The organism is Rhodococcus sp. NBC_00294, from assembly GCF_036163995.1.
Classification (GTDB): domain Bacteria; phylum Actinomycetota; class Actinomycetes; order Mycobacteriales; family Mycobacteriaceae; genus Rhodococcoides.
Genome location: NZ_CP108043.1, coordinates 1,720,865 through 1,951,550 on the forward strand (window position 1 = coordinate 1,720,865; position 230,686 = coordinate 1,951,550).

Here is a 230,686-nt window from a genome sequence, read left to right on the forward strand (position 1 = left end):
GTTCGACACCGGCGTAGACCTCGGGAGGGGCGACGACGAGTGCGGCGTCCAGCGCGAGTGCGATGACCAATTCGCCGACGGACGCGTCGAACGTCGTCGACGACACAGCGAGCACCCGGGCATCGGATGCCGGTGCGTGCCGGGCCCGTTGGTCCTGGACGGCGTTGTGGAGTCCGCGGTGCGTGACGGCGACGCCCTTGGGCCGTCCGGTGGATCCCGAGGTGTAGAGGACGTAGGCGAGGTGGTCGGGTCGCAGAGCCGAGCGACGGTCGCGATCGGTGATCGGTGCGTCCGACAGCGCCGCGACCGCGGCGAGCGTGGCGGGATCGTCGACCGTGATCCGGACGACGTCGGTCGGGAACGGCGCCGCCGTGTCGGTGAGCACCAGCGTGGGCGCCGCCTCGGTCAGGATGTCCGCGAGCCGAGCCCGCGGCTGCTCGGGATCGAGCGGGACGAACGCGGCTCCCGCGCGGCTGATCGCCGCGACGAGAACGAGGTACCGCGCCGACCTGGCGACGGCGACCGCGACGACGGTCTCGGGACCGGCACCGAGCGCGATCAGACGGCGCGCCCACCGGTTCGACGCTCGTGCCCACTCGTCCCGCGTGAGAACGGTGTCGCCCTCGATCACCGCGACCGCGGAGCCGTCCGCGTGGGCGTCGAGCAGGGCGGGGAGCGTCGTCGGGGTCGTGCGGGCGTCGGGATGCGTCCACGTGTCGGGCTCGTCCGCTCCGCGGATCGCGATGTCGCCCACTGCGATCTCGGAACCCCGGGCCGCCGCGCGCAGCACGTGCTCGAGGACGGACGAGAGGCATTCTGCGGTCGTGTGATCGAACAGGTCGCACGCGTAGGTGAGGACGACCGCGAGGCCGGCGCCGGCGGGGCGGACGTCGACGGTGAGGTCGAAGGTCGCGGGTGCAGGCCCGACGTCGAGCACCTCGATGTCGGGACTGCCCGGGAGCGGATCCACGTCCTGGAAGGCCAGCACGACCTGGAAGACCGGGTGATGCGCCGACGTGCGAGCCGCACCGAGGGTGTCGACCACGTGATCGAACGGGACGTGCGCGTGCGCGAAGGCGTCCACCGTCTCGTCTCGGGTGCGGGAGAGCAACTCGGCGAACGACTCCGACGGATCCACGCGGGTGCGCAGCACGACGGTGTCGACGAACAGGCCGACGAGGTCGTCGAGCGCAGGATCCGGTCGACCCGAGACTGGTGACCCCACGGCGATGTCCGTCGACCCGGTCCAGCGCGCGAGGGCGACGGCGAGGGCGGTGTGCACGACCATGAACACCGTGGCCCGGTGAGCGACGGCGAGCTCGCTCAGTGCGGCCACGGTCGCGTCGTCGAGATCGAGGCGCACCGCGGCGCTCGCCCGGCCGGGCCGCTCCGGGCGCGGTCGGTCGAGCGGCATGTCGAGGACGTCGGGCAGTCCGGAGAGACGGCGCTCCCACCATGCCGCCGCGTCGGAGTCGACGCCCTGTTCCGTCTGCCGCACAGCGACGTCGGCGTACTGCACCGACAGCGGCGACTGTGCCGGTACCCGTCCCGAGCGATGGGACTGGTACGCCGACAGCAGGTCTCGCGTGAGAGGGGCGAGAGACAGACCGTCCGCCGCGATGTGGTGCACGGTCAGCAGCAGGACTTGCTCGTCGTCGGCGAGGCGCAGCACCTCGGCCCGCAGGGGTGGTTCGGTGGCCAGGTCGAACCGCGTGGTCCGGGCATCCGACAGTCGTTCCGCCAGTGCGTCGGGTGTGACGGCGGTGACCGTGAGGGTGGTCGGCGCCGGGGGCGGCAGCACGACCTGGTGCACGACACCGTCCGCATCGGCGTAGACGGTACGGAGGATCTCGTGGCGAGTCATGACGTGACCGATCGCGGACGACAGCGCGCCGAGATCCAGGTCGCCGCGGACGCGCAACGCCAGCGGCATGACGTAGGACCCCGGTTCGTACCGGTCGAGGAACCACATCCGGTGTTGGGCGTGCGTGAGCGGGATGCGGTCGGGACGCGCAGCGTGGAACCCGGGGTCGGTGTACGCGTCTCCCGCATCGACGGCGGCAGCCAGCCCCGCGATGGTCGGGACGTCGAAGAGCGTGCGGAGCGTCAGGTCGCGTCCGGTCGCCGACCGGATGCGCGCGACGACCCGCGCCGCGCTGAGGGAGGTGGCGCCGAGCGCGAAGACGTCGTCGTCGGCACCCACCGGAGCGGACGTCTGCAGGACTGCCTCCACGATGTCCGCGACGACACGCTGGGTCGGTGTGAAGGGAGTGCGGTGGACCTGGCCGCGGCGCGCGGGTGCGGGCAGCGCGCGCTTGTCGACCTTGCCCGACGCGGTGAGGGGAATGGTCTCGATCTCCACGATGTCGTCGGGAACCAGATGGCGCGGAAGCGACGAGCGCAGCGACTGCAGCAGCGCCTCCGTGACGGCTGAACGGCCCCGTGTCGGAACGACGTACGCGACCAGTCGGTCTCCGACGACCGTTGCCACCGCGCGGTCGATCAGGCCCGACCGCGTCAGCACGGCCTCGATCTCCGCCGGCTCGACGCGCACGCCGCGCACGGACAGCTGGTCGTCACTCCGGCCGAGGAAGTGCAGGTCGCCGGCGGCGGACCAGCGGACACGATCGCCGGTCCGGTAGAGACGAGATCCGTCCGGTCCGGCGACGAACCGCTCCGCGGTCAGCGCGGTGCGATGCGCGTAGCCGCGGGCGAGTTGCGCACCACCGAGATACAGCTCGCCGGGGACGTCGACGGGAACGGGGCGCAGGGCGTCGTCCAGCACGAGGGCCGTCGTGTTCCACACCGGCCGCCCGAGGGGGACGTCCGTCGTGTCGGCGTCGGTCACGACGTGGGCGGTGACGTCCACCGCCGCTTCGGTCGGCCCGTACAGGTTCACCACTCGTACGGGGAGCACGGCGCGGACGGCGGCGGCGACCCCCGCGGGCAGTGCCTCGCCCGACGACAGGATCGTGCGCAGCGACGTGCAGGCGGCGAGGCCCGGTGCGTCCGCCATGAGCGCCAGCGTCGACGGGACGGCGTGCACCACGCTGACGCGGTGCCGTGCGATCAGTTCCACCATCAGGTCGGCGTCGCGGTGGTCGTCCGGATCCGCGACGACGACGCGGGCACCGATCTGCCACGGCAGGAACAGCTCCCACACCGAGACGTCGAAGGTGGCGGGTGTCTTGTGGAGCACGACGTCGTCCGCGGTGACACCGACGAACTCGGCGCGCCAGCGCAGTTGGTTCACGATCGCGGCGTGCGACACCCCGACACCCTTGGGCTGCCCGGTGGAGCCGGACGTGAAGAGCACGTAGGCGAGGTGGTCCGGGCGCAGGGGTGTGAGGCGATCGTCGTCGGTGAGGGGTGTGTCGGAGAAGGACCCGAGGGGCGCATCGCTGATCGTGATCCACTCGACGTCCTCGGGAAGCGTTGCCGCACTCCGGATACCGAGCCGCGCACCCGACATGGTCACTGCGTGTCGGAGCCTCTCCGCGGGATGGCCGGGATCGAGCGGGACGTAGTGTGCGCCGGTGGCCACGACGGCGTGCACGGCGACGAGCAGATCGATCGACCGCTCGAGCGCCACCGCGACGGCCGTCTCCGGTCCGGCGCCGCGGCTGATGAGGTACCGGGCGAGGCGGTGCACGCGAGCGGAGAACTCGGCTCGGGTGACGTGTCGATCGCCGTGAGTGAAGGCCACACGGGACGGATCCAGAGCCGGCACGGCGTCCAGGAGTGTGGTGGGGACGAGGGGGTGCCGGGTGGAGTTCCACGTCTCGGTGACGAGGGTGCGCTCCGTGACCCCGAGCAGGTCGATCTCGGCGAGCACACGCGAGGGGTCGAGTGCCTCGAGCACCCGCAGGAGTCGGTCCAGCAGTCGGTCCACGGCGTCGGTGTCGAGGACGTCGCGGCGGTGCGTCGCGCGCACGACGAGGCTCTCTCCCGGTTCGACCGCCAGGGACAGCGGGTAGTGCGTCGCGTCCCGTGCCTCGACGCCGAGAACGGAGAGGTCACCCGCCGCCGCGGTCAGAGCGGTGCGATCCAGTGGATACGACTCGAAGGCGAGCGACGTGTCGAATCCGGCGCCCGGCCCGACCTCCGCCTCGATGGCGGACGGAGCGAGGTGATGATGATCGAGCAGCGCGGCCTGCTCACGCTGCAGTCGCTGAGCCGACTCCCGCACCGTCGCTGTGCGATCGAGCCGCACGCGAACCGGAACGGTGGAGATGAGGAGCCCCACCATGGATGCGGAACCGTCCAGCTCGGCCGGTCGGCCCGAGACGGTGGCTCCGAAGACGACGTCGGTACGGCCCACCGCGGAGCCCAGTACGAGTGCCCACGCGAGTTGCACGAGGGTGTTGACCGTGACCCCCGCGGCGCCGGCGCGCGCCACGAGTTCGGCGGTGCGCTCGGTGCTCAGCGTCGCGATGCGCTGTCCCGGTGCCTCGTCGGTTCCGGAACCGTGCGCGGGAGCGAGCAGCGTCGCCCCGGTCGATCCGGCCAGGGCCTCCGACCATGCCGCGAGCGAGGCCGTGGTGTCGCGTTCCCTCACCCACTGCAGGAAGCCGCGGAGTGGAGGCGGCGCGGGCCGGGGTTCCTCGCCGGCGTAGTCGGCCAGGAGGTCGGCGAGGACGATCGGCAGGGACCAGCCGTCGAGGAGCAGATGGTGATGGGTGAGCACCAGGGTGTGCCGCTCGTCCCCGGTGTGCAGCAGAGCGACGCGCAGCAGCGGTGCGGTGGCCACGTCGACGGCGACGCCGCGATCGTGCGCGAGGAAGGCGTCGAGCACGGCGGCCGGGTCCGGATCGGCCCGGACGTCCACTTCCGTCCACGGCACCGTGACGGATGCCGCGATCACCTGGACGTCCGTCCCGTCGGCGGTGGTGTCGAAGGCGACCCGCAGCGCGTCGTGACGGTCCAGCAGCGAGTGCGCGGCCCGCTGCAGACGGCCGCCATCAAGCGCTCCACCGAGGTGCACGATCGTCTGCACCACATAGGGATCGACGCTCCCGGCGGCGAGGCGGGCATGCATCAGCAGGCCCGCCTGCAGTGGCGCGGTGGGCAGGACGTCGATCAGCGTGGGATGACGCCCGGTCCACCCGTCGACATCGGATGGTGTCGGATCGACCAGCGGGAAGTCCGACGGTGACCGCCCGCCGGCGCCGGGGGTGTCGACGTGCCGCGCGACGGCCGTCGCCGCCTCGACCCACAGCGAGACGAAGGCCTCGACGTCCGCGTCCGCCAGGACGGCGTCGAGCGTGCTCAGTCGTGCGATCAGGGTGTCCCCGAGGACGACGGTGTCGATCTCGAGCACGGCGGCCGCACCCAGGTCGTGGGGCCGTGGTCCCGACAGCGGGGAGATGCCGGGAACCGGGAGCCAGTCACCGGTGTCCGTCGTCGTCATCCTGCCGAGGTGCGCGAACGAGATCTGCGGTGTCCAGCGCAGGGCGTCGCGCGCGTCGTCGTCGGCCCCGTGCCGCAGCAGCCCGTAGCTCGCGCCGTGGTCGGGAATTCGTGCGAGGTGGTCCTTGACCCGCCGGATCGTCTCGCCCGCAGCAGGTCCGCCGCGCAGCGCCTCGGCGAGGTCGAGACCCGTGAGGTCCAGTCGTACGGGGAACACCGTGGTGAACCAGCCGACGGTGCGCGCGGTGTCGGCGCCGGGAACCAGGTCGTCCTCCCGTCCGTGTCCCTCGAGTTGGACGAGCCTGGTCGGTGCGTCGTCCTGTCGCCAGGCGGCCAGCGCGAGGGCGAGCGCGGCGAGGAGCGCGTCGGTCGGCCCGGCGTGGAACAGGGTGGGCGCGCGGACCAGTAGTGCGTCGGCGATCTCTGCTGGAAAGGCGACGTCCCGGGCCGTCGTGTCCCGTACCCGATCCACGACGGAGTCGAGAAGTCGTTGTCCAAGAACGGGATCCGGGCCGTCCAGAACGCCGGTCCAGTACGGGATGTGCGCGCTCGCGTCGCGCGCTGCGAGACCGGACGACCAGCGCCGCATCGACGTGCGGACGGGGGCGAGAGTCGGTGCGGCCCCGTCGCGCACCGCTGCCCACGCCGCGACGAGATCGGCGACGAGGACGCCCCACGACACCACGTCCACCACCAGGTGGTGCGCCGCGATCACGAGGCGTCCCGCCGTGTGCTCGCCGAGGTCGTTCCAGCCGAGCCCGAGCATCACGCCGTTCTCGGGGGCGAGTGTCGCGACGATGTTCTCCACCGCGAGATCGGCACCGCGGCGCAGCAGTCCGTCGACCCGGACGGCATCCCGCGGGCGCACCTCGAGGTGTACGCCGTCCGCGTCGCGGACCAGCACGGAGCGCAGCATGTCGTGGTGCGCGACCACGGCCTCGATCGTGGACACCAGGGATGCGCGGTCGATGCCGACCGGGAGCGAGAGCGTGAGGGTCTGAGCGAACCGATCCGGTGTTCCGCCGCGCTCCAGCAGGTGGCGCACGATGGGTGTCGGGTCGACGCGGCCGATGCCGCTGCCGGGTGGCTCGTCGACGGTGCCGACCGTGTCCGCCACGCGCGCGAGCCCGGCGGCACTGCGTTGTTCCACGACGTCACGAGCGCTGATCCGCACGCCCGACGCCGCCGCGACGGTGACCAGTCGGATCGAGAGGATGCTGTCACCGCCGAGCGCGAAGAAGTCGTCGTCGACCCCGACATCGTTGCGGGACAATACGTGTGACACCGCGTCGAGCAGCCGACGCTCGATGTCGGAGGCGGGTTCACGGCGGGTCGTGGTCCGGCGCTCCGGCTCGGGGAGTGCGCGGACGTCCACCTTGCCGGAGGCGGTCAGCGGGAGCGCGTCCAGCGGCACCACGTGCACCGGGACGAGGTGGCTCGGCAGCGTCCGGACGACGGCGGCGAGAACGTCCGCGGGGTCGGCGTCACCGGTCACGTACGAGACCAGCTGCTCGCTGTCGCCGTCACGGCGGACCACTGTGACGGCCTGCGTCACACCGGGAACCGCGACGAGGGCCGTGTCGATCTCGCCGGGTTCGACACGGCGCCCTCGTACCTTGACCTGACTGTCGGTGCGCCCCAGATACTCCAGGTCACCGGACGACGTCCACCGTGCGCGGTCACCCGTGCGGTACAGCCGCGTTCCGTCGACCCCGGCCACGAAGCGCGCCGCGGTCTCCGCCGACCGTCCGACGTACCCGCGGGCCAGGCCGGCTCCGGCGAGGTGCAGCTCACCCGGAACTCCGACCGGGACGGGGCGCAGGCGGGAGTCGAGCACCACGGCGCGCACTCCGGGCAGGGGACGCCCGATGGTGACGGTTCCGGACTCCGCCAGCGGCGCAGTCCCGGTGGCCCACACCGTGGTCTCGGTGGGTCCGTAGTCGTTGTGCAGCAGGAGGCCCGGTGACGTCGACCACCGGGACGCCAGCGCGGGCGAGCACACGTCGCCGACACTGAGGACCTGTCGCAGCGACGGAGCTCCGGTCGGGGACAGTGTCTCGAGCACCCGCGGAGTCAGGATCGCGTGGGTGATCGATTCTCGTCGCAGCAGATCCTGCAGAGGTGCACCGGAGTACGCGTCGGAATCGGCGACGACGAGGCAGCCGGACAGTGCGAGGGCGAGAAGGTGTTCCGAGATCGACGCGTCGAAGGTCGGAGCCGCGACGGCGAGGACGCGACTGCCCCCCATCTCCGGAACCCGTGTCTCCGCACCGCGTGCGCGGTGGCCGGCCACGACACCGTGCAGTCCGGCGTGGGTGATGGCGACGCCCTTCGGACGGCCGGTGGAGCCGGAGGTGTACATGACGTAGGCGAGCTCGGTGATCGCGGGGTGCTCCCTCGTCAGCGGCTCCGGTGCGACGTCCGTGACGGCCACCCGGGTCGTTCCGCTCGGCAGATCGACGGGATGTCGATCCGTCGTGACGACGAGGGTCACCCCGGATTCGGCCAGCACGGCGGCGAGCCGCTCGACGGGGTCCGCGGGGTCGACCGGGAGGAACGCGGCACCGGTACGCACGACGGCCCAGAGCGCGATCACCTGGTCGACGGACCGCGGAAGTGCCAGCGCCACCACGGTTCCCGGAGTCGCCCCCGCATCGCGGAGAGTGCGGGCGAGGCGCCCGGAGGCGTCGTCGAGTTCGCCGTACGTGAGCGTGGCCGTTCCGCCGCGCACGGCCGGCGCGGCCGGATTGCTGCGCGCGACCGCCGCCATGAGGTCGCCCAGCGTCGTCGCCGTCGGTGCCGGCCCGCCCGACCGGTCGAGCAGATCGGCCGCCTCGCCGTCGTCCAGGAACGCGAGATCGCCCACGGTGGTGTGGTCGTCCGCCGCGACGATGCCGCCGAGGAGTCGCGTCAGCCGCACGCCGTGCCGGTCGATGTCGAAGGCGTCGTAGCGCTCCGGGTTCCACTGGATGTCCAGCGTCAGTGTGTCGCCGGTGTAGATGTTGATCGCGGTGTCGTGGACGGGCCCCGACGACAGGATCCCGACGGGAGCCGAGATGTCGTCGAACTGCAACGGGGCGACGAACGGCATGATGTTCACGACGGGGCCGAAGGAGACGCCGAACGGCCGCACCTCCGGTGCCAGAAGCTGATCCCAGTCCCGGAAGCGTTGGTGCCGAAGCGCCCCGGTGATCTCCCGCCGTACCTGTACGAGCAGTTCTCGCACCGTCGTGGTCGCGTCGACCGTCAGCCGCAGCGGCACCAGATTGGCCATCATCCCGGCCGTCGCCCGCAGAGCGGCGGTGGTGCGTCCGGTGACGGGGAATCCGAGGAGCACGTCGTCGGTGTCGAGCACCCGCGACTGATGCACGGCGAGAGCGGCGACGACGGCGAGCGGGTCGGCTGCGGTTCCCCTCGGCTGGGTCCACGACAGGCGCGTCGCGACGGGTTGCCGGGGTGCGCTCGGGGGTGCCGCCGACAGGGCCGTGGGGCCGCCGACGTCGGCGACGTGCTCGCGCCAGTGGGCGAGGTCGGCGTCGTGGCGACGTGACGCGGCGTAGGCGACCTCCGCATCGTGGATGCGGGCGGCGGTGTCGGGCGTCGGCGCCGGTCCCGGAGCCGACGTCCCCGAGTAGTGGCCGGCGATCCGTCCGAGGAGGGTGAAGGCGCCCTGGCCGTCGAGCACCACGTGGTGGGCTCGCAGATACAGGAACGTGCGGTGATCGTCGAGTCGGAGGAACACGCATCGAACCAGCACGGTTCCGTGGAGATCGACGGGCTCGCGGAACTCGGCGCGCATCCACGCGTGAGCGGACGCCTCGGGGTCGGCGTCGCCGCGCAGGTCGAGCACGTCGAGGTTCATGACGGCGTCCTCGACGTGGATCAGACACGGCTCGTCGTCCTCTCCCTGCGCGAGGCGGGTCTGCCGCAGGCCGGACTCGGTGCCCGCGGCGTACATCGCCCGTTCCAACCGAGCGAGGTCGACACCCGAGCCGACCGGAGCGGAGATGTCGACGTACAGGGCGACGGTGAGAGCCGCGTCGGGATCGAGGCGCTGGGCCAGCCAGAACGGCCGTTGCGCACCCGTCAGGGGAACCCGGGCGGGGCCGCCGTCCGGTTCGGGGGACACGACCGCCCCCTCGTTCCGGTCGTCTCCCACAGGACGAAACCTATCCGCGGGAATTGCCCGTTCGGTCGGGCTCGCCGTCTTCTGGAGGACTCACAGGAGGCGGCGACGACTGCTGGTCCGGGCCACGCCCCACGGCTCGGGAAGAGAGACACATTAATAGTTGTTTACCTCAGGTATCTATCTATATAGTTGCAGACAGCAAGTAAACGAGTTCGAGGAGAGATCGCCGTGGCCGTCCACACCGAGACAGCAGAGCTGCTGATGGAAGAAGTCTTCCGCTTCGGCCGCGCACTGCGCGTGGCCGTGTCGACGGGGGACGACCGCACCGAGTTGCCGGCCGCCCTGGTCGGCGTACTGGGAACGCTCGCCACCCACGGCGAGTGCCGACAGTCCGAACTGGCGAACGCCATGTGCACCAGCCAGTCCGTGCTCAGCCGTCAGCTCGCCGAGCTGGTGGACGCCGGCCACGTCGTGCGCACTCCCGATCCCGACGACGGACGTGCCACCCGGGTTCGGGTGTCCGACGCCGGACTCGCCTGCTTGGACCGCATCAAGGAGCACCGAGTCGCACGGTTGTCCCGCATGTTGGGGGACTGGGACGAGGACCAGGCGAATGCCGCCCTCGACTCCATCCGTCGACTCACGTCCACCTTCACCGACGAGGCGCAGGCCCGGCACTCCGGCCAGCGCATCCTCTCGCATAACTGAGAATAGGAAGAACCACAGACATGACCGTCACACACGACACTCCGCCCTCTCGGGTGAGTGACACCGATCAGCTCTCGGCTCCCGCCGAGGCCGCCGCGGACTCGACCCCGATGACGCACCGGCAGATCCTCGAGGCCCTGATCGGTCTGCTCGCCGGGCTCTTCACCGCCCTGCTCAGCACGACCATCGTCTCGACCGCCCTGCCCACCATCATCGGTGACCTGAAGGGCTCGCAGACCGCGTACGCCTGGGTCATCACGACGGCACTGCTCGCCAACGCGGCCTCGACGCCGATCTGGGGCAAGCTCGCCGACCTCTTCAACAAGAAGCTGCTGGTCCAGAGCTCGCTCGTCATCTTCGTCATCGGCTCCGTCATGGCCGGCCTCGCGCACAACGTGCCGATCCTGCTCGCCGCTCGCGTGGTGCAGGGCATCGGCATGGGTGGTCTGACCGCACTCGTCGTCGCCATCATCGGCAGCATCGTGTCTCCTCGTGAGCGCGGTCGCTACTCCGGCTACATGGGCGCCGTCATGGCCGTCTCGATGTCCGGCGGCCCGATCCTCGGCGGCGTCATCGTCGACAGCCCCCTCGGGTGGCGTTGGTGCTTCTTCGTCTGCATCCCGCTCGCCGTCATCGCTCTGCTGCTGCTGCAGCGCACGCTGCACATCACCACCGAGCGCAAGGACGACGTCTCCATCGACTGGCTCGGCGCGCTTCTCCTCACCGCCGGTGTGTCCGTGCTGCTCATCTGGGTCTCGTTCGCCGGCAAGGCCGGGTACTACGACTGGATCTCCCGTGAGACCGCGATGTACGTCGGCGGCGGTGTCGCTCTGCTGATCCTCACCGTCCTCGTCGAGGCGAAGGTCAAGAGCCCGATCATCCCGCTCAAGATCGTCACCGAGCGCACCACCGGACTCGCCATCATCGCCTCCGTCGCCGTGGGTGTCGGCCTGTTCGGCGCCACCACCTTCCTGGGTCAGTACTTCCAGACCGCTCGTGGCTACTCGCCCACCGCGGCAGGCCTGCTCTCCATCCCGCTCGTCGCCGGCATGCTCGTCTCGTCGGTCGGCTCGGGTCAGCTGATCTCCCGCTTCGGCAAGTGGAAGCCCTTCATCGTCACCGGTTCCTTCCTGCTCGTGGTCGGCTTCGGTCTGCTGGGCACGCTCGATCACGCCACCAACCTGTGGCTCGTGGGCGTCTTCATCGCCATCGTCGGCCTCGGTACCGGCATGCTGATGCAGAACCTGGTGCTGGCCGTGCAGAACACCGTGAGCGTGCAGAACATCGGTGCGGCATCGTCCACCGTCGCGTTCTTCCGGACGTTCGGTGGCGCCATCGGCGTCTCGGTTCTGGGATCGGTCCTCGCCACCCGCGTCGCCGACAACTCGGCCTCCGGACTCGCCGCCCTCGGTGTCCCCGCCGGCTCCAACGGCGGCGGCACCTTGGACATCGGATCGCTGCCCGACCCGATCGCCGCGGTCATCCGTACCGCCTACGGTGACGCCACCGGACGCATCTTCCTGATCGCCGGGTTCGTTGCACTGGTCACCGTGCTCGCGGTGCTGTTCATCCCGAACCGCCCGCTGCGCACCACGATCGACCTGAAGCCGCAGGGTGAGCAGGCCGTGCCCGTCGAGGACTCGGACGTGCAGGGCGAGACCGCCGTGGACATGCAGAAGGACGAGGCTCGCACCGACACCGCGGACACCACCGAGATCGCACCGGTGACCGCTCCCGTCGGCAAGCACGAGGCCGCGGAGGGCTCCGCACCGTTCGACGGACTGAGCACCGATGCCCGCGACCGGCTGCTGTCGCTGCTGCTGCCCAAGCCCGCGGAGACTCTCGACGCACTCGAGGAGGCCGAGGTGCTGCGCGCCGAGGTCGCCGAGCTCCAGCAGGAACTCGACTCCAAGATGCTGAGCTTCGACGCCGTGTGCGAACGACTGCGCCGGTTGGGTCTCAGCGAGGACCAGATCGCTCGCGTTCTCGGTGACGTCCACGTGCCGGACGTGCACTCGCGATTCGACGCCTCGCACAACTAGTTCGACGACGACAGAGCGGACGCACCCGATTCGGGTGCGTCCGCTCTCTCGTGCGTGGGATGCACAGGTTCCGTGATGTGCACACCCCTTCTATCCGGCGGACGAGGGTGTGCGGCGCGGGAACCTGTGCGCGCCGGCGCTCATCGGCTCACTAGGTACTCCCGCAGCTGCTCCACGACGAACGCGTGATCGTCGCGGTGCGGTAGACCCGAGACGCCCGCGTACCCGACGACTCCGACGCCGTCCACCCGCAGCGGCAGCACTCCGCCCGCGGCGGCGTGCGTCTCGGCGGGCAGGCGCGACTGCGCATCGAAGTCGCGGCCGGTGGCGGTGAAGAACTCGAGCACGCCCAGCGAGCTCCGCCCGTACCTCGTGGCGGTGTTGGTCTTGCGGGTCAACCAGTCGTCGCTCTCCGGATACGACCCCGGCAGAGCTGTGTGGAACGCCCGCTGGTGGCCGTGCACGACGCCGATGACGAGGGGGAGCCGACGCGTCGCCGCGGCCTCGCGCATCCGGCAACCGAGAGCCCAGGCGTCGTCCAGGTCGAACGAGGCGAAGCTGACCGCGGTCTCGTCGGCGATCACCGCGGCGAGTTCCGGAGTGCTCATGCGGTGGACGAGGCGAGCCAGATGTTCAGACCGCCGTCGACGGCGTACTCGTCGATGTCGGCGAGATCCTGATCGCTGAAGGGCGGGCTGTCGAGGGCTGCGACGCTGTCCGCGATCTGCGACGGCCGGGACGCACCGACGAGCACCGAGGAGACCTGTCGGCGACGCAGCACCCAGGCCAGTGCCATGTGCGCCAGCGACTGTCCGCGCCGCTCGGCGATGCCGTTCAGTGCCGCGACGTTGCCGAGGTTCTCCTCCGACAGCATGCCGTCACGCAGGGTCTTGCCCTGAGTCGCGCGGGATCCCTCGGGAATGCCGTCCAGATACTTGGTCGTCAGCAGACCCTGCGCCAGCGCAGAGAACGCGATGCAGCCGATGCCCTCCGCGTCCAGCACCTCCAGAAGTGACGGAACTCCCTGCTCCACCCAGCGATTGAGCAACGAGTACGACGGCTGATGGATGGCCAGCGGCGTGCCGAGATCCCGGAGAAGAGCTGCCATCTCGACGGTCCGCTCCGCGGAGTAGGACGAGATGCCCGCGTACCGTGCCTTGCCCGAGCGCACCGCGGTGTCGAGTGCACGGGCCGTCTCCTCGAGCGGGGTGTTCGGATCGAACCGGTGGCTGTAGAAGATGTCGACGTAGTCGAGCCGCAGACTGGTCAGCGAGTGGTCGAGGCTGCCCAGCAGGTACTTCGCACCACCGCCGCGGCCGTACGGTCCGGGGAAGAAGTCGTATCCCGCTTTCGTGGAGACGACGATCTCGTCGCGGAGTGTCGCGAAGTCCTCGGCCAGGATGCGGCCGACGTTCTTCTCCGCGGAGCCCATCGGCGGGCCGTAGCCGTTCGCGAGGTCGAAGTGGGTGATGCCCAGATCGAATGCGCTGCGGATGATCTCGCGCTGTTTCTGCAGTGGCGTGTCGTCGCCGAAGTTGTGCCACATACCGAGTGACACGGCGGGCAGCAGGAGGCCCGAGGTCCCGACGGGCCGGTAGGCCATCGAGTCGTAGCGGGTCGACGCCGGGGTGTAGGCGTCACGGAGCAGGGAGGGCATGAAGGAGAGCTCCTATCGGGTGAGGGAGAGGTCTTTCAGAAGGTCGATCTGGGTGTCGTCCTCGAGAGCGGACCCGACGGCGACCACGTCGGCGCCGGCGGCGAGATAGTCGGGGGCGTTGCGGGCATTCATGCCGCCCGTCGCGACGAAGCGCATCGCGGGGAAGGGGCCCTTCATCGCTGCGAACCAGTCGGCGCCCAGGACGGATGCGGGAAACGCTTTGACCCATCCGAGCCCGAACGCGGCCGCTGCCTGGACGTCGGTCCCGGTGGCGACACCGGGAAGGTGCGGCATACCGGCGTCGATGCTCGCCCGCGCGACGGCGGGGTCGAAGCCGGGAGCCACCGTGAAGGCGGCACCCGCCTGCTGTGCCGTCCGCACGAGGTCGGGAGTGACCACCGTCCCCGCCCCGACGGTCATGCCGCGCTCGGCTCCCGCACTCACCACCGCGGCCAGGGCGTCCACCGCGGCGGCGGACTGCACCGGCACCTCGATGCAGGTGAGGCCGGCGTCCCAGCCGCGCTGGGCGAGCGCGACCGACCGCGCGGGGGAGAACCCCCGCAGAATGGCCATCACGGGTCGCGACGAGAACGCGTCGTCGAACCAGTCGTTCACGGTCTCCATCCGAGCTCCTTCGACACGTTGTCGGTGACTGCCCGGAGGTCGGGCAGCAGTTTCTGCAGGGCGGCGAGGTCCGCGCGCCCCTTCAGCGAGGTGATGGACACCGCCGCGACGACGCGATCACTCGCGTCTCGCACGGGCATCGCCACACAGTTGACGTAGTCCTCGTACTCGGCGTCGTCCACCGACCAGCCGCGCTCGGCGACGACTCGCAGTTCCTCGTCGAACTGCTGCCGAGAGGTGATGGTGGTGGCCGTGTGTCGCGAGAAGTCCGCGCCGTCGAGCACGGCATCGACCACCTCGGGGTCCTGGAATGCCAGTACCGCCTTGCTGACGCCGGCCGTGTGCAGGCACACGGGAGCGCCGATCTGGGAGAACAGCTTGATCATGCCGGGTTGTTCGATCTTGTCGACGTAGATGATGCGGCCGCCGTCCAACTGAGCGAGATGCACTGTGTGCGAGCATTGTTCACCCAGTCCGACCAGATACGGGCGAGCGGTGTTCGCGAGGTCGAACTGGTCACGCGCAGCGTGAGCCAGCCCGGCGATGCGGTACCCGACGCCGTACTTCCCGTCGGCCCGCTTGCGGGTCAGGCCGTGGTCGGTGAGGGTCTGCAGCACCCGCAGTGCCGTCGACCGGTGGATGTCGAGATGCGCCGCGACCTCGCTCTGGGTCCGCGGCTGGACGGCGACGAACTCCAGGATCTCGACCGCTCGTTCCACGCTCTGCGACATCGTTCACGCTCCTTCGACTGTGGGGCTCGTGCCGTCAGGCATCGAGCGCTGCTGCGGGGACGAAGTCGGTGGTGCTCGACAACGCTCTCGAGGCGAGATCGTGCCCCATGGACAGCCTGCCGTGTGCGTCCTTGCCTGCACGCAGTCCGGACAGGTATCCCGCCGCGAACGCGTCACCGGCCCCGACCACCTCGACCACCTCGACGGTGTGCGCCGGTACGAAGACGTCGCCCGACAGGGTGAACTCCGTGGCACCGACGTCGCTGTCCTTGATCACCACCGTTCCCGACGTTCCGACGAGGGAGGCTATCGACCGGGCGTCCTCGGTGCCCCACAGGTCGGCAGCCTCGTCGCGGCCGACGAAGACGATGTCGGCGCGTCGGGCCAGATCGAGCAGGATCGGCGCGGCCCGCTCACGCGACCAGACGCCGGGCCGGTAGTTCACGTCGAACGACAGGGTCGTCGACGTGCCGGCGCAGAGGTCGAACAGTCGATCCGTCATCGCCGCACAGGTCGGCGACAGCCCCGCGGTGATACCGGACGTGTGGACGACGTCGGTCCGGTGCAACGGCAGTCCGTCCAGAGTCGCCGGCGACATGCGCGACGCAGCAGAGCCCCGCCGGTAGTAGTGGACGGTGGTGACACCGTCGTCCGGGTCCTTGAAGTAGACGCCGGTGGGCGCGTCCTCGCGGACGCTGACGTGGGAGATGTCGACGCCGTGGGACGCGATGGCGTCGACGATGCGACGGCCGAGCGGGTCGGCGCCCACCGCGCTGGCCCACGACACCTCGTGTCCCAGTTCGGCCAGGTAGAGAGCGACGGTCGATTCGGCCCCGCCCATGTGCAGGGTGAACAGATCCGCCGTGTGGAGTGGTGTGGCGTCGACCGGTGCGACGAGCGTCATCGTCTCTCCGATGCAGAGGAACTCAGGCATCGACGCTCTCCTTCTGGGCGCGGGTGCGACTCTTCTTCAGGCCGGCACGCAGGTACGGGCCGACGACGGCCAGCGCGCTCAGCACGAGCAGGCCGACGGCGATACCGCTGGTGTAGATGCTCGCGGCACCGTCGATGAGGAACGCCCGACGGATGTTGCTCTCGGCCAGCGGACCCAGAATCAAGCCCAGCACCAGCGGACCCGCCGGAAAACCGTTGCGTCGCAACACCAGTCCGAGCAACCCGAAGACGAGCATGAGTCCGACGTCGAATGCGCTGTTCTGCACCGCGTAGGTCCCGACCATGCAGAAGGTGATGATGACGGCCCACAGGTACTGCTGCGGGAGGTCGAGCAGCTTCACCACGCCGCGCATCCGGACGAGTGCGAGAGCGAGTGCACCGAACGTCGCGAGCAGCATGATCGCCGCGAGGCTGTAGACCAGGTCGGGGGAGTCGACGAACAGGGCCGGGCCCGGCTGCAGGCCCCAGATTACCATCGACCCGATCATGACCGCCATCACCGCGTCGCCCGGAACACCCAGTGTCAGTGTGGTGGTGACCGATCCGCCCATGGTTGCCGTGCTGGCGGTGTCCGCGGCCGCCAGGCCCTCGAGTGAGCCCTTCCCGAACTTCTCGGGATGCTTGGACGCCCGCCGAGCCTGGTCCCACGAGACGATTCCGGCGATGTCGCCGCCCGCCGCGGGGACCACACCGACCACCGACCCGACGCCGGATCCGATGAGTGCCGGCTTGAGCAGCTCACGGCGCTCCGCCTTGGTCGGCCACCACTTTCCGAGCTGTGTGATCGGTGCGGGGAGTAGACCGGGGCGGCGGCAGATCATCTGGTTGAACACCTCGGCGATGCCGAACAAGCCGACGATCGCCGCGATGAAAGGTATGCCGGAGCTCAGTTCGTTCAGTCCGAAGGTGAAGCGGCCGTCGCCGGTGATGGGATCGCGGCCGATGGCCCCGAGTCCGAGGCCGAGGATGCCGGCGAACAGACCCTTCACGACGCGCCCACCCGAGACGCCGATCATCATCGTCATGCCGAACACCACGAGGGCGAACATCTCGGCCGGCCCGAACCGGAGTGCCACACTCGCGATGGGTTGTGCGGCGAAGACGAGGATGCAGATGCCCACCACGGATCCGATGGCGGACACGAGCGCCGAGCTCGTCAGTGCGATCCCGGCCCGCCCCTGCTTGGCCATCGGGAACCCGTCGAAGGTGGTGGCGATCGACGCCGGGGTGCCGGGCGTGTTGATGAGGATGGACGGCACCCGATCGCCGAACTGGGCGGCGACGTAGATCGACAGGAGGACCGAGAGGCCCTGCAGCGGTTCGAGAGTGAGCGTGAAGCCGGCCGCGAGTGCGACTGCCATCGCCGCGGTGATGCCCGGCACGGCACCGACGAGTGTGCCGAGCAGGATGCCGATGAGAAGGCACAGCCCGATGCTGGGGTCGAGGAGGGCGCTCAGTCCCTCGCTGACGGCGCTCACAGCGGCACCTGCAGGAGCATGCCGAAGATCACCCAGAGAACCGCCGTGGTGACCACCGGGAACACGAGGAGCGCCTTGATTCCTCGGCCGCCGAAGATCGCGACGAGCGCGGCGAGCAGCACCACGGTGACGACCCGGAAGTCGAGGTACTGCCAGGCGGTGCCGTAGACGACGATGACCAGCAGCGTCGCGGTGAGGGCGACACCGCCCGATCGGGTCATCGCGGCCTCGTCGGAGACGATGCGTCCCGTGAAGGCCTGCACGACGAGGACGAGTCCTGCGATCACCATCGAGATCGCGAGCGCGGTGGGCCACCAGCGCGGACCGAAGGCCTGCCCCTCGCGGGCGAGATCGATGTCCCGTGCGGCGACGAACAGGGCGCCGCCGACGAGGGCCACGACGACGCCGATGACCGCTTCGTAGGTGCGGCTCGTGTGCCGCACGTCCTCCTCGGAGGAGTCGCCCGGGATCGTCACGGACGAATCCGTCAGGTCGTGCGTCGTCATTCCTGTGCCGCCAGATCCGCGAATCGATCCGACTCGGATCCGACGAAGGTGGTGGTCTCGTCCGCGGAGCGGTACAGCGGCAGGTTGCCGCCGGACTCGATCAGATCGATGTACTCGTCTGTCGCGGAGGCGCTTTCGATGGCGTCCTCGATGCGGGTGGCCACGCCGTCGGGCAGGCCGGTCGGCGCCGCGATGACGGCCCAACTGCCGATCACCACGTCCTGACCGAGCTCGGTGGCGGTGGGGACTCCCGGCAGCGCGGGGGCGGGCTCCTCGGTGAAGACGGCGAGAACGCGGAGTCGCCCGTCGGCATGAGCGGGTGCCGTCTCTCCGATCCCGGCGACGACGGCATCGACCTGGGAGCCCACGGCCGCGGTGACCGCGGGTGCGCCGCCGTCGAAGGGGACTCCCGTGAACTCGACACCGGCGACCCTGCCGAGTTCGACGGCGCCTGCTTCCCAGATGCTTCCGGGTCCGGCGTTCGACACGGTGATGCCGCCCGGATCGGCCTGTGCGGCGGCGAGGAGGTCGTCGAGAGTCTGATACGGGCTGTTCGCCGGCACTGCGATGGTGCCGGGCTGGGAGTTGACCTGTCCGAGGAAGTCGTAGGACGCCGGATCGATCGAGTAGCCCTGATGACCGAGCAGGCTCACCTCGACCGGGAGAACACCGATGGTGTATCCGTCGGGATCCTGATCGGCGAGGTACTGCATGCCGATGGATCCTGCTCCGCCCGGTCGGTTCTCGACGATCACACTGACACCGAGGGATTCCTCCATCTGCCGGCCCAGTGTGCGCGCGGTGAGGTCGGTCGCGCCGCCCGCTGCGGTCGGCGTCAGCAGGGTGATGTTGCCGGTGGGGAAGTCCTCGCCGGACTCGGCGCCGCCGGACGATCGATCCGCGCAGCCCGCCGCGACGCCGGCGACCAGGGTCGCTGCTGCCACGACGCCGAGCGCCCGGTGCGAGGAACGAGAGGGTGAGATGCGCACGCATGCCTCCAGGATGGGATTGTGTTGCACTGTCTGCAACACGGTTGCTGAGAGTGCACTCACCATAACCCATATGTGAGCCAGCGCATACCAATTGTCCGTTTGTGATCGAGGCGTCGTCGACGCGGCGGTACCCGCGCGGCGGGCACGACGAGTGCACCCCTTCCGTCGAGCCGGAAGGGGTGTGGGGCGCCGAAGCCTGTGCGCGCCGTGGCAATGGGGCACTGCGCACCGGTTCCGCGACGTGCACACCCCCTGCAGTCGGCGGAGGGGCGTGCGTACCGCGGGAACCCGCGCAGGAGCGACCTACTGCACCGTCACGGGCATGCTCGCGTACCCGCTCGCACCGTCGGGAACGGTGTCGACGCGCACGTCCGTCTGCACCTCACCGGTGCCGTCGGTGGCCCGAGCCTCGATGCGGTGCTGGCCGGAAGTGGCGGTCCAGGCGTACGACCATTGGCGCCAGGTGTCGCGCGAGTACTCGTCGGAGAGGGTGGTCTCGGTCCAGGGGCCGTCGTCGACGCGGACCTCGACACGGGAGATGCCTCGATGCTGGGCCCACGCGACGCCGGCGATCATCACCGTGCCCGCCTGGACGTCCTTGCTGCCGACGGGGGTGTCGATACGGCAGGCCGTCTTGATCGGTCCGCGCTCGGACCATCCGCGGTCGGTCCAGTACGCGCGAGCCTGGCTGAACTTGGTCACCTCGAGGTCGGTGACCCACTTGGTCGCCGAGACGTAGCCGTACAGGCCGGGGACGACGAGGCGCGCCGGGTAGCCGTGCTCGATCGGCAGCGGCTCCCCGTTCATGGCGACGGCGAGCATGGCGTCGCGCCCGTCCATGAGGACGTCCAGCGGGGTGCCGGCCGTGAAGTCGTCGTGCGACGAGGACAGCACCATGTCGGCCGATGCCTGCGGACGTGCCTCCGCCAGAATGTCTTTCAGGGCGTAGCCGGTCCAGGTGGCGTTGCCGACGAGGTCGCCGCCGATGGGGTTGGACACGCAGGTGAGCGTCACCATCCGTTCGATGGACACGCGCTGTTCGAGATCGGCCAGCGTCAGCGTCATCTCGTTGTCCACCATGCCGTGGATGCGCAGACTCCAGTCCTGCGAGTTCACCCGCGGCACCACGAGAGCGGTGTCGATCCGGTAGAACTCGGCGTTCGAGGTGACGTACGGGGACAGGCCGGGCAGCCGGAGATCCGCGGCGGCGGGCACGGGCGGCGCCGGGCTGTCGGGCACCGGGACGGTGAAGGCGTTGCGGTCCTGCGTGACCGCCCGCGTGGAGGCGCCGAGCACCCGTCCCGCGGCGCCGGTCGCGACGGCCGCGGCAGTGCTGATCCCGGCGAGCATCACGAAGCGTCGACGGGAGAACCCCTCCGACGCGTCCGGGTCCGCGCGCTCGACGAGCGACCGTAGGACGAGGATGCCGACCGCGACGCCGACGACGGTGGGGAGCGCTGCGATCGATCCACTGCCGGAGCGCGAGATCGCCGCCAGGACCCCGAGTACGCCGAGAACCACGAACAGTGCCGATCCGATGGGTCGCCGAGCACGTTCGAGGATGCCTGCTCCGGCGGCGAGGAGGGCGATGACGACACCCATACCGATGAAGAGGGCGAGCTTGTCGGAGGCGCCGAACGTGTCGATGGCCCACTCGCGGACGCCTGCGGGGGTGTTGTCCACCGCGGCCGACCCCACAGCGACGATCGGTGACGAGTCCGGGCCGACCACGGCGGCGAGGAGTTCACCGACACCGAGCACGAGGGCGGCCGAGAGGATTCCGGACAGGGCCCTGCGCATCACGTTCACTGTGTCACTCTAGTCGTGCGAGCACCGTGTCCGAATAGTCGTTTCCGAAGGTGCCGTGGGGATCCACTCGCTCGCGTTCGACCACGACGTCGTCGAAGCGCGGGTACAGCGAACGAAGTGTGCCCGCGGTGAGGGAGTGCATCTTGCCCCAGTGCGGGCGTCCACCGACATCACGTGCGATCGCCTCCACCGCGTCGAAGTACCCACCCACCGGCCGCCGGTGGTACTGGTGGACGGCGACGTAGGCGGTGTCACGGCCGTGCGCGGTGGACAGCCAGACGTCGTCGGCGGCGGCGCAGCGGACCTCGACCGGGAAGGTCACGCGGTAACCGGTCCGCGCGATCCAGGCCTCGATCGCGCGGATCACGCTCGGCACGGACTCGGGCGGCACCGCGTACTCCATCTCGCGGAAGCGGACCCGACGGGAGGACGCGAACACGGAGGAGCTGCGATCGGTGAACGTGCGACCCGACCAGGCCGCCGCCGACACCGTGTTCACCCTCGGGATGATGGACGGGATTCGCGTCGTCACGCGATTGATCACCTCGAAGGCGTTGTTGGACAACAGTTCGTCGTCGATCCACGACGACACGCGGCCCACGGGAGACAGTGGCGTGTCGGCGGGCAGCCGCGTGTTGCGCTTGGTCAGCACCCGATCCGTGTGCGGGAACCAGTAGAACTCCGGATGGTCGACGTCGCGCATGTCGTCGGGGAAACGCTCGAGCGCCTCGCCGAGGCGACCCGGGGTCTCCTCGGCGTGCAGCGCGAAGGCCGGAACGCACCGCATCGTCACGGCGGTCAGGATCCCGAACGCCCCGAGGCCGAGTCGCGCGCACTCGAACAGCGGCCCGTCCGACACCGTGACCTCCGTGCCGTCGGCGAGCACCAGTCGCGCCCCGACCACGTGGGCGGACAGCCCGGCGAACCGCGCCCCGGTGCCGTGCGTGCCGGTCGAGATCGCACCCGCGAGTGTCTGCACGTCGATGTCGCCCATGTTGGTCAGCGCCAGCCCGCGGGCGTGCAGGAGATCGTTCAGGGTGTGCAGCCGCGTTCCGGCGCGCACGGTGACGTCGGTGGTGCCGTCCGGTCCCGCGGCCACACCCTCGATGCCCGTCAGATGGTCGAGCGCTACCAGGACGCCGTCCGTCAGCGCGGCGCCGGTGAACGAATGGCCTGCTCCGACCGCGTGGACCCGGCCCTGCGCGCGCACGACGACGTCCCGGATCTCGTCGGCGCTGTGCGGTCTCACGATCGACGCGGGCCGTGCGCGCTGGTTTCCCGCCCAGTTCGTCCATTCGGTCATGGATGGATACAAGTACTGGACAACCGTCCAGGTCAACCCCCTAGACTTCGACCATGACCGTGCGCCTCCCCGCCGATCTCCGGCGTTCGCAGCTGATCGAGGCCGGGCTCACCGTGGCAGCGGAGGCCGGGATCGCCGCCGTCACCGTGCGCGCCGTCGCCGAACACGCGGAGGTCTCGCTCGGCGTCGTCCACTACTGCTTCGAGAACAAGGAAGCGCTCGTCACGGCCATGGGCGAGGCGTTGGTACAGGAGCTCGGCGCCGCCGTCGGCACGGCCCTGCACGCTGCCGCCGCCGACGGTCGGCGGGACTGCGCCGGCCCCCGTGCGCTGCGCGAGATACTGCACCGCGGCGTGGCCGCACTCTGGTCGGTCATCGAGAGCACGGCCGACCGGCAGCTGCTCACCTACGAGATCACCGCCTACTCGGTGCGCTCCGCGGGAGCCGGACCCGGCATCGGCACGTTGCAGTACCGCGTCATGGACACCGAGACGGAGAGCTTCCTCGAGGCGGCGGCCGAGGCATCACGGATGCGGTGGACCGAACCGATGGCGTCGTTGACGCGTTCCGCACTGGCGACCATCGACGGGGTGGTTCTCCGGTGGCTCGTCGACCAGGACACTCTCGCCGTCATCGCGGAACTCGACGACCTGGCCGCGCGCATCGCGGCGAAGGCGGTGCCGTCGTGACCGTGCTCGATCGGCTCGGTGCCGCGACGGCAGAGCTCGACCCGCCGCTGCTCGCGATCGACGAGGAGTCGCTCGAGGCCAACCTCGCGGATCTGGTGCGACGGGCCGGCGGTACGCCCATCCGTCTCGCGTCGAAATCCGTCCGTATCCGCGGTGTCCTCGAGCGTGCGCTGGCCGTTCGGGGGTTCGCGGGCGTCATGGCCTACTCGCTGCGAGAGGCGTTGTGGCTGAACGAGGTACCGGACATCCTCGTCGGCTATCCGACCGTGGATCGACAGGCGCTCGCCACCCTGGCCGCGGACGCCGACGCGTGCCGCCGCATCACTCTCATGATCGACTCGCGAGCACACCTCGACGTGATCGACGCCGCCGGTCCGTGGGCAGCTCCGGTGCGGGTGTGTCTCGACGTCGACGCGTCGCTCCGCATCGGACCCGCACACATCGGCGTTCGTCGGTCGCCGCTACGTCGTGCGGCCGAGGTAGCCGCGCTGGCGCGGGAGGCGGTCCGGCGCGGCGCGTCCGTCGTCGGCGTCATGTTCTACGAGGCGCAGATCGCGGGGCTGCCCGATTCCGGACGAGCAGTGCGGTGGATGAAGCGGAAGTCGGCGTCCGAGTTGGCCTTCCGGCGACGCGCCGTGGTCGATGCCGTGCAGGACGAGGTGGGCGTGCTCGAGATCGTGAACAGTGGCGGCACCGGGTCGATCGAGGTGTCGGCTGCGGATCCGGCGGTGACCGAGGTGACGGCGGGATCCGGCTTGTTCGCGCCGACGCTGTTCGATCGCTACGACGCGTTCACTGCACGACCGGCGCTGTTCTTCGCGCTCCCCGTCGTCCGCACGCCGACGCGGACCATCGCGACAGCGTTCTCGGGTGGGTACATCGCCTCGGGACCGACGGGGGCCTCTCGTGTGCCGTCACTGATCGGACGCGGGGCGTTGATCCGCACCGAGGGGGCTGGGGAGGTCCAGACGCCGGTGGCGGGATCCGGTGCGGCGGTGGGGGATCGGCTGTGGTTCCGGCACGCCAAGGCCGGTGAGGTGTGCGAGCGCTTCACAGAGGCACACCTCGTGTCCGCGGACGGTTCCCGCACGACACTGCCCACCTACCGCGGTGAGGGTCGGGCCTTCGGCTGACCGGCATCATTCGTCGGGGCTCACCCGCATGAAGGCGCCGACCAACGACAGCTCCGCCGGTGTCGAGGGCAGATAGTGCGTCAGCGCGGGTGAGCGGACGACGTATGCGGCCCACTGCCCCCGCGACAAGGCGACGTTGATGCGGTTGCGCGACAACAGGAACTGCATGCCGCGCGGCACGTCCTCGGGGGCCGACGCGGCCATGGACACGATCACCACGGCGGCCTCCCGGCCCTGGAACTTGTCGACGGTGCCGCACGAGGCCTCGTGCAGTCCGGCATCGTCGAGCGCCGCGCGCACGGTGGCGACCTGGGCGTTGTAGGCCGCCACCACGAGCAGGTCCGAGGCGCCGAGCGGCCGTGTCTCCCCGTCACACGTCCAGGCCGATCCCACCAGTGACCGTGCGAGTCGGACGATCTCGACCGCTTCCTCTCGCGAGGACGTCGCGTTGCCCTCGTGGTCGACGAGAACTGTGTGCACTCCCGGGTCGACGCCGTCCAGGTGCCGTCCCAGCACTGTGTCGTGCGAGCGGAGCCGTCCGTCGTAGGACAGGTCGGACACCACGGAACACAGCTCGGGGTGCATGCGGCGAGTGGTGGCCAGGAAGTACCCGAGGTCGGCCGGGAGCGTGTCGGAGCCGTCCGCGAGCCAGCCCAGAGCAGAGGTGTCCACCGGTTCGGGGTGGCTGCCCTGGCTCACCTGCGGCAGCTGCTGCGGATCGCCGAGCAGCAGGAGGTTGCGTGCCACCCGCGCCACCGCGATGGTGTTGGCCAGCGAGAACTGGCCCGCCTCGTCGACGACCAGCAGGTCCAGCTCCTGCTCCGTGAACTCCTTGCGGTTGGTGAACGGCCAGGCCGTCGCACCGACGACGCATCCGCCGGCGTGTGTGGCCAGGTACCCGGAGTACGAGTCCACGCCGAGCCACGAGTGCGTGCTGTCGGACGACCCCTTCTTGGCGACGCTCTCGGGATCGAGCCCGGCGGCGACGACACCGTCGAGAAGGTTCTCGATCACCGAGTGCGACTGGCCGACCACCCCGATGCGCCACCCGTGATCGCGTGCGAGTGCGGCGATCACTCGCGATCCGGTGTAGGTCTTCCCCGTTCCCGGCGGCCCTTGGACCGCGATGTAGGAATTGTCGAGATCGAGGAGCGACGCGGTGATGGCCGCAGCGATCTGCTCGTCGACGACCTCGGCGAGCGGTGCGCCGGACCGGGTCCGGGGAGGATCACGACGCAGGAGGTCGACCACGGCCGAGGCGCGGACCTCGGGAAGGCGATCCGCTGCCTCCGCCGCGGTGGCGGCGATGGCCTCCCGCAGCGTGGTCGTGTTGACGAAGGCATCGGGCGTCGTGGCGACCGGTGCGACATCGTGGGGTTCGGCGCCCTTGGACAGCGACTCCTCGAGCGTGAGGTGGGCGCCGTCCTCGGACACCTCGACGATCGTTCCGGGCATCGTCCAGCGATACTGCGGGTTCGCGCGTCTGTCGGGCGCGATCCAGTCCGGAGCAGGCGGCGCGTAGAGCACGGTCACCTTCGACCCCACGCGCCCACTGCCGGGCCCGAACTCACCGCGCACCACGCTCGTGCGCCGCTGGACCCGCTTGCCGGGCGGTGTCGCCCACTCGGTCATGGACTCCACCTCCTCGACCATGAACACGTCGCGGGTGTCGGCCCACTCGTCCATCGGCGAGGCCAGTCGGTCGAAGTGCGCCCACCAGTAGGGCTTCTCCTCGCGCTGGTGGTAGCCGACAGCGGCCGCGAGCAGGGCGATCGCCTGCTGGTCGGTCGTGCGTGAGACCGATTCACCGGCGAACTCCCACAGGGCGTCTCGCACCGCGTCCCGGTCCTCGTCGACCGGTTCGGCCGCGTCGAGCGGACCGCGGGGCACCACACCCGCGCGTTCGGCGTGACCGAGCAACCAGTCGCGCAGTTCCAGTGTGGAGCGGCAGTCGTACTCGTTGTAGTCGGCGATCTCGGCGAGGACGCCGGCCGCCTCGTCGAGGTCGCCACGGTCGCGCAGATCGCACCACCGCGCGTACTCAGTGATGGAAGCGACGGCGTCTGCCACGTCGCCGCGGTGATCGGTCATGTACAGCGGTTCGAGCTTCTTGATGCTGTAGCTCGGTGCGCCGATGCGCAGGGCGGACCGCACGACGGGATACAGGTCGACGAGGATCTGCTGCCGGAGAAGGTCGTCGACCTCGTTCTCGTACACCCCGTACCGCGAGGCCAGACGCAGCAGAGCCGACTTCTCGTAAGCCGCATAGTGATACACGTGCATGCCGGGGAACGCCTCGCGGCGTGCACGCACGTACTCGACGAAGGCGACGAATGCGGCCCTCTCCTCGTGCCGGTCGTGGGCCCAGAACGGCCGGAACGCGCCGTCGGACTCCATGACGCCGAAGAGGTACTCGAGCCCCCAGTCGGAGGAGCCGCGTTCGGCGTACAGCGGGTCGCCCTCGAAGTCGAAGAAGATGTCGCCCTCGTCCGGAGCGGGCAGTGCACCGAGAGCACTCGGGGTGTGCACGTCGACCACCGGTGACCCCGACTGCTCCTGCTGAACCTGGGCCAGGGCCTGCGCGCGCAGGGTGCCGAGGGACCGCTCCGAGAGGTCCGCGACGGAACCGGTGTGTGCGGCCAACTCGTCGACGGTCGTGATCCCCGCGGCGTGCAACGTGGACCGCTGGGAGACGCGCATCCCGGCGACCAGCAACAGGTCGCGCTGTGCCTCGACCTCGGGGATGCAGTGCTCGCACCGGAAGCAGGCGCGAATGTCGAGGTCGGCCCAGGATGCCGGGAGCAATTGCGTCAGGTGGCCGGACAGCAGGGCCACCATCTCGCGCCGTGCGCGGCGGTAGACGGGGAGGACGTCCGGCAGGTGCACGAGATGGTCGGTGCCGTCACCGAGGACGAGGTGGCCCGTGGCGGACGTGGGAACTTCGACAGCCTCGAGCGCGTCGGCGTACGCCGCGATCTGCAGGACCGACGGGACGCGCTCGGTGCGCGACAGCTTGGTGTCGTGCACCGCATAGGTGTCGGTCGACGGGTCGTGGATCAGGAAGTCGCTGAAGCCGAGGAACTCGCCGTCGAAGAACGTGCCCTGGTAGATGACGGGGACGCGCTGCTGCGCCGCGGCGAGGGTGGCCTGTGCGGCGGCGGCCAGCTCGGACGGGATGCTCTCGGCCGGCCGTTCGATGGTCACGACGCCGCCCGGATGCTCGCGCTCGAGTCTCAGCAGCTCGCGGGCCTCGTGCTGACTGCCGAGGCGCGCGAGCCGGGCGAACATCGCGTCGTCGACCTGCTCGGTCTCGATGCGGCCGAGGTTCGCGTCGAGCGTGCGCAGGAGTGCGTACTCGCACCGGGACGCCAGCGCGAGGTCCCCTGCGCTGTGGACGAGGGTGTCTCCGGTGACGAACATGCCGCCACCCTAACGAGACCGGCCGACAGGTCAGCGGGTCGCGAGGGCCGGTGCGATCGTCGTGCCCCACGCTTCCTTCAGCTGATCCTCGAACAGTGCCCAGCTGTGCGAGCCCTCGCCGCGCATCGAGATGGTCGCAGGCACGCCCGCCCTCCGCACCGCGTCGGCGAAGATGCCGGTGCACGTGTTCACCATGGCTTCGACGGCTGCTCCACCGAACGGGGGAATGCTGCCGGGCGGGATGCGGTCGACGGGGCCGGGAACACCGCTCGCGGATCCTGCGTAGACAGCCGTTCCGCGGAGGCGGTCGGCGTGGAGGGACGGGTCGTGCTGCGCCCATGCGGGAGCACCGGGAGGGCCCCACATGTTGAAGGGATTGTTCAGGGCGCCGCCGATCATGATCGAGATCGCGGCCTGGGCGAGCGGGTTCGACGAGGCGGGGCACCCGCTGATGGACGCCGCGGCACGGTAGAGGCCGGGCGCCTGCACGGCGAGATCGAGTGCCGGACCGCCGCTCATCGACACCCCTGCCACCGCGTTGCGGCGCGTACTGCCGAAGTGCTGGTCCATGACGCCGGGCAGTTCCTGCGTCAGATAGGTCTGCCATTTGTTGGATCCGAGGATCGGATCGTCGGCGAGCCAATCCGTGTAGAAACTCAGACGCCCACCGATGGGGAGCACGACGGTGACGTTCTTGTCGGCGAAGAATCCCGGGGCGCCGGAGTTGTTGATCCAGCCGACTCCGTCCTCGTTGCCCAGGGCGCCGTTGAGAAGGTAGAGCGTGGGGAGCGACCCGCCGCGAGCCGGGCGGAGCACGTCGTTCGGCACGACGCGGTTCATGGCGGGGGAGTAGACGTCGACGACCGAGTGTGTCGGCGAGAGCTGCCGCACCCCGACCACTCGGGCAGGCTCCGCAGCGGTGGCGGCGGGCGCCCCGAGAAGAGCCGCGACGACGGCGACGACGATGACGAAAACCAACCTCATGGTCCGATGCTCGCACGGCGGAGGGAACCGTGGGGTTCGGTTCTGTGTCGAACCGGTGACTATTGAGTCACATCAGCCACAATGGCCACATGCCGTTCTTCGAAGGACCCCGAGGTCGAGCCCACTACCGCCAGTGGGGACCCACCGAGGATCCTGCCGCGACCCTCGTGTTCCTGCACGGGCGGGGACAGCACACCGGCCAGTACCATCGGTTCGGCGCTGCCCTGTCAGCACACGGCATCGCCACCTGGGGCCTCGACCACATCGGCCACGGCTTGTCCGAAGGAGAGGCGGCCGACGACGCCGCCTACCTCGACGCGCTGGCGGAGAACGCACGTCATCTCCTCGACGTCGTGGTCGAGGCCGGCCACCGACCTGCGGTGATGGGCCACTCGCTGGGGTCCGCGACCGCGGTGCGGATGCTCGCGACCGGCGGGGGCGCGCCCGCCGTGGTGCTGGTGGCGATGCCGCCGCGCGCGATCTCCCGCGAGGATCTGACGGCAGCGACCCGGTCGCCCACCCTGGCACTGCACGGTGTGGACGACCGCATGGTGCCGATCGACGGCGTCCGAGACCTCGTGCGCGGCATCCCGACGATCACCCTGCGCGAGTACGCCGACGCCGGACACGACCTGCTGCACGAGAAGATCCACCGCACCGTGACCGACGCGGCCGCGGACCACGTCCTCGCGAACGCCTGACGTCAGCTGACGATGATGGTGCGGGTGTGCCACCCGGTCGAACCACCGGGGATCGGCGGGGTGCGCTCCTCGACCTGCGTGTTCCCGTCCTGATCCGTCGCGCGGACCTGGATGTTGTGGTTGCCCGCAGTGGCGTCCCAGTCCCAGAACCACTGGCGCCAGGTGTCGATCGTGTACTGCTCGGCGAGCGTCGCCTCCTGCCACGGTCCGTTGTCGACACGGACCTCGACGCGCTCGATGCCACGCTGCTGCGCCCAGGCGGTACCTGCGACACGGACGGGACCGGGTGCGACGGGGGCGAAGGCGGCCGGCACGTCGATGCGTGACGCCGTCTTGATCGGTGCCTTGTCGCCCCAGCCGCGGTCGGTCCAGTAGGCCGTCGCCTCGTCGAAGCGCGTGAGTTCCCAGTCGACGACCCACTTGGTGGCGGAGACGAATCCGTACAGACCGGGCACGACCTGACGCACCGGGTAGCCGTGCTCGACGGGCAGCGGCTCGCCGTTCATCGACACCGCGAGCATCGCGTCGCGGCCGTCGGTGAGGGCCTCGACCGGCGAACCGATGGTCATGCCGTCGATGCTCGTGGACAGCAGCATGTCCGCGTCGGCCTGCACACCCACCTCGTCGAGGATGTCCTTGATGGGGAACCCGATCCAGGTCGCGTTGCCGGCGAGCGGTCCGCCGACCTCGTTGGACACGCACGTCAGCGTCACGACGCGCTCGATCGGAGTGCGAGCCATGAGGTCGTCCCAGCTCAGCGTCATCTCGCGGTCGACCTTGCCGTGGATCTTGAGCTGCCACTCGGCGGTGGTCAGCTGCGGGACCTGCAGAGCGGTGTCGATGCGGTAGAAGGTGTTGTTCGGCGTGACGAAGGTGGTCGCGCCCTCGACACCGATGTCGGTACCGGCCGGAATGGCAGCGGCTTTCTCGCCGGCCGCGACCGTGGGGAGGCGGAAGTTCTTGATGTCGTCGGCGACGCCGGCGACACGATCGCCGAGGTACCGGCCGACCGTGCCGGCTGCGACGGCCACCGCGGCGGCAGCGCCGAACAGGACGAGGAACTTGCGACGCGGCATGAACCCGTCGACCGTGCCCGCCGGCACCTCGAGCGCTCGCGTGAGGGCTTGCAGGACCGCGATGCCCAGGACGACGCCCACCACGGTGGGGATGACATCACTGAGCGAGGACGTCGGCCGCTGCAGCACCGCGTAGACGCCGACGGCACCGAGCACCAGCAGGATCACTGATCCGATGGGACGGGACGGGCGCTCGAGCAGGCCGGCGATGGCGGCGATGATCGCGATGCCGATGGACATGCCGACGAACAGGGCGGCCTTGTCGTTGGTGCCGAAGGTGTCGATCGCGAACTCGCGGGCGAACGCGGGCGTGCGGTCCACGGTGGTGGAGCCGACGGCGAAGAACGGTGACGACGCCGAGCTGAAGAGGAGCGAGAGGATCTCGCCCACGCCGAGCACGACGCCGGCGGCGACCACTCCGCTGAGCATGCGTGCGAAGGGGTGGACGCGCGTACGCGCGGAGTCACCCGAGGTCTGGCGTTCGGTGGTCGTCGTGGTCATGACTGCTATTCGTCACGATGGCAGTGTCGGCTTGCTCCGGTGGGCGTGTTGACGAGCCACAACGAGCGAGGCGCGCCCGTGAGGAGTTCTCACGGGCGCGCCTCGGGTGGGTCGGACGAGTGTCAGCCGCCGTAGATGTCGGCCACCTCGGTGGCGTGCGACTCCAGGATGACGTTGCGCTTGAGCTTCATGGTCGGCGTCAGTTCTCCCGACTCGATCGTGAAGTCACCGGGCAGGATCGTGTACTTCTTGATCTGCTCGGCCTTGGAGACCTTCGAGTTGGCCGTGTCGACGGCCTTGTCGATCTCGGCGATCAGGTCGGCGTTGGTCGTCAGATCACTCGCGGACGTGCTCTTGTCGAGACCGTGACGCTCGAGCCAGCCGGGCAGAGCCTCGGGATCCAGCGTGATGAGCGCCCCGATGAACGGCTTGGCGTCGCCCACGACGAGGCATTGGCTGACCAGCGGGTGCGACCGGATGGAGTCCTCGAGGCCGGCGGGCGCGACGTTCTTGCCACCTGCCGTCACGATGATCTCTTTCTTGCGACCGGTGATCGAGAGGAAGCCCTCGTCGTCGAGCGAGCCGAGGTCACCGGTGTGGAACCAGCCGTCGCGGATCGATTCCTCGGTGGCCTTCTCGTTGTGCCAGTACCCCGAGAACACGACGGGACCCTTCACCAGGATCTCGCCGTCCTCCGCGATCTTCACGGCGTGTCCCGCGAGCGGGCGGCCGACGGAACCGATGCGCTGCTTGTCGGTGGTGTTGACCGTGACGGCGGCGCTGGTCTCGGTGAGTCCGTAGCCTTCACGCACCGGAACGCCGATGCCGCGGAAGAAGTGGCCCAGTCGAGCGCCGAGGGGGCCGCCGCCGGACAGCGCACTGGTGCACCGTCCACCGAGCGCGGCGCGGAGCTTCGAGTAGACCAGCTTGTCGAACAGGGTGTGCTTCGCCTTGAGCACCAGGCCGGCGCCGCCCTTGTCCTGCGCGATGCTCCACTCGATCGCGACGTCCGCGGCCTGATCGAAGATCTTGCCCTTGCCGCCGTCGTGCGCCTTCTGCTTGGCCGAGTTGTAGACCTTCTCGAACACGCGGGGGACCGAGAGGATGAAGTCGGGCTGGAACTCGGCGAACTGCTCGACGAGCGTCGTGGTGTCGGACGTGTGCGCCACCGTGACCTTGGCCTCGAAGGCGCCGAACGACACCGCGCGAGCGAACACGTGCGCCATCGGGAGGAACAGCAGGGTGCGCTTGCCCTCGGTCATCTGGTCGTGCAGCGCCACCTGGGTGGCCGTCGTCTCGGCGTAGAAGTTCGAGTGCGTGAGCTGGACACCCTTCGGGCGGCCGGTGGTCCCCGAGGTGTAGATGAGCGTGGCGGCCGACGACGCGGACACCTGCTGACGACGGGCGTGCAGATCGTCGTCGGACACGGAGGCGCCGCGGGTGGTGAGCTCGTCGATCGCACCGCCGTCGAAGCTCAGCGTCTCGCGGAGATCCGCGGCGCTGTCGGTGACGTCCTTCATGCGGGTGAGGTGTTCGGAGGTCTCGACCACGAAGAGCTTGGTCGCGGAGTCCTCGAGGATCCACTGCGCCTGATCGGCTGCGGACGTCTCGTAGATGGACACGGTGCAGCCACCGGCGGTCCAGATCGCGTAGTCGAGCACGACCCACTCGTAGCGGGTGCCGGCCATGATGGCGACGCGGTCACCGAACTCGATGCCGGAGGCCATGAGGCCCTTGGCCACGCCCGCGACCTCGTCGGCGAACGTGCGCGCCGTGACGTCCTTCCACCAGCCGCCGACTCGCCGTTGGAACGCCACCCACTCCGGGGTCTCGCTCGCGTAGCGGAACACGGTGTCGGCCATCGAGACGTCGTCCGGGATCGTGTAGGACGCGGGTACCGAGTATTCGTGCACGGTGTCTGTACCTTCCAGTAGCAGCAGGTTTGTTGTGTATTGGATCACATGAAGCGATGCTGCGGTGATCGTAGTGCCGTATCCGCTTTGTCCTGTTCGAACAGTTGTCGTTCTGCAGGTGGTCGCTGGACTAGACTCTGGTGCACATGAGCACTTCCGAGTCGGAAACGGTGTCCACCGACACCCCCTCGTTCGTCGATCTCGGTATCGACGAGCGTGTGCTGAAAGCCCTCGCGGACGTCGGGTACGAGACGCCGTCGCCCATTCAGGCAGCCACCATCCCGCCGTTGATGGCCGGGAACGACGTCGTCGGCCTCGCGCAGACAGGCACCGGCAAGACCGCCGCGTTCGCCGTGCCGATCCTCTCGCGCCTCGACGTCGCCAACCGGGTGCCGCAGGCGCTGGTTCTCGCGCCCACCCGCGAGCTGGCCATCCAGGTGGCCGAGGCGTTCGGCAAGTACGCCACCCACATCGAGGGCCTGCACATCCTGCCCATCTACGGCGGGCAGGCGTACGGCATCCAGCTCTCCGGTCTGCGGCGCGGCGCCCACATCGTCGTCGGCACGCCCGGTCGCGTCATCGACCACCTCGAGAAGGGCACGCTGGACCTGTCGCACCTCGAGTACCTCGTGCTCGACGAGGCCGACGAGATGCTGAAGATGGGATTCCAGGAGGACGTCGAGCGCATCCTCGCGGACACCCCCGAGTACAAGCAGGTGGCGCTGTTCTCGGCCACCATGCCGTCGGCGATCCGCAAGATCTCGCAGCAGTACCTGCACGATCCGGTCGAGATCACGGTGAAGACGAAGACGTCCACCGCCCCCAACATCACGCAGCGGTACGTGCAGGTGGCGCATCAGCGCAAGCTCGATGCGTTGACGCGGATCTTCGAGGTCGAGGACTTCGAGGCGATGATCATCTTCGTCCGCACCAAGCAGGCCACGGAGGAGCTCGCCGAGAAGTTGCGGGCGCGGGGCTACTCGGCCGCCGCCATCAACGGTGACATCGTGCAGGCGCAGCGAGAGCGGACCATCGGTCAGCTCAAGAACGGTGCGCTCGACGTGCTCGTCGCCACCGACGTCGCGGCCCGCGGTCTCGACGTCGAGCGGATCTCGCACGTCGTCAACTACGACATCCCGCACGACACCGAGTCGTACGTGCACCGCATCGGGCGGACCGGTCGCGCCGGGCGCGCGGGCGAGGCGCTGCTGTTCGTCGCGCCGCGGGAGCGTCATCTGCTCAAGGCCATCGAGAAGGCGACGCGGCAGCCGATCACCGAGATGCAGCTGCCGAGCGTCGACGACGTCAACGCGCAGCGCGTGGCCAAGTTCGCCGACTCCATCACCCAGTCGCTGTCCTCGACGTCGCTCGGGCTGTTCCGCCGACTCATCGAGGACTACGAGCGCGAGCACGACGTGCCGCTCGCGGACATCGCCGCGGCGCTGGCGACGCAGTCGCGGGACGGCGACGCGTTCCTCATGTCGCCCGAGCCGCCGCCCCCGCCGCGGGAGAAGCGCGAGCGCCCCGAGCGCAAGTTCGACGATCGGGACGCACCGCCGTTGCGCAAGTCTCGCAAGGGCGATCAGGATCTGGCGGTGTACCGGATCAGCGTCGGCAAGCGGCACAAGGTGGCGCCCGGTGCCATCGTCGGTGCTATCGCCAACGAGGGCGGGCTGCGGCGCAGCGACTTCGGGCACATCAGCATCCGGCCGGATCACAGCCTGGTCGAGCTCCCGGCGGATCTCGCGGACGAGACGTTGGAAGCGTTGCGCCGCACCAGGATCAGCGGCGTGCTCATCCAGCTGCAGCGCGACGGCGGACCGCCCCGCGGCAAGCACTGACACCAGCGCACCCCCGCGAGAGTCTCGCGGGGGTGCGGTGCGTCAGCTCTTCTGCAACGCCGAGGGATGCGCGTCGGTGTCGACACCGGGGACTCCGCGGCCGCGGATCGACGCGCCCGCCGTCTCGGCGACGAAGAGCAGTGCGATCAGTCCGACGACGCAGGCGCCCATCATGTAGAACGCCGGGACGAGATCGTTGCCGGTCCGTTCGACGAGCCACTCGTTGGCCGCCGGCGCCGTGCCACCGAACAACGAGGTCGACACGTTGTAGGCGATGGCGAAGCCGGCGAACCGGACGTGCGTCGGGAACATGGCCGGGAACGTCGCCGAGATGGTCGAGAGCTGCAGGACGTAGAGCAGGCCCAGCACGGTGAACGCGACGATGGCCCAGCCGAAGTTGACTGTCATCAGCATGTACATCGGGATCGCGAAGATCAGCAGTCCGACCATCGAGACGAGCCACAGTGGCTTGCGCCCCACCTTGTCCGACAGTGCTCCGGCGAACGGAATGACGAGCATCATGGCGAACTGCCCGATGACGACGAGGAACAGCGACGACGTGCTCGACAGGCCGATCCGGCTCTCCAGATAGGTCGGCATGTAGCTCAGCAGGGTGTAGTTGCAGACGTTGAGCGCGACGACGAGGCCCATCAGCGTGAGGATCGGTCGCCAGTAGGTGGCGATCAGTTCGCGGAACTGGGTGGACGTCTTGTGCTCCACCGCGTCCTCGTTCTCGAGTTCACGGAACACCGGGGTGTCCTCGAGCTTGGACCGCATGTAGAGCCCGATGAGCGCCAGCGGCCCGGCGACGAAGAACGGCAGGCGCCAGCCCCACGTGTCCATGAACGCGTCGGTGGAGAGCAGGTCGACGGCCAGCACCACGAGGGCGCCGAGGGAGAAGCCGCCGAGTGTGCCGAACTCGAGGAAGCTGCCGTAGAAGCCGCGCTTGCGGTCGGGGGAGTACTCGGCCATGAAGGTGGCTGCGCCGCCGTACTCACCGCCGGTGGAGAAGCCCTGGATCATGCGCAGGATCACCAGCAGAACCGGTGCCCAGAAGCCGATCGAGGCGTAACTCGGGATGACACCGATGAGGAAGGTCGCGGTGCCCATCAGGATGATGGTCAGTGCGAGGACGTGCTTGCGGCCGAGACGGTCCCCCAGTGGTCCCCAGACGAGGCCGCCGAGCGGCCGCACGAGGAAGGACACCGCGAAGATGCCCAGCGTCAGCAGGGTGGCGGACTCGAGGTCGTCCGGGAAGAACGCGCGGGAGATGTACGTGGCCGTGTAGGCGTACACGCCGTAGTCGAACCACTCGGTCGCGTTGCCCATCGCCGAGGCGCCGATCGCGCGCCGGAGAACCCCGGGCGGAGCGTCCTTCAGCGCCGGTGTCGGGTTGTCGACAGAACCTGATTCGGAAGTACTCACTCACCCAGACCTACCGAAGTAGTGGCCGAACCTCAGCATCGAGAGGGGCGATCGGTCTCTTCGTTATCGAGTCGTTACGGCGCCCGGGCCGCCGCGACAGTGGCCGTTCGGCACCGAAAACCACCTCTCACCTGGCCCTCGCACGGACCGTCGTCGTCGGTGTCGCGGCGCGGGAGCGGCGGCATCCGATCTCGGGCACTGCCGGCAGCGTCGGCGCCGTCCGCGCAGGCATGACTGCTGCCTCGGCGCTGCTCGTCTTTCCACTGCTCAGCTAGGTTGTGGACGGATAGATTGTGGTCGGACAGGTCGTGGTTCGGGGGACACGCTCACGCGCGGTGGTCGAGGAGGACGAGTCGATGGTGTCGACGCCCGTTCCCCCACGAGTGACCGCTGCGGCGCTGGACCGATCGCGCCTCGGTGGGCCCGTCCGGTCGCCGGGGCGCTACCTGGCGGCGTCGTTCACGGTGGCCGCCGTGGTACTGGCCGTCTACCTGATCGTGCCCGCATCGATCCGGACCGGCGTCTTCGCGGTGGGCGCCATCGGCTGCATGGTCGTGGTCCTGGTCGGCCTGCGGCGCAACAGCCCGACCGACACGTACGCCTGGCGGTGCATGCTCGGCGCGGCGACGTCCTTCCTGGTGGGCCTGTCCGCGCGGAGCGTGCGCGCGGACCTGCCCTCGGCGATCCGGCTGCTGCCGGAGGTACTGGTGTTGCTCGGCTACCTGCTGCTCGTCCTCGGCATCGTCGGCTGGTCACGGCGAGGGGGGAACTCGCGGCCCACCCCGACCATCATCGACGCGGTCCTGGTCACGCTGGGCATGACGTTCGTGTCCTGGGTGCTGCTGGTGGCTCCGGTCCTCTCGACCACGCGGGACGTGCCGTCCGTGGTGCTCAACGGGCTGTTCCCCGCGATCGACGCCGGTCTGTTCACGATGGCGTTCTTCCTGCTGTTGTCGAAGAGCCGCCTCAACGTGTCCCTGGTTCTCCTCGTCGCCGCACTGCTCGTCACCATCGTCGGCGATCTCGGCTACGCGATCGCGACGGCCCGCTCGGTCGCCCCGCCCGCGGTCGTCCTCGACGCGATGTATCTGCTCGCGTTCGTCCTGCTGGCCGCCGCGTCGCTGCATCCGTCGATGGCGTGGGTGGGCCGCGCGGGAGGTGTGACGGCCGCGCTCACCCGGCAGCGGATGACGGTGTCCGTCGCGCTCGTCGCCACCTGCGCCGCGCTGCCGCTCGTCGGCGACGCGGTGGGGACCGCGGACGTGGTGGTCCGCTCGACCTTTCTGGCCGTGATCCTGGTGGGAATGTTCGTCCGTGGTGAGCGGGCGCTGAGCCGGGTGCAGCGCAGCGAGGACAAGGCCCGCCACGACGCCACCCACGATTCGCTCACCGGTCTCCCCGATCGGTCCATGCTCGAGTCGATCCTGGAACGCGCTGCGCGGAGGCCGTCCTCGTCGGCGTCGGCCACCACCGTGCTGTTCGCGGACCTCGACAACTTCAAGGTCGTCAACGACTCGTACGGCCACCGCGCGGGCGACGAGCTAATCCAGGCGGCGGCGCAGCGCATCCGGCGCGTGGTCTCCGCCGACGAGGACGTGGTGCGGTACGCCGGCGACGAGTTCGTGGTGGTGGCGCACTGTGACCGGGCCCGTGCCGAGGAACTCGCGGAACTGCTCTTGGCCGCGTTCGCGGAACCGTTCGAGTTGAGTGTGGCGTCGCTGTACGTGAGCGTCAGCATCGGCATCGCGACGTCCTGCGGTCCCGCCGGGCTCGCGGACGATCTGGTCCGCGAGGCCGACACGGCGATGTACGACGCCAAGTTCCGCGGGCCGGCGGCCTACGCGTTCTTCGACGAGTCCCTGCGCACCGCGGCGACCCGGTCGGTCGAGCTGGGCAGCGCGCTGCGCGGCGCGGTCGCGCGCGGGGAGATGGCGGTGCACTACCAACCCATCGTGTCGCTGCGGACCCACGACGTGCTGGTCTACGAGGCCCTGGTGCGGTGGAAGCATCGCGGCCGCTGGGTCGGGCCGGACGAGTTCATCCCGGTCGCCGAGGCCACCAACATGATCTCCGAGATCGGGACCTGGGTACTCGACACGGCTCTGGGCGATCTGGTGCGACTGCGGGCGGCGGGAGCGCCGCGCATGTCGATGTCGGTGAACCTCTCCGTGCTGCAGCTGCGTGACGAGCGGCTCCCGGACGTCGTCGCGGACCTGCTGGCGTCGCACGGTCTGGACGGGTCGGTGCTCGGGCTCGAGGTGACCGAGAGTGCCCTCATCGCCGATCCGGTGGTGGCCAATCGGGTCCTCGCGCGTCTCGCCGAGCAGGACATCGTGCTGGTGCTCGACGACTTCGGGATGGGGTACTCCTCGCTCGGTCGCCTACGAGATCTGCCCATCACCGTCATCAAGATCGACAAGTCGTTCATCGACCGCGTCCCGGTCGACGACGCGTCGGTGTCCATCGTGACGGCCATCGAGGCCATGGCCACCGCGCTGACCATGCGCACCGTCGCCGAGGGCGTGGAGACGACGGAGCAGGAGCGCATCGTCACCGAACTCGGCTGCACGTACGCGCAGGGGTACCTCTACGGGCGCCCCGCGCCCGTGGAGACGTTCCTCTCCTGACGCGTCAGCGGAGCCGTCGGCCGTGGCGGACGGGAACCGAGTTGACGGTGCGGACCGACCAGCCGTCGTCGTCGCGGACGACGATGCTCACGCCGGCGTTCGCGATGCGCGGCGCAGGGTGGCCGGTGATGGACCTCAGCACGGCCCGGATTATGCCGCCGTGGGCCACGGCGACGAGGGACCTGCCGGGGTTCTCGTCGGCCAGCAGGTCGAGTCGACGACGCCCTCGCTCGGCGAGCGCCTCGTGCGACTCGGCGCCCGGGTAGTCACCGTCGGGCCAGTACGCCCACGCCTCGTAGCCGGTCATGCCCTCGGCACGTCCGAAGCGACGTTCCATCAGGTCCTCGTGGTCGGCCGAGCGGGTGAGCCCGATGACGTGGCCGATGATGTCGGCGGTCTCCGACGCCCGCGAGAGCGGCGAGCTGACGAGGGTGTCCCACGAGTCGTCGGCCAGCGCGGCGGCCGCGGTCCGGGCCTGGCTGCGCCCGATGTCGTTGAGCGGGATGTCGGAGGAGCCCTGCAGACGCCCCTCGACGTTCCAGTCGGTCTCGCCGTGGCGCACGAGGGCCACTCGGACAGAGGTGCTCCGCGCCCGGGAGTCGAGGTGATCGGTCATGGTCGGGCCCAGAATATCGGTCGACGGCACCCCTGTCCGAGCCTGGTTACCGGAGAGTACGGTGCTAGAGATCAGCGAAGGACTTCGAAAGGTCACAGATGAACCTGGCACTCACCGATGAGGAAGCTGCGTTCCGCGACGAGATGCGAACTTTCTTCCGTACCGAGATCCCTGCCGATATCCGCGAGCGCAACGCGGCAGGCGAGGAACTCGAGCGCGAGGACATGATCACGACGCTGCAGATTCTGAACAAGCACGGCATGGCGAGCCCGCACTGGCCCGTCGAATGGGGTGGCAAGGACTGGACCCCGATGCAGCACCACATCTGGTTGGACGAGCTGCAGCTCGCCTCGGTGCCCGAGCCCCTGGCCTTCAACATCTCGATGGTGGGGCCCGTCATCGCGACCTTCGGCAGCGAGGAGCAGAAGCAGAAGTTCCTCCCGCCCACGCAGAACCTCGACATCTGGTGGTGCCAGGGCTTCTCCGAGCCCGAGGCGGGATCGGACCTCGCGTCGCTGCGCACGGTCGCTCTGCGCGACGGCGACGAGTACGTCATCAACGGTCAGAAGACGTGGACCACGCTCGGCCAGTACGCCGATTGGATCTTCGTGCTGGCGCGCACCAACCCGGACGCGCCGAAGAAGCAGGCCGGTATCTCGTTCATCCTGGTGGACCTGAAGACCCCCGGCATCACGGTGCGCCCGATCAAGCTGATCGACGGAGGCCACGAGGTCAACGAGGTCTGGTTCGAGGACGTCCGCGTCCCCGTCGAGAACCTCGTCGGCGAGGAGAACGCCGGCTGGACCTACGCCAAGTTCCTGCTGAGCAACGAGCGCACCGGCATCACGCGACTCGGCTTCACCAAGACCAAGCTGGCGCAGGCCAAGGCGCTCGCGGCCGAGACCACGGTCGGGACCGGCACGCTGCTCGACGATCCGGTCTTCGCCGCTCGGTTCGCCGAGCTCGAGAACCAGGTGCTTGCACTCGAGCTCACCCAGCTGCGCATCGTCTCCAGCTACGTCTCCGGCAAGGAGAACCCGGCGTCGTCGGTGCTCAAGCTCCGGGGCAGCGAGCTGCAGCAGCTGGCCACCGAGATCCTCACCGACGTGGCGGGACCGGACTCGCTCCCGTTCGCGGCCGGAGAGGACTCGCCGACACCGGTCTGGGCGCAGCGTGCGACCCCGACCTACCTGAACTTCCGCAAGACATCCATCTACGGCGGCTCGAACGAGGTGCAGCGCACCATCATCGCGTCCGGCATTCTCGGTCTCTAGGAGCGCACGACATGCAGTTCGAACTGGACGAAGAACAGAAGCTGCTGCGCGACACGGTGCGTGACGTGCTCGCCCGCAGTTACGACAACGAGAAGCGCAAGGCAGCGGTGGAGAGCGAGCGCGGCTGGACCGAATCGGTCTGGAAGCAGTTCGCCGAGCTGGGCCTGCTCGGCCTCAGTTTCGCCGAGGACGACGGCGGCATGGACGCCGGACCGGTCGAGACCTTCGCGGTCATGACCGAGATCGGTCGCCGCCTCGCACCCGAGCCGCTGCTGGACTGCGTGCTGATTCCGGGTGGTCTCATCACCGAGGTCGGATCGACCGATCAGCGTCAGCGCATCCTGCCGGGCGTCGCGGAGGGGCAGACCCTTCTCGCATTCGCGCATTCCGAGCCGGGCACCCGCTGGCCGGCGGCCGAGGTGTCGACGTCGGCCACCGAGGACGGTGGCTCGTGGGCACTCTCGGGTGTGAAGAACCCTGTGCTGCACGGTGACTGCGCCGATCACTTCGTGATCAGCGCGGCGCTGCCCGGCGGCGGCGTGGGCCTGTTCCTGGTCGCGGCCGATGCCGAGGGACTCACGCGCAAGACCTACCGCACCCACGACGGACTGCGCGGCGCGTCGCTCGAGCTGTCGGACGTCGCGGGCGAACCGCTCGGTGACGGCGGCGACGCCAGTGCCGCCATCGTGGCGTCCAACGTCCGTGCGCAGGCGGCTCTCGCTGCCGAGGCGCTCGGTGCGATGGAGGAGTCGCTGCGACTCACCACGGAGTACCTGAAGCAGCGCAAGCAGTTCGGTGTGCCGCTCGCCAAGTTCCAGGCACTGACGTTCCGCGCTGCGGACATGTACGTGCAGCTCGAACTGGCACGCAGCATGGCGCTCTACGCGACGATGTCGCTGGCCGACGGATCTCCGGATCCCACGGTCGCGTCGCGGGCGAAGCTGCAGATCGGACGCTCCGCCCGGCAGATCGGCCAGGAGTCGATCCAGCTGCACGGCGGAATCGGGGTGACGGACGAATACCCTGTCGGACATTACTTCTCGCGTCTCACGGCCATCGAGCACACCCTCGGCGGGGTCGACGATCACCTCCGGGTGATCACGTCGTCGCTGAAGGATCACGAGATGCTCGGCGTCTCCTAGCACCGCCTCGACGAAGGCCGGTCGCCCGCGTGGTGACCGGCCTTCGTCCTGTTCGGGGTCAGCCGACCAGGTTGATCAGCGGGGTCCCGTCGGCGAGATGCCGGATGTTGGCGACGATGTCGCGGCAGCGGCCCTCGAACGTTCGGCGCGTGATGCCGGACGAGTGCGGCGTCATCAGCACGTTCGGCAGGCTTCCGAACGGGAGTGCACTCGGCTCGCCTCGCCCGTCCGGGCCGGGGTAGCTGTACCAGACGTCGATGGCCGCGGCGCCGAGCTCGCCGGTCGCCAGCGCGTCGTGTAGCGGCCGCTCCTGCACCAGCGGCCCGCGGCCGACGTTGATCAGGACTCCCGCCGGCCCCAGCGCGCGGAGCTCGTCCGCGCCGATCATGCCGGTCGTCGCCGCGGAGAGAGGTGCCGAGACGACGACGATGTCCGACTCCGCCATCAGCCGCGGAAGTTCCGTGGCATCGCCGGCCCAGTCCAGGCCGTGAGCGGCCACGTCGACGGCTCCGCGTCCGGTCACGGCGGCGCCGAAGCAGCCGAGGGTGCGCAGCAGCGACCACGAGCGCTGCCCGATGTGGCCGAAGCCGACGAGGCCCACGCGGGCGCCCGCCGTCGCGGACGGCTGGGGCAGCGTGTCGTCGTACACCGAGGTCGACCAGACACCCTGTCGCAGTGCGTGATCCTGCGTCAGGAAGCCACGCCGCAACAGCACCGCAGACGCGAGCACGTACTCCGCGATGGAGTCCTCGTGGTGGAACGTGTTGGCCAGCAGTGTGGTCGATGGAAGGGCCGCACGGGCGACGTTGTCGACGCCGGCTCCCGCGACCTGGACGAGTCGCAGGCCCCGGCCCGCCTGCGCCATGGCCTCGGTGACCCGGCCCCCGACATGGACGTCCGCATCGGCGAGGTCGGCGACGAGCGCGTCCTCGTCGAAGCGTTCGTGCCACGACACGACGGTGCCGTCCGGCATCCCCGCCTCGACGGCGTCCCGATGCGGGAGGAGGTTGCGGTCCGCGACGACGACCTTCATGCGCGCTGCAGGCAGGGGCGCTTGCTGTCGAAGGTCCAGTTCGGCACCAGGTACTGCATGCCGACCGCATCGTCGCGGGCCCCGAGGCCCTCGCGCTGGTACAGCTCGTGTGCGGCCTCGACGCGCTCCATGTCGAGGGTCACTCCTAGACCCGGCACGTCGGGGACGGTGAGGTACCCGTCCACGATGGGGAACGGATTCGTCGTGATGCGCTGGCCGTCCTGCCAGATCCAGTGCGTGTCGATGGCGGTGATCTCACCGGGAGCGGCAGCTGCGACGTGCGTGAACATGGCGAGCGAGACGTCGAAGTGGTTGTTGGAGTGCGATCCCCACGTCAGACCCCAGGCATCGCAGAGTTGCGCGACGCGGACCGATCCGTTCATCGTCCAGAAATGGGGATCCGCGAGCGGGATGTCGACGGCGCCGGATCGAATGGTGTGTCCCATCTCGCGCCAGTCGGTGGCGATCATGTTGGTGGCGGTGGGCAGGCCGGTCGCGCGCTTGAACTCCGCCATCACCTCGCGCCCGGAGAATCCGCCCTCGGGTCCGACCGGGTCCTCCGCGTAGGCGAGCACGTCGCGCAGACCACGGCAGGTCTCGATCGCGTCCTTCAGGAGCCACCCGCCGTTGGGATCCAGCGTGATGCGTGCCGTGGGGAAGCGTTCCGCGAGTGCGCGCACGGCGTCGGCCTCCTGCGCTGCGGGGAGGACACCGCCCTTGAGCTTGAAGTCCTGGAAGCCGTACCTGGCGTGTGCCGCTTCCGCGAGTGCGACCACGGCGTCGGGAGTCAGTGCCTCCTCGTGGCGCAGACGGGACCAGGCGTCGGCGGAACTGCCCTCGTCCGAGGGTGCGCGGTACGCGAGATCCGTCTTGTTCCGGTCGCCGAGGAAGAAGAGATACCCGAGCGCCTGCACTCGGTCGCGCTGGCGGCCGTCGCCGAGCAGGGCCGCGACGCTCACACCCAGGTGCTGGCCGAGCAGATCGAGCAGTGCGCTCTCGACGGCCGTCACGGCGTGCACGGCGATCCGCAGATCGAAGGTCTGGGCGCCGCGTCCGCCGGAGTCGCGGTCCGCGAACGCGCGGCGCATCGCGTTGAGCACGGCGTGGTAGTTGCCGACCGAGGCGTTCTCGACGAGGACGCGGGCGTCCTCCAGGCAGCGGCGGATGGGCTCGCCACCCGGCACCTCGCCCACACCGGTGCGCCCGTCGGAGTCGGTCAGCACGACCAGGTTCCGGGTGAAGAACGGTGCATGGGCGCCGCTGAGATTCAGCAGCATGCTGTCGTGGCCGGCGACGGGAACGACGCGCATCGCGGTGACGACGGGCGTGGCATGGGAGGTTCGGACCTCGGTGACGGTGCTCACGTCGACGAGCCTAGGGCGGGTGATTCATTCCCGTCCAACACCATTTGTGGATGCAGCGATGCAGGGTGAGTATCGGTCGAGTGTGCTGGTGCCGAGTGCGCACATCTGCCATGAAGCGCATACCCCGTCCAGTCGGCTGTAGCGGGTGTGCGCTCATCAGAGGGTGTGTGCGCTCCCGGAAGCGCCAGCGCTGCACCCACCGCAACCGCACACCTCACACCACCGCATCGACCAGCAGCACGAGCGCACCACCCGCCGAGACGACGATGGACACCCATCGCAGCCGACGACGGTCGAGTACGCGGTTCACCCAGCGCGAGGCCACGTACCCGAGCGCGACGACGGGCAGGAGCAGGGCGCCGGTCGCCAGGGAGTGCGCGTCGAGGGAGCCGGTGACCCCCAGCGCGGCGAGCGACATCAGGGAGCCGATCAGGAAGAAGCCGCTCATGGTGCTGCGCAACGCGGCGCCGCTGCTGCCGCTCCAGATCAGCGCCATGGGTGGCCCGCCGATGGAGGTGGCGGTGCCGAGCAGTCCGGACGCGGCGCCCGCGGTCATGAGCGATCCGCGTCGCGGTGTCGGCGACCAGCCCCGATCGCCGTGGCCACGACGCCGAACAGCACCACTGCGCCGAGCATGATGGAGACTCCCCGCTCGGGCAGCACGACGAGCAGCGCGGCGCCGGCGATCACGCCGGGCACCCGTCCCACCAGTGCCCAGCCGGCCCCGCGCACGTCGATGCTCGTGCGCTCCCGCACCACCACCAGCGCGGTGAGCGCGGTGGCGAGCAGGATGATCGTGCCGGGCACCATCCGCGGATCGATGATGGCCAGGACGGGCGCCGCGACCATCCCCATCCCGAAGCCGATCGACGACTGGAGACACGACGCCGTGAAGATCGCGACGCCCACGACCAGCCATTCGAGGCCGGTCACGCGAGCACGGTCATACGGCCACGGCGTCCGATCTCGGGTGGTGGCACTCGGCGATGTGCAGGTTCCCGAGACGCCCGACCGACGGGGGGATGCCCGTGGCGCAGACGTCCGTCGCGTGCGCGCAGCGCGTGCGGAAACGGCAGCCCGACGGCGGGTTCAGAGGCGACGGTACCTCCCCCTCCAGGAGGATGCGCGAACGCCGGGTCGAGGGATCCAGCGTCGGGGCTGCCGACATCAGTGCCTCGGTGTACGGGTGCGTGGGATGGTCGAAGACGTCGTCGGTCGGACCGGTCTCGATGATCCGGCCGAGGTACATCACGGCGACCCGGTCGGCGACGTGGCGCACCACCGACAGGTCGTGCGAGATGAAGACGTAGCTGATGCCGAGCTCCTTCTGCAGATCCGAGAGCAGGTTCAGCACCTGCGCCTGGACCGACAGGTCGAGAGCCGAGACGGGCTCGTCGCACACCACGACACTCGGATCGAGTGCCAGGGCCCGGGCGATGCCGAGACGCTGGCGCTGACCACCTGAGAACTCCTGCGGGTAGCGGTGCTCGTCGCTGGGACGCAGACCGACGAGGTGCAGCAGCTCCCGGACGCGGGCGGCGCGGTCGCGCTTGGTCTTGTACATCGTGCGATGCGTGTGCCACGGCTCCGAGATTATCTCCGCCGCCGACATCCTCGAGTTGAGCGATCCGTACGGGTCCTGGAAGACCATCTGGATCCGACGACGCCACGCGAGCAGTTCCTTGCCCTTCAGGCCGAACGGGTCGACGCCGTCCCACGACACGGTGCCCGTGTCGGGTCGTTCGAGCATCATCAGCGTGCGCGCGAGTGTGGACTTGCCGCAACCGGACTCACCGACGAGGCCGAGGGTCTCGCCGCGTCGCAGCTCGAGGTCGATGCCGTCGAGTGCCCGCAGTTTCTTGTGGCCGCCGCTGCCGGCGGCGACGTCGAACGTCTTGGAGACTCCACGGACCTCGAGCAACGGTGCGGCCTGCGTGGCCGCGGCCTCACTCGCCACTGTCGTCGTAACGGACACCGGACACCTCCTCGGGGAAATGGCATGCGGTCGCACGGCTGGTGCCGGCGACACTGCGGAGCTCGGGGCGCTGCGCGACGCAGACGGCGCGCGCGATGGGGCATCGGGCCTGGTACACGCATCCCGGCGGGATGGAGTGCAGATCCGGCGGGGTGCCGCCGATGGACTTGAGGTGCTCGCCGCGCACGGTGGCGACGGGGACCGAGTCGAGCAGTCCCTTCGTGTAGGGATGCTTCGGGTCGCCGAACACCTCGGCGACGGGTCCCGTTTCGACGACGGTCCCCGCGTACATCACGGCGACGTCGTCGGCTTCCTCGGCGACGAGGGCCAGATCGTGCGTGATGAGGATGACGGCCATGTCGTGCTCGGTGCGCAGGTCGCGCAGCAGGGACATGATCTGCGCCTGCACGGTGACGTCGAGGGCGGTGGTGGGCTCGTCGGCCAGCAGCACCGTCGGACCCAGGGCCACGGCCATGGCGATGAGCAGTCGCTGCCGCATACCGCCGGAGAACTGGTGGGGGTAGGAGTCCGCACGTGACTCGGGCTCGGGGATACCGACGCGTTCCATCAACGAGATCGCCTCGACGCGAGCCGCTTTCGCCGACATGCCGCGGTGGATGCGGAACGGTTCCGCCAACTGCGTGCCGACGGTGTAGACCGGGTTCAGTGCCGTCAGAGCGTCCTGGAAGACGATGGCGAGCTCGGTGGCGGCGATGCGGCGTCGAGTCCTGGAGTTCGCCGTCACCAGATCGGTGTCGCCGAGCATGACGGTGCCGTCGACGATGTCGGCGATCGGCTCGAGCAACCCGACGAGGGCCTGGGCCGTCATGGACTTGCCGCAGCCGGATTCGCCCAGCAGTGCGAGTGTGCGGCCGCGCTTCGCGCTGAACGACACTCCGTCGACGGCACGCACGGTGCCCGACGGGGTGCGGATCTCGACGGTCAGACCGTCGACCTCGAGCGCGGTGCGGGCGAGAGCGGGAGCACTCATCGACGTGCCTTTCTCTTCGAACGCGGGAGGGTGAGGCGCCAGCGCTGCGCCGGGTCGGTGGCGATGCGGGCCCACGCGGCCAGCACGGTCGCGGACACGGTGGTGATGACGATCGCGAGTCCGGGGAAGAACGACAGCCACCAGGCGCTCTGCAGGTAGGTGCGGCCCTGGGACACCATGAGGCCCCAGCTGATGTCGGGTGGCTGGATCCCGATGCCGAGGAAGCTGAGCGACGACTCGGCCAGCATGACGAAGCAGAAGTCGAGCGTGGCGACGGTCAGCAACGTGGGCAGCAGAATCGGCACCACGTGGCGACGGATCACCGCGCCGCTGCCGGCGCCGAACGTGCGGGCCGCGTCGACGAAGACTCGCGATCGGAGTTCCGCGCTCTCGGCGCGGGCCGTGCGGAGGTAGATCGGGATGCGGGTGATGGTCAGGATCAGCACGATGTTCGCGGCGCTGGGGGAGAAGACGTACAGCACGACGACGGCCATCAGCAACGACGGGAAGCTCATGATGACGTCGGCGACGCGCATGGCGGCGGTCTCGCGCCAGCCGCGGTGGTAACCGGCCCACATGCCGATGATCGAGCCGATGATGCCGGACAGGATGACTGCGGGGATCGCGACCGACAGCGTGGTCCGGCTGGCGAGGATCAGGCGGGCGAGCATGCTGCGGCCGAGCGGATCGGTGCCGAGGATGTTCATGACGCCGGTGTCGAGGGAGAACGGTGCCAGGTTGGATCGATCGAGGTCCTGACGGGTGGCGGCGTCGCCGACCAGCATGGGACCGAAGATCGCGGTGAGGAAGACGAGCACCAGGATGCTCGCCGCGATGGTGGCGACGCGGTCCCGCAGCAGCAGACGCCACAGCGGCATGGAGGTCGTGCGCGAGGGCGCCGCGGACGCGGCGTCCGGGGTGGGCGGCAGCACCGGGGGAACCGGAACGCCCGAGCTGTCCTTGCTTGCTTCGAGTGTCATGGGTGTACCTCTCAGACCTTGGCCTTGTCGCGAACCCGTGCGTCGAGCAGCGCGTAGCACGCGTCGATCACGATGTTCAGAACGAAGATGCTCACGGCCGTCAGGAGGACGGCTGCTTGGAGGACGGCGAAGTCGCGCTGCAGGATCGCGTCGATCATCAACTTGCCGATGCCGGGCCACCCGAAGATGGCCTCGACCACGACGGCGCCGTTCACCAGGCCGACGGTGAGGTCGCCGGCGACGGTCAGCGCGGGTGCCGCGGCGTTGCGCAGCGCATGGTGGGTGACGACGCGCAGGTCGCCGGCACCCTTGCTGCGAGCGAGGCGGACGTACGGGGCGGAGAGGGCGGAGACCATCGCGCCGCGGACCACCTGGGTGAGCACGCCGAGCGGACGGATGAGCAGTGTCGCGATGGGGAGCACCCATGCGACGGCGCCCCCGGTGCCGGAGGTCGGCAGGACACCGAGCACCACGGCAAAGATCCAGACGCCGGTGATGGCGAACCAGAAGTCGGGGATGCTCGCGGCCGTCATGGACAGCAGGCTCGAGAACCGGTCGGCGAGAGAGTTGGGACGGTACGCGGCCCAGCAGCCGATGACGATCGAACCGATCACGGCGAGGAGCATCGTGACGAACGCGAGCTGCAGGGTGGCGGGAAAGGCGCGCAACGCCATGGTGGACGCGGCTTCGCCCGTCCGGAGCGACTCACCGAAGTCGAGGTGCAGCACGCCGCCGAAGTAGTCGGCCATCTGTGTCCACACGGACTGGTCGAAGCCGTTCTGGGCGGCGAACGCCTCGCGCTGGGCGGGTGTCGCCGACTCGGGAAGGTAGAGGCTGGTCGGATCACCGGTCAGACGAGCGAGGAAGAAGACGCCGATGAGGACGACCAGGAGTGGGACGAGGCTGGTGTAGACGCGGCGTCGCAGAAAGGCGAACATCTCGGTCACTCCCTTCCGGAGGAGGGGCTGGTCGGCCTCTCGGTCGAGGTGGGCTGCTGGTCGGGGTCGTGATCAGTCGGTCGCATCGGAACTCCGGGTCATCTCGGCCAGTCGCATCTCGTCGACGGTGGCGGAATCGGGGGTGTAGTCGATGCGCGGGTCCTTGGCCAACACACCGTTCATGTGCGCGATGTACGCCATCTGCGTGATCTCCTCGGGTTCACGGGCGAAGAGATCGGCGAACGCGGTCTGTCGCTCCTCGTCGGTCAGCGATTCGGCCTCGTCGATTCCCTCGTCGAAGTCGGTTGTGCCGTAGGAGCTCTGGAAGCCGTCGCTGCGCATGTACTGATCCATCGTGAATGCGGCGTCGCCGGCCTGATTGCCGTGCTGGATCACCAGCAGGTAGGGCCCGACGTTCGGGAACGGCCGTTCCTGGAACTCGGCGGTGGCCGCCGTGTCCTTCATCTCGATCTTCACGTTCAGGCCGATGCCGGCCAGCGCGTTCTGGATGACCTCGACGGTCTCGTTGATCTTCGGGAACTGCCCGGTGCGGCCGATGAGGCGGATCTCGGTGTCGACGGGAACACCGTCGGCGCGAGCCTCGTCGATGAGGGCCGTGCCCTTCTCCATGTCGTACGGCCACGGGGTGAGCTCGTCGTTGTAGCCGACGACGCCGTCCGCGATGAGTTGCGCAGCGGGTGCTCCCATTCCGCGGAACAGAGCCTTGACGATGCCCGCGCGGTTGATGGCGTAGTTGATCGCCTCGCGCACGCGCTGATCGTCGAGTGGCGGTGTGGTGGCCTGCATCCGCAAGGCGGTGGTCTCGTTGTTCGGGAAGGCGACACCGAGGTCGCCGGCTCCGTCCTCGGGGCCGAGGCCGGTCGCGATGTCCGCCTCGCCGTTGGTGACCATGGCGGCGCGGACGCTGCCCTCGGTACGCCACTGGTAGACGGCCCGCGTGAATTCCGGTGCGTCGCCCCAGTAGGTGTCGTTGCGCACCAGGGAAAGTCGCTGGCCGTAGTCCCACGAGTCGACGCGGTACGGGCCGGTACCGATCGGCTCGCGGGTCCGCTCGGTGCTACCGACCTCGCTCTTGACCATCTCGATGAACGAGAGCCGAAGCGGCAGAATCGGATCGGGAGTCGGCGAGGCGACGGTCAACGTCGTCGGATCCACGGCGCGGACGGTGAGGTCGTCGTCGCCGAAGACGTATCCCTCGACGTTGCAGGCCAGATCGGAGTTCACGGCGCGATCGACCGACACGGCGGCGTCCTCGGCGTCGAACGGTGTGCCGTCGCTGAAGGTGACGTCGTCGCGCAGGCGGATCGTCCACTCGGTGTCCGACGTGCGCTCCCACGACGTGGCGAGCTTCGGTTCGAGGTCACCCGTGGTGGGGTCACGCTCGATCATGGGTTCGGTGATGTTGGACCGCGTGACCACGCCGATGGCCGTCAGCGAGACATCGCACGGCTCCAGGGTCGGTGGTTCCTGCGGCAGCACGATCCGGACGGTGTCGGGACTCGCGGCGTCTCCGCTGTCCGAGTTCGCGACGGTGCATCCGGTGAGGAGTGCGGACGCGGCGATCACCGACACCAGGGATGTGGCGCGGGTGGATCTCATGGATTCCTCCAAGCTGAGGGGGCTTCACCGGGTGCGAGGTGTCGGGGCTGACGACGCACGCCGAGTGGAGCCGATGGACCGCCTGTGACGGTAGACACACGGTAGGAGTGGGGGGAGTGACCGTCAACAGGCGATCGGCCGGGAAATCGCAGTTCGGGGCCGATTTCGGGCTCGCCGTGACGGCGTCGAGCGGTCCGCATCACACTGCCGAGGCTCTGACCTGCTGCGTCACGAGAAGACACGATATCAATACCGGAAGAGTATGGATCCATGCTAATTGCGTGTTGGACCGGTATTCGTCGGCCGACATACGATCACCGCAGACGATGGCCGTCGCTCCCGGTGGCCGTCGCACGGTGAAGGAGGCGGCATGACCGACGGTGGAACGCCGAGCTCGAACGGATCGGCATCGAGTCCCGATGAGGCGCAGCGATTTTCGCGCGTTCTCCGGGTCGGCGGACTCAAGCCTTCGCTCATGGAGACACTCGAGGCCGGCGGCGCTCTGGTGCTGCCGGACGACGATCGCGACGATGTGCTCGGCCGGCACGCCGACGAGATCGTCGCCGTCGTGACGTCCGGCCGTGTCGGCGTCAAGGCGGACCTCATGGACCGCCTGCCCGCGCTGCGCGCGATCGTCCACTTCGGAGTCGGGTACGACGGCACCGATGTCGAGGAGGCTCGCCGCCGCGGGATCGGTGTCAGCAACACTCCGGACGTCCTCACCGACGCCGTCGCCGACACCGCCCTCGGGCTGCTCATCGACACCCTCCGCGGCTTCTCCGCCGCCGACCGCTACGTGCGCGCGGGCGAGTGGACCACCAAGCCCATGCCGCCGTTGGCGCGGCAGGTCAGCGGATCTCGGGTCGGCATTCTCGGTCTCGGGCGCATCGGCGGCGCCATCGCGCACCGCCTCGAGGCCTTCGGCTGCACCATCGACTACCACAACCGCAACGTCGTCGAGTCGAGTCCGTACCGGTACCACTCGTCTCCGCGCGAACTCGCTGCGGCAGTAGATGTTCTGGTCGTGGCCGCAGCCGGCGGACCGGAGACGCAGCAGCTCGTCGACAGGGAGACGCTGGACGCACTGGGGCCGGACGGCTTCCTGATCAACGTGGCTCGCGGCAGCGTCGTGGACGAGGACGCCCTCGTCGAGGCGCTGCAGAGCGGACGGTTGGCCGGCGCCGGGCTCGACGTCTTCGCCCACGAACCCGAGGTGCCGGACGCGCTTCGCGCCCTCGACACCGTGGTGCTGCTTCCCCACGTCGGAAGTGCCACGGTGCAGACTCGCGCCGCGATGGAAGCACTCACCCTCGAGAACCTGAACTCGTTCCTCGCCGACGGCACGCTCGTGACGCCGGTCTTCCAGCCCGATCAGAAGGAGACCCGATGAGCGTCGTCGTGGGATACGCGGACACCGTCGAGGATCGCAACGCACTGCCGTTCGCGTTCCGCGAGGCCAAGATGCGCGGTACCGACGTCACCGTCGTGGTCGACGGTGATCGCAGTGCGGTCGACGAGCTGATCATGGCTGCCCGCACCGACTCCGGCGCCGACGGCGTGGCGGCGCGGGTGGCGGAGCCGGTACCCGGCCGCTCGCACGCCGACAACCTCGTCGACATGTCCTACGAGCCGGACGTCGAGCTCCTCGTCATCGGCGTGCGTCGCCGCTCACCCGTCGGAAAGCTGTTGCTCGGCAGCCTGTCTCAGCGTGTCCTGCTCGACGCACACTGCCCGGTCGTGGCCGTCAAGCCGCCGGTCGAGGTCGCGCACTAGTTCGCGGACGCAGCAACCGCCGGCCGTGATCTCACTGCAGTGAGGTCACGGCCTTCACGTCCGTCAGCACACGGTGCAGGGCGGGGTTGGCGGCGTCGTGACGCCACGCGGCGTTCAGTCGCACGGGTTCCTCGGTGCTGGAACGGATCTCGCGGAACACGACACCCTCGGTGTGCATCGTGCGTGCCGAGGCCGGCACCAGTGCGCAGCCCAGGCCGGAGCTCACGAGCATCAACATGGTGTGTACCTGCGTCACGTACTGCACGTATCGAGGCGTGACCCCGGCGACGGTGAAGGTGCTGATGAGCAGCTCGTGGAAGTAGCGGGCATCCACCGGCGAGTACATGATCACGGGTTGATCGTCGAAGTGCGTCACGCTCAGGCGCTCCACGTCGAGGAGTTCGTGCCCCTCGGGAAGCGCAGCGACGAGTGCCTCGCGGTGGATGGGCCGCGTCAGAATTCCCGGTCGCGTGACGGTGGGACGGACCAGACCGAGATCAAGTTCCCCGCTCGCCAGGGCGTCGATCTGAATCGACGACACCATCTCCCGCAGCACCAGTTCGACGTCCGGCAGAGCCGCGCGCACGTCCGAGAGCAGCCGAGGCAGGACGGCGTGCGCGGACGCCGCGGTGAAGCCGATGACGACGGTGCCCAGATCACCGGCGGGGACACGCTTGACGGTCAGTGCGGCGCTCTCGGCCAAGCGGACTATCCGGCGGGCGTCGGGCAGGAACGCCACGCCGGCGGCCGTGAGGGTCACCGAGCGTGACGTCCGGTCGATCAGCTGCACGCCCAGTTCACTCTCGAGCTGCTGGATCTGCCTGCTGAGCGGGGGCTGGGTCATGTGGAGCCGCTCTGCGGCTCGGCCGAAGTGCAGCTCCTCCGCGACGGCGATGAAGCACGTCAGGCGCGAGAGCGAGAACATCGGCTCAAGATAGCCGACCGTGTGAACGGCCGGTCACCATCGCGGCGAGGAGTTGACGAAGTCGGGTTCGAGACTCTGCCGGTAGCCGGTGTCGTCACGGTCCCTGATCCCGCAGTCGAGGTACTGCTGGTGCAGCCTCGCCAGCGCGTCCTCGTCGAGTTCGACGCCCAGCCCCGGTCCCGTGGGTACCGCGACGGCGCCGTTCTCGATGCGCAGAACGCTCGGGACCACGACGTCCTCGGTCTTCCACGGCCAGTGTGTGTCGCAGGCGTACGTGAGATTCGGCGTGGCGCCGGCGAGGTGCACCATCGCGGCGAGCGAGATGCCGAGATGGGAGTTCGAGTGCATCGACAGGCCGAGTCCGAAGGTGTCGCAGATGCCGGCGAGCAGCCGTGAGCGTTGCAGTCCACCCCAGTAGTGGTGATCGGACAGCACGACCCCGACCGAGTCGCGTCGGACCGACGGCTCGAGCTGATCGAACGCCACGACACACATGTTGGTCGCCAGCGGCATGGCGGCCTTGCGGGCCACCTCCGACATTCCGTCCAGGCCCGGTGTGGGGTCCTCGAGATACTCGACGACACCGGTCAGGGCCGACGCGACCTCGAGGGACGTGTCGACGGTCCACGCCGCGTTGGGATCCAGCCGCAGTGGGAGATCGGGAAACGCCTCGCGCAGCGCGTGCATCGCGGCGATCTCCTGCTCGGGTGGGAACACCCCGCCCTTGAGCTTGATCGCGCCGAAGCCGTACCGGTCGATCATCCGTCGGGCCTGCGCGACGATGCCCTCGGGATCGAGCGCGGCACCCCACTCGTCGTCCGCGGAGCCGGGGTGCCCGGCCCACTTGTAGAAGAGATAGGCACTGAACGGTACGGCCGTGCGCACCAGGCCACCGAGAAGATCGGAGACGGGCCGCCCGAGGATCTTGCCCTGGATGTCGAGGCACGCCACCTCGAAGGGCGAGTACACCCGATCGGTGGTGCTGGCCGTCGTGATCATGCCGGCCACCCCGTCACCACCCGTCACCGTCAGGCCGCCCAGGCACTCGTCCACGACGGCGCGCAGCGCGTGGAGTGCGAAGACGTCCACCCCGACCATGGCCTCGGCAGCAGCGTTCAGGCGAACGAGATGCGCGGTGTCGGCGTAGGTCTCGCCCAGACCCACGGCGCCGTCGTCGGTCCGGATCTGCACGATCGCGCGCAGAGCGAACGGCTGATGGACTCCGACGGTGTTGAGCAGCGGCGGGTCGGCGAAGGCGACGGGGGTGACGGTGACGGAGGTGATGCGGCTGCTCACGAGTGCACGGCCTCCTTGGTGACCGAGTCGGCTGCGAGGGAGTCGGCGAGCACGGCGCGGCCGGCTGCGATGATCGCGGTGAGGGCCTCCACGTCCGCGGGGGCCGCGTCGATCAGCGGTGCCCGAACGGGGCCGGCGGCAACACCTTCGAGGGTGACGCCCGCCTTGATCAGGGAGACGGCGTAGCCGGGTACCGAGTCGCGCAGACGCACGAGTGGGTGGAAGAACTCGCGCAGCAGGGCGTCGGTGAGCGTGACGTCGTCGTTCTCGAGCGAGGTGTAGAACGCCAGGGCCAGCTCCGGGGCGAAGGCGAACGTGGCCGACGAGTAGAGCGTGACGCCGATGGCGCGGTAGGCCTGCTGCGAGACCTCGGCCGTGGGCAGTCCGTTGAAGAACTGGAACGCCTTGCCGGTGGGCGCCAGGGAGTCCTCGACCGCGCGCACGATACGCGAGACGCGATCCAGATCGCCTGTGCCGTCCTTGAATCCGACGACGGTGGGGAAGTGGGCGACCTCGACGGCCGACGCCTCGTCGTAGCGCGCGTTGCCGCGGTTGTAGACGATCACCGGCAGGTCGGTGACGGAGGTGACCTCGCGGGTGTACTCGACCAGGCCGGCCTGCGGCATGGTCACCAGGTAGGGCGGGAGCAGCAGGATGCCGTCGGCACCGTTGTCACGAGCGGATCGGGCGAAGATCTTCGCCTGGGCCACCGAACCACCCGCGCCCGCGTAGACCGGGACGCGGCCGGCGACGGTACGCACCGCGGTGGCGACGATCTCGCCGAACTCGACGGCCTCGAGAGCGTGGAACTCACCGGTGCCGCAGGCGATGAAGACACCGCCGGGGCCCGCGTCGACACCCTTCGCGATGTGCTCGGCGAGAAGTGCGTGGTCCACCTCGCCGGAGTCGGTGAAGGGGGTGACAGGGAAGAAGAGGACGCCGTCGAGCATGAGATCTCCTGGTGTACGAGGGTGTGGTGCGGGAAGGCCGGAGGCCGGCCGGTGTGGTGCAGGAAGGTGAGTGGCGGGGTCAGTCGCGGGAGAGTTGGCCGTCGACACGCCGCCAGATGCCGTCGGGGTTGCCGTCGGCGATGGCGCTGGGGAGCAACGCGGCGGGAACGTCCTGGTACGCGACAGGGCGCAGGAACCGCTCGATGGCGAGCGAGCCGACCGAAGTCGAGCGTGAGTCGGACGTCGCCGGGTAAGGGCCGCCGTGGACCATCGCGTGGCCCACCTCGACGCCCGTGGGCCACCCGTCGAAGAGGATGCGTCCGGCCTTCAGCTCGAGGACGCGGAGCAGGCGTCCGGCGTCGGCGTGATCGGCGGCGTCGGCGTGGATCGTCGCGGTGAGCTGACCTTCGAGAGCGCGGGCCACGGCGGCGACCTGCTCGGCCGAGGTGCAGCGGACGACGAGCGCGGATGCGCCGAACACTTCGGCCTGCAACACGTCTCGGTCGAGGAACGTCGCGGCGTCGGTGCTGAAGAGTGCCGCGCGGCCGGCGTTGGGTGCGTCGGTGACGGTGCCGCGGGCGACCTCGTCTGCGGCGGCGCTCAGCGCGTCGACACCCTTGCCGTAGCTGTCGGCGATGTTCGGCGTCAGCATGGTGGTCGGGGTGCTGGCCGCGACGGCGTCCGCAGCGGCCGCGACGAAGGCGTCGAGTTCCGGTCCGTCCTGCGCGATGACGAGGCCGGGATTGGTGCAGAACTGTCCGGAGCCGAGCGTCAGGGAGGCGACGAAGGCGCGGCCCAGATCTGCGGCCCGCGTCTCGAGGGCGTGCGGGAACAGGAACACCGGGTTGATGGAGCTCATCTCGGCGTACACCGGGATCGGTTCCGGTCGACCGGCTGCGGCGCGTACCAGAGCGGTGCCGCCGGAACGGGATCCGGTGAAGCCGACGGCCTTGACGCGCGGGTCGGTGACCAGAGCGGTGCCGATGGTGCGGCCGTCGCCGTAGACGAGCGAGAACACTCCTGCCGGCATGCCGGTCGACGCGGCGGCCTCGGTGATCGCGCGGCCGACGTACTCGGACGTACCCGGGTGGGCGTCGTGGGCCTTGACGATGACGGGGCATCCGGCGGCGAGTGCCGATGCGGTGTCGCCGCCGCCGACGGAGAAGGCGAGCGGGAAGTTGCTGGCGCCGAACACGACCACCGGTCCGAGTGAGACCGTGCGCTGGCGGATGTCGGCGCGGGGAAGGGGTGCGCGATCCGGCTGTGCGGGGTCGATGCGGGCACCGTTCCAGCTGCCCTCGCGGAGCACCGAGGCGAACAGGCGGAGCTGTCCGCTGGTGCGGCCGACCTCACCGGTGATCCGACCGACGGGCAGGCCGGACTCGGCCACCGCGCGCTCGATGAGCGTCTCGCCCAGCGCCTCGATGTTGTCGGCGATGGCGTCGAGGAAGTCGGCGCGCGCCTCGGACGTGGTGGAGCGGTAGGCGTCGAAGGCCTCGTCCGCCGCCGCGCAGGCCGCGTCGACGTCGGCCATCGTGCCGTGCCGGTAGGCGGGCTCGAGATCCGCGCCGGTGGACGGATCGATGCCGTGGACGGTCGTGCCGGTGCCGGGGACGGTGGACCCGGCGATGATCAGCTCCCCGGTCAGAGGAGCGGTCGTCGTCACCGTTGCAGTCATCAGTGCATCAGCCCTTCTCGCAGTGCGTGGTTGTACACACGACGCTAAGGCGCCGTGTCATACAAGTCCAAGTCAAAATTGCACTGCAGCGATGCACTGTCGGTATCGACAGGGGTGACGCCTCGGTTCCCGCGGGCGTTGTGTGTTCCCGTGGTGGTTGCAGCGGCCGCGGGAACACGGAACGTCAGCGGGAGCGCACTCGCACGGCGACCGTGCCCACGAGAACGACGACTGCCGCCGTCGCGGCGGTCCACCCGACGGTGGTGTTCAGGACCTCGCCGGACAGGCGCCCCTGCGCGACCCACCCGAGTCCCCACGCGAGAGACAGTGCGGGCGCGATCCGTCCGGCGGAGACGGTGGCCAGGAACAGTCCGACGAGCGCCGCGACGACGAGAACGAGAACGGCCCACAGGGTGGCCGCCGACTCGACGCCCGTCGACGCGAGCCATGCGCTGACGTTCGCGACCGTCGCGATCGCCACCCACCCGAGGTAGAGGCCCATCGTCCCGTCGGTGATCACCGTGTCGACGGCGGTGGTCCGCGGAGCCGCGATCAGCCGCGCGAACACGAACGCCAGGCTCGCGAGCAGCGCGACGATCACGACGACGCTCAGCAGTACCTGCCCGAACTGCACCACGGTGATCCACGCGGCATTGAGCAGCATCGTCACGGCGATGGGTACGCGGAGTGCTCGTTGCCGCTCGGACCGGCGCTGGGCGGGCAGTGCCTGCCACGCCGCGTAGGCGATCAGTCCGAGGTAGATGACCGACCAGATGGAGAATGCGGGCCCCGCCGGGGCGACCAGGGTGGCGGTCGCGCTGAGGGCGCCGTCGGCTGCTTCGGCGATCGGTGTGCCGACCACGGCGCCGGAGCCCAGAAATCCACCGACGACGGCGATGATCGCGCTGACGACGACCAGGAGAACCTGGCCCGACGATGCGGGCTCGGTGCGCTGCCGAGGTGTGGCCGTGTCATGGGTCATGGGAGTCCTTCGAGCGAGTGGATGGTGGCCGTGGAGTGCCCGAAACCGCGATCCGAGAAACAGGGTGAAAGATTTGTGTGACCCACCATTCCAGTATCGGCATCCAGGATTGGCCGATATTGCCTACTGGAACCGCTCTTACGCAATGGCGCAGTAATGGCTAATAATGGCTGGCTGGGGCCATTTCGCCGGGCCGCGCATGGTGTAACTCCCCGGGCGCGAACGGTTTTGAGGTACGTCTCAAAGAGCTTGCCGGATCCCCCATCCGCTTTGGGACATGTAACGAATGGGTAATCAGCTAGCGAAGCAATGGTTAAACCGCGCCGACCTCCGGCGTGGAGGACACGACGGAAGTGAACCCCATGAACAAGACCACGAAGGGTGCCCTCGCTGCGGGTGCCGCCGGTATCCTCCTGCTCGGTGGCGCGGGAAGCTACGCGCTGTGGAGTGACGCCGAGACCGTCCAGGGCGGCACCATCACGGCGGGCAACCTGGATATCTCGCCGGTCGCCGCAGGTGTGTGGACCGACGTCTCGCCGGGACCGGTCAAGACGCCGGGCCCCCTCGACATCGCCACGTTCCGGATGGTTCCGGGCGACGTCCTCCAGTACAAGGCGCAGTACCGAGTACTCGCGGACGGCGAGAATCTTCGTGCGACCATCGCCGCGGATGCTCAGAGCATCCAGCGCACTGGCGAACTGACCCCGACGAACACCCCGGTGTCGTTGGTCAGCACGTACAACGGCACGCCCCTCGCCAACAACCAGATCACGGAGGCGGACAACAACCGCCTCGTCGATGTCACGGTGACCGTCACGTTCGTCGAGACGACGCCGAACCAGGTGGGAACCGAGGACTCGGTGAACCTGTCCGCCTTTCGGATCAACCTGCAGCAGGCCGCCCGCACGACTGCTCCCTGACGCGCCGATCTGCCTGATTCCGAACACCCAGCCAGCGAGGTGAACTGACGTGCCGCGGAAAATGTGGCTCGGGGCGGCGGTCGTGGGGGCCGCTGCCCTGGTGTTCGGCTCGGTGCAGAGCACCGGGGCGCTCTGGCGTGACGACGTGACGGTGGCCGGTGCGACCGTGCGCACCGGAACGCTGTCATTGGCTGCCGGCTCGCCGTCCGGGTCGGACTACGTCTTCACCGCACTGACCAAGAATCCGGTCGCGTTGAACGAGGCGGTGCAGGCGCCGCTGGTGATCACGAACACCGGTGACACCCCGCTGCGCTTCCGGTTGTCCGCTGCGGGCCCGGCCGTCTCCACGGCGAACGCCGCCGCGACGGTGTCCCTCGCCGGTGCGGTGCTGTCGTCTGGCGCCACGTGCTCCGCGACCACTCCGATGGGGACGGCCTTCGGAACCTTGTCGACGTCTGCTCCGACCACCGCGGTTGCCCCGTTGTGGCAGAGCCTTGCCAAGGGTGCGAGTCAGACCTGGTGTATCAGAACGACTCTCACTCAGGTCACGTCGACCAGCGCGGTGGCCTACACCCACCGCTTCGCCTTCGCAGTGGAGCAGACACGATGACGACACACGAGGACGCGACCGAGCGCCACACAGGTCCGTTGTGGTGGATCGGCACCGTTCTGTCCTGGGTGCTGCTGATCGGCGTGGTGGGTGTACTTCTCGCCGCCGTGGTCGTGCCGAAGGTTGCCGGGGCTCAGCCGTACACGATCCTCACCCAGTCGATGGAACCCACCTACCCTCCGGGCACCCTCGTCGTCGTCAAGCCCAGCGAGCAACTGAGCGTCGGATCATCGATCACGTACCAGATTCGCTCGGGCGAGCCCGACGTCGTGACACACCGCATCATCGCGACCGGTCTGGACAAGGACGGCGCTCGGGTCTACACCACTCAGGGCGACAACAATCCGCAGCCCGACCCGGATGTCGTGCAGCCGGGCCAGATTCGCGGCGCCGTCTGGTATGCCATCCCGTACCTCGGTTACGTCAACAACTGGCTCACCGGTCAGACGCGCACCCTCGTCGTGGGTGCCGGCGCTGCACTGCTGTTCCTCTACGCCGCAGCACAGTTCGTCTCGGCAGCGCGGGACCGACGACGTACGGGTAGGCACGCGTCGTGACGTTCTCGGTGAGCACTCCCACCAGCGTTCGTCTGCGAGCGATCCTGGCGTCCGGCCTGGTGTTCGGCCTCGGCACCGTCGGGACCCTCGCCGCGTGGTCGACGTCCTCGACGACGACGTCCGGCCAGTTCCTCACCGGGTCGGTCGACATCACCGTCAACGGAACAGAGGGCGCACCTACGCCCGCCACGATCACCCTGCCCGCGGGAAACATCCTGCCCGGCAGGTCGACTGCGGCGCTGGTCAACGTCCGGAACGCGGGTAATATCGCCTTCACCTACACCCCCACCGCGGTGACGTCGACCGGTGGCCTCGGGACCAGCCTGACCACCACGGTGAGAGCCGGCACGGGTGTCGCCGTCAGTTCTGTCACGACCGGTCTCACGTGCACTGGGGGTACGACGCCCGTCCTGACCACGTCACGCCCGCTGGCTGTCGGCGCGACCGAGTCGCTGTGTGTGCAGTTCGATCTGTCGATCAACGCAGCCAACACCCTGCAGGGTGTCAACAACACCGTGACGTTCACCTTCGCTGCGACGGGGGTGGGAAGTGCCTGACCACTCCGAGACATCCGATCGGCGGCGCCGGGTCGCCGACCGCGCGCTCACCGCCGCCGCCGTGCTCGGCGCCCTCTGCATCGTGTTCGCGGTCTGCGCCTCCGTGTTCTCGTTGACACCCTTGGTCTTCCGATCTGGCTCGATGGAGCCGTCGATCCCCACCGGATCGCTGGCGCTCGCCCGTGAGACGTCCGCGGTGGAGGTTCAGGTCGGAGACGTGGTCAGCGTGCTCCGCTCCGACGGGTCGCGCATCACTCACCGCGTCGACCGTGTCGACTTCGCCGAGGGGGAGACCGCCGTCTTGATCCTGAAGGGTGACGCCAACTCCACACCGGACGCCGATCCGTACATCCTGTCTTCCGTCGACCGGGTCGTCGCGCACGTGCCGTACGCGGGCTATGCAGCGTCCTGGTTGTCCACACCGTTCGCGTGGGTCGTCGGCGGTCTCGCCGCGGCGGCTCTGCTGTACGTCGTTGTACGGCCGACAAGTCTCCGCAGGGAATCGCCCGTCCGGCCCGGTCGTCATCGAGTGCATTCCGGGGTCGCGGCAGCACTGGTGGCGGTCGTGGTGGTCCCCGGATTTGCGGCGACGCAAGGGACCGAGGCAGCCCTGAACGACACGGCGCAGGCGCGGGCCGTTCCGACGGCCGCGACGATGGTCCGGCCGACGAGCTTCACCTGCACCGATTCTCTCCAAGGAAGCAACCGAGCAGCGCTGCTGTCCTGGCCGTCCGTCGATCCGCTCTACGGCTACCGGCTCGTGTTCCAGTCGGAGGCACTGCTCGGTCAGTCGCGCACCGTCAATCTGCCGGCCGGCACCCTGTCGAGTTACCCGCCGGCCGAGATCCTCTCCCTGTTACAGAACTTCACCGTCTCGCTCTACTCGCGCGTCGGAGAGTTCGTGTCGACTCCCGCTCTGACGCGCCGTATCTCGGTCACCTCGCTGGGATCGAACGGGATCTCGACGTGCGTCACCCCGGGAACGGTCACACCGACGACGACCGCGCCGCTCGCCGCCGCCCGCGTCGCACCGACGACGACAGCAACGGCACCATCGACGACGCCTGCACCCGGCACCACGACTCCGGTTCCCGCATCCACGACAACCGCGCCCCCGGTCACCTCGACCACCACCACGACCGTCGCCCCGGCTCCGACCACCACACCTCCTGTGACGACGACGGCAGCCCCGCCGCTGCCGCCGACGAGCACCACCCCACCGCCCCCACCGGCGAGCGCGTTCGTGGCCGACGGAGGCTCGGCGACGAGCGGCGCGACCACCGCGTCGGTCGCGGGGAACACCCTGACGCTGACCGGACCGGACGGCACGTCGCTGTACTCCCGCACCCTCACGCCGAGTGCGCGGTACGGCTCGGGCGTCGTCTTCTCGACCGCGGGTGACCTGTACGTCCTGGCAGATTCCGGGGTGTCGCGCATCGTCGTGGCGAACGGTGTCGCCACCGAGAGTGCCGCGTCGACGGCCGAACTCCCGGCCGACATCGGCGCCCTGCTCTGACCTCTCGCGCGAGAGGTCCGGCGTTTCCGTGTCCGGGGGCGCGGGCACACTGAGGCCACCGACACGAAGGAGATCACCGGTGGACCACAGAGGCGTGCTCATCGACGCGTACGACCGCATCAAGGAGACCGTGCACACGATGCTCGACGGCCTGGATCGGGAGGCGCTGACCTACCGCATCGATCCGGAGGCCAACACCATCGCCTGGCTGGTGTGGCATCTCGCGCGGGTGCAGGACGATCACGTCGCGGGTGTGGCGGGCAGCGAGCAGGTCTACACCGCGGACGGATGGAACGCCCGCTTCGCACTTCCGTTCGACGACGACGCCATCGGGTACGGGCAGTCGACGGAGGACGTGGGCAAGGTCGACGTCGACGCTGAGCTCCTCGCCGGGTACGTCGATGCCGTTCATGCGCGCACCGTCGAGTACCTCGACACCCTCACGGCAGAAGACCTCGACCGGGTGATCGACGAGAACTGGGATCCGCCGGTCACGCTGGCCGTCCGCCTCGTCAGTGTCGTGTCCGACGATCTACAGCACATCGGCCAGGCGGCATTCATCCGTGGAGTCGTCGAGCGGCGGTGAGAGAGCCCCGTGTCGGACGGCCGTGACATCGTGACGGCACTCAGCACGAGAGGACCCGAACGATGACCACCACCACCTGGCCGCTGCGTTGGCCGGCGTCCGCACGCGATGTCGCCGACGGCATCGTCCGACTCTCCGCGGCGCTGCGAGACTCCGATGCCGACGCGGTCGACGATGCTGTGTCGGAACTGGCTTCGCAGAACGGTGTTCGCGTCGAGGACGTCTACGCCGCGATCCTGCGGATGCTCCTCGAGGCTGCTCATCCCGACGGCCTCGACGGTGACGACGTGGGCGCCGTCGTCCGCGAGGCCGCCGCGAAGGACACCGGGTCGGATCCGTCCGACGTCGTGGCCGTGGTGCTCGGCACCCTGGGGGTCCATCCGGAACCGGAGCGTCGGACGAGCGGGTCGAGCGCCGGGGACGAGAGTCAGGACCCCGACGACCGGCGAGACGACGGCCAGGTGGTTGTGGCGAGAATGGCCGCGGCGCCTGCGATCCGTGCGTCGGCGGCGGTCACGGACGTGCTCCTCGCCCGCATCGGATCACCGATCGAGGCCGTGGTGACCATGGTCGTCGACGACATCGCCGCCGCGGAGACCATCGAGTGGCCGTGATCGCTCGTCCGATCCGGTGGCACCGGCACGGGTAACGTGAGTCCCCATGCGCGAGACACTGACGTGGGACCTGTTCGGCACGGCGTCGCGTGAGCTCACACGCACCGTCGTGGACAGTGGCTTCCGGCCGGACATCGTCATCGCGATCGCACGCGGCGGACTCATCCCGGCCGGGGCTCTGGCCTACGCGATGGGTGTGAAGGCCGCCGGCACGCTCAACGTCGAGTTCTACACCGACGTCGAGGAGACGCTGCCGGATCCGGTGGTGCTCGCGCCATTGCTCGACACCGATGCACTCGTGGGCAAGAAGCTGCTCGTCGTGGACGACGTCGCCGACTCCGGGCGCACTCTCGCGCTGGTCGTGGGCTTGCTGAAAGAGCATGCGGCAGAGGTGAAGTCCGCCGTCGTCTACACCAAGCCCCGCACCATCATCACGCCGGACTTCTCGTGGCGGGAGACCGATCTGTGGATCGAGTTCCCGTGGTCCTCGGAGCCGGTCATCGAACAGGATTGACCTGCTGCCGTCAGCGGATCGCCACCTCGGCGCCGCGGAGTGCGGGTGCGCCGATCAGCGTCGTCCAGGACGGGACCGCGGTGGGCTCGACGCCGCTGCCCTGTCCGTAGATGACGGCCAGCGTGTCTCGCTCGGCGTCCGATCCGGCGTACGACGCGTCGGCCGGAACGGGTGACTGCTGTGGGAGCGATGCGTACTCGATGTCCTGTGGGCCGGGATTGCGTGAGGGCACCTGGTACGACCCGTCGTTGAGTCCACTGCCCGGGTACTGCGGGAAGAACCGTCCGGGTGCGGTGACGTCCTGATAGCAGGCGGCCGGCCTGTCGTCGAAGAGGCGCGGTTCGTCCTGGTTGGGGAGGTAGCCGCCGCGCGGGTTGACGAAATTGATGGTGGCGCGCGCACCGGGGTACGGATCACCCACTCCCAGAATGCGTCTCGCCTCCCCGATCAGGCCCGCGAACTTGGGCAGCATGCACCCGAACGTGGGGGAGAACTCGGCGAGCAACTCCAACGTCTCTCTGCTGCCGTCGGCGATGGTGATGATCGACTCGGCGTTCGCCGCGAGCAGGTCCGCGGTGCTGCCGGACGATGCGGTCGCCGACGTCAGAAGCGTGTCGACGGCGGGACGTCGCTCGACGAGCGTGTTGCCCGTGACGGTGAGGTTGTCGAGCGCGTCGAGCAGATCCGGAGCCGCGGTGGAGTAGGTCTCCGTCAGGGCGGCGAAGTCGACGAGATCCTGCTGCAGCGCGGGCAGTTCACGGCTGAGGCCGGTGACGATCTCGTCGAGTCGGTCGAGGGTGCGACCGAGTGCCTCGCCCCGCCCGTCGAGGGCCTGCGACAGCGCGCCCAGAGTGGTGGCCAACTTGTCCGGGGGAATGGCGTCGAGCAAGGGCAGCAGGCTGTCCAGTAATTGGCCGACCTCGATAGCGTTGCCGCTCGTGTCCTGCTCGATGACGTCGCCTTCCGCGATGGGAGTGCCCGTCCCTCCCCGCGGAATCTGGAGTGCGACGTAGCGCTCGCCGAACAGCGTCTTGGGCAACAGACGCGCCGTCACGGACGCCGGAATCATCGGTGCCGAGTCCTCCTCGAGCGCGATGCGGGAGATCACGACACCGTTCTCCGTGGTCGACGATCGCACCTGGCCGACGATGACTCCCCGCACCTTGACGTCGGCGTCGGGTGGCAGCGCGTTTCCCACCGAATCGGTGCGCAGTTCCACCGTCACCACGGACTCGAATGTCCGGGCGTACACCGCGGTGGTGAAGCCGACGAAGGCCACCACGGCCAGAAAGAACGCGAGACCGGCCAGGCGGCGCACCATCATCCGGGAATGGTGACCGCGATCACACCATTTGTCAATGGCCTCTCGACCGTTGACACGAAAGGATCACGGGGCGCTGATGTCGATGAGCACCTTTCCGGTCACCCCGGACTCGACGGCGGCATGAGCGTCGGCCGTGGCACCGAGAGAGAAGCGGTGCAGCGGCAGCCCGTGCGACTCACCGACCGGAAGTGCACCGGCCCGAACAGCCTCGGTCACGTCGTGCTTCGCGGCCTCGAGAGCGGCGGTTCCCACGGTGTACAGCAGCACGAACTGGTACCGGATGTTGCCGACCATGCTCGGGCGGATGTCGATGGAGACCGCGTCGCCGCCGTTGTTCGCGTAGATCGCGACCGACGCGCGGGGTGCGGCGACGGCGGCATCGAGCTCCGCGTTCTGGGCGGGAGCCACTTCGACGATGATGTCCACACCGTGCGGAGCCAGTTCGCGGATGCGAGCCACAGCGTCGCCGGACTTGTAATTGACGATGTGGTGCGCACGGGCTGCGGTGGCCAGACCTGCCTTCTCCGGGCCGCTCACCGTCGTGATGACGGTGGCGCCGGCCCAGCGGGCCAGTTGGATCGCGGCGTGGCCGACCGCACCTGCACCGCCGGCGACCAGGACGGTCTTGCCGTCCAGTGCGCCCGGATGGAGACGGGACGGTCCGTCCTCGGACACGGTGAGCGCGCGATGGGCGGTCACCGCCGGGACGCCGAGCGAGGCGCCGAGGTCGAAGTCGGCGTTCTCGGGCAGCCGGACCACGCGATCCGCCGGGACGACGGTGAACTCCTGGGCGGTTCCGGTGGGGCGCTCGTGCTGGGCGAGCAGCAGCCACACCCGGTCACCGGTGGCGATGCCCTCGACCTCCGGGCCGACCGCGTCGACGACACCGGCCCCGTCCTGGCCCGGGACCACCTCGTCGAACGCGGGCTTCTGCCCCGGACCCGCGCCCGTCCGCGACTTCCAGTCGGTGGGATTGACCCCCGCGACGACGAGGCGCACCCGCACCTCGCCGGCGCCCGGCTCCACGATGTCGCGGTCGACTGCGGTCAGGACGGAGGGTGCACCGGTCTCGGTGTAGACGATCGCCTTCATGTGTGGCGCAACGATTCGACCGGGGGGTCCTGTTCCTGAGAGGGCGCCGCTCGAACGTTCACTTGACCGATCGGCCCCCATGGCATGGACTCACGGGCGTGCACGAGACTTCTCTGAACCGCCGCGGCTTCCTCCGGACCACCACCCTCGCCGCAGGGGTGGGCGCCGCGGCGACCCTCACCGCCCGGACCGCGGCGGCGCAGTCGTCGTCCGTCTTCCGACACGGTGTCGCCTCGGGCGACCCACTCGAGGATGCGATCCTGCTGTGGACCCGCGTCACGCCGACCCCCGACGCGACGCCGGGGTCCGGCCGTGGACCGGCCACCACCGTCACATGGGATCTGGCGCGCGACGCCGCGCTGACCGACGTGGTGCGCTCGGGCAGCGTCGTCACCTCTGCAGACACCGACCACACGGTGAAGGTCGACGTCACCGGTCTGAGCCCGGCGACGACCTATCACTACCGCTTCACGGCGGCGGGCGAGTCGTCGACGGTGGCCACCACCCGTACTGCCCCTGCCGCCGAGGCCGACGTCGCGCGCCTGCGATTCGGCGTCGTGTCGTGCGCCAATTGGGAGTCGGGGTACTTCTCCGCGTATCGCCATCTCGCCGCCCGCCAGGATCTCGATGCGATCATCCATCTGGGCGACTACATCTACGAGTACGAGACGGGCGGGTTCGAGGGCAAGAACGGCGTCGTGCGAGTGCACGATCCACTGCACGAGATCGTCTCTCTCGCCGACTACCGAATTCGGCACGGCCAGTACAAGTCCGATCCGGATCTCCAGGCCGCTCACCGCGGTGTGCCGTGGATCTGCACGTGGGACGACCACGAGTCGGCGAACGACGCCTACGCCACGGGCGCCGAGAACCATCAGCCGGACACCGAGGGGGACTGGGCCTCGCGCAAGGCCAACTCGGTTCAGGCCTACTACGAGTGGATGCCCGTGCGCGCTGCGGGAACCGCGAACAACCGGCACCTGTACCGCCGACTGCGGTTCGGGACGCTGATGGAGCTGTCGATGCTCGATCTCCGCACCTACCGTTCGAAGCAGGTGCTGCCGTTTCAGGGCCCGGCGGTGGACTCGCCGGATCGCACCATCACCGGCGCCGACCAGATGGCGTGGCTGACGGCAGGTCTGACGTCGTCGCCCACGCAGTGGCGCATCATCGGCAACCCGGTGATGATCACGCCGACTCTGATTCCGCCGCTGGACCCCGAGGCGGCGCGAGGTGTCACCCAGCTGCTCGGGCTCCCGGCCGCCGGAGTGTCCTACAACGCCGATCCGTGGGACGGGTACACGGCCGACCGGCGCAGGCTGCTCGACGCGATCCGTACCGCGGGGGTCGACAACACCGTGTTCATCACCGGCGACATCCACTCCTCGTGGGCCTGCGACATCCCGGTCGACGCCGCGGCGTACCCGGCGGCGGGAACGGTGGCGACCGAGCTGGTGGTCACGTCGGTCACCTCGGCGAACATCGACGACTTCCTGAAGGTCCCGGAGCACACGGTCGGGCGGGTGGCGGAGGAGGCGTTCAAGGCCTTCAACCACCACGTCAAGTACGTCGATCTCGACACCCACGGGTTCGGTGTCTTCGAGGTGACGCCGTCGGGCGCGCAGATGGATCACTGGTACGTCACCGCCAAGGAGGATCCCGCGTCGACGGCCTACTTCGGTGCGGGTTTCCGCGTCGGGTCGGGCACGCAGACGGTGGCTCCCGCCCAACCCCTGGCTCCCTGACTGCCGTGACTTCAGGCCGGCTCGAGGAATCTAGACTGTTCCTCCGTGTCGACGCCCAAGATCGTGCTGTTCTACGTGTTCACGCCGCTGCCGGACCCCGAGGCGGTCCGGCTGTGGCAGCACACCCTGGCGTCCGCACACGGGCTCACCGGCCGGATCATCGTCTCCCCGCACGGCATCAACGCGACGGTGGGCGGCGACGTCCGCGCAGTCAAGAAGTACGTCCGCGGCACTCGTGAATACGCGCCGTTCGCGGCCGCGGACGTCAAGTGGTCGGACGGCCGCGGCGGCGACTTCCCCAAACTCAGTGTCCGTGTGCGCCCCGAGATCGTGACATTCGGAGTACCGGACGAACTCCACGTGACCGCGGACGGCGTCGTGGGGGGTGGCCGCCACCTCGCACCCGAGGAGGTGCACGGCCTGGTGGCCGAGCGGGGGGACGACGTCGTCTTCCTCGACGGCCGCAACGCCTTCGAGGCCGCGATCGGACGTTTCGACGGCGCTGTGGTTCCGGACGTCGAGAACACGCGAGAGTTCGTGGCGCAGTTGGATTCCGGTGTGTTCGACCACCTGAAGTCGAAGCCCGTCGTCACCTACTGCACCGGGGGCGTGCGATGTGAGGTGTTGTCCTCCTTGATGCGCTCGCGCGGCTTCGAGGAGGTCTACCAGCTGGACGGCGGCATCGTGCGGTACGGCGAGCGGTACGGGGACGACGGGCTCTGGTCCGGGTCGCTGTACGTGTTCGATCAGCGCGGCACCGTCTCGTTCTCCGACCACCCGGCCGTCATCGGAACCTGTTCACGCTGCGGTGTTCCCACCTCGCGATACCTCGACACGGACGACGGCCACGGTCGTGGGTTGGCTCTGGTCTGCACCGAGTGCGTCCCCACGTGACCGTGCCGTTGCCGTTCCGGGACGGCCTCGCACCACTGCGGCATCGGTTGCCCCACGGCGAGCATCCGGCGACCACGCTCGAATATCTGGAGAGCGTGCTGCCCGGCGACGCGTGGCGGGCGACGATGGCGGCGGGGGAGGTGGTCGACGAGCGCGGCCGCCCGTACAGCGAGGACACGGCCTATCGCGCCGGTGCCGTCGTGCACTTCCACCGGATCCCGGAGCCCGAGGTGCCGGTTCCCTTCGAGATGGAGATCCTGCACGTCGATGACGCGATCGTCGTCGTCGACAAGCCCCACTTCCTCGCGACCATCCCGCGCGGGCGTCACATCACCGAGACCGCGACGGTGCGGCTGCGGCGGCTCTTCGACGAGCCGGACATCACGCCGGCCCATCGGCTCGACCGCGCCACCGCGGGAGTCCTGATGTTCACCAGAGCAGCCCGATTCCGCCGGGCGTACCAGGACCTCTTCGTCGACGGGAGCGTGGACAAGGAGTACGAGGCCGTCGCCGGATTCGACCCCGGCCTCACCTTCCCGCGCAGTGTCGAGAGCCGGATCGTCAAGGAACACGGCGTCATGACCGCGCACGAGGAACCGGGTGAGCCGAACAGCGAGACACGGGTGGAGATCATCGAGAGGGTGGGCGACGCGGCGCGCTACCGGCTCTTCCCTCGCACGGGCAAGACGCACCAGCTGCGACTGCACCTCTCCTCGCTCGGCATCCCGATCCACGGCGACCCGTACTACCCGACGTTCATGTCCGTGGCGCCCGACGACTTCTCGACACCCCTGCAGTTGCTCGCGTGCCGGTTGAGCTTCACCGATCCGCTCACCGGCGATCCCCGCACCTTCCGCTCACGGAGAGAACTCCGGCTCGTCTGATTGCGGCCGGCCTCCGGCCTTCCCGCTTTCTGGCCCCGGCCGGCCTCCGACCTTCCCGCTACATGAGCCCGTTGGGGTCGTCCACCTCGACGTCGTGGCCGTCGCCGCGCAGTCGCTCGATCAGCTCACCGAGCAGCCGCACCGCAGCTCCGTTGACCGCTCGGGCGGGCTCGAGCTCGAAGCCGATGCGTGTCGGCTCGTCCGGAAGGTCGGCCAGGACGCGGCTCATGATGTTCTCCGCGCCGGCGAACCGGATGTCGCCCTGCAGCTCGTACACCGTGCGGCCGTCCTCCTCACGGGCCCGGCGCACCGCGGAGTGACCGGACGGGGCGATGTCCATCATGTGCAGATCCATGTCCCGCGACAGTCGCTCGAACACCTCGACCCCGCGCACGCTGTTGCCCCGGTCGTCGAGTCGTGGGGAGTGGACGGCGATCCCGAGCTGACCGGGCAGCACCCCGATGATCGCGCCCGACACACCGCTCTTCGCGGGAATGCCGACGTTCGCGATCCAGTCGCCCGTCCCGTCGTACATCCCGCACGTGGTCATGGTCGAGAGCACCTGTCGCACGACGGCGGACGTCGCCACCCGCTCGCCGCTCTCGGGATGGACACCGCCGTTCGCCATCGTCGCCGCGAGCATCGCGAGATCGGGTGTGGTGACGTCGATGCTGCACTGCCTGGCGTACCCGGTGACGACCTCGTGTGCATCGCACTCGAGGACCTTCACCGAGGCGAGCATGTGGGCGAGCGCCAGGTTCCGGTCGCTCGACTCCATCTCGGCGTCGAACACGTCGTCGTCGATCGAGAGGTCGCGGCCGACGAACGCGGAGTGCAGCGCGAGGATCCGGTCGACGCGATGCTCGACGTCACGCCCCTCGACCAACGAGTGTGCCGCGATGGCACCGGCATTGATGAGCGCGTTGCGCGGGCGGCCGGTGTCGCGTTCGAGCGAGATCTCGTTGAACGCGTCGCCCGACGGCTCGACGTCGATCTTGCGGTGCACGGCGTCGAGCCCACGGTCGGCCAGCGCGAGGGCGTAGGTGAGTGCCTTGGAGATGGACTGGATCGAGAAGGACGAGTCCACGTCGCCGGCGCAGTAGACCGTGCCCTCGACGGTGACGACGGCGACCGAGAACACGTCGGGGTCGGCCTCCGAGAGGATGCGGTTGCCCGTGAGGACCTCGCCGCCGTCCGAGTTCCGGCAGGCGCGCAGCACGGCCTCCAGGTAGTCGGTGATCGGTGACGTCACCGTGGCAGCCACTCGACGTGCGCGCGCCGGAGGATGTCGTCGGGAGTGACGGCGTGCAGTGCGTCCAGGTAGGCGACCGCGAACGAGCCGGGCGCGGTGGCGGTCTCGGCCGCGATGTCGGCGGCGACCGTCGCGTGCGTGTGGGCCGCGATCGTCGCGACTCCGTGGTCGTCGACGGCGGCGCAGTACGCGGCGACGAGAGCTCCGAGCGAACACCCGGTTCCGGTCACCTTCGTCATGAGGACGCTGCCGCCGTGCACCGTCGCGAGTCCGCCCTCGTGGGCGATGTGGTCGATCGCCCCACTCGCGGACACCGCTGTCGAGTAGGCGAGCAGGCCACGTGCGGCGTCGACAGCGTCCGCCGGATCGTCCGAGCTGTCCACGCCGCGTCCGGACCCGTTCCGCTCGTCGGTGTCGAGTCCGGCCAGGCGGTGGAGACCGATGATCTCGGACGCGTTTCCCCGCACGGCTGCGGGTCGGTGCTCGAGAAGGTCGCGGGCGAGTGCGCCGCGCCACGGCAGTCCACCGGCAGCGATGGGGTCCAGCACCCACGGGGTGCCCGCAGCCGCGGCGGCCGCCGCGGTGGCCAGGTACACCTCACGCAGCTGCGGCTGGGGCGTGCCGAGGTTGATCAGCACCGCGTCGGCCACCCCGGCGAACAGCGCCACCTCGTCCTCGTTGTCCACCATGGCCGCACTGGCACCGGCGGCGAGGAGCACGTTCGCGGTGAAACCCGCTGTGACGTAATTGGTCACGGCGTGGACGAGGGGCGCGCGGTCACGCAGCGCGACGAGCGCGTCGGCCACGGAGGTCGTCGGGTCGGTCATGAGACGGGTATACCCGCTCGGTGCTTCGCGTCACCTCACGCGGTACCGGTGGCGCATGGTCCCCGGTGTGTTGTAGCCTTATCGCAGCTGACAGGTCGTAGTTTTTGTGTGTTCGTGTTCATGCACGCTCGCTGGGAACTTGTAGTTGCGAGCGTGTGCGTTTTTCTGAGGAAACTCGGAGTTCGTCACGTTCAGTGCCGGCCCGGGTTTCACACGGTGTGAAACTCGAAGTATCAGCTGTAGGGAGCAACACCATGACTCAGGGCACCGTCAAGTGGTTCAACGCCGAAAAGGGCTTCGGCTTCATCGCTCAGGAAGATGGACCTGACGTGTTCGTCCACTTCTCCGAGATCCAGGGCACCGGCTTCAAGAGCCTCGAAGAGAACCAGCGCGTCGAGTTCGAGGTCACCTCGGGCGCCAAGGGTCCTCAGGCGAGCGGCGTTCGCGCGATCTGATTTCGGAGTAACCCACCGAAACTTCACACTGGGGCCGGACACCGACAGGTGTCCGGCCCCAGTGGCATGTCCGGGGGTGGGGTCGCACGCAGGTTTTCGGACGGACGCTCGGCGCTCGTCCGACGCTCGGGTTAATGTTCCATCACAGCCACGAGCGAAACGGAGCACACCCGTGCCGAACACCCTTTCCAGAGCAACACTCTCCACCGTCGCAGTCGCGAGCGCGTTCACCCTGGTCACCGCCTGTGGGTCAGCGCCGGAAGACAGCGCGAGCGGCGGATCCGACTCGGGTGACTTCACCCCGTGCATGGTCTCCGACTCCGGCGGCTTCGACGACAAGTCCTTCAACCAGCTGAGCTACGAGGGCCTGCAGACCGCGGCCGGCGAACTGAACGTCGAGCCGATCACGGTGCAGTCGAACTCCCCGACGGACTACACGCCCAACCTGAACAACCTCGTCGATCAGGGCTGCGGACTGGTGGTCACGGTCGGTTTCGCGCTCGCGGACGCCACCAAGGAAGCCGCGGAGCAGAACACCGACGTCAACTTCGCCATCGTCGACGACTCGTCCATCGAACTGGACAACGTCAAGCCGCTGACCTACGACACGGCGCAGTCCGCGTTCCTCGCCGGCTACGCCGCAGCGAGCTACAGCAAGACCAACACTGTCGGTACCTTCGGCGGATCGCAGTTCCCCACCGTCACCATCTTCATGGACGGCTTCGCCGACGGTGTGAAGTACTTCAACGAGCAGAAGAACCGCGACGTGCGCGTCATCGGTTGGGACGTCGACGCCCAGAACGGCTCCTTCACAGGTGGATTCGAGGCGAACGAGGTCGCGAAGAACACCGCGCAGGGCCTCATCGACCAGAACGCCGACGTCATCTTCCCGGTCGGTGGTCCGATCTACCAGTCCGCTGCCCAGGCCATCCGTGACGCGAACCGTCCGATCGCGCTGATCGGCGCAGACGCCGATGTGTACGTCTCCGACCCGTCGGTGTCCGACCTGGTGCTCACGTCGGTGACCAAGGGCCTCGCCACCAGTACCGAGGAAGTGGTCAAGGCGGTCGGCGACGGCTCCTTCGACAACACCCCGTACGTCGGCACGCTCGAGAACGACGGTGTCGGCATCGCTCCGTTCCACGATTTCGAGTCGCAGGTCGATCCGGCTCTGCAGGGTGAACTCGACACGATCCGCGCGGGCATCATCGACGGATCGATCACGGTCACGTCGCCCTCGTCGCCCAACTGACGATGGCGTCGAACGACACCGCGTCCACGCTCGACAGCAGCCCCGGGCACGACCTGCCGAAGCTCGAACTCCGGGGCATCACCAAGCGTTTCGGTTCCCTGGTCGCCAACGACCACATCGATCTGACCGTCGAGGCGGGGGAGATCCACTGCCTGCTCGGTGAGAACGGTGCCGGGAAGTCGACGCTGATGAACGTCCTCAGCGGCCTGTACCGGGCGGAGGAGGGCGAGATCGTCATCGACGGGGAGCGGCGCACCTTCGCCGGCCCCGGCGAGGCGATGACCGCCGGGATCGGCATGGTGCACCAGCACTTCATGTTGATCCCGGTGTTCACCGTCGCCGAGAACATCATCCTTGGCAACGAGAAGACGACGTTCGGCGGTCGCCTCGATCTCGACGCGGCTCGTGCGCTGGTACGGGAGGTGTCGGCCCGCTTCGGATTCGACGTGGATCCGGACGCGACAGTGGGCGATCTCCCGGTCGGCGTGCAGCAGCGCGTCGAGATCATCAAGGCGCTCTCCCGCGAGGCCGACATCCTGGTCTTCGACGAGCCGACGGCGGTCCTCACCCCGCAGGAGACCGACGAGCTGATGACGATCATGCGTCAGCTCGCCGAGGCGGGAACGGCCATCGTCTTCATCACGCACAAGCTGCGTGAGGTGCGCGTGGTCGCCGATCGCATCACCGTCGTCCGCCTCGGGAAGGTCGTCGGCCAGGCCGAGCCGACCGCCACCGACGGCGAACTGGCGTCCCTCATGGTCGGTCGCGACGTGCAGTTGCGCGTCGCCAAGGACCCGGCGCAGCTGGGGGATGCCGCGCTGGTCGTGTCGAACCTGACGGTTCCGGGTGCTGCCGGCCCGGTGGTGAACGACGTGTCCTTCGAGGTGCGCGCCGGCGAGATCCTGGCGATCGCGGGCGTGCAGGGCAACGGTCAGACGGAGCTCGCCGAAGCACTGCTGGGTCTGCATCCGGCGATGACCGGTCAGATCACGCTCGACGGTGCCTCGCTGGTCGGTCGCGACGTGAAGTCCGTGCTCGACGCCGGTGTGGGTTTCGTTCCCGAGGACCGCACCGAGGACGGACTCGTCGGCGAGTTCACCATCGCCGAGAACCTCATGCTCGACCGGTCGCACGGCGGGCCGTTCTCCGCTCGTGGCAGCATCGTGCGGTCCTTCCTCCGGTCGTTCGCGTCGGAGAAGGTGTCGGAGTTCGACATCCGCACGCCGAGCATCGACACGGCCGTCGGCAGACTCTCGGGCGGTAACCAGCAGAAGGTCGTGCTCGCACGGGAACTCGGGCGCGATCTGCGCCTGCTCATCGCGTCGCAACCCACGCGCGGAATCGACGTGGGATCCATCGAATTCGTGCACAAGCGCATCGTCGCGACGCGGGACGCGGGCACCCCCGTCATCGTGATCTCGTCCGAACTGGACGAGGTGTCGGCGCTGGCCGACCGCATCGCGGTGATGTACCGAGGCACCATCGTCGGCATCGTGTCCGGCGACGCCTCACGAGAAGAGTTGGGACTGCTCATGGCCGGAGGCCACTCCACCGACGCGAACACCGAGGGAGCCGCGTGACCGCGACGGACACCGCGACGCCGCCGTCCACGTCCGAGTCGGTGCTGCGCAAGATCGCCAGTGGCAGTGTGCTGCTGTCCCTGCTGTCGGTCCTGATGGCGTTCGTCGTCGGCGCGATTCTCATCGCCGTCACCGATCCGCAGGTGCGTGAGACGGCGGGCTACTTCTTCTCACGCCCCACAGACATGCTCTCCGCGATCTGGGACTCGGTCTGGGGCGCCTACTCGGCGCTCTTCCAGGGCAGTGTCTACAACTTCCGACGGCCTCGGTTCGCGGACGGTATCCGTCCGCTCACCGAGACCCTCACCTTCGCCACCCCGCTGATCGCCGCGGGTCTCGGTGTCGCGCTGGCGTTCCGGGTCGGCATGTTCAACATCGGCGGCCGCGGCCAGATGCTCATCGCCGCCGCGTGTGCCGGTTACGTCGGGTTCACCTTCGACCTGCCGCCCTACGTGCACCTCATCGTCGCGATCCTGGCCGGTGTCGTCGGCGGCGCGCTGTGGGGCGGCATCGCCGGCCTGCTGCGGGCGCGGACCGGCGCGCACGAGGTGATCGTGACGATCATGCTCAACTACGTCGCGTTCTACCTGATCTCGTACCTGCTGCGCACTCCCGGCGCGCTGCAGGCACCCGGCTCCAACAACCCCAAGACGCCCGCGATGATGGACGACGCGATCCTGCCGTCGCTGTTCGGATCGAAGTACTCGCTGCACTGGGGATTCGTCCTCGTCATCGCCGTGACCGCAGCTGTGTGGTGGTTGCTCGAGAGGTCGAGCGTCGGCTTCCGGTTCCGCGTCGTGGGGGAGAACGCCTCCGCGGCCCGCGTGGCCGGCATCAAGGTCGAGCGCGTGTACATCTACGCGATGGTCCTGTCGGGTGCCCTGGTCGGGCTCGCTGGTGTCGCACAGGTGCTCGGTACCGTCACCACGGGTTTCTCCGCTGACATCGACGCCGGCATCGGATTCGACGCCATCACGGTGGCACTGCTGGGGCGCTCGCGTCCGTGGGGTGTGTTCGCCGCCGGCATCCTGTTCGGAGCCTTCAAGGCGGGCGGCTTCGCGATGCAGGCCGCGGAGTCGATCCCCATCGACATCGTGCTCGTCGTCCAGTCGGTCATCGTCCTGTTCATCGCCGCGCCGCCTCTGGTGCGAGCGGTGTTCCGACTACCCGAACCTCGAGCGAAAGGGGTGAGCTGATGAGCACACTCGCCACGGCTCCTCCTGACGCCGGGTCCCGTCCCGCCGCCTCCTGGAAGCTTCCCGTCGTCCTGGGTGTCGTCACCGTCGTCGCGCTGCTGGCCTTCGGGCTGCGGGGCGACAGCGGCACCAGCACGTTCTCCCTGGCCAGTGACAGCGACTTCGTCAGGTTGCCGGACGTGGGGCTGCCCGCGCGCGCCACGTGCATCGCGCTCGTGATCCTGCTCGCCGCCCTCACGCTGGTCAGTGCGATTCGCACCCGGGCGGGGCAGCGCACACCGGTGGCGGTCACCGCGGTGTTCGCCGTCGCGTTCGTCCTGCTGTTCCTCACGTGGTCCGCGGTGGGCGAGACCATTCCCGTGCCGGGGCTGCTCCTCGGAACCGTCGCCCTCAGCACCCCGCTGATCTTCGGTGCGCTCGGCGGCGTCGTCTCCGAGCGCGTCGGCATCATCAACATCGCCATCGAGGGCCAGCTCCTCGGCGGCGCGTTCGTCAGCGCGGTGGTCGCGACGCTCACCGGGTCGCCGTACGTCGGTCTCGCCGCGGCACTCGTCGCAGGAGCCTTGGTGGGCAGCGTCCTCGCGGTGTTCTCCATCCGGTACTTCGTCAACCAGGTCATCGTCGGCGTGGTGCTCAACGTGCTCGTCGTCGGGCTCACCAGCTTCCTGTACTCCAAGGTGCTGGTCCCCAGCGCCGCGACACTGAACACGCCGCCGCGCTTCCCCCGCATCGAGATTCCGCTGCTCTCGCAGATCCCGATCATCGGTCCGGTGCTGTTCCGGCAGACGGTCATCGAGTACGTCATGTACATCGCTGTGGCGGCCGTGTTCGTCGGCCTCTTCCGCACGCGGTGGGGCCTGCGGTTGCGCGCGGTCGGTGAGCATCCGCGCGCCGCGGATTCCGTGGGTATCGACGTCGCACGCACCCGCTTCTGGAACGTCTGCCTCGCGGGCGCCATCGCCGGCATGGGCGGCGCGTACTTCACCCTGGGGTCGGTCGGTGCGTTCGGCAAGGAGATGACCGCGGGTGCCGGCTACATCGCCCTCGCCGCCGTGATCTTCGGACGCTGGGATCCCGTCCGTGCGACGTTGGCGGCCCTGCTGTTCGGATTCGCGTCCAACCTGCAGAACGTGCTGGGCATCATCGGCTCGCCGGTACCCAGCGAGTTCATGTTGATGCTGCCCTACGTGGTCACCATCCTGGCGGTCGCCGGGCTCGTCGGAAAGGTGCGTGGTCCCGCCGCGGCGGGCAGACCGTATCCCTGATCGGCGCCCGATGTTTGTCGGGCGCCGACAGCAGGGAACCCCCCTCCGTGGACGGTCGTACGGCCGCCCGTGCTCGAAGAAGGGACACCCGGAACTCATGTCACGCATCGCAGTCGTCGGCGGCCACGGCAAGATCGCCCTGAAGCTCGCGAAGATTCTGACCGAGAGTGGGCACCAGGTCACCTCGCTGATCCGCAATCCCGATCAGACCGCCGACATCGAGAAGACCGGCGCCACCGCCGTCGTCGCGGACGTCGAGGCGCAGACCACCCAGGAGATCGCCGGAACCGTGACCGGCCACGACGCCGTCGTCTTCGCTGCCGGCGCCGGGGGTGGCGATGCCGACCGCACGTACGCCGTGGACCGCGACGCCGCCATCCGCTGCATCGACGCTGCGTCCGCATCGGGCGTCCCGCGGTTCGTGCTGGTGTCGTACTTCGGTGCCGGACCGGATCACGGTGTCTCCCCGGACGACTCCTTCTACGCGTACGCCGAGGCGAAGGCCGAGGCCGATCAGCACCTGAAGAACAGCGACCTGTCCTGGACCATCGTCGCGCCGTCCGGCCTCACCGACGACGCCGGCACCGGCTCCATCACCACCAAGGCGCAGGGAGCGACGGGCGACTCGGTCAGTCGCGACGACGTGGCCGCGGTGATCGCCACCGTGCTCGACACCCCGTCCACCGCCGGCCGCATGATCGAGTTCGACCAGGGCGAGACGCCCGTCGCCGACGCGCTGAGCTGACTCCCGGTCGGAACGGTCACCGGGTGAGAGGCTGACCCGGTGACCGTTCGACTCTTCGCCACCGATCTCGACGGGACGCTGCTGCGCTCTGACCGGACCATCTCAGCGCGCACCGCCGACGCCATGGCGGCAGCGCGAGACGCGGGGATCGACGTGGTGTGGGCCACCGCCCGTGCTCGGCACTCCGTGCACGAGTTCGCCGAGCAGAGCGGTTTCCGCGGAATTGCGGTGTGCGCCAACGGCGCCGTCCTCATCGATCTCGCCGACGGGACACCCGTGATCACCGAGACGGTGGGGATGGACGTCGCCATCGGTCAGGCCGCGGTCGACCGGGTGCGCGCCCTCGTACCGGGAACCGTGGTCGCCGCGGTCGGACCCACCTCGTTCGTCGCGGAGACGGGCTACGCCGCGTTGTGCGTGTTCTCCGACCATCACCGCGACCCGTCCACCATGGACACTGTCGTGGGTGGTGATTTCCCGTCCGACAGCGACCGGCCTCCAGCCTTCCCGTGGTTGCGGGAGGACATGGTGAAGATCGTCGCCCGCCACGCCACCGTGCCGAGCGTGGATCTCTACCGCGCGTTGCTCGCCGGCGGTGTCGACGATGTCTCGGTCACCCATTCCGGCGCGCCCTACGTGGAGATCGCCGCGCGCGGAGTGTCCAAGGCGACCGCTCTGGCGGCGCTGTGCGAGCGCCGCGGCATCGCTCGGCGCGAGGTCGCGGCCGCCGGAGACGCACGCAACGATCTGGAGATGCTCGCGTGGGCCGGCACCGCGATCTGTCCGTCCAATGCCATCCCTGAGGTGCAGGCTCTCGTCGATCGGGTGGTCGCGAGCAACGACGACGACGGCATCGCGGAGTACCTCGAGGAGTTGGCACACCCCCACGTCGGTCAGGGTTAGGCTACCCTCAGCTGCATGACCGACGCAGCGACCAGCGAGCAGACCAAGGGCTGGCACAGCACGGTCCTCAAGCTGATGGGCGGCTCGGACGTACTGCTCACCGTCCTCGCGGCGGAGGACGTCACCCCGCACTACCGTCGGTTGACGGTCTCCGCGGGTGGACTGTTCACGCGCAAGCCCGTGCATCCCACGATGTGGTTGCGCCTGTGGTTTCCCACCGACGACGGCAGTGCCTCGCTGCACCACCGTGCCTACACGGTCGTGAACCCGGACCCCGAGAACGACCGCTTCGACCTCGAGTTCGCGCTGCACGACGGTCCGGCCGCGCACTGGGCACGACGCGCCGCCCCCGGCGACACCCTCGAGGCGACCTTCCAGGGCTCGAAGTACGCGGTACCGGACCCGCTTCCCGCCGGATACCTCATCGCGGGAGACAGCGCGGCACTTCCCGCGGTGAACTCGTTGCTGGCCGCTCTGCCCGACGATCTTCCCGTCACCCTGTGGCTCGAGACCGTGCACGACGGCGACGACGCGCTCCCGCTCGCGGCGACGAGCGCCACGCAGGTACATCGAGTACGACGGCGTGACGGCGGTGCCTCGATGGTGGAGGCCGTCTCGGCCGCAGCGTTCGACGCGTCCCGCCACGCCGCATGGGTCGCGTGCGACACGGTCACGACGCGCTCGATCGCGTCGATCCTGAAGTCCGACTACCGCGTTCCGCGCAGGTCGGTCAAAGCTCAGGGGTACTGGATTCCCTGAGCGTCACGCACGACGGGGGCTGTCAGGGACGACCGTGATACGTCTTCGCCGCGGTGGTGGACAGCAGGGCCACGATGACGAACCCCATCAGGCCGTTGACGATCGCGGAGCCGAACGCAGCGGTGATCGCTCCCGCGGCGAGGAACGGCAGCACGATGATCGCGACGACCACCAGTCCGGCGATCCAGCTGAAGAACGTGTTCGGTGACGGCACCGCCTGGAACAGCAGGAGCATGAACGCTCCGGCGAGGATCGCGGCGAGGGCGCCGTACACACCGGCGATCCAGGGATCCTCCAGTCCGTACATCCAGAACACGCTGGTTCCCGTTCGGTTGTAGACGGCCTGGACGATCGCCGTGGCCACCCATCCTGCGATGAACGTGGTGATGGCGGTGGCGACGACTCCGCCGATGAACGGGCCGACGTCGAACTTCAGTCCGGACGATGCGGGCTTCTGCGGCGCGTAGCGCTGACCACCGGGCTCGGCGTAGGGCTCCTGCCGACCGTAGGCCCGAGTGCGGTCGTCGTAGCCGTAGTTGCCGACGTCGCGGTTGTCGGAGTCGCGCGGGTAGCGATCGCTCATCTGCCCAGTCCTCTCGATCGGCCGCGCACGCGTCAGCGCCGCAGCGTTCAATGGCCCAACCCTAGCTGCGTGTACCCGTCACCGGTGGTACCGCACCGGCCCGTCGGATCTCGTCGTCGAGCGCCGCCGCGATGGTCTGGGCCGTGGCGGGCAGCACCGCCACCACGTCGGTCGCGTGCACCAGGTAGCGCCCGTCACCGAGCGCGTCGATCCACCGTCTGCCGGCGATCGCCTCGAGCGGGCCGTCGCCGCCGTGTCCCACGACGATCTCACCGAGCCCCTCCCGTGGCCCGTCGAGGATGTGGATCACGCGATCGCGGTCGGTGTCGCCACGCGAATCGTGCAGGTGGGACGACGGAGCGCGGACCACGTCGTCGCGGGACACGGACGACGGCGTCACCCGTCCCGCGCGGCGGTGGGGCAGCGCCGCCGTGAGGGTGTGGGTCATGCGCTCCGGTGGTACGGCGTGGACGTGGACCGTGCCGCCGGTGTCGGAGGTCGGTCCCGGGTCCTGGACCACCACGACGGCGAGCGGGAAGGCCGGAGGCCGGTCGGAATGGAGCGGGAAGGCCGGAGGCCGGTCGGAATGGAGCGGGAAGGCCGGAGGCCGGTCGGAATGGAGCGGGAAGGCCGGAGGCCGGTCGGAATGGAGCGGGAAGGCCGGAGGCCGGTCGGAATGGAGCGGGAAGGCCGGAGGCCGGTCGGAATGGAGCGGGATCGCGGAGTACGAGGTTGCGGCTCGGATGCGCACGCGTCGATCGCTCGACTCCACCCCGCAGGCGGTGACCTGGAGTCCGGGTCCGCCGAGCAGGGACGCGGCGGCCAGCAGCGATCGGTCACCGAGGCGGCGGCGGGCGGCCTCGCGTTCCGCACGCAGATCCGCGGCTGTGCGGGCGCGCGTGGTCCAGGAGAAGGGGAACGGCACTCGATCGCGGCCGATCCGGTCGAGAAGTACGGCGAACTCGAGTGACGTGAGGTGCCACGAGGCGACCCCCGTGGGAGCCGCTCGAACGATCACCCGATCACCGGGGGAGCGACGAGTGGGAGCTCCCCGACCAGGCGGTCGCCGTTGTCCGCCGTGACGAGGTACCCCGCCGTGGTGTGGTCGCCGTCCTGGTCTCCACCGGCGCGGCTCCCCGGCATCATTGCGCCCGGTCCGTAGGCCGCCGCGCGGGTGCCCGCGCCGGAACCGCCCGCGCCGGCTGAGGTCGCGCTCTGCAGGACGGGGCCGGTGGTACCGCCCGAGGGGCCGCGCCCGGACGAGGATCCCGGACCGAGTGTCCGCGCGCCCGACCCACCGGATCCCGCCGATGACCGCTGCCCTGCCGTCCCGTACCCGGCGGGGGTCGAGCCGCGCCCGAAGCCCGCGGGTGAAGTCAGGGCAGGCCGGGATCCCGACGGGCCGACCGGTGCCGTGCTCACGGGTGCGACACCCGACGGCGGAGCTGCGCCGTTCGGGGTGCTGCTCGTGCCTGCTCCCGCGGAGTTCTGGGCGGCGGCCGCAGGCTGTGGCCCTGCGACGGGCGTCGAGTCGCCGACCGACGCCGCCGTGGTCGGTGCGGGAGTCGCCGCGAGCGACGAGAGTGCCGTCGAACCGAGCGATGCGGCGTCGACACCTCCGCGCATGCCACCGGCCGCCGAGGACGAGGAACCCGACGCGGACCCGCTCGCCGGATCTCCCGGCGGCGTGAGCACCGGCACGCCGTGATCGGCTCGGACGGCGGTGGGGACGTAGGTGCCGTTCATGACCGCCACGGCCTCGGCGCGCCGCTCCTCCTCCTCGGCCATCATCGCGGTGATCGACCCGGCGGCGCCGACGGGTCCGAGGAACGCGGCCGTCATCGCGGTGCGCGCCCAGTCCGACGGTGTGAACGACTGTGGGGCGGGCATGGTGGCGCGGGTGAGTGCGAACCCGTCGCGGGACTGCTCGAGCTTGCCCGCGACGATGTCCATGAGGTCGAGGGTGCGCAGCGACTCGGTGCGGTACGTCGTGATCGCGGCGAGCGCGGAGTCGGCCGCGGCGCCCTGCCAGTCGGTCCCGAGCACGGCGCCGAGGTCGTTCCACAGGGTCCACACCAGTGCGGTCGCCCGGGTGTGGGCCTCGCGCCACATCGCGGCACCGGAATCGAGGAGCTCCGGCGTGAGTTCGGTGGTGTACGCGAACATCTCGGGGTGCGACATGCCGTCGAACGCCTCCGGGACCACGACGCTCGCGCCACTCGCCGTGTCGCCCACCCTGGACCTGTCGACGGCCTCGCGGGCGACCCGGACGGCGTCGTCGGCGTGGAACTCCGCCGTCAGTCGTGCCGCGGACTCCGCCGCGTCGCTGTCGTGTCCCGTCGCGAAGTCGACCATCTCCGACGCCGCGTCCGAGATCGTCTCGCCCGCGGCACCGATCACCCCCGTGATGTCGAACCCCATGTTCGTGTCCTCCCCGACCGCGGTGCCACGATCCCCGTGACATTCGACGCGCGGACCGGCCGCACGGTTCCGCGTACGGTTGACGCGTCTCTCCCACGCGCGGCGATGCTCCTCGAGAGATCGCCGACGCTCCCGACACCGAAGGAACGTGCACCATGTCGGACCACTCAGTGCCGGGCGAGGTTCGCGAGAGCACTCCGTCCGGCGGGCCGCCCGTGGGCCGGCTCGCCGTCGTGACAGTCGTTCTCGCGATCCTGTTCGGGACGCCGCTGTGGACTCTCGCGTTCACCGGCGCGGACTGGCCGATCGCCGCGAGGACCATCGCGACGGTGGTCGCGGTCGGTGCTGCCGCCGCGCTCGTGATCGGCATGGCGAAGGGGCACGGCCGGGCACACTCCGACCGATGGGCCCGCATCGGGGACACCCTGCTCGGACTGGTGTGGATCGCGTTCGTGTGGTCGATCATCGGGCTCGTCGTACGGCTCGGGCTCGGCCTCGTCGGGGTCGACGATCCGCTGCGATCACGCATCGTCGCCGGCGCCGTGCTGGCCGTCATCGTCGCGTTGGCGGTGTGGGGACGACGCGAGGCGATGCGGCTGCCGCGCACGAAGCACGTGACGGTGACGCTCGATCGACTCGGCGCCGGACTCGACGGGCTCCGCGTCGTCCTGGTGACGGACACGCACTACGGGCCGATCGAACGGTCCGTCTGGTCCTCCGACGTCGTGGCGGAGATCAATCGCCAGGACGCCGACATCGTCTGTCACGTGGGTGATCTCGCCGACGGGTCGGTGGAGCGTCGACGCGAGCAGGTGGCGCCCCTGGAACGAGTGCACGCGAAGTCGGCACGCGTCTACGTCACGGGCAACCACGAGTACTTCGGCGAGGCCCAGGAGTGGCTCGACCACATGACGTCACTGGGTTGGGACTCGTTGCACAACAGGCACATCACCGTCATGCGCGGTGGTGACAGGCTCGTCGTCGCCGGGGTGGACGACAGGACCGCGCGCGGGTCGGGCGAGGTGGGTCACGGCGCGGATCTGACCGCCGCGCTGGCGGACGCGGAACCGTCGCTGCCGATCTTCCTGCTGGCGCATCAGCCGAAGCAGATCGACGCGGCAGTGGCGGCGGGAGTGGATCTGCAGGTCTCCGGGCACACACACGGCGGGCAGATCTGGCCGTTCGGATTGCTCGTCCGACTCGATCAACCGGTCGTCCACGGCCTCAGCAGACACGGCGCCCGCACGCAGCTCTACACGAGCCGGGGCACGGGGTTCTGGGGTCCACCGTTCCGTGTCTTCGCACCGAGCGAGATCACCGTGCTGACGTTGCGGTCGAGCTCTCTGGTGTGACAGTCGTGGCGGCGCCGACGCCGGCCACCGCGTCCGCCCAGTGCCCGGAGCGGACCAGGGCAAGGGTGAGGAGGAGCCGGTCGTCCGGCGCGGTGATGGATCGGCCGGTCAGTTCCTCGACCTGATGAAGCCGATAGATCACCGTGTTCCGGTGGCAGTACAGCAGTTTGGCGGCGTTGGTGGGTGAACCGTCGGTGGCGAGGACGTGCGCCAGAGTTCGGAGCAGTACCTCCCGCTGCGCGGGCGGGTGTCCGTTCAGCGACCCGAGTGCGTGGGACACGACCAGATCCGAGATCTCGTCGTCGGCAGACATGACGATGTGGGGCAGTCGGTCCGTGGCCACCGCGGCGGGAGTGTCGCCGGCGCCGATGGTGGCCGCCGTGCGCGCGGCAGCTCGGTACGCGGCGGCGAAGGTCACGAGTCCGTCCGTCGACGCGGCGATGCCCACCGGTCCGACCGCGCGTGCGGCGAGAGCCTCCGCCACCGGGCCGAGGTCCGCCTTGGCCGGGCACACGACGCCGAACTGAACCCCGTCGCGAATGTGCCAGTGCGACAGTGATGTCACGCCGTCGACGGCGTCCTCCGGTGAGGTCAGGGGTGGGTCACCTCGCTCGGACAGTGGGCCCACCACGCACGCGATCCGATGCTGTGCGGTGAGCCCCAGTGTGTTCCGCGCATCGACGACGAACGCGGGATCGGCTCCGCGCCCGTCGCGCAAGCCGTCGAGAACGGCGAGGATCTTCGTGACGTCGCGCTGCTGCATCCGTGCGGTCTCACGCCGGTACGAGTCGACGAGAATCGTGTTCTGCGCATCGAGTGCGTGCCACAACCGTTGGCCGGCGACGAGAAGCAGTCGCGGCTCGAGCAGCCCGGGATTCGCGCCGCGAGCGTTGACGAGTTCCTCCCACAACGTTCGACTACCGAGGGTGTACGCCTTGAGCACGAGTTCCATGGGGATGCCCTGGCGCGCGCGTTCGCGACCCGTGCGCCGCCACACCTCGGTGTTGTCCTCGCTCCCGTGCTGCGTGCCGCTGAGCTTGCGCAGCCCCAGACGGATGTGTTCCCGCGTGCTGCGACGGACCACGGCCGTGATGTCGGAGCCGGCCTGGAGATAGTCGGGGTCCTGCTCGAACAGGGCCAACGTGATGGAGTCGGCGATGGCGTCAGCCTCCGGGATCAGCGTCGCCCACGCGCGTTGGATCGCGGCTCGTTCCTCCGCCGACAGCCGTCCGCGGACAGGATGCAGCCCCGATCCACGGCCGATCGACGGCGACGCCATGCGCGCATTTTTGCGCACAGCGCCCGACGGTTCGAGCGGTTTGACCGAAATTGGTGCCCACGGCATGACCCTTTTCGTGCGCGGAGACCATATCGCCGACTGTGCGGAGTGACCATAGTGAGTGCCACCGAGATGTGAGGTGGGCCACTGTGTCAACGATCGAGACCATGACCGAGTCCGTGTTCGAGCTGTCGTCCGTCACTGTGTCGTTCGGCGGCATCGTCGCCCTGTCGGACGTCGGACTCGATGTCCGACGAGGCGAGGTCGTCGGAGTCATCGGACCCAACGGGGCGGGCAAGACGACACTGTTCAACGTCGCGTGCGGCCTCGTCGCGCCGCAGTCGGGCACCGTGACCCGGAACGGCCGGGTGGTACGCCGGCTGAAGCCGACCGCGCTGGCGGCACTCGGTATGAGCCGCACACTGCAGGGCCTCGGGCTGTTCGACCGGATGACCGTGGTGGAGAACGTCATGGTCGGTGCGGACCATCTCGCCCGGACCTCGATCGTCGCCGGGCTGCTCGGACTCGCTCGGAGCGGGGCCGACACCGCCGCGATCCGCGACCGGGCTCTGGCCACGTTGTCCGAACTCCGCATCGACGAGTACGCCGACCGGTACCCGCCCAGCCTGCCGTACGCGGTGCGCAAACGCGTAGCGCTCGCGCGGGCGCTGGTGGGGGAGCCGACGTTGCTGCTTCTCGACGAGCCGGCGTCGGGTCTGTCGAACGCAGAGATGGACGAGCTGGGTGAGCTGGTCCGCGGACTCACCTCGCGGATGTCGATCCTCCTGGTCGAGCACCACATGGATCTGGTCATGAGTGTCTGTGATCGATTGGTGGTCCTGGACTTCGGGAAGGTCATCGCGCGCGGGACACCCGACACGGTGCGCGAGGATCCCGCTGTGCTCGCCGCCTACCTGGGGGACGAGGTGGACCGTGATGCGTGACGTCGTGCGGGACGAGGCGACCCGCGACGCCCTGACCGTGTCCGATCTGACGGTGCGGTACGGCGCCGTCACCGCGCTCGACTCCGTGTCGCTGCGGGTGCCCCGCGGCGCGGTCACCGCGGTGCTCGGGGCCAACGGTGCCGGCAAGACGACCCTGCTCCGGACGATCTCGGCGCTGCACCCGCCGGTGGCCGGCCACATCCGGATGGGCGAGGTCGACCTCGTCGGAGCGAGCCCGGAGTCGATGTCACGGCGTGGACTGTCGCACGTGCCCGAGGGCCGCGGGGTCATCGTCGAACTCACCGTGGAGGAGAACCTGCGGCTGGGGGCGTTGGGCCGCAACAGGTCCGCGGCCGCGGTGGGGATCGACCGCGTGCTGTCCATGTTCCCGGCTCTCGCGGAGCGTCGGGCGTCGACCGCGCACACGCTGTCGGGCGGTGAGCGTCAGATGCTGGTGATCGGGCGCGCACTCATGGCGACCCCCACGATCCTGCTGCTCGACGAACCGTCGCTCGGGCTCGCTCCCCGCGTGGTGGCGCAGATCTTCCAGACGCTGCGTGACTCGGTCGACTCGGACGGCCTCACCGTCGTGCTGGTCGAGCAGAACGCCCGCAGCGCGCTGTCCATCGCCGAACACGCCGTCGTGCTGTCCCTGGGGACGGTGGCGCGGGAGGGTCCGGCGGCCGACCTCGTCGGCGACGAGGAACTCCGCCACGCCTACCTCGGCTTCTGACCACCCTCACGAAAGGACGACAGAGTGCAACAACTGCTCACCATCGTCATCAACGGAGTGACCAACGGGATGGTCTATGCCGCATTCGCTCTGGCACTCGTGCTGATCTGGCGCTCGACGCGCATCGTGAACTTCGCGCAGGCGCCGATGGCGATGATCACCACGTACGTGGCGCTCGTCGTGGTCGATGCCGGCTACTCCTACTGGGTCGGCTTCGCCGCCGCGCTCGTGTCCGGCCTCGTGCTCGGCGCGCTGATCGAGCGACTGATCATCCGGTACGTCGACAGCGGGTCGCACATCAATCCGGTGATCCTCACCCTCGGTCTCTTCATCGTGATCCACGCGGTGGCGGCACTGGTGTTCGGCAACCAGTTCCGGTCCTTTCCCGCTCCGTTCGGTCTCGACGGTCGGCGCATCGGGTCCGTGGACGTGGCGCTGACGGGCAACGACATCTACAAGGTCGTCGCGGTGCTGGTGGTGCTCGCCGCGCTGGTCGCGCTGTTCCGGTTCACCGATCTCGGACTCACGATGCGCGCCAGTGCTTTCAGCCAGGAGGTGTCGCGCCTGCTGGGAGTGCGCGTGGGCCGCATGCTCACGCTGGGATGGGCGTTGGCCGCGGTGGTCGGGTCGGTCGCGGGTCTGCTCATCGCCGGCGGGTCGCTGGTGCACCCCGGTTACATGGACTCCGTCGTGGTGTTCGGATTCGTGGCCGCCGTGCTCGGCGGTCTCGACAGCCCGGTGGGCGCCGTGGTGGGCGGACTGCTGATGGGCGTCGGGCTCAGTGCGGTCAGTGGCTACATCGGGCAGGACCTCGTGTCCTTCGCGGCGCTGGTCATCCTCATCGCGGTGTTGTTGTTGCGTCCCAACGGATTGTTCGCTGCCGCGGCAGCGAGGAGGGTCTGACATGACCGTGACGACGACCGACAGGCACACCCCCTCATCCGCACGCTCGCGCGTCGCCCGCGTGGTGTCGACTCCGGTGCGGCGGCACCTGCTCGGCGCTCTGCTGGCCCTCGTCGTGGTGATTCTCGTGCTGGAGAGCGTCAGCACGTTCCGGCAGAGCCAGCTGACGTCGGTGGCGTATCTCGCGATCGCCGCGGCCGGACTGACCGTGCTCACCGGACTCAACGGTCAGCTCTCCCTCGGGCACGGCGCATTCATGGCGGTCGGCGCGTACACCGCGGCACTGATGTTGCGGGCGAACGAGTCCGGCTGGTCGGTGCCCCTGGTCCTGATCGCGGCCACCGTCGTGGCCGGTCTGGTCGGGGTCGTCGTCGGGGTCGCCGCGGCGCGATTGCACGGGCCCTACCTGGCCGGCGCGACGTTGGCGCTCGCCGTCGCCGTCCCTGGTCTCGCGCTGTACTTCTCGGAGTACCTCGGGGGCGAGCAGGGTCTCATCGTGCCCAGTCCCGACGTGCCGTCCGCGCTCGACGACATCGCCTTCTTCGTCACCGGAAACGAGCTGACGTCCACGAAGTTCGTGGCCTACGTCGGGTGGTTCCTGCTCGTGCTGGTGTTCTTCCTGCTGGCCAACGTGTCGTCGAGTCGCGTCGGACGGCGTTGGCGCGCCGTGCGTGACGACGAGGTGTCGGCCGAGATCGCGGGGATCGACCTCGGGCGGGCACGGGTGCTGGCCTTCGTGGTCAGTGCCGCGTGTGCCGGTGCCGCGGGGGCGATCATGGCGATGGCCTCCCGCATCGCCGCGCCGAGCGGGTTCACGCTGGTGTTGTCCCTGACCCTGCTCTCCGCTGTGGTCATCGGCGGACTCGGTTCGCTGACAGGCGCTCTCATCGGTGCCGCGCTCCTCACCTACATCCCGCCGGTGGTGACCAACCTGGGCCTCGACGCTGGGTTGAGCAGCCTGCAGGCCGCGGAACTCGCGCCTCTGGTCACCGGCATCTTCACCGTGGTCGTGATCCTCTTCGCGCCACTCGGACTGGTCGGCACGGTCCGCGGTCGTCTCGTACAGCGTCGTCTGAAGAGAGAAGGAGTTCGATGAACAGGATCCGAACATGGGCGCAGCGGGGCACCGCTCTCGCTGCGGCCGTCGTACTGGTGGCCTCGTGCGGTGCGGGTGGCCGTGAGGAGGCGGAGGAGTCCACGGAGGGCTCGACCGTCGGGATCACCGACACCTCGGTGAAGATCGGTGCGCACTATCCCCTGACGGGAGTCGCCGCTCCCGGGTACAGCGAGATCCCCACGGGCGCCAAGGCCTACTTCGACTACGTCAACGCCGCCGGCGGGGTGAACGGTCGGCAGATCGAGTACCTCGTGCGTGACGACGCGTACGACCCGACCACCACCACGCAGGTGGTCAACGAGCTGGTCCTGCAGGACGAGGTGTTCGCGATGGTCGGCGGTCTGGGCACCGCGACCCACAGCGCGGTCATCGACTTCCTCAACGAGGAGGGCGTCCCCGATCTGTTCGTGTCCTCGGGCGCGATCATGTGGGGCAACGATCCGGCCAAGTACCCCAACACCTTCGGGTGGCAGCCCGACTACCAGGTCGAGGGCAAGATCATCGGCGACTGGGTGCAGAAGAACCGGCCGGACGCCAAGGTGGGACTCTTCCTGCAGGACGACGACCTCGGCCGCGACAGCGAGGCCGCGGTGCGCCAGTACCTCGAGGATCAGATCGTCGGCGTCGCCCGCTACACGTCCGGCAACACCGACGTCGCCCCGCAGATCGCGTCCCTCCAGGCGGCGGGTGCCGATCTGATCCTGGGCTTCAACGTCCCGTCGTACACGGCACTGAGCCAACTGGTCTCCCGCCGACTGAACTACACGCCCGAATGGTTCTACAGCTCCATCGGTTCCGACGTGGACCTCGTCGGGTCGCTGCTCGGACGCTTCTCCCAGGGCGCGGTGACCGACGGCGCCTCGTCGCTCGAGAACATGATCTCCCTCGAGTACATCCCCGGCATCGACTCGCCGGACAACCCGTGGACGCAGTTGTGGCGGAAGGTGTGGGCCGCCAACGGAACCGGTGAGGAGCTGACCAACTACCGCATCTACGGCATGAGCCACGCCTACGCCTTCGTGCAGGCGCTGCAGGCCGCGGGCGAGAACCCGACCAGGGAGGCGATCGTGGCGGCGCTGCAGTCGCAGGGCAAGGACCTGCCCGGCCCTCAGCTCGCCCCGTTCCGCTACTCCGAGGACAGTCATCTCGGTATCTCCGGTGCCAGCGTCTACAAGATCACGAACGGCAAGCCGGAGAACCTGACCCCGGTGCTGGTCACGGACATCGGCGACTCGGCCGTCGAGGAGTACACCGGTGAGGAGGCGACCCCACCGGAGAGCGGCATTCCCGACACCCAGCCGGCCGGATGACCCGGTCGGCGGGATGACGGTGGCGGGGGCGTCGACACGCCCCCGCCGCGGGTCAGTGACGCTCTGCCGACCCCCACGTCCAGTCCTTCACCTCGGGCATGTCCTCGAGATGCTCGACGACGTAGGACCGGTGACGCTCCAACTGGTTCCGACAGTGATCGGCCAGATCGGCACTGTGTTCGGGCACGCGTCGCGCACGTCGCAGCGCGTCGAGGACGAGGTGGTATCGGCTCATCTCGTTGACGACCACCATGTCGAACGGCGTGGTGGTCGTTCCCTGTTCGCGGAAGCCGTGCACGTGGAATCGGGAGGCACCGGTGCGTCCGTGCAGGAGCTCGTGCACCGCGCGCGAGTAGCCGTGGAAGCCGAAGACGACGTCGGTGTCCGCCGTGAAGAGGTCCACGAACGTCTCCTTGGGCATGCCGTGCGGGTGGTCGCGCACCGGCATCAACGCCATCAGATCGACGACGTTCACCACCCGCACCCGAAGATACGGAACCCAATCGCGGAGCAGTTCGACTGCGGCGAGGATCTCCTGTGTCGGAACGTCACCGGCGCTCGCGAGCACGATGTCGGGACTGTCCGGGACCTCGGGCCGGTCGGCGGTGCTCGCCTCGGTGCCCGCCCACTCCCAGATCGACGCTCCCCGGGCGCAGTGTTCGTGTGCCTCGTCCAGCGTGAGGTACTGCAGGTGCTCCTGCTTGTCCACGACGATCAGGTTCACGTGGTCCCGGCTGCGCAGGCAGTGGTCGGAGATGGACAGCAGTGTGTTGGCGTCCGGGGGCAGCCACACGCGCACCACCTCGGGGGACAGCGGGATGGCGGCGTCGATCATGCCGGGGCCCTGGTGGCTGAAGCCGTTGTGGTCGTTGCGCCAGCACGTGCTGGTCAACAGGATGTTGAGCGACGCGACGGGTTCGCGCCACCGCAGGTCGCGGGCGTGCTGGAGCCACTTGACGTGCTGGATCATCATCGAGACGCTGACCATCGCGAACGCCTCGTAGCTCGCGAACAGTCCGTGCCCGCCCGCGAGCAGGTACCCCTCCAGCCATCCCTGGCACAGGTGCTCGCTGAGCACCTCCATCACCCGTCCGTCCGCAGACAGCGCCGTGTCCCACTCGGTGGTGGGCAGTTGCCAGCAGCGGTCGGTCACGTCGAACACGGCGTCGAGACGGTTGCTGGCCGTCTCGTCCGGACAGAAGAGCCGGAAGGATCCGCCGCCGTCCTCGGTGGTGTTGCGCGAGTAGATGTCTCGGAGCAGCTCGCCGAGCACCTTCGTCGTCCCGTGGAACGTGGTGCCGGGTGCGGGTATGTCCAGGGCGTACGTGTCGAGGGTCGGAATGGTCAACGGTGTGAGGAGTCGTCCGCCGTTGGCGTAGGGCGTCGATCCCATGCGCTTGTCACCCGACGGGGCGAGATCGGCGAGTTCCTCGACCAGGGTGCCGTTCTCGTCGAACAGTGTCTCGGGCCGATAGGACGACAACCAGTCCTGCAGGAGTCGGAGGTGCGCGGGATTGTCGCGCACTCCGGACAGCGGAACTTGGTGCGCCCTGTTCGTTCCCTCCACGAGAACCCCGTCCACCTCGTGCGGACCGGTCCATCCCTTGGGTGTGCGCAGCACGATCGCCGGCCAGCGCACGCGATCACCGGACCCGGAGCGGGCGGCGCGCTGTGCCTCGCGGATCGTCTCGTGTGCGTTCCTGATCGCCTGTTCCAGATCGCGGAACACCTGGTGCGGATCGTCGCCCTCGACGACGACGGGTGCCCAGCCCTGCCCCGAGAGATACTGTGCGACATCCTCGTCGGAGGTCCGGCCGAGGACCGTCGGCCCCGCGATCTTCGCACCGTTGAGGTGCAGGATCGGGAGCACCGCGCCGTCGCGACGCGGGTTCAGGAAGGCCGGAAGCTTCCACGACGCCGACAGCGGCCCGGTCTCCGCCTCACCGTCTCCGATGACGCAGGCGACCGTGAGGTCCGGGCGGTCGAAGGCGGCACCCGCGGCGTGCACGAGTGCGTAGCCCAGTTCGCCGCCCTCGTGGATGCTGCCGGGTGTGGGCACGCTGACATGGCTCGGAATGCCGCCGGGCGAGGAGAACTGGCGGCACAGCACTCGCAGTCCCTCGGCGTCGCGGGAGACCTTCGGATAGATCTCGCTGTACGTGCCCTCCAGATACGTCGACGCGACCAGTGCGGGACCGCCGTGGCCGGGACCGGTGACGTAGAGCCAGTCGGTGTCGGTGCGGCGGATGTGCCGGTTGAGAATCGTGTAGATCATCGACAGGCCGGGGCTCGTGCCCCAGTGCCCGAGAAGCCGGGGCTTGATGTGCTCGGCCCGTAGCGGTTCCCGGAGCAACGTGTTGTCCTGCAGGTAGATCTGCGCGACGGTCAGATAGTTCGCCGCGGCCCACCAGCGCAGGTCGAGCTCCAGGTCGTGATCCTCGTACGGCATGTGCGGTCCTCTCCCGACCGGGCGGCCCCGCTCGTCGGCAGTGGCCTACCCGCCGTGCGCGGTTCCATGCAGGACGGCCGTCGCGAGAACGGCAGGGTGAGCCCGTCCGGCCCACGTGCCGACCAGGGCGTCGCGATCAGCCGGGTCGTCCAGCGGGACGCGATGCAGGGTGAGCACGGCGGTGCCGACGTCGACGACGGTGTCGGTGCCGCGGGTGTCGACCGACGGCGCGTGGACGTCGGGAACGTCGGCGCCGGCCTGTCCGGTTCCGTGGACGAGTGCGGTGACTTCGCGCTCGGGCCCGGGCTCGGAGTACTCGAACGCCGCCTGAGTTCCGCCCGTGAGAACGGTCCGCAGCAGCGTCGCCAGATACACCGGATCGTGCGCCGCGTCGTGAACGTGGCGGGTCCCGAGCACGCTGTGTTCCATGGTGGTGATCAGCGCCGTCTCGGCGCCGGGAAGCGGTGCCGATCGGTAGGTGAGAGGCACGTGCAGGATCGTCCCGTCGGCGGCGCGGAGCAGGTGCGACTCCAGTCCCACCTCGCCGTCGGGATCGTCGAAGCGGTAGGCGTCGACGACCTCGAGCGTGCCGACGTCGATGCCTGCCGCCCACGGCTGCAGCGGAACCCACTGCCGCAGCAGGTCGATCTTGGTGGGAACGATGGTCGCGCGATGAATCAGGGCCACGCCGCGCACGCTACGCCGCGGTGTCAGTCCTCGGCGGAGGTCTCGGCGGCAACGGTGCCGAAGATGTCCGCTCGTCCCACGCCGTCGAGTACCGCGTGCCGGAGCTCGGGTGGCACCAGCAACACCTCTCCGCCGACGAGCAGTCCCTGGTCGATGAACGCTCGGAGCTTCGCGGTCACCAACTCCGCCGTCCGCTTGTCCTCGCCCTCGAGGTCGTCGTAGTTCTCGTCCAGGTTGCCCTCGGGCGGGTCCGGCGTCATGGCGGCCAGCACCGCCTGGGCGACGAAGCTGTCGGCCACCGAGGCGGAGACGTCGATCTCGTCGTCGGCGGACAACTGCGCCGTGACGTGCGCTGCGACGACGGTGCGCAGAGCGTCCGCCTCGCGCGCCCGGACATTCGCCGCGAGTGGTCCGGGAGCGGCGCCGGCGTCCGAGATCTCCACGACGCCGGACGACACGGCGGTGGTCCAGGCGTGGGCGAGTTCGGGCACGTCGGCGGGCATCTGGAACGTCGACGCGGGCACGGTGAGCCCCAGCGCGGCGGCCACCTCCTTCGCGTCGATCGGCCGACCGGTGCTCGACCAGGCGAGCAGGGCGTCGACGTCGCGTACGATCGCGAGCTCGGCCAGTGCCGCCGACTCCGCGTCCGCAGTCACCTCGGGCAGGGTGATGTCCTCGGGCGTCAGCGTGTCGGGGACGCCGTCGACGAAATCGGTGAGGTCCTCCATGCAGTGCTCGTAGTCGGCGTCGCTGCCGCTCCAGATGTCCTCGTCGTCGAGGAACGTCAGATAGGACAGGGCGCTGAACACGAGGTGGAGCGCGGCGTCCTCGCTCGCCTCGGTGTTCTGCGCGAGGACGGATTCGGCGGCGTCGAGAACGAGGTGGGCGTCGTCCGGGGTCCAGGCCGTGGGGGTGAATCCCTCGTGGACCCGGGTGAGTTCACCCAGGAGTGACTCGACGACGCGACGCGTCGGCTCGACGTCTCCCGCGCCCTCCTGAGCGGCCATCCACGTCACGAAGCGAGCGAGCACCCGTTCTGTCGTGGACGCCGTCGGCCCCGAGGTCTGTCGGCGTCGCCGCGCCGCGGTCTTGGCGGCGCGCTTCTGCCCGCGGTTGCCCGGTCGGTTGGATCCCATGCGCCGACCTTAATGCGGTCACCGGTCCGGTCGTCCCGTCAGGTCGACGCGGGCTGTGACCCAGATCATGTGTCGTCGGCGCGCGCTTCTCCGTTCTCTGTACGACTCACCTTCATACGAACACGAGCGCGCCCGGTAGGGGCAGCGTCGAAAGGAGTGCATCATGGCCGACTTCATCGAGAAGGCTCAGAACAAGGTCGACGAGGCCGCAGGCGCCGCGAAGAAGAAGGCCGGAGAGGTCACGGGCGACGATTCGCTGCGTACCGAGGGTGCAGCCCAGCAGACCAAGGCGGACGGCAAGCAGGCCGCCGACAAGGCCGGTCAGGCTGTCGACGACGCCGCGGGTGCCGTGAAGGACAAGGCCGGGGACGTCGCAGACAAGGCGGAGAACGCGGCCAACAAGGCTTCCGACAAGGCCGACGAGGTCGCGGACAAGGCTGCCGGCAAGGCGAACGAGGTGGCCGACAAGGCCGGGGACGTCGCGGAGAAGGCAGCCGACAAGGCGAACGAGGTCGCTGCCAAGGCGCAGGACAAGGCCGGCGAGGTCGCCGATCGTGCCAAGCACGCCGCGGACAACGTCGCCCAGCAGGTGCGCAGCTTCGACGCGAACTCGTCCGACGTGAAGAAGGCCTCCGCAGTGAGCGCCCCCGTCATCGCCGCCGTCGTCGGTGCGATCGTGGCCGTCGTCGTGGTGCGCCGTCGGCGCAACGCCCCGCGCCGGGTCGCCCAGAAGCGACTGTCGGTCGCGCAGAGCTTCGGTCAGGATCTGGCCGAGACGGTGAAGCACAAGCTCGACCGCTGATCACCGAGAGATATCCGGGTCAATGCTGCGGACTGTTCGTTCGAACGAGGGGGCAGCGTTGATCTGTTCACCGTGCACCGTCACCACGGAGCACAGTGACCACCATCCGAATGCGGCGTCTGCACGGGGCAGGCGCCGCATTCGTGTGTCCGGACACTGCTGACCGGTTCCGCGGGAACCGAACGTGAGTCCTGCCCGTCCATGCCTGCACACGCCGCCGACGACCGGTCGCCGGCGCCGGGCGGGGGGAGCACGGCATGGAACACACGGCTGTCGACGCGGCGACCATGGTGGACGCGGCCAGGGCGTTGGGCAGGGTGTCGCTGGATCTCGAGCGGGAGGTCGCGGAGGCCGCCTCGGTCGTCGCCGCGGTGTCCGCCTCGTGGCAGGGCCTGGCGGCGACGGCGTTCGTCGACGGGTGGGGCACCGTTCATCACGGCGCCCGATCGGTGGTCGCGGCGCTCGAGGACTCAGCGGGTCGACTCGAGATCGCAGCCATTGCCTATGCGGGACAGGACGACACGGCCGCGGCCGCGATCGCGGGTGCGGTGTGACGGGCTACCGAGTGGACCTGGCCGAACTGGATGCCGTGGTCGTGAGGCTGACGCGGTTGGCCGAGGCCACGCGGGTCGCGCTCGACGACGTGTCGGTGCGGGTGTCCGCCCTGCCGTGGGAGGGCACGGCGGCAGAGGCTCATCGCGCCGCGCAGAGCGCATGGTCGGCTGGGGCTCGCGAGATGGCGGTCGGTGTCGAGACCATGAGAGACGCTGCGCGCCGGGCACACTCGTCGTACACCGCGGCCCTCCAGTCGAACAGCCGCATGTTCGGGCGCGACTGATGGCGCCCCCGGTCGTTCTCGACGTGTCACCCGAGGTCTACGCCGAGGCGGCTCGGTCGGTGTATCGAGCGGACGAGATCATGGCGAGTGCGGTGAACGTCCACCACGGTGCGTCGCGCGCGTGGGCCGCGATGGCGGGAAGCGACGCCGCGGGTGAGCAGTGGGGCCGGGCGTACGACGGATCCGTCGTCGATCTCTCCCGCGCACTCGCCACGACGTTCTCGGCGACGTCGGTGCTGGCGCGGCTCGTCGATCAGGCGGGTGCGAATCACGTTGCGGCGGAGTCGATCGCGGTGGTTCCGAGTACCCCGCCGCCGGCAGGACGGGCACCGTCCGCCGCGCGGCAGCTCGAGTACCCGAGCGCGGTGGGTGACCTCGGCCCGGGGCTCCAGGGTGCGGTGGAGCTGGCCGACGCGGTCGGCGTGCCGTGCCCCAACGGCGACACCGACGCACTGCGGGACGCGTCGAGCGCGTGGATCGTGCTGGGGCAGGCGATGCTCGACGCACGGTCCGAGGTGCGCGGTGCCGCAGCCGATCTGGGTGCCGTGAACGTGCCGGAGCGGGACGCGATGGTGCGGGACCTCCGTCGACTGTCCGAGGCAGTGGAAGCGGTGGCGGGTGCGTGCTCGGGGCTGGCCGCCGCGTGCCACGACTACGCCGAGCAGCTCGAGAAGACGCGCCGCGACATCCGCGACCTGATCGAGCAGTTCGCAGTGGAGGAGGCGGCGGCCGTCGCGGTCGGTATCGGGTTGGCCTTCGTGTCCGCGGGACTGTCGGCCGCGGCGGGAGCGGCGATCACGGCCGGTCGTTTCGCACGTACCGCCTCGAGAGTGCGCGCGGTCATCGCGGCGCTGCACGCGTTCGCTCGGATGCGGCGCACCGAGACGTCGATGGCGACGGTGCGACGAGCTGCCGACGACGTGGAGGATCTGACCACTCGTGTGCCCGTCGGCCTGGACGACGTCAGTGCGGCGGAGCGTGCGGCCGGTCCGCCGCCGGCAGGGTGGTCGTCCACTCGTGCGCTCGACGACCACTTCGCGCGCCACGGCGCCGACGTGGGTGCACGGTCGGCCGACGAGTACGCCGACCTCGCGGCGCGGTTCCGCACGGAGGGCTCGCATCAGGTCAAGGTCGGCCCGGACGGCACCGTGCGGATGTACGACCCGGAGACCAACACGTTCGCGTCCTACACGCCGGACGGCACCACCAAGACATACTTCAAGCCCGGATCCGGTGCGTCGTACTGGGACCGCCAACCAGGAGTTCCGGAATGACCACTCACCTCTGCCCGGTCTGCCACTACCCCGGTCTCGCGGACCCGCCGTGGTCGGAGGCGGGCCCGTCGTACGAGATCTGCCCGTCGTGCGGCTACGAGTTCGGTGTCACCGACGACGATCTGGGGGTGACGCCCGAATCCTGGCGCCGGGTGTGGATCGACCGCGGGCATCCGTGGAGTTCGACGGCACCGCCGCCGCCCGGCTGGGACGGCGCACGGCAACTCCGGCGCTGACGTGCGGGAAGGCCGGAGGCCGGTCGGTGAATTTCCAGTGTCAGGGGAGCAGGTGCGAGTACGCGGAGCACGTGGAGGCGACGCCGATGTAGACGAGTCCGTCCGACTGCTCGTCCGACCATCCGCGCACTCGCGTGCGGTCGGCGGTGTCGGCGAGGATGTCGACTCCGGTGCGTCCGACGGCGAGGTCTCGGCAGATCGAGGTGACCGAGGTGTCCATGAAGGCGGCGGTGTCCGGGTCGGTCGGGTAGCCAGCCATCTGCATGATCTCGGCGAAGGCGTCGAACGGTTCCTCAGCGGCCTGCTGGGCGAGGGGAGCGATCTGCACCGCCGGAGTGTCGAGGGCGACGGGCGTGTCGACTGCGGTGACCGGCGCGGCGGGTGCGGGGGCGTCCGAGGCACTGGCCGTGGCGGGGGCACTGTCGGACAGCACCATCGTCGTGGTGGCTGCGCCGGCGAGCACGGTCACCGCGGCGCCGATCACCGCGATCCGTCGTCCGGTGCGAGTCGGTCGCCGATGTGCTGGCATCACGTGTCCTCGGTTGGTGGGTCAGTCGCTGACTTATACCCATTTCCGAGCAAAATGTTACTGGAGTCTCACAGGAATCAGGGAGGACGCGCGCATGGAGAAGGTGACGGCCCGGACTCTCGGGGCGTGGGTCATCACGGTGAATCCCCGCAAGACCGACGTCGCCTCGTTGCTCGCCGACGGGCACGCGGGCGGTGACTGGTGCGTGGCGCCCAACTACCGTTCGCGCCTCATGGCGGCCGGTCAGCCCATCCTGCTGTGGGTGAGCAACCGATCCGGCGTGCACCCCGCGCGGGGATTCTGGGGCGTGGGGACCGTGCTCGGCCCCGCTGTCGACATGCACGATCCCGACGATCCGCGCCTTCACGTTCCCACCGAGATCACCACGCTCGGCGAGCCCGTGACGGCCGCGGAGTGCGCCGGGACGGCCGGGCTGGACCGACTCGAGATGCTCCGGTCGCCCCAGCAGTCGAATCCGTCCGTGGTCACCGCCTCGGAGTGGTCGCTCCTTCGCGCTCGTCTCGAACGGGCACCGGAGGCGCCCGGCCTTCTCTAGTGTCCGAGGTATGACAGCTGATGTTCGCGCGAGCACGGTCGACGCAGTCCTGACGAGGTCGGCGCGTCGGTACCCGGACCGGGCAGCCCTGGAGTTCGACGGTCGAACGCACACCTATGCGGCACTGGACGCGGCGGTGTCCCGCGTCGCTCGGTACCTGGTGTCGACGGGGCTCGCACCGGGAGAGCGGGTCGCGGCCTACGGCACCAACTCCGACTCCTACATCGTCGGGTTACTCGCCTGCTGCCGTGCCGGGCTGGTGCACGTGCCGATCAACTACGCCCTCGTCGAGGACGAGTTGACCTACCTGGTCCGCCAGTCCGGTGCTCGCGCGCTGCTGGTCGACGACGCTCTGGCGCCGGCGGTCGACGCCGTGCGGACGGGTCTCGATCTCGACGTCGTGCTCTCTCTGCAGGAGCTTCTCGACCTTCCCGACGTGTCGGTCGCGCTGCCCACGGTGCTGACCACCGATCTCGCCCAGTTGCTGTACACCTCGGGAACGACGTCGAAGCCCAAGGGCGCGATGATGTCTCACGGTGCGCTGGTGAGCGAGTACGTCTCGTCCGTCCTGGCACTGGCGTTCACCGCCGACGACGCCCCGCTCATCGCGATGCCGCTGTACCACTCGGCCGGCATGCACGTGTTCGCCCTGCCGTACCTGTCGGTCGGCGCGACGGTGCGCCTGATGGCGAAGCCGGACGTCGCGGAGATCCTGCGCCGCGTCGAGGCCGACCGCATCGGTTCGCTGTTCCTGGCGCCGACGGTCTGGGTCCCTCTGGCGGGACACCCGGATCTCGAGACCCGCGATCTGTCGTCCCTGACCAAGGCGCAGTACGGGGCATCGATCATGCCGGTCACGGTGCTGGAGCGGCTGCGGGCGCGGTATCCGGACCTTCGGTTCTTCAACTGTTTCGGACAGTCGGAGATCGGTCCGTTGGCGACGGTGTTGCAGCCGGAGGAGCACGATGCACGGCCCGCCTCGTGCGGGCGCGCCGTCTTCTTCGTCGAGACGCGGGTGGTGAACGCCGACGGTGAGGACGTGGCGGACGGTGAACCCGGCGAGATCCTCTACCGCTCACCGCAGTTGTGCGACGGGTACTGGGAGAACGCGGACGCCACGGCCGAGGCCTTCCGCGACGGATGGTTCCACTCCGGTGATCTGGTGACCCGGGACGCGGAAGGATTCGTGACGGTGGTGGACCGCATCAAGGATGTCATCAACACCGGCGGCATCCTGGTGGCGTCGCGGGAGGTCGAGGACGCGATCTACACCCATCCGGCGGTGGCCGAGGTCGCGGTGATCGGCGTTCCGGACGAGAAGTGGATCGAGGCGATCACGGCGGTGGTGACGGTGAAGGACGGTCGTGCGGTGACCGCCGAGGAGATCATCGCCCACGTCTCGGGTCGCATCGCACCGTTCAAGATCCCCAAGCAGGTGCGGTTCATGGACGAATTGCCGCGTAACCAGAGCGGCAAGCTGCTCAAGCGCGCGCTGAGGTGATCGAACCGGCGTTCGGCGTGTTACCTGTGTGACTGGTGTGACTGATGGTACTTCTGACACCGAGAGCTTCCGCGTGTCGCGGTAGCCGAATCGGTCGGGGAGTCGGTCATGCAGGTCGGTAGACGCGTTGCGCAGATTCTGTTGGTGGTGGCGACGGTGATCGCCACCCTGTCGGTGCCGACCGCGTCGGCGGCGAGTCCGTATGTCGGACGCCAGGGCATCGGGCTCAACGGCATCGACTTCCGGAGCAGCTCGAGCGCCCAGCAGGCACAGGCGACCCGGGTCGCGGGTACGGGCGCCAAGTGGGTCCGCATCGAGATCGACTGGTGGTACGTCCAGGACGGTGGGCCGACCGCCTACAACTGGTCGGGTCCGGACGGTGCTGTGGCGGCGGCCAAAGCGAAGTCCCTCAACGTCCTGCTGCTCATCCAGAAGACACCGCCGTGGGCTCGGACCACCAGCGACGGCAGCACACCGCCCACGAACCCGGACGACTACGCGACGTTCGCCGCCAAGGTCGTGAGCAGGTATGCGCCGCAGGGGGTTCGGTCGTTCGAGGTGTGGAACGAGCCGAACCTGTGGATGTTCTGGGCCGACCCGGTGACGGGCAAGCCGAATGTGCAGGGTTACGTCGATCTGCTGAAGGCGGCCTACCCGAAGATGAAGGCCGCCACCACCAGCACCATCAGCATCGTGGCCGCCGGACTGTCCCCCTACGGCACCACGGGTCAGAGCCCGGAAGGGCACGCCGTCTCACCGATCACCTACCTCGATCAGATGTACGACCTCGGCGCCGGACCGTACTTCGACGCCGTCGGCTGGCACCCGTACACCGCGCCCGCGTTGCCGAACGACACTGCCGACTGGAACGCGTGGTCGCAGATGAGCGTCGACTTCACCAATCCCGACGGCACGATCTACCAGAAGAGCGCGCGCACGATCATGACCGAGAACGGCGACGCCGGGAAGCTCATCGTCATGACCGAGGCCGGCGCCGCCACTGCGGGCGACCCGAGCGTCAGCGAGCAGGTACAGGCGACGGCCTACCGACAGGCCGTCGACAACCGCCTGTCCTACTCGTGGGCCGGGCCGATCTTCTTCTACGAGACCACAGACCGCGCCGCGATGACCGCGGTGAATCCCGACAAGGAGAACTACTTCGGGGTCTACCGCTCGAACGGGGTGGCCAAGCCGGCGGTGACCGTTCTCAAGAGCGTGCGCTGAGCTCACTCACACCCGACGCCGTCTCCGTCGCGGTCCAGGTGCGAGCCGTAGCCGGGGTCGCCCACGCGGACGGGCGCTGCGCCGGCGTTCCGAGCCGCGGTGCAGTTCGTGTAGTACGTCGATCCGGACGACTCGGGAACGACGGCCGGCGCGACGTACGGAGCCGGTGCGGGTACCGGCGCGACGAATGGCACGGGCGCCGGGACGTAGGCGCGGTCGACGTCCGGCACGTCGACGTCCGGCACCTCAACGTACGGGGTCTCGACGTACGGCACCGTCGTGGTGGGCGGCGGTGCGTACACGGTGACGGTCTCGGGAGTGATCGTGACGGCAGTGGTCGTCGACGTGGTGGTGGTCGGCCGCGGGGTGGTGGTCGTCGCGCGGGGAGTGGTGGTCGGTGCGGCCGACGTGGTGGTGAGAGTGGTCTCCGCGCTCGCGGCGACGGGTTCGGGTTCCTGCATCAGCCCCAGTCCGACGACGGACAGGCCCACGAAGGCGGCGACAGCGGCCGTGATCTTGCCCTTGTTGCCCTTCTTGCGGGCCTCGATGTGGGGCGGCTGGAACGGCGGCGGATACGCGGTCATGCAGGTCCTCAGGTGAATGGCAGCAACGGGTCACACCACACGTCGCGCGGGGCGCGCGGCACGTTACAGGGTGGTCGGTTTCCGCCGGAACGCGCTGCTTAGGGCAGTGCGGTCAGAGTTCGGACCACGTCCGAAGAATGCAGGACATCGGTGACCACGCGATCGATCCGCCCGGCGTCCTCCGCGCCGACGAGCCGTTCGATCTTCTCCAGTATCTGTGCGTGGTCCAACGGGAAATGGTCGACGTCGCCCACCGGATCCGGTGAACCGGCCGACACGGTCTCGCCGGAGACGAGAACGATGTCGACCTCCGCGGCGCGTCGGTCGGGCAGCAGCGCCGTGAGCGAGGGCGACGACTCGACGTCCACCCGTGCGCTGAACTCCTGCGCCGCACGGAAGGTCGCGCTGCCGGGCGTCAGGGTCTCCACGTCGATGCTTCCGGCCACCACCGCGGCGGACACGACGAACGGCAGCGAGAACATCGCACCGAGCCGCGTCGAGGGGTGCCGACCGAACAGGGGTTCCGCCAGCGCGTGGGTGCGGACGCGCACGCTCGCGATGTCGGCGATATCCAGGTTCGTGCGCAGAGCCTGCACGATGTCGACGGCGGCGTGGGTGTACGAGCAGCTGGCATGGCGCTTCGCGTACCCCTGATCGAGGGCGAACGTGCCGTCCGGCGCGGGTGCGAGCTTGTCGGCATCGAGAGTGCCGACGATGTCCCCCAGAGTCGTCGCCGCCGCGCCGCTGTTGTGCACCAGTCCTGCCGAGGACAACCGCGCGGCGTCGAGTCCCGCACGGACGGCGCCGCCGATCCACAGGTTCCGGCCGAAGTTGCCCGCGAGCACCACGGCCCACGGTGCGACGTGCACGAGCGCGGTCGAGGCGTCGATCGCGGCCGCCGTGCGCTCGGCGTCGAGATCCCACACGACGGCAGCGGCGGCGGCGGCGCCGGTCGCTCCCCAGTGTCCGTGGGTGTGCCACTTCGGGTCGCGGGTCAATGCGGCACCGAAGCGGGTGGCCACCTCGTAACCGGCCACCACGGCGGCGACGAACCGGTCGCCCGACACCGGCTGTGCGCCGAGGCGGGCCGCTGCGACGGCGGCCGGAAGCACATGGGCGGCAGGGTGACCCGCCGCGTACTTGTTGCCCTCGTCCAGTTCGAGGCAGCACGAGGCGATCGCGTCCAGGTAGGCCGCCGTCTCCACGCCGGTGCGGGCGCCGCGACCGACGGTGGCCGTCGTGCCCGGTTCGGTTCGCCACCGCGTGAGAAGCGCGGTCAGTTCCGGTGTCCGCGCTCCCGCCAGGGTGACACCCAGAAGGTCGAGCAGCACGGTGCGGATCCGACTCTCGTACGCGGTACCGGTCGCGGGTAGGTCCACGCAGAACCGCGCCAGATCGTCGATGCGTAGTCGCACCTGTTCCGCTGAAAGGAACGTTGCCGAGTCGGTCATGCGACAACGCTAGGACTGACACTCGTGCTGGTCAATACATCTGCCGGACGTGATCAGGGCTGCTAGGGTCGGCATCGACAACAGTCAGGCACCCCGGTGTCTCCGGTGTCGATCCGCTCAGCGGAACAGCGTGCACCGTGAACCCAGTCCAGAGGAGAGAATCGAGCCATGTCGGACAGACTTCTCGAGGCCGTCACGGCCGGTGTACGCACGGTCGATCTCGGACGCCAGCTGCGGGTCGGTATGCCGCAGTCGCCGAATCACCCGCAGTTCTGGCACACGCTTCCGCGTCGGCACGGCGACATGACCCGGTCGGACGGCGGCAGCGCCGCGAACGACATGATCACCACCGGAACGCATGTCGGCACCCATATCGACGCGCTCGCCCACGTCTCCCACGAGGGGAAGATGCACGGCGGTGTCGACGCGGCCGAGGCCGGTGTCGGCGGCAAGTACGTCGAGCTCGGTGTGCACACGATCGCGCCGATGATCCGCCGCGGCATCCTGCTCGACATTCCGGCCGTGCGCGGAATCGAGCGGCTCGAGGGCGGTGACGAGATCACGGTCGACGACCTCGAGTCCGCCTGCGTCGCCCAGGGTGTCGAGGTGTCGGCCGGCGACGTCGTGCTGATCCGCAGTGGGTGGGCGCAGTTGTTCGACGAGGGTCAGCCCTACGTCGGTGGTCCGTCCGGGGTTCCCGGTGTCGGCGAGCCCGGGGCGCAGTGGCTCGCGTCCCGAGAGGTGCACGCCGCGGGCGCCGACACCATCGCCTTCGAGCGCCTCGCGCCGGGCGGTGGCCACGCGCTGCTCCCCGCTCATCGAGTCCTGCTGGTGGAGAGCGGCATCTACATCATCGAGGCCCTCGATCTCGAGGAGCTCGCACGCACCCGGACGTACGAGTTCACCTTCGTCCTGGTGCCGCTCAACATCTTCGGCGCCACGGGATCGCCGGTGCGCCCCCTCGCGGTGGTGTCGGCATGACCGAGTCCACACTCGCCCGCACGCTGGCGGAGTTCGCGGTGGAGCACTCGTTCGACGATCTGCCTGCCGACGTGGTGGACAGCATCGGGCTCCGCGTCCTCGACACGCTCGGGATCGCGATCGCGGCCACGGAACTCGACACCAGTGCGATGGCCACCGCGTGGGCGCGGGAGCAGGGCGGTCGAGCCGTCGCCTCGGCCGTCGGAGTGGAGGAGAACCTCCCGCCGACACTCGCGGCCTTCGTCAACGGGGTGCTCGCGCACTCCCTCGATTTCGACGACACCCACCTGCCCTCGGTGCTGCACCCCAGTGCGTCGGTGGTACCGGCCGCACTCGCCGCGGCGCAGCAGCACGGTGCCTCCGGCCGGGACCTGGTGCGCGGCATTGCGATCGGCCTCGAGGTGTGTGTCCGCCTCGGCATGGCCGGTTTCGATCCGGAGACGAAGAACTCGGTGTTCTTCGAGAACGGGCAGCACGCCACGTCCATCTGCGGAGCCATGGGCGGTGCGGCCGCTGCCGCGGTGATCGGCGGCGCCTCGGCCGACGGCATCGTCGACACGCTCGGTATCGCGGCGTCGATGGCGGCCGGCATCATCGAGGCGAACCGCACCGGTGGCACGGTCAAGCGCATGCACTGCGGGTGGGCGGCGCACTCCGGCGTGTCCGCGGCCGGTCTCGCTCGGCACGGCATCACCGGACCGCCGACGGTGCTCGAGGGCAGGTTCGGATTCTTTCAGGCGTGGTTGCACCAGAGCGGGCGCGCCGCCGAGATCACCGACGGCCTGGGCAGCACCTGGGCCGCGCCGGGTCTCTTCGTGAAGCCCTACCCGGCCAACCACTTCACGCACGCGGCTCTCGACGCGGCGGCCGCGTTGCGGAGTCGGGGCATCACGCCCGCGGACGTCGAGCGGTTCGTCCTCGGTGTCCCCGCTGCCAACCTCCGGACCATCGGCGAACCCATCGAGGTCAAGCGCACACCGCAGACCGGGTACATGGCTCAGTTCAGCGGACCCTACGCGGTGGCGGTGGGCATACTCGGTGGCGGTGGACTCGGTGCGGTACTGGACGACTACACCGACGAGAAGGCCACGTCGACGGAGCGTCGCGACATCATGGCGCGCGTCGACGTCGTCCCGGACGCGCAGTGCAACGCCATCTTTCCGCACCAGTTCCCGGCCGTTCTCACAGTGCATCTCACCGACGGCACCACCGTCGTCGAAGAGGTGCTGACCACGCGCGGCGGCCCGGAACGGCCGTTGTCGTTCGAGGACGTCCGAGCGAAGTTCACGGCCAACGTCGGCGGTCTGCTGAGCGTGCAGGCAGCCGACGCCTTCGCAGCGCAGTGCGCCGGCCTCGCCGACCTCGAGGACCCGGGCATGCTGTTCGATTCGATTCGCACACTGGGGAATTAGAGTCGGACGCGGGCCAGGATCTCCCGGGCGCCGCGGACCACGGCCTCGTCGACGAAGCGTCCGTCGTCGTCGACCGTGGGTCCGCCGGCCGCCCGGTCGAACAGGTCGACGAGGCGCTCCGCCCGGCGCACGTCGTCCGCGGCCGGTGTCAGGGCATCGTTGATCACGGGCACCTGGCCGGGATGTACCGCGGTGCGAGAGCGGAAGCCCATGTGCACGAAGTGCGCGGTGGTGGTGACGAACGCGTCGAGGTCGCGGAACTCGGTTGAGGTAGGTGCGATCGGTGCCTCCAGACCCGCTGCTGCGCAGCCGATCACGATGTCCGCGCGGATGGCGTCGACCACGTGCTCGGTGTCCGCCGCGCGGGTGATCCGCAGATCGGCCAGCAGGTCCACCTCGCCGATGCCGACGGTCACCAGTCGGGAGCTGCTCGCCAGGTCGGTCAGGCCGCGCAGGGCGGCCGCGGTCTCCACCAGACCCACCATCGCGATGTCCGCGTCTCCGAGTCGCTCGTCCGCCTCCGCGAGGGAGGCCGCCCCGCACTTGGCCACGATGATCCCGGTGACGCCGGGTCGCGCCGCCGCGGCGAGGTCCTCGGCGAGGAACTCGGGTGTCACGCGAACCCACACCTGCGCTCCACCGTCGCGCGGACGGTCCAGCCACTGCGCGACATCGGTTCTCGCCGTGTTCTTCTGCGCGAGTGGGACCGCGTCCTCGAGGTCGAGGATGACGGCGTCGGCCGGTCCCGAGACGGCCTTGTCGAACAAGGCGGGCTTCACGGCCGGCACGTAGAGGAACGAGCGCGGCATGCGGCGGGTCATCGGGCGGCCCGCGCTTCGAGGCTCTGCGTAATCGCGCGCGCGGCGGCCAGCACCTGACCGGCGTGCGCCACGTGATCGTCGTCGGCGGTGGAGGAGTAGCGGAAGGCCGGTCCGGAGGAGCTGACCGAGCCGAGCACGTGGCCGGCCGCGTCGAAGAACGGGGCGGCGATGGAGGCGGCGCCGGTGTTGCGCTCGTTGATGGAGGTCCCGTAGCCGGTGTCCCTGATCTCCTGGAGCCGGGCCAGGAACGTCGTCTCGTCGGCGTCCGGAGTGCTGCCCCGCAGCTCCTCGAAGGCCTCGTGCGCGTAGTGCGGCGGAAGGAACGCGAGGATGGCGCGGCTCGAGGCGCCGGAGTGCAGCGGGTACTGCGGGCCGATCTCCACCACCATCTTCACCTCCTGCGGGCTCTCGTACTGGTCCAGGTAGACCCGCCGATGCCCCACCAGGACGGACAACGTCGCCGTCTCGAGGGTCTGCGCACGTAGTCGGCGCAGGATGGGAGCGGCGATGGAACGGACGTCGAGCTGGCTCCATGCCTTCGTACCGAGTCCGATGGCCGCCGGGCCGAGGGAGTAGGTGGACTCGCCCGCCACCGGCTGCACGATCGAGCGCGATGCCAGGGACTGCAGGATCCGGTGCACCACAGCCTTGCTCAGGTCCAGGCGGCGCGCGAGCTCCGTGACACCCAGTGCCCGGTCGGACTGCGCGAAGGACAGCAGGACGTCGGCCACCCGATCCGCCGATTCGGTTCCCGTCGACGCGGAGTCGGTGCCGGTCGAGCTGGTAGTTGCGGCCATGGGGCCAACCTTCCACATTCGCTGAGTACGTGCGCGGCTTCGGCGCGTTCCGCTGAGCGAACCATACCCGTAACAAGAAAGTCATCAAAGAGCCTGTTCTGACCCAGTGATGCGTGTAATACTCAGTACTGCAGGGAATAGCCACCCACTAAGTGGTGCGCTGAGCGGAACACAGGCCGTGTCCTTCGGTCACACGGTTTCCCGAGACTCGGCGCCTCGATCGGCGCGGAAGGCAGATCCAATCATGAGAAAAGTCGTAGGCGTGCTCGCCGCAGTGGCCCTTCTGGGCACGGCTGCGTGTGGATCCTCGTCCGGATCGGACGGTTCGGGTCCCATCAAGATCGGATCCGTGCACCCCACCACCGGTGCGCTGGCCGGTGTCGGTGGACTGATGAACGACGGTGCCGCACTGGCCGTCGAGGACATCAACGGTGCCGGCGGCATCTCCTCGCTCGAGGGGCGTCCACTGGAACTCGTCACCGGTGACAGCCAGGGCAAGGCGGAGGTCGGCCAGAGTGAGGCGCAGCGTCTGATCGACGACGGCGCGGTCGCCCTGGTGGGCACCTATCAGAGTGACGTGACGCAGAACGTCGCATCGGTCGCCGAGCGCTCGCGAGTGCCGCTGGTCATCGACGTCGCGGTCGACGACAAGATCCTCGACCAGGGTTACCAGTACGCGTTCCGTATCCAGCCGAACGCCTCCAGCATGGGTACCGACGGCGCCAAGGCGCTCGCGGCCATCGAGGAGCAGACCGGCCAGCCGATCGATCGCGTGTCGTACCTGCACATCGAGGGCTCGTTCGGTGACAGCGTGTTCGACGCCTTCGAGAAGGAGGCCGCGAACCAGGGCATCTCCTCGGTGCAGGAGATCACGTACCCGGCCACCAACTTCTCCGACGCCACGACGCAGGTGCGCGAGGCCGCGGTCTCCAACCCCGACGTCATCGTCGCGACGGGCTACTACCCGGACGGTCTGCTGATCGCGAAGGCCGTCGAGCAGTTGAATGTCGACGTCAAGGGTGTCTACGGCATCGCCAACGGCGCCTTCGACGACAGTTCCTTCCCGTCTGCCGCCGGCACCGCCGGTGAGGGTGTGCTGTCCGCCAACTACCACTTCGATGCCACCAGCGATCGAGTCAACGACATTCGCTCGCGCTTCGAGGAGAAGTACGGCCGTCCGATGGAGACGGCGGCGATGCTGTCGTACCAGGCCGTCGAGGTCATCGCGGCCGGACTCGAGGACGGCGCCGACGCGGATCCGGAAGCGTTGCGCGAGGCCATCTCCGGGGTCACCATCGACGACCCGCTGCTCGCCTTCTCCGGTCCCATCCAGTTCGACGAGACCGGTCAGAACTCCAACGCGACGGTCATCGTGATGCAGGTGCGCGACGGCCAGGTCACCCAGGTCTTCCCGGACGAGTTCGCCACCGAGGCCATCGAGTTCCCCGCGGGAGCGGGCCGGTGACGGTCGTCGCCGAGAGCGCGGCCACGGAGAAGACCCGGCGCGCCGTGAATCCCGGCGTCGCCGTCGGGGGAGCGCTCGTGGTGATCCTCGCCGTCATCTTCTTCGTCGGCGGCAAGGACCAGGGTCTGGTCGGCCAGGCCATCGTGTCCGGTCTGCTGCTCGGCGGGGTCTACGCGCTGATCTCGGTCGGCCTGACACTCATCTTCGGTGTGCTCGGCATCGTGAACTTCGCCCAGGGCGCGATGCTCACCCTGGCGATGTACATCGTGTACGCGCTGTCGACGGCAGGGTTGCCCGTCTACGTGGCAACGCTTCTCGCGGTTCCCGTCATGTTCGTGTTCGGCATGATCGTGCAGGCCACCCTGCTCACCAAGCTCACCATCGGCGGGAGTCACGAGGGTCCGCTACTGGTGACACTCGGGTTGTCGTTGCTCATCATCAACGTGCTCCTCATGGTCTTCGGTGGTCGGCCCAAGTCGGTCGAGGCGCCCGTGGACGGATCGATCTCGATACTCGGCACCGTCGCGGCCTGGCCTCGGGTGCTCGCGTTCGTCGGTGCCGCGGTCGTGGCCATCGCGCTGAAGTCGGTGCTCGAACGCACGCGCCTCGGGTTGTCGATCCGCGCGGTGGCGTCGAACTCGGAGGGCGCCAAGCTCGTCGGAGTCGACATCGGCCGCGTCTACGCGCTGACGTTCGGTATCGGCGCGGCTTGCGTGGCCGTCGCCGGCGGACTGATGACACCGTTCACGTCTCTCACCCCGTCGGTGGGCGAGCAGTTCACGATTCTCGCCTTCGTCATCGTGGTGCTGGGCGGTCTCGGCAGTGTCGTCGGAGCCATGGTCGGCGGCATCGTCATCGGTCTGGTCCAGACGGTCGGCGCCCTGTACCTCCCCGGTACCGGATCGCTGATCCTCGTCTTCGCCGTGTTCGTCATGGTGCTCTTTCTCAAGCCCGAAGGTCTGTACGGAGGACGCCGATGACCACCACGACGGATGTCTCGACGGACTCCGCGTCCGACACGCGGCTGAAGGACTCCTGGCTGCGACGCCAGTTGCTCACGCTCGTAATCGGATTCGTGGTCGTCGCCGCGTTCCCGCTCGTGCTCGGCGAGCAGGCGCAGACGGTCGCGGTCCGGACGTTGATCTTCGCGATCATGGCCGTCGGCTGGAACCTCATGAGCGGCTTCGGCGGCATGTTCAGCTTCGGTCACGCGGCGTTCTTCGGCATCGGCGCGTACACCGGTGCGTATCTGCTGGTGGAGCACGGCATCTCGCCGTGGATCTCCATGCTCGTCGGCGCCGTGGTGTCCGCCGCGGTGGGCACCACCATTGCCTACCTGTGCTTGCGCTACCGGCTGGCCGGGTCGTACTTCGCCCTGGCGACGTTCGCCTTCGCGCAGATGTTCCTGCTGCTCGTGCAGAATCTCGAGGTCTTCAACAAGACCGAGGGCTTCAACGTGCCGATCCTGCCGCGTGATTCGTGGTGGATGCTGCAGTTCGAGAAGGGCAGTGCCAACTACCTGTGGATCCCGTTGGTGATCCTGGCGCTCGCGGTGCTGGGCACCATCTTCTACGTCCGGTCCCGGCCGGGGCAGTACGTGCAGGCGATCCGTGACGACGCCACCGCGGCAGCCTCTCTCGGCATCGACACGATGAAGTACCGGCTCATCGCGGTCGCGGCGAGCTGCGCCCTCACGGCCGTGGCAGGCGTGTACTACGTGCAGTACTACTTCTTCGTGGGCCCCGAGCAGGCATTCGGATCCGCGGTGTCCGTCGAGGCCATCGTCCCTGCCGTCATCGGCGGCATCGGGACCATCTGGGGACCGGTGCTCGGCGCCGCGGTCATCGGGCCGCTGTCGGAGCTCATCAACGAGCTGCTGCGCAACCCGCCCGCGTTCCTCGAGTTCCTCCAGGGATCCATCGGACTCGACGTGGCGGTCTACTCGGTGATTCTCATCCTGATCGTGATCTTCCTGCCCAAGGGGATCTTCGGCACGATTCGCGAGAGGTGGCGCAAGTGAGCGTCCTCAGTATCGAGAATCTCAGCAAGTCGTTCTCGGGCATCCACGCGGTGCGCGACGTCAGCATCGACGTCCCGGACGAGCAGTTTCTCGGCATCATCGGCCCCAACGGCGCCGGCAAGACCACCCTGTTCTCGCTGTTGGCCGGCGAGCAGCCGCCGACGTCGGGTCGCGTGATCTTCGACGGCACCGACATCACGGGGTGGCCCGCGGACCGCATCGCGCGCGCTGGGTTGGTGCGTACGTTCCAGTTGATGCGGCCGTTCGAGTCGATGTCCGTTCTCGAGAACGTCACCATCGCCGCACTGTCCAAGCGTAAGTCGCGGAAGGACGCGCGTCGGCACGCTCTCGAGGTGCTCGACCGGGTGCAGCTCTCCGACCAGGTGGGCGGGACTGTGTCGACGATGTCGACGGCCGGACTCAAGCGCCTGGAGCTGGCCCGCGCTCTTGCCATGGAACCGCGGGTGGTCCTGCTCGACGAGGTGCTCGCGGGACTCGTTCCGGCGGAACGTGCGCCGATGATCGAGCTGCTGCGCTCCCTGCACAGCGGCGGGCAGACCGTCCTGTTCGTCGAACACATCATGGCCGCGGTCATGGCGTTGTCCGAGCGTCTGGTCGTCATGCACGAGGGCGCGGTCCTCACAGCGGGGGATCCGCGCACCGTCATCGAGGACCACCGCGTCGTCGAGGCCTATCTGGGTGAGGAGACCGCATGATGCTCGAGATCGACGATCTGCACGCCGGCTACCGGCGACTGGAGATCCTGCACGGTGTCACGATGCATCTGGAGAAGGACGAGATCGTCTCTCTCATCGGAGCCAACGGCGCCGGCAAGACCACGACGCTGCGCGCCCTGTCGGGTCTGGTCACGCCCAGCAAGGGCCGCATCATGTTGGACGGCAACGACATCAGTGGCAACCGCGCCGATCGCATCGTCCGGTCGGGACTGGTGCACGTCGCCCAGGACCGCGCACTCTTCGGTTCGCTGCCGGTCTCCGAGAACCTGGAGATGGGCGCGTACACCCAGAAGCGCGGGTCCACGAAGGAGTCGCTCGACCGCGTCTTCGATCTGTTCCCCATTCTCGCCGAGCGGCGGACCCAGCGCGCGGACACCATGTCCGGCGGTCAGCAGCAGATGCTGGCCATCGGCCGCGCCATGATGTCGAAGCCGCGTGTGCTCACGCTCGACGAACCGTCCGTCGGCCTGGCGCCGAAGCTCGCCGCCGAAGTCCTCGAGGCCATCGTGCGGATCCGCGAGACCGGGGTGACCGTGCTGATCGTCGAGCAGAACGCCGCACAGGCACTCGCGATCTCCGACCGCGCCTACGTCATCGACAGCGGATCCATCGTGCTCACCGGTACGGGAGCCGAGCTCGCCCACGACGATCGCGTCAAGGCTGCGTACCTCGGCATCTGATGCCGCACCTCTCGTCAGGAGTTTCTTCGTGCGATTGCTCGCATACACCCCCATCCATGTCGACTTCGCCGAGTTCCGGCGACGTCAGGAGCGGTACGACGCACTGAGCCCGGTGGGCGTGTCAGTCGTCCTGCGCAATATCGGTCCCGATGCTCCGCGCGCGCTGGACACCGAGGCCGACGTCCGAGCGTCCGAAGTGGCACTGGCCGCCGCCTTCCGCGCGTCCGATCCGGACGAGTTCGACGGGTACCTGCCCGACTGCGTGCTCGATCCGTGTGCGGAGGAGGCGGACAGGTTCGAGCGTCCCCTGTACGGACTGACGCGACTCACCGCGTCGTTCTACGCCTCGCAGGGCCACCGCCTCGGCGCCCTCGCCCGCAATGCCGCCATCGCTGCCGAACTCGACCGCCGCGTGGCGGGTTACGGCATCCCCGCCGAGCCGACCGTCGTCATGGACCTGTCGTTCGACGACATCGCGGACTCGCGGGCCTGGGCCGATGCGGTCACCGTCCACGCTCGTGCGCTGACGTGTTCGGTGGCCATCAACGCGTGCTCGGCGGTCGATCTCACCGGGCCGCGAACCACACCGCTGGTCGTGGATCCCACGGCCACCGCCCTGCGCCTGCTCGCACTGCGCGACGAGCTGGAGCCGGCATCGTGAGCGCGGACGGACCCGATCTGATCGTCGCCGGCGCCGGCGGCGGACTGATCGCCGCGCTGCGTGCCGCCGAGCACGGACTCGACGTGCTGGTCGTCGAGGCCAGCGACCACTTCAAGCGCGGCAACAACACTGCGATGTCGACGGCCATGATCCCCGGTGCGGGGTCTCGCTGGCAGCGTGAGGCGGGCATCGAGGACTCCCCGGAGACGTTCGTCGAGGACGTGCTCCGCAAGACGAAGGGCACGGCCGACGCAGAACTCGCCGGAGCCCTCGCCCGCGTGAGCGCGCCACTCGTCGAATGGATGGCGGATCACCTCGAGGTGCCGTTGTCGCTGGTCACCGATTTCGCCTACCCCGGTCACTCGGCACTGCGCTGCCACACCGTCGAGGGTCGGCACGGAAGCGTGTTGCTCGAGCACCTGGTGCGCGCGGTGACGGCGGAGCCGCGCATCGACGTTCTGGCACCGGCCCGGCTGACCGACGTCCGCGTCGACGACGGTCGCGTCACCGCCGCGGTGATCACGCTCCCGGACGGGTCGACCGAGACGATCCCCACCGACGCGGTGCTGTTGGCCACCAACGGGTACGGCGGCGACCACGAGCGGGTCGCCACCCACGTCCCCGAGATCGCGCAGGCTCGCTACCACGGCAGCGAGCACTCCCGCGGAGACGCGCTCACCATCGGTGGCCGTCTCGGCGCCGCGACCGCGTATCTCGATGCGTACCAGGGGCATGCGGCGCTGTCGAAGAAGGCGTCGACCCTGGTCGGGTGGGCCACCGTCATGCACGGGGGCGTCGTCCTCGACCTCACGGGACGACGCTTCGGTGACGAGACGACGGGCTACTCCGAGTACGCCGCCCATCTCGCGGCCCGCCCGGAGTCCGAGGGCGTCATCGTCATCGACCGCGACATCCACGACAAGTGTCTGTCGTTCACCGACTTTCGTCAGACGGTCGATTCGGGCGCCGTCGTGTGGGCGGACACGCCGGCCGAGCTGGCCGACCCGATGGGGCTCCCCGCCGATGCCGTCGTCGACGAACTCGCGACCGTCGAGAGGTACGCACGGAGTGAGGAGTCGGACCCGCACGGGCGCACCTCGTTCGAGCACGAGCTCACCGGGCCGTACGCGGCGATCCGCATCGTCCCCGCGCTGTTCCACACCCAGGGCGGCCTCGTCGTCGACGGGAACGCTCGGGTCCTGCGACCCGACGGCACCGCGATCGAGGGACTGTTCGCCTCCGGCGGCGCTGCGATGGGCATCTCGGGCCACGGCGCCGCGGGGTACCTCGCCGGCAACGGATTGCTGCCCGCACTCGGACTCGCTTATCTGGCCGCAGATGTCGTGGCCGGTACTCATCACTAGAGAAGGATTGTCATGACGAAGCTTCTGATCACCAATGCCCGAGTCGTACGTCCGGGCGCCGATCATCCCGAGGACGGCGAATTCCTCGACCTGCTGATCGAGGACGGGAAGTTCACCCGCATCGAGGCGGGGATCGATCCGTCGAGCGCCGACACCGTCGTCGACGCCGCCGGCAAGGTCGCATTCCCCGGAGTGGTGGACGCGCACCAACACTGGGGCATCTACAACCCGCTGGGTGAGGACGCCTACACCGAGTCCAGGGCCTGCGTGCAGGGCGGTGTCACCACCTCGCTGTCCTACATGCGCACCGGTCAGTACTACATGAACACCGGTGGTTCGTACGCCGATGTGTTCCCGACGGTGCTCGAGGCCACCGAGGGCAAGCCGTTCGTCGACTACGCGTACCACCTCGCGCCGATGTCGAAGGAGCACATCGCCGAGATCCCCTCGCTCATCACCGATCACGGTGTGACGTCGTTCAAGATCTTCATGTTCTACGGCAGCCACGGGCTGCACGGGCGCTCGACCGACCAGAGCGAATTCCTCATGACGCCGGAGGGCGAGCGCTACGACCTCGCACACTTCGAGTTCGTCATGCGCGGCATCCAGGCCGCACGGGAGCAGCTCGGTGACAAGGCCGATCACATCTCGCTCTCGCTGCACTGCGAGACCGCCGAGATCATGAGCGCCTACACCAAGCTCGTCGAGGAGGAGGGAACGCTCACCGGCCTCGCGGCGTACAGCGCCTCGCGTCCGCCGCACTCCGAGGGGCTCGCGGTCACCATCGCGTCGTTCCTCGCCGACGAGACGCAGCTGCCCAACATCAACCTGCTGCACCTCTCCTCCCGCAAGGCCCTCACTGCCGCCATGCGGATGGCGAAGGCGTTCCCGCACGTCAACTTCCGTCGCGAGGTGACCATCGGTCACCTGCTCGCCGACATCGACACCGCCTACGGACTGGGCGGCAAGGTCAACCCGCCGCTGCGCCCGCGCGACGACGTCGAGGCCCTGTGGGAGCACCTGCTCGGAGGCGACATCGACTGGGTGGTCAGCGATCACGCGTGCTGCAAGGACGAGAAGAAGTTCGCCGAGGACCGCGGCGACATCTTCGCGGCCAAGTCGGGATTCGGCGGCGCCGAGTACCTGCTGCCGGGACTGGTCAGCGAGGGCCGCAAGCGCGGACTCAGCTGGCGTCGCATCGCGGAGCTGACGTCGCTCAATCCCGCTCGCCGCTACGGACTTCCGGGCAAGGGCGAGATCGCCGTCGGAATGGACGCCGACCTGGCACTGGTCGATCCCGATCACACGTGGACGGTGCGTCCCGAGGATTCGGAGTCCACGCAGGAGTACACCCCCTTCGAGGGCTTCGAGCTCGGCGCGAAGGTCACCGACACGTTCGTGCGTGGCCACCGCGTACTCGACAACGGCGCTGTCGCGGGGGAGCCGACCGGCCGCTACCTGCACAGGCCCTACAAGTGACCGGGCCCCTGGAGGGGATTCGCGTTCTCGACGCGTCGACGATCCTCGCCGGTCCGCTGGTCGCCCAGATCCTCGGCGACTTCGGTGCCGACGTCGTCAAGATCGAGCACCCCACCAAGCCGGACGGGATGCGTGGGCACGGTCTGGACAAGGACGGCCACCCGCTGTGGTGGACCATGGTCAGCCGCAACAAGCGCGGCATGACGCTGAACCTCGGCAAGCCCGAGGGGGCCGACGTCTTCCGCAAGCTCGTCGCGGATGCCGACGTGGTGGTGGAGAACTTCCGGCCGGGCACCCTCGAGAAGTGGGGCCTCGGCTACGACGTGCTGTCCGAGATCAATCCGGGTCTGATCCTGTTGCGTGTCACCGGTTTCGGCCAGACCGGGCCCTACTCGACGAGGCCGGCGTTCGGCACTCTGGTCGAGTCGATGAGCGGGTTCGCCCACCTCACCGGCTCGGCCGACGGACCGCCGACGCTTCCCGCCTTCGGTCTGGCGGATTCGCTGGCCGGCATCGCGGGATCGTCGGCGGTCTCGATGGCCCTGCTGCACCGGACGAAGACGGGTAGAGGTCAGCAGATCGATCTCGATCTGCTGAGCCCCATCATGACGGCGGTCGGGCCCGGCATCATCTACGCCGACCAGTTGGGCATCGACCAGGAGCGCACCGGTAACCGGTCGAGCAACAACGCGCCCCGCAATCTCTATCGGACCAAGGACGAGCACTGGCTGGCGATCTCCACCAGTGCCAACTCCATCGCCGAGCGCGTTCTCCGCCTCGTCGGTCACCCCGAGGTTCTCGACGAGCCGTGGTTCGCCACGGGTCGTCAGCGCGCGGCCCACGCCGACCTGCTCGACGGATACGTCGGTGGGTGGATCGCCGAGCGCACGCGCGACGAGGTGATCGCGGCCTTCGAGGAGGCCGGCGCGGCGGTCGCACCCGTCTACAAGCCGAGCGAGCTGCTCGACGATCCGCAGGTCAACGCCATCGAGATGGTCACCACAGTCGAGGACGACGCTCTCGGGCCGGTGCGCATGCAGAACGTCATGTGGCGCATGGGGGAGAGCCCTGGCAGCATCCGCCACACCGGACGTCCGCACGGCGCGGACACCGACACCGTGCTCGCCGAGCTCGGTCTCAGCGACGACGAGGTGCGCACCCTGCACGAGACCGGCATCGTCTGACCGCTCGAGTGGGCACACTGGTGTCCATGACGTCAGCACACAGTGTCGCGAAGGATCTCGGTCGACGGCTTCTCTGGTGGGGCGGCGGCAGTGTCGCGGTCGGCGCCGCCGCAGCGTTGGGTGGCGGCTCTCCCGCGGTCCGTGCTTTCGGCATCCAGACCGCGGGCTGGGGCGCCATCGATCTCGCCATCGCCGGGATCGGGGCGGCCCGGTCCACCGAGGTTGCGGCCGACAAGCTGCGGAAGACCTTGTGGATCAACACTGGACTCGACGTCGTCTATGTCGCCCTGGGTGCACATCTCCTGTACCACCGGCCCACCTTCGGCGGGAGGGTGACGCCGCAGCAGTCCTCCGGGCACGGTGCCGCAGTCGTCGTGCAGGGTGCGGCTCTCCTGGTGCTCGACAGCGTGCACGCGAAACGCTTGTGACTCAGGACTCGGCATACCGCCCGGTCCGAGGGGCACACTGGACTGGAGTCCGCGGACCGACGTGGGCCTCGTGGCCGGTGCGTCCGTCGGGGGCGCACCGGCCGCCCTCATTGTGTGGCTGAAATACCCACCGTGTAATTCTCATTTGTCAAGTACCGACACGTGCTTTTGTTGCGGCGTGCCCACTTTTCGGTAACACTCACCACATCAGTCACATGAGTCACACAGTCGATCGGTGGGGGTCGGAGTATGCGAGCACGAAGTCGGCAGATCGCGGTGGGGGCCGCGCTGACGTTGGTGGCCAGCGGTCTGGGTGTGCTGTCGGCACCGGTCGCGTCCGCGGAACCGTGCGGTGGTCTCGGTGGCCCCGGCTCGTCACTGCTGGGCAGCTTCTTCGGTAGCAGCGGATCGAGTGGCGGCGGGGGCAGCAACCCGCGCGGGACTCAGCAGCCGCTCGCCCCGATCCGCAGTGGGAACACACAGTCCGTGGGGTGGGTGACCGGACCTCTCAGCGCCAACAACACGTACGACCGTTTCGGCATCTCGGGTACCGATCTCGGCATCAGCTGGGACAACGGCGCAGGCCAGACGCTCATGGCGTTCGGTGACTCCTTCGGCAACTGCTCGGTGAACGGGCAGCAGTGGCGCAACAACCTGCTGCTGCGGTCCAGCGACGACAACCTCTCCGACGGCATCACCGTTCCCGACGCCGTGCCCGGCGACAGTGCGTCCGGCTCCATCGTCCTGCCGGCGACGCCTCGGTACGCCGAGCAGATCGTCCCGACGCTGCGGTTGCCGGAGATCGAGGTGACCACCATCCCGACAGCTGCCATCGCCATCGACGGTGTGCAGTACCTGAACTACATGTCCGTGCAGAGTTGGGGAGCGCCCGGCCGGTGGGTCACCAACTTCTCGGCCATCGCGACGTCGAGGGACAACGGGCAGAGCTGGACGACGGACCCGACGACCATTCGCGTCAACAAGGGCGTCACGATTCCCGGTGTCGCTCAGGTCAACGAGGCCAACGGCCGATTCCAGATGAACGCATACGCCAAGGGTCCCGACGGCTGGCTGTACCAGTTCGGAACGCCCAACGGCCGTTTCGGTGCAGCCTTTCTCGCCCGTGTGCAACCGGCGGACATCCTCGATCTGACGAAGTACGAGTATTCCACCGGTGATGTCGCGCGCCCGTGGTCGACCGATGTCGCCGATTCGAAGAAGGTCGTCGACGAACCGGTCGGCGAGCTCAGCGTCTCGTGGAACGCGTACCTGAAGAAGTACGTGATGCTCTACGGCGATGAGAACCAGGGCTCCATCGTCGCCCGCACCGCCACGGATCCGCAGGGACCGTGGAGCCCGATGACAACTCTGCTCGGGCGGGCGGAGACCATCGGCGGCGTCTACGCCCCGTACATCCACCCGAAGTCGAGTGGGCGTGACCTGTACTTCACTGCCTCGCGCTGGTCCGACTACAACGTGATGCTGTTGAAGACGGATCTCGATGCGCTGAAGTGACGGCTACTTCGGCGTGATGCGTTGTGCCGCTTCGCTTTCGGTGGACTCGTAGTTCCGACCCATCTCGGTGAAGGTGTCGGCGAGCGACGACGCGATCGCGATGTGCGCCTGAAGCAAGGTCGACAAAGACCCCGGCCCACCCACCGCGAGCTCGGAGTACTTGCGCGCCAGCGCCTGGCCGGAGGGGAGGGTGCCGAAGCCCTGTGCGAAGTCCTGCACTTGGATGGTCGACCTCACGGCGGTGATGCCTTCGGCGAATTCTGCGCACGCACGGGCACATCGCTCCGCGGCCTCCGTGGTTATTTCGAGCTCGTTCAACCCTGTCACGGTGCCCCCGTCATGGTGGTGTCGCGCTCTCGAGAGCGCCTGAAATGCGCCTGGCTTCTGCGCAGTAGTCGCCGACAGTTGATGGATCACCCGCGTTTCTCACGGCGAACTCAATTGCCCCTGCGGTCGATGCGTACGCAATGTGGCAGGCCTCGTCGAGAGTTCCCGGAAGTTGCTGGAAGCTGAGCGCTGGGCGCCCGCCTATATCTATATCCTCTGGGTTCACGGATCGGCTGTCTCCGCGGAACTCTGATATCGCTGTGGTCGTCGACGAGATGGTCAGGACGAACCAGTCCTGCCGGAACGAGCAGTACCGCCACTGACTGTTTCCCTGATCGAACTGACCCGAGTCGACGATCTCCGCGTTCACGCCCGCAGCCGCCACGGCGTCACTCGGAATGGTGCACGGGTCCCACAGCTCCGCGACGGGTTCGCCCGAGACGCCGGGGGAGCAGGCGCCGCAGAACACGAGCGCAGCCACGGCCACCCCACCTCGAATCCATCGCACTCGAACTTGGACGCGGTCAGCGGCCCGGCGGTTCCCATGCCGATCCGCGCGGGTTCTGGTCAGCCGCGCGCGGTCCAACCTGCGCGGGTGTCCGAACGGTGCTCGGATCCGCCGCGACCGCTGGCCGCGCAGCTCCCAGCACTGCGCGCAGGCCACGGACTTGCGCGTACTGCTGCACGGTGCGCGTCTGCGGCGCCGACCGACGCGCCGATCCGCGCGACCGTCAGCACCCCCGCTCACCACAACCGGCGCACCCGACCGGAGCGTGCGCGGACAAGCGAGCACCACCATCCGCTCACCGCCCAGCACCGTGCGCAGGCCACGTCCAGCGCGTACTGCCGCGCAGTGCGCGCCGGCACCCGCCCGCCACCCACCCGCCCCCCACCCACCCGCACCCGCCCGCCCGCACCCGTTCGCCCCCGCCAACCCCACACCCCCGCCCACCCGGCCCGGTAGCGTCGACACGGTGATCTCCGCCGAGGACTGCGCCCGCGCACTGCGCCGCGCGGGCCTCGACGACGTGCTCACCGACGGCACGACCCGCGCCGCCTATTCGTCCGACGCGTCGCTCTACCGCGTGCACCCGCTCGTCGTCGCGCGGCCCCGTCGCACCGAGGACATCGCGGCGGCCGTCGCGATGTGCCGCGAGACCGGGGTTCCGCTGACCATGCGCGGCGGCGGCACGTCCGTGGCCGGCAACGCGGTGGGTACCGGGGTTGTGCTCGACGTCAGTCGGCACCTGAACCGGGTGCTCCACGTCGACCCCGAGGCGCGCACCGCGACTGTCGAACCCGGCGCCGTGCAGTCGGTGGTGCAGAAGGCAGCGGCGCAGCACGGGCTCCGGTTCGGTCCCGACCCGTCCACCTTCACGCGCTGCACCGTCGGCGGCATGATCGGGAACAACGCGTGCGGCTCGCGCACTCTCGGCTACGGCCGGACCTCCGACAACGTCTCCGCGCTCGACGTGGTGACGGGCAGCGGGGAGCAGCTGCACCTGCCGAGGGACACCACGTCTCCGACTCTCGATGCGCTGCGGCAGATCGTCGCCGGCGGACTCGGAACCGTCCGAACGGAATTCGGCATGTTCGGCCGCCAGGTCTCCGGCTACGCGCTGGAGAACCTGTTGCCGGAGAACCGTTTCGACGTCCGCCGGATGCTGGTGGGCAGCGAGGGCACGCTCGCGGTCACCACGCGCGCCACCGTCGACCTTGTGACGGAGCCGGCGTTCCGCATCCTCGTCGTTCTCGGGTACCCGGACATCGCCACCGCCGGTGACGCCGCGCCCACCGTCCTGACGTTCGCGCCCACGGCGTGCGAGGGCATCGATTCGCGCATCGTCGACGTCGTCCGCGAACGCCGCGGACCCCATGCGGTTCCGCCGCTTCCCGGCGGCGCCGCGTGGTTGTTCGTCGAGGTCGTCGGCGATACCCGCGAGCAGGCCATGGACCGAGCCGACGCGGTCGCACGCGGCTGCGGAGCGGTCGACTCCCTGGTGGTCACCGACGCGGAACGCACCGCTCGGCTGTGGCAGATCCGAGCAGACGGAGCCGGACTCGCGGGGCGCAGTCCCGCGGGGTTGCCGGCACACGCCGGGTGGGAGGACGCGGCGGTACCGCCGGCCTCGCTCGGCCGATACCTGCGCGACTTCGACGACCTCATGACGCAGTACGGGGTGACCGGGCTGCCGTACGGGCACTTCGGTGACGGGTGCCTGCACGTGCGCATCGACCTGCCACTCGACAAGCCCGGTGGGACAGGGGTGTTCCGCCGGTTCCTCGTCGATGCCGCCACGCTGGTGGCGCGGTACGGCGGGTCGTTGTCCGGTGAGCACGGCGACGGCCGTGCGCGCAGTGAGCTCTTGCCCCTGATGTACTCGGCGGACGCACTCGCGTTGTTCGGTGCCGTCAAGCATGCGTTCGATCCCGACGGCATCCTCAATCCCGGTGTGCTCGTGGATCCTCGACCGCTCGATGCGGATCTTCGTGTCCCGTCCGCGACGTCTCGGACGCTGCTCGCGATGGCCTACGCCGAGGACGGCGGCGACTTCAGTCAGGCCGTGCACCGGTGCACGGGCGTCGGTAAGTGCCGCGCGGACACCACCGGCACCAGCGGGGTGATGTGCCCGTCGTACCTGGCGACTCGGGAGGAGAAGGACTCCACCCGCGGTCGCGCCCGGGTACTGCAGGAGATGATCAACGGCACCGACGTCACCGGCGGGTGGCGCTCGCCCGAGGTGCACGATGCCCTGGATCTGTGCTTGTCCTGCAAGGGATGTGCCTCGGACTGTCCGACCGGTGTCGACATGGCGTCGTACAAGGCGGAGGTGCTGCACCAGAGCTACCGACGTCGGCTACGCCCTGCGGCGCACTACTCGCTCGGGTGGCTTCCGCGCTGGGCCGCTGTCGCCGCTCGAGCGCCGCGCGCCGTCAACGCTGCGGCGCGGCTTCCGGGGGTGGGTCCGCTGGCACTGCGTGCGGCGGGCATCGATCCTCGTCGCTCGATACCCGAGTTCGCCCCGAGGACGTTCCGGCAGTGGTTCCACGAATCGCACCGGCCCACGACCGGTGATCCCGTCGTGCTCTTCGTCGACTCCTTCACCAATCACTTCACGCCCGAGGTGGGCCGGGCGACGGTGCGTGTGCTCGAGGCGGCGGGCTACCGACCGCGGCTGACCGAGACGCAGCAGTGTTGCGCTCTCACGTGGATTTCGACCGGTCAACTGGACGCCGCGAAGCGCATCCTGGGACGCACCGTGGACGCCCTGACCGAGGCGTCGGACGGCGGTGTTCCCATCGTGGGTATCGAACCGTCGTGCACCGGTGTACTACGAAGCGACGCAACGGAACTGCTCGGCAAGGAGCGCGCCGCGCCGGTCGCCGAGGCCACCCGCACGCTGGCCGAACTGCTCACCGAGCGCGGGTGGGAACCGCCGTCCCTGAACGGCCGAGAGGTGGTGGCGCAGCCGCACTGTCACCACCACGCCGTGATGGGCTGGGGCGCAGACGCGGCTCTGCTCGAGAGAGCGGGCGCCGATGTGCAGCGACTAGGTGGTTGCTGCGGGCTCGCCGGGAATTTCGGCGTCGAGAAGGGGCATTACGACGTCTCGGTCACCATCGCCGGTCAGCAATTTCTGCCGGCGGTGCAGTCGGCGGCGGACACCGCGTCGATTCTGGCCGACGGCTACTCCTGCCGTACCCAGCTGTCCGATCTCACGGATCGCCGCGGTGAGCACCTCGCGCAAGTGTTGGCGAGCGCGTTGCCTGATGAGACGGAGTGACGTGTAACACTCGTCGAGGTGGGGTATGCCCTGCCGAAACAACCGTCCTGGGGGGACATCATGGCTTTCGATCTGACGCTCACACCGGCCCAACACGAGTTGGTCGGTCGTGCTCACGACTTCGCCGCGAACGTGGTGCGACCCGTCGCGCAGCACTACGACAAGGAGCAGGAGTTCCCGTGGCCGGTGCTGCAGGAGGCGGCGCGGGCGGGCTTCTACTCGCCGTTGTTCTACCGCGACCTCATCGGTGACCCGACCGGGCTCTCGCTGCCGGTGTTCATGGAGGAACTGTTCTGGGGTTGTGCGGGAATCGGTCTCGCGGTGGTGATGCCGGCGCTCGCGCTGTCGGCCATCGGTCAGGCGGCGACGCCCGAGCAGATGCTCGAATGGGCACCGCAGTGCTTCGGCACCCCGGACGATCTGAAGTTGGCAGCGCTCGCGATCTCCGAGCCCGAGGGCGGCAGCGACGTTCGCAACCTGCGGACCACCGCGCGGCAGGACGGTGACGACTGGATCATCGACGGCCACAAGATGTGGATCGGCAACGGCGGCATCGCGGACGTGCATGTGGTCAACGCCAATGTGGACCCGGAACTCGGTCACAAGGGCCAGGCCCTGTTCATCGTCCCCGGCGGGACCCCCGGACTGGAACTCGTGCGCAAGCTCGACAAGCTGGGGTGCCGCGCCTCCCACACCGCGGAGCTGAAGTTCAACAGTGTCCGCATTCCCGGTGCCAACCTCCTGGGCGGCCTCGACAAGCTCGAGCACAAGCTGGCCAAGGCGCGCGAAGCGGAGAAGACCGGGATCAGAGGTCGCTCCGCCACTCTCGGAGCGCTCGAGCAGACGCGACCGATGGTGGCCGCTCAGGCCCTCGGAATCGCCCGTGCCTCCTTGGAGTACGCGACGAAGTACGCCAACGAGCGTGAGGCGTTCGGGTCACCGATCATCGACAACCAGGGCATCGCCTTCCCGCTGGCGGATCTCGCGATGCGGATCGACGCGGCGCGCCTGTTGACGTGGCGCGCCAGTTGGATGGCGGCCACGGGTGTCGCCTTCGAGCGCGGCGAGGGGTCGATGGCCAAGCTCGCCGCCACCGAGGTCGCGGTGGCCTCCACCGAGCGGGCGATCCAGACGATGGGCGGGTGGGGCTACATCACCGACCACCCGGTGGAGAAGTGGTACCGCGACGCCAAGCTGTACACCATCTTCGAGGGCACCAGCGAGATCCAGCGCGTCGTGATCAGCAATGCGATCGCGCAGCAGGACGGCGCTCCGCCGCTGCACGTACAGATGGATGCCGAAGGGTCGGCGCTCAACAAGGCGTTCGGCCGCGGAACTGAGACGCGCACCAAGGTGATGGACAAGGCGATGGCGGCGAAGGACAAGGTGCCCGAGCCTGTGCTGCGGGGTGCCATGAAGTTTCTGCAGCCGCCCAGCCGCAAGTAGCCGCGCCGTTTCGAGGCCCTGCCGCCGGGTACCGCCCTGCGCATGGTCACCTCGGAACGTCCGCGACGCGTCTCACCCGATCGCGGCATCACCCTGCCCGGCATCGTCCTCGGTGTCGGGCTGGGCGGTTTCGTGGACGGCATCCTGCTGCACCAGATCCTTCAGTGGCACCACCTGCTGAGCAGTACGGGCGACGACAACATCGGCCTGCAGCCCTATCCCGTCGACACCGTCCACGGCCTCCAAATCAACACGCTGTGGGACGGCGTCTTCCACACGGTCACCTGGCTCGCGGTCCTACTGGGTCTCGGAATGCTGTACTCGCGTGTCACCGGATCGCGCGGGCGGGTGTGGGCGTCGCGAGTGCTGTGGGGATGGGTTCTGGTCGGGTGGGGCCTGTTCAACCTGGTCGAGGGCATCGTCGACCATCACGTCCTCGGCATCCACCACGTTCGCAGCGGTCCGAGTCAACTGTGGTGGGACCTCGGCTTCCTCGCCCTCGGTGTCCTCCTGATCGCCGGCGGCTGGCTCATGCAGCGCAGCACACGTCGATCGCGATGATGCTCGCGCACGACACCCATCACGGCAGCGGTGGTCTCGGACCGGTCGTGATCCTCGTCGTGGTGGCAGCCGCGTATGTCGTTGCGGCGGAGCGCTGCAGGCTTGAGCCGCGGGGATGGAATTCATGGCGCACGGTGAGCTTCCTCGTCGGCATCGGGCTCCTCGTCCTCGCCGTGGTCCCCGCACTGTCGCCCTACCCGGAAGGCGACTTCCGCGGCCACATGCATCAGCACCTGCTTCTCGGCATGTACGCGCCACTGGCTCTGGTACTCGGTGCCCCGATGACGCTGGTGCTGCGCTCGGTGTCGCCGCCGATCGGCCGCGCCATCGGACGTGTCCTGCGCTCGCGGCCGGTGCACGTGATCGCCGACCCGGTCGTCGCGCTGGCCCTGAACCTCGGTGGTCTCGCGCTGCTGTACTTCACCCCGCTCTACGAGGCGACGACACACAGCACGGCGCTGCACCTGCTGGTGCACGTGCACTTCTTCCTGGCGGGGTACCTGTTCGCGTGGGTCGTCGCCGGCCCCGATCCGGCACCGGGCAGGCCGTCAGTACCCGCCCGACTCTGGATACTCGGGGCAGCGATTCTCGGCCATGCCGTCCTGTCGCAGCTCATGTACGCGGGACTCCTCGTGCAGATCCCGGTTCCCGCCGATCAGCGCCAGGGCGCCGGCGAGCTGATGTACTACGGCGGCGACATCGCCGAACTGCTTCTGGCGCTGGCGCTTCTGCTCACCTGGCGACCGGCACGACGTCGCGAAGAAACGCCAGCTGGTCGGCGATGATCCGGGGGAAGAGCGGCTCGACGTAGGGATCGAAGTGACCACCCTCGTACGTCACCACGGTGGCGCGGGGGATCTTTCGTGCGGTGCGCAGCGCGATGTCCGTCGGGGTGATGGCGTCGTTCGTGGCGATCTGGACGAGGGCGGGGCACTGAATGTTCGCGGCCGTCTTCCCCGGCGAGTACAGGCCGATGTGGAGCAGGATGCGGGCGGCGACCGTCTCGGGGTAGTCACCGGTCTGCAGTCCCGACGCCTCGAGAAGGCGGTCACGTCCGACGGCGGCGTCGGGCGAGACCATGGCGGCGAGGGCACCGGGTTCGCCGATCGAGTCGATGTAGCGGGGCTCGCGACCGAGCAGAGCCCGGATCTGGTCCGAGAGGGCTGCCGGTGCGAGACGCAGGGTCTGGCGCAGGCCGGCGGAGCGCACGGCGGCGATGCCGTCCACGTGCGGGACCTGCGCGATGATCGCGGCCAGTCGTTCGCCCGTGCCCGCCAGGGTGAGGACATGGCCCCCGCCGAACGAGGTGCCCCATGCGACGACGCGGTCGGGGTCGACGCCGTCGAGTAGCCGGGCGAAGGCCAGCGCGTTGCGCCAGTCCTCGAGCTGCCTGCGCACGTCCAGGAGCTGCCGTGGGGTTCCTTCGCTGTCGCCGAAGTGCCGGTAGTCGAACAGCGCGACGACGTAGCCCGCCTGGACGAACTGGTCCGCGTAGGCGGGGAGGCGCAACGCGCGCACCGATCCGAAGCCGTGGGCCATGACGATGATCGGCGCGGAACCGTCGAGCCCGGCAGGTCGGAGGACCGAGATCGCGCAGCGATCGGAACCGGAGTCGAACCACAGGTCGTCGCGAACGGTGTCAGGCATGCGGGCTCCTCTTGATTGACGTTCAAGAGAACGTAGCAGCGTCTTGATCGAGCATCAAGATAGGGTGACCGCATGCCTCGGAACAGACGTCCGCAGGATCGGGAAGAAAAACGGGCCGAGATCGTCGACGCCGCGACGGCCCTGTTCGTCGAGGCCGGATTCGACGGCACCCCGCTGAGCCGGATAGCGCAGAGCGCCGGCGTCACGCCCAACACCATCTACTGGTACTTCTCCGACAAGGACGAACTGCTCGTCGCCGCCCTCACCGAGATCACGGCGACGGCGTTGACGCGCTTCGCGGAGCTGGAGGTGACGTCACCGCAGGAACGGCTGACGTGGGTGGTGACCGAACTCGAGCGCTACCACTGGTTGGTGGACACCGTTCACGCCCGCGCTGCGGTGTCGGCTCCGATCGACGAGTGGCACAACAGTTTCCATGCCATGGCCGATGCGCTGGTCGCGGAGGAACTGCGCCACGTCGGCGTCGCCGAGGAGCGGATCGCCGCGCGGACCAAGGTCGTGGTGTTCGCCGTCGAGGGCATGCTGACGCATCCGCAGAGCGCTGCCGACAAGGCTGCGATCGTCGACGCCCTGTTCACCTAGACGACCGGGGTGCCCTGCCGGGGCGCTCCTCGGCAGGGACTTCCCCCGTGGACGGCACCGCGAATGCTGGACACCAGCACCACCGACGAGAGGAACCGCGCATGCAGATCACCCGAAGCTCGATCGCGACCACCAAGGGTCCGGCCGACTGGTTCACCGGCGACGTCTACATCGACGCCGTTGCCGCAGCTCCGACCCCGTCGCGGGTCTCGGCCAACCTGGTCCACTTCATGCCGGGGGCGCGTACGCACTGGCACCGCCACTCGCTGAGTCAGACGGTGTTCGTCACCGAGGGCGTCGGTCTGTGCCAGCGGCAGGGTGGGCCGGTCGAGGTCATCCGTCCCGGCGACCGCGTGCTGTTCGAGGCCGACGAGGTGCACTGGCACGGCGCCGCACCGGATCGCCTGATGGTGCATCTCGCCATCAACGAGGGCGACGACGAGCACGACGTCGTCGTGTGGATGGACCCCGTCACCGACGCGGAGTACACCGCGCACGAGTGACGATCAGCGGGGGAGACGTCCCTCGATCCGCTCCACGATGGCAGGCCAGATCTCCGACCGCGGGTCGACGACACTGAAGTGGTCTCCGGGGCCTTCGACAAGCGTGACATCGTCACCTGCGGCCGATGCTGCGGTGACGTACTCGCGGCCGATGTCGTTCAGGTTCGGATCGTCCGATGCCGCGACCACGACGATCTGCGGAACCCCGAGTGGCAGTCGCGCTCGGGGGGACGACTCCGCGTGAGCATCCTTGTACCGCGAGCCCAGGGCGGCGCGCACCGCGCCGTCACCCAGGCCGCGGTCGTCGGCGATCTTCAGGTCGAGGACTCCGGCGAGGCTCACGGCCAGTGCGGGACGGGCATCGGCGGCCCAGCGCAGCGCGAGCTGACCTCCTGCCGAATGGCCGAGGACGGCCTGCGCACCAGCGTGCTTCAGGGCCGCGGCGACATCCGCCGCCGTCGTCTCCCACCCGTGCTCGTCGGGTGTGCGGTACTCGACATTCCAGGTGGTGTAGCCGCGGTCGGCGAGATCGATGGCCGCGGCGTCGAGCGAGTCGAGTCGCCACGGTGCCCGCCAATAACCGCCGTGGATCAGGGCGACGACCGGCCCGCTCGTCCCCCGCACTTCGGCGAACTGTTCGGAGTGCTCCCCGTACGACTCGACGGTGGCCGGGTGCAGTCGGTGATGGTGGATTCTGTCCACTGCGTAGCGGAGCCCGCCGAGCCCTCGGCCACGGATGTGCGAGTGCAACCCTGGCGACAGGTCCGTCGCAACGTAGCCGTAGTCGACACGCACCACACACCGGTCGCTCGCCTGCGTGTCGACGCGTCCGCCCGGGGCCGGGACCACGATCACGTCACCGGATGCCACGGAGACGTCGTCCGACACGTGGACCTCGCCGGTGGCGCCGCGCGCAGCGAGCGCGGACTGCACCAGGTCGGTCACCGTGCCGAGGTCTCGAACAACGTCCGGGTGCAGGACGATGTCGATTCGTTCCGAGGACTCGCTCATCCCTCGAATCTACGTCCTAGGCTCGGGGGAATCGACGGAAGAGGAGCAATGGACGAGCGCGCCATCGAGAAGGACATCGTCACCGATTTCCGCGAGCGGATGAGTTACGGGGCGTACCTCGATCTCGACACTCTGCTCAGCGCGCAGAAGCCGGTGAGTGTCCCGGAGCATCACGACGAGTTGCTGTTCATCATCCAGCACCAGACCACCGAGCTGTGGTTCAAGCTCGTGCTGCACGAACTGCTCGCCGCACGCGACGCGTTCGACGCAGACGACCTCGGGTTCGCGCTGAAGTGTGTCGCTCGGGTCAAACACATCCAGAAGACGCTGACCGAACAGTGGTCGGTGCTCGCGACACTCACGCCCACCGAGTACGCGCAGTTCCGCGGGTTCCTGGGAAACTCGTCGGGGTTCCAGTCCGCGCAGTACCGCGCGGTGGAGTTCGTGCTGGGCAACAAGAACGCGGCGATGCTGACGGTGTTCGAATCCGACTCGGTGGCAACCGAACTGCTGACGCGGGTGCACCGCGAGCCGAGTGTGTACGACGCCCTGTGGCGGTGCCTGGCCCGCGCAGGACTCGACGTTCCGGAGAGTGCGCTGCGGCGCGACGTCACCGCGCCGTACGCGCGCAACGACGATCTGATGCCACCGATCACGCACGTCTACGAGAACCCGACCGAGAACTGGGCCGCGTACGAGGCGTTCGAGGAATTCGTCGACCTGGAGGAGAACTTTCAGCTCTGGCGGTTCCGGCACATGCGCACAGTGCTCCGTACGATCGGGCACAAGAGCGGTACCGGAGGCTCCAGTGGTGTCGGCTTCCTCCAGCGTGCCCTCGAGTTGACGTTCTTCCCCGAGTTGTTCGCCGCCCGCACCGAGATCGGACAGCCATGAACGCAGCAGACCTCGACGCACGGGACCCCCTGCGCGACTACCGCTCTCGCTTCCACACCGACGACGCCGATCCCGTCGTGTCCTATCTCGACGGCAATTCGCTCGGTCGGCCCACGACGGCGAGCATCGAGCGTGTCTCGACGTTCATGGCGCAGGCCTGGGGTGGCCGGCTGATCCGCGGGTGGGACGAGGAATGGTTCGAGCTGCCCATCACGTTGGGCGACACGCTCGGTCGAGTGGCCCTGGGAGCAGCACCCGGGCAGACCGTCATCGGTGACTCCACCACCGTCCTGCTCTACAAGATCGCGCGCGGGGCGGCGGCGCTGAGGCCGGGCCGGACCGAGATCGTGCTCGATCGCGACAACTTTCCGACCGATCGCTACGTCCTTGAGTCCATCGCGTCCGAGCTCGGCCTGACGCTGATGTGGATCGACTCGGACCGGCGGTCGGGCGTAGGGACTGCGGACATCGCCGATGTCGTCACCGAGCGAACAGCTTTCGTGCTTCTCAGTCATGTCGCCTACCGCTCGGGCTTTCTCGCGGACGCGTCCGCGGCGGCCCGTGTCGCGCACGACGTCGGCGCCCTGGTGGTGCTCGACCTGTCGCACTCGGTGGGATCCGTGCCGCTCCGTCTCGACGAGTGGGGTGTCGATCTCGCCGTCGGCTGCACCTACAAGTACCTGAACGGTGGTCCCGGCTCGCCCGCGTTCGCATACGTCCGCGCGGAGCATCTGCCCGAGTTTCGGCAGCCCGTATGGGGATGGATGGGGCGTGCCGACGCCTTCGCCATGGAGCAGGGATACGTCCCGGCCGAGGGCGTGCGACGCGTCATCAGCGGCACCCCGCCGGTGCTCGGCATGATCGCGATGCAGGACACGCTCGCCATGATCGGCGAGGTCGGCATGGACGCGATCCGCGCGAAGTCGGTCGCTCTCACCGAGTACGCGCTCGAGCTGGTGCGCTCGGACCTGGTGCCACTGGGCGTGGAGATCGCCTCGCCGGAGAACGCGGACGAGCGCGGGGGACACGTCACGCTCGATCACCCCGATTTCCGCGAGGTCACGGCGCGGCTGTGGAAGCGCGGTGTCATCCCCGACTTCCGGGCCCCGAGCGGCATCAGGCTCGGCCTGAGCCCGCTCAGCACCAGCTTCGAGGAGGTGCGCATCGGCGTTCTCGCGATCGCCGAGGAGCTCCGGCGCTGACACCTGGCACCACAACACGACCGGTCAGATGGTTATGCTCTGACGACTTTGTGGCTGAGGGGGTCCGGTGGGGGTCGAACGTGCGCGTATCGGAATGGTCGATGATCACGAGCTGACCATCCGGGGGTTGCGGGACTCCCTCGCCGATCATCCCGACCTCGACTTCGTCGCGAGCGCCCCCACGGTCGCCGAGCTGTTCGACGCGACCACGGACCTCGATCTGGTGATCCTCGATCTTCGACTGCGTGACGGATCGTCGCCGGTGTCCAACGTCGAGGCCATCCGCGCCCGCGGTCTCGACGTGCTGGTTCTCACCTCGGGCGAGGATCCGTTCCTGGTGCGCTCCGCCGCCCGCGCCGGTGTGCTCGGTGTGGTGCGCAAGTCCCAGCCGATCGACGCGGTGGTGGACGCCGTGCGGAGTGCAGCCCGGGGCGAGATGGTGCCCACCATCGACTGGGCGGCGGCCATCGACGGGGATCCCGACCTCGCCGCGGTGGATCTGAGCCCGCAGCATCGACGGCTCCTCACGCTCTACGCGGCCGGGGAGACCGCCACGCGGGTCGCGTCGACCATGGGCATCTCACCCGAGACGGTGAACGACTATCTCGGCCGCATTCGGCTCAAGTACGCCGACGCCGGCAGGCCCGCCCCGACCAAGACCGACCTCTACAAACGGGCACTGGAGGACGGGTGGTTGCCGTTTCCTCGTCGACGCAGGAAGTCGTGACGACGGCGGAGCGCAGCGCGGCCGATCAGATCCTCACGATGTTCGGCCGCTTCATCGGCGTGGGCTACGTCTTCTACCTGCTCGTGTCGATTCCGCTCATCCGCGATCTGGAGGGGGTGTCGGCGTCCTGGTGGACTCCGGTCGGGCTCGTCCTGTTCTTCGGACCCGGACTGGCGTTGGGCGCCGCGTCGTTCGGCCGGCGGGGTCAGCGTGCGCTCCGGCCACTGGCGGCGGCCTGCGCCGTGGTCTTTCTGCTCGGGTTGCTCACCTGGCCGCTCGGATGGACGGGCGAGACCCTGCCCGACGGGAAGGCTGCCTGGTTCTCCCTCTTCCCTGCCCTGGCCTCTCTAGGGGCTGCGGTGTCGATGAGGCCGCGCTGGGCGTTCCTCCATCTCGCGGTGGCCGTCACGGGTGTCCAACTGGTCAACCACTATCTGCGTGACGCCGGTGACCGGAGTCCGTTGGTGGCAGACATCGTCTACAGCTTCGGCTTCAGCCTCATCTTCGTCGCCGCGTCGATCACGGCGTCGCGCACGGGCTTCCTTCTCGATCGCACCCGCGAGTCCACCTACGCGCAGGCCGCCAGTTCTGCCGCGGTGCAGGCGCGGACGGTCGAACGTCGACGGTTCGACGGGTTGATCCACGACAACGTCATGTCCACGCTCCTCGCCGCATCGCGCGGTCCGATGGATCAGCGTCTCGTCGACCAGGCGAGCGTCGCGTTGGCGGAGCTCGACACGTTGCGACGGGACGCGCTGCCGGTCTCGGACTTCGAGGTGCAGGACGTGGTCGCGCACCTTCGTGCCGCGGCCGCGGCAGTGGACGCATCGGCGACACTGAGCTTCCGGTTCGAGGCCGATGCGGCGGAACGGACGGTGCCGGCCGAGACCGTCCGCACCGTGGGCGCCGCCATGGCCGAGGCGATGCGGAACAGCCTGCGGCACGCGGGCCCCGATGCCCACCGGTCGGTCGTGGCTGCGCTCTCCCCACTCGGACTCCGGGTGACGGTGACGGACGACGGCCCCGGCTTCGATCTGTCGTCGATACCGGCACATCGCCTGGGCGTCCGGGTCAGCATTCTCGACCGCATGCACCGGCTTCCGGGCGGCTCCGCCGCGCTCCACACCGCGGTGGGTCGGGGCACCGTCGTCGAACTGCGGTGGGAGGCACAGTGAGCAGAACGAACGATGTCACGACTCTGCTGGGCATGCACACGCGTGCAGCCTTCGTGGTGGTCGCCTTCAACGTCGCCGGTGTCGTTCTGGCCGCCGCCTCGACACTCGAGGGCGTCAGCGAGCCGGCGCTCGTCGCGGTGGCGGTCGTCCTGCATGCCGTGTCCGTAGCGGCACTCCTCCGCGTCCCGGGCGATCCGATCCCCTTCGGCGCGACGGCAGCCGTCACGCTCACCGGCCCGCTGTCGTGTGCGATCGTCCTCGCCGCGCTTCCGGTGCCGATCGGGAACCCTCTGCAGATGTGGCCGATCGGGACGGCGGCCGGGATCTACACCTTCCTCTGTGTCCGTGGGCGCACGTGGTGGGCGTGGGCCGGGTTCCTCGGCATCTTCGTCGTCACGCTCGTCTGGTGCCTGCTGACCGAGCAGAGCGCGGTCGACGCCGTGCTGTACGTGCTGCCCAGCGGCGCGCTGGTGTTGATGGGCACGTTCTTCGCGTTCGCGCTGCGCTCGCCCGTCACGGACATCTTCCGGTTACGGGAGGAGTCCACGAGACAGGCAGCGGAGGAAGCCGCGGCCGCCGCGGCACTGCACGAGCGGGACCTTCAACTGACCCGGCTCGACGAGCTGGCCCGCCCCCTCCTCACCAGGATCGCCTCGGGCGAGCCGCTGTCCGACGACGAGCGACTGTCCTGCCGTCTTCTCGAGTTCCATCTGCGGGACACCCTGCGTGCCGCCGGACTGGCCGACTCCGAGGTGAGCAGTGCGGCGCGGGCAGCGCGGAGTCGGGGAGTCGACGTGGTCCTGCTCGACGACCGCGGCGCGGACGTGACCGGCGTGGTCGATCGCGACATCGTGACCTCGGTGATCACCGCCCTCGAGAGCGACTCCACCAGCGCGGTGACGGTGCGTCTTCTTCCGCAGGACCGGGACTCGGCGGCGTCCATCCTGGTCACAGGAGCGGACGGAACGCACCGGGCCGAGTTCGACCGATCGGGCACCCGGCTGTCCTCCTGAGAGTCACGCCCCGTTCAAGTCCGTGCGGCACGGTGCGGAGCATGCAGATGTCGCGACGCTCCCTGTTCCGCTACGCCGCGCTCGGTGCCGCGGCCACGCCGTTGCTCGCCTGCAGCACCGGGCCCACCCTGGTGCGGGCGCGCCCGTCGCTGACCCACGGCGTCGCGAGCGGCGACGTCCGTGCCGATGGTGCGCTCGTCTGGGCACGGTCGGACACGCCCGCGACGATGATCGTCGACACGTCGGCCACCGACGCGTTCTCCTCCGTCACGACGACGCGGGGACCTCTCCTCACACCGCAGTCCGACGGTACCGGCGTGCTGCGCCTCACGGGTCTGCCGGCGGGACAGCGAGTGCACTACCGCGTGACGCTGGAAGGCGAGGACGGCGCCACGTCGGAGCCCGTCACCGGGGTGTTCTCCACGGCTCCCGACGGGCCGTCGAACATTCGCCTCCTGTGGGGCGGCGACACGGCGGGCCAGGGTTACGGGATCAACCCCGACATCGGCGGCATGACCATCTTCGGAGCGATGGCCGATCGGGAACCGGACCTGTTCCTGCACAGCGGCGACGTCATCTATGCCGACGGTCCGCTCGAGGAGAGTGTCACGTTGCCCGACGGCCGGGTGTGGCGGAACACGATGTCCGAGGCCAAGTCCAAGGTCGCGGAGACTCTCGACGAGTATCGCGGGCAGTACGCGTACAACCTCACCGACGACAACTACCGGCGCTTCAATTCCTCGGTCGCGCAGGTGGTGCAGTGGGACGATCACGAGACCGTCAACAACTGGTATCCCGGTGAGATTCTCGACCTCGAGCAGTACACCGTGAAAGATGTGAACCTGTTGTCGCAGCGGGCCTTGCAGGCATTTCACGAGTGGCTCCCGGTCGTTCCCGCCGAGGCCGTCGACGGGCGGGTGTACCGGAAGATCGCCTACGGTCCGCTGCTCGACGTCTTCGTCCTGGACATGCGGAGCTACAAGGATGCGAACAGTGCCAACACCGCCCCGACCGGGGAGATTCTCGGAGATGCACAGCGGCGGTGGCTGATCGACGAGCTGTCGCGCTCGAAGGCCACGTGGAAGATCATCGCCAACGACCTCCCGCTGGGACTGGTGGTGCCGGACGGGAAGACGGCGCAGGAGGGCGTCGGCAACGGTGACCCCGGTGCCCCGCTCGGCCGGGAGACCGACATTGCGCAGGTACTCACCGCGATCGACCGGAACGACGTCACCGGCACCGTGTGGCTCACCGCCGACGTGCATTACACGGCGGCGCATCGGTATTCACCCGAGCGCGCCGCCTACCAGGAGTTCCGTGAATTCTGGGAGTTCGTCAGCGGGCCCCTCAACGCGGGTGCGTTCGGGCCGAACGACCTCGATCCCACCTTCGGCCCGGAGGCTGTGTTCGTGCACGCACCGCCGGAGCCGAACGCCTCACCACTCGATACCTTCCAGCACTTCGGTGAGGTGCTGATCGACGAGGACTCGCGGTCGCTGACGGTGAACCTGTGCGACGGTACCGGGGCGGTTCTCTTCACACAGGTGCTGCCGGTGCCCTGACCGGCTACTTGCGCCCGGCCGCCCAGCGCATGCCCCAGCCGTACTTCTTGTCCAGGTCCGCCTGGCTGCCCTGGATGTACTCGACCTCGCGCGTGACCGTGATGCTCTGGCCGGTGTTCTGGATCAGCGCGATGGAGCAGATGCGGGCGGAGTTGTTGTCGGAGTCCAGACGCACCTCCACCTGCGGGCCGCTGGTGGGGAACAGCGTGACGACGCCGTCGACCGCGGCCCAGTTCGGGGCGCCGTCGTAGATCATCGCGAAGATGAGGATGCGCTTGAAGGCGTCGGGCCGCGCGAGGTTGATGTGCATGTTCTCGCCGCCCGTGACGGATCCGGAGCGGTCGTCGCCGTCGAGCTGGATGAACGGTGCGCTCTCCAGCGCGCCGAAGCTCTTGCCCAGTGCCTGGATGACGCCCTTCGACCCGTCGGCCAGCTCGTACAGGCAGCCGAGGTCGAGGTCGACGCCGCCGGTGCCGTAGGACGCGGCGGCGAGCTTCGCGAGGAAGCCCTTCTTCTTCGGCTCGGGTGCGGCCGCGCCCTGCGACCAGTTGAGGTTGACGCGCATCGCGCCCTGGCTCTCGCCCTTCTTGGCCAGATTCACCGTCGGCGCGGCCTTCGACAGCGTCACCTTGCTCAGATTGACGCCGCCCGCTGCCGGGGCGGGGGTGGACGGCCTTTTGGTGTAGTCGATCGCCATGGGTGGGAGGCCTTTCTTCCGGAAACGGCGGTGTCCGTTTCGCGCACTTCCCTCAGCGTAGTCGCCGTGAGCGGGCCGCACTTACCCTCGACCAGTCCTGCACTGCGAGAGCAACTTCGGCCAGAAAATTTTCTGGAGGGTACTTGGCACTCTCGGGTGGAGAGTGCTAAATTCGGTGTCACGCACAGAGGAGCCGAGCATGACGGGCTCGGTGTCCACGAGATACAGGAGGTGTGTTGCTGTGCTTCGCTTCGATCCTTTCCGTGACCTCGACGCCGTGACCTCGAGCTTGCTGGGAGCCGGGTCGGGCACCGACCGTTCGCCGCGGTTCATGCCGATGGATCTGTACAAGGTCGACGACCATTACGTCCTCGACGCGGATCTCCCCGGTGTGGATCCAGGCTCGATCGACCTCGACGTCGACCGTGGAACCCTCACGGTGACGGCCCACCGTTCGGCACCGAGCGGCGACTCCCGGCAGTGGCTCACCTCGGAGCGCTTCACCGGTACCTACCGTCGCCAGCTCGCGCTGGGTGACGGCATCGACACCGAGCGCATCACCGCGTCGTACGACAACGGTGTTCTCTCCGTGCACATCCCGCTGTCCGAGCGCGCAGCGCCGCGCAAGATCAACATCGCGCAGGCCGAGAACACCGGTGAGCAGACCTCGCTCGAGGCTTCGGCGTCCTGACACCGCATTCCGGACAGCGCTGGGCCCTCTCACCAGGGAGTGTCCAGCGCTGTCGTCGATTCGGGGGTTCCGAGGCACACCCCGCCCAGTAGGTTCGACCCATGACCGACTCCACGGCAGCCGCCCATGCCCGCGCCGCGTACCGCACGTTCGAGCCCTTCCACATCTCGGCGTACTTCAATCCCGAACTCGGAGCGGCGGGCCGGGACACGGGTCTCGACGGACACGCCTGGTACGTGGGCTCGCGCGCCGAGCCGATGGGGCCCTGTGCCGCCGGGGTGGTCGCCGCCGCGTTCTACAGCTTCAACACAACGCTGATCGAGCGCTCCTGGCCCGCGGCGATCGCCGCGGGCCTCGACACCGTGGCTCGGCGCCGATGGGACGCCCTGGACACCGTCCTCGGAGGTGCGCTGGGTGAGTCGGTGTCCGACCCGGGCCTCACGTCGCTGGCCGACCGCCTGCACGGCATCGGCGACACGCTCACCTTCGCCGGCCGCCCACTGTCCGCAGCGTGGCATCAGTCGTCGGCGCCCGACGTCCCGCACCTGCAGTTGTGGCACGCCATCGCGGTTCTGCGGGAATGGCGCGGCGACGGCCACCTCGCGGCTCTCCTCGACGCAGACCTCGATCCGACGGAGGCCGGTGTCTTCCACGAGGCCCAGCACCCCGAGCCCGGTGCTCGTCGGGTGCTCGGGCGTCGCATCACCCAGCTGACGCGCGAGTGGTCGGACGAGCAGTGGGACTCGGCGGCCGAGCGTCTCGCCGCGCGCGGTCTCGTCACGACAGCCGACGGCGTCGAGACTCTGACGGACGACGGTGTCGCACTCGACCGCCACATCGAGGACCGCACCGATGCGATGGCAGCCGCCGCGTGGCGCGGTGTCGACGACGCGGAGGAGCTCATCTCCTCCGCGCGCCCCTACGTCAAGGCAGTCATCTCCGCGGGCATCCTGCCGGGAACGAAGAAGAAGGGCTGACCTACGCCTGCAGCAGGGTCGCCGCGCTGAGGTCGTCGATCACGAGATCGGTGACGATCTTTCCCGCGAGGGCCGCTCGCAGCGCGGTGAGCTTGTACTCGCCGGCGACGATGCACACGCGTCGCGGCACGGCTTTGAGTCGGTCCAGGCGTGGGCCGCTTGCACGTTCGTTCAGCGCGATGCGGTCGTAGCTGCCGTCGGAGCGGAGGAAGACGGTGGCGATGTCGCCGACGACGCCGTCCCGGTCGAGTTCCTCGAGATCCGACTTCTCCAGGTAACCCGCGCTGTAGACGTGGCTCGGCACGGCGCCGCCGTGCACGCCGATGCTGAACACGGCGAGGTCCATCCGGTCCTGCAGGTCGAGCACGCGTTTGATGCTGCGTTCGCGCCACAGCATCTGCCGAGTCTCCGGGTAGTCGAAGAACGCGGGAACCGGAAAGCCCTGGGGGAGAGCGCCGTACGCGTCGGCGACAGTGCGGACGATGTCCGTCGCGTAGGACACTCCGGTGGTGCGCGTGTTGGCTGCGCCGTTGAGTTGAACCACGTGCGAGTTGTGGGTGCGCTTCGGGGCGAGGTGTCGACTGACCGCGCTCACCGTCGTGCCCCACGCGACGCCCATGACCATGTCGGAGGCGAAGAACGTCGTCAGCAGGCGGCCCGCGAACATGGCGACCCGGTCCAGGCGATCGACGTCGCTGACGGTCTCCGGAACAGGCACGACGTGGGCACGGACGCCGTACCGATCGGCGAAGGCACGCTCGAGCCCGGGTGCCTGGCCGAGAGCGGTGCTGATCTTGATCTCCACGAGTCCCGACGTGCGGGCGAAGGTGATCAGCCGCGACACCGTGCTGCGGGAGACGCCCATCTCGCGGCCGATCGCGGCCATCGTCAAGTCCTGGAAGTAGTAGAGCCGCGCCGCCTGCACCGCGTCGATCGTGCGCGGATCCGTCGCGTCGGGGAGCAGGGGTTCCCCATAGATCTGCAGCTCCGACATGAGCCCACGCTAAACCACATCTGGACCGCCGCGGTATCGCGATCCGGTCCGAGTTGCACATATGTGCACGCGGTTTGCGACAACGTGCATGTCACCTAGCATGGCTTCCAGTTGCTCTTTATGGCCTGGATCACAAACACGAGGGAGATGGCGTGACGGACAAACGCGCGAAGTGGGGGCTGCCCGCAGAGATGGCAGCCGAGTTCGCGGGAACGATGATTCTGATTCTGTTCGGTGCCGGCGTCGTGGCGCAGGTGGTCTCCGGTGGTGAGTCCGGGAGCCTCGGGGACCACGACTCGATCGCCTGGGCCTGGGGCCTGGGCGTCATGTTCGGCATCTACGTCGCCGGGCGCGCCACCGGTGCGCACCTCAATCCGGCTGTGACGCTGTCGTTCGCGTTGTTCCGGGGCTTCGCGTGGTCGAAGGTCGCGCCGTACGCGCTCGCGCAGACTCTCGGTGCCTTCGTCGCCGCGCTGCTGGTGCGGTGGAACTACAACGACATGCTGAACGCGATCGATCCCGAGCACACCACCGCGACGCAGACGATCTTCTCGACGCTGCCCGGCAACGGCACGCTGCCCGTCAGCCTCGGCTCCGCGCTGATCGACCAGATCATCGGTACCGCGATCCTGCTCTTCCTCATCGTCGCCGTGTCCGACTCGCGTAACAGCCCGCCGCTGTCCAACATGGCCCCGCTGATCGTCGGACTCATCGTCGTGGCCATCGGCTTCGCATGGGGCACCAACGCCGGCTACGCGATCAACCCGGCTCGTGACTTCGGACCCCGCCTGGCGTCGTTCATCACGGGATACGGTGGGGCATGGCGAGATCAGTACGGCAGCCTCTACTTCTGGGTGCCGATCCTCGGGCCCATCATCGGCGGCCCCATCGGCGTCCTGCTGTACGACAACCTGGTGGGTCGGTTCCTGCCGGCCGATCCCGACGGCGACGACGAGCAAGAGCCCAGCCGTCTGCCCGAGAAGTCCGCATGATCGTCCACTCCACTACCCAGGGGAACCACTCATGACCGAAACCCGTTACGTCGCAGCGATCGATCAGGGCACCACCTCGACTCGGTGCATGATCTTCGATCACAAGGGCACCGTCGTCGCCGCCGATCAGCGCGAGCACAAGCAGATCTTCCCGCAGGCCGGATGGGTCGAGCACGACGCCGTGGAGATCTGGAACAACGTCCGCAGCGTCTCCGCCGGCGCACTCGCCGCGGCCGACCTCACCCCGTCGGACATCGCGGCCGTGGGCATCACCAACCAGCGCGAGACCGCACTGGTGTGGGAGCGTGCCACCGGCAAGCCCGTCTACAACGCCATCGTCTGGCAGGACACTCGCACCGACCGCATCGTCACCAAGCTCGGCGGGGGCGACGCCACCAAGTACACCGCGAAGACCGGCCTGCCGCTCGCGACCTACTTCTCAGGCCCCAAGGTCAAGTGGATCCTCGACAACGTCGAGGGCGCGCAGGAGAAGGCCGACGCCGGCGAGCTGTGCTTCGGCAACATGGACACCTGGGTCCTGTGGAACATGACCGGCGGTACCGACGGGGGTCTGCACTACACCGACCCCACCAATGCCTCGCGCACACTGCTCATGGACCTCGACACCCTTGCCTGGGACGAGGGCATCTGTGCCGACATGGGCATCCCGATGTCCATGCTCCCGGAGATCCGCAGCTCGTCCGAGGTGTACGGCAACGTCCGCGAGCGCGGTTCGCTCAGCGGTGTCCCCATCGCCGGCATCCTCGGCGACCAGCAGGCCGCCACGTTCGGCCAGGCGTGCCTCTCGCCCGGTGAGGCGAAGAACACCTATGGCACAGGCAACTTCGTGCTCTTGAACACAGGTACCGACAAGGTGATGAGCAAGAACGGACTGCTCACCACGGTCTGCTACAAGATCGGCGACCAGCCGACGGTGTACGCCCTCGAGGGTTCCATCGCCGTCACCGGATCGCTGGTGCAGTGGCTGCGTGACAACCTCGGAATGATCTCCACCGCAGCGGATATCGAGGTCGACGCGCGCTCCGTGGACGACAACGGCGGCGCCTACTTCGTGCCCGCGTTCTCCGGTCTGTTCGCTCCGCACTGGCGCTCCGACGCTCGCGGCGCCATCGTCGGACTCACCCGATTCGTCAACAAGGGCCACCTGGCACGAGCCGTGCTCGAGGCCACCGCCTACCAGACACGCGAGGTCATCGAGGCCATGAACGCCGATTCGGGCGTCGACCTCGAGGTGCTCAAGGTCGACGGCGGTATGGTGGTAAATGAGCTGCTGATGCAGTTCCAGTCCGACATCCTGAACGTGGATGTCGTCCGGCCGGTGGTCGCAGAGACCACTGCACTGGGCGCGGCGTACGCGGCGGGCCTTGCTGTCGGATTCTGGGCGAGCGAGGACGAGATCCGCGAGAACTGGGCCGAGGACAAGACGTGGACACCGTCCATGGATGACGCGGAGCGAGACAAGCTCTACGCCGGTTGGAAGAAAGCCGTCACACGAACACTCGATTGGGTCGATGCCGAATGAATTCCACCACAACAGCTCTCAGCCCCGAAGCCCGCAAGGAAGCACTCCGACGTCTCGCCACCGAGGAGATGGACGTCCTCGTCATCGGCGGCGGCGTCGTCGGGACGGGTGCTGCACTCGACGCGGTCACCCGCGGTCTCAAGGTCGGCCTGGTCGAGGCGCGTGACTACGCCGCCGGGACCTCCAGCCGGTCCAGCAAGCTGTTCCACGGTGGCCTGCGCTACCTCGAGCAGTTCAACTTCGCGCTGGTTTTCGAGGCGCTCAAGGAGCGGTCCCTGGTCCTCAACGACCTGTGCCCGCACCTCGCACGCCCCGTGCCGTTCATCTATCCGCTCGAGAAGATCATCGACCGGCCGTACGTCGGCCTCGGTATCGGTGTCTACGACGTGATGGGCGCAGGCCGCGGAGTGCCCTCGCACCACAAGCACCTGGGCAAGAAGAAGACGCTCGAGTCGTTCCCGTCGGGCAAGCGCTCCGCCATCCGCGGTGCCGTGCGCTTCTACGAGGGCCAGGTCGACGACGCCCGCCACACCATGATGATCGCCCGCACCGCAGCGGCGTATGGAGCGTTGTGCGCCAACAGCACTCGCGTCACCGGCTTCCTGCGTGAGGACGACCGTGTCATCGGCGTCGTCGCGACGGACCTCGAGTCGGGGGAGTCGTTCGAGATTCACGCCAAGCAGGTCATCAACGCTGCCGGTGTGTGGACCGACGAGATCCAGGAGATGGTCGGCGGCCGCGGCCAGTTCCAGGTTCGCGCGTCCAAGGGCGTGCACCTGGTGGTGCCGCGCAACCGCATCAACAGCTCGACGGGCATCATCACCCGCACCGAGAAGTCGCTGCTGTTCGTGATCCCGTGGGGGAGCCATTGGATCATCGGCACCACCGACACCGACTGGAAGCTCGACCTGGCGCATCCCGCGGCCAGCAAGAGCGACATCGACTACATCCTCGGGCACGTCAACAAGTTGCTGCAGGATCCGCTCGATCACAAGGATGTCGTCGGTGTCTACGCCGGTCTGCGTCCGTTGCTGTACGGCGAGTCCGACTCCACCAGCACGCTGTCTCGCGAGCACGCCGTCTCCAGCCCCGTGCGTGGCCTCACCGTCATCGCCGGCGGCAAGTACACGACGTACCGGGTCATGGCGAAGGATGCGGTCGACTCCGCGGTGCACAACATGGAGCGCAAGGTTCCGGAGTGCGTCACCGAGAAGATCCCGCTCGTGGGTGCCGACGGCTACTTCGGCGCCTGGAACTCCCGTCAGCTCGCGGCCGAGCGCGCCGGGATGCGTGTCGGTCGGATGGAGCACCTGCTCGGCCGCTACGGGACCCTGGTCGGTGAGGTTCTCGAGCTGATCGATCAGAACCCGGAGCTCGGAAAGCCCTTGGAGAATGCACCGGACTATCTCAAGGCAGAGGCCGTCTACGCCGCGAGCCACGAGGGTGCCCAGCACCTCGACGACATCCTGACGCGGCGCATCCGCGTGTCGATCGAGTTGGCCGATCGCGGCGAAGCCGCCGCATCCGAGGTGGCCGCACTGGTCGCACCGATTCTTGGGTGGGACGAGCAGCACGTGTCCGACGAGATCGAGCACTACCGCAAGCGTGTTGCGGCAGAACGCGAATCGCAGGCACAGCCGGACGACGAGACCGCCGACGCAGCACGACTCGGCGCTCCCGACGTCCGCGTGGGAGTCGGCGGCTGATCCGTCACTCCATACGACCAGAACACCCTCCCCAGTCGACTGGGGAGGGTGTTTTGCTGTCTCAGGCCGCTTCGTTCTTGCGTTCCGACTTCACCAGTTCCTTGGTGCGTACGAGGCGTAGCGCCGTCACTAGGAACACGCCACCGACGATGTTGAACGCCACCGTGTACCCGAACCACTCGATCCACTGCCGGTAGTCCACGTCTGCGCCGGCGTGAATGGCGCCGAAGATCAACAGCGAGTCCAGGATCGAGTGGAACAACTGGAGGCCCGCCAGCAGGAACCCCGCCGCCATGGCGGCGATGATGCGGGCGACGTCCGATGTGGTTCCCTGCTGCATCCTCGTCAGCAGTGTCATGGTGCTGCCGCCGAGGATCGCCAGGCAGATCGACTGCGTATTGAGGGGCGCATCGACGAAGTGGTGCGCTGACTCGGACAACACGGTGAGCCACTGTGGGAATGCCTGCGCGACAAGCCACATGACTCCCCACCCACCGACCAGGTTGGCCAGAAGGGTGCCGATCCAGAGTTTCGCGAGTTGCGCCGGGGTGCCGTCCTTCGAGACCACCGCGGCGATGGGCATGAGGAAGTCCTCCGTGAAGAGCTCGCTGTGCGCGAGATAGATTGCGACGAGCCCGATTCCGAACGCCAGTCCGGCGAGGAGATGGCTGTCCGTCTCGTCCAACACCGCCAGGTAGGCCATTACGCCCAAGGCCACTTCGAGCCCGCCGAACAGCCCGGTGACTATGACGGCGCGGACGGTGCGGTGCAGACGCTCGGCACCCTCGGTGACGACCGCGTCGAAACTCTCTTCCAGTTCCTCTTCGACGGGACCTTCGTTGTCACCGTCATTGCGGCGCGCTTCTTCGCTCATCCTTCGGTGTACCCCACTGGGTGAGCTGCTACCGGATGATCGTGGACTTCCGCCACCGCTGGGCGGGGGTGGGAGTCCACGATCGGGCAGTCAGCGCTTCTTCTTGTTCACCGCGGCGGATGCGTCGTCGGCAGCGATGGTGCCCGCGGCCTTCGTCTTCTTGTCCAGCCGCTTTTCCTTCAGCGACTTGCCCGATTTCTGTGTCATCGAGTTGCGCGGAGACTTGTCAGCCATGGTGGCAGCCCCTTGATCAAGGGAACCAGGTGGCTCCGATAAGGCGAACACTAAGCCCGATGCGGCGTGAGCAGCGCAAACGCCGATAGTGGAACGCGTCGTGCGACTGACGCGTCCTACCCCACGAGGGGGTGGGAACGATGATGTTCGTCGTCGCTGATGTGGGGGCCATGCGGGCCGCGAGTCGAAGTGTCCTCGGCGAGGCTGAGCAGATCGGTGTGCTGCCGCGCGGTGTGAACGCTCTACCCGGTGCCTCGACCGCGGCCGCACTGGCCCGGGCCGAGGCACGAGCGGTGTCGGTGCTGAACGATCTTGTCGCGGGTTTCTCCGCGACGGCGCGATCGCTGGACATTGCTGCCGTGGGGTACGCCGACGCGGACTCGGCCAATGCCGCACGGCTGGAGGGGATCCTGCGTGGAGGTCGCTGAGCTCGCGCCGCGCCGAGAAGTGGTGGCGTCGTGGGATCCCAGCAGCGTGCGGATCGACGCGGCGTGGATCGGTGACGGAGCGTCAGTCCTCGACCTCCGGGCGGCGGCAATCGACCGCAGCCGTGTAGATCTGCGTGAGTCGTGGCAGGGTGCGGCCGGCGATGCTGCGGTAGGTCGTCTCGGACGTGATCTTGCTGCAGCGCAACGCCGGACGAGTCAGCTACGGGTGCTGGAACGTGCAGTGCGCGAGAGTGCTACCGCTATCGAGGTCGCTCGGGAGGCCCTCCTCGACGCTGCCGCAGTGGCCGAGGCGGACGGTTGCCTCGTCGCACCGGACTGGTCGGTGGTCAGCACCGCTGACAACGGTGCCGCCCATGCGGCGGTCATCGCTGCGCACGTACAGGCGCTGATCGATGCGGACGAGTCGGCGGCACGGTCCATCGACGACGCGTCCGCTGCACTCCTCGACGGCGAACCACGCCACTTCGTCCCCCTCGCGATCGGCCTGGCCTGGGCGGTGGAGGCGGCGGTGCACGCGATGATCGCGGCCGGTGTGCTGTCCGTCGGCGCGATGGCCTTCGCGCTGGTCGACCGGTTCGGCATGGATGCGTGGGATGCGATCCACGACGCGCTGCCGACCAGCTTCTTCCAGGATGCGGGGCCGGTCGATGCCGCGGGTGTCGACGACGTGTTGAACGATCTGACGGAACCCGGGCGCAGATATCCCCACCGGCAGGTCGATTCGGACGAAGACGTCCGGCAGGTGCTGGGCAGCCTCACTGAGAACGCCCGGGCTGTCGATCCGGGTACGAACGGGAAGGTCCTCGAGAAGTACGTGCTTCCGGACGGGACGAGGATTCAGCTTCGCACTGATAGTCGTTCGGGCGGAATGACAATCGATATAAACAGCGACAACACGACGAGGAAGGTCCACGTTCGATGATTGACGAAGATCTCGAGTTCCGTCTGCTCTACGAGCTCGACGACGATTGGATGCCGTTCTGGGGTTTCACCGTGATCGTGTTCTGGTTCTGGGGCCACGGCACTTCACCTGCACAGATCGCCGGCGTGATCCGACACCTTGCAGAGTCTGGCCTTGTCACTCTCGGGGCGCTCCGGTCACACGGTTCCGGCTTCGACGAGTGGAACGTCTCCATCGACGAGAGCATGAGACGCATCGCGGACGGCTATGACGGCGAGATCGGATACCGAAGCGTGGACGACTACCACGCGCTGATCGATACGGAAGTATTCCGGGCCAACCTCACTGCGAAAGGGGCGGAGCGTCTCGCTGCGCTCGAAGCAGACGGAATGACGTATCACAACACGATCGGTCCGTTCGAGACCCGCACCGGCCCCCTGTGAATCCGGTACAGAAATCGTCGATAGGCGAACGTTTCTGCACCTCATTTCAGAATCGTCGTCGCGACGGTGCGCTTACCCGCGCAATCCGCGGCTCCGCGCACCTTCCGGCGCGTCGGCAGGTGACGTCACGTTCCCCTACGGCTTGTTCTGCCGACCTGGGGGACCGGGATCGCGCCGCACTGCTGGCCACACAGCAACTTTGGTGGGTCAGTAGTCGATATCAAGAAGCCTGAAGGTACTCGAGTGATCAAGGTGCATGTGCGGTGAAGATCGAGAACGAACTCGAATTCAGGATCCTGTACGACCTCGACGACGATTGGATGCCTTTCTGGGGCTTCATGGCACTGGTCACCGGCTTCTGGGGGACGGACACTCCACCGGAGAAGGTTGCTGACGTCATTCGCTGGTTCGCCGAATCGGGACTCGTCACGCTGGGAGCGCTGGCCGACAACGAGGTTGGTTGGGCGGCTTGGGATGTCGACATCGACGAATCCATGCGACGCATCGCTGAGGGTTACGGCCATGGTGTCGGTTACCTGCATGCACTCGACGTTGGAGCGTTGATGGACACCGAGGTGGTTCGGGCGAACATCACGAAACTCGGCGAGCGTCGGCTCGCTGAGTTGGAGGCCGGAGGAATGACGTACTGGACCGCTCAGTGCCGCTACGAAAGCCCGCGCGCGATGATGCGCGACGACTCGACATCCCAGACCGATGTATCTGGCGGCGGCTCGAGTGATGAAAGTGGAGGTGCATGTGCGGTGACTCTCGAAGAGGGCCTGGAGTTTCGACTGCTCGACGAACTCGATGATGATTGGATGCCTCTGTGGGGCTTCGTGGCCATGGTTTCCGGTTTCCGGGGATGGAACACCACGATCGACACCGTTGCCGGCGTCATGCGTTGGTTCGCTGAGTCCGGGTTGATGACGTTCGGAGCGCTGGCGAACAACGACGTCGGGTGGGAAGAGTGGAACGTCGACATCGACGAGTCGATGCGCCGGATCGCAGAGGGACACGGGACCAGTCAGGGCTACCTGCACGCTACGAAACGTGAAGACCTGGTCTGGTGCGAAGTGTTTCGTGCAAACATCACAGAAAAGGGTGAGCGACGCCTTGCGGAGCTCGAGGCGCAGGGCATGACGTGGGAAAACACGATCGGCCCGTTCGAGACTCGCAGCGGACTGCGGTGATCCTGTGCAGGAATCGTCGTTAGGCGAACATTTCTGCACCGCATTCGTCGCGACGGTGCGTTCACCCGCGCAATCCGCGGCTCCGCACACCTTCCGGCGCGCCGGGACTCGACGTAGAGTTCCCGCATGGCTCGTGACGCCGACCTCGAGGACCGGTTCGCGCTGCGCTGTCGGCCACGCGGACGGTGACCGAGAAAGCGATGTTCGGCGGGCTCGCGTTCATGGTCGACGGGAAGATGGTCGTGTCCGTCGGCAACGGCGGCGGCGCATTGCTGGTACGGGTACCGCGCGAGCACGACGACGACTACGTCGGACGGCCAGGAGCTCGCCGTGCTCAGATGGGCGCGGGTAGGTCGATGGGTCAGGGGTGGATCTCGGTGAACGCGGCAGCTCTGGAGTCCGACGACGACCTGCAGGTCTGGATCGACGCCGCAACCTCCTCAACGCCCGCACCACCCGGGGCGAGCCGCACAACGGATCCTGTGCAGTAATCCGCGGAGAGCGCGGATCACTGCACACGATCACCGTCGCGGCAGGTACTCCACCAACTCGAACGAGTTCCGCACCACCCGCCGCAGGTCGGCGAGACCGCCGCTCACCACACCGGCCGCCCTGGCTTGGACCAGCACGTTGCCCAGGGCGGATCCCTCGACCGGTCCCGCGACTACCGGCAGCCCGGTGGCGTCAGCGGTGAGTTGGCACAGCAGAGTGTTCTGGGAACCGCCGCCGACGATGTGCACCACCTCGACGTCGATGCCTGCGAGCTCACCGGCCAGCGCCACCGACCGCGCGTACGCCGCGGCCAGGCTGTCCACGATGCAGCGCACGAACGACGCGGGGGTCGTCGGAACCGGCACTCCGGCCGCGAGGCACTCGGCGGCAATGCGCGCCGGCATGTCGCCCGGTGGCAGGAACACGGGGAGGTCGGGGTCGATGTCCGACGACGCGGGCAGACGTGCAGCCTCGTCGAGCAGTGCGCCGAGGGACAGCTCGAGACCGTCACGCTCCCACTGCCGCAACGACTCCTGCACCAGCCACATACCCATGACGTTGCGGAGCAGTCGCACGGTGCCGTCGACACCGGCCTCGTTGGTGAACCCCCCGTCTCGGGCCGCCGACGTCACCACAGGCTCCCGCGTCTCGACTCCCACCAGCGACCAGGTGCCCGACGCGATGTACGCGAAGTTCGGTGTCGCGGCCGGAACCGCCACGATGGCCGACGCGGTGTCGTGCGTGCCGACTGCAACGACCGACGACTCGGTGCCCACCACGGCGGCGACGTCGGCGGTGAGCGGTCCGATGGGCATCCCTGGAGCGACGAGCTCAGGGAGCAGGTCGGCCTTGAGGCCCAGCGAGGCGATCGAGGAGCGGTCCCATGCGCGGGTATGCGGGTCGAGGAGCCCGGTTGTCGACGCATTGGTCACCTCACCTCGAGCGACGCCGGTGAGCCAGTACGCCAACAGATCCGGGACCATGAGCAGGCGCCTGGCGACGCTCAGAGTATCGGGCGACTCGGCCAGCAACTGGTACACCGTGTTGAACGGCAACGGCGCAATACCGTTGCGGGAGAACAGGTCCTCGTGTTCACCGTCGGTGCGGGAGTCGCGGTAGTGGAACGGGACGCCGAGCATGCGCCCGTCGGCATCGAGAAGGGCGTAATCGACCGCCCACGTGTCGATGCCGACGGACGTCAACGGCTCGCCGTCCAACCGGTCGACCAGCGACCGCAATCCGTCGAGCACACCCTGATACAGCGCAAGGATGTTCCAGTGCAGCGATCCACCGAGGCGCACAGGACGGTTCTCGAACCGCGCGATCTCCGTCAGATCCACCCGACCGTCGACCACGCGCCCCAGCATCACACGACCGCTGGACGCCCCCAGATCCACCGCCGCGAATGCCCCCATCAGCGCAGGAACGCGGCCGCGACACCCGCATCGACGGGGATGTGCAACCCGGTCGTGTGGGTCAGTTCTCCACCGGTCAAGGCGAACACGGCGTTGGCGACGTGCTCGGGCAGCACTTCGCGCTTGAGCAGCGTGCGCTGCGCGTAGTACTCGCCCAGCTTCTCCTCCTCGACGCCGTAGACCGCGGCGCGCTTGGCGCCCCAGCCGCCGGCGAAGATGCCCGATCCGCGGACCACGCCGTCGGGGTTGATGCCGTTGACGCGGATCCCGTGGTCACCGAGCTCGGCGGCGAGTAGCCGAACCTGGTGTGCCTGGTCGGCTTTCGTCGCCGAGTACGCGATGTTATTCGGTCCGGCGAACACCGAGTTCTTCGAGGAGATGTAGACGATGTCGCCGCCCAGTCCTTGCTCGATCATGATGCGGGCCGCCTCGCGGGAGACGAGGAAGGATCCGCGTGCCATGACGTCGTGCTGCAGATCCCAGTCCTTGACGGTGGTCTCGAGCAGCGGCTTGGAGATGGACAGTCCGGCGTTGTTGACGACGAGGTCCACGCCGCCGAAGGCCAGCACGGCGTCGGCGAACCCGGCGGCGATCTGTCCTTCGTCGGTGACGTCGGCGGCGATGCCCACGGCCACGTCGGAGCCCCCGATCTCGGCGGCGGCAGCGGCGGCCTTCGACGCGTCGAGGTCGGCGATCACCACGCACGCGCCCTCGGCTGCCAGACGCTGCGCGATGGCCTTGCCGATGCCCGACGCGGCGCCGGTCACCAGTGCGATCCGGGTGGCCAGCGGCTTGGGTGCGGGCATCCGGGCGAGCTTGGCCTCTTCGAGTGCCCAGTACTCGATGCGGAACTTCTCGCGCTCGTCGATGGGGGCGTAGGTCGAGACGGATTCAGCTCCGCGCATCACGTTGATGGCGTTGATGTAGAACTCGCCGGCGACGCGGGCGGTCTGCTTGTTGGCGCCGAAGGAGAACATGCCGACTCCGGGGATCAGCACGATGGCGGGATCGGCGCCGCGCATCGCGGGGCTGTCGGCCTCGGCGTGCTCGGTGTAGTAGCGGGCGTAGTCCTCGCGGTACGCGACGTGGAGCTCACGGAGTCGAGCCGACACATCCTCCAACGATGCGGTCGTCGGGAGGTCGAGCACCATCGGGCGCACCTTGGTGCGCAGGAAGTGATCGGGGCACGACGTTCCGAGTGCGGCGAGGCGCGGGTGCTCGGACGAGGCGAGGAAGTCGAGGACGGCGTCGCTGTCGTCGAAATGGCCCACCTGCGGTCGGTCGGTCGACGCGAGCCCGCGGATCAGCGGGAACAGGGCCGCGGCGCGGGTGCGTCGATCGTCCTCCGGCAGTGCCTCGAAGCCTGCCAGCGGGGATCCGAAGGGCTCCGAGCGACCGTTGTCGGCAAGGAACTGCTCGGCGGTCCGAATGATCTCGAGAGACCGCTCCTCGCTCTCGGAGCTGGTGGCGCCCCAGGCGGTGATGCCGTGTCCACCGAGGATGCACCCGATGGCCTGCGGGTTCTTCTCGGCGATCTCGGCGATGTCCAGGCCGAGCTGGAAGCCCGGGCGACGCCACGGCACCCACACCACACGGTCGCCGAAGCACTTGCGCGTCAGCTCCTCCCCGTCGGCGGCGGTCGCGAGGGCAATGCCCGAGTCGGGGTGGAGGTGATCGACGTGAGCCGCTTCGACCAGTCCGTGCATCGCGGTGTCGATGGACGGTGCGGCGCCGCCCTTGCCGTGCAGGCAGTAGTCGAAGGCGGCGACCATCTCGTCTTCGCGGTCGACGCCGGGGTAGACGTCCTTCAGGGCGCGGACGCGGTCGAGTCGCAACGCGGCGAGCCCGGCGGGCTTCAGCGTGCCCAGGTCACCGCCGGATCCCTTGACCCACAGCAGTTCCACGTCCTCACCGGTGACCGGGTCGGTCTCGGTTCCCTTCGCGGAGGTGTTGCCGCCCGCGTAGTTGGTGTTGCGCGCATCGGCGCCGAGTCTGTTGGACCGGGCGATCAGATCGTCGATCGTCGTCACAGTGGTTCTCCTGGGTAGGTCTAGACGCTGGTGTAGGAAATGCCGAGCAGCTCTGCTGCGGCCTTGATGTCCTTGGCGCGGTGCCCGATGCACAGTGCCCAGTGGTGGCCGGTGCCGGTGGCACTCCACTCGTCCGTCCACTCGCCGGGATCGCGCCCGAAGTCGACGCGGGACGTGGTGTTGCCGATCTGCAGCAGAGGGCCGGGGACAACGGTGCCCTCGGAGGTGATGAACGTGAACGAGCCGTCACGGTTCTGTCCGATGGCGAAGGTCGTCACGGGCCCGGGCTGCACGTCGAACTCGACGCTGACGCCGTATCCGCGCTTCCCGTGATAGACACCGAGGCCGCGCAGCAGAGGCTCGCCGGCCGACACCTGGAGGTGCGCGGGCCCGTCGTGCCCCATCTCGACGACACCGTCTCGGAAGTTCAGTGCCTGAAGCTCGGTGAAAGACCCACCGGCGCCCAGGCGGTCCGCGAGCAGCATGGCGACGGCGGTGCGGATGTCGTATTCGCCGGCCAACGGAATTCCGCGGGCTGTGAGCAGCGATGCGCCCAGAATCATGCCGGCGCCGAGACGTTCGTGCAGTTCGCCGTCGAGTCCGCGGTGGTAGTACGCCATGGCGTCGAGTCCGAAGTCGTCCACGAGGGCATCGAGGCCGACCGATACGCGAGCGCCCCATGCGAAGTCGTCGTTCACGACGGAGTCGTCGAGGTGGAAGACGCTGCGCGCGAGTTCGAGTCGCTCGTCCACCTGTGCGTCGGTGACGCTCTGGACACGCACCCGCAGGTCGTCGAATTCCAGTACCTCGACGTGGGCACCGAACTGCAACGACAGCAGGGTCATATCGGTCGAGATGTCCAGCATGCCCGGATACAGATGCCCCATCAGGCCTAGCCGGGAGTGTCGTAGCGCAGCGCGCGCCGATGCGGCTCCCACCCATGCCTCGATGCGGGACCACGCGTTCTCGTCGTGGAGATAGCCCGAGACGGAGCGGAAGTCGATACCGCAGCGACGGAACACGTTCGCCACCTCGGGGAGCGGGCACTGGCCGCAGTACGCGAGCCATTCGCCGGTGCCCGTGGTGGCGTGGTCCATGGCCTCGGTGGGTTGCAGATCGATCAACAACACCGGGGCATCGACTCGTTGCGCGATGGGCAGCACCATCGACGACGTGAGATACGTCGTCAGGAACACGACGACGAGGTCGCAATCGGCAACTCGCAACTTCTCGGCCGCAGAGGCAGATTCCGTTGCATCGGAGACGAAGCCGGCATCGACAACGACGCAGTCCTGCTTCTCGAACCGCTCGGTGACGTAGCGAGCGGACTGCTGCAACGTCTCCAGGAGACCGGGGAACTGGGGCCAATAAGCACCCAGTCCGCCCGACACCAGACCCAGTCGAGTCTTCCTCGGAACCGTCCGCTCCAGGCCCATCAGGCTCCCCAGCTCGCTTGCTGTCCACCGACGCGCTCGGCTTCGACGCGTTCCATGTACCCGGAGCGGGCGAAGGCGGCGACGGGGTCACGGTCGATGCCGCGGGACTCCCGCAGATCGCCCAGCAGCCCACGGACATCGGTGTTGTAGGCGTCCATGAGCACCGCGTGGGCACCGAGGATGTCGCCGTCGATCTGCGCCTTCTCGAGTGCCGACGCATCGATGAGCAACGCTTTCGCGGTGGCTTCCTGCACGTTCATGATCGAGCGGATCTGGCCGGGGATCTTCGGCTCGATGTTGTGGCACTGGTCGAGCATGAAGTTGATGCCCGACGAGGGGAGGTGAGCATCGGAGGCGACGATCTCGTGCATGATGCGGAACAGCTGGAACGGGTCCGCGGCACCGACGATGAGGTCGTCGTCGGCATAGTTGCGGGAGTTGAAGTCGAAGGCGCCCAGCTTGTTCTGTCGGATGAGCTGCGTGACGATGAATTCGATGTTGGTGCCCGGCGCGTGGTGCCCGGTGTCGAGGACCACCTTCGCCTTGTCTCCGAGGGCGAGGCAGTGCAGCAGCGACGTGCCCCAGTCGGGGATGTCGGTGGTGTAGAAGTACGGCTCGAAGAATTTGTATTCGATGAGCAGTGTGTGGTCGTCGTCGAGGCCGGCGTAGATCTCCTGCAGCGACTCGGCGAGACGATCCTGGCGCGCACGGATGGAGTCTTGCCCGGCGTAGTTGGTACCGTCGGGAAGCCAGAGCTTGAGGGTCTTCGAGCCGGTTGCACGCATGACGTCGACGCACTCGAGGTGGTGGGCAACGGCCTTGGCGCGAATCCGTTTGTCGGCGTTGGTCAGTGACCCGAGCTTGTAGTCGTCGTCCTGGAAGACGTTCGAGTTGACCGCACCCAGGGCCACACCGTGGTCGGCGGCGAAGGCGGCGAGCTTGCCGTAGTCGTCGACCTTGTCCCACGGAATGTGCAGCGAGACGCGGGGAGCTGCGCCGGTGACGCGGTTGACCTCGGCGGCGTCGGCCACCTTCTCGAACGGAGTGCGGGGCACGCCGGCGGTGGAGAAGACCTTGAAGCGGGTTCCGGAGTTTCCGTAGGCCCAGCTCGGAACCTCGATGCCGAAGTCGGCGAGGGCCGAGATGTCCTGAACTGCTGTGGTGCTCATGATGGGTGACCTTCGCGGAGTTGAGTCTCGAGGTGGAAGAGTTCGCGCAGCAGCACGAATCCTTCGTCGGGGGTGGCAGACCCGAGGCCCGTGAAGAACGGAGCCATCTGGGCCTGCCACCGTGCGTTGACGTCGGTACTGCTCATCGCTGCCTGCGCGGCGCCCAGATCGGGGCTTTCGACGTAGCCGACGATCAGGCCGTCGTCACGGATGTGCAGGGAATAGTTGTTCCAGCCGTTGGCCTTCAGTGCCTCGAGCATCTCGGGCCACACCTCGGCGTGACGACGGGAGTACTCGGGAACCGATTCCGGCCTGAGCTGCAGCGTGAAGCAGTACCGGTTCATGTCAGAAGTTGTACTGGTCGATATTGGCGGAGTCGAAGACCGTGGGCGGTCCGAGGACCAGTTCGCCGTCGACACCGATGGTGTATTCGCCGAGCTCGCCCGCGGTGAACTTCTCACCTTCGGCGCCGGTGATCTGACCGGAAGACAGGGCTGCACCGGCGTAGGCGGCGAGGTAGCCGATATCGGTGGGATCCCACAGCGCGAACTGCTTCACGGTCCCGTTCTTGACGTACTCACGCATCTGGTTCGGCGTGCCGAGTCCGGTGAGGACGATCTTGTCCTTGTACGACGAGCCCGAGATGTAGCGGGCGGCAGCGGAAATGCCGACGGTGGTGGGGGAGACGATGGCCTTCAGGTCCGGGTAGGTCTGCAGCAGACCCTGGGTCTCCTGGAAGGACTTCTGGTCGTCGTCGTTGCCGTAGACGGTGGTGACGAGCTCGATGTCCTTGTACTCCGGGTTGGAGGCCAGCTGCTCCTTCAGCACCTCGATCCACGCGTTCTGGTTGGTGGCGTTGGGAGTTGCGGACAGGATGGCGATCTTGCCGGATCCGCCGATCTGGTCGCTGGTCATCTTCGCCAGCGATTCGCCGACGCCCTCGGTGGTGGCCTGGTTGATGAACAGGTCGCGGCAGCTCTTGTCGGCGTCGGAGTCGAAGGTGACGACCTTGACGCCGGCGTCACGTGCCTGGTTCAGCGAGGGGCACACAGCGTTGGGGTCGTTCGCGGCGATCGCGATGACGTTCTGGTTCTGCTGGATCAGGGTGTTGATGTAGGACACCTGCGACGACGCGCTGGCGTCGTTGGGACCGACGAGCTTGTACTCGCCACCGAACTCGCCGACGGCCTTCTCGCCACCGGCGACCTCGATGTCGGAGTACGGGTTGTTGAGCTGCTTGGGCAGGAAGCCGATCTTGAGGCCGTCCTGGATCTCGGCGTCGGGGTTGGCGGTGCCGGTGACGCGGCTTCCGCTGTCGGAGGACTCGGAGGCAGACTCCTGCGTCGTGCCACCGCAGGCGGTGAGGACGAGAGACAGGGCGGCGATGCCGGCCAGCGGCGCCAGCGCGAGGCGCCGGGAGGTGCGGGACATGGTGGACCTTTCGGGAAGGGGGTGGATCAGAGTCGTGCGACGGCTTTGCGACGGTCCGACGATGTGCGGACGGCCTTGATCAGGTTGGGCAGGAGGACGGCGACGATGAGCAGGACGCCGGTGACGACGGTGAGTGCTTCGTTGGAGATGTCCTCGAGACGCAGCGCGTTCTGCAGTGCCGCAAGGAGGACGACGGCGGCGAGGACGCCGACGAGTCGGCCCTTGCCTCCGAAGATCGAGACGCCACCGAGAAGGACCGCGGCGACGACGGACAGTTCGAGACCGGCACCGTTGTCGGCACGGGCACTCGAGTAGCGCAGGCTCCACAGGACCCCGGCCAGGGCGGCGACCGCTCCGGCAACGACGTAGAGCCAGAACTTGATGCGGTTACCGTTGATGCCGGCGAACTTCGCGGCCGTGGCACTGGCGCCGGTGGCGTAGATGTTTCGGCCGAGCGAGGTGAACTGCAGGACCGCGCCGAACACTACCGCGAGGATGACCAGTGGCACAGCGAGATTGGGAACCGAGGAGTCACCCAGTGTGCCGGTGACCCACGAGGTGTAGGCCCGCGGGAAGTTGGACACGGCCGTGTCACCCAACAGGACGAAGGCGAGTCCGCGGAAGAGCGCGAGCGTGCCGATCGTGACGGCGAGGGACGGCAGACCGAGCGTGGCGACGAGGAATCCGTTGAGCGCACCGAGCAGTGCGCCGAGCAGGATGCACATCGGGACGATGGCCTCGATGGTGAAGCCGTTGTTCCACATCCAGCCCATCGCCGCACCGCTCAAGCCGAGAGTGCTGGCGACGGAGAGGTCGATCTCGCCGGTGACGATGATCAGCGTCATCGGCAGGGCGATGAGGAAGATCGGCGCGAGGTCGAGCACCAGGAACGTGAAGTTGGTGGCGCTGCCGAAATCGGGATTCATGACCGACGCGCCGAGCACGACGACGATGGTCAGGAAGATGACCGCGGTATCCCAGCTGGCGAGCAGCTCCCGGATGCGGTTGCCCTGCTGCACCGTCGGTGCGGGGGCGTCGGGACGGGTGGCGAGATCACTCGACATGAGCGCTCCTCTTTCGAAGTTGCTGGGCGGCACGCACAGCCGCGATGCGATCCGCCGCGATGGCGATGAGGATGAGCGCGCCGACGATGGCCTGCTGCCAGAACTGATCGATCTGCAGGACCGGGAGCGAGCTGTTGATGGTGGTCAGCAGCAGGGCGCCGAGGGCGGCTCCCCACACGGTGCCGACACCGCCGACGACGGCTACGCCGCCGACGACGCAGGCCGCGATGACGTTGAGTTCGTAGCCGGTGCCGGCTGCCGCGTCGACGGTGCCGAAGCGGGCGGCGAACATGACTCCGGCGATACCGGCCATGGCGCCGGAGAAGGCGAAGGCCCCCAGCGTTCGCTTGCCGACGGAGATGCCGGCGAGTTCGGCGGATTGACCGTTGGACCCGATGGCGTAGAGGTCGCGGCCGCTGCGGTATCGGCCGAGGTAGATGCCCGCTCCCACGAGTGCGATGACGGCGACGATCACCAGGACGGGGAGTCCGAGAACGCTGGCCGTGCCGAGATCGAGGAAGGAGCCGGGCATTTCGTCGGCGGTGATCTGCTCGCCGCCCGCCCAGAAGAAGGCGATGCCGCGGAAGATGTACATGGTGCCGAGCGTGACCACCAGGGCGGGAACGCCGCCGTAGCGGACGAGCAGCGCGTTGAAGACTCCGCACAGCGTGCCGACGACGATGCCCGCGAGGATGCCGAGCACGATCGGCGAGCCGGCCTTCATGACCGACCCTGCAGCGAAGGCGGAGAGGCCCAGCACCGAACCGACGGAGAGGTCGATGTTCTTGGTGATCATGACGACGGTCTGACCGACGGCCAGCACGGCGATGATCGATGCGGCGAGCAGCAGGTCGCGCACGCTCTGACCGGACAGGAACGAGCTGTTGGTCGCCGCGGTCACGGCGATGAGGACGACGAGCGCGCCGAGGATGCCCAGCGAGCGCATCCGCAGGATCTTCTCGACCAGCGAGCCGCCGTCCTTTGTGACGGGCTTGAGCGGGTCGGCCGCCGGGGCGGTCTGGGTGGTGACGGTCATGCTGCGGACTCCGATCCCATGGCGGCGAACATGACCGATTCCTCGGTGGCATGATCGCGGTCGATCTCCGCGGCGATGCGGCCTTCGCGCATGACGAGTACGCGGTCGGCCATACCGAGGACCTCCGGCAGTTCCGAGGAGATCATGACGACGGCGACTCCTTCACTGGCGAGACGCGAGATGATCTTGTGGACTTCGGCTTTGGTGCCGACGTCGATGCCGCGGGTGGGCTCGTCGACGATGAGAACGATCGGGTCGGTGGCGAGCCATTTGGCCAGCACCACCTTCTGCTGGTTGCCACCGGACAGGGTGCCGACAGGGTCGGTGATGCGCGAGAACTTGGTCTGCAGCTTCTTCGTCCATTCCTGGGCCGAGCGGCGCTCGCCACCACCGACGAGGAACCCGAAGCGCGACAACGCCTGTGAGCGCGTGAGCGTCGCATTGCGCTCGATCGACATCTCCGGGATCAGGCCCTGCTGGCGACGGTCCTCGGGGACGAGGGCAATGCCCGCTCGCATGGCGGCCCTGGGATTACCGGCCTTCAGCACCTTGCCCCGGACCTTGACAGAACCGGAGTCACGAGGGTCGACTCCGAACACGGCCTGCATGACCTCGGAGCGTCCGGCGCCGACCAGGCCGGCGAGCGCCACGATCTCACCGGCACGCACCTGGAAGCTGACGTCGGTGAACACCCCGGCGCGCGTCATGTTCTCGACCTCGAGGATGACGGCACCGGGCACGACGTCGAGCTTGGGAAACAGGGCGCCGAGTTCGCGGCCGACCATCTGCTTGATCAGGTCGTCGACGGTGAGTCCGGCCAGTGGCGCGGTGGAGATGTGGCGACCGTCGCGCATGACGGTGACCCGCTGGCACAGGTCGAAGATCTCCTCGAAACGGTGCGAGATGAACAGCACGGCCGCGCCGTCGGCACACAGGGAGCGCGCGACCTTGAACAGCCGCGCGACCTCGTTACCCGACAGCGCAGCGGTGGGCTCGTCCATGACGATGACGGACGCGTTGGTGGACAGCGCTTTGGCGATCTCGACGAGCTGCTGGTCGGCGATGGACAGTCCGCTCGCGAGCCGATTCGGATCCATCGGAACACCCAGGCGAGTGAACAGGGCTTCGGCGGCGGAGTTCATGGCGCCGCGGTCGATCATCCGGCCGCGCGAGGTGGGCTGGGCACCGATGTAGATGTTCTCGGCGATGGTCAGGTCCGGGAACAGCGTCGGCTCCTGGTAGATGACGGCGATGCCCTCGGCCTTCGCGGCGGCGGGGGAGTCGAGCGTGATCGGGGTGCTGCCCGCGAGCAGCGTGCCGGTGTCCGGCTTGTGCACACCGGCCAGCATCTTGACGATGGTGGACTTGCCGGCACCGTTCTCGCCCACGAGTGCGTGTGCCTCACCGCCGTAGAGCGGAAAGGACACCCCGGAGACGGCGGCGACGCTTCCGAACGACTTGGTGACGTCACGGACTTCGAGCAGGGGAACTGCGGTGGGCGTCGTCGCACTGGGGACGCTCATGGATGGGACCTCCGTCGGGCCGAACCGCTCGAATTGAAACGGTTCATTAAGCCCGCTGAACATAGAAGTGACGGGGGCCACTGGTCAACCCCGTGACTCGGATCACGGCTGAGCGTTATCCGATCGTTACCGTGAGGTCGGTGAGCTGCAGCGATCAGGACGCCCTGACCGCGACACCGTGATGTAGGCCATCGGGAACGCGAAGCGCCGCTGTCGGTTGCGCCTGACGATGTAAACCGATTCAATATGCACATCGGTGGGGTGCCGAGGTGACGAGGAGGGAGGGCGACCGTGGCAGCGAGTATGCGCGAGGTCGCCGCTCTGGCCGGTGTCTCCATGGGCACCATCAGCAATGTTCTGAACAAGCCCGACATGGTCTCCGCCGCCACCCGTGAGCGCGTCGAGGCGGCCATCGCGCAGCTCGGATTCGTGCGTAACGACGCGGCCCGCCAGCTTCGAGCCGGCCAGTCCCGCATGCTCGCCGTCGTGGTCCTCGACGCCCGGAACCCGTTCTTCCTCGACGTGGCAGCCGGCGCAGAATCCGTGGCGGACGTGAACGATCTGTTGACCGTGATCGTCGGTAGCGGCGAGTCGGAAGAGCGCGAGAACCGTCAGCTTCGCCTGCTCATGGAGCAGCGAGTGCAGGGCATCCTGCTCAGTCCCGTGGGTGAGAACGTGCCGATGCTTGACAACCTCGACCGCCAGGGCACCCCGGTGGTGTTGCTCGATCGAGGGTCGCACGCCCCCGGCAGATCGTCGGTCGCGGTCGACGACGTTCTCGGAGGACGTTTGGCTGCACGGCATCTCATGGATCTGGGGCACCGCACCCTGGTCTACGTCGGCGGCCCGGACAGCATTCGGCAGGTGCGCGACCGCCGCTCCGGTGCCCTCACGGCTGTCGCCGAATCGGCCAGCACCCGCATGTCGACCGTGTGGTCGACGTCGTTGTCCATCGAGGCCGGCGCACGAGCTGCCGCGCAGATCTTCGACATGACCGACGCCCCGCCGACCGGCGTCGTGTGCGCCAACGACTTGCTGGCGCTGGGGGTGCTGCAGGAATGTGTGCACCGCGGCGTGCGTGTGCCGGAGGACCTGGCGATCGTCGGATACGACGACATCGACTACGCCGCGGGTGCAGCGGTTCCCCTCACGTCCATCGCGCAGCCGCGTGCCGAATTGGGCCGGGCTGCAGCCGAACTGCTGTTGGAGCAGGTGTCGACCTCCGGTGACCACGAGTTCCGGCAGCTCACCTTCGACCCGTCGTTGGTGGTGCGGGGCTCGACTGACCCGTCGTGGCGCGCGCGCTGATCCATCGAGCGTTCACCTTCCCGGCTTAGCGTGGGCGTCATGGCGATGCGACGAGTGCTGCTGACCGTCTCGATGTGCGTGGCGCTGGCGGCCTGCTCCGCACAAGATACCGAGACCGCGAAGCCGCTCGACGGCTTCGACCTGCAGGCGCACCGCGGTGGCCTCGGACTGGTCACCGAGAGCACGCTCGCCTCGTTCACCAACGCCCTCGAGCTCGGCGTCACCACCCTCGAGATGGACACGCAGATCACCGAGGACGGCATCGCCGTCGTGACGCACGACCGGAAGGTGTCGGATGCGAAGTGCCGCGACACCCGGCCGGTTACCGACAACGATCCCGAGTTCCCCTACGTCGGGAAGTACGTCAACACCCTGACGCTGGCGCAGGTGCGAACCCTGAATTGTGGTGTCACGCAGCTCGACGGCTACCCGGAACAGCGAGTGGCGACCGATGCCAGAATCCCGACCCTCGACGAGGTGCTCGCGCTGGTGAACTCCTACGACTCCACGGTGCAGCTGAACATCGAGACCAAGGTGGAGGCGGCGGCGCCCACCGAAACGGCGCCCCGTGAGCAGTTCGCCGACGTGGTGCTCGCCTCGGTCGGGGCGGCGGGACTGCTCGATCGCACGACCATCCAGAGTTTCGACTGGGGCGCTCTCCTCGCGGTGCAGAAGGTCGACCCGTCGATGCGCCTGGTGGCGCTCACGGAGCCCGACTTCCTCGAGGTCGGTGAGCCGGGAGCGTCGCCGTGGTTCGGCGGTCTCGACATCGACGAGTTCGACGGCGATCCGGTGGCAGCGGTGCAGTCGTTCGGCGCCCACGCCCTCTCGCCCGTGCAGGGCAGCCCGCAGAAGGGAGCCGTGGAGGATGCGGACTTCGAGCTCTACGTGACACCCGAGATGGTGGCGTCAGCGCATGCCGCCGGAATCCGTGTCGTGCCGTGGACGGTGGACGATCCCGCGACGATGGCGGCACTGATGGACACGGGTGTCGACGGCATCATCACTGACTACCCCGACCGCCTGCGCGCGGTGATGGAGGAGCGGGGGATGGCGCTGCCGGAGCCGGCCACGGTGCGGTGACGCGCGCCTGTCAGCTGACGTACACCGGTACCGGCTTCTCGAAGCTCTCGTTCTCCGGCAGGATCGGCTCGTCAGCGCCGGCATCTACGTCAGCGACTGTCCGCACGCCGCGCAGCGACGCTGCTCCCTCGCGAGCCACCACCAGCTCGTCGTACCAGGCGAACCACGGCATCCCGAACCGCGTGTAATCCGCGGCGCTCAGAGGAACCGAGGCGGGTTCCGATCCTGTGAGCTGCTGCCACACAGCACTGTTGACGATGTCAATGGTGAATCGTCGGCCGTGCTCGAGGTCCCACGATTCGTGCGGGACCACTGGCGTCGCCACTGCCTGTCTGATGGATCCACCGGCACCGAGGCCCATCGCGTCGTTCGGGGGCAAGGAGAAGCAGATGATGGTCGGCAGGTGGTCCAGCTCCGAGTACTTGCTCGCCAGCATCGGGTAGACGGCCACCTGGATCCCACCGCGCGCCGGCTCCGAGGACAGTTGCTCCTCCGCCGTGTAATCGGCGCCCAGCGGGGCAGCGACGAACTGGCGCACCGTCCCCTTCTCGGCAGTGAACCCATCGAGCCACGGCTGGTCCGGAACTTCGAGGTAGTCCTCGGCCTCGAAGTCGGGAACGGGCGACCATGGTTCACCCGTCAAGACGTTGATGGTTCCGCTGCTCATCGTCACGAGGAACGGATAGCCGGCGTCGAAGTTGATCCAGCACGCCTCGGACTGCCACATCGGCATGGCGAAGTGCGTCACCCCGTCGTCGTCCTGGCCGGACTCCTTCACCTGCAGGCCGCCGAGGCCCGGAGGGAGGTCGTACATGGTGTCGTCGTCGGGAACGCGGAGGGTTCGCTGGAACGAGAACGACATCCGGGCGTTCGGATGGACTTCGGGGCACCGGACCTCGATACGGTCGTCGACGACGTGCACTGTCATGGTGAACCCCTTGCCCGGGCCTCGGCCCTCGTTGTGTGTGGAGGGATGCTGGCACGGGGGTCCGACACGCTTCGGCGGGCTCCGACTCAGTCGAGCCGCATCAACCCGTAGAACCCTTCAATGTGCTCGCGCGCCAGGGTGGCGGCCTTGGCGCCGTGTCCTCGGCGCAGCGCGTCGACGATGCCGCGGTGCTCGCACCGGAGGTTCACCGCGACCGCCGACCAGTCGTCGAGCATCGGCACCGCGTCCATGACGTAGCCGTGGATCGAGTCGCGGAGCGAGGTCATCATGGCCTCGATCAGCACGTTGCCGGCAAGCCCTGCGAATCGAACATGGAGCTCGGCGTCGAGGCGATGGAACTGATCGGGTGCCAGACTCTTGTCGTCCATTCGGTCGAGTAACTCGTCGATGGCGGTGAGGTCGGGGGTGCGCGCCGCGGCTTCGCGCAACGCCCACGACTCGAGGAGCACGCGCGTCTGCACCACGTCGGCGATGGGCAGGAACTGCGTGGCCATGTGCAGCCGCAGTGCCGAGCCGATGGACGTGGCGGGATCGGCCACGACGATCGCGCCCGCATCGGGGCCCGACCCGACCGACGTCTTCACGACGCCCATCGCCTCCAGGACGCGGATGGCCTCGCGAACCGAGCTGCGGCCGACGCCGAGCTCCTCCGCAAGTGCGCGCTCAGCCGGCAGTCGATCGCCGACACGGAGTCGCGCCGCCGCCAGGTCCTGTTCGATGCGGTGGAGAACCACCTCGTGTGCGCGCATTGTCGGAGAATAGCTGGTGTGGTCCGACCACAGGGGTTACTGTGGTCAGACCACACGCTCTGGAGGCTCCATGCGGATCGCCCTGTTCGCCACCTGTCTGGCGGACGCACTCTTCCCCGAGTCAGCGAAAGCGACTGTCTCACTGCTCGAACGGCTCGGCCACACCGTCGTCTTCCCGTCGGATCAGACGTGCTGCGGCCAGATGCACGTCAACACCGGCTACCTCAAAGAAGCCGCACCGCTGGTGCGCCACCACGTCGAGGTCTTCGAGAAGTCGTTGTGGGACGTCGCCGTCGCACCGTCCGGTTCCTGCGTCGGATCGGTGCGCCACCAGCACGCGATGGTCGCGCGCCGCGCCGGTGACGAGGACCTGGCCACGCGCGCCGAGGACATCGCCGGCCGCACGTACGAGCTGTCCGAGCTTTTGGTCGACGTCCTCGGCGTCACCGACGTCGGCGCCTACTACCCGCACCGCGTCACCTACCACCCCACGTGCCATTCGCTGAGGATGCTGCGCGTCGGCGACAAGCCCCTCGAACTGCTGCGCAACGTACGCGGCATGACCTTGGTCGAATTGCCCCAGGCCGAGTCGTGCTGCGGCTTCGGCGGTACGTTCGCGTTGAAGAACTCGGAGACCTCGACGGCGATGTTGTCGGACAAGATGGCCAACGTCCTCTCCACCGGTGCCGAGGTGTGCAGCGCAGGGGATTCGTCGTGCCTGATGCACATCGGCGGCGGACTGTCCCGCCTGCGCACCGGCGTCAAAACTGTTCACCTGGCGGAGATCCTGGCATCGACGGAGGCACGATGACAACGTTCCTAGGCTCTCCCGGTATCGGAAATATCCGCGGCGAGGAGAGCTTCCCGAAGGCCGCGAAGCGCGCGCTGCAAGACACTCAGATGCGGCGCAACGTCGGGGCCGCGACCAAGACCATCCGCGAGAAGCGGCTGGGAGCTGTTGCGGAGTGCGATGACTGGGAGGAACTGCGCCTCGCCGGGAGTGCCCTCAAGACCGACGTGATGTCGAGGCTGCCCGAACTGCTGCAGCAACTCGAAGCCAACGTCACCGCCCGCGGGGGAGTGGTGCACTGGGCACGCGACGCTGATGAGGCCAACCGCATCATCACCGACCTCGTCATGGCCACGGGCAGCGACGAAGTGGTCAAGGTGAAGTCCATGGCCACCCAGGAGACCGGACTCAACGAGTACCTCGAAGCGGAGGGGATCGCCGCGATCGAGACCGATCTGGCCGAGCTCATCGTGCAGCTGGGTGACGACAAGCCCAGCCACATCCTCGTCCCCGCAATCCACCGCAACCGCGCGGAGATTCGCGAGATCTTCCTGCGGCGCATGCCCGGTGTCGACACGGCCATCACCGACGAGCCGCGCGAACTGGCCATGGCCGCGAGGGAACATCTGCGACGGAAGTTCCTGTCGGCGAAGGTCGCGATCAGCGGCGCCAACTTCGGTGTCGCTGAGACAGGGACCCTCGCCGTCGTCGAGTCCGAGGGCAACGGGCGCATGTGTCTGACGCTGCCCGACACCCTCATCACGTTGATGGGTATCGAGAAGCTGGTCCCGACCTTCGCGGACCTCGAAGTATTCATGCAGCTGCTTCCCCGCTCGTCCACGGCCGAGCGTATGAACCCGTACACCTCGATGTGGACCGGAGTGCACGAAGGCGACGGTCCCCAGAACTTCCACCTGGTGCTCATCGACAACGGCAGAACCAACGTGCTTGCCGACGAGGTAGGCCGCGCCGCCCTCAACTGCATCCGATGCAGCGCATGCTTGAACGTGTGCCCGGTCTACGAGCGAACCGGTGGGCACGCGTACGGGTCGGTGTATCCGGGCCCAATCGGTGCGATCCTGTCGCCCCAGCTCACCGGTACTACCGGCCATGACGACCCCAATGCGTCACTGCCGTATGCGTCGTCGCTGTGCGGGGCATGCTTCGATGCGTGCCCGGTGCGTATCAACATCCCGGAGATTCTGGTGCACCTTCGGGCGGAGCAGGTCGACTCCGAACGCGGCGGCATCCCCGGCGCGCAGGAGATCGCGATGCGGGCTGCAGGGTGGGCGATGAACTCGCCCAAACGATTCGGGATGGCTGAGAAGGCTGCGGGCGTCGGACGCCTGCTGGCCGGGAAGAAGGGACACATCGAGTCGCTTCCCTTCCCCGGATCGTTGTGGACCACCAGCCGAGACATGCCGGCCCCTCCGAAAGAAACGTTCCGCCAGTGGTGGGCACGAACGCACGAGGACGAGTCATGAACGCCAAGTCGGAGATCCTCGAGCGCATCCGTTCCGCTACCGCGGGTGGGGTTGCCGGAGTCGAGGTTCCGCGGGACTACGACCGGGCTGCGTTGGTCGGCCGGGGGAACGTCGACCGCTTCGCTGAAACGGTCGACGACTACCGGGCTCAGGTGTACCGGATCTCCGAGGCGGAGATCGCCGGTACGGTGTCGTCGTTGCTCGGTGATGGTCGAGCGGTAGTTCCCGTCGATCTGCCCTCTGCCTGGGTCGACGGCATCGCGGTGCTTCCGGACGCGGGCCTGTCGATCGACCAACTCGATGCCCTCGACGCGGTGATCACCGGCTGCGCGGTGGGGATCGCTGCCACAGGGACGATCGTGCTCGATGCCTCTGTCGCGCAGGGTCGTAGGGCTCTGACTCTGGTGCCGGACCATCACATCTGCATCGTCCGCGCAGACCAGGTGGTGGACACCGTTCCGCAGGCCTTCGCGGCGCTGGACGCCACTCGGCCGCTGACCTTCATCAGCGGGCCGAGCGCGACCAGTGACATCGAGCTGAACAGGGTGGAGGGTGTCCACGGGCCTCGGCGGTTGGATGTATTGATCGTCAGTCCGTAAGGTCCAGTAGTTTCGATACCACGCCGACTAGGAGTGCGCTGAAAAGTCCGAGAGCTAATCCCAGCACTGTTAAGAACAGAGCTTTACTGTCCTCCAATGCGCGGTCGCCGAAAATGTAGACAGGTTGATTGGTGTAGCCAAAATTTCCTTCTTGTCCCAGGCTTTTGACCCAGTTGCCTGAGGTTTTGTACATCCAGGAGTTGTCAAGTGAGGACAGTGGTGGGTAAGACTCGCGCAGCTGTACTTCCGACGACCTGTCGATCGTGACTCGGGAAGCAATATCCGAATGTATGTCGGTCACGTTGTTCTTCGATACCCAATTCACTTGAAGAGGTAGAACTGTGAATCGTGAGCTTGTCAGTTGGCTAGCAGCGTCGACTTCTCGTTTGGTAACTTGCTTTTGTATCAGGCACTCTTCGGCCCATATACGATCTTCGTCTTGGGAGCGATCGCTGTAACTTGACCCGTCCTTGAGTGTCCGCATCACTCCGCTTCTCTCGAAAATTGGTTCCTGTTGCAGACTTGACAGCACTTCGCTGCCCTGCGTTCCGTCGCCTTCAAAATTCTGAGCTGACGAGTCGCCGCCTCTGACGTCAGCGCTTATTGCATTCTTCGTACCTGCTGACAGGTTCGCGAATGTGGTGCCTGCAGGGATATCGCCATTTGCGCAGGTGACTCGACCGTCGAATTCTCCGCCTACGAAAGCAATAGTGTAATCTAAGCGAACGGTTGGTGCTTCATCAGTGTATTGGACGTTAGGTGATGTGAAGTAAAAGACAAACGCGAGGTCACCGGACTCGTCGTAGCGCTGCTCTGCATGCAATGTAGTTTTAGGAGCTCCGCCCGAAGTCGCGATAACCACTAAGCCGCGGTTTGCGCCGCCGGCTGCCGCATCAGTTTTAAGAAAATCGGTCGCTACAGGATATCCCGCGAGGGCTATGGTTGCCATGCCTACGAGCCCGAGTCCAACTCGCAACACATCGGATCGTTTCAATAGCTGTGTCCATCTCTTGAGGGCTTGGGTGCGATAGCTTAATCAGCTCATGGCAGATCCGGTCAAGCGGACATAGTGAAGTCAGCAATCGTCATGAGTGCACACACCCGTCGTTATGCCCGCTCACAACGGGCGCCTGCGCCATCCGAAGTGGTTCGCTTCTGGAACTTTAGGAAACTTCTTCAGCAATGCGCAAAGTCATATGATTCGCCTCGGAAGTAGCGACGACAGCGAGTCGGGCGACAACCACGACGCGTTGCGAACGGGCGTTTTTGCATGAACCTGTCATTTCACGAGTGCACACAGATTGTTCACCTCGCCCAACCGGATGCGCTGAGATACTGAGACCCTCACCGTCGGTGGCGCAACGTGCGTCTCGCGAGAGGACGGGATTTCCTGTCTGCTCGCCGGGAGCAATGCAGTCCTCATGTCGCGCGGGGCGAACCTGACGTACTGACTCAGCGCGAGGCGGCCGGTCTACTCGTCGTCCCCACGCGCCCAGGTGATGGCGATGAGGCGGCGCAGTACATCGAGGTCGATCTGGTCCAGCTTGTGCACATAGACGCACCCTGCGCCCTCGGTGTAGGTGCCGAGTGAGGGGAGAAGCGCCGCTCCCTCGGGAAGATCTTTGAGACCGTACAGCGACAGTTGCGCTTTCCGGGGTGAGAACGCGCCCTTGGGCCAGTCGCCGCGGGTGCGCGGGTTGACCGGTGAGACATAGCGATAGCTTCCGTACCCAACCATCGACGGACCCCACATGACTGGCTCCGCCCCAGTTACTTCCGCGAAAATATCGGCAAGAGCGAGTCCATCTTCCCGGCGGCGTGCGGGTGTCGCGGCGGCGAGGAAATCAGCGACGTCGGCGTCGGTCGGTTTCGTGCTGGGCTCGGCCATGGTTCGCATCGTGCCACACAGTTCACGGTGTCAGCTCGGCACATCGGTCCTCCAGAACGGCTTCTAGTCGCGCCGTCGTCTTGGCGTCAGGCCCGAGGGATTCCACGTCGTCGGCGGCAGCTCGAACACAGGCACAGACGTCACACCAGGTCCTTGTGTCTGCAGGAAGAAACGTGACGCGACGTCGAATCGCGACAAGTGTCGTCGAGTCTCGTTCGCTCGGCGACGCAGGCTCGAGGAGCGACTACTAGCGATCGCCGCCATCGTTCCTCGAAATGGCCGCGTCGACCCTGCCGATCGCTCCCCGTATGAGATCCCCGTAGGGATCGTCGGCGAGCGTCGAGGAGCACTCCTTCGCAGCGTCGATGTGCTCGCGAGCTGCGTCGAAAGACCCGAGCTTGCAGTAGTTGTCCGCAACGTTGAGATACAGCGATGGAAAGAATCCCACGATGTGGAGACCTGCGTGATGATCCTGCGTGCGTTGGTCAGTGACGGCGCGTGCAGCATCGAGTGCTCGGACGTCCCACGTGAGTGCTTCTGCAGGATCCTCGAAAAGGTCGGCGAGGTAGTGCGCGAGGCTGCACCGGTGTAGGGGATCGCCGTCGACACCGATGTCCTGCCACAGTGCGAGGAGTTGTCGACGTGCCTCGTCGAGGTTTCCACTTCTGCCCTCGGTGACGGCCGCGGCGATCGCGTCCATCGTCGGGTCGCTTGCGGGACTCCCTGTCATGGCGTGCGTCCTGTCGTCGTGGTGTCACGCGGTGCTGCGATGGGCATGACCAGAGTGGTCAAGTCGCCTCGGTCTGCAGAGCGCACAGTGGCGGGCTGTTCGGGCCCGCGGAAATCGAGTAGAACTTCAGCGCCGATGGCGGTGCTGATGGCTGGGTAGAGAGTGGTCATCTCGAACCAGACGTCGACTGCGCACCCGTTCACGCGGGCCGGAATCTGGATGTCCGGGAGCAAGTCGCCGTGGACCATGAGGCCTTTGTCGTTGCTGCACAACCGAACTCGATCGCTGGATCGCTGTTCGAGAGCAAGGAGGAGCGCTGCTGTGGGGACCTCGATGCGACTGGTCACCGCCGGAAGTGAGTCGAGCATCGATCGGTAGTCGGGAAACGACTCGGACACGAATCTGCAGTGACGATCATCGCGGTCTGTCAGTCGCAACGTCATACCGTGATCGGTGACATCCACGTTCACCGACGAGGTACGGCGCAAGTCGCCGAGGCACTGTCGCAAGTCATCGCCGTTCACCGTCGCCGTCCAGGCCGCCGCACTGTCGACGTGGCTCACGAGGGTGCGTGTCGACAGGCGGTAGCGGTCGCTGGCGGTCACTGTCAGAACTTCGGGCCCAGCCTCGACGTGAACGCCACCGAGCACCGCGATGTCCGGATCATCGACGGTGGCGGTGAGAACCTGTTCGATCGCAGAGGCCAGCACCGGCCCGCTCAGTCGGGCGATCTGCCGCCCGGATCGACCATTCAGCGTGCTCGTGATGGCAGCCGCCTGCTGCCGCACCGACTCGGCCTCACGCATCACCGTGGTGACGTGATCATCGACCGAGCGAATCGTGTCGACAACGTCCGCGTCGAGGGTGGACTTCACAGCAGGAAGAGACATGCCGATCTCGCGCAGTTGTCGAAGCAGGACCGCCCGCACGAGCTGGTCCTCGCGGTAGAAGCGATACCCGGTGACAGGGTCGACCTCTGCCGGCAGCAGCGATCTTGAATCGGCGTAGAAGCGCAGGGCGCTTGCCGTCAGGCCGCACCGCTGCGCGAACGACCCGATGGACATCAACTCGGCATCTGACACCCCGACAGCATGCGGCTTCGACCTACGTGAAGGTCAACCCGCGACCCCCGAGAGTCGGTGCGGTGCCAGGCCTGCGGGTGCTACCTCACCACTGAGGGATGACGTCGAGGATCCACACGACACCGAACTTGTCGACAAGCTTGCCGTACAGCGGTGAGAACCCGACCGGCCCGAGCGGCACCAACACTGTTGCCCCGGCGGACAAGCCCTCGAACGCGGCGGTGATCTCGTCCGCATCGTGGCTCCGAAGCGCGCTGTAGAAGGCGTTCTCACCGGCGTTGTAGGGAAGCGAGTCCTGGATGTCGTACGCCATGACGCGGAACCCTCCGGGTGTGCTGACCTCACCCCAGGCGATCTGCTCGGACTGGGTCGGTCCCTGGCCCGATTCGGTGTCGCCGTAGGGGAATGCGACCAGTTCGCCGCCGAAGACGGACTGGTAGAACTCCAACGCTTCACGTGCGTTGCCGCGGAGGTTGATGTGCAGGGCGGTGATGACGGTCATCGAGACTCCTCGAGTAGATCGGTCCGGCAAGCGTTGCCGACAGGAATGACGATCGCAGCCCAATAGGTCAGATCCTGACCGCTTTGTCGCTCATACTCGACTCATGTCGGAACCGTCCTCACGCATGCTGACCCTGTTGTCGTTGCTGCAGGTCCGCCGCGAGTGGCCGGGCACGGAGCTGGCCGGCCGACTCGGTGTGAGCCCGAGGACCATCCGCCGCGACGTCGACCGATTGCGCGTTCTCGGCTACAACGTCGCTGCGCTCCGCGGGTCGGACGGTGGCTACCGGCTGGACGGGGGCGAGGAGGTGCCGCCCCTACTTCTCGACGACGGCCAGGTGGTCGCACTGACACTCGCCTTGCAAGTCGTGCCGGCAATGGGCATAGACATTGCCGATGCCGCCGAGCGAGCTTTGGCGACCCTTCGGACTGTCATGCCTACTCGCGTCCGCAACCGGGTCGACGCGCTGGCGCTCACTGCGCTCCCTGCGACCGGCGACCCGATCGATCCCGCTGTGCTGCGCACGGTCGGAGAGGCGGCGCGCAATCACGAGCTGATTCGCTTCGATTACGTATCGGCGGAACATAATTCAGTGGTACCTCCGCGACGCGTCGAGCCGCACGGAGTAGTCGGAGCCGGAGGTCGGTGGTACGTCGTCGGGTGGGATTTGGACCGCGACGACTGGCGTGTGTTTCGAGTCGACCGCATGACACCGAAGATGCGAACGGGCGTGCGATTCACTCCGCGTCCGATCCCCGGCGGTTCGTCGGCCGAGCTGCTCCGTCGACGCTTCCGCGGCACGGTCTCGGGTGATTGGGCGTGTGAAGGGGAGGCGACGGTGCACCTTCCTGCGGCGGAGGCCGCTCCCTTCCTCGCCGACGGAACGGTCGAAGATCTTGGCGACGGTTGGTGTCGCGTCCGCATCGGCGCGTGGTCGTGGACGGGTATTGCGGCGTCGTTAGCGCGGTTCGATGCAGAGTTTGAGGACTTACGTCCCCCGGAGCTTGTCGACGCGGTGGAGAGAGTCAGCGAGCGCTTGTGGCGGGCGGTGGCGAGTGGGTGACGGGCATACTCGACCCGGACGCGAACGGTCAGCCGTTCGACACTGCTGCGAGGGACGGTCATGCCGACTATTGCTGTCACAGGTTCGACGGGATCGGTGGGAGGCGCAGTTGCAGCGCACCTCGCGGAAGCCGGCACACCACAACACTTGCTGGTTCGCGATCCCTCCAGAGCGCCGAAGCTGCCCGGTGCCACCGTGGGCACCAGTTCCTACGCTGACGCAGAGGCTGCCACGCAGGCTTTGGCAGGGATCGACGTGTTGTTCATGGTGTCCGGCGCCGAGAATGCGGCCCGGCTGACGGATCACCGCACCTTCATCGATGCTGCGGTGCAGGCCGGAGTTCGGCACATCGTCTACACGTCGTTCTTCAGGGCGGCGCCGGACGCGACGTTCACTCTCGCGCGCGATCACTACTTCACCGAGCAGCACATCCAGAATTCAGGGCTGGACCACACATTCCTCCGCGACAACTTCTACAGCGACGTGATGGAACTGTTCGCCGGCGAGGACGGTGTCATCCGCGGTCCGGCGGGGGACGGACGAGTGTCCTTGGTGGCGCGTGCAGACGTTGCGCGAGTCGCGGCACGCGTTCTCATCGGCCCCCAGCAACACGCGAACAGAACCTACGACCTGACCGGGCCGGAGGCGCTGTCGATGTCCGAGGTGGCCGCGACCATTGCCGACGTTCGAGGTCGTGCGGTGTCGTTCCACGACGAGACGCTGGACGAGGCGTACGAGTCACGCGCTGTATGGAACGCGCCGGACTGGCAGAACGATGCCTGGGTGTCGACGTACACGGCGATTGCCTCCGGCGAACTCAGCGCCGTAACCGATGACGTCGAACGGGTGACTGGTCGACGTGCGATGACGCTGCGAGAGGTTCTTCAGAACGGCTAGACCACCTATCCTGGGAGCGGTGTTCCTCCTCTTCGGCTTCGGCCTGAAACGCAGATCCCTCGGCGCGGGCCATACCCGCACCTGCCAGCGCTGCCACAACACCACTCAGTGGGCTCGGATGCAGCAGTACAAGCAGTTCAGCGTCTTCTTCATCCCCCTCGCGCGCTGGAAGCGCACCGAGTTCGAGGAGTGTGGAATCTGCGGGGCGGCTGTGTACGCGTGATCTGTTGCCACATGCTGTCCGTCATGGCGACTGACTGCGCGGGTGGATGTCGGATGTGCGTCAGCTGGACAGCTCGTCGCAGCGCGCGCTGATGAACTTGGTCATCCGCGACGTGGTCTTGTCGTCGAAGCCGATCGATTTCACATCGCTGGTCGCCGCGCGTACACCGGCGCACACGTCGTCCAGAACTTGCTCTACCGCTTTATGTGGAAGTCGATGGCGTGCCGCACCGTCAACTATGTGGTCGCGCGACCACTTGTTGTTCCGACCGTAGAACGTCAGTGCCATCGGATCGTTCCAGCCCATGTACGGCTGAGTGCACAGCAGGTCGTATGCCGGAGTGACTCCCCACATTCCGCTGGTGTTCCGGCGAATAGAGTAATTCTTCCCGTGGAGATCTCCATTCCCGATCGCATACGAGTACACGGTGAGCCTGAGCAGTTCGAGCGCCGCCTGGCGCGCGGAACCTCCACCGAGTTCGACAGTCGGGGCGAGCGTGTCGAGCACCGTCTCGGTCTTCATCCGGTACTTCGACGATGGGTACAGCGAGCTGATCTGACACGCGTCCTCTTGCGCGAGCCTGCGATCACCGTCCCGATCGAAACGTTGAACGAGAAGTCCCGATACTCCGCGGGCGTCGGTCACTATGTGCCGACGCGGTACGACGAGCCCGCAGCTCTCGGCGACAGTCATGAAAAAGTTCTCGTTCTCGACCAGACGCGGAAAGCGGTTCGGCGGAGCCAGTTTCAGAATGGCTGCCCCGTGCGTCGTCGCTACGGGCGACGTGTACATCTGGGCGGACACCTTGCCTTGCACCCCGGGCAAGCTTGCGGTATCGACGCGCATCGAATCCGGCCCGGACAACTGATCGAACAACGTCCGCAAGTCCGGTGACGGGGATTCCGGATCGAAGGCGAGTGTTGCAGGCTGCAGCTCGGTTCCGTGGGGGACGACGCGCACGTCGCCGATAGTGTCCGATCCAACGCCCAGGAGGATGGTGAAGTGGTCGTCCTCCGACGTCTTCATCCCGGCGACCACACCGGAGAGACGAACACCTTCCGGGAGCAATCCTGCGAAGAAGGGCGGCACGCTCCCCGCTCCTACGCTGACGTCTACAGCGTCGGTGGGCAGCGACCAGGCAACCTGGTTGGCGCCGGGTCGCACCAGGTAGTCATCGTCGTAGTGGAAGCTGACGTTGTCGCCGGACCTCGTCAGTGACCCTGCGCGAACGTTGCCCTTGTAGAGGTCTGCTCGATCGATGTCGCGCAAGTCGGCTCCGGTGGTCATCGTTCCCCTGGTTCGACGATGGCTCCGGCGCGGGTCATAAGCGTCAGATCGCACCCCAACGCGTCAGCGACGGCGTTGACCCCGTCGAGTTGAGGCGCGTCCTTGCCGCCCTCGATCGCTTGCACAGTCGAACGGCCGACTCCGGCCAGCAGAGCGAGCTCAGCTTGCGTCAGACCCAATTCGTGACGGCGTGCTGTGAAAGACCTGGCGAGATTGCTGACGTCGGTACGACGCGACTTTCGAGGAGGTGCCATGCGGGTTTCCAATGCTTGCCAGAGACAACTTAAGGCCACGTTACCGCCGACGGCGACGATTGAACAGCCTTATGTCGTTTGCAGCAAGCTTAAAGATCGATTCGCGTGATAGACCAGCACGAATCCGGCTAAAGCATGCGTCAGCAGGCGTAGTCTGACCCGAGGTCCTCAGATAACCAGTCCCGCGCGGAACGCCATCAGCGCAGCCTCGACCCTGTTGGTGACGTGCAGCTTGTGATTAACCGCAGTGAGATGCGACTTGACCGTCGTTTCCGCCATGTAGAGCTGCCGTGCGATGTCGGCATTCGTTGCCCCGGATGCCATGACCGACAACACTGTTCGTTCCTTGTCGGTCAGCGCCTCCAGCGTCACCGTCGGCCGTGGTGGTCGGGTAGTGGCCACGATCTTTCGGAGTGACTCCTCGGAGAACAGAGTATTGCCGGCAGCGACGGCGCGAATCGACTGGTGAAACGTCTCCGGTGCCTCCGACTTGCTGAGGAAGCTGTGGGCGCCGGCCTCGATGGCCTGGACCACCAGATCGTCCACGTCCATCGCCGTCATCGCGACGACCTTCGGTGGATGTGCCGATGCCATCAATGCTCGGGTGGCGTCGAGTCCGTCCACTCGGCGCATCTTCAGATCCATCAGGACGACGTCGGGCCGATGAGCGGCGATTGCGGCGGGGACTTCGTCACCGTCCGAGACCGATCCGACCACCACGATGTCCGTGGTGGCGGCGAAGATGTCCGCCACGCCGCGACGAACGAATGCGTCGTCGTCCACGACGAGAACGGTGATGACCGCATCGGAGTCCATGATGGGTCGACCGTATCGGGTCGCGCCGACAAGCCACAGCGGATAGGTGTTCTATGGAGTCGGACACGGGGTGCCGAACCGAACCGGCTGAGAACACACCCGTCGAACCTGACCAGGTCATGCTGGCGAAGGGATGTCGAGATGCGCACAGTGCCGCTGGCCGAACAGATCGTGCTCGTGACGGGCGGTGCTCGCGGATTGGGTGCTGCGATCACGCGAGCCTTCCTGCAGCAAGGTTCCCGCGTGGTGGTCAACTATCACCGCAGTGCGGCCGCAGCCGATGCTCTGGCATCGGAGTTCGGTCCTGACCGCGTTGTCGTGGTGCAGGCCGATGTCACGGACCGGCACCAGGTCGACGCGCTGTTCGACAGGGCACGTGAGCATTTCGGGTCGACTGTCACCACCGTCGTCAACAACGCTCTGGTCGACTTCTCGTTCAACGGCGACGACCGTGCCAAGGCCGACGAGATCGAGTGGTCGGCGTTCGACTCGCAGTTCCGCGGCAGCGTTGCCGGCGCTCTGCACACCACGCAGGCAGCTGTGCCGGGCATGCGTGAGGCGGGATTCGGGCGGATCATCACGATCGGCACCAACCTCGTGCAGAACCCCGTCGTTCCGTATCACGACTACACGGCGGCGAAGGCTGCCTTGTTAGCGCTGACGAGGACCTTCTCGGCGGACCTCGGGCCTGACGGCATCACCGTCAACATGGTGTCCGGTGGTCTGTTGCGGACCACCGATGCCAGCTCTGCGACCCCGCCCGCGGTGTTCGACATGATCGCCGAGAGCACCCCGCTGCGCCGGGCGACGACGCCGGCCGAGTTCGCTGATGCTGTGCTGTTCTTCGCGTCGCCGTGGTCGAGAGCAGTGACGGGACAGAACCTGGTCGTCGACGGCGGACTGGTCAAGGACTGACGCGTCAGGAGTACCAGGGGAGCCAGGCCGTCACGATGAACTCGCCACCCATGGCAGTCCACCGCACCCACCCGCCGGCGTTGTGAGCTTGCTCGGCGAGGCCGGCCAGTCCGGTTCGCGAACCAGGGCCAGGTTGCGCTGTCGTCGAGATGTGGTTGCGCACGGTCAGGCTGATGCCATCGGTGTCCGCCCCACTCACCGTGATGTGGAGAGGTGAACTCGGGGCATGCTTCTGACTGTTGGTCAGAGCTTCCTGCACGATGCGGTACGCGGTATGACTGGTCAGATCGCCGACCACACCGGGATGAATGTCCTGGACCAGCGTCACCCGACACCCGGCAGAACGCGCCGCGTCGACGAGGTCCCCGATTCCCGCGATGCTGCGCCGACCAGCATCCTCGCCGCCGGTGTCGGACCCGCGGAGAACGCCGATGATGCGTTTGAGCTCGTCCAGGGACTCGTGAGCCGTGGAACGAATCAGGGCCGACGTGTTCGAGATCTTCTCCGGCCCGTCATTGCTCCCGACCTGTAAACCGCCTGCCAGCAACGATATTCGACTGAGTCCTGCGGCCAGGGTGTCGTGCATATCGCGCGCGATGCGGGAGCGTTCCTGCTGTATCAGCATGTCCTCGTGCATGCGCTGCGATTGCGCGGTCGCCTGATCGCGGGATTGCACGGCCGCCACGAGATCGGACTTTGTACGGCGAAGCTGAGAGAGCCCCAGAACCACAGCGACGAGGACGGCCGCGACGAGCCAAGGCAGCCACCATGGGAGCGACCACGTCGGCGGGGGAGTGCCCTCGACGTGCTTGACTCCGATCGTCAGGACCGAGTAGTCGCGGCGGCGCCCTGCGTCGTACACGAGGGATATCGCGCAGGCCAGGTAGACCGCGACTGCAGCACCGGCGAGAGCGCGGCCCCGAGCGAAGACGCCGACTGCAAAGAGAGCTATCAGCGCGGCCGTTGCGTCGGTAGCGAAGAAGAGTGGACCGACGACAGCCATGGCGAGGACGATCCACGGTTTGTCGTGTCGCCAGATCAACGCAGTCGCGGCGGCCATATTGAGGACGACGCCGAGCGCCACGTTCCACACCGGTGTTCCCGATGTGCCCGCGAGACCGGCAGCCATGAAGGTGCAGAACAAGCTGAGCGTCACTGCGCCGACGGTCCAGGCGCGACGCCGAACCGTAGCTGCAGTAGTGGTCACAGAGAAGACGGTACGGCCATGGTCCGACATGAGCCTCCGTTCTTCGGTCGCGAACGCCGACCGAAAGGAGGAGTGAGACCGGCCGAATCGACGAGGTGCCCGACGGGGTGACTGCGGTGTTCTTGGTGGGACGCACCGACCGGTGCCGGTACCACCGAAAGGACTCGCCATGACTCAGCCTCCCCAGAACCCGTACGCGCAGCCACAGCAGCCGCCGACCAAGAAGAACTGGTTCCTGCGGCACAAGATCCTCACGGCGATCGGTGCGGTCGTCGTCATCGCTGTCGGCGTCAATCTGGCGAGCGGAGGACAGGACTCGTCCACGAGTGGCACCACGTCCTCCTCGCAGGCCGCAACGGAGGGCAGCAGTGCGCCGGCCGAGGAGTCGGCACCGGGAATCGGTGCTGCGGTGAGGGACGGCAAGTTCGAGTTCACCGTGCAGAACGTCGAGGGTGGCGTCGCCAGTGTGGGGGATCAGTACACGTCGCAGACGCCGCAGGGCGAGTACGTGCTGGTCACCCTGAAGGTCGCGAACATCGGCAACGAGCAGCAGCTGTTCGACACGTCGTCGCAGAAGCTGCTCGACGGGCAGGGGCGTGAGTACTCGACCGACACACTCGCGACGGTGACCAATGACCCGAATCTCGGCTTCTCGCAGATCAATCCGGGTAACTCGTTCGTGGCGACACTCGTCTACGACGTGCCGGCGGGCACCGCACCGTCGGAGATCGAGCTACACGACTCCTTGTTCTCCGGTGGCGTCACCGTCTCCGTCGCCTGATCGTCAGTCCACCCATCCGTCCCCACGTCAGGAGTTCCCATGCCAAATTCTTCTTTGTCCCTCGTTGCAGCCCTACTCGACCGTTCCGGTTCGATGTCGTCCATCGCCGACGACACCCAGGGAGGATTCGACGCCTTCATCGACGCCGAGCGTAATCACGACGGCACAACCGTCGTGACGCTGGCGCAGTTCGATGATCAGTACGCGATGGTCTACGACTCGACACCGATCGGCCAGGTCCCTCCGCTGTACTTGGTACCCCGCGGAATGACGGCGTTGTACGACGCGGTGGGAAAGTTCGTCACCGAGATCGGCTCGTCCCTTGCGGCCCTGCCCGAGGAAGAACGGCCGGGATCGGTCACCGTGCTGGTGATGACCGACGGACAGGAGAACTCGAGTCGGGAGTGGTCGAACCAGGCAGTTCGCGAGCTGATCGAGCAGCAGGAATCGCAGTACGGGTGGGACTTCGTGTTCCTGGGAGCCAACATGGACGCGGTGGACACCGGTTCGCAGATGGGCTTCAAGGCCGACAAGTCTTTGACCTACGACGCCTCGTCGGTGGGTGTGAGTGCTGCGTTCTCGGCGGTGGTGGACTACCAGGAGCGTAAGCGGGTGCACGGGATGCAGCAGGTGGACGGGTTCTCGGAGGGGGATCGGCGGCGGGCAGGGCGGTAGGTGTCCAACCGCTTGTGGGCCGAATACCGTTCGACGCGAGCATTATCCGGTACCGTCCGAGACTCTGAGACTGGCGAGATTGATGGAGTGGATCATGGGACTGTTCGACGGCATGATGGGCAATGCTGGACGTATCGACCCGCAGGCGGCTCACGCCGAGTACGGCCGGCTGCTCGGCAACGGAGAACAGATCCACGCGGCCTACCTGTTGATCCGAGACGCGTTCCTGTTCACCAACCGTCGTCTCATCATGGTGGACAAGCAGGGCATCACCGGCCGGAAGGTGGAGTACCACAGCGTCCTCTATCGGGCGATCACCCACTTCTCCGTGGAGACTGCGGGCACGTTCGATTTGGACGCCGAGCTCAAGATCTGGATTTCCGGCAACCCGGCACCCATTGAGAAGCAATTCAACAAGTCGGTCGACATCTACGAGGTGCAGCAGATCTTGTCGCACTTCGTCGCAGTTTGAACGACAATCGAGGCGTTATCCGACGGAGTTCGGGCGAACCACGGGCAGGTAAACGAGCTGCACGCTGTGCTTCGTGTCCACGTATCTTGTTCACAGAAGTCGATTACTTCTGCGGTTTGCTCGGCCTCCACTCGTAATCGACGACTTTGAGTTCGGATTTCTTCGGTGCGAACGGCTGGACAGTGAACGTACCGGACTGCTGATCGACTTCGTCGTCGTCGCCGAAACAGATATCGGACCAGATGCCGATGAAGGTCGTGGTCGGATTTTCTCGAGCATGGTCGACCTCGTTACGTGTAACACGGACGACGGAGCCAGAGCCCTCTGTGCCCTTCGCCTCGAGATACAGCATCTTTCGTCCCTTCGTCGCTACAGCGTCGTAGGGGCAGGTGAGGTGAGTATCCTTCACGACCCAATCTTGATCGTCGTAGTACTTCATCAAGCGTTGTTGTGCAGCGCTTTCGACCTTTTTTCGCCGTACGGGGTCGTTTTGTCGACCGGCGCCACCGCGCGGCGGTGGCTCGCCGACGCCACTGGTTGAGAAGTCTCTCCACAAATCCTCCAGGTGGCCGACCAACTCGGGTTTGATGAACGTTCCGCTGGATTGTGGAGTCCAATGCTGCCCGGGAATCGCCGCTGACAGCGTCTCGATGGCGAGGACCTCTGGTTCATCGAGGATCGTGTCCCACTGAACCTTGACGTAGTTCGCTGCCTTGGAACGCGTTTCCCAGTGGGCACCGGAGTAGATCTCGCTGGTGGCGTACCCACTCGCTACCAACCCGCGCGTGCCCACGCCTTGTCGAAGCATGAAAACGCGGTCACCGGGGGGAGATGCCAGATCGGCGACCGCCCGTAGACCAATTTTCCGGACCGGGTTCTGTTCCGTCTGCGTAGAAGTCGGAGTGCGCCGGATTCCAGGTGAGAAGCACCGTATTGCCCTCCGCTAGCACCGGTGCACCACCCGTACCGTTCGGAGGCTCGATAGCGATGTACTGCACGGGATTCTGACCTGCGCTGGGAACCGACATTCCGATCAAGTGGTCGTATGCTGTGTCGCCCGGTGCCAAGGGCCGCCCGATGAAGGCGATCTTCTCGGATCGCGGTCCCGGGTCCGATACGCGTTCGTGGTTGTGCAGCTCGGCTACCGCTACGACTGCGCCGCGTCGAGAGAAGGTGACGTAGTGCTGGTCATGGAGTCGCTTCTCGCTGACCACGTAACGGCCGCGGTTGTTGTGCCAAATTTCCTGAGACGTCGCAGTCGGGTCGTACCCGACCCACAGTCTGTTGAGTGAATCCTGCTCGGTTTCCAGGGCAGTCAGTTCCCGCCGATCACTGAGCCTGATGTTGACGACCATGGTCCGATTGTGCACGGAAGGGCGCCGACGATGTGGCGTAGGAATCGCTTCAGCTGCTTCGACACCCAGCGCCGCATGGCTCGTTCCGCTTCCGAAGGTTGGATCGTGAACCCAACCACCCATCACGTTTGTCGGGATTGCCCGCTAGATTGTGTGGACAACATGGGTAGAGGAGCGCAGTGGCTGATCAGGACGACGCAGAGGTTCGAGGGCGGGTACTTCGTCTACTCGAGTTCTTACGCGAGTCTGTGTCGTCGCAGTCCAAACCTGACCGGGAATATGGGCGCAAGACCAGGCTCGAGTGGTTGTACCGGAAGGACCGACCCCTTGATATCGACGCGACCGCTGCATCGGGCGACGTCGTGGTGCGTATCGAGCGAGTCAGCGTCGAACCGCCACCGGTCCTTTCTGCAGAACTCGAAGGTCACGTGTCCGGTGCCATCAACGTCGCTACCGAGGCACCGACGCTGTCGTCAGGGGCCTCCGTAGCTGCACGCCGAGAATTCGACGCGTGGCTGCCGACGTGGCGTGAGTGGGCACGAGTGGACCTCCAGCGCCGGCCCCTCGCCGAGTTGTTCCTCTCCGTTGATCGCATGCGTGAGGAGTCGCATGCGCAGCCGGAGACGGTCGAAGTTGTCCTAGCTGCCGGGCTGCTGTCAGCGGTGGTGGCGGGAACACCCGTCGACTCCCACCTGATCACCCAGCCGGTGGAGATCGTCCGCGATGACGACACCGGCGACCTTCTGGTCAGAGAAACGGCGGGCAGCAGCCCACGGCTCGAGGATCGGCAACTTCTTCTCGGGCTCGAGGGTCTCGTTTCGGCGTCCTCGGCTGCGCTCGGGAAGAAGCTGGCCGATTCGGCTGCCTCGCCGTTGGACGATGCGGTGTCGGCGATCCTCGCCGAGTGGTCGAAATCTGCGTTCCGCGGAGTGCGATACATCGCTGACCACAACGTCCCTCCCGCGGCGCGTCGGGGAACGCTGCGCGAGTCACCGGCGCTGGTGCTTCGCCGACGTACCGGGTACGCGCTCGTGTCCTACTACGACGCCATGATCGCGGCGCTGGAGTCCGGCGCAGCGGTACCTCTGGGACTTCAACAGCTCGTCGAGAGCATCGATTCGACGGCCAGGCTCGAATGGCTGGGCACACCGTCTGATGAACCGACCACTGAGGCATTGTTCCCGCTCCCAGCAAATCGTGCGCAGGCCAGCATCATGGAGAAGCTTTCGCTCGATACCGGGGTGGTGGTGGAAGGGCCGCCCGGTACGGGAAAGACGCACACGATCGCAAACTTGATGTCTGCTCTTCTTGCCCGCGGTCAACGTGTCCTCGTCACCAGCGAGAAGTCGCAGGCGTTACGGGTATTGCGAGACAAGCTACCCGTCGAGCTGCAGGACTTATGTGTCTCGATCACCGATCTGGCCAAAGGCGGGTCGGAGGAACTCGACCACAGTATCTCGGTCATAGCTCGGCGGCGTGCCGAGTTCGATCTCCCGACCGCAGACAGGACGATCGCGCGAACCGCGGCGGCGAGATACGGCGCGATCAACAAGAAGTACACGCTCGAAGGCGAGTTGGTCTCGTCCAGAGCAGCTGAGTCCGTCATTCACACGTTCGGCGCGCACTACATGGGGACGTTGTCCGCCATCGCGTCGAAGCTGGAAACAACGGCCGATTCCTTGTCGTGGCTTCCTGGTCCGGTGTATTCGGAGCAGCCGCCGCTGTCGGCAGTCCGCTTCGGCGAGCTGGCGCGCTTGCTCGTGGCCAGTGAAGTGCACCAGGCTGATCGTCGTCAGCAGACATTTGCTGATCTCTCGACGATCCTGCCGTCGAAGGCAGTGATCGCACGGCTGTGCGAAAGCGCGAATGCGCGCACCGTCCAGACTGCACTGGTCGACGTCTCCGTATCGGATCTGCGCAGATACGCCGCGCTGACTCGGCAGATACTCACGCGTGCAGAACAACTCGACGATGACACGCGTTCGATCCTCGACGACGTCGTATCCGGTTCCTTGGGTTATCTGTGGACGCGTGCACGGACGGTCCCTACACTGCTCGATACGGCGACGGCGGCGGACGCGGTCGTGGGGACGGCTGACGTCGATGTGGACCGAACCGACGCGGAGGCGCTATCGGTGTTCGACGCTGCTGCGCGCTTGTACAGCGAAGGGCGGTTCGACACCCTCAGATGGCTGAGAACTCCGAAGGAGCAATCAGCCGTCGATGCCCTCGGTGCCAACGCCACTGTCGACGGCCTCCCCGCCCGCGGAGGAGACGCCTATCAAGTTGTTGCGGAACATATTCGAGTGATCCGTACCGTGGACCAGGCCGCTGCCATGCTGGCCGATATCGGTATCGAAGTCGTAGTCCGAGGCACCCGCGCGTCACGAATCAACTCGCTCGCGACAGCGCTGCGGACGGTGACAGTGGTGGGCGACCTGGCGGAGCGGATCGCAGGGCTTGCCGACGAACTGGGCGGGCGAGTCGCTGTGCGAGACCTCGTCGACGTTGCGTCCCTCGCTCGGGAGATCGACACCACATTGGCGGGGTCCGACTCACGGGTGTCGATGGATCAACTCGGCAATGCGGCGGACAGCCTGGACTCGGCGACTGGCAGCTCTGACAGCCCGGAATCGCTGGCGTTGTCCGATGCCCTTCGCACGGCGGACATAGTGTCCTTCGAATCCGCCGTCCGTGCCTACCTGGGTGCGTCCGCTGAACACCATGAGCAAGTGTCGATGGATCGCATACTTCGAGATCTCGATGCGGCTGCGCCCAGCTTGGCGCAGCTGATTGTCGAGGAACGGGAAACTGACTGGGTCGCTGTCTCCGGCGATTTCGCTAGTGCATGGGAATGGAGGTGGGCGCGTCAGCAACTCGAACAGCATCTCACTCGTCCGACCGATCCCGATCTCGATGAAGAGTACGACGCCGTCGACGACGAGATCCTTCGTTTGACAGCGTCATTGGCCGCGGAATCGGCGTGGCGGGCATGCCTCGATCGCATGACGTCGCGGGAGATGCAGGCGCTGCGCACCTACCAGGACAGTGTGCGCAATGTGGGTGCCGGCCGTACCCGCGCGGCGCAGCGCTACCGAGCCGCCGCACGTACGGCCATGCAGGAGGCTCAGAGTGCGGTACCGGCATGGATCATGCCGATCGGTCAGGTGCTGTCGTCCATACCGCCGGGGCAGAACGTTTTCGACGTGGTGATCGTCGACGAAGCAAGTCAAGCGAACATCAGCAGCCTCTTTCTGATGTGGCTCGCTCCACGGGTCATCGTGGTCGGTGACGACAAGCAGTGTGCACCGGATCGAGTGCAGAAGATCTCCGACGACGTTCTGTACGAGCGAGTGGACACCTTCCTGGGCGATCTGCCGATGCACGTCCGGAACAACTTCACGCCGCGGTCGAGCCTGTTCTCGTTGTTGCGCAGTAGGTACGACCAGCGCGTGCGACTCCGAGAGCATTTCCGGTCGATGCCGGAGATCATCGAATGGTCGTCGAAGCAGTTCTACCAGGACTCACCGCTGGTACCTGTGCGGCAGTTCGGCGCGGATCGGCTGCCGCCACTGCGGTCGACTTATGTCGCCGACGGAAAGACGTCAGGTTCCAGCGCGACACTGGTCAATCAGGCCGAAGCTCGACGGTTGGTCGACCAGCTGTGCGATTGTATCGCGGACCCTGACTACGACGGCATGGATTTCGGGGTCGTGGTTCTGCAGAGCCGTGCGCACACGGAGCTGATTCGGGCATTGATCGCAGAGCGCATTCCGGCCGAACAGCGTGACCACCTTCGTCTTCGGGTCGGCACTTCGCCGGAATTCCAAGGTGACGAGCGAGACGTCATGTTCGTGTCGATGGTCGTAGGTTCCGAGTCGTCTACTTTGGCGATGACCAGCGAATTGTGGCAGCGGCGATTCAATGTTGCGGCAACCCGAGCGAAGAATCAGCTTTGGCTGTTCCACTCCGTGACCGTCGAACAACTATCGGCAGTCGACTTACGCACGTCACTGCTGTCCTACGTCCGCGCCGCGCCCACGGTTCCGGTGCCGGCGATGCCACGCGTGGTCGATACCTCGACACTGCACCCCGATCTGGCGTCGATGACAGCGCAACGAGTGCTCATTGCGCTGCGCGATCGCGGCTACCACGTCAACTCGTCGAACACGATCAACGAGGTGGTGCTCGACCTCGTCGTGACAGGTGCGGCGACCAAACTCGCTATCGAATGCGACGACGATCGGGAGTCGTCTCCCGAGCACATCCTGGCCCGACTACGCCGCGAGATGGACTTGCGGCGGGCCGGGTGGGCAATCGCCCGACTCCGCGCGTCCGATGTCGTCGTCAATATCGACGCCGCGCTGAAGCCCGTGGTCGAGACGCTCGACGCACTCGGTATTCTGCCCGGGGAAGTGGACATCCTCGCCGATGGCCACGAATTACGCTGGAACCCAGTCGTCCTGTCCGTCGACCCGAATGACGAGGCAGATCCGGACGACTTCTCGATTGTTCCCGCGCCGACAATCGAAGCCCCTATCGCTCCTCTGCCCGTTGTGGTCGAGGATCGCAACCGGGTGGCGCGCAATCCCGCGGCTGAAACAGGAGCTCGAACCGGGGGAGACCCGCCCACCGCGATTCGACGGTTCGAGTGAGATTCGTGTCGATTCTCGTTACGCACCGCGTCAGCGATCAGCGCCAGTTGTACCGGACGCGGTCGAACGAACGCCGGTCAGACGAGCTCGGGTCAAGCGGACCCCGGTGTCTCGCAGCCCCGTTCCGACCCGGCGCACTCTTGCCTCGCCCGCCAGCATGCCGAAACGTGCCGTTGCAAACGAGAAAGTCGCCCCGCCGGCTGCACCCGCACTGCGGAGATCGGGCGTAGGGATCGAGATGCTGCCCGCCGCAGTCCAAGCAGCACTCGCATCGCTTCCCGCCGCGGGTCTGTCGACCGGTCGTGTGATCGCTCTTGCTGCGGCGCGCCCTGACGCGCCACTGACAGTACGGCGATGTGCTCTGGTCACCGGTATGACACCGATCGTCGCCGGGCAGCTGTTGGCAGACCTGGAGCTGACCAAGAAGCTGGTTCGTCGGCAACGGCCGGACGGTGTCGCGGAATGGGTACGACCAGAGGATGCAGCCTCATGACCGAATTGCGGGCATGGCAGAAGGAAGCGTTCGACGCCTGGCGGGCCGCCGGTCACCGCGCCATCGTCGAGGCCGTGACCGGGACGGGCAAGACACGCGTCGGTATCGCCGCGATGGTGGCGGCGAGAAGTATGAACCAGCAGGTCCTGGTGGTGGTCCCGACGATCGACCTCCTCGAACAGTGGTACACCGAGGTCAAGTTGTTTCTTCCTTCAGTGTCCGTGGGCCGTCGAGGAAACGGACATCGAGACGACTTCCGGCACAGCAGCGTCTTGATCACCACTGTCCAGTCGGCGATCAAGGCGGGTGCTCCGCAGCCACGACCCGGCGCGCTGCTGATTGCCGATGAGGTCCACCGTTACGGCACAGACGGATTCGCCCAAGTCTTCAGCGACAGGTTCGACCATCGACTCGGTCTGACGGCAACCCTGGAGCGACAGGACGAGGGCGTCGACACCTACATACGGCCTTACTTCGAGACAATGGTCCCCGGCTGCGACTTCACCCGCGGTCGGCGCGACAACGTGCTTGCTCCGGTTCGTGTGATGACTGTGGCCATCGACTTCACGCCCGACGAACGGAAGAAGTTCGACGAGCACGATGCTGTCGCGCGGGATGCCCGAAAGAATCTCATCAGTAAGTTCGGTTGCGTGGCTGCCCCGTTCGGTGCATTCATGAAGGACGTCACTGCATTGGCCGACCAACGGGATCTCCCCGAGGGGCGACTCGCGAGCAGGTATCTGTCGGCATTCAGCAAACGCCGCGCACTGCTGGCGGACTGCTCGGGCAAGATCGCCGCGCTGGGGACGTTGGCCCCAGCGTTGGCGTCATCGGACAGGTCCATCGTGTTCTCGGAAACGAAGCAGTCCGCAGAGACGGGTTCTGCGGTGCTCCGTGACCACGGAGTGAAGTCGAGTGCGTACTCGAGCGGACTGGACCACCTCGCGCGAACTCGCGTCTTGCAACAATTCCGTACCGGTGCGCTGACCAACCTGGTCGCGCCAAGGGTTCTCGACGAGGGAATCGATGTACCGGCCGTCGATGTCGGTGTCATCATCGCGAGCAGTAGTTCTCGTCGTCAGATGATTCAGCGCATGGGGCGGGTTCTGAGGCCGAAGCCGGGCGACCGGGCAGCGGCATTCGTCATTCTGTACGTGCCGGGAACCGCGGAAGATCCTGCCCTGGGTGCCCACGAGGCATTCCTCGAGCAACTGCTCGACATCGCCGAGGAGCAGGTCGACATCCCGCTCGCGCACGCTCCTAGGAAGCTGACAGAGTGGCTGACGCGGCCGATCGAGAAGCCGGCTCCGCCTGCCCGACGACCAGTCGACTTGCCTTCGTTCATCGAACCCACGCCGGCAGTCACCGCACCTGCAGAACCGAGACACGGCACAGACGCGACGACGCAGACCGTCGGCGAGATGCCGGGTGGATTCGACATGATGTTGCGATACGCAGCGACGTTGCCCGCGAAGCACGCGCGGGTCGTGATCGACGTACTCGGACTGGGAGGCGGGCCCCCTCGCTCGATAGCCCAGGTCGCTCGGATGGAGGGCGTGCCTTTCGAGGAGATCATCACAATGCGGCAAGCTGCGATCGAGCGCGTTCGAGCACTCGTGACCACAGGACAGCAGGACATCACACGAAAGCAGGGCGCATGACGCAACTTCAACTCACCCAGGACGAGTATCGTCTGTTCACGATCACTCCCGACGATGGTTCGCCTATCGGGAACGTCTCCGCCCGAACGCGTCTGGGCTTTCCCAAGAACCGATACGGGAGAGCCAAGGACGGCTTGCTGGCCAAACACCTGATCCTCCGAGCACCAGGCGGCGGCGGCGCCATCAAGCGAGCCCCCGCGGCGGACGAGTCCGACATCGAGTTGGATTCCAACAGGGGAGTCGCGATCGTCACGCCGCCGGTTGCCGAATCGAACCTCTACGCGCCGATGCTGGCGACGCTGAGAGGAGCGTGGGGAGCTGACCGCGGATTCGAGCCGATCGCGGTCGAGGACGTTGCCAACCTAGGGAGGCGGAAGACGGGCGGAAAGTGGACGCGGCCGGATCTTGTTGCTGTCGGTGTCACCACGTTCGATTTCGTTCCGGATCTTCTCTTCGATGTGATCACCTTCGAGGTCAAGCCGGCTGACCAGGTCAATGTGGTTGCTGTCTACGAGGCTTTGGCCCACCGGCGCTCCGCAACCCACGCATTTGTCGCCGCCCATATCCCGGCGGTTCTCTCCGACTCGTTGAAGACGAGCGTGCAGCAAGTGGTGGAGACGGCCGCCGAACACGGCATCGGGGTGATCAGATTCGCCGATCCGTCCGATTACGAAACCTGGGAAGTAGTGGTCGACGCCGTTCGCGTGACCTCGCCGCCGGAACAGATCGATGCGTTCGTGCGTAGCAACCTCTCGCTACCGGGACAAGAGCTTGTCTCTGCCGCAGTCAACAGACTGCGACAAGGACTTCAACCGACACCCGCGACCAATCCCGTCGCGTCGGCAGTCTAGTAATGGCGAAAGTTCGCTCCATCGCGCCCAGTAGTCAACGAGTAAAGGCTCATCCGACAGCGGTCGATTGCCAGTTCGCGGTCATCCGCGACGGCAGGGGCGAACCACTGATCCATCTGTCGACGTTCGGTTCGGACAATCGCATGTCCGCACCGAAAAGCAGCCAGTCGTTCCAGCTCGACCGGCCCATGGCGGAGCAACTCGTCGAATTACTGATCGACACATTCGGTTTCAGTCCTGCCGATCCACCAGAACCGGCTGGGGCTTCGAACGCTGCTCCGGAATCGGTGCGGCGGGTCGACGTCGCGTTGCCCGCTATCGCGGAGCAGGGCGTAGAGGCGCACATCGCAGCTGTAATCACCAGCCGCGACTTCATGGCGCGCTATGAGAAATTTTCTCCACGGTTCTCACCTATGTCGATCGGGATCCTGTTGTCTGCCGCGATCGCATCGAACGGACGGCTTCCATTCGATACCGTGGCGCAACTTCTAGGAATCCGAGCCTCACGGGTTCGTCAAGCAGTCGCCGTTCTGAGTCAGGTCATCAACGGCGATGGTGCAACGCTTCTGGAAGAGAATGGGGTGGAAGTCGTCCTGCATGAAAGCTTGATGTTCGAGGAGTTCGGAATTCGTACACGGTAGTGACTGCTACGTCGAGTGGATCTGGACCGGATCGGCGAGCACGATGTTCGCAGACTCGCTGTCCACCAGACGGGAGGAGAGCGTCAGTGCTGCAAGCTTGTCGGGTAACGCCGCGGAAAACTTCAGGCCTCGCACAGCTTTCGTATCGACGAAAGGGAGCGGCTTCGGTGCATCGGGTCGGCGTGCTGCTGCCAGTGCAGCGCTGATCTCCCGCGGACGGAGATCAGAGTGCAGTCGGATGTAGTCACTGCGCGCGCTCTGACGAGCAGGAATCAGGTCGGGCAACCACGCGGACAGAGTTCGGTTTGCCCGCGAGCCCGCCCAGGTCCACCATCGCCAATCATCTCCGTCGCGTGAGATGACCAGTGCGTTCAACGACACTGCAGCGTTGCGGTCGGTCCGTGTTCCCTCGATGTCATCCTGTGCGCGCCGGGTCAGCTTCACTCCTGCTGGGGCGGCACCCAAAAGGACTGCGCGCATACCGCGAGCAATAGGGAAGGATGCGCCCTCTCCCGCCGAACCCCACTTCGCCCGTCCTGGGATGGTGGTTGACTCGACATAGCAGAGCCGTCTCTTCCAGTCGATGTGGGTGACCAGCCACGAACGACCGCCGAGAAGTAGCACTCGCGGGCCCTCGACAGATTCGGTGAGCACTTCGGTCTCCACGAAACCGATGTCGTTCCGGCCGGCCATCACGGTGAACTGAGGCGCTGCAGTGAAGACCGCGAGCAGGTCCATGAAGTGGCGTCGACCGAATTTTTGCTCCGCCTCCGTTCCGATGAAGGCAATTCCTCCGTCGCTTTCGAGGAATCGCTCGTCGAGGAGGTACTCGAACGACTGCTGGGCCGTGGTGTCGAACAGCGGCAGCGTTCCCCAGGGTTTCTGCCAGTTCGTCAGTCCGATCTTGTGATTCTGCAGGGCGTAGGCGAGTATCTGCTGCGCAGCGATGTGGCGGGGCGCCACGGGCGGCGTGACTGGTTCGACCCATCCGGTGCTCCAACACCTCAGCATCCCGAGGACGGATACTAGGTTGCTGGAGTCGAGCGCCAGGAACAGGCAGTTACGCAACGTCTCTGGCCGCCGACCGGTTCGCCCGAGTCTCTGGAGGAATGACGAGACCGTCCGCGGGGCATTGATCTGGATGACGCGGTCGAGGTCACCGACATCGATCCCCAGCTCCAAGGTCGAGGTCGCGACGATAACGCAGTCGCGGGCGTCCGCGAAGGCCTCCTCGGACCGTCGACGCTCGGCCGCAGAGAGTGATGAGTGAGAGAGAAACACGGTGATTCCCGCATCATGCAGGCCCTCACCAATCTCCTCGGCCAGGCGGCGCGAGTCGACGAAGACGAGTCGCTTCTCTCCGTGGTGGAGTGCCGCGATGACCTTGACCGCGTTGTCGACATTCCCGACGTAGTCGACAGTGACATCGACCGACGCCAAGGCAGGGAGGGTTGATCGAGCAGAGATGGTCAGTGAGGTCTCGATGGCGGCAACCGCGTTGGCGGGGACGTCCGGTGCGATAACGGTGCCGATGCGGGTGGTGTCCGCGGATTGCAGCCACTGTAGAAGCTCCGCCGGATTACCTACCGTGGCAGACATACCGATGCGCTGCAGCGGCCGGCCGAGCAGGCTTTCGATTCGAGCCAGTACCGCCAGCAGGTGCCAGCCCCGATCGTCCCCTGCGAAAGCGTGTACCTCGTCGATCACCACTGCCTGCAGATCGCCGAACAGCTGTTCTGCATCCACCGATCGTGACACCAACATCGATTCCAACGATTCGGGCGTGGTGAGAAGTACGTCGGGACGGTCACGTTTTATGACAGCGCGCCCGGCTGCTGTCACGTCGCCGTGCCAGGTGGCGGCGGTCCGTCCTGTCCAGGCGCTGTAAACCGACACGCGTGGTTGCAAGTTGTTCAGCAAGGCCTTCAAAGGGCAGAGATAGAGGACGGACAAGCCTTGCCAGCGTTGTGTTGTCATCCTGCTCAACAGTGGAAAGCATGCGGCTTCCGTCTTCCCGCCGGCGGTTGGTGCCAGCAGAATCGCGTCTTCTCCGTCGAGGATCGGTCGAATTGCGCGGTCCTGAAGCGGCCGTAGTCCTTGCCATCCTAGAGTGTTGACGACGTGATGCTGGATGACCGGGTCGAGCAGATCGAAACCGCTCACAGCTCTACCTCGTCGGCGGATGCCGCATGCCGTTCGGTGTCCGTCATCTCGGAGTCGGTCACAGTCAGCGAGTAGTCCCGTCTCGGATCGAAGTCGTCGAACTGGTCCACCTTGTCCAGCACGTCGAGCACGATCTTCTTGAGAAATAGTCGTGGAGACGTCCCTACTTTGCCACCGAGTTTCCCGGCGACAGCGCGGGCCAGAACGGCGATATATGCGTCATCCACCATGGCGTCGATACGTGCCGGTGAGGAGGCGCCTTGGCGATAAATATCTCGCACTCGGACACCCACTTCGACAAGCTTGTCGAGATCGAACGCGCTGAGCCGGATCTGCGGCGCCCTCGGGTTGTCGAATCGAGCGGGTCCCGTGAAATCGGTGTGCAGGCGTTGCGCCAGGGGTGGGAGTGATTGGACACCCATGCGTCCCTCGAAGAATGCGGGAGTACCCGTGATCACCAAATACAAGCCGGGATAACGGCCGGTGTCCAGCTCGTCGATCCACTGCCGCAGTGCATTCAGCGCTTTCTCGCGAGTGTCCGACCGCATACGCTGAAGCGTTTCCACCTCATCGATCACGAGCAATAGCCCGGGATGACGAGCCCCTTTGAGAACGGCAAGGAGTCCCTGGAGAAAACCCATTGCCAGGAAATGATCGACATCCTGCCGCACCCCCGCGGCGCGCTTCGCTGCAGCACTCACGTGTGGCTGACCGCCGAGCCACGCGACGAGGGCGTCGGCAGTCGCGGTGTCGCTCCGCTCCAGGCAATCGCGGTAGGCGCGCAACACCATCGGATAGATCGGAGTGGCAGCGGCGACCGCCGCCAAACGAGTCTCCAGGAGGGCCTCGACCTGAGCCGACGTGGCCTCATCCGCTCCTGCCGCCGCGGCAGCGTCCTCCTCGATGCCGTAAAGCCAGGAGTCCAAGACGCCTCGGAATGCTGACGGTGCGAAACTAGAGGTGCGCAGAGATTCCGTTGTCCTGCGGTAGACGGTCTCGAGCTTGTGCAATGGGGTCTCGACCTCACTGATCTGCACCTCGGCAACAGCCATCCCGCGCTTGAGTGCCTGCTGCTGCAGCCATCTCGCATAGAAAGTCTTGCCCGAACCGTATTCGCCACGAACCGCCTTGAATATCGAGCCACCCGCAGACACCGCATCGAGATCCTCGATCACTGTGGCCTCGAACTTGTCGATGCCGACCGCCAACACATCGAGATTCCCTGACGGGACCGTCCCCTGCCGCAAGGCTTGGAGGATTTCACGCCGACGAACCGGTGACAACGTCATGGGGCAACTCCGTACTGCTCGAACATCAAATCCGCGGACAGCTCCACTTCGGTTCCGTTATCACTCAGCGCGATGACGCCGTCTGCGTTCAGTACTTGACTGAGGGCAGCTATCGCGCGTCGTGCACGACCGGGTTGCACGCCGAGGATGGATGCTGCTTGGGGCAGAGTGATCCGGCCGTTCCCCTCGATGAGGGCGATGAGAAGAAGGCCAATCTGCTGTTTGGCGATGCGTGGAGGAAAAGTCGCATACTGCTGCGCGAACAGAGGGGACGCGAGAAGTTCGGCAATGCGGTCGCGGCCGCCCGCGACCGCAGAATGAATCGGCGTCGCCGGATCGGCTACATCGAAGAGCGTGTCTGTCGGCGCGGGCCGCGCTGTGTGCTTCTTCGATGGTGGTCGCACCGGTGGAGCGGTGTCCACGGTCGTGATCGCCGGTCGCGCAGCGTCCCACCACACCGGCGCCGCGCTGGGGCTCTCCACTAGTCCCAAATGCTGTGGCACAGCACCGTTCACGAGAATGCTCACCGGTATCACGGCTTCGGACAGGGCCGCCCCACCGTGATATCCGGCCTTCAGACCCGTGTAGCGCACGTGCTCGTCGACGGCGAGTACAGCTCGGTTGCGGTCCGTCAGGACACGCTCACCCTGGACGAGGATCTCATCCGCTTGTACGGAGGTGAGATCAGCATCCGACACACTTCGGTAGCGGGCGGATTCGCGCGTTCCACGCTGGACGCTGGGCTGCTCGCGACGCTCAACCACATGGCCGTGATCGCTGGTGAGCACCACGGTGCGCCCGACGACCGCTGCGGCTGCGAGCAGTGCATCCAAGTGCTTGAAGCTCGACGTCGACCACGTGGTGCCGATCGGGTCGGACCGATCGAGTGAATCGTCGATGTCGTTGAGAACACACGCCACCACCGGACGGCGCTCTGTGTCCTCGAGTGCAGCTCTGACCTCGGTGGCCAGTGCGTGGCCACGTGAGACCGCATCCATGTCTGCCTTGTGAAAAAGAATCTTCCCTGACGCCGCAAGGCCGCGGCGGTGCAGCCAGGAGGTGAACCCGCTGCGCTCCTCACCCTGTGTGCCGGCAGTAAGTGCGCCGGACAGCAAGGAGCACCGAGAGAAGGTAGTGACGGTCGGCAGCACGGCGAGTGCTGCTCGCGCCCAGGGGGCATCCTCGAGTTCACACTCCTGCCATTGCGGTCGATAGCGGCGGAGTGCATCCGACACGACGTCGTTCGCCACGGATGCGCTCATGCCGTCGCAGATGACGAGCAGGACCGGGCTCGACGACGCGCCTGCAGAATGGCCGGTGGCTCCGTGTGGCGGAACGGTCAAGGGTTTGACTACTCGGTCGAGTAAATCTTCGATCCAAAGCAACCCGGCCATATCGCTCTTGTGGACCCCGTTGGATGCCACGAGCCGGGCGAACAACTGGTCGGCACGCGCTCTACGTATTCGCACCGCTTCCACGATCCGATGGGTCGCCGCGGCCAGCACGGTGTTGTCTGCACCGGTGAATGCAACGTTGACTGCGCCGTCGACCCAGGAGAGATCTGATCTGTACGCAGCGAGCCATGCTGGCAGTGTCTGGGGATCATCGTCGGAAGTCGCAAGGTGTCGGAGCAGCCTGAGCGCCGCCCCGCCGACGCGTACATCGCGCGGTGCATCGGTGTGACCGAGGCCGGCGGAGCGATGAGCGAGCACATTCGCCCACGCATTCTCCACGTCACGGTGATCAGTGCTACCGATCGCTTTATTGAGAGCGTCAGCGAAACGTTCTATCCGTGGGCGAAGTGCCGACGGCAGAACGTCCGATCGACCGACGAGAGCGGATGCCTGAAGTTCGTCGACCAGGGCTTCGGCTCGGCGGATGGTGGCGGTAGGCACGGCGGATCCCGACACCGCCAACGTGGCCGTGTTGCCCCAGGTAGCCAAGTGCGACTCGGACAGGTGAATCGAATCGCCGACGACGACCTCGAGAAGGGTGCGTACTCGGATGGACTTCTCGAAAGGGGCCGGAAAAGCTGCCGATGCAGACGCTCTGTTGTTCAGGAGAGCAGCAACCAGACCCACCGGAACGATGTCTGACGGACTGGATTTCCTGATCAGCTGTGCAAGGGGTGCTCCGAGCGGACCGAGTGTCCGTGAGATCCACCGCAAGAACTGGTCGAACAGCGCCGAATCGACACTGGTCCTCCACACGTCGAAACGGTGTGTGGAGACCGGGTCAGTCGACCACAGAGCAAAACTGTGTGGTGTCAGTTCTATGGGATCGAGGCCGAACTTCTCGCGCGCCAGCACGGTGAAGAGGTGATCGGTTGTCAAGACGCCGTCAGGCGCCGGTGCGATGTGACCGGTGTGCAATTCTCGGACTACAGCGCGAGCGCAGCCATTGTCCAGCGAGAGAAGATCGAACTCCTGTCTCGCCGCACCGAAGAGTTGCCGAAGCACTGGCCAGGGATCGAGATTCGAGAGCCGGCCGGCGACGAGGTGCTCCAGCACTCCCACGGGGATCTCCGCCGGTGTCCGGTCGGTCAGAATGACAACCCAGTCGACGTGAGACCTCTCGGTCAGTGCGTCTCTGATGGCCAGGACGGACGGAGCGGTCCGCACGCGTACCGTTTGTCCGTCGATCGTCAGGTCGGCGTCGTTGTCCCACTCGGGTGCAGCGGAGACGGCGATGACTCCCTTCTTATGCCGCGACTGTTTGGACGACGCGACGAGACTCCTGATGCTGGCGATATCCGCGGTGGGGAGTACTGGCATGTTCATCCACCGAGCTGCGAGATGGTTACCGAGAACGTCGTGCCGGGGTTCTCTGCGAGCAACTGCCGCAAACGTGATTCCAACTTCGAATATCCGGCGTCTCCGTCGATCGTGAAGGACTCGGCTGCAGCCGGTCGTGGGTTAGGACGCGGCTCCGGTGGGTCGATCGGCGGGTTCGGCGGCGTGGTGATGCCGTCCTCCAACCACCGGTCGCGGTCACGGATACAGCTCTCCAACGCTGGAGCCAACGGCCTGACCAACTCATGCGCGAGCATGGTCGCGGACAACGAGTCGACGATCATGCCCGCACGTCGACCACGATCGTCGTCCACCGCTCGAGCGTTCTGCAGCACTCTCAGCTTGTCGAGTGAGAACTGTCCGAGCGCTGACGACAGGGCCGGCGCGGTGGAAAATGATTTGCCTGCTTCGATATCGGTGCCGGTGAGAGTTCTCTCGGCCAGCGCCGTCACGAGTGCGATGGTGTCGAGGTGGGGAATGCGGACGTCGAGCAAGTCCACGAGCTCCGCCGCCAGGGTGAGTCTGTTCCCGAAGTCCGGAAGACCCAGGGCCTCGTATGCGGCACGTAGCGCGTCCACCAGGCGTGAGCGGTCGGATCTGCCCGCAGCAGCTGTGTCGCGGACTTCACGCGCGAAGACCGCCACATTGGTGGCGGTGAGGTACTCGTTCACTGGCCGGCCCACAAGCGTGTTCCACCGTCGACACGCTGCTTGCCATACATGGGGATCGGGCAGCGGCTCGAGCCTGGCTGCTGTCCCGCGTCGGAATTCGCCGACTGCAGGCTCGTCGATCGGAGAGCCGTGTAGGTACCACGACCGTTTGCTCTGCGCTGCCCACGCGCCCGCGATGAGGTCGACCATGTCATCGGTCAGACCGCGGCGGTTGCCCTCCGGTGCGATGGCGCTGCGTAGGACCTCGATCGGCACGTCCTCGTTCGGATCGACAGACACTCGCGACAGCTCCTGCGTGATCCTGCTGCGCCAGGACGCGAAATGCTCCGAGCCGAAGAGTAGATGCGTCTCACTGGTGCGCGCGAGCTCGATCGGCTCGACGATGCGGCGTGTGGTGTCGCGTTCTGATCGATCTAGTGGAATGCGACCGTCGATCTGAGATTGCGCCTCACGCAGGCGCTTCAATACGAGGTTCAGCTCACCGCGGGTGATGGTCTTGTCCGCCGGAGTGAAGTCCGGATGGTCGGGATAGAGAGCGTCGAAAGCGTCGCGCAGCAACCGATTGGTCGCTTCCGCCAGCGTATTCCCGATAGGTGGCTGTACTGCGAATCCGGCGTGCAGCGATCGCAGCGGGGGTTGGCCCTCGGGGAAGGAGGCCCCGGCGGCAACGCCGTAGGCGATCTGCACAGCGTTCCCGAGCTGACCCCGTAACTGGGCCTGCTGCTGCTGCAGGATCGACCGTGCCGCGGCTCGGTCGGCTTCGGACAGCTCGTTCGCGTAGCTGGCCCACCGATCCCCGGCGAGAACGTAGTTGAGAATTACCAGCCTGCCGAGCTGACGGGTGACCTTCTCGGGGAAGAAACTGGGCAACCACACCACGGTGAACCGATTCTGACTGGTTCGGCTGAGTTGATCGACACGGTCGTGATCTTCGGCGGTGGTGTGCCCGGCATCGTCGAACGGCAGGTCGACGACCACTCGGAGGGCACCCTCGACGGAGGGACGGAACGCCACGTCAGGCAGGTACCCGTGGTCACGGACGTTGCCGAATACGATCTCGACCTGTCGTTGCGTCGCCCTCCACGTCACGTTCCGTAGCAGGGCGTTGTCCACGGTGAGGGGTGCGCCGGCGACACCTAGCTGGTCGGCCAGGATCTCGCGCATCAGTTCTCGCCGACGGCCGTCGGTGTCCTCTGCCTGTGCTCGCGAGATGATGCGCTCATAATCCACCGATTCGAGTGTGACCGAGATGATCGGGTTCGCATCGTTGGTGACGGACAGCTCGGGAATATCGGCTGCCCACTGCTTGACCTTGTTGGTGATTTGACCGACCTGATCCCCAGGGATCAGGCTGACGACGCTTCCATGGTTCAGCGAGGCCAATCTCGATGCATCGATCTGTTTGAGAGCCGGAACGCTGGGTGCGACAGCGGACATGAGCAGCGTCTTCGCTACACGAATATCGGCCTTGAGTCCTGCGGGAACGTCTCGATCCGCCACCGTGTCGGCGACACCGGCGTTTCGGAAGAGAAGTGGGCGTAGTTTCTCGGTCCACAGCGTACGGGCGGTCTTGAACGTCTGTGCTGCAGCATCATTGATCGGTGTGGCGTTGGCACTGTCGATGATGTAGTCGAAGGCGTCGCCGACGGGGATGACGTTGTCGATGGTCAGCTCGTCGGCCTTGTCCGAGAGAATCTGCTGCATGACTTTCAGTGCAGTGCGTTCACGTTGCATCTGACCTGACAGAGTCCGCAGTGTGTCGAGCAACGCCGGTGAGAACGGGTACGTCAGTTTGAATGCGTCGGAGTCGGATCCGCGGTGCTGATCGTCGGTGTTGATGCCATCGAGAAGTACGTCCCACACCTTGTTGTCTCGGGTCAGTCGCGAGAACGCTGTGGCGAGGTCAGCGGCCGCATCAGAGCTGCGTGGCTGCAAGAGCCGCCTGTTCGCGATGAAGGGAAGGTTCTCGTCACCCAGGACAACGGTGCCGAAGCGCCCCGCCTGATGAGCGAAGGCTTGCTCCAGCGCCTGCTGGGTGGCGCCCGATTCAGCTCCGGTGGAGAGCCAGCGGCTCAGGTCGTGCTGCCGGGCGATGAACGAGGTGATCGGCACCGCCAGACGGCCTCGGCTGGTTTCCACCAGTTTGGTGATCTTCTGCACTTCGCCGTTGAACCGTTCCCGTGCGCTCACCATGAACGTGAGCCACAGAACCAGCTCGTCGAGCATCAGCACTACAGCGTCGTATCCCAGCGACTTCGCGTGATCGGCGATGACCGCGAGTCCGTCCTCGAGCGGTAGCCAGTCGGTGTTGCGCGAGTAGCTGGTGAAGTAGGTGGCGATGAGTGCCTGTTGCAGTCGCGCTCTGGTGGCGAGATCGGCGTCCGGAGCGGTTGCCGCGGTATAGGTCTCGGCATTCCAGGTGCCGGTGCCCTGCCCGAGGGCGCCCCAGTTGATCGAACCGGTGCTCTGCGGTGCCGCGGCACTGAGGGTGGAGAAGAACGCGTCATCGCCGACTTCGCGACGCCTATTGTCGGCGTCCGTGAACAATCCGCCGGCCGAGTGAAGAACCGGGGGAAGCGTGTCCGGATGAAGGGCGGCGATCTGACGCAGGTACTGGTCGAACAGCGCTGACTCGATGGTGTCGGCGTCCAAGAAGTGGAACGTGAGCCTGAGAATCGTCGCGTTCTCGAGTGACGAGTGCTTCGCAATTACCGGCTGGAGCTCGGGGATTGCGAGTGCTTCCGGAGCGCGACCCAAGACGGCATGCAGGACAGCCATGAAGTGGGACTTACCGGAACCGAAAGATCCTTCGAGGTACGCAGCCTTGTTCTCGCGGGTTCTCACTGCCTCGTCGATGACGGACAGGGCCTTGTCGAAGGCATCGACCAGCGCTGGAGTGACAACGTAGTTGTCGATGGTCGAGGCGACTCGATCAGTTTCGACCGAATCCGACAGTCGGAGAACGTAGTCGTCCGTCCCGTGTGTTTCGGGGATGGCAAAAGTGCTGCGCAACGTGCGGGCAGATGATGGCAATGATCCAGTCTGGCTCATTGCGGGGCCACCTTTCGTGATGAAGCCTGACGGCCACGAGCCTTGGGGACTGGTCGCCAGTGTTTCAGGTCGTCGATCGCGACACCGACGGCAGCGGACTTCTCGCGAAGTTGAGCCGTGAGGTACTCAAACAAATCAAGGCCGAACGCGGGATCGACACCCGAGTGCCATTGGCGCACCCAAGGCAACAGCTCGGAAATCCCAGCCACCAGAGGTATCAAGCGGCCGAGGTCGACGCCCTCGGATTCTCGAAGCGAGTAGATGGTGGCCAGGGCGATGCCCTGTTGTGCGTGGTCCCACCCCGCCCAGCCAAGCAGGGGAGTCGGATCAGTGTCACGACCCACGTCCGGGTAGAGGATGAAACGCTCCTTCGGAACGTCGAGCTTGCCGCGATGCGACCAGTAGGACTGTTTGACAAAATCCGAGCCCGTGTATTTAGGCGGGACCGGAATTTCATCGGTGGACACGAATCCAGCATCCTCTTGACGCTGCAGATCCCAGACACGTTCCCACTCCGCGCGCTTACGCAGTCCCGAGTCCTTGTATCGGAGGGCAGCAAGGTAAGGGACAGTCTGATCGGCAAGGAGGGTGACCAGTGTCGCCGTGACAGGTGCGTCCTTTTGGCCGGCCCACAGGTCGAGTGCCTCGATGAACTCCGGGTCGGTCTCGACTCGGCCGGCTAACTCGCCGACTGAACGTGGCAGAGGGGTTCCCTGTTCAGCGAACCACAGTGACCGATCCTCCAGCTTGTCCAACAGCCAGTTCTTCAGCGCTTCCTGGAGTTTCGTGTCCCACGAATCGCCAGTCCAACGCCGCTTGTACTCGGGCCTTTCGAGTAGACGTACGAACTTGTTCGATTCGATTGCCGCAATGCGAGTTTCGACGACCTGCCTGTACGCGTCCGGCCAGTGGGAGGGGACCTCGGTGATCGGCGTCGAGCCGTGTCGCGAGAACCAGGAAGTATCGAGCTCGCCCGCAGCCACCCTGCAAGCGAGGACGATCTCGAAGGCGCGCTGACCGGTCTTGATCTCCGGCGTGGTGGCTACGGGGACGGTGAGATTGTCACTGATCAGCCCGTAGTGGCGGTATACCTCCCAGTCGAGCTCTTCCTGCTCGGCGATCATGCGGGCGCGCAAGCGTGCGTGCTCGACGCGAGCAGATTCGATCACTGATTTGGTCGCACCTTGTGTGAGAGCGTGGGCAGGTTCGTGCTCAGCTAGGTCCCGCGCGAGCTGGTCGATCAATCTGGTGCGGCCGAGCGGCGACTGCGGCGTAAGCGGGAAGTCAGCCAGTGTTGTACCGGTGAACTCGTATCGGTCACTCCAACCCGCGCTGCTTACGCGTGCACCCTCCTGGCCAATCGGATCCCCTCCCTTCGGATAGCTGTTCTGCTTGAGCCAGAAGCAGGCTGTGGAGCTGCTCAGTGTGCCTAGCAGTCGGAGGTGGTCGTCCTCCGTTGCGTCCTTCGGCAGCTTGATCACTGGCGCCGACTGCTTGAACACTTTACCGCCGCGGTCCAGCACGAAATGGTTGTGGGTGGCGACGAACGCGAAGGCAATAGACAATGGGGTACGATAGCGCTTCTTGAAAAACATCGAGTGGTCAAACCATCGCAACCCTCTCTGTTTCAGCGTCTGCTCGAAATCAACACGTCGACTTAATGCCGTTCTATTGAGCCAGAGAATGCGCATTGCATTATCGGATAACGGTCGTGGTTCGCCTTGATCGTCATACGGAAGAAGTGAGGACAAATTCGGTGACAAGGAATAGTCCCGGATGTCCTCTCCCAGGACTAGCGGGGCTGTGTCTGAGGCGAAAGACCTGGTCGTTGCGGACGAGAGAGGTATGTAAAATGCGTCATCTAAACCTGTGTGCGTTGTCCGACCAATCGCGTCGACCGTTGCACCCAAAGTCGTTATGCTGCCCGACACGACCTGAGATAGAATCTCGCTCGCCCCGCCTCCGGTCAAGCTCCATGGGTGTTCGGCGATTGATTGACGTGGCAAATCTGTGATCGAGATCCACTGATCCTCATAGCCAGCGCTATCGATGTTCTTGACAATGGTGCTCCACACCAGGCCCTGCGAGGGATGTTTCGGTGCTTCGGGTTCGCCCTGAATCCCGAGAACGGCCCGAACTGTGTCGCGTCGCTTCCCACGGTTCCGGCCTACAATTATCACGGTCGGCGTTCCATGTCCTGGGATGTAGGCGCCTGAGGTATCCGCGATCAATTCCAAATCCTTGTTGGATAGGAAATCTTCGATCAGCGGTACACCGAATTCGCGTTTCATGAACGAATTCGAGGTGATCTGTCCGGTCCACCCCGCTCTTTCTCCGGTTCGTGCCAACTTGAAGAACAATTCCATGAACGGAACCGTCAAGGCATACTTGCCTTTGCAGTACGAGTACAGCTCACGATACCGGGCGTTCAAGGCCTTGTCGCTCACGACGATGTAGGGCGGATTACCCACAACCACGTCGTAGGAACCCGGCGTGAGGAACTTTCTCAGGGTCGCTGCATCCTCTGTGCTGTAGCTGAACCCCGATGCAATCGCATTCTTGTCTACGCGCCGATCGTCGAAGTCGAACGCGTCGGTGCCGTCCTTCTCGGGGGCGTGGAGGAGCGAGTCCCCGGCCGCAAGATTCAGCGTGAACTTTGGGGCATCGAGCAGCGATGTCTCTCCGCACGCTTGGAGAGCTGCGACGATCAACCTGAACTTGGCGATGGCTACTGCGAACGGGTTGAGATCTACCCCATAGACGGATGCTAAGGCGTGATCGACTCTCGAGCGGAGCTCCATACCCGGCGATGCCTGATGCCAACGCTCCACCAGTCGGGCGAAGGCTCCGAGGAGGAAATGGCCACTGCCGCAGGTGGGATCGATAAGTCTGAACCCGTCGAGCGGGCGATCCTTGAATGCCGGCTCCAGGGTTCGGTCGAGGATGAACTCCTCCACGAACTCCGGCGTCTGCAGAAGCGCGTACTTCTTCTTCGCGAAATCGGATAGGTCCTGGTAAAGATCACCCAGGAAACGCGTCGACAAGGTGGAGTCGGTGAAGCTCCAGTCCAGTTCCCCGTCATCGGTAGTTCGACGCCAGAACGCCAGTAGGGCCTGCACCGCATCGGAACTGGGGGATGCGATGTTCAGCGCGGCATGGTCGTCCACCAAGGCCCGGGTTGCGGCGCACTCGCGGAGTGCTCCGAACGAGGTTTCCAACCATTCGCGATACGACAGTGTCTGGTTCTGGCGGTAGAAGTCGTTCTCGGCATCTTCGGCGCGTTGGCGCAGGCCGCGATTGGGGCCGGCGATCCACACGGCGTTCTGCCCCAGCAGCAGGTTGTCTTCGCAGAATCGGACGAACACCGACGTCAGTAGCCAACCGACAGAGGCTTGGGTGATCTGGTCCTCCGACCAGTCCGTCCACGATGCAGCGGTGCGCTTATCGGCGAGTGCCTCGGCGTGAGTTGCCTGCCACCGCGAGAGTTCATCCGGGTTGGCATCGATACGCGCGCGAATATCGTCGACGAGCATCACCAGTTGGGGCTTCAGGGCCGCCGTCAACTGTGGTCCGGCTGTGGTGGCCAACGCCATCAGGAATACTCCTCGATCAGGTCGTCCCGCTGTGCGGGCTTGTGGTTCAGTAGGGCGGAGACGTCGCCGGGTCCTACGGGTACGAACTGCTCCGGGCTGTTCAACGCCAAGGGCGCCCCGTCGACCACGGAACCGGGAAGCCCTCCTGACTCCTGGCGCTGGGGAATCAGCGCCCAGAGTGCGTGTGCCGGCGGAGACGACAGGTCAGCCCATTTGTGGAGGATTCCTAGCTGTCCGTACGCGGCCAACGTCGACAAGTCCGTCAGTACGACGGGACATCCCGCGTTGTTCACGGAGTCGACCAACACAGGAAGGGCGTCGGCCACGAAACCTCTCAAATTGCTCCTGTCACCGGCCGCACCGGCATCTGCTGCCAGGATGTCGGCCCAGGGAATTCCGGCTGTGTCGGCTTTGTGGCGTAGGTGCGTCAGAAGTAGCTCGGTTACGTCGAGGTGGAGTGCGCCGTACTTCGTTACGAGCGCCGCCGCGACCTGATCGCTCGATCCCAGGGGCACACCGAGCGCACGGAACGTGCGTTCGTCGATGCTCGCTCGCAATGCGGCGTCGAGTTCACTCGCATCCGCTGCACGGTGCGTGACAGGGGCGGTCATCGTGTGTCTCGTGGGAACGTGGGATGCGGGGTCGGGAGCCTGCGTGAACACATACCGTCGCGCGGTCTCGTCCCAGAACATGTCAGGTACCAGCCGGCCGATGAGTGCGTCCAACCCCGGACGGCGAGGCACCGTATTCGACAACGCCGGGAACCGAGCGGTGAGGCGTGACTCGAGTTCCGAACGATCGAACGAATCCGACGTCGACAATCCACGAAGAAGCATTGCCAACGAATCGTCCGGCCGCAGCATTCGTGAGTGCAGCTCGTCACGCGCGGACAAAGCGACAACGGCGGATCCTGTGGTGGCAATGCGGACCAGGACATGCCCAGGAATCTCGACGTCGGACGGCGCCACATCGAGGACAGCGGCTGCCGCCGCGCGGAACGACGCCTCGGCATCTCGGGAAGTCACGACATGACTCCCCTGTGAGGACGCCTCGGTCACGAGCCGCTCGGCCTCCGCAGCCAAGACCGCAGGCAGACGCCGGGAAACCTCCGCGGTGGCTATCATCGCTACCGATCGCGATTCTCTGCGTCGGATCATATGCAGGGTGTGATCGACTCCGTCATCGGCCGGCGAAGCCGGTGCCTGTGACGCGAGTAGCAGCCGAACCAGGCCGAGGCTGACACGTTCCGGCCGATCGAGCCCATCCGGTGCGAGGTCGCGAATCAACTCGCGCGCGAGCAAGTCCGGTGTGGATGCGCCACCACTCGACTCCAGGACGACCGAGAGGCGGCCGAGAAGATTCTCGACAGTCGCTGTCAACGCCGCGTTCTTGGTCCAGGCACTCGCGAAGTCACCGAAGATCTGCGCAATACGGCCGGACGTGACTCCGGCAAGCGTCGCCAACTCCTGGTAGGTGACGAAAGGGTCCTCCGGCGCACGAGCATGTGATCCCAGGACGAGCTCCACGACCTGCCGTCGGATTGTTGCCGGCTTGACACCCGCGGTCGTGACGAACTCGGACATCAACGCCTGTAGCGAGGTGATCGACTCGGATTCCCGGTCGGTAGTAGCACCTGGTGCAGGACGCGGAGTAGGTGCCGGGCGTCCGGAGGGCTTGGCGCTGCCCGCGAAAACCGCGGTCCAGGCGTCGCGCATAGCTGAGGACGTCTCGAACCGCGACCGTGCATCCCTCGCCAAAGCGATTCGGAAGAAGTCCACCAGCGCGTCCGCGCGACCGCGACCGAGACCACCGGCGGTGAACATCTCGGGGGTCACGGTCACTTCGTCATGGAGGGCGCCGGGATCACTCAGACCGTCGCCGTACTCGGGAGTCGAGGCAGTCGCCATCTCGAAGAGCACGACTCCTACCGAATAACGCTCGGCTGCCGAATCGAAGGCCGTGCGCAGGCCTGAGCCCAGGAATGGATCGCGGTAGGGAGGAGTGCCGGCATCGAGCTGGTCCACGGATGCGCGGGACAAGGAGAAGTCGAACAAGGCCAACCGAACCGCGGACCCGCGGGATTTACCTTCCGGGCGTCTCAGCCCGAGGTTCGCGGGCTTGATGTCACGATGGGTGATGCCTGCTGCGTCCAGCGCGACCACGGTATTCAGCAGTTCGGTGCCCCAGGACCTGAGCTGCGCCTCACCCAGCGGGGTGTAGCGGACCAGGTCTGCGAGTGACTGATCGCCGCCGTTGCTCAACAACAATGCGACGCGATTCTCGGCCAGGTCGAGGGGCCCCTCGATCAGGGTGACGACCCCCGGCACCGGGGGAACCAGGGTGGCGATGGTGGCAAGTACTTCGGCTTCATCCCGCAGACGTTCGACGGCGCTGTCGTCGAGACCGACCTTCAATACTCGCAACGCGTCGTCGTTGTCGTGGTCCCGGACCAATACCCCTCGCGCAGTGGAGCCTGAACCGAGGATCTTCACGACTTCGAATCGACCGCTGAGAATTGCGCCCGGGGTGGGATTGAGAGGATCCACCTCGTGCTCGGCGGCCGGTAGCTGGCGGTGACGAAACGAGTCGAGTTCGGAAGCGAACTCTTGCGCGCCGAAGCTCGGCTGCCCGGTCTTCGGATCGGTCCCGACCCGCTTGGTCACAGCCGGATGCGTGGCCCGCAGAACCAGAGATCGCACCTGCTCGTCGACGAACCGTCCGCCGGACGCAGCAAGGTCGAGCCCACCTTCACGTCGTAACCGCTCCAACAGCGCGCCGCGGTCCCTCGCCGGTGGTTGCCCGCCGGAGAGGAGGAAGTACGCAAGAGCGCCCAGCGAGAACAGATCCAGTGCCATGCGGTCGCCGTCGACAGCCCAACTATCCTCAGGCGCCTGATAAACGTCGTCGGAGGGAGCTGTCCCGGTGGCGATCGAGGTACCGAGAACTGTGACTGTGCGGGTGTCACCGCTGTGCACTCGACCGGCCCATGACCAGTCCGCAAGCCGGACGCTGATCTTGCCCTTGTCGAGATTCTCGGTGTGGATCAGGACCGTCGACGGCCCGAGACCGCGATGGGCAACTGAGTTGCGGTGCGCGTACCGCACTGCCTCGGAGATCGATGTCAGGATTCGCAACTGCTGCTCGACCGTGAGCGAACGTGTGGTCAGCGCGAGATCCAAAGGTTCGTAACCGGGGGTCTCCGGATAGACGATGACCGTGTTGCCGTCATCGTCCTGAACCAGGTCTCGCGGTGCCACGATGCTCTCGTGCCGCAGGGCGCTCAGCAGTGAATATTCGCGCTCGAACTTGCGGTACGCGGCGGCTCGGGCGTTGGCCGGCGTACCTCGACGCAGAGACACGATGCGCGCACGTCCACGCTCTTGCGTGACCTTCTGCGTTGCGGGCCACTCCTGCCAGTCCTCACCACTCGCGATCGGTGTGCCGGCAATGGTCCACGAACCGGCGTCTCTCTCGGTGCGCCGAGAGATGCCCAGGTTCTTCAACGCCAGCGCAATGATGACGCTGAGATCCTCGTCGACTCGCCTGCTGTCCGTCGGAGGCTCGAGGAGACGGTCCGAAATTCCCGGCAGCCCGGTCTGCTTCTCTGCACCATCGGGTCCGAACAGGCTGGACTTGGCCAGACCGGAAAGGTCGGTTGTGAAGGGTGACCCGTGCAAGAACACGGATTCTTGAACGAACGGTAGGACGCGGCGTACCTTCTCGGGGTCGAGACCGTTCTCCACGGCCACCTTGCGGGCTTCCTCTTCGATGCGTGTCGCCAGTCTCTGGGCTTTGCGTCGAGTGATGAGCAACGGCGACCTCTGGGTCCGTGTCTTGCCACCCAGAGTGGTTCGAATCCAGGAGTTCTCGTTGCCCGCGAGGACACCGGTGTAGCTCTTCAGTTCGATCAGATGCAAACGGCGTCTACCTAGCACCAAGGCATCGATCTCATGCCATTGACCGTGGTTGTCCATGAACTCGAAGTTGGTCCACGCACGATAAGGAGACGAGTGGGGGAGGAGAGCCTTGAGGAGCTCCAGACCTGCTGTTTCATGCGCGAACGCCGACTTGGAGACCTCGACCCACCGGTCGTTCACGTACGCCACGCCACCGCCTCGAACTCTGGAAACCGGCATCTACGGGTAGTCGCCGGGTGCTGTGCGACCCTATCAACACCGGGTTGGCTTCGCCGGTGCTCCCGAGATGCAGGCAGGTTTTGGTGTGGGGCGGCGTGGACTATCGGCGTCGGCTCAGCGGCCTACCTGCGACATTCGGGTCAAGCGAGCGACCTGGAGGGGTCTGTGCGGCGATCGACGACAACATCATGGCAGCGGATACCGATCTCGATCCCTGACTGCACTGGCGACGGTATGCGCGACTGTGCGAGGACCAGATAACGGTCGTTGCCTCGGGATGGATCAACCGGCGCACTTGTTCGGTGTGGCACGAAGGAATTGTCAATGCGGCTGCGGTGGAGCGGATCAATCGGGTTGAGGACTCCTTCGAGCTGCTCGGAGAATGCTTGCTCACCCACACCATCCCGTGACAAATTGCCCAGCGTGAAAGCGGCGCCCGGTTTGGAGTCGGGTGTTCTGAGCCCGGTTCGCATGGCGCCTACCCATCCGGACGGCTACTTGATCTGAAGATGTGTCAGATCCGGCCACAGGCCGATAATCGCAGATAAAACGTTTTTGCGTGCGTACCCGTTCTGATGGTCGAGCTTTACTTTGACCGTGTCCAGCGCTTCACGGAGGTCCTTCAGAACAGGCTCATGCGACGAGTTGCGGCCAAGGAGAAAGTAATACGCACGGTGCGGTCGGACTTTGTCGTCGACAAATCTGTGAATGACTCGCGCGGGCGGATATACCGGAGTCGTCGCCGTGGGCCGTTTGTTCTTGGCGTGCAGGACTGCCGCGACGTGCTGTCCTTCCGAGAGTGACGGGGATTCGCCGTCGAGAAGTTCGTCGTAGAAGATATAAATGAACTTTTCACGTGGAGCGACGACTTCGTCTATTGACGCGCTGTGCTCTGCTGCGAGGATGGCGGCTGTGTGTTCTGCTTTGGCTGATATCGAGTCGTCTTGAAACATCAAAGACGCGAATAGCTGATAAACCGTTTCCTTGGGGATCGTTTCCGGTCGAGAAGGAGTTGCCGTTTTGCTGGGCTCGGCCTCGGGCGAGCGGTTCGAACCGTAGATCTCGACCAGTTCCTCGAGAATGGCTGACGTCATCTTCATGGCGTTCGACTTCAGTCCAACGAGGTAATCCTGCGCCTCCTGTATCGACTCCGAGCTGTCGGTCATCAGTGCGGCCTCCGACCACGCGTCGATCGAAGCGCCTGATGCATTGCCGGATCCGACCACAACGAACGGATTGTGCTTCTCCGGATTGATGAGAAGCAGTTTCGCGTGAAGTTTCGATTGCGAGTACACCGTCACGCCGCGCTTGACCCATGTCAGAAGCGTGGTCGGATCGGTTGATCCAGCGGAAACGGCCTTCGTGGATGCGTTGACGACAATGCTCGAACCACCTCCCAACGGCAGCGCCTTGTCTCCGTTGGAACCCACGTACGCAACGGCCGCTGACACGCGATGCTTGTGCTCCGCTACCAACGGCGTCAGCTCATTCCAGATGGAACCCGACAACAAGCGACTGGTGCGGTCCGACCCGAGTCCGATGCGATCGATCATGAGCGCATCGTACGTGTGCTTGTGTCGTGCAGATTCGAGATTCTCCAACGGGAACGTGATGCACTGGGGAGTGTCTCAGACTCGAAACGTATGGTCGCGTAGACATGAACGACGAGGAGTTGATCAGTGACCGCTACTGGCAAGCGCATGGGCGATCCAGCCCTGTACGAGGTGGCAGACCGCTTCGTGCGTGACGGTTTCGTGGGCGGGACATCGTTCTTCGATCCGAATCGCGCAGTCTGGACGGAGACGAACTTCTCCGCGTTGAAGGAGCTGTTCGTCGACAGGCCGGACATCAGCGCGCAGAACTACCTGTCGAAGATGCGACTCCAGATGGACGGCGCGTCGGACGACCAGATCCTGTTGATGGCCGAGCTTCACCTGCTCTACCTACTGCCGTCGCACTCCGTGGGCCCTGCTCGCCGTCGCCAGATCGTCGAGACGATCCTGAAGATGGAAGAGGATCCGTTCGCTATCGGTGCTGAATTCGACCAGGCATTCGAGGTCGCCCACATCCGACCCGGCACATTCTGGTCTACTCGCCGCGATCTCCACATCGGTTACCTCGTCCGCGCCGGTGCGACGTTGTTCGAGGAATACCCGTCGGTCGATGATCGCCGGGATCTGTTCGCCGACCCGTGGATGTTAAAGGATTTCCTGCACTCGGTACCGGTGAACAGTGCTACTGCGCAACGGGAACTGTTGCTACACCTTGTGCACCCGTTGGTTTTCGAGCCCATCTCGAAAATGGCTGACAAGGCGCTAATCGTTGGTCGCTGGCCCGAGTACGCGGCTGACTCGGAGGACATCGATCGCCAGCTGATCGAGATCCGCTCTGCGCTCACGCCTGACCTGGGCGACGAATTCGACTACTACGCGCCCGATATTCGGCCACTGTGGCGACATGCGCCGAAATCGCAACCATCGCTGACGTCGACCGACGCTGACGCACAGCCTGATCGAACGCTTGTCGTATACATGACCGATGCGTCCAGCGCGAACTATCCGTTCGGTGCTGAGCGCGAGACCTGGGCGTTCAAAAAACAGCCGGCGGACGAAAACGAACCGCAGGTCGGGGACCGTCTTCTGTTCGTCTTCAAGGCTAAGCTCGGTCCGAGGCAGCCGTTGGAACAGTTCATCAGTCAGCCGGTCGAGCGAGTCGTGCGCGCCCGCGTCACCAGGCCGGTCATCGTCACCTCTGAATCATTCTGGCCAGATGAGAAAGACGGGGAAGTCACCTACCCGCATCAGTTTGGATTCACCGAGCTGGAGAGTGTCGACAACGTGGCGGCGAAGTCGGGATTGATCGCCGATCCACGCGTGATGATTGCTGCCAAGGAGTCGGCATCGGCCGGCGGTCAGCCCGTTCTCATCACCGAGCCAATAGTTTTCGAGACTTCGGTCGATACTGCAGAGGACACATTGCCTGTAGCGGAGCTCCTTTCCGAGTTCGCGGACGCCACCGAGATGAGTGGTCTGAACTGGGGCTCGGAGCACGATCACGTCACCGGAACTTTGATCGTGTCTTTGCTGACCAAGCGCTTCGCCATTCTCAGTGGACTGTCAGGCTCCGGTAAGACTCGGCTTGCGATTGCGCTGGGGCAGTGGCTCGGTGGCGATCGATACCGAGTGGTGCCGGTTCGGCCGGACTGGACATCACCCGATGCCACCATGGGGTATCGGGACGGCTTGATGGGTGCGGCGCAGGGGCAGGATCGGTGGCACGTCCCCGAGGTGCTCGAGTTCGTCCTGCGAGCGAGATCTGAGCCCAAATTGCCGTTCATTTTAATTCTCGACGAGATGAACCTGGCACACGTGGAGCGGTACTTCGCGGAGATGCTGTCGGGGATCGAATCGGGGGAGCGAGTAGTTCCGAACCTGGTGCGCAAGGAGGCCGGCTGGGAACCGATCTCGGAGCCCTCACACGTCGCATGGCCTCAGAACGTGTTCGTGATCGGCACTGTGAACGCAGACGAGACGACGTATGCGTTCTCGCCCAAGGTCCTGGATCGCGCCAACACAATCGAGTTTAGAGTGGCGTCCGACGCCCTGCAGGCAGGGTTGGGAGCAATCGCGCCTGTGAAGCCGACCAGCGTCGCCGCAGCCACCTCGTTCCAGGCTTTGTCGGAGTCGGCCTCTCCGCTGGAGGGGTCAGAGGAGCTGCAGACCTACTTGCGGGAGTTGCACACTGTTCTAGCCGAGTGCAACTTCGAGTTCGGCCACAGAGTGTTTCAGGAAGCGGTTCGGTTCCGCTGGTTCGCTCGGGAGGGCCGATTGTGTGAATCCGATGCCGACGTTCTGGATCTCCAGATGATGCAGAAGATCCTGCCTCGTATACATGGAGCGCAGCGCCGCTTACAGACGCTGTTGGACGGGCTGTACGACTTCTCGTCGAACGAGAGCCGGACGCTCCCGCGGACTATGACGCGCATCGATCGGATGCGCAACCTGCTGCACGCCAATCACTTCGTCTCGTTTACCGACTGATGCCGTTCATCCTCGACCTCGAGCTCGACGTCGGCACGACTACACCGGCAGCGCTTCGACTCACTGCGAAGTCGCCGGCCGACATGGTGTTGCTGTCGACGATGGACGGCGTCGACGCGGTCGGCGGGTATCTCACCGCAGATGTCAGAGATGGCGCGGATGTAGAAATCGGACACGCGGGGGAGGCTGCTCTCCAATTGATGGAAGACGTCGAGTACGAGTACGTTCTCTCGGTACCCGGCGCGCAGGTGGTCGCATTGCAACCTCAGTCGTTCTGGAGCGGGATGGCGGAGGTGCCGCTACACGGGCGCCTCAAGCCACGCCGATGGATTGGCACGGTGGTGCTGAGAATCGAGTGCTCTACGGGCACAGCCGTGCTTCCAATCGAAGTGAGATCGCGGAAGCTGCTGTATCGCAGCGAGTATCGTTGGATGCTCGCAGGAATCTCGGACAAGCTCGTCGACCTCGTCCTCCACGCATTCTCGCCGTCGGAAGTCGCGGCGTTCACCGCGTCGCCCGACGGGGAGGACGCTCGCACCGTCTACCAGCGTTTCGCATCCCTGACTGCTCGGCTTCGGTCGCCAGACGTGCAGGCCGCGCTCGCACGAATCGACCGAGATCCTCACAGGCTTTACGATGCCCACGAGGAAGAACGCCCGCTGCAACGCGCGCGCCCCGACCACCGAACGCTCAGCCGTTCGGCAGGGAAGGGAGACATTTCGGTCGCTATTGGTGGGTCCTCGTTTGCGTTCCCTCGCCGGATTGCTTCGACAGCTTTCGAGGAGACGGTGGATACACCGGCAAACCGATTTGTGCGATTCATGCTCGAGGAGTGGCGCGATCACGCCCGGACAGTGCGCGCGATCCTCGCCGCGGCGCCCGTCGATTCGGACAGTCGGACCAAAGGCTTGATGCTGGCGCATGATGTCGAGGACGAACTCGACGTACACCTGTCCTCGTCCACGCTGCGCCATGTCGGACGCTTCGACCCGGCTAGGACCGCGACCAACGTGGTCCAACGGCGAGCGGGATATCGCGAGTTATATGCCCAATGGCTGCAGTCCTTGCTGGCATTCGAGGTGTCCTGGACGAGCGACGATCGCATTCCGGCCGGCACTCGCGACATCGCACAGAGCTACGAGACATGGTGTTTCCTCCAGATACTCAGCATCGTCGAGCAGATCGCGGGTAAGACAGCAGATCTGGCAGGGGCTTACACAGCGTCCAATGGTGGTCTCCAAATCGATCTGAGCCGCGGGCGCGTCTTCTCGGTCAACACAACATCGTTCGGTGCGCCGCTGACCCTCTCGCTGCACTACAACAAGACCTTCTCGACATCCAGTCATGCGAGTTGGTCTGTAGGCATGCGCCCCGATATCACGCTCGTCATCACACCTAAGGACGAGTCAACAAAGGTGGTTGTCCACTTCGACGCGAAGTACCGCATCGACACTGTCGGTGCGTCCTGGTCCGGTAACCCGGAAGATGATGAGCAGGTAGAGGTGCTTGGAACCGCGAAGCGTGGCGACATCGAGAAGATGCATGCGTATCGCGACGCGATTCGGCGTTCGGTGGGGTCATACGTGCTGTTTCCCGGTCGCGATGACAGCGGCCGGACGTATGAACCGTTCACCGAGCTCGTTCCCGGCGTCGGTGCGTATCCCTTCAGGCCCACGACGGACGGCTTGGCCGAGACTCGGCAGGCTGCGACCATCCGCACATTCCTCGAGGATCTCGTCACCCACGTCAGCAATCACGGCACCAGGCGATTCCGTGCCGACTACTGGGCACGCGAAGCGTATGGCGACGGGGCTTTTGAAGGAGTGCTGGACAGCTTGCACGCTGTGCCGCCCGCTGATGTGTCTGTACTGCTCGGTTACGTGAAGTCTCCTGCTCATCTTGCCTGGACGATGCGTCACGGAAGGTACCTACTGCGCGCAGATCAGTCCCGAGCCGGCGCCGTGGGACATGACAGCGCCGCGCTACGCACGAGTCTGATCGTTCTGTGGAGCAAGCGAGGTATCGAAGAAGTGCTCTATTCAGGGGCAAGGGTTGAAGTTGTCACTTCCGACGACGACCTATTGTCTGACTACCCCGACAGCTCGTCGGCAAGCTCCGCTCGAACATACTTCGCGCTGGTCCACGGCGGGTCGATCGGTGTGAATGTCGAGTATTCTGAGGTAGTCGACGCGATAGGCACCCAGTCAGACTTTGGCACACCAGTGGTGACCACGCTGGCTTCGATACAACCCACGGCGTGATTCCTGCTAGGTTGCGCAATCGGTAGCTATGTCCAAATGCTCCAGCCACTTCACGAAGTTCCGAGTCGCAGTCAAGGCGCTGGTCTCGTGAGGGTCTGGGTTGAAGTGCATGATCGCGTTCCGGAGCTTCCGCATTTCTTCGAGTGCTTCTAGAAAGGTCTTGCGGTCTGCCACGGTTCCGAGCTCTGTCCAATTCTCGTCCGGCTCGAAAAGCCGCTTCATTTCACCGATGGTCAACCCCGCTGCATTGTTGACCCTGTTCGCACGTTCGGGCGAGTCTTGCACCACGGCCCGCATGACCTCGGGATGGAACGTGCGATCAGCCAAGCGCCGAAGTCGTCGCTCTGCCTCGCCGATCAAGAGGAAGGGCCCTGCGAGAAGTTCGAACTGGAGACTCAGATCAGATGTGGTGACGATGCCGGTAATTCGCTTGGTGGCATCTTCGACGAAGACGTATCCGGACTCGATGATCCGAGGAATCGACGACAACAGGTCGGCAGTATGTCTGACGGTGACCGCCGGCGCGATGACACTGCTGACATCGCCATCGGCTCCATCCAGTCTGCCCTTTGCTATCGACTCCCAACTGATGACGCCGAGGAGTGAACGCTCGGACTTCATGACCGGAAGCTGCGAGTAGTCGTGCCGGAGCATCAGTGAACGAGCCTTGATGAGGCTGTCACTGGGCCGAATGCTGGTGACGCCTGCTGTCGCCGACTGCAGGCTGGACATCTTCAGTGACACGTCGTCGATGTCCGACGGTGAATGGGTAGGAACCCACTCGTCGTCGGAGTCCGTCTTCGATGCGGACGCTTTGGTCAAGGTGATGTCTGTGTCGATCCAGCCGATCTCGAAATTCGGGTCAGTGCGTAATCCGTGCGAGCCCAGATCGGAGGTGATGGTTCGAACCGTGTCAGGGTCGCGTCGCTTCGCACCCCAGTATCCGAGGAGTTCACGGATCGACAGAGTCACCTCAGCGCCCGCTGATCGACGCGCTGCCTCGGTCAAGAACTCATCCAGCGTCATGATGGCTAATCTCTCAATTTCGTTGCGGAAGTACCACCGGTCAGGTGCAGCTTTTGTATATCTGACCCGACTGCATCAGCCGACCGCTTCGTAGCGCCAGCTCCGTTGCCAACTGCAGTCGTTCTGTAGATTGCGCGGTCAATCGCTTCTGGTTGAACAGGGTGAGTGTCCGGCGGAACAGCAACTCCTGCTCTAGTCCATCGCGGTCTGCGACGAACATCTCTGCATTCGCGATCTCCTCCAGGCTTATCTCCGAAAGTGGCCGGGTGACATCGGACGGTGTGGTGCGGAAGCCTCGCCAGGTCATGCCATCAAGATCTGCCGGCCACACAAAGGTCCCACCCTTAGACGTCCTGATCAACTCCTGGGGTACGCAGCGCTCGATAGAGTCTTTCCTTGCTGCCTTGAGTCGATCGAACCCGAATCGACCGCCGATCTGTCTGCACAACCGGTCCATCTCGATCGGTCCCTCGACCTCGACCAGCTCGCGCACGGCGTCGACTATCGTCGACCGAACGCTGGGTGAATCGACACGTTCGAGATCGCCGCGGCCTCCCAGCGTTCTGGTCGATGCCTCGACGTAGTCTGAACCTCGGCTGTCTGTGTCACGGGTGTCGGCGAATCGTGCTTGATATTGCTGCTCGATGGCGCTGGCGAACTGCATGATTTCCGGATCCGATTCGACAGCGACAGGATCGGGCTGCACCGAAGGGTCGCCGGGCTGGTCGTCGAGAGGTTCGGATTCGGTGGTGGCGAGTTCGTCGAGCGAGGCTTGCCACTCCTCCGCTTCGGTGAGAGCTTCAGCTTGACGTATCTCTTCCTTCGCGTCGGCGACGGCGATCGCATCCTCGATGCGTTTCACGATGGCGGTGGGGTTGTCGATCCACTCGGGCAACCAGACTCGGACCGTGGCGCCCCAGCCCATCATGGAGTCGAGAAGCATGGGCGTCATGTCCCGGTCCGAGACGGTCGGTCGCTCAGCCCACTTACGGCCGTCCGTCAACACCGCCACTTGCCAGTGATCCGAATCGGGACGGCGTACAACCAGATCGAGCACGAAGTCGGACAGCCCGTACCTCGGGCGTACCTCGTAGCCTCGTGCGATCAGCGCTTCGGCCATGGATCTCGTCACCGCATCGATGCCGTCCCACCGGACGTCGTCCATGACTACCTCATCCACCTGGGACGCTCGTTCCAGGTACCCCCGTAGATGCGCCATGCCGAGTGAATTGGTCCGATTGAGATCGATGTCTGTCGGATCGAAGGAGGTGAAGACGATGACCTTGCGTCGCGCTCGGGTGATCGCGACGTTCCACCGCTTCTCCCCACCGGCCCGTGTGAGAGGGCCGAAGTTCAGCGACAGCTTGGAGTCACCAGGCTTCTTGGAAAACGCTGTCGAGAACAGGATGACGTCACGTTCGTCGCCCTGAACGTTCTCCAGGTTCTTCACGAACAGCCCATCGTCTTTGTCCTCGCGCATGTTCTCCGCCACCTGCGGATCGCCGCATTCCTCGAGAAGATCTCGTACGAGTGCTTGCTGTTGTGTGTTGAACGTGACGATTCCGATACTGTCCTCGGCCGTGCGAGGGCTGTTCAATCGACGTCGTACCTCAGCGACTATCTCCTGCGCTTCGACCAGGTTCGTGCGATGTCGCTGCTTGGTGTTCTCCCGGTTGAAGTGACCGGGAACGCGGCGCCACTCGACTCCCATGGCGTCGTCTCCACCAGGTGTAGGGAGGCTCGCCAAGCGCCCTTCGTAGTACTTCTCGTTCGAGAAGGCGATCAGCGACTCCTCCTGGCTGCGGTAGTGCCAGGACAGCCACTGCCGTGGGATGCCTGACTCCACTGCCTCGGTGAGAATGCTGTCGAGATCCTCGGGAATGACCTCGTCGTCGTCAGTGACGTCGTCGCCGTCGCCGGCCGAGACCTTGCCGACGGCCGTCGGCGGCATCTGCTGTGAGTCCCCGACGATTACCGCCGACCGTCCTCGTCCCAGGGCGCCGACCGCTTGAGGGACGGTGACCTGGGACGCTTCGTCGAACACGACCACGTCGAAGGTCACAGAACCCGGCGGGACGAATTGAGCCAAGGATGTCGGGCTGACGAAGAAGCACGGGGTCGCCGAGACAATATGGTCGGGGAATCTGGTTATCAGCTGACGGAAGGTCTGCCCGCCACGCTTCGCATCGAGCAGACGTCGAAGTTGACCGATTTCATCCGTCAATGATCCCGCGCGGAACGGACGACGTTGAAGCAAGAGTGACTTGAGGGCGACCACTTGCTCGGTGCGTTGTGCTTCCGAGGCCGCGGCGTAGTCGTCCACTTCGCCGTACCGCTGTTCGGGATCGAATCGGTCCAGGCCTGCTCGCCGACGACGCTCATCGATCGAAGCCTGGGCAACCCCTCTCATGAAGGACAGCTCCGCGTTCGCGTGCTCGATCGTGCCAGTCAGCAACTGTTCGACGAATGTGTCCAGGCCGGCGCCACGTAGCGGATCCAGGTGCGTCGTCGCCGATGACCAGTGCTGCGCTGCATGAATTCCGTCCGTCTCGAGGGAACTCGACCAACGTCGGTTATGCATTGCCCACTGTTCATGCCACTCGCGCTCGCCTCGCCAGCGGAGTATCGACTCATTGGTGACACCGAGTGCCTGCGTCCACTCTGTCCACGACGCCGCGAGTTCACGGACCGTGGCTACGTCGCCATCCGAGTACGGACGTGATTCCACCAGCAATGACCACGCTGCGGGATCGTTCCGCCGCATCGCCGATACGGCCTCGACATGGGCGAAAAATGGGCGCAGTTGGGAGATGGCGTCGGGGTGGAACGGGCTCCACCAGCCAGGCGCTACGTCGAGCAGGAGAGCACTCGTACGTGAGACGAGCTCGGATGCCGCCGACCGAACTGCAGGGAGGGCATCGAGGAGCGGCATGGCCTGCTCAGGTGTGAGGTCGACGTCCGGCATCACACACGGTTTCAGAAGAGCGGCAAAGGCTTCGATGCGTTTCTTCTTGCCGAAGAGTCCGTGCGTCGCTTCCTGTGCTGCTGCGGACACCGGAGCGGGGTCTCCGCTTGCGAGGAAGGCCGGAGTGAACGTCGACGAGACGACGGAAGTCGACTGGTGGAAATCGTTGATCCGCCGCAGCAGATCGTCGCGCCCCATGGACCAATCCGATCGGGAAGCACCGTCGAGAACAGCAATCGAGGGAACTGGGAAACGGTTCAGCACCTCGGCGTGGTTCGCGATCGTTACCAATCTCGCGGATCCGTCGGAATGGTCCAGGACGACGCGAACGAACGCTGACCTGTGAGCTGCGTCGAGTACCGCGTCCATCCGCTGCGTCATCTGTCGCAGTGACGACTCCGACACGGTGTCATCCAGCCGGCCGATGATGGCCCACTCGTGGTCTCGGGACGGTTTGGCAGATCGCGCCGATCGCTCGAACAGTCGCAGTGCGTGTTCGATCTGTTCGAGCTGGACAGGAGGACTGGAGACGAAACCGGCCGGAATGGGCGCAGCAGGGCCAGGGTCCAGCCCGAGTAGCGTGTCGTAGGCCGACCATATGGACAGGTCGACGCCGTTGACTGCGTGGAGGTTTCGCGGGTAGTCCTCTAGAGGCGCATGGCGAGAACGGTATGTCGCCATGCGCGCTTGCCACATGCGTTCGTTGTAGTGGACCTCCGCGTCGATGGCCTTCTTGAGTTGATCGCGGATCGCCTGCGGACTCTGATCTTTGCCGTGCAGGTCCAACGTGAATTCCGACAGCCCGATCTTGTCCAGTCGACGTTTGACGACATCCAGTGCTGCTTGTTTCTCAGCGACGAACAACACCGATTTACCCTGCGCCAGCGTATGAGCGATCAGATTGGTGATCGTCTGTGATTTACCTGTTCCGGGCGGGCCCTCGAGAACAAAGGTGTGCCCGTCTGCGGCGAGAGCAACTGCACGGAGCTGCGAACCATCGGCCGGAATGGGCACTGGTATTTCGACCTCGTCGACCGGAACGTTGTCGAGGTCCACACCGTCGGGCCGCACGGTGTCGCGGAAGGACTCACCAGCAGTGTGAACGAGATGACGCACTATGGGGCTCTGCTGAAGGGTCTCCCAGTGGTCGTCGAGGTCCTTCCACATCCCGAAAGTGCCGAACTGGCAGATGCCAAGTGACGACGACTCATCGATACGAAATGACAGGTTGTGTTCGATCAGAGACCCGCGAATCTGCCGCAGCGCTGCATCGATGTCGATTCCGGATTCGTCCAGGGGTGGATTCTGTAAAGCCGGAGCCGATGCATTGTGCTTGAGTCGTAACCACTCGACCAGGCAGTAGTTCGGGCTGGAGGTCTCCGACGAATCGATCAGTATTTTGAACGGCGACTTGCCCGTACCTCCAGTCAACTTCACCGGTAGGAGGAAGAGTGGTGCTCTGGCTTCGCGGCCGGTCGAGGTGGTGTGAATCAGTGCACCGAAGGTCAGATAGAGGTTGGCGCTGCCGGTTTCCTCGAACATGGTGCGGGCGAGCCGCTGCAAAGCCTTGAGCTGCGTTGTGTACTTCGCTCGAGACACGGCGGCGAACAGCCGGTGGTCCTTGGTGAGGTACTGCAGCAGTGTGTCGTTGTCGACGTCCTGTGCAGCACGGGCTCCTCTGAGCTCGTGGATCTCGCTGATGTCGTCGTTGGGAGTGAGCTCGATGGACACACCACGATGAACGATGTCGTCGAGCGTCGCCAAGCCGGACGCCGGCACGTGTATGTCGATGACATCGCGAGCGGGCTTGAGGTTCAGCAACCGGTTCCTCGTACTGAGGTCGAGCAGCGAGCGCTTCCACTTCTGCATGCGGGGAGGCGAGGTGTCACTGGTGTCGAACACCGCGTCATGTTCCGCAGCAGCCGTGATCAGATCGCCGGGCAGCTCGATGGTTCCCGGTGCAGTTGTCGGCGCATCCTGAATGGGATCGAGGATGACGTCGTCCGTGGTCAGAAGTGGTCGAATGCCGTCCTTCCGAGCTGTGGCGACTGCGGTGACGCCGAGGAGCGACTCGGGCGTGCTGAAATGTCGGCGAGCGAAGCTCACGGCAGCCGTGAACGAGCCGGATCGATCGGAGTCGAAGTATCGGGCCTCGACAGGCACCACGATGTTGGATTCGACCAGGTTCACCATCGAATTGGTGTCGGTCACCGTTGCGCTCGCGAGGTTGGTCTCCTCACGCATGAATCCCGCGAAAGCATGGCCGGTCTTGAGCCACAGCACAGGACGCAATCCCGCAGCTTCGAGGCACGCTGCGTAGGTCACCGCGAGATCGATGCAGGTACCGAAACGCTCCTCGAGGACCTGAGCGGTGGTTCGAATCTTCTGCCCGGTGTTCTCGAAAGACGCAGGTGGATCGATGTAGCGAATCCCTTTGGACCGGAGTGACTCGTAGACTGCGCCGGCGATGTACGCGGCACGTTCCGGTCCGAACTGGTACCCCGCGATCGACGAATCGCCGGTCTGGCTCTCGAGCAGACGACTGGCTGTGTCGAGCACGGACGCGACAGCCCTCGTGTTGGGCTGCACGAACGCTGCGAGAGAGGAGAAGTAGACGGGCGCATTGAACCACTCGTTATGTGCCAGAACCCTGATGGGTACTTTGAGCTGAATCGGGCGCGCCCACAGGTGCTTGACGCTGACATGAATGGTCGCCGGGTAGCTCTCGTTCAGGCTTTGCAGGTGGTCGACGTCAGGAACAATCTCTTCGAAGTCGTCGAAGGTCAGTGCTGATCCCGGAGACAGGCAGCCATCGAACACTTCGTCGTACTCGGGCGAGATCGGATGGCCTCTGCCCGAGATCTGAACCGAGGTATGAACGTCGATCGCGTCTTTGTCGGACGTGTTCTGTACGGAGACCCCGGTGATGACGGGCACGCCGTTATGGATCAAGGCCAGGTTGACGGCCGGACGCGCGAACAGCTCGACAAAGATGCCGCCTTCCTCGACCGAATAAGTCGAGGTGGGCGTAGCGTCCTGTGCCATTGAGCCTCCAGTACTCGCGAGCCCGTTCGCTCACTGCAAGCACGGGCGGTGTCTACCGTATGAGATCGCCGCGGGACGCGAGAACGTTCCAGTGTTCGTTGCTGGGATTCGAACGGATCCAGGATGACTTCGGTATCCGTTGTTCGTACCGTTCGTCGAGGTGTCTTCGACTTGGCAGGCTGGTATCCGTGCCGACACAAACCCTGTGATGGCCACGCAGCCACGATGTCGTGGAAGCTACCCGTGCAGCACTCACGTCGACGGCGACCGGGCGTGTGACCATCCCAACGGATGCAGCGGGCGAATGCGGACACGGCGTTCGGTCATCGATGAACCGGCGCAGTACGCACCCCGAGCAGTTGCCGGACTGGACCACCTGGGCCATTGCACGACATCCGTTGGCAAGCCATGTACATGCATCAACGTCGCAGCGTCATCGCGTGAAGCAGCATGACGGCTCCGGTATCCCCGACGGTACTCGATTCAGGCTGCGCAGAAGGCCGCAGTACTCATTTTTCGACTTGTAGGTCACCAGCCGGATCCTCCTCTTGCGACTTTCGCGTCCGACGGTCGATCCACGACTCACTGCCACGGTGAACCGCCTCAGCTGCCTTACCGACTGTCTGAACACTTGCCTCGACTGCACCGTCACCAACGGCCTTCATAGCTCGCAAGACGTCAAGAACGCCCGGATTCTTGGGCTCGTTCCATCCGGCGATCTGAAGTGCACGGCTTGTGACAAACAAATCGATGTCGGAACGCAACGGCGCAAGATTCTTTTTCAAGCGTCGAGCGGAAAGTTTCCGATGGAATTCCGAGAGTCGCAGTGTTCCGTATGTGTCGAGCGTCATTCGTAGACTCGAAACCAGCGCGGTGTCTGCCGCAATATGTTCTCTCAGTGTGGCCTTTGCGCTCTCCAGAACCTGTGGGAGATGATCGTGTTCGCGAAGTTCGACGCGTTCGAGCCTGATTCGCTGCCAGAGGAACAATGATTCCTGAGCAATCAACAGTAGCTGAAGGGTTTCTCCTAGACGGTCTTTCCGGACCGCCTTTTCGAGCAGATCGGCGCGATCGTCCGCTGCCACGTCAGCCCGTAAGTCGAGAAGAAGCCGTGTGCTGTAATTTCGTAAACGCTCGACGCCGATCTCGAGGTCTGGTCCGAGCGCAGCCACGCTGGACCAATCGGTCTCGGTCAAAACCGCCCCATTGTCCAACTCGCCGGTGAGTCGCCGCAGTACTCGCCTGTGGCCGAACACGTCGCCAGTTCGCTGAGCGTCGGCAAGCCTGAGAATGTCGGCCGTGGTGTCCTCGATTCTGTCGAGGCTTGCCTGCAGGGGTTCGATCATCGACTCGAGAGCGGAGATCAAAGTGGCGGTTGCGAGCGCGATGTGCGGGCCGCCGGCCATGGACGCCGGCGAAATAGGTGTATTGCTTGTGAAGCGTCCGGTCTCCAGAGATCTCGTGACACGCCGATAGCTCACGCTCTCCGCCGGTCCGCGGGACTGCGGAACACCTCGGACTAGATAGGACGCAAATTCCGGTGATTGGACGACACCGGCACACGCCGATCGAATCCTGTCGAGTACCGACGGGGACAGCGCAGTTTCGCGGTGCGTGATGGAAGAGTCACGACGCCATTCTGCGACAAATTCTGCGACGGCTGTCTTTTGCCCAGCCACCACGGTGCCGAATTCGTCTTCTGAAACGAACACCGTCTGATTCGGGTCCTGGATGGCCGGAACTATGTCACTCATACCACCATTTTGCACGAACAGCTGGAGGCTCGTTCGCCGCCCTGCCACGACGTGGCGGCTACCGAGGGTGTCGATAGCGTGGGTAGCACCGTCCCGCACCCCGTCCTGGTCTGCGGCGGCTGAGACGCTCAATCTGCCCCCGTGGTAGCCCCCAGCAGATCCCTCACCGTGTTGGCCACGGAGATGAACTCCGGCTTCTCCATCGTCGCGCTGTACTCCCGGCGCGCCGGCAGGTCCACGTCGAGGATGTCCACGATCCGCCCCGGCCTCGGGCTCATGACGACGACGCGGTTGGCCAGGTAGACGGCCTCGGCGACGGAGTGGGTGACCAACATGACCGTCGTCCCGGTCTCCCGCCAGATGCGGTGCAGTTCGACGTTCATCTTTTCGCGAGTGAGTGCGTCGAGGGCGCCGAAGGGCTCGTCCATCAGCAGCACCTCGGGCTCATGCAGCAGCGCCCGGCACAGGGAGACGCGTTGCTGCATGCCGCCGGACAGCTCGTGGGGGAGTGCTCCCTCGAAGCCCGTCAGGCCCGTCATCTCGATGAGCTGATCGGCCTTTGCCGCGGCGGTTTTCTTGTTCATGCCGCGCATCTCGCCCTGGAGCAGGATGTTCTTGCGGACAGTGCGCCATTCCAGCAATGCGGCTCGCTGGAAGACGTAACCGATGTTGCGCTGCGGCCCCTTCACCTCGCGGCCGGCCAGTTCGACGGAGCCGCGGGAGGCGCCGGTCAGACCGGCGACGACCTTGAGCAGTGTGGACTTGCCGCAGCCCGACGGGCCGGCGATGGAGACGAACTCACCCTCGCCGACCTTGAGGTCGACGTCGGACAACGCGGTGACGTCGCCACGCTTGGACGAGAACTGGACGGTGAGGTTGTCGACCGAGACCGCGGTGTCGGTGACAGTGGTGGGCCGTTCGTGGGTGATGGCGCTCATGTCGTCGCTCATTCCTTGCTGGAGGTGAAGGAGGAGTCCCAGTACTTCGACGGCTCGGCTCCGACCTCGGTCAGCCCGGCGTCACCGAGGATGGAGATGGTGTTGGTCCAGTCCTCCTCTGCGTTGACGCCCGGTGCCTGGCCCTCGGTGTTGGCGGTGGTGAGCAGCGGAATGGTCTCCTCCCACTGCTGCAGCAGCACCGACTCCGGCGGGGTCTGCGGGTCCTTGCCCACCATGGCCTTGACGGCCTCTTCCGGGTTGGCGATGGCGGCTTCGAACGATTCGGTGGTGGCGTCGACCATGGCCTGCACCAGTTCCGGCGAGCTCTCGATGGTCGAAGTGTTGGCGATGAGGCCGTTGCTGAAGAAGTTCAGGCCCTCGTCGGAGTAGCGGAGATAGCGCATCTCGCGGCCCGACTTGTTCGCGATGTTCGGTCCCTGGTCGTGCGCGAAGCCGATGAGGCCGTCGACCTGACCGGACAGCATCGCGGCGATCTTGCCTGCGGAGTCGAGGCTCTGCTGCTGCACCTGGTCCTCGGGGACGCCGGCGCGGTCGAGGAAGATCGGGAACGTCGTGGTGGGCGCGTCACCGGCGGAGACGGCGATGGTCTTGCCGGCGAGGTCCGCGGTGGTCTGGATGGGACCGTCGGCGTAGACCTGGACAGCCGACGGCGTCGTCTGCAGGAAGACGCCCAGGCTCTTCACCTTCACGCCCTTGTCGATGTTCGACATGACGGCGGCGGAGTCGGCCCAGCCGAAGTCGGTCTGGTTCGAGCCGGCGGCTTGCGCGGTCTTGGTCGAGCCCTGGCCGGCGGTGATGGTGAGGTCGATGCCGTGCTTGGCGAAGATCCCCTCCTGCACGCCGTAGTAGAATGGTGCGTGCTCGCCGTAGGGGTACCAGTTGAGCATCAGCGACGTCGCGGTGGTCTCGCCGTCGGCGCCGGGGGCCTTCTCCGCACCGCCTCCGCCGCCGCCACATCCGGCGAGAGCGAGCGACGCGGCTACCGCAGCCACGAGGGCAGTCTTGAGCTTCATGGAAGTCTTCTTTCGAGGAGGTGTGGGTGAGGCAGCCGGGTCACACTGCGCCGACGGACGCGGTGGAGCGGCGCGATGCGTGCCAGGGGATGAGGAACTTCTCGGCGATCTCGATGACGAGGAACAGCAGGATGCCGAGCAGAGACATGATGATGAGTGCGGCGAACAGCATTGCGGTATCGATGTTTCCGTTTGCCTGGAGGATCACGTAGCCGAGTCCCTCGTTAGCGCCGACGAATTCACCGACCACCGCACCGGTCACGGCGAGCGTTGCCGCGATCTTGAGGCCGGACATCAGTTGTGGCAGCGAGGCGGGAAAGCGCACCTTGCAGAACGTCTTCCACTTGCTCGCGCCCATCGTGGACGTGAGTTCGAGGATCTCCGGGTCGACGGACCGCAGGCCCGCCATGCCGGCGATGACGATGGGGAAAAAGGCCATGAGGACGGCCACCAGAATCTTGGGGCTGGCGCCGAAGCCGAGCCACACGACGAACAGCGGTGCGATAGCGATCTTCGGGATGACCTGAGCGAACAGGATCAGCGGGTACATCGTCTTCTCGATCGACGACGAATAGATCATCACCACCGCGACGGCGATGCCGACCAGACCGGCGATGACGAAGCCCGCGATGGTCTCGTAGGTGGTCACCCAGGTGTGGCCGGCGAGGTAGGACGCGTTGTCCACCATCGTCGACCAGGTGTCGCCGGGGGACGGAAGGATGTAGGGCGCAACCAGTTCGGTGGTCGTGACCGCCCACCACGCGACGACGAGCGCAGCCACGAGAGCGATGGGCCGCCACAAGCCGGACCAGGTGTTGCGGAACGAGGGAAACCGTCGACGACGCGTCGGCGCGGGATGCGGTGCCGACGGTGCAGCGAGTGGGGCCTCGACCGACGTTGTTACCGCCATGAGGAGTCCTAAAGCTAGTAGTGGTGCGGGTCCGACTACTCCCGCTGGAATGCGCTTTCCGAAGCTGCGGCCGAATCTAATGTGATCGCGCCCACAGTGTCAAGGAAAACGGACAACTACCTGCTCAGGGCGCTGCTCGCGCGCAGGACGACCGTTCCCGGTGCGTACTCGTGCGCGTCAAGGGCGCGGTCGGACGGGTCGAGCGCGAGCTGCACGGCACGCTCGCCGATGTCGACGAGCGACAACGCGACCGTCGACAAACTCGGGACATGGTCTCGCAGGGTGGGGATGTCGTCGAAACCCGCGACACAGACATCGTCGGGAACGCTCAGGCCCAGCTCACGCCACGCGGCGATGGCTCCGATGGCCATGACGTCGGTGACGGCGAAGACGCACGGGGGAGTGCCGTGGCCGGGCGTCAGTTCCAAGGCTGCCGCGAGGCGTCGTGCTGCGCTGTATCCACCGTCGCGGGAGAAGTCGCCGGCCACCTCGATCTCCGGGGTGATGCCGTGACGGCAGAGTGCCTCGACGAATCCGTTGCGACGGTCCGCGGACGTCCGGATGTTGCCCGGGCCGCCGATGATGGCGAACCGCCGGTGGCCGTGCTCGTACAGTGCTTCGGCCAATGCTGCTGACGCAGAATAATTTTCGGGCTCCACAGCGGCGCCGAACGGCATGGGCTGCCCGATGACGACGACGCGACCCCCGTTGTCTCGATACGCCTCGAACTCGCGTTCCAGGGCGCGGTCGAGGTCGCCGCTCTGCCGCGATCCGGCCAGGATGATGGCGTCGGCACGATGGGAGATGAACGTGCTCACCGATTGCCGCTCGATGGCGAAGTCGCGCTCGGTGCTTGCGAGCAGCACGAGTTTGCCCGCGTCGCGTGCCTCGTTCTGCACACCGCGGACGATCGAAGAGAAGTACGGGTCGGCGACATCGTGCACGACGAGGCCGATCAGCCCCGTCGACGACCGCGCCAAGGCCTGGGCCTGGGCATTCGCGATGTAGCCGAGATCGGCTGCGGCGGCGCGTACTCGGTCGGCGACACCCTCGCCGGGCACCCTCGCCGAGCCGTTGAGCACCCGTGATGCCGTGGCCTGGGAGACGCCGGCCGCTGCTGCCACGTCACGCAATCGCACTGCCGCCATGCTCGACACCCCCACGAAATCGTTGCGGTCTGCCGGTGCCTGTTGACCGATCGACTTCGACAGCATAGCTTGGAAAGCGCATTCCGAAGCTGACTTGCCCCTCGACGCGTGCAGGACTTTCCGCCGCACCGTCTCCCGAGGCCCTCGCGCGCCTCGATCCTCTCGGTCGTGCACTCTTCAGACCTGGCTGCCGAGCAGTCAGAAAGGCCATTCGATGTCTCACCCCACCCGAACCCTGCGCATCGCCATGAACGGCGTCACCGGTCGCATGGGCTACCGTCAGCACCTTCTGCGTTCCATCCTCCCGATCCGCGACGCCGGCGGGTTGCTGCTCGCGGACGGTTCGCGCGTCCAGGTCGAGCCGGTGCTCGTCGGCCGTAACGAGGCCAAGCTGCAGGAACTCTGCGCCCAGCACGGCATCGCCGAATACACCACCGACGCACAGTCGGTCATCGACGATGCGTCGATCGACATCTACTTCGACGCTCAGGTGACCTCACGTCGCGCGGAGGCACTGTCCTCGGCGATGAAGGCCGGCAAGCACATCTTCACCGAGAAGCCCACGGCCGAGACGTTGACGCAGGCCATCGAGCTGGCGCGCATCGGGCAGAACGCGGGCGTCACGGCCGGCGTCGTCCACGACAAGCTCTACCTCCCCGGGCTGGTGAAGCTGAAGCGACTGGTCGACGAGGGCTTCTTCGGACGCATCCTCTCGCTGCGTGGCGAGTTCGGCTACTGGGTCTTCGAGGGCGACGGCCAGCCTGCACAGCGGCCCAGCTGGAACTACCGCGCCGAGGATGGCGGCGGCATCGTCGTGGACATGTTCTGCCACTGGAACTATGTGCTCGAGGGCATTCTCGGCAAGGTCGAGACCGTCACCGCCAAGGCCACCACCCACATCCCGACACGGTGGGACGAGCAGGGCAACGAGTACGCCGCCACCGCCGATGACGCGGCATACGGCATCTTCGAGATGCAGAACGGTGTTGTCGCGCAGATCAACTCGTCGTGGGCAGTACGCGTGTTCCGCGACGAGCTGGTCGAGTTCCAGGTGGACGGCACTCATGGCTCCGCGGTGGCGGGACTGCGTAACTGCGTCGCCCAGCACCGCTCACACACTCCCAAGCCGGTGTGGAATCCCGACCTGCCCGTCACCGAGCCCTTCCGCGACCAGTGGCTCGACGTCCCGGCCAACGCCGATCTGGACAACGGCTTCAAGTTGCAGTGGGAGGAGTTCCTGCGCGATGTCATCGCCGAGCGCCCCCACCGCTACGGCCTGCTGTCCGCCGCGCGCGGCGTGCAGCTGGCGGAGCTGGGCCTGCGTAGTTCCGCGGAGGGCCGCCGCATCGACGTGCCGGAGATCTCGCTGTGACCGCCGTCGACTCGCGCCTGACCATCGCACTGCCGGGCCACGGCTCGTATCAGCTGGGGGAGCCCGGTGAGTGGACGAAGCCCACCTCCCCGATCTCCTCGCGCATCGCTTACGCCGCGGCACATGTCATTCCGCGCGCGACGGGCGACAACACCCCCGGCGCACCGGCCGATATCGACTGGGACGCCACCCTCGCCTATCGACACGAGCTGTGGTCCTACGGGCTCGGAGTCGCCGATGCTATGGACACCGCCCAGCGCGGCATGGGGCTCGACTGGGCGGCTACCTCCGAGCTGATTAGACGATCCGGCGCAGAGGCTGCACGGGTCGGCGGCCTGCTTGCCTGCGGGGCCGGGACGGACCAGCTAGACCTGTCGATGCTGCCGTCGGGTCGGGAGGGTCTCGCCCGTGTCCTCGACGCCTACCGTGAGCAGATCGCCGTGGTGCGGGAGTCCGGCGCCAAGGTCATCATCATGGCCTCACGTGCGCTGGCGCGGGTGGCGTCGTCACCCGACGACTACCTGTCCGTCTACTCGACGTTGCTCGACGAAGTCGACGAGCCCGCCGTGTTGCATTGGTTGGGAACGATGTTCGACCCTGCACTCGAGGGCTACTGGGGCAGCGCGTCCGTGGATGAGGCGACCGCGACGTTCCGCGGACTGATCGAGACACACGCAGCGAAGGTCGACGGTGTGAAGGTGTCGCTACTGGACGCTTCACACGAGATCGCCCTCCGCGCAGCCCTGCCCGACGGAGTGCGCCTATACACCGGGGACGACTTCAACTACCCGGAGCTCATCATGGGCGACGGTGAGCACCACTCGGATGCGCTGCTCGGCATCTTCGCGGGCATCTACCCCGCGGCGTCCACGGCGTTGCAGGAGCTCGATCATGGCAACACGGCTCGGGCCGAGAAGATCCTGCGGTCGACGCAGGAACTGGGCCAGCACATCTTCGCGGCGCCCACCTACTACTACAAGACGGGCATCGCGTTCCTGTCGTGGTTGAACGGGAAGCAGCCCGGCTTCTCGATGGTCGGCGGGTTGGCGTCGGGCCGCAGTGTGGAGCATCTGACGCAGCTGTTCGTTCTGGCGGATCATGCTGGGCTGCTGGCAGACCCGGCGTTGGCCGTGCACCGGATGAGCGTGTATCTGGAGCTGAACGGGGTGTCGGCATGAGTCTCGAACGCCTGTCCCTCAACACCAAGACGGTGAACAACTGGACGCTGAAGGAGGCCGTCGAGGGTGCGGCGCGAGCAGGGCTCGGTGCTATCGGACCGTGGCGTGACCGCGTGCAGGAGGCCGGGGTGACGGAGTCGGCGAAAATGATCTCCGATGCCGGCCTGCGGGTGTCGACCCTCTGCCGCGGTGGATTTCTCACGGCCATCGACGACGACGGGCTCGACGACAACCGACGCGCGCTCGACGAGGCGGCCGAGTTGGGGGCTCCCGAGTTGGTGATGGTGATGGGCGGGATCCCGGATCGCGACCTCATCGGTGCGCGGGCACGGGTGTCCGAGAGGCTCGCCGAACTGGTGCCGTACGCATTGGAGCGAGGTGTGCGGATCGCGTTGGAGCCGTTGCACCCGATGTTCGTGGCCGATCGGGCGGTGATCTCGACGCTGGGTCAGGCGCTGGCAATGGCGGAGCCGCATCCGGTGGAAGCGGTGGGCGTCGTCGTCGACACGTTCCACGTGTGGTGGGACCCCGACCTCGAGGCGCAGATCAAGACGGCGGGAGAACGCGGACGCATCAGCTCGTACCAGGTGTGCGACTGGTTGGTGCCGATGGAAGCCGACCCCCTCCTGTCCCGCGGGATGATGGGTGATGGGGTGATCGACTTCGCGACCATCGGGCGGTGGGTCGAGGAGGCCGGCTACCGCGGTGACGTGGAGGTGGAAATCTTCAACGCGGCTGTCTGGGCGGCGGATGGGGATCAGGTGATCGGGACGATGGTGGAGAGGTACCGGGATCTCGTGGCGATGGGGTGAACGTGGTTGTGCAGCAGGGAGTCGACCACCCGTCACTGCCTGCTCTCGTGCGGAGTCGCGGGCGCGCGACGGGGACAACCTGCAGCAGCTTGTCCAGTCGGATGTAGTCGTCGGGGTTGGTTATGTACGGCGGCAACCCCGCGGCAAGGGCGGTCGAGGCGATCATCAGGCACCCGTCGGTGCAGTCGTCGACACGCGGGTCGTTGGTGTCATCTGTCGAGAACGAGTCTCTACGCGGAATGCTGTGCAGCGGGGGCACGTCTTCCCGCGCGGGAACCCCGTCAGGTCGCCAGTCGGAACGCCCGAGCCCGTGCAGCGAGGAAGAAGGGTATCGCGGTGCCGATCCCCACGGTAACGGTCATGAATAGCGTTGCCCACCAACATCGGCGGATTCCGAGTCGACCCGACTCCGGCAGCGCCCACGCGTGGAACGCTACGACGACGAGAATCAGATCGACCATCGCGAGCTTGCCGGGCACCGTCGACTAGATCTTGCCGACGAAGAAGTCTGCCACCGAACGAGTGCCGCGCTCTCGGACGTAGGGATCGCGATGGCGTTCTGGGCGATACCGGCCACTGCGGCAATAGCTATCAGGCGGCGTATATCGGTCGCGGTCATGGGGCTGTTTCGATCGGGTGATCATCGTTCTACCCGCGGCTCCGCCAATCTCCTGACCGCCTCGCCGACGACGAGACGATGTCGCGCGATCTCGTCGTCGTCCCACCGCCGATGGGCTCGCTGGTCGAGGTCCGGTGTGGTGAACCAGCTGAACAGCACACCGAAAATCAACGTCATCAGATCGGTTGCACTCCAATGGGAGTCGACGTATCCGTCGCGCTGAGCCTGCTCGACCTCGCGAACACGCTCACTCATCACCTCGGCGTGTTCGCTCGCGGGGAGTTGGCCCTGCAACTGTGCCCAGAGCAGCATCCGGTGCTCGTCTTTCTCACTCGCGAGGCGGGTGAAGGCATCCATGGAGTACCCGGGTAGATCGCGTGGGGTGAAGTGCACGGACTCGACGAACCGCCGGAAACCGTGGTCCAGTACCGCGTCGAACAGCCGCTCCTTGCCGCCGTAGTACGCGTACAGGCGCTCTTTGCTGGAGCGAGACGCCAGTGCGATCCGGTCGACGCGAGCGCCGGCAAGGCCGTGCTCGGCGAACTCGCGGCGTGCGGCATCGAGGATTCGTTCACGCGTGTCAGAGGCGGCGGGGGAGATGGGGGTGTCCGACTTCACACGCCGAATCCTACGCCAACCAACTAGTTCGTTTGACCGTGTCGGACCGCGACGGTACATTTTCGAATCGTCGAACAGACATTCCACCGCTTACCTTTCCCAGGACCGAGGCACGCCCGTGACCAGCACGCCCGACATCGTGTCGTCAGAGAACGACGCCAATCCGAACTACGAGCGTCGTTGGCTCGTGCTGTGCATCGTCGCCATCACTCAGCTGACGATCGTGCTGGACGCGACCATCGTCAACATCGCTCTGCCGCAGGCGCAGGAAGACCTGGGCATCAGCGACAGCAGCCGCGCGTGGGTCATCACCGCCTACGCGCTCGCGTTCGGTGCGTTGCTGCTGCTCGGTGGCCGCATCGCCGACTACTGGGGCCGCAAGCGGTCCTTCCTCGTCGGCATGGCGGGATTCGCGATCGCCTCGGCCAT

Annotated in this window: 192 protein-coding genes, 1 pseudogene and 1 riboswitch (2 of these 194 cut by a window edge); of the genes and pseudogenes, 101 read left to right on the forward strand and 92 right to left on the reverse strand. The window is 66.9% G+C overall.

What is annotated here, in order from left to right; translation table 11 throughout:
* Positions 1-9,538, reverse strand: partial view of a non-ribosomal peptide synthetase gene (locus OHB23_RS08135; RefSeq protein ID WP_328811253.1) — the 5' portion only. Its footprint begins 8,084 nt before the window's first position; only the first 9,538 of its 17,622 coding nucleotides appear in the window; its start codon is at positions 9,536-9,538; its stop codon lies beyond the left edge, outside the window.
* Positions 9,539-9,766: 228 nt separating this feature from the next.
* Between OHB23_RS08135 and OHB23_RS08140 the strand changes: the two genes are divergently transcribed.
* Together OHB23_RS08140 and OHB23_RS08145 are read left to right on the forward strand one after the other, a co-directional pair.
* On the forward strand, positions 9,767-10,246 hold the full coding sequence (locus OHB23_RS08140; RefSeq protein ID WP_027504681.1) for a MarR family winged helix-turn-helix transcriptional regulator: 480 nt from the start codon (positions 9,767-9,769) through the stop codon (positions 10,244-10,246).
* A gap of 110 nt (positions 10,247-10,356) precedes the next feature.
* Positions 10,357-12,288 (forward strand): MDR family MFS transporter, encoded by a 1,932-nt coding sequence (locus tag OHB23_RS08145; RefSeq protein ID WP_156380482.1) that lies wholly within the window; start codon positions 10,357-10,359, stop codon positions 12,286-12,288.
* A 140-nt stretch (positions 12,289-12,428) separates the two neighbouring features.
* On the opposite strand, the gene OHB23_RS08150 is transcribed toward OHB23_RS08145, so the two are convergent.
* The 10 genes from OHB23_RS08150 to OHB23_RS08195 all read right to left on the reverse strand — a co-directional run bounded on the left by OHB23_RS08150 (position 12,429) and on the right by OHB23_RS08195 (position 22,342).
* Positions 12,429-12,896 (reverse strand): heme-degrading domain-containing protein, encoded by a 468-nt coding sequence (locus OHB23_RS08150; protein WP_307091436.1) that lies wholly within the window; start codon positions 12,894-12,896, stop codon positions 12,429-12,431.
* Positions 12,893-13,945, reverse strand: a complete 1,053-nt coding sequence (gene mgrA / locus OHB23_RS08155) for an L-glyceraldehyde 3-phosphate reductase (protein ID WP_328811254.1) — start codon at positions 13,943-13,945, stop codon at positions 12,893-12,895. The genes OHB23_RS08150 and mgrA overlap by 4 nt, the downstream gene beginning before the upstream one ends.
* Positions 13,946-13,957: 12 nt before the next feature.
* Positions 13,958-14,569, reverse strand: a complete 612-nt coding sequence (locus OHB23_RS08160) for a bifunctional 4-hydroxy-2-oxoglutarate aldolase/2-dehydro-3-deoxy-phosphogluconate aldolase (protein ID WP_328811255.1) — start codon at positions 14,567-14,569, stop codon at positions 13,958-13,960.
* Positions 14,557-15,300, reverse strand: a complete 744-nt coding sequence (locus OHB23_RS08165; protein ID WP_027504686.1) for an IclR family transcriptional regulator — start codon at positions 15,298-15,300, stop codon at positions 14,557-14,559. The genes OHB23_RS08160 and OHB23_RS08165 overlap by 13 nt, the downstream gene beginning before the upstream one ends.
* 34 nt (positions 15,301-15,334) lie before the next feature.
* Entirely contained in the window at positions 15,335-16,234 is a 900-nt protein-coding gene (locus OHB23_RS08170) for a sugar kinase (RefSeq protein ID WP_328811256.1), read from the reverse strand.
* Complete coding sequence (locus tag OHB23_RS08175; RefSeq protein ID WP_328811257.1) at positions 16,227-17,732, reverse strand: tripartite tricarboxylate transporter permease; 1,506 nt, start codon at positions 17,730-17,732, stop codon at positions 16,227-16,229. Before OHB23_RS08175 ends, OHB23_RS08170 begins: the two co-directional genes overlap by 8 nt.
* On the reverse strand, positions 17,729-18,238 hold the full coding sequence (locus OHB23_RS08180; RefSeq protein ID WP_056441910.1) for a tripartite tricarboxylate transporter TctB family protein: 510 nt from the start codon (positions 18,236-18,238) through the stop codon (positions 17,729-17,731). Before OHB23_RS08180 ends, OHB23_RS08175 begins: the two co-directional genes overlap by 4 nt.
* Positions 18,235-19,269: a tripartite tricarboxylate transporter substrate binding protein gene (locus OHB23_RS08185; protein WP_328811258.1), complete on the reverse strand. Its 1,035-nt coding sequence runs from the start codon at positions 19,267-19,269 to the stop codon at positions 18,235-18,237. Before OHB23_RS08185 ends, OHB23_RS08180 begins: the two co-directional genes overlap by 4 nt.
* Before the next feature lie 264 nt (positions 19,270-19,533).
* Entirely contained in the window at positions 19,534-21,030 is a 1,497-nt protein-coding gene (locus tag OHB23_RS08190) for a molybdopterin-dependent oxidoreductase (RefSeq protein WP_328811259.1), read from the reverse strand.
* A 13-nt stretch (positions 21,031-21,043) separates the two neighbouring features.
* Positions 21,044-22,342, reverse strand: coding sequence for a D-arabinono-1,4-lactone oxidase (locus tag OHB23_RS08195; protein WP_328811260.1), 1,299 nt, complete (start codon positions 22,340-22,342; stop codon positions 21,044-21,046).
* A gap of 53 nt (positions 22,343-22,395) precedes the next feature.
* Here OHB23_RS08195 and OHB23_RS08200 point away from each other — a divergent pair, with 53 nt between their 5' ends.
* Together OHB23_RS08200 and OHB23_RS08205 are read left to right on the forward strand one after the other, a co-directional pair.
* A complete protein-coding gene (locus OHB23_RS08200) occupies positions 22,396-23,031 on the forward strand; it encodes a TetR/AcrR family transcriptional regulator (RefSeq protein ID WP_027504693.1) in 636 nt (211 codons plus the stop codon).
* Entirely contained in the window at positions 23,028-24,164 is a 1,137-nt protein-coding gene (locus tag OHB23_RS08205) for an amino acid deaminase/aldolase (RefSeq protein ID WP_328811261.1), read from the forward strand. The genes OHB23_RS08200 and OHB23_RS08205 overlap by 4 nt, the downstream gene beginning before the upstream one ends.
* 6 nt (positions 24,165-24,170) lie before the next feature.
* Here the strand turns inward: OHB23_RS08205 and OHB23_RS08210 are convergent, their stop codons facing one another.
* Positions 24,171-27,584: a TM0106 family RecB-like putative nuclease gene (locus tag OHB23_RS08210; RefSeq protein WP_328811262.1), complete on the reverse strand. Its 3,414-nt coding sequence runs from the start codon at positions 27,582-27,584 to the stop codon at positions 24,171-24,173.
* A 30-nt stretch (positions 27,585-27,614) separates the two neighbouring features.
* A complete protein-coding gene (locus OHB23_RS08215; RefSeq protein WP_222645534.1) occupies positions 27,615-28,568 on the reverse strand; it encodes an alpha/beta hydrolase in 954 nt (317 codons plus the stop codon).
* 89 nt (positions 28,569-28,657) lie between these two features.
* Between OHB23_RS08215 and OHB23_RS08220 the strand changes: the two genes are divergently transcribed.
* A complete protein-coding gene (locus OHB23_RS08220; RefSeq protein ID WP_222631634.1) occupies positions 28,658-29,269 on the forward strand; it encodes an alpha/beta hydrolase in 612 nt (203 codons plus the stop codon).
* Between the two features lie 2 nt (positions 29,270-29,271).
* Here the strand turns inward: OHB23_RS08220 and OHB23_RS08225 are convergent, their stop codons facing one another.
* Both OHB23_RS08225 and OHB23_RS08230 read right to left on the reverse strand, forming a co-directional pair.
* Entirely contained in the window at positions 29,272-30,846 is a 1,575-nt protein-coding gene (locus tag OHB23_RS08225; protein ID WP_328811263.1) for a molybdopterin-dependent oxidoreductase, read from the reverse strand.
* 122 nt (positions 30,847-30,968) lie between these two features.
* Complete coding sequence (locus OHB23_RS08230) at positions 30,969-32,759, reverse strand: AMP-dependent synthetase/ligase (RefSeq protein ID WP_328811264.1); 1,791 nt, start codon at positions 32,757-32,759, stop codon at positions 30,969-30,971.
* A 146-nt stretch (positions 32,760-32,905) separates the two neighbouring features.
* Here OHB23_RS08230 and OHB23_RS08235 point away from each other — a divergent pair, with 146 nt between their 5' ends.
* The gene (locus OHB23_RS08235) at positions 32,906-34,600 is read left to right on the forward strand and encodes a DEAD/DEAH box helicase (protein WP_051613107.1); all 1,695 of its coding nucleotides are present in this window, start codon (positions 32,906-32,908) and stop codon (positions 34,598-34,600) included.
* A 42-nt stretch (positions 34,601-34,642) separates the two neighbouring features.
* Here the strand turns inward: OHB23_RS08235 and OHB23_RS08240 are convergent, their stop codons facing one another.
* Complete coding sequence (locus tag OHB23_RS08240) at positions 34,643-35,929, reverse strand: MFS transporter (RefSeq protein ID WP_081821135.1); 1,287 nt, start codon at positions 35,927-35,929, stop codon at positions 34,643-34,645.
* A 431-nt stretch (positions 35,930-36,360) separates the two neighbouring features.
* Between OHB23_RS08240 and OHB23_RS08245 the strand changes: the two genes are divergently transcribed.
* Positions 36,361-38,652, forward strand: a complete 2,292-nt coding sequence (locus OHB23_RS08245; RefSeq protein ID WP_328811265.1) for a putative bifunctional diguanylate cyclase/phosphodiesterase — start codon at positions 36,361-36,363, stop codon at positions 38,650-38,652.
* A gap of 4 nt (positions 38,653-38,656) precedes the next feature.
* On the opposite strand, the gene OHB23_RS08250 is transcribed toward OHB23_RS08245, so the two are convergent.
* Positions 38,657-39,268: a histidine phosphatase family protein gene (locus tag OHB23_RS08250; protein ID WP_051613109.1), complete on the reverse strand. Its 612-nt coding sequence runs from the start codon at positions 39,266-39,268 to the stop codon at positions 38,657-38,659.
* Between the two features lie 98 nt (positions 39,269-39,366).
* Between OHB23_RS08250 and OHB23_RS08255 the strand changes: the two genes are divergently transcribed.
* Positions 39,367-40,542 carry an acyl-CoA dehydrogenase family protein gene (locus tag OHB23_RS08255; protein ID WP_027504702.1) on the forward strand — a complete coding sequence of 392 codons (1,176 nt, stop codon included), beginning with the start codon at positions 39,367-39,369 and terminating at the stop codon, positions 40,540-40,542.
* 11 nt (positions 40,543-40,553) lie between these two features.
* Positions 40,554-41,684: an acyl-CoA dehydrogenase family protein gene (locus OHB23_RS08260; protein WP_222639430.1), complete on the forward strand. Its 1,131-nt coding sequence runs from the start codon at positions 40,554-40,556 to the stop codon at positions 41,682-41,684.
* Positions 41,685-41,742: 58 nt separating this feature from the next.
* Here OHB23_RS08260 and OHB23_RS08265 read toward each other — a convergent pair whose 3' ends face one another.
* The 8 genes and pseudogenes from OHB23_RS08265 to OHB23_RS08300 all read right to left on the reverse strand — a co-directional run bounded on the left by OHB23_RS08265 (position 41,743) and on the right by OHB23_RS08300 (position 50,585).
* The gene (locus tag OHB23_RS08265; protein ID WP_222645539.1) at positions 41,743-42,717 is read right to left on the reverse strand and encodes a 2-hydroxyacid dehydrogenase; all 975 of its coding nucleotides are present in this window, start codon (positions 42,715-42,717) and stop codon (positions 41,743-41,745) included.
* Positions 42,714-44,027: an enolase C-terminal domain-like protein gene (locus OHB23_RS08270; RefSeq protein ID WP_222645945.1), complete on the reverse strand. Its 1,314-nt coding sequence runs from the start codon at positions 44,025-44,027 to the stop codon at positions 42,714-42,716. The genes OHB23_RS08265 and OHB23_RS08270 overlap by 4 nt, the downstream gene beginning before the upstream one ends.
* A gap of 268 nt (positions 44,028-44,295) precedes the next feature.
* Positions 44,296-45,014: pseudogene (locus OHB23_RS08275) on the reverse strand (sulfite exporter TauE/SafE family protein).
* 10 nt (positions 45,015-45,024) lie between these two features.
* Positions 45,025-46,056, reverse strand: coding sequence for an ABC transporter ATP-binding protein (locus OHB23_RS08280; protein WP_328811266.1), 1,032 nt, complete (start codon positions 46,054-46,056; stop codon positions 45,025-45,027).
* Positions 46,028-47,047: an ABC transporter ATP-binding protein gene (locus tag OHB23_RS08285; protein WP_307108320.1), complete on the reverse strand. Its 1,020-nt coding sequence runs from the start codon at positions 47,045-47,047 to the stop codon at positions 46,028-46,030. The genes OHB23_RS08280 and OHB23_RS08285 overlap by 29 nt, the downstream gene beginning before the upstream one ends.
* On the reverse strand, positions 47,044-48,027 hold the full coding sequence (locus OHB23_RS08290) for an ABC transporter permease (protein WP_261769874.1): 984 nt from the start codon (positions 48,025-48,027) through the stop codon (positions 47,044-47,046). The genes OHB23_RS08285 and OHB23_RS08290 overlap by 4 nt, the downstream gene beginning before the upstream one ends.
* Before the next feature lie 11 nt (positions 48,028-48,038).
* Positions 48,039-48,965 (reverse strand): ABC transporter permease, encoded by a 927-nt coding sequence (locus tag OHB23_RS08295; protein WP_027504709.1) that lies wholly within the window; start codon positions 48,963-48,965, stop codon positions 48,039-48,041.
* Positions 48,966-49,037: 72 nt separating this feature from the next.
* Complete coding sequence (locus tag OHB23_RS08300; protein ID WP_328811267.1) at positions 49,038-50,585, reverse strand: ABC transporter substrate-binding protein; 1,548 nt, start codon at positions 50,583-50,585, stop codon at positions 49,038-49,040.
* A 370-nt stretch (positions 50,586-50,955) separates the two neighbouring features.
* Here OHB23_RS08300 and OHB23_RS08305 point away from each other — a divergent pair, with 370 nt between their 5' ends.
* Together OHB23_RS08305 and OHB23_RS08310 are read left to right on the forward strand one after the other, a co-directional pair.
* Positions 50,956-51,975, forward strand: a complete 1,020-nt coding sequence (locus OHB23_RS08305) for a 2-hydroxyacid dehydrogenase (protein ID WP_328811268.1) — start codon at positions 50,956-50,958, stop codon at positions 51,973-51,975.
* Positions 51,972-52,358, forward strand: a complete 387-nt coding sequence (locus OHB23_RS08310) for a universal stress protein (protein ID WP_027504712.1) — start codon at positions 51,972-51,974, stop codon at positions 52,356-52,358. Before OHB23_RS08305 ends, OHB23_RS08310 begins: the two co-directional genes overlap by 4 nt.
* Positions 52,359-52,389: 31 nt before the next feature.
* On the opposite strand, the gene OHB23_RS08315 is transcribed toward OHB23_RS08310, so the two are convergent.
* The 5 genes from OHB23_RS08315 to OHB23_RS08335 form a co-directional block, all read right to left on the reverse strand.
* On the reverse strand, positions 52,390-53,283 hold the full coding sequence (locus OHB23_RS08315) for a LysR substrate-binding domain-containing protein (protein WP_027504713.1): 894 nt from the start codon (positions 53,281-53,283) through the stop codon (positions 52,390-52,392).
* A gap of 33 nt (positions 53,284-53,316) precedes the next feature.
* Positions 53,317-54,579: a glucarate dehydratase family protein gene (locus OHB23_RS08320; RefSeq protein WP_328811269.1), complete on the reverse strand. Its 1,263-nt coding sequence runs from the start codon at positions 54,577-54,579 to the stop codon at positions 53,317-53,319.
* Positions 54,576-55,529, reverse strand: coding sequence for a 5-dehydro-4-deoxyglucarate dehydratase (locus OHB23_RS08325; RefSeq protein WP_222631604.1), 954 nt, complete (start codon positions 55,527-55,529; stop codon positions 54,576-54,578). The genes OHB23_RS08320 and OHB23_RS08325 overlap by 4 nt, the downstream gene beginning before the upstream one ends.
* 79 nt (positions 55,530-55,608) lie before the next feature.
* The gene (locus OHB23_RS08330; RefSeq protein WP_027504716.1) at positions 55,609-57,207 is read right to left on the reverse strand and encodes an aldehyde dehydrogenase (NADP(+)); all 1,599 of its coding nucleotides are present in this window, start codon (positions 57,205-57,207) and stop codon (positions 55,609-55,611) included.
* 184 nt (positions 57,208-57,391) lie between these two features.
* On the reverse strand, positions 57,392-58,189 hold the full coding sequence (locus tag OHB23_RS08335) for a TspO/MBR family protein (RefSeq protein WP_328811270.1): 798 nt from the start codon (positions 58,187-58,189) through the stop codon (positions 57,392-57,394).
* A gap of 362 nt (positions 58,190-58,551) precedes the next feature.
* On the opposite strand from OHB23_RS08335, the gene OHB23_RS08340 reads away from it, so the two are divergent.
* From OHB23_RS08340 to OHB23_RS08375, 8 genes are all read left to right on the forward strand, one after another.
* Positions 58,552-59,109 carry an alternate-type signal peptide domain-containing protein gene (locus tag OHB23_RS08340; protein ID WP_307091493.1) on the forward strand — a complete coding sequence of 186 codons (558 nt, stop codon included), beginning with the start codon at positions 58,552-58,554 and terminating at the stop codon, positions 59,107-59,109.
* 49 nt (positions 59,110-59,158) lie between these two features.
* Positions 59,159-59,719 carry a hypothetical protein gene (locus OHB23_RS08345; protein WP_328811271.1) on the forward strand — a complete coding sequence of 187 codons (561 nt, stop codon included), beginning with the start codon at positions 59,159-59,161 and terminating at the stop codon, positions 59,717-59,719.
* Positions 59,716-60,276, forward strand: coding sequence for a signal peptidase I (locus OHB23_RS08350; protein WP_328811272.1), 561 nt, complete (start codon positions 59,716-59,718; stop codon positions 60,274-60,276). Before OHB23_RS08345 ends, OHB23_RS08350 begins: the two co-directional genes overlap by 4 nt.
* The gene (locus OHB23_RS08355) at positions 60,273-60,833 is read left to right on the forward strand and encodes a hypothetical protein (RefSeq protein WP_328811273.1); all 561 of its coding nucleotides are present in this window, start codon (positions 60,273-60,275) and stop codon (positions 60,831-60,833) included. The genes OHB23_RS08350 and OHB23_RS08355 overlap by 4 nt, the downstream gene beginning before the upstream one ends.
* A complete protein-coding gene (locus OHB23_RS08360) occupies positions 60,826-62,349 on the forward strand; it encodes a signal peptidase I (protein WP_328811274.1) in 1,524 nt (507 codons plus the stop codon). Before OHB23_RS08355 ends, OHB23_RS08360 begins: the two co-directional genes overlap by 8 nt.
* A 79-nt stretch (positions 62,350-62,428) precedes the next feature.
* On the forward strand, positions 62,429-62,935 hold the full coding sequence (locus OHB23_RS08365) for a mycothiol transferase (RefSeq protein ID WP_328811275.1): 507 nt from the start codon (positions 62,429-62,431) through the stop codon (positions 62,933-62,935).
* A gap of 62 nt (positions 62,936-62,997) precedes the next feature.
* On the forward strand, positions 62,998-63,549 hold the full coding sequence (locus OHB23_RS08370; protein WP_328811276.1) for a hypothetical protein: 552 nt from the start codon (positions 62,998-63,000) through the stop codon (positions 63,547-63,549).
* 46 nt (positions 63,550-63,595) lie between these two features.
* The gene (locus tag OHB23_RS08375; RefSeq protein WP_222645549.1) at positions 63,596-64,063 is read left to right on the forward strand and encodes a phosphoribosyltransferase; all 468 of its coding nucleotides are present in this window, start codon (positions 63,596-63,598) and stop codon (positions 64,061-64,063) included.
* 10 nt (positions 64,064-64,073) lie between these two features.
* Here the strand turns inward: OHB23_RS08375 and OHB23_RS08380 are convergent, their stop codons facing one another.
* Positions 64,074-65,384 carry an MCE family protein gene (locus OHB23_RS08380; protein WP_056442420.1) on the reverse strand — a complete coding sequence of 437 codons (1,311 nt, stop codon included), beginning with the start codon at positions 65,382-65,384 and terminating at the stop codon, positions 64,074-64,076.
* A 66-nt stretch (positions 65,385-65,450) separates the two neighbouring features.
* Positions 65,451-66,479, reverse strand: a complete 1,029-nt coding sequence (locus OHB23_RS08385; protein WP_328811277.1) for an NADPH:quinone reductase — start codon at positions 66,477-66,479, stop codon at positions 65,451-65,453.
* Positions 66,480-66,577: 98 nt separating this feature from the next.
* On the opposite strand from OHB23_RS08385, the gene OHB23_RS08390 reads away from it, so the two are divergent.
* The 3 genes from OHB23_RS08390 to OHB23_RS08400 are packed head-to-tail and all read left to right on the forward strand — an operon-like array spanning position 66,578 to position 70,002.
* A complete protein-coding gene (locus OHB23_RS08390; protein WP_328811278.1) occupies positions 66,578-68,224 on the forward strand; it encodes an alkaline phosphatase D family protein in 1,647 nt (548 codons plus the stop codon).
* A 45-nt stretch (positions 68,225-68,269) separates the two neighbouring features.
* On the forward strand, positions 68,270-69,118 hold the full coding sequence (trhO, locus tag OHB23_RS08395; RefSeq protein ID WP_328811279.1) for an oxygen-dependent tRNA uridine(34) hydroxylase TrhO: 849 nt from the start codon (positions 68,270-68,272) through the stop codon (positions 69,116-69,118).
* Positions 69,115-70,002, forward strand: coding sequence for a pseudouridine synthase (locus OHB23_RS08400; protein ID WP_328811280.1), 888 nt, complete (start codon positions 69,115-69,117; stop codon positions 70,000-70,002). Before trhO ends, OHB23_RS08400 begins: the two co-directional genes overlap by 4 nt.
* A 58-nt stretch (positions 70,003-70,060) precedes the next feature.
* Here the strand turns inward: OHB23_RS08400 and glsA are convergent, their stop codons facing one another.
* Both glsA and thiM read right to left on the reverse strand, forming a co-directional pair.
* Positions 70,061-71,254: a glutaminase A gene (gene glsA / locus OHB23_RS08405; protein ID WP_328811281.1), complete on the reverse strand. Its 1,194-nt coding sequence runs from the start codon at positions 71,252-71,254 to the stop codon at positions 70,061-70,063.
* Positions 71,251-72,081, reverse strand: coding sequence for a hydroxyethylthiazole kinase (thiM, locus tag OHB23_RS08410; RefSeq protein WP_328811282.1), 831 nt, complete (start codon positions 72,079-72,081; stop codon positions 71,251-71,253). Before thiM ends, glsA begins: the two co-directional genes overlap by 4 nt.
* 254 nt (positions 72,082-72,335) lie before the next feature.
* On the opposite strand from thiM, the gene OHB23_RS08415 reads away from it, so the two are divergent.
* The 8 genes from OHB23_RS08415 to OHB23_RS08450 all read left to right on the forward strand — a co-directional run bounded on the left by OHB23_RS08415 (position 72,336) and on the right by OHB23_RS08450 (position 80,236).
* Positions 72,336-72,536 carry a cold-shock protein gene (locus OHB23_RS08415; RefSeq protein WP_027504730.1) on the forward strand — a complete coding sequence of 67 codons (201 nt, stop codon included), beginning with the start codon at positions 72,336-72,338 and terminating at the stop codon, positions 72,534-72,536.
* A 172-nt stretch (positions 72,537-72,708) separates the two neighbouring features.
* Positions 72,709-73,788, forward strand: a complete 1,080-nt coding sequence (locus OHB23_RS08420) for a BMP family lipoprotein (protein ID WP_037184768.1) — start codon at positions 72,709-72,711, stop codon at positions 73,786-73,788.
* Positions 73,789-73,790: 2 nt separating this feature from the next.
* Complete coding sequence (locus OHB23_RS08425; RefSeq protein WP_328811283.1) at positions 73,791-75,368, forward strand: ABC transporter ATP-binding protein; 1,578 nt, start codon at positions 73,791-73,793, stop codon at positions 75,366-75,368.
* Complete coding sequence (locus OHB23_RS08430; protein WP_231476227.1) at positions 75,365-76,564, forward strand: ABC transporter permease; 1,200 nt, start codon at positions 75,365-75,367, stop codon at positions 76,562-76,564. The genes OHB23_RS08425 and OHB23_RS08430 overlap by 4 nt, the downstream gene beginning before the upstream one ends.
* Entirely contained in the window at positions 76,564-77,829 is a 1,266-nt protein-coding gene (locus OHB23_RS08435) for an ABC transporter permease (RefSeq protein ID WP_222649695.1), read from the forward strand. Before OHB23_RS08430 ends, OHB23_RS08435 begins: the two co-directional genes overlap by 1 nt.
* A gap of 97 nt (positions 77,830-77,926) precedes the next feature.
* On the forward strand, positions 77,927-78,574 hold the full coding sequence (locus OHB23_RS08440; RefSeq protein WP_328811284.1) for an SDR family oxidoreductase: 648 nt from the start codon (positions 77,927-77,929) through the stop codon (positions 78,572-78,574).
* Positions 78,575-78,613: 39 nt separating this feature from the next.
* Positions 78,614-79,477, forward strand: a complete 864-nt coding sequence (locus OHB23_RS08445; protein ID WP_285184442.1) for an HAD hydrolase family protein — start codon at positions 78,614-78,616, stop codon at positions 79,475-79,477.
* A gap of 15 nt (positions 79,478-79,492) precedes the next feature.
* Positions 79,493-80,236 carry a siderophore-interacting protein gene (locus tag OHB23_RS08450; protein ID WP_328811285.1) on the forward strand — a complete coding sequence of 248 codons (744 nt, stop codon included), beginning with the start codon at positions 79,493-79,495 and terminating at the stop codon, positions 80,234-80,236.
* Between the two features lie 22 nt (positions 80,237-80,258).
* Here OHB23_RS08450 and OHB23_RS08455 read toward each other — a convergent pair whose 3' ends face one another.
* The 3 genes from OHB23_RS08455 to OHB23_RS08465 form a co-directional block, all read right to left on the reverse strand.
* Complete coding sequence (locus tag OHB23_RS08455; protein ID WP_051613116.1) at positions 80,259-80,819, reverse strand: hypothetical protein; 561 nt, start codon at positions 80,817-80,819, stop codon at positions 80,259-80,261.
* 61 nt (positions 80,820-80,880) lie between these two features.
* Positions 80,881-81,837, reverse strand: coding sequence for an ESX secretion-associated protein EspG (locus tag OHB23_RS08460; protein ID WP_328811286.1), 957 nt, complete (start codon positions 81,835-81,837; stop codon positions 80,881-80,883).
* Positions 81,834-83,240, reverse strand: a complete 1,407-nt coding sequence (locus OHB23_RS08465) for a hypothetical protein (protein ID WP_328811287.1) — start codon at positions 83,238-83,240, stop codon at positions 81,834-81,836. Before OHB23_RS08465 ends, OHB23_RS08460 begins: the two co-directional genes overlap by 4 nt.
* A 155-nt stretch (positions 83,241-83,395) precedes the next feature.
* On the opposite strand from OHB23_RS08465, the gene OHB23_RS08470 reads away from it, so the two are divergent.
* The gene (locus OHB23_RS08470) at positions 83,396-84,592 is read left to right on the forward strand and encodes a metallophosphoesterase (protein WP_328811288.1); all 1,197 of its coding nucleotides are present in this window, start codon (positions 83,396-83,398) and stop codon (positions 84,590-84,592) included.
* Here OHB23_RS08470 and OHB23_RS08475 read toward each other — a convergent pair.
* A complete protein-coding gene (locus OHB23_RS08475) occupies positions 84,555-85,871 on the reverse strand; it encodes a PucR family transcriptional regulator (protein WP_328811289.1) in 1,317 nt (438 codons plus the stop codon). The two genes, OHB23_RS08470 and OHB23_RS08475, sit on opposite strands and share 38 nt — an antisense overlap.
* A gap of 167 nt (positions 85,872-86,038) precedes the next feature.
* Between OHB23_RS08475 and OHB23_RS08480 the strand changes: the two genes are divergently transcribed.
* The 5 genes from OHB23_RS08480 to OHB23_RS08500 are packed head-to-tail and all read left to right on the forward strand — an operon-like array spanning position 86,039 to position 90,878.
* Positions 86,039-86,815, forward strand: a complete 777-nt coding sequence (locus OHB23_RS08480; RefSeq protein ID WP_261775734.1) for an ABC transporter ATP-binding protein — start codon at positions 86,039-86,041, stop codon at positions 86,813-86,815.
* Positions 86,808-87,548 (forward strand): ABC transporter ATP-binding protein, encoded by a 741-nt coding sequence (locus OHB23_RS08485; RefSeq protein ID WP_037184775.1) that lies wholly within the window; start codon positions 86,808-86,810, stop codon positions 87,546-87,548. The genes OHB23_RS08480 and OHB23_RS08485 overlap by 8 nt, the downstream gene beginning before the upstream one ends.
* Before the next feature lie 24 nt (positions 87,549-87,572).
* On the forward strand, positions 87,573-88,451 hold the full coding sequence (locus OHB23_RS08490) for a branched-chain amino acid ABC transporter permease (RefSeq protein WP_222639481.1): 879 nt from the start codon (positions 87,573-87,575) through the stop codon (positions 88,449-88,451).
* A gap of 1 nt (position 88,452) precedes the next feature.
* A complete protein-coding gene (locus OHB23_RS08495) occupies positions 88,453-89,547 on the forward strand; it encodes a branched-chain amino acid ABC transporter permease (protein WP_328811290.1) in 1,095 nt (364 codons plus the stop codon).
* Positions 89,544-90,878 carry an ABC transporter substrate-binding protein gene (locus OHB23_RS08500; RefSeq protein WP_328811291.1) on the forward strand — a complete coding sequence of 445 codons (1,335 nt, stop codon included), beginning with the start codon at positions 89,544-89,546 and terminating at the stop codon, positions 90,876-90,878. The genes OHB23_RS08495 and OHB23_RS08500 overlap by 4 nt, the downstream gene beginning before the upstream one ends.
* 52 nt (positions 90,879-90,930) lie before the next feature.
* Here OHB23_RS08500 and OHB23_RS08505 read toward each other — a convergent pair whose 3' ends face one another.
* The 3 genes from OHB23_RS08505 to OHB23_RS08515 are packed head-to-tail and all read right to left on the reverse strand — an operon-like array spanning position 90,931 to position 95,150.
* Complete coding sequence (locus tag OHB23_RS08505; RefSeq protein WP_328811292.1) at positions 90,931-93,327, reverse strand: phosphoketolase family protein; 2,397 nt, start codon at positions 93,325-93,327, stop codon at positions 90,931-90,933.
* Between the two features lie 45 nt (positions 93,328-93,372).
* On the reverse strand, positions 93,373-94,014 hold the full coding sequence (locus OHB23_RS08510) for a CG0192-related protein (protein ID WP_328811293.1): 642 nt from the start codon (positions 94,012-94,014) through the stop codon (positions 93,373-93,375).
* Between the two features lie 23 nt (positions 94,015-94,037).
* The gene (locus tag OHB23_RS08515) at positions 94,038-95,150 is read right to left on the reverse strand and encodes a hypothetical protein (RefSeq protein WP_056442034.1); all 1,113 of its coding nucleotides are present in this window, start codon (positions 95,148-95,150) and stop codon (positions 94,038-94,040) included.
* Between the two features lie 163 nt (positions 95,151-95,313).
* Here OHB23_RS08515 and OHB23_RS08520 point away from each other — a divergent pair, with 163 nt between their 5' ends.
* The 5 genes from OHB23_RS08520 to OHB23_RS08540 all read left to right on the forward strand — a co-directional run bounded on the left by OHB23_RS08520 (position 95,314) and on the right by OHB23_RS08540 (position 98,300).
* Entirely contained in the window at positions 95,314-95,952 is a 639-nt protein-coding gene (locus tag OHB23_RS08520; protein ID WP_261778159.1) for a hypothetical protein, read from the forward strand.
* Between the two features lie 257 nt (positions 95,953-96,209).
* On the forward strand, positions 96,210-96,506 hold the full coding sequence (locus OHB23_RS08525) for a WXG100 family type VII secretion target (protein WP_056442041.1): 297 nt from the start codon (positions 96,210-96,212) through the stop codon (positions 96,504-96,506).
* On the forward strand, positions 96,503-96,790 hold the full coding sequence (locus OHB23_RS08530) for a WXG100 family type VII secretion target (protein WP_307091549.1): 288 nt from the start codon (positions 96,503-96,505) through the stop codon (positions 96,788-96,790). The genes OHB23_RS08525 and OHB23_RS08530 overlap by 4 nt, the downstream gene beginning before the upstream one ends.
* Positions 96,790-98,064 carry a WXG100-like domain-containing protein gene (locus OHB23_RS08535; RefSeq protein ID WP_328811294.1) on the forward strand — a complete coding sequence of 425 codons (1,275 nt, stop codon included), beginning with the start codon at positions 96,790-96,792 and terminating at the stop codon, positions 98,062-98,064. Before OHB23_RS08530 ends, OHB23_RS08535 begins: the two co-directional genes overlap by 1 nt.
* On the forward strand, positions 98,061-98,300 hold the full coding sequence (locus tag OHB23_RS08540; protein WP_328811295.1) for a hypothetical protein: 240 nt from the start codon (positions 98,061-98,063) through the stop codon (positions 98,298-98,300). The genes OHB23_RS08535 and OHB23_RS08540 overlap by 4 nt, the downstream gene beginning before the upstream one ends.
* 40 nt (positions 98,301-98,340) lie before the next feature.
* On the opposite strand, the gene OHB23_RS08545 is transcribed toward OHB23_RS08540, so the two are convergent.
* Positions 98,341-98,829: a hypothetical protein gene (locus OHB23_RS08545; protein WP_328811296.1), complete on the reverse strand. Its 489-nt coding sequence runs from the start codon at positions 98,827-98,829 to the stop codon at positions 98,341-98,343.
* Between the two features lie 94 nt (positions 98,830-98,923).
* Between OHB23_RS08545 and OHB23_RS08550 the strand changes: the two genes are divergently transcribed.
* The 3 genes from OHB23_RS08550 (at position 98,924) to OHB23_RS08560 (ending at position 102,110) form a co-directional block, all read left to right on the forward strand.
* On the forward strand, positions 98,924-99,385 hold the full coding sequence (locus tag OHB23_RS08550; RefSeq protein ID WP_328811297.1) for a hypothetical protein: 462 nt from the start codon (positions 98,924-98,926) through the stop codon (positions 99,383-99,385).
* Between the two features lie 10 nt (positions 99,386-99,395).
* The gene (locus OHB23_RS08555; RefSeq protein WP_328811298.1) at positions 99,396-100,886 is read left to right on the forward strand and encodes a fatty acyl-CoA synthetase; all 1,491 of its coding nucleotides are present in this window, start codon (positions 99,396-99,398) and stop codon (positions 100,884-100,886) included.
* A gap of 108 nt (positions 100,887-100,994) precedes the next feature.
* Positions 100,995-102,110 (forward strand): cellulase family glycosylhydrolase, encoded by a 1,116-nt coding sequence (locus OHB23_RS08560; protein ID WP_222639510.1) that lies wholly within the window; start codon positions 100,995-100,997, stop codon positions 102,108-102,110.
* Between the two features lie 2 nt (positions 102,111-102,112).
* On the opposite strand, the gene OHB23_RS08565 is transcribed toward OHB23_RS08560, so the two are convergent.
* Both OHB23_RS08565 and OHB23_RS08570 read right to left on the reverse strand, forming a co-directional pair.
* On the reverse strand, positions 102,113-102,694 hold the full coding sequence (locus tag OHB23_RS08565) for an excalibur calcium-binding domain-containing protein (protein WP_328811300.1): 582 nt from the start codon (positions 102,692-102,694) through the stop codon (positions 102,113-102,115).
* A gap of 98 nt (positions 102,695-102,792) precedes the next feature.
* Complete coding sequence (locus OHB23_RS08570) at positions 102,793-104,145, reverse strand: MmgE/PrpD family protein (protein WP_328811301.1); 1,353 nt, start codon at positions 104,143-104,145, stop codon at positions 102,793-102,795.
* A 168-nt stretch (positions 104,146-104,313) separates the two neighbouring features.
* Here OHB23_RS08570 and OHB23_RS08575 point away from each other — a divergent pair, with 168 nt between their 5' ends.
* Positions 104,314-105,126 carry a cyclase family protein gene (locus OHB23_RS08575; RefSeq protein WP_328811302.1) on the forward strand — a complete coding sequence of 271 codons (813 nt, stop codon included), beginning with the start codon at positions 104,314-104,316 and terminating at the stop codon, positions 105,124-105,126.
* Positions 105,123-106,538 (forward strand): MmgE/PrpD family protein, encoded by a 1,416-nt coding sequence (locus OHB23_RS08580; protein ID WP_328811303.1) that lies wholly within the window; start codon positions 105,123-105,125, stop codon positions 106,536-106,538. Before OHB23_RS08575 ends, OHB23_RS08580 begins: the two co-directional genes overlap by 4 nt.
* Here OHB23_RS08580 and OHB23_RS08585 read toward each other — a convergent pair.
* Together OHB23_RS08585 and OHB23_RS08590 are read right to left on the reverse strand one after the other, a co-directional pair.
* A complete protein-coding gene (locus OHB23_RS08585) occupies positions 106,535-107,347 on the reverse strand; it encodes an HpcH/HpaI aldolase/citrate lyase family protein (protein ID WP_328811304.1) in 813 nt (270 codons plus the stop codon). The genes OHB23_RS08580 and OHB23_RS08585 overlap by 4 nt on opposite strands.
* Positions 107,348-107,355: 8 nt before the next feature.
* Positions 107,356-108,156 carry an IclR family transcriptional regulator gene (locus tag OHB23_RS08590; protein ID WP_222645593.1) on the reverse strand — a complete coding sequence of 267 codons (801 nt, stop codon included), beginning with the start codon at positions 108,154-108,156 and terminating at the stop codon, positions 107,356-107,358.
* Between the two features lie 244 nt (positions 108,157-108,400).
* On the opposite strand from OHB23_RS08590, the gene OHB23_RS08595 reads away from it, so the two are divergent.
* From OHB23_RS08595 to OHB23_RS08645, 11 genes are all read left to right on the forward strand, one after another.
* On the forward strand, positions 108,401-109,621 hold the full coding sequence (locus OHB23_RS08595) for an ABC transporter substrate-binding protein (RefSeq protein WP_222632939.1): 1,221 nt from the start codon (positions 108,401-108,403) through the stop codon (positions 109,619-109,621).
* A complete protein-coding gene (locus tag OHB23_RS08600; RefSeq protein WP_027504755.1) occupies positions 109,618-110,601 on the forward strand; it encodes a branched-chain amino acid ABC transporter permease in 984 nt (327 codons plus the stop codon). Before OHB23_RS08595 ends, OHB23_RS08600 begins: the two co-directional genes overlap by 4 nt.
* Positions 110,598-111,641 carry a branched-chain amino acid ABC transporter permease gene (locus tag OHB23_RS08605; RefSeq protein ID WP_056442070.1) on the forward strand — a complete coding sequence of 348 codons (1,044 nt, stop codon included), beginning with the start codon at positions 110,598-110,600 and terminating at the stop codon, positions 111,639-111,641. The genes OHB23_RS08600 and OHB23_RS08605 overlap by 4 nt, the downstream gene beginning before the upstream one ends.
* Positions 111,638-112,357, forward strand: coding sequence for an ABC transporter ATP-binding protein (locus OHB23_RS08610; protein WP_197027740.1), 720 nt, complete (start codon positions 111,638-111,640; stop codon positions 112,355-112,357). The genes OHB23_RS08605 and OHB23_RS08610 overlap by 4 nt, the downstream gene beginning before the upstream one ends.
* Positions 112,354-113,058 (forward strand): ABC transporter ATP-binding protein, encoded by a 705-nt coding sequence (locus OHB23_RS08615; RefSeq protein WP_328811305.1) that lies wholly within the window; start codon positions 112,354-112,356, stop codon positions 113,056-113,058. Before OHB23_RS08610 ends, OHB23_RS08615 begins: the two co-directional genes overlap by 4 nt.
* 28 nt (positions 113,059-113,086) lie before the next feature.
* On the forward strand, positions 113,087-113,719 hold the full coding sequence (locus OHB23_RS08620) for a hydantoin racemase (protein ID WP_328811306.1): 633 nt from the start codon (positions 113,087-113,089) through the stop codon (positions 113,717-113,719).
* On the forward strand, positions 113,716-115,083 hold the full coding sequence (locus OHB23_RS08625; RefSeq protein ID WP_328811307.1) for an FAD-dependent oxidoreductase: 1,368 nt from the start codon (positions 113,716-113,718) through the stop codon (positions 115,081-115,083). Before OHB23_RS08620 ends, OHB23_RS08625 begins: the two co-directional genes overlap by 4 nt.
* Before the next feature lie 12 nt (positions 115,084-115,095).
* Entirely contained in the window at positions 115,096-116,562 is a 1,467-nt protein-coding gene (locus OHB23_RS08630; RefSeq protein ID WP_222649674.1) for a dihydroorotase, read from the forward strand.
* Complete coding sequence (locus tag OHB23_RS08635) at positions 116,559-117,746, forward strand: CaiB/BaiF CoA transferase family protein (protein ID WP_056442086.1); 1,188 nt, start codon at positions 116,559-116,561, stop codon at positions 117,744-117,746. Before OHB23_RS08630 ends, OHB23_RS08635 begins: the two co-directional genes overlap by 4 nt.
* Before the next feature lie 26 nt (positions 117,747-117,772).
* Entirely contained in the window at positions 117,773-118,174 is a 402-nt protein-coding gene (locus tag OHB23_RS08640) for a DUF6992 family protein (RefSeq protein ID WP_027504763.1), read from the forward strand.
* A gap of 249 nt (positions 118,175-118,423) precedes the next feature.
* Positions 118,424-119,689, forward strand: a complete 1,266-nt coding sequence (locus OHB23_RS08645) for a DUF4185 domain-containing protein (RefSeq protein WP_328811308.1) — start codon at positions 118,424-118,426, stop codon at positions 119,687-119,689.
* A 3-nt stretch (positions 119,690-119,692) separates the two neighbouring features.
* On the opposite strand, the gene OHB23_RS08650 is transcribed toward OHB23_RS08645, so the two are convergent.
* Both OHB23_RS08650 and OHB23_RS08655 read right to left on the reverse strand, forming a co-directional pair.
* Complete coding sequence (locus OHB23_RS08650) at positions 119,693-119,926, reverse strand: hypothetical protein (protein ID WP_328811309.1); 234 nt, start codon at positions 119,924-119,926, stop codon at positions 119,693-119,695.
* 100 nt (positions 119,927-120,026) lie between these two features.
* Entirely contained in the window at positions 120,027-120,497 is a 471-nt protein-coding gene (locus tag OHB23_RS08655; RefSeq protein ID WP_328811310.1) for a DUF3558 family protein, read from the reverse strand.
* 493 nt (positions 120,498-120,990) lie between these two features.
* Here OHB23_RS08655 and OHB23_RS08660 point away from each other — a divergent pair, with 493 nt between their 5' ends.
* From OHB23_RS08660 to OHB23_RS08675, 4 genes are read left to right on the forward strand one after another with little or no spacing between them, the layout of a single operon-like run.
* Positions 120,991-123,801 (forward strand): FAD-binding and (Fe-S)-binding domain-containing protein, encoded by a 2,811-nt coding sequence (locus OHB23_RS08660; protein WP_328811311.1) that lies wholly within the window; start codon positions 120,991-120,993, stop codon positions 123,799-123,801.
* Positions 123,802-123,861: 60 nt separating this feature from the next.
* Positions 123,862-125,247, forward strand: a complete 1,386-nt coding sequence (locus OHB23_RS08665; RefSeq protein ID WP_328811312.1) for an acyl-CoA dehydrogenase family protein — start codon at positions 123,862-123,864, stop codon at positions 125,245-125,247.
* Between the two features lie 42 nt (positions 125,248-125,289).
* Positions 125,290-125,808, forward strand: a complete 519-nt coding sequence (locus OHB23_RS08670) for a DUF2243 domain-containing protein (protein ID WP_328811313.1) — start codon at positions 125,290-125,292, stop codon at positions 125,806-125,808.
* Positions 125,805-126,593: a cytochrome c oxidase assembly protein gene (locus OHB23_RS08675; protein WP_328811314.1), complete on the forward strand. Its 789-nt coding sequence runs from the start codon at positions 125,805-125,807 to the stop codon at positions 126,591-126,593. The genes OHB23_RS08670 and OHB23_RS08675 overlap by 4 nt, the downstream gene beginning before the upstream one ends.
* On the opposite strand, the gene OHB23_RS08680 is transcribed toward OHB23_RS08675, so the two are convergent.
* Positions 126,541-127,455 carry an alpha/beta hydrolase gene (locus OHB23_RS08680; protein ID WP_328811315.1) on the reverse strand — a complete coding sequence of 305 codons (915 nt, stop codon included), beginning with the start codon at positions 127,453-127,455 and terminating at the stop codon, positions 126,541-126,543. The genes OHB23_RS08675 and OHB23_RS08680 overlap by 53 nt on opposite strands.
* Before the next feature lie 72 nt (positions 127,456-127,527).
* Between OHB23_RS08680 and OHB23_RS08685 the strand changes: the two genes are divergently transcribed.
* Entirely contained in the window at positions 127,528-128,058 is a 531-nt protein-coding gene (locus tag OHB23_RS08685; RefSeq protein WP_328811316.1) for a TetR/AcrR family transcriptional regulator, read from the forward strand.
* Between the two features lie 101 nt (positions 128,059-128,159).
* Positions 128,160-128,561 carry a (R)-mandelonitrile lyase gene (locus tag OHB23_RS08690; protein ID WP_222630602.1) on the forward strand — a complete coding sequence of 134 codons (402 nt, stop codon included), beginning with the start codon at positions 128,160-128,162 and terminating at the stop codon, positions 128,559-128,561.
* Positions 128,562-128,564: 3 nt separating this feature from the next.
* Here OHB23_RS08690 and OHB23_RS08695 read toward each other — a convergent pair whose 3' ends face one another.
* On the reverse strand, positions 128,565-129,572 hold the full coding sequence (locus tag OHB23_RS08695) for an alpha/beta hydrolase (protein WP_328811318.1): 1,008 nt from the start codon (positions 129,570-129,572) through the stop codon (positions 128,565-128,567).
* A gap of 48 nt (positions 129,573-129,620) precedes the next feature.
* On the opposite strand from OHB23_RS08695, the gene OHB23_RS08700 reads away from it, so the two are divergent.
* The 6 genes from OHB23_RS08700 to OHB23_RS08725 all read left to right on the forward strand — a co-directional run bounded on the left by OHB23_RS08700 (position 129,621) and on the right by OHB23_RS08725 (position 136,145).
* The gene (locus OHB23_RS08700) at positions 129,621-130,466 is read left to right on the forward strand and encodes a tryptophan 2,3-dioxygenase (RefSeq protein WP_328811319.1); all 846 of its coding nucleotides are present in this window, start codon (positions 129,621-129,623) and stop codon (positions 130,464-130,466) included.
* Positions 130,463-131,668, forward strand: coding sequence for a kynureninase (gene kynU, locus OHB23_RS08705; protein WP_328811320.1), 1,206 nt, complete (start codon positions 130,463-130,465; stop codon positions 131,666-131,668). Before OHB23_RS08700 ends, kynU begins: the two co-directional genes overlap by 4 nt.
* 94 nt (positions 131,669-131,762) lie before the next feature.
* Positions 131,763-132,395 (forward strand): response regulator, encoded by a 633-nt coding sequence (locus tag OHB23_RS08710; protein WP_222632922.1) that lies wholly within the window; start codon positions 131,763-131,765, stop codon positions 132,393-132,395.
* Positions 132,392-133,570: a sensor histidine kinase gene (locus OHB23_RS08715; RefSeq protein ID WP_222632921.1), complete on the forward strand. Its 1,179-nt coding sequence runs from the start codon at positions 132,392-132,394 to the stop codon at positions 133,568-133,570. The genes OHB23_RS08710 and OHB23_RS08715 overlap by 4 nt, the downstream gene beginning before the upstream one ends.
* The gene (locus tag OHB23_RS08720) at positions 133,567-134,583 is read left to right on the forward strand and encodes a hypothetical protein (protein WP_328811321.1); all 1,017 of its coding nucleotides are present in this window, start codon (positions 133,567-133,569) and stop codon (positions 134,581-134,583) included. Before OHB23_RS08715 ends, OHB23_RS08720 begins: the two co-directional genes overlap by 4 nt.
* 41 nt (positions 134,584-134,624) lie before the next feature.
* A complete protein-coding gene (locus OHB23_RS08725) occupies positions 134,625-136,145 on the forward strand; it encodes an alkaline phosphatase D family protein (RefSeq protein WP_328811322.1) in 1,521 nt (506 codons plus the stop codon).
* Between the two features lie 4 nt (positions 136,146-136,149).
* Here OHB23_RS08725 and OHB23_RS08730 read toward each other — a convergent pair whose 3' ends face one another.
* The gene (locus OHB23_RS08730) at positions 136,150-136,842 is read right to left on the reverse strand and encodes a TerD family protein (protein ID WP_328811323.1); all 693 of its coding nucleotides are present in this window, start codon (positions 136,840-136,842) and stop codon (positions 136,150-136,152) included.
* Positions 136,843-137,083: 241 nt separating this feature from the next.
* On the opposite strand from OHB23_RS08730, the gene OHB23_RS08735 reads away from it, so the two are divergent.
* Both OHB23_RS08735 and OHB23_RS08740 read left to right on the forward strand, forming a co-directional pair.
* A complete protein-coding gene (locus tag OHB23_RS08735) occupies positions 137,084-137,533 on the forward strand; it encodes an Hsp20/alpha crystallin family protein (RefSeq protein WP_027504782.1) in 450 nt (149 codons plus the stop codon).
* A gap of 101 nt (positions 137,534-137,634) precedes the next feature.
* Positions 137,635-138,510: an SCO6745 family protein gene (locus OHB23_RS08740; protein ID WP_222639013.1), complete on the forward strand. Its 876-nt coding sequence runs from the start codon at positions 137,635-137,637 to the stop codon at positions 138,508-138,510.
* 1 nt (position 138,511) lies between these two features.
* On the opposite strand, the gene OHB23_RS08745 is transcribed toward OHB23_RS08740, so the two are convergent.
* Positions 138,512-139,504, reverse strand: a complete 993-nt coding sequence (locus OHB23_RS08745; RefSeq protein ID WP_222645645.1) for a sugar-binding transcriptional regulator — start codon at positions 139,502-139,504, stop codon at positions 138,512-138,514.
* A 191-nt stretch (positions 139,505-139,695) separates the two neighbouring features.
* On the opposite strand from OHB23_RS08745, the gene OHB23_RS08750 reads away from it, so the two are divergent.
* Genes OHB23_RS08750 through OHB23_RS08760 form a run of 3 tightly spaced genes read left to right on the forward strand, consistent with a single transcriptional unit; the run spans position 139,696 to position 143,745 of the window.
* The gene (locus OHB23_RS08750; protein ID WP_051613174.1) at positions 139,696-140,496 is read left to right on the forward strand and encodes an MIP/aquaporin family protein; all 801 of its coding nucleotides are present in this window, start codon (positions 139,696-139,698) and stop codon (positions 140,494-140,496) included.
* 31 nt (positions 140,497-140,527) lie between these two features.
* Complete coding sequence (gene glpK, locus OHB23_RS08755) at positions 140,528-142,039, forward strand: glycerol kinase GlpK (RefSeq protein ID WP_328811324.1); 1,512 nt, start codon at positions 140,528-140,530, stop codon at positions 142,037-142,039.
* Complete coding sequence (locus tag OHB23_RS08760; RefSeq protein WP_042573785.1) at positions 142,036-143,745, forward strand: glycerol-3-phosphate dehydrogenase/oxidase; 1,710 nt, start codon at positions 142,036-142,038, stop codon at positions 143,743-143,745. The genes glpK and OHB23_RS08760 overlap by 4 nt, the downstream gene beginning before the upstream one ends.
* Before the next feature lie 61 nt (positions 143,746-143,806).
* On the opposite strand, the gene OHB23_RS08765 is transcribed toward OHB23_RS08760, so the two are convergent.
* Together OHB23_RS08765 and OHB23_RS08770 are read right to left on the reverse strand one after the other, a co-directional pair.
* Positions 143,807-144,619 carry a formate/nitrite transporter family protein gene (locus OHB23_RS08765; protein ID WP_328811325.1) on the reverse strand — a complete coding sequence of 271 codons (813 nt, stop codon included), beginning with the start codon at positions 144,617-144,619 and terminating at the stop codon, positions 143,807-143,809.
* Between the two features lie 90 nt (positions 144,620-144,709).
* Positions 144,710-144,853, reverse strand: a complete 144-nt coding sequence (locus OHB23_RS08770) for a hypothetical protein (protein WP_197074702.1) — start codon at positions 144,851-144,853, stop codon at positions 144,710-144,712.
* 140 nt (positions 144,854-144,993) lie between these two features.
* On the opposite strand from OHB23_RS08770, the gene OHB23_RS08775 reads away from it, so the two are divergent.
* The 5 genes from OHB23_RS08775 to OHB23_RS08795 all read left to right on the forward strand — a co-directional run bounded on the left by OHB23_RS08775 (position 144,994) and on the right by OHB23_RS08795 (position 148,327).
* Positions 144,994-145,281 (forward strand): hypothetical protein, encoded by a 288-nt coding sequence (locus OHB23_RS08775; protein ID WP_328811326.1) that lies wholly within the window; start codon positions 144,994-144,996, stop codon positions 145,279-145,281.
* Positions 145,268-146,224: a hypothetical protein gene (locus OHB23_RS08780; RefSeq protein WP_328811327.1), complete on the forward strand. Its 957-nt coding sequence runs from the start codon at positions 145,268-145,270 to the stop codon at positions 146,222-146,224. The genes OHB23_RS08775 and OHB23_RS08780 overlap by 14 nt, the downstream gene beginning before the upstream one ends.
* A gap of 71 nt (positions 146,225-146,295) precedes the next feature.
* Positions 146,296-146,646, forward strand: coding sequence for a hypothetical protein (locus OHB23_RS08785; protein ID WP_328811328.1), 351 nt, complete (start codon positions 146,296-146,298; stop codon positions 146,644-146,646).
* A 263-nt stretch (positions 146,647-146,909) separates the two neighbouring features.
* The gene (locus OHB23_RS08790; RefSeq protein ID WP_328811329.1) at positions 146,910-147,836 is read left to right on the forward strand and encodes a hypothetical protein; all 927 of its coding nucleotides are present in this window, start codon (positions 146,910-146,912) and stop codon (positions 147,834-147,836) included.
* Positions 147,837-148,003: 167 nt separating this feature from the next.
* Positions 148,004-148,327: a TfoX/Sxy family protein gene (locus tag OHB23_RS08795; protein WP_328811610.1), complete on the forward strand. Its 324-nt coding sequence runs from the start codon at positions 148,004-148,006 to the stop codon at positions 148,325-148,327.
* Between the two features lie 30 nt (positions 148,328-148,357).
* On the opposite strand, the gene OHB23_RS08800 is transcribed toward OHB23_RS08795, so the two are convergent.
* From OHB23_RS08800 to OHB23_RS08840, 9 genes are read right to left on the reverse strand one after another with little or no spacing between them, the layout of a single operon-like run.
* Positions 148,358-149,743: a rhamnulokinase gene (locus tag OHB23_RS08800; protein ID WP_328811330.1), complete on the reverse strand. Its 1,386-nt coding sequence runs from the start codon at positions 149,741-149,743 to the stop codon at positions 148,358-148,360.
* Positions 149,743-151,773 (reverse strand): bifunctional aldolase/short-chain dehydrogenase, encoded by a 2,031-nt coding sequence (locus OHB23_RS08805; protein WP_328811331.1) that lies wholly within the window; start codon positions 151,771-151,773, stop codon positions 149,743-149,745. The genes OHB23_RS08800 and OHB23_RS08805 overlap by 1 nt, the downstream gene beginning before the upstream one ends.
* A 20-nt stretch (positions 151,774-151,793) precedes the next feature.
* Positions 151,794-153,209: an L-fucose/L-arabinose isomerase family protein gene (locus OHB23_RS08810; protein ID WP_328811332.1), complete on the reverse strand. Its 1,416-nt coding sequence runs from the start codon at positions 153,207-153,209 to the stop codon at positions 151,794-151,796.
* The gene (gene rhaI / locus OHB23_RS08815; protein ID WP_328811333.1) at positions 153,209-154,378 is read right to left on the reverse strand and encodes an L-rhamnose isomerase; all 1,170 of its coding nucleotides are present in this window, start codon (positions 154,376-154,378) and stop codon (positions 153,209-153,211) included. Before rhaI ends, OHB23_RS08810 begins: the two co-directional genes overlap by 1 nt.
* Entirely contained in the window at positions 154,375-154,722 is a 348-nt protein-coding gene (locus tag OHB23_RS08820; protein WP_222630632.1) for an L-rhamnose mutarotase, read from the reverse strand. Before OHB23_RS08820 ends, rhaI begins: the two co-directional genes overlap by 4 nt.
* A 1-nt stretch (position 154,723) precedes the next feature.
* Positions 154,724-155,809: a rhamnose ABC transporter substrate-binding protein gene (rhaS, locus tag OHB23_RS08825; RefSeq protein ID WP_042573774.1), complete on the reverse strand. Its 1,086-nt coding sequence runs from the start codon at positions 155,807-155,809 to the stop codon at positions 154,724-154,726.
* A 26-nt stretch (positions 155,810-155,835) separates the two neighbouring features.
* Positions 155,836-156,873 (reverse strand): ABC transporter permease, encoded by a 1,038-nt coding sequence (locus OHB23_RS08830; protein WP_328811334.1) that lies wholly within the window; start codon positions 156,871-156,873, stop codon positions 155,836-155,838.
* A complete protein-coding gene (locus tag OHB23_RS08835; protein ID WP_328811335.1) occupies positions 156,863-157,909 on the reverse strand; it encodes an ABC transporter permease in 1,047 nt (348 codons plus the stop codon). Before OHB23_RS08835 ends, OHB23_RS08830 begins: the two co-directional genes overlap by 11 nt.
* Positions 157,906-159,432, reverse strand: coding sequence for a sugar ABC transporter ATP-binding protein (locus tag OHB23_RS08840; protein WP_328811336.1), 1,527 nt, complete (start codon positions 159,430-159,432; stop codon positions 157,906-157,908). The genes OHB23_RS08835 and OHB23_RS08840 overlap by 4 nt, the downstream gene beginning before the upstream one ends.
* Positions 159,433-159,723: 291 nt before the next feature.
* Between OHB23_RS08840 and OHB23_RS08845 the strand changes: the two genes are divergently transcribed.
* Together OHB23_RS08845 and OHB23_RS08850 are read left to right on the forward strand one after the other, a co-directional pair.
* Positions 159,724-160,740: a LacI family DNA-binding transcriptional regulator gene (locus OHB23_RS08845; protein WP_328811337.1), complete on the forward strand. Its 1,017-nt coding sequence runs from the start codon at positions 159,724-159,726 to the stop codon at positions 160,738-160,740.
* 39 nt (positions 160,741-160,779) lie between these two features.
* Positions 160,780-161,823, forward strand: coding sequence for a glycerophosphodiester phosphodiesterase family protein (locus tag OHB23_RS08850; protein WP_442973028.1), 1,044 nt, complete (start codon positions 160,780-160,782; stop codon positions 161,821-161,823).
* 10 nt (positions 161,824-161,833) lie between these two features.
* Here OHB23_RS08850 and OHB23_RS08855 read toward each other — a convergent pair whose 3' ends face one another.
* Together OHB23_RS08855 and OHB23_RS08860 are read right to left on the reverse strand one after the other, a co-directional pair.
* Positions 161,834-162,751: a hypothetical protein gene (locus OHB23_RS08855; RefSeq protein WP_328811338.1), complete on the reverse strand. Its 918-nt coding sequence runs from the start codon at positions 162,749-162,751 to the stop codon at positions 161,834-161,836.
* Positions 162,752-162,837: 86 nt separating this feature from the next.
* Positions 162,838-163,521, reverse strand: a complete 684-nt coding sequence (locus OHB23_RS08860; RefSeq protein WP_328811339.1) for a FadR/GntR family transcriptional regulator — start codon at positions 163,519-163,521, stop codon at positions 162,838-162,840.
* A 70-nt stretch (positions 163,522-163,591) separates the two neighbouring features.
* Between OHB23_RS08860 and OHB23_RS08865 the strand changes: the two genes are divergently transcribed.
* From OHB23_RS08865 to OHB23_RS08875, 3 genes are read left to right on the forward strand one after another with little or no spacing between them, the layout of a single operon-like run.
* On the forward strand, positions 163,592-164,332 hold the full coding sequence (locus OHB23_RS08865) for a (Fe-S)-binding protein (protein WP_328811340.1): 741 nt from the start codon (positions 163,592-163,594) through the stop codon (positions 164,330-164,332).
* Positions 164,329-165,795 carry a LutB/LldF family L-lactate oxidation iron-sulfur protein gene (locus tag OHB23_RS08870; RefSeq protein WP_328811341.1) on the forward strand — a complete coding sequence of 489 codons (1,467 nt, stop codon included), beginning with the start codon at positions 164,329-164,331 and terminating at the stop codon, positions 165,793-165,795. Before OHB23_RS08865 ends, OHB23_RS08870 begins: the two co-directional genes overlap by 4 nt.
* On the forward strand, positions 165,792-166,394 hold the full coding sequence (locus tag OHB23_RS08875; protein WP_328811342.1) for a LutC/YkgG family protein: 603 nt from the start codon (positions 165,792-165,794) through the stop codon (positions 166,392-166,394). Before OHB23_RS08870 ends, OHB23_RS08875 begins: the two co-directional genes overlap by 4 nt.
* Here OHB23_RS08875 and OHB23_RS08880 read toward each other — a convergent pair.
* The 5 genes from OHB23_RS08880 to OHB23_RS08900 form a co-directional block, all read right to left on the reverse strand.
* The gene (locus tag OHB23_RS08880) at positions 166,384-167,343 is read right to left on the reverse strand and encodes a hypothetical protein (protein ID WP_328811343.1); all 960 of its coding nucleotides are present in this window, start codon (positions 167,341-167,343) and stop codon (positions 166,384-166,386) included. The genes OHB23_RS08875 and OHB23_RS08880 overlap by 11 nt on opposite strands.
* A gap of 522 nt (positions 167,344-167,865) precedes the next feature.
* On the reverse strand, positions 167,866-168,282 hold the full coding sequence (locus tag OHB23_RS08885) for a DUF1801 domain-containing protein (RefSeq protein WP_328811344.1): 417 nt from the start codon (positions 168,280-168,282) through the stop codon (positions 167,866-167,868).
* A 247-nt stretch (positions 168,283-168,529) separates the two neighbouring features.
* Positions 168,530-169,012 (reverse strand): hypothetical protein, encoded by a 483-nt coding sequence (locus tag OHB23_RS08890; RefSeq protein ID WP_328811345.1) that lies wholly within the window; start codon positions 169,010-169,012, stop codon positions 168,530-168,532.
* A complete protein-coding gene (locus tag OHB23_RS08895) occupies positions 169,009-170,094 on the reverse strand; it encodes a MerR family transcriptional regulator (RefSeq protein WP_328811346.1) in 1,086 nt (361 codons plus the stop codon). The genes OHB23_RS08890 and OHB23_RS08895 overlap by 4 nt, the downstream gene beginning before the upstream one ends.
* Positions 170,095-170,179: 85 nt before the next feature.
* Positions 170,180-170,596 carry a VOC family protein gene (locus OHB23_RS08900; protein WP_328811347.1) on the reverse strand — a complete coding sequence of 139 codons (417 nt, stop codon included), beginning with the start codon at positions 170,594-170,596 and terminating at the stop codon, positions 170,180-170,182.
* Positions 170,597-170,699: 103 nt separating this feature from the next.
* Between OHB23_RS08900 and OHB23_RS08905 the strand changes: the two genes are divergently transcribed.
* The 3 genes from OHB23_RS08905 to OHB23_RS08915 are packed head-to-tail and all read left to right on the forward strand — an operon-like array spanning position 170,700 to position 172,779.
* Positions 170,700-171,659, forward strand: a complete 960-nt coding sequence (locus OHB23_RS08905) for a helix-turn-helix transcriptional regulator (protein WP_328811348.1) — start codon at positions 170,700-170,702, stop codon at positions 171,657-171,659.
* Positions 171,660-171,719: 60 nt separating this feature from the next.
* The gene (locus OHB23_RS08910) at positions 171,720-172,556 is read left to right on the forward strand and encodes an SDR family oxidoreductase (RefSeq protein WP_328811349.1); all 837 of its coding nucleotides are present in this window, start codon (positions 171,720-171,722) and stop codon (positions 172,554-172,556) included.
* 19 nt (positions 172,557-172,575) lie between these two features.
* The gene (locus OHB23_RS08915; RefSeq protein ID WP_056073455.1) at positions 172,576-172,779 is read left to right on the forward strand and encodes a zinc-ribbon domain-containing protein; all 204 of its coding nucleotides are present in this window, start codon (positions 172,576-172,578) and stop codon (positions 172,777-172,779) included.
* Between the two features lie 60 nt (positions 172,780-172,839).
* Here OHB23_RS08915 and OHB23_RS08920 read toward each other — a convergent pair whose 3' ends face one another.
* The 3 genes from OHB23_RS08920 to OHB23_RS08930 form a co-directional block, all read right to left on the reverse strand.
* Positions 172,840-174,066, reverse strand: a complete 1,227-nt coding sequence (locus OHB23_RS08920) for a type II toxin-antitoxin system HipA family toxin (protein ID WP_328811350.1) — start codon at positions 174,064-174,066, stop codon at positions 172,840-172,842.
* Complete coding sequence (locus tag OHB23_RS08925) at positions 174,063-174,320, reverse strand: helix-turn-helix domain-containing protein (protein ID WP_328811351.1); 258 nt, start codon at positions 174,318-174,320, stop codon at positions 174,063-174,065. The genes OHB23_RS08920 and OHB23_RS08925 overlap by 4 nt, the downstream gene beginning before the upstream one ends.
* A 168-nt stretch (positions 174,321-174,488) precedes the next feature.
* Complete coding sequence (locus OHB23_RS08930) at positions 174,489-175,136, reverse strand: response regulator transcription factor (protein ID WP_328811352.1); 648 nt, start codon at positions 175,134-175,136, stop codon at positions 174,489-174,491.
* Between the two features lie 56 nt (positions 175,137-175,192).
* Positions 175,193-175,287, forward strand: a riboswitch (TPP riboswitch).
* Here OHB23_RS08930 and OHB23_RS08935 point away from each other — a divergent pair.
* The gene (locus OHB23_RS08935; protein WP_328811612.1) at positions 175,287-176,051 is read left to right on the forward strand and encodes a 3-oxoacyl-ACP reductase; all 765 of its coding nucleotides are present in this window, start codon (positions 175,287-175,289) and stop codon (positions 176,049-176,051) included. It overlaps the preceding riboswitch by 1 nt.
* Before the next feature lie 4 nt (positions 176,052-176,055).
* Here OHB23_RS08935 and OHB23_RS08940 read toward each other — a convergent pair whose 3' ends face one another.
* Entirely contained in the window at positions 176,056-177,207 is a 1,152-nt protein-coding gene (locus OHB23_RS08940; RefSeq protein WP_328811353.1) for a sensor histidine kinase, read from the reverse strand.
* Positions 177,208-177,427: 220 nt separating this feature from the next.
* On the opposite strand from OHB23_RS08940, the gene OHB23_RS08945 reads away from it, so the two are divergent.
* The 3 genes from OHB23_RS08945 to OHB23_RS08955 all read left to right on the forward strand — a co-directional run bounded on the left by OHB23_RS08945 (position 177,428) and on the right by OHB23_RS08955 (position 179,186).
* On the forward strand, positions 177,428-178,039 hold the full coding sequence (locus OHB23_RS08945) for a DUF4352 domain-containing protein (RefSeq protein WP_328811354.1): 612 nt from the start codon (positions 177,428-177,430) through the stop codon (positions 178,037-178,039).
* A 39-nt stretch (positions 178,040-178,078) separates the two neighbouring features.
* The gene (locus OHB23_RS08950) at positions 178,079-178,714 is read left to right on the forward strand and encodes a VWA domain-containing protein (RefSeq protein WP_328811355.1); all 636 of its coding nucleotides are present in this window, start codon (positions 178,079-178,081) and stop codon (positions 178,712-178,714) included.
* A 94-nt stretch (positions 178,715-178,808) separates the two neighbouring features.
* Positions 178,809-179,186, forward strand: a complete 378-nt coding sequence (locus OHB23_RS08955) for a PH domain-containing protein (RefSeq protein WP_328811356.1) — start codon at positions 178,809-178,811, stop codon at positions 179,184-179,186.
* A gap of 103 nt (positions 179,187-179,289) precedes the next feature.
* Here OHB23_RS08955 and OHB23_RS08960 read toward each other — a convergent pair whose 3' ends face one another.
* Together OHB23_RS08960 and OHB23_RS08965 are read right to left on the reverse strand one after the other, a co-directional pair.
* Positions 179,290-179,979: a protein NO VEIN domain-containing protein gene (locus OHB23_RS08960; protein WP_328811357.1), complete on the reverse strand. Its 690-nt coding sequence runs from the start codon at positions 179,977-179,979 to the stop codon at positions 179,290-179,292.
* A 25-nt stretch (positions 179,980-180,004) separates the two neighbouring features.
* Positions 180,005-180,541 (reverse strand): hypothetical protein, encoded by a 537-nt coding sequence (locus tag OHB23_RS08965; protein ID WP_328811358.1) that lies wholly within the window; start codon positions 180,539-180,541, stop codon positions 180,005-180,007.
* A 179-nt stretch (positions 180,542-180,720) separates the two neighbouring features.
* On the opposite strand from OHB23_RS08965, the gene OHB23_RS08970 reads away from it, so the two are divergent.
* The 4 genes from OHB23_RS08970 to OHB23_RS08985 all read left to right on the forward strand — a co-directional run bounded on the left by OHB23_RS08970 (position 180,721) and on the right by OHB23_RS08985 (position 188,842).
* Positions 180,721-185,196 (forward strand): AAA domain-containing protein, encoded by a 4,476-nt coding sequence (locus tag OHB23_RS08970; protein ID WP_328811359.1) that lies wholly within the window; start codon positions 180,721-180,723, stop codon positions 185,194-185,196.
* 489 nt (positions 185,197-185,685) lie between these two features.
* Positions 185,686-187,350: a DEAD/DEAH box helicase gene (locus OHB23_RS08975; protein ID WP_328811360.1), complete on the forward strand. Its 1,665-nt coding sequence runs from the start codon at positions 185,686-185,688 to the stop codon at positions 187,348-187,350.
* Positions 187,347-188,201, forward strand: a complete 855-nt coding sequence (locus OHB23_RS08980) for a hypothetical protein (protein WP_328811361.1) — start codon at positions 187,347-187,349, stop codon at positions 188,199-188,201. The genes OHB23_RS08975 and OHB23_RS08980 overlap by 4 nt, the downstream gene beginning before the upstream one ends.
* Positions 188,202-188,203: 2 nt before the next feature.
* Positions 188,204-188,842, forward strand: a complete 639-nt coding sequence (locus OHB23_RS08985; protein ID WP_328811362.1) for a hypothetical protein — start codon at positions 188,204-188,206, stop codon at positions 188,840-188,842.
* A 6-nt stretch (positions 188,843-188,848) separates the two neighbouring features.
* Here OHB23_RS08985 and OHB23_RS08990 read toward each other — a convergent pair whose 3' ends face one another.
* From OHB23_RS08990 to OHB23_RS09020, 7 genes are all read right to left on the reverse strand, one after another.
* The gene (locus OHB23_RS08990; RefSeq protein WP_328811363.1) at positions 188,849-191,005 is read right to left on the reverse strand and encodes a DEAD/DEAH box helicase; all 2,157 of its coding nucleotides are present in this window, start codon (positions 191,003-191,005) and stop codon (positions 188,849-188,851) included.
* Positions 191,002-192,294, reverse strand: a complete 1,293-nt coding sequence (gene brxD, locus OHB23_RS08995) for a BREX system ATP-binding protein BrxD (RefSeq protein ID WP_328811364.1) — start codon at positions 192,292-192,294, stop codon at positions 191,002-191,004. Before brxD ends, OHB23_RS08990 begins: the two co-directional genes overlap by 4 nt.
* Entirely contained in the window at positions 192,291-195,068 is a 2,778-nt protein-coding gene (pglZ, locus tag OHB23_RS09000; protein WP_328811365.1) for a BREX-2 system phosphatase PglZ, read from the reverse strand. Before pglZ ends, brxD begins: the two co-directional genes overlap by 4 nt.
* A 2-nt stretch (positions 195,069-195,070) precedes the next feature.
* Complete coding sequence (locus OHB23_RS09005) at positions 195,071-198,808, reverse strand: DUF6079 family protein (protein WP_328811366.1); 3,738 nt, start codon at positions 198,806-198,808, stop codon at positions 195,071-195,073.
* Positions 198,805-202,401 (reverse strand): BREX-2 system adenine-specific DNA-methyltransferase PglX, encoded by a 3,597-nt coding sequence (gene pglX, locus OHB23_RS09010; RefSeq protein ID WP_328811367.1) that lies wholly within the window; start codon positions 202,399-202,401, stop codon positions 198,805-198,807. The genes OHB23_RS09005 and pglX overlap by 4 nt, the downstream gene beginning before the upstream one ends.
* A complete protein-coding gene (locus OHB23_RS09015) occupies positions 202,401-206,537 on the reverse strand; it encodes a protein kinase domain-containing protein (RefSeq protein WP_328811368.1) in 4,137 nt (1,378 codons plus the stop codon). Before OHB23_RS09015 ends, pglX begins: the two co-directional genes overlap by 1 nt.
* A gap of 494 nt (positions 206,538-207,031) precedes the next feature.
* A complete protein-coding gene (locus OHB23_RS09020) occupies positions 207,032-208,090 on the reverse strand; it encodes a hypothetical protein (protein ID WP_328811369.1) in 1,059 nt (352 codons plus the stop codon).
* A gap of 147 nt (positions 208,091-208,237) precedes the next feature.
* Here OHB23_RS09020 and OHB23_RS09025 point away from each other — a divergent pair, with 147 nt between their 5' ends.
* Both OHB23_RS09025 and OHB23_RS09030 read left to right on the forward strand, forming a co-directional pair.
* A complete protein-coding gene (locus OHB23_RS09025) occupies positions 208,238-210,577 on the forward strand; it encodes an McrB family protein (protein WP_328811370.1) in 2,340 nt (779 codons plus the stop codon).
* Positions 210,577-212,838, forward strand: coding sequence for a DUF2357 domain-containing protein (locus OHB23_RS09030; RefSeq protein WP_328811372.1), 2,262 nt, complete (start codon positions 210,577-210,579; stop codon positions 212,836-212,838). The genes OHB23_RS09025 and OHB23_RS09030 overlap by 1 nt, the downstream gene beginning before the upstream one ends.
* A gap of 6 nt (positions 212,839-212,844) precedes the next feature.
* On the opposite strand, the gene OHB23_RS09035 is transcribed toward OHB23_RS09030, so the two are convergent.
* From OHB23_RS09035 to OHB23_RS09065, 7 genes are all read right to left on the reverse strand, one after another.
* Positions 212,845-213,864: a CBS domain-containing protein gene (locus OHB23_RS09035; RefSeq protein WP_328811373.1), complete on the reverse strand. Its 1,020-nt coding sequence runs from the start codon at positions 213,862-213,864 to the stop codon at positions 212,845-212,847.
* A gap of 40 nt (positions 213,865-213,904) precedes the next feature.
* Positions 213,905-219,874 (reverse strand): DUF3320 domain-containing protein, encoded by a 5,970-nt coding sequence (locus OHB23_RS09040; protein ID WP_328811374.1) that lies wholly within the window; start codon positions 219,872-219,874, stop codon positions 213,905-213,907.
* Between the two features lie 509 nt (positions 219,875-220,383).
* The gene (locus tag OHB23_RS09045; protein ID WP_328811375.1) at positions 220,384-221,628 is read right to left on the reverse strand and encodes a hypothetical protein; all 1,245 of its coding nucleotides are present in this window, start codon (positions 221,626-221,628) and stop codon (positions 220,384-220,386) included.
* A gap of 128 nt (positions 221,629-221,756) precedes the next feature.
* On the reverse strand, positions 221,757-222,566 hold the full coding sequence (locus OHB23_RS09050) for an ABC transporter ATP-binding protein (protein ID WP_328811376.1): 810 nt from the start codon (positions 222,564-222,566) through the stop codon (positions 221,757-221,759).
* Between the two features lie 8 nt (positions 222,567-222,574).
* Positions 222,575-223,600, reverse strand: a complete 1,026-nt coding sequence (locus OHB23_RS09055) for an ABC transporter substrate-binding protein (protein ID WP_328811377.1) — start codon at positions 223,598-223,600, stop codon at positions 222,575-222,577.
* Positions 223,601-223,640: 40 nt separating this feature from the next.
* Positions 223,641-224,510 (reverse strand): ABC transporter permease, encoded by an 870-nt coding sequence (locus tag OHB23_RS09060; RefSeq protein ID WP_328811378.1) that lies wholly within the window; start codon positions 224,508-224,510, stop codon positions 223,641-223,643.
* 116 nt (positions 224,511-224,626) lie between these two features.
* Positions 224,627-225,658, reverse strand: a complete 1,032-nt coding sequence (locus OHB23_RS09065; RefSeq protein ID WP_328811379.1) for a LacI family DNA-binding transcriptional regulator — start codon at positions 225,656-225,658, stop codon at positions 224,627-224,629.
* Positions 225,659-225,872: 214 nt separating this feature from the next.
* On the opposite strand from OHB23_RS09065, the gene OHB23_RS09070 reads away from it, so the two are divergent.
* The 3 genes from OHB23_RS09070 to OHB23_RS09080 are packed head-to-tail and all read left to right on the forward strand — an operon-like array spanning position 225,873 to position 229,020.
* The gene (locus tag OHB23_RS09070) at positions 225,873-227,030 is read left to right on the forward strand and encodes a Gfo/Idh/MocA family protein (protein ID WP_328811380.1); all 1,158 of its coding nucleotides are present in this window, start codon (positions 225,873-225,875) and stop codon (positions 227,028-227,030) included.
* A complete protein-coding gene (locus OHB23_RS09075; RefSeq protein ID WP_328811381.1) occupies positions 227,027-228,208 on the forward strand; it encodes a dihydrodipicolinate synthase family protein in 1,182 nt (393 codons plus the stop codon). The genes OHB23_RS09070 and OHB23_RS09075 overlap by 4 nt, the downstream gene beginning before the upstream one ends.
* Entirely contained in the window at positions 228,205-229,020 is an 816-nt protein-coding gene (locus tag OHB23_RS09080; RefSeq protein ID WP_307091691.1) for a sugar phosphate isomerase/epimerase family protein, read from the forward strand. The genes OHB23_RS09075 and OHB23_RS09080 overlap by 4 nt, the downstream gene beginning before the upstream one ends.
* Positions 229,021-229,301: 281 nt before the next feature.
* On the opposite strand, the gene OHB23_RS09085 is transcribed toward OHB23_RS09080, so the two are convergent.
* Both OHB23_RS09085 and OHB23_RS09090 read right to left on the reverse strand, forming a co-directional pair.
* Complete coding sequence (locus OHB23_RS09085; protein WP_328811613.1) at positions 229,302-229,481, reverse strand: DUF2834 domain-containing protein; 180 nt, start codon at positions 229,479-229,481, stop codon at positions 229,302-229,304.
* 179 nt (positions 229,482-229,660) lie between these two features.
* Positions 229,661-230,257 carry a TetR family transcriptional regulator gene (locus OHB23_RS09090; RefSeq protein ID WP_328811382.1) on the reverse strand — a complete coding sequence of 199 codons (597 nt, stop codon included), beginning with the start codon at positions 230,255-230,257 and terminating at the stop codon, positions 229,661-229,663.
* A 118-nt stretch (positions 230,258-230,375) separates the two neighbouring features.
* On the opposite strand from OHB23_RS09090, the gene OHB23_RS09095 reads away from it, so the two are divergent.
* Positions 230,376-230,686 carry the start of an MFS transporter gene (locus OHB23_RS09095; RefSeq protein WP_328811383.1) on the forward strand. The gene runs 1,279 nt beyond the window's last position, so only the first 311 of its 1,590 coding nucleotides appear in the window; its start codon is at positions 230,376-230,378; its stop codon lies beyond the right edge, outside the window.

What these genes read in the sequence shown, in the direction of transcription:
- OHB23_RS08880 (WP_328811343.1), bottom strand. Translation starts at nt 167,343, where the DNA reads ATGGCAACCATAGCCCTCGCGGGATATCCTGTAGCGACCGATTTTCTT.
- OHB23_RS08910 (WP_328811349.1), top strand. Translation starts at nt 171,720, where the DNA reads ATGCCGACTATTGCTGTCACAGGTTCGACGGGATCGGTGGGAGGCGCA.
- OHB23_RS08385 (WP_328811277.1), bottom strand. Translation starts at nt 66,479, where the DNA reads ATGAAGGCGATCGTCTACACCGAGACCGGTGCACCCTCCGTCCTGACC.
- OHB23_RS09040 (WP_328811374.1), bottom strand. Translation starts at nt 219,874, where the DNA reads ATGGCACAGGACGCTACGCCCACCTCGACTTATTCGGTCGAGGAAGGC.
- OHB23_RS08555 (WP_328811298.1), top strand. Translation starts at nt 99,396, where the DNA reads ATGACAGCTGATGTTCGCGCGAGCACGGTCGACGCAGTCCTGACGAGG.
- mgrA (WP_328811254.1), bottom strand. Translation starts at nt 13,945, where the DNA reads ATGCCCTCCCTGCTCCGTGACGCCTACACCCCGGCGTCGACCCGCTAC.
- OHB23_RS08590 (WP_222645593.1), bottom strand. Translation starts at nt 108,156, where the DNA reads ATGGCCGCAACTACCAGCTCGACCGGCACCGACTCCGCGTCGACGGGA.
- OHB23_RS08330 (WP_027504716.1), bottom strand. Translation starts at nt 57,207, where the DNA reads ATGACTGCAACGGTGACGACGACCGCTCCTCTGACCGGGGAGCTGATC.
- OHB23_RS09050 (WP_328811376.1), bottom strand. Translation starts at nt 222,566, where the DNA reads ATGAGCGCCATCACCCACGAACGGCCCACCACTGTCACCGACACCGCG.
- OHB23_RS08315 (WP_027504713.1), bottom strand. Translation starts at nt 53,283, where the DNA reads ATGTTCTCGCTCTCGCGCCTGACGTGCTTCATCGCCGTCGCGGAGGAG.
- OHB23_RS08900 (WP_328811347.1), bottom strand. Translation starts at nt 170,596, where the DNA reads ATGACCGTCATCACCGCCCTGCACATCAACCTCCGCGGCAACGCACGT.
- OHB23_RS08305 (WP_328811268.1), top strand. Translation starts at nt 50,956, where the DNA reads ATGACCGACGGTGGAACGCCGAGCTCGAACGGATCGGCATCGAGTCCC.
- OHB23_RS08595 (WP_222632939.1), top strand. Translation starts at nt 108,401, where the DNA reads ATGAGAAAAGTCGTAGGCGTGCTCGCCGCAGTGGCCCTTCTGGGCACG.
- OHB23_RS08695 (WP_328811318.1), bottom strand. Translation starts at nt 129,572, where the DNA reads ATGAGCGAGTCCTCGGAACGAATCGACATCGTCCTGCACCCGGACGTT.
- OHB23_RS08290 (WP_261769874.1), bottom strand. Translation starts at nt 48,027, where the DNA reads ATGACACTCGAAGCAAGCAAGGACAGCTCGGGCGTTCCGGTTCCCCCG.
- OHB23_RS08495 (WP_328811290.1), top strand. Translation starts at nt 88,453, where the DNA reads ATGACCGTGACGACGACCGACAGGCACACCCCCTCATCCGCACGCTCG.
- OHB23_RS08875 (WP_328811342.1), top strand. Translation starts at nt 165,792, where the DNA reads ATGAACGCCAAGTCGGAGATCCTCGAGCGCATCCGTTCCGCTACCGCG.
- OHB23_RS08450 (WP_328811285.1), top strand. Translation starts at nt 79,493, where the DNA reads ATGACCGACGCAGCGACCAGCGAGCAGACCAAGGGCTGGCACAGCACG.
- OHB23_RS08675 (WP_328811314.1), top strand. Translation starts at nt 125,805, where the DNA reads ATGATGCTCGCGCACGACACCCATCACGGCAGCGGTGGTCTCGGACCG.
- OHB23_RS08770 (WP_197074702.1), bottom strand. Translation starts at nt 144,853, where the DNA reads ATGGCTGACAAGTCTCCGCGCAACTCGATGACACAGAAATCGGGCAAG.
- thiM (WP_328811282.1), bottom strand. Translation starts at nt 72,081, where the DNA reads ATGACCGACCCGACGACCTCCGTGGCCGACGCGCTCGTCGCGCTGCGT.
- OHB23_RS08645 (WP_328811308.1), top strand. Translation starts at nt 118,424, where the DNA reads ATGCGAGCACGAAGTCGGCAGATCGCGGTGGGGGCCGCGCTGACGTTG.
- OHB23_RS08885 (WP_328811344.1), bottom strand. Translation starts at nt 168,282, where the DNA reads ATGGCCGAGCCCAGCACGAAACCGACCGACGCCGACGTCGCTGATTTC.
- OHB23_RS08465 (WP_328811287.1), bottom strand. Translation starts at nt 83,240, where the DNA reads ATGGGGTTCGACATCACGGGGGTGATCGGTGCCGCGGGCGAGACGATC.
- OHB23_RS08975 (WP_328811360.1), top strand. Translation starts at nt 185,686, where the DNA reads ATGACCGAATTGCGGGCATGGCAGAAGGAAGCGTTCGACGCCTGGCGG.
- OHB23_RS08750 (WP_051613174.1), top strand. Translation starts at nt 139,696, where the DNA reads ATGGCAGCCGAGTTCGCGGGAACGATGATTCTGATTCTGTTCGGTGCC.
- OHB23_RS08350 (WP_328811272.1), top strand. Translation starts at nt 59,716, where the DNA reads ATGACGACACACGAGGACGCGACCGAGCGCCACACAGGTCCGTTGTGG.
- OHB23_RS08455 (WP_051613116.1), bottom strand. Translation starts at nt 80,819, where the DNA reads ATGAGCGATCGCTACCCGCGCGACTCCGACAACCGCGACGTCGGCAAC.
- OHB23_RS09005 (WP_328811366.1), bottom strand. Translation starts at nt 198,808, where the DNA reads ATGAGCCAGACTGGATCATTGCCATCATCTGCCCGCACGTTGCGCAGC.
- OHB23_RS08145 (WP_156380482.1), top strand. Translation starts at nt 10,357, where the DNA reads ATGACGCACCGGCAGATCCTCGAGGCCCTGATCGGTCTGCTCGCCGGG.
- OHB23_RS08575 (WP_328811302.1), top strand. Translation starts at nt 104,314, where the DNA reads ATGTCGGACAGACTTCTCGAGGCCGTCACGGCCGGTGTACGCACGGTC.
- OHB23_RS08550 (WP_328811297.1), top strand. Translation starts at nt 98,924, where the DNA reads ATGGAGAAGGTGACGGCCCGGACTCTCGGGGCGTGGGTCATCACGGTG.
- OHB23_RS08980 (WP_328811361.1), top strand. Translation starts at nt 187,347, where the DNA reads ATGACGCAACTTCAACTCACCCAGGACGAGTATCGTCTGTTCACGATC.
- OHB23_RS08435 (WP_222649695.1), top strand. Translation starts at nt 76,564, where the DNA reads ATGAGCACACTCGCCACGGCTCCTCCTGACGCCGGGTCCCGTCCCGCC.
- OHB23_RS08570 (WP_328811301.1), bottom strand. Translation starts at nt 104,145, where the DNA reads ATGACCGACTCGGCAACGTTCCTTTCAGCGGAACAGGTGCGACTACGC.
- OHB23_RS08260 (WP_222639430.1), top strand. Translation starts at nt 40,554, where the DNA reads ATGCAGTTCGAACTGGACGAAGAACAGAAGCTGCTGCGCGACACGGTG.
- OHB23_RS08170 (WP_328811256.1), bottom strand. Translation starts at nt 16,234, where the DNA reads ATGCCTGAGTTCCTCTGCATCGGAGAGACGATGACGCTCGTCGCACCG.
- OHB23_RS08800 (WP_328811330.1), bottom strand. Translation starts at nt 149,743, where the DNA reads ATGGGGGCATTCGCGGCGGTGGATCTGGGGGCGTCCAGCGGTCGTGTG.
- OHB23_RS08375 (WP_222645549.1), top strand. Translation starts at nt 63,596, where the DNA reads ATGCGCGAGACACTGACGTGGGACCTGTTCGGCACGGCGTCGCGTGAG.
- OHB23_RS08920 (WP_328811350.1), bottom strand. Translation starts at nt 174,066, where the DNA reads ATGACCACCGGAGCCGACTTGCGCGACATCGATCGAGCAGACCTCTAC.
- OHB23_RS08325 (WP_222631604.1), bottom strand. Translation starts at nt 55,529, where the DNA reads ATGCTCGACGGCGTCCTCTTCTTCCCTGTCACCCCCTTCACCGACTCC.
- OHB23_RS09060 (WP_328811378.1), bottom strand. Translation starts at nt 224,510, where the DNA reads ATGGCGGTAACAACGTCGGTCGAGGCCCCACTCGCTGCACCGTCGGCA.
- OHB23_RS08180 (WP_056441910.1), bottom strand. Translation starts at nt 18,238, where the DNA reads ATGACGACGCACGACCTGACGGATTCGTCCGTGACGATCCCGGGCGAC.
- OHB23_RS08500 (WP_328811291.1), top strand. Translation starts at nt 89,544, where the DNA reads ATGAACAGGATCCGAACATGGGCGCAGCGGGGCACCGCTCTCGCTGCG.
- OHB23_RS09065 (WP_328811379.1), bottom strand. Translation starts at nt 225,658, where the DNA reads ATGGCGGCAGTGCGATTGCGTGACGTGGCAGCAGCGGCCGGCGTCTCC.
- OHB23_RS08905 (WP_328811348.1), top strand. Translation starts at nt 170,700, where the DNA reads ATGTCGGAACCGTCCTCACGCATGCTGACCCTGTTGTCGTTGCTGCAG.
- OHB23_RS08545 (WP_328811296.1), bottom strand. Translation starts at nt 98,829, where the DNA reads ATGCCAGCACATCGGCGACCGACTCGCACCGGACGACGGATCGCGGTG.
- OHB23_RS08335 (WP_328811270.1), bottom strand. Translation starts at nt 58,189, where the DNA reads ATGACCCATGACACGGCCACACCTCGGCAGCGCACCGAGCCCGCATCG.
- OHB23_RS08200 (WP_027504693.1), top strand. Translation starts at nt 22,396, where the DNA reads ATGACCGTGCGCCTCCCCGCCGATCTCCGGCGTTCGCAGCTGATCGAG.
- OHB23_RS08865 (WP_328811340.1), top strand. Translation starts at nt 163,592, where the DNA reads ATGCGGATCGCCCTGTTCGCCACCTGTCTGGCGGACGCACTCTTCCCC.
- OHB23_RS08240 (WP_081821135.1), bottom strand. Translation starts at nt 35,929, where the DNA reads ATGGGCAACGCGACCGAGTGGTTCGACTACGGCGTGTACGCCTACACG.
- OHB23_RS08670 (WP_328811313.1), top strand. Translation starts at nt 125,290, where the DNA reads ATGGTCACCTCGGAACGTCCGCGACGCGTCTCACCCGATCGCGGCATC.
- OHB23_RS08930 (WP_328811352.1), bottom strand. Translation starts at nt 175,136, where the DNA reads ATGGACTCCGATGCGGTCATCACCGTTCTCGTCGTGGACGACGACGCA.
- OHB23_RS08690 (WP_222630602.1), top strand. Translation starts at nt 128,160, where the DNA reads ATGCAGATCACCCGAAGCTCGATCGCGACCACCAAGGGTCCGGCCGAC.
- OHB23_RS08520 (WP_261778159.1), top strand. Translation starts at nt 95,314, where the DNA reads ATGGCCGACTTCATCGAGAAGGCTCAGAACAAGGTCGACGAGGCCGCA.
- OHB23_RS08225 (WP_328811263.1), bottom strand. Translation starts at nt 30,846, where the DNA reads ATGACCACGACGACCACCGAACGCCAGACCTCGGGTGACTCCGCGCGT.
- OHB23_RS08765 (WP_328811325.1), bottom strand. Translation starts at nt 144,619, where the DNA reads ATGAGCGAAGAAGCGCGCCGCAATGACGGTGACAACGAAGGTCCCGTC.
- OHB23_RS08560 (WP_222639510.1), top strand. Translation starts at nt 100,995, where the DNA reads ATGCAGGTCGGTAGACGCGTTGCGCAGATTCTGTTGGTGGTGGCGACG.
- OHB23_RS09080 (WP_307091691.1), top strand. Translation starts at nt 228,205, where the DNA reads ATGAGTCTCGAACGCCTGTCCCTCAACACCAAGACGGTGAACAACTGG.
- OHB23_RS08665 (WP_328811312.1), top strand. Translation starts at nt 123,862, where the DNA reads ATGGCTTTCGATCTGACGCTCACACCGGCCCAACACGAGTTGGTCGGT.
- OHB23_RS08480 (WP_261775734.1), top strand. Translation starts at nt 86,039, where the DNA reads ATGACCGAGTCCGTGTTCGAGCTGTCGTCCGTCACTGTGTCGTTCGGC.
- OHB23_RS08340 (WP_307091493.1), top strand. Translation starts at nt 58,552, where the DNA reads ATGAACAAGACCACGAAGGGTGCCCTCGCTGCGGGTGCCGCCGGTATC.
- OHB23_RS08850 (WP_442973028.1), top strand. Translation starts at nt 160,780, where the DNA reads ATGGCGATGCGACGAGTGCTGCTGACCGTCTCGATGTGCGTGGCGCTG.
- OHB23_RS08310 (WP_027504712.1), top strand. Translation starts at nt 51,972, where the DNA reads ATGAGCGTCGTCGTGGGATACGCGGACACCGTCGAGGATCGCAACGCA.
- kynU (WP_328811320.1), top strand. Translation starts at nt 130,463, where the DNA reads ATGAACGCAGCAGACCTCGACGCACGGGACCCCCTGCGCGACTACCGC.
- OHB23_RS08835 (WP_328811335.1), bottom strand. Translation starts at nt 157,909, where the DNA reads ATGACCGTCACCACCCAGACCGCCCCGGCGGCCGACCCGCTCAAGCCC.
- OHB23_RS08380 (WP_056442420.1), bottom strand. Translation starts at nt 65,384, where the DNA reads ATGGTGCGCCGCCTGGCCGGTCTCGCGTTCTTTCTGGCCGTGGTGGCC.
- OHB23_RS09055 (WP_328811377.1), bottom strand. Translation starts at nt 223,600, where the DNA reads ATGAAGCTCAAGACTGCCCTCGTGGCTGCGGTAGCCGCGTCGCTCGCT.
- OHB23_RS08485 (WP_037184775.1), top strand. Translation starts at nt 86,808, where the DNA reads ATGCGTGACGTCGTGCGGGACGAGGCGACCCGCGACGCCCTGACCGTG.
- pglX (WP_328811367.1), bottom strand. Translation starts at nt 202,401, where the DNA reads ATGGCGTTGGCCACCACAGCCGGACCACAGTTGACGGCGGCCCTGAAG.
- OHB23_RS08680 (WP_328811315.1), bottom strand. Translation starts at nt 127,455, where the DNA reads ATGCCTGACACCGTTCGCGACGACCTGTGGTTCGACTCCGGTTCCGAT.
- OHB23_RS09070 (WP_328811380.1), top strand. Translation starts at nt 225,873, where the DNA reads ATGTCTCACCCCACCCGAACCCTGCGCATCGCCATGAACGGCGTCACC.
- OHB23_RS08235 (WP_051613107.1), top strand. Translation starts at nt 32,906, where the DNA reads ATGAGCACTTCCGAGTCGGAAACGGTGTCCACCGACACCCCCTCGTTC.
- OHB23_RS08535 (WP_328811294.1), top strand. Translation starts at nt 96,790, where the DNA reads ATGGCGCCCCCGGTCGTTCTCGACGTGTCACCCGAGGTCTACGCCGAG.
- OHB23_RS08525 (WP_056442041.1), top strand. Translation starts at nt 96,210, where the DNA reads ATGGAACACACGGCTGTCGACGCGGCGACCATGGTGGACGCGGCCAGG.
- OHB23_RS08285 (WP_307108320.1), bottom strand. Translation starts at nt 47,047, where the DNA reads ATGAGTGCTCCCGCTCTCGCCCGCACCGCGCTCGAGGTCGACGGTCTG.
- OHB23_RS08630 (WP_222649674.1), top strand. Translation starts at nt 115,096, where the DNA reads ATGACGAAGCTTCTGATCACCAATGCCCGAGTCGTACGTCCGGGCGCC.
- OHB23_RS08220 (WP_222631634.1), top strand. Translation starts at nt 28,658, where the DNA reads ATGCCGTTCTTCGAAGGACCCCGAGGTCGAGCCCACTACCGCCAGTGG.
- OHB23_RS09015 (WP_328811368.1), bottom strand. Translation starts at nt 206,537, where the DNA reads ATGCCGGTTTCCAGAGTTCGAGGCGGTGGCGTGGCGTACGTGAACGAC.
- OHB23_RS08775 (WP_328811326.1), top strand. Translation starts at nt 144,994, where the DNA reads ATGATGTTCGTCGTCGCTGATGTGGGGGCCATGCGGGCCGCGAGTCGA.
- OHB23_RS08160 (WP_328811255.1), bottom strand. Translation starts at nt 14,569, where the DNA reads ATGGAGACCGTGAACGACTGGTTCGACGACGCGTTCTCGTCGCGACCC.
- brxD (WP_328811364.1), bottom strand. Translation starts at nt 192,294, where the DNA reads ATGACGTTGTCACCGGTTCGTCGGCGTGAAATCCTCCAAGCCTTGCGG.
- OHB23_RS08475 (WP_328811289.1), bottom strand. Translation starts at nt 85,871, where the DNA reads ATGGCGTCGCCGTCGATCGGCCGTGGATCGGGGCTGCATCCTGTCCGC.
- pglZ (WP_328811365.1), bottom strand. Translation starts at nt 195,068, where the DNA reads ATGCCAGTACTCCCCACCGCGGATATCGCCAGCATCAGGAGTCTCGTC.
- OHB23_RS08195 (WP_328811260.1), bottom strand. Translation starts at nt 22,342, where the DNA reads ATGACCGAATGGACGAACTGGGCGGGAAACCAGCGCGCACGGCCCGCG.
- OHB23_RS08730 (WP_328811323.1), bottom strand. Translation starts at nt 136,842, where the DNA reads ATGGCGATCGACTACACCAAAAGGCCGTCCACCCCCGCCCCGGCAGCG.
- OHB23_RS08810 (WP_328811332.1), bottom strand. Translation starts at nt 153,209, where the DNA reads ATGGGCCTGGAGCGGACGGTTCCGAGGAAGACTCGACTGGGTCTGGTG.
- OHB23_RS08740 (WP_222639013.1), top strand. Translation starts at nt 137,635, where the DNA reads ATGACCGACTCCACGGCAGCCGCCCATGCCCGCGCCGCGTACCGCACG.
- OHB23_RS08470 (WP_328811288.1), top strand. Translation starts at nt 83,396, where the DNA reads ATGTCGGACCACTCAGTGCCGGGCGAGGTTCGCGAGAGCACTCCGTCC.
- OHB23_RS08505 (WP_328811292.1), bottom strand. Translation starts at nt 93,327, where the DNA reads ATGCCGTACGAGGATCACGACCTGGAGCTCGACCTGCGCTGGTGGGCC.
- OHB23_RS08605 (WP_056442070.1), top strand. Translation starts at nt 110,598, where the DNA reads ATGACCACCACGACGGATGTCTCGACGGACTCCGCGTCCGACACGCGG.
- OHB23_RS08415 (WP_027504730.1), top strand. Translation starts at nt 72,336, where the DNA reads ATGACTCAGGGCACCGTCAAGTGGTTCAACGCCGAAAAGGGCTTCGGC.
- OHB23_RS08255 (WP_027504702.1), top strand. Translation starts at nt 39,367, where the DNA reads ATGAACCTGGCACTCACCGATGAGGAAGCTGCGTTCCGCGACGAGATG.
- OHB23_RS08840 (WP_328811336.1), bottom strand. Translation starts at nt 159,432, where the DNA reads ATGAGCGTCCCCAGTGCGACGACGCCCACCGCAGTTCCCCTGCTCGAA.
- OHB23_RS08700 (WP_328811319.1), top strand. Translation starts at nt 129,621, where the DNA reads ATGGACGAGCGCGCCATCGAGAAGGACATCGTCACCGATTTCCGCGAG.
- OHB23_RS08270 (WP_222645945.1), bottom strand. Translation starts at nt 44,027, where the DNA reads ATGCGCGTCGTTCCCGTCGCCGGCCACGACAGCATGCTGCTGAATCTC.
- OHB23_RS08440 (WP_328811284.1), top strand. Translation starts at nt 77,927, where the DNA reads ATGTCACGCATCGCAGTCGTCGGCGGCCACGGCAAGATCGCCCTGAAG.
- OHB23_RS08585 (WP_328811304.1), bottom strand. Translation starts at nt 107,347, where the DNA reads ATGCCGCGCTCGTTCCTCTACGTGCCGGCCGTGAAGCCCGCCTTGTTC.
- OHB23_RS08210 (WP_328811262.1), bottom strand. Translation starts at nt 27,584, where the DNA reads ATGTTCGTCACCGGAGACACCCTCGTCCACAGCGCAGGGGACCTCGCG.
- OHB23_RS09085 (WP_328811613.1), bottom strand. Translation starts at nt 229,481, where the DNA reads ATGGTCGATCTGATTCTCGTCGTCGTAGCGTTCCACGCGTGGGCGCTG.
- glpK (WP_328811324.1), top strand. Translation starts at nt 140,528, where the DNA reads ATGACCGAAACCCGTTACGTCGCAGCGATCGATCAGGGCACCACCTCG.
- OHB23_RS08540 (WP_328811295.1), top strand. Translation starts at nt 98,061, where the DNA reads ATGACCACTCACCTCTGCCCGGTCTGCCACTACCCCGGTCTCGCGGAC.
- OHB23_RS08965 (WP_328811358.1), bottom strand. Translation starts at nt 180,541, where the DNA reads ATGGTCGTCAACATCAGGCTCAGTGATCGGCGGGAACTGACTGCCCTG.
- OHB23_RS08165 (WP_027504686.1), bottom strand. Translation starts at nt 15,300, where the DNA reads ATGTCGCAGAGCGTGGAACGAGCGGTCGAGATCCTGGAGTTCGTCGCC.
- OHB23_RS08955 (WP_328811356.1), top strand. Translation starts at nt 178,809, where the DNA reads ATGGGACTGTTCGACGGCATGATGGGCAATGCTGGACGTATCGACCCG.
- OHB23_RS08950 (WP_328811355.1), top strand. Translation starts at nt 178,079, where the DNA reads ATGCCAAATTCTTCTTTGTCCCTCGTTGCAGCCCTACTCGACCGTTCC.
- rhaS (WP_042573774.1), bottom strand. Translation starts at nt 155,809, where the DNA reads ATGTCCCGCACCTCCCGGCGCCTCGCGCTGGCGCCGCTGGCCGGCATC.
- OHB23_RS08515 (WP_056442034.1), bottom strand. Translation starts at nt 95,150, where the DNA reads ATGGGATCCAACCGACCGGGCAACCGCGGGCAGAAGCGCGCCGCCAAG.
- OHB23_RS08640 (WP_027504763.1), top strand. Translation starts at nt 117,773, where the DNA reads ATGACGTCAGCACACAGTGTCGCGAAGGATCTCGGTCGACGGCTTCTC.
- OHB23_RS08370 (WP_328811276.1), top strand. Translation starts at nt 62,998, where the DNA reads ATGACCACCACCACCTGGCCGCTGCGTTGGCCGGCGTCCGCACGCGAT.
- OHB23_RS08745 (WP_222645645.1), bottom strand. Translation starts at nt 139,504, where the DNA reads ATGTCGGAGCTGCAGATCTATGGGGAACCCCTGCTCCCCGACGCGACG.
- OHB23_RS08860 (WP_328811339.1), bottom strand. Translation starts at nt 163,521, where the DNA reads ATGCGCGCACACGAGGTGGTTCTCCACCGCATCGAACAGGACCTGGCG.
- OHB23_RS08250 (WP_051613109.1), bottom strand. Translation starts at nt 39,268, where the DNA reads ATGACCGATCACCTCGACTCCCGGGCGCGGAGCACCTCTGTCCGAGTG.
- OHB23_RS08760 (WP_042573785.1), top strand. Translation starts at nt 142,036, where the DNA reads ATGAATTCCACCACAACAGCTCTCAGCCCCGAAGCCCGCAAGGAAGCA.
- OHB23_RS08685 (WP_328811316.1), top strand. Translation starts at nt 127,528, where the DNA reads ATGCCTCGGAACAGACGTCCGCAGGATCGGGAAGAAAAACGGGCCGAG.
- OHB23_RS08190 (WP_328811259.1), bottom strand. Translation starts at nt 21,030, where the DNA reads ATGCGCAGGGCCCTGTCCGGAATCCTCTCGGCCGCCCTCGTGCTCGGT.
- OHB23_RS08425 (WP_328811283.1), top strand. Translation starts at nt 73,791, where the DNA reads ATGGCGTCGAACGACACCGCGTCCACGCTCGACAGCAGCCCCGGGCAC.
- OHB23_RS08725 (WP_328811322.1), top strand. Translation starts at nt 134,625, where the DNA reads ATGCAGATGTCGCGACGCTCCCTGTTCCGCTACGCCGCGCTCGGTGCC.
- OHB23_RS08150 (WP_307091436.1), bottom strand. Translation starts at nt 12,896, where the DNA reads ATGAGCACTCCGGAACTCGCCGCGGTGATCGCCGACGAGACCGCGGTC.
- OHB23_RS08295 (WP_027504709.1), bottom strand. Translation starts at nt 48,965, where the DNA reads ATGTTCGCCTTTCTGCGACGCCGCGTCTACACCAGCCTCGTCCCACTC.
- OHB23_RS08580 (WP_328811303.1), top strand. Translation starts at nt 105,123, where the DNA reads ATGACCGAGTCCACACTCGCCCGCACGCTGGCGGAGTTCGCGGTGGAG.
- OHB23_RS08215 (WP_222645534.1), bottom strand. Translation starts at nt 28,568, where the DNA reads ATGAGGTTGGTTTTCGTCATCGTCGTCGCCGTCGTCGCGGCTCTTCTC.
- OHB23_RS09035 (WP_328811373.1), bottom strand. Translation starts at nt 213,864, where the DNA reads ATGACGCTGGATGAGTTCTTGACCGAGGCAGCGCGTCGATCAGCGGGC.
- OHB23_RS08710 (WP_222632922.1), top strand. Translation starts at nt 131,763, where the DNA reads ATGGTCGATGATCACGAGCTGACCATCCGGGGGTTGCGGGACTCCCTC.
- OHB23_RS08985 (WP_328811362.1), top strand. Translation starts at nt 188,204, where the DNA reads ATGGCGAAAGTTCGCTCCATCGCGCCCAGTAGTCAACGAGTAAAGGCT.
- OHB23_RS08830 (WP_328811334.1), bottom strand. Translation starts at nt 156,873, where the DNA reads ATGTCGAGTGATCTCGCCACCCGTCCCGACGCCCCCGCACCGACGGTG.
- OHB23_RS08615 (WP_328811305.1), top strand. Translation starts at nt 112,354, where the DNA reads ATGATGCTCGAGATCGACGATCTGCACGCCGGCTACCGGCGACTGGAG.
- OHB23_RS08890 (WP_328811345.1), bottom strand. Translation starts at nt 169,012, where the DNA reads ATGACAGGGAGTCCCGCAAGCGACCCGACGATGGACGCGATCGCCGCG.
- OHB23_RS08265 (WP_222645539.1), bottom strand. Translation starts at nt 42,717, where the DNA reads ATGAAGGTCGTCGTCGCGGACCGCAACCTCCTCCCGCATCGGGACGCC.
- OHB23_RS08855 (WP_328811338.1), bottom strand. Translation starts at nt 162,751, where the DNA reads ATGACAGTGCACGTCGTCGACGACCGTATCGAGGTCCGGTGCCCCGAA.
- OHB23_RS08925 (WP_328811351.1), bottom strand. Translation starts at nt 174,320, where the DNA reads ATGGCACCTCCTCGAAAGTCGCGTCGTACCGACGTCAGCAATCTCGCC.
- OHB23_RS08565 (WP_328811300.1), bottom strand. Translation starts at nt 102,694, where the DNA reads ATGACCGCGTATCCGCCGCCGTTCCAGCCGCCCCACATCGAGGCCCGC.
- OHB23_RS08870 (WP_328811341.1), top strand. Translation starts at nt 164,329, where the DNA reads ATGACAACGTTCCTAGGCTCTCCCGGTATCGGAAATATCCGCGGCGAG.
- OHB23_RS08945 (WP_328811354.1), top strand. Translation starts at nt 177,428, where the DNA reads ATGACTCAGCCTCCCCAGAACCCGTACGCGCAGCCACAGCAGCCGCCG.
- OHB23_RS09045 (WP_328811375.1), bottom strand. Translation starts at nt 221,628, where the DNA reads ATGAGTGACATAGTTCCGGCCATCCAGGACCCGAATCAGACGGTGTTC.
- OHB23_RS08820 (WP_222630632.1), bottom strand. Translation starts at nt 154,722, where the DNA reads ATGAACCGGTACTGCTTCACGCTGCAGCTCAGGCCGGAATCGGTTCCC.
- rhaI (WP_328811333.1), bottom strand. Translation starts at nt 154,378, where the DNA reads ATGAGCACCACAGCAGTTCAGGACATCTCGGCCCTCGCCGACTTCGGC.
- OHB23_RS09025 (WP_328811370.1), top strand. Translation starts at nt 208,238, where the DNA reads ATGGGCGATCCAGCCCTGTACGAGGTGGCAGACCGCTTCGTGCGTGAC.
- OHB23_RS09030 (WP_328811372.1), top strand. Translation starts at nt 210,577, where the DNA reads ATGCCGTTCATCCTCGACCTCGAGCTCGACGTCGGCACGACTACACCG.
- OHB23_RS09020 (WP_328811369.1), bottom strand. Translation starts at nt 208,090, where the DNA reads ATGATCGATCGCATCGGACTCGGGTCGGACCGCACCAGTCGCTTGTTG.
- OHB23_RS08300 (WP_328811267.1), bottom strand. Translation starts at nt 50,585, where the DNA reads ATGAGATCCACCCGCGCCACATCCCTGGTGTCGGTGATCGCCGCGTCC.